The organism is Neotamlana nanhaiensis, from assembly GCF_000943555.1.
Taxonomy (GTDB): Bacteria; Bacteroidota; Bacteroidia; order Flavobacteriales; family Flavobacteriaceae; genus Neotamlana; species Neotamlana nanhaiensis.
Genome location: NZ_JTDV01000003.1, coordinates 173,015 through 403,700 on the forward strand (window position 1 = coordinate 173,015; position 230,686 = coordinate 403,700).

General features: G+C 33.5%; 207 protein-coding genes, 8 tRNA genes and 2 pseudogenes (2 of these 217 cut by a window edge). 119 read left to right on the forward strand and 98 right to left on the reverse strand.

What is annotated here, in order from left to right; translation table 11 throughout:
• The 3 genes from nusB to yajC all read left to right on the forward strand — a co-directional run.
• On the forward strand, positions 1 to 449 hold the 3' end of the coding sequence (gene nusB, locus PK35_RS06160) for a transcription antitermination factor NusB (protein ID WP_238320893.1). Its footprint begins 496 nt before the window's first position; only the last 449 of its 945 coding nucleotides appear in the window; its start codon lies off the left edge, out of view; the stop codon is at positions 447 to 449.
• A gap of 88 nt (positions 450 to 537) precedes the next feature.
• A complete protein-coding gene (locus PK35_RS06165) occupies positions 538 to 1,014 on the forward strand; it encodes a DUF1573 domain-containing protein (protein WP_044625828.1) in 477 nt (158 codons plus the stop codon).
• Between the two features lie 21 nt (positions 1,015 to 1,035).
• Positions 1,036 to 1,332, forward strand: a complete 297-nt coding sequence (gene yajC / locus PK35_RS06170; RefSeq protein WP_044625829.1) for a preprotein translocase subunit YajC — start codon at positions 1,036 to 1,038, stop codon at positions 1,330 to 1,332.
• Positions 1,333 to 1,825: 493 nt separating this feature from the next.
• Here the strand turns inward: yajC and PK35_RS06175 are convergent, their stop codons facing one another.
• Positions 1,826 to 4,078 (reverse strand): polyribonucleotide nucleotidyltransferase, encoded by a 2,253-nt coding sequence (locus PK35_RS06175; RefSeq protein WP_044625830.1) that lies wholly within the window; start codon positions 4,076 to 4,078, stop codon positions 1,826 to 1,828.
• A 264-nt stretch (positions 4,079 to 4,342) separates the two neighbouring features.
• Positions 4,343 to 4,612, reverse strand: coding sequence for a 30S ribosomal protein S15 (gene rpsO / locus PK35_RS06180; protein WP_044625831.1), 270 nt, complete (start codon positions 4,610 to 4,612; stop codon positions 4,343 to 4,345).
• Between the two features lie 166 nt (positions 4,613 to 4,778).
• Between rpsO and PK35_RS06185 the strand changes: the two genes are divergently transcribed.
• Positions 4,779 to 5,900 carry a sensor histidine kinase gene (locus PK35_RS06185; RefSeq protein ID WP_044625832.1) on the forward strand — a complete coding sequence of 374 codons (1,122 nt, stop codon included), beginning with the start codon at positions 4,779 to 4,781 and terminating at the stop codon, positions 5,898 to 5,900.
• Positions 5,901 to 5,913: 13 nt separating this feature from the next.
• Here the strand turns inward: PK35_RS06185 and PK35_RS06190 are convergent, their stop codons facing one another.
• On the reverse strand, positions 5,914 to 7,407 hold the full coding sequence (locus tag PK35_RS06190; RefSeq protein ID WP_044625833.1) for a TrkH family potassium uptake protein: 1,494 nt from the start codon (positions 7,405 to 7,407) through the stop codon (positions 5,914 to 5,916).
• Positions 7,408 to 7,416: 9 nt separating this feature from the next.
• Positions 7,417 to 8,766 carry a Trk system potassium transporter TrkA gene (trkA, locus tag PK35_RS06195; protein ID WP_044625834.1) on the reverse strand — a complete coding sequence of 450 codons (1,350 nt, stop codon included), beginning with the start codon at positions 8,764 to 8,766 and terminating at the stop codon, positions 7,417 to 7,419.
• Positions 8,767 to 8,897: 131 nt separating this feature from the next.
• On the opposite strand from trkA, the gene ubiE reads away from it, so the two are divergent.
• Positions 8,898 to 9,623 carry a bifunctional demethylmenaquinone methyltransferase/2-methoxy-6-polyprenyl-1,4-benzoquinol methylase UbiE gene (gene ubiE / locus PK35_RS06200; protein WP_044625835.1) on the forward strand — a complete coding sequence of 242 codons (726 nt, stop codon included), beginning with the start codon at positions 8,898 to 8,900 and terminating at the stop codon, positions 9,621 to 9,623.
• A gap of 4 nt (positions 9,624 to 9,627) precedes the next feature.
• Positions 9,628 to 10,359 carry a type IX secretion/gliding motility protein PorT/SprT gene (porT, locus tag PK35_RS06205; RefSeq protein ID WP_044625836.1) on the forward strand — a complete coding sequence of 244 codons (732 nt, stop codon included), beginning with the start codon at positions 9,628 to 9,630 and terminating at the stop codon, positions 10,357 to 10,359.
• Positions 10,360 to 10,623: 264 nt separating this feature from the next.
• Here the strand turns inward: porT and PK35_RS06210 are convergent, their stop codons facing one another.
• A complete protein-coding gene (locus PK35_RS06210) occupies positions 10,624 to 11,358 on the reverse strand; it encodes a TrmH family RNA methyltransferase (protein ID WP_044625837.1) in 735 nt (244 codons plus the stop codon).
• Between the two features lie 151 nt (positions 11,359 to 11,509).
• Here PK35_RS06210 and tamL point away from each other — a divergent pair, with 151 nt between their 5' ends.
• The 4 genes from tamL (at position 11,510) to PK35_RS06230 (ending at position 16,807) form a co-directional block, all read left to right on the forward strand.
• Positions 11,510 to 14,065 carry a translocation and assembly module lipoprotein TamL gene (gene tamL, locus PK35_RS06215; protein ID WP_044625838.1) on the forward strand — a complete coding sequence of 852 codons (2,556 nt, stop codon included), beginning with the start codon at positions 11,510 to 11,512 and terminating at the stop codon, positions 14,063 to 14,065.
• A gap of 115 nt (positions 14,066 to 14,180) precedes the next feature.
• Entirely contained in the window at positions 14,181 to 15,248 is a 1,068-nt protein-coding gene (fbaA, locus tag PK35_RS06220; protein ID WP_044625839.1) for a class II fructose-bisphosphate aldolase, read from the forward strand.
• A 242-nt stretch (positions 15,249 to 15,490) separates the two neighbouring features.
• Complete coding sequence (gene accD, locus PK35_RS06225; RefSeq protein WP_044625840.1) at positions 15,491 to 16,348, forward strand: acetyl-CoA carboxylase, carboxyltransferase subunit beta; 858 nt, start codon at positions 15,491 to 15,493, stop codon at positions 16,346 to 16,348.
• A gap of 192 nt (positions 16,349 to 16,540) precedes the next feature.
• Entirely contained in the window at positions 16,541 to 16,807 is a 267-nt protein-coding gene (locus PK35_RS06230; protein ID WP_044625841.1) for a hypothetical protein, read from the forward strand.
• 66 nt (positions 16,808 to 16,873) lie between these two features.
• On the opposite strand, the gene PK35_RS06235 is transcribed toward PK35_RS06230, so the two are convergent.
• Positions 16,874 to 18,058: a pyridoxal phosphate-dependent aminotransferase gene (locus PK35_RS06235; protein ID WP_044625842.1), complete on the reverse strand. Its 1,185-nt coding sequence runs from the start codon at positions 18,056 to 18,058 to the stop codon at positions 16,874 to 16,876.
• A 19-nt stretch (positions 18,059 to 18,077) separates the two neighbouring features.
• Positions 18,078 to 19,178, reverse strand: a complete 1,101-nt coding sequence (locus tag PK35_RS06240; RefSeq protein WP_044625843.1) for a fatty acid desaturase family protein — start codon at positions 19,176 to 19,178, stop codon at positions 18,078 to 18,080.
• A 142-nt stretch (positions 19,179 to 19,320) separates the two neighbouring features.
• Here PK35_RS06240 and rsmG point away from each other — a divergent pair, with 142 nt between their 5' ends.
• Entirely contained in the window at positions 19,321 to 19,947 is a 627-nt protein-coding gene (gene rsmG, locus PK35_RS06245) for a 16S rRNA (guanine(527)-N(7))-methyltransferase RsmG (RefSeq protein ID WP_044625844.1), read from the forward strand.
• A 28-nt stretch (positions 19,948 to 19,975) separates the two neighbouring features.
• Here rsmG and PK35_RS06250 read toward each other — a convergent pair whose 3' ends face one another.
• The 3 genes from PK35_RS06250 to PK35_RS06260 form a co-directional block, all read right to left on the reverse strand.
• Positions 19,976 to 20,932, reverse strand: coding sequence for a tetratricopeptide repeat protein (locus PK35_RS06250; RefSeq protein WP_082048535.1), 957 nt, complete (start codon positions 20,930 to 20,932; stop codon positions 19,976 to 19,978).
• 63 nt (positions 20,933 to 20,995) lie between these two features.
• On the reverse strand, positions 20,996 to 22,246 hold the full coding sequence (locus tag PK35_RS06255; protein WP_044625846.1) for an RNA polymerase sigma factor: 1,251 nt from the start codon (positions 22,244 to 22,246) through the stop codon (positions 20,996 to 20,998).
• A 1-nt stretch (position 22,247) separates the two neighbouring features.
• Positions 22,248 to 22,595 (reverse strand): YciI family protein, encoded by a 348-nt coding sequence (locus PK35_RS06260; protein WP_044625847.1) that lies wholly within the window; start codon positions 22,593 to 22,595, stop codon positions 22,248 to 22,250.
• 110 nt (positions 22,596 to 22,705) lie between these two features.
• On the opposite strand from PK35_RS06260, the gene PK35_RS06265 reads away from it, so the two are divergent.
• The 24 genes from PK35_RS06265 to PK35_RS06380 all read left to right on the forward strand — a co-directional run bounded on the left by PK35_RS06265 (position 22,706) and on the right by PK35_RS06380 (position 44,942).
• Complete coding sequence (locus PK35_RS06265) at positions 22,706 to 23,998, forward strand: DUF2851 family protein (RefSeq protein ID WP_044625848.1); 1,293 nt, start codon at positions 22,706 to 22,708, stop codon at positions 23,996 to 23,998.
• A gap of 14 nt (positions 23,999 to 24,012) precedes the next feature.
• Positions 24,013 to 24,240, forward strand: a complete 228-nt coding sequence (locus PK35_RS06270; RefSeq protein WP_044625849.1) for a PspC domain-containing protein — start codon at positions 24,013 to 24,015, stop codon at positions 24,238 to 24,240.
• A gap of 6 nt (positions 24,241 to 24,246) precedes the next feature.
• Positions 24,247 to 25,266 carry a potassium channel family protein gene (locus PK35_RS06275; RefSeq protein ID WP_044625850.1) on the forward strand — a complete coding sequence of 340 codons (1,020 nt, stop codon included), beginning with the start codon at positions 24,247 to 24,249 and terminating at the stop codon, positions 25,264 to 25,266.
• 108 nt (positions 25,267 to 25,374) lie between these two features.
• Complete coding sequence (locus tag PK35_RS06280; RefSeq protein WP_044625851.1) at positions 25,375 to 27,075, forward strand: alanine/glycine:cation symporter family protein; 1,701 nt, start codon at positions 25,375 to 25,377, stop codon at positions 27,073 to 27,075.
• A gap of 21 nt (positions 27,076 to 27,096) precedes the next feature.
• Positions 27,097 to 27,978, forward strand: coding sequence for a ComEA family DNA-binding protein (locus PK35_RS06285; RefSeq protein WP_044625852.1), 882 nt, complete (start codon positions 27,097 to 27,099; stop codon positions 27,976 to 27,978).
• Positions 27,971 to 29,137 carry an acyl-CoA dehydrogenase family protein gene (locus PK35_RS06290; protein WP_044625853.1) on the forward strand — a complete coding sequence of 389 codons (1,167 nt, stop codon included), beginning with the start codon at positions 27,971 to 27,973 and terminating at the stop codon, positions 29,135 to 29,137. Before PK35_RS06285 ends, PK35_RS06290 begins: the two co-directional genes overlap by 8 nt.
• An 85-nt stretch (positions 29,138 to 29,222) precedes the next feature.
• Positions 29,223 to 29,417, forward strand: a complete 195-nt coding sequence (gene rpsU, locus PK35_RS06295; RefSeq protein WP_044625854.1) for a 30S ribosomal protein S21 — start codon at positions 29,223 to 29,225, stop codon at positions 29,415 to 29,417.
• Between the two features lie 115 nt (positions 29,418 to 29,532).
• Complete coding sequence (locus tag PK35_RS06300) at positions 29,533 to 30,423, forward strand: tyrosine-type recombinase/integrase (RefSeq protein ID WP_044625855.1); 891 nt, start codon at positions 29,533 to 29,535, stop codon at positions 30,421 to 30,423.
• 36 nt (positions 30,424 to 30,459) lie between these two features.
• The gene (gene hpf, locus PK35_RS06305; protein WP_044625856.1) at positions 30,460 to 30,762 is read left to right on the forward strand and encodes a ribosome hibernation-promoting factor, HPF/YfiA family; all 303 of its coding nucleotides are present in this window, start codon (positions 30,460 to 30,462) and stop codon (positions 30,760 to 30,762) included.
• Between the two features lie 101 nt (positions 30,763 to 30,863).
• Positions 30,864 to 30,937: transfer RNA gene (locus tag PK35_RS06310), tRNA-Thr, on the forward strand.
• A 181-nt stretch (positions 30,938 to 31,118) separates the two neighbouring features.
• A tRNA-Tyr gene (locus PK35_RS06315) sits at positions 31,119 to 31,200 on the forward strand.
• Between the two features lie 93 nt (positions 31,201 to 31,293).
• A tRNA-Gly gene (locus PK35_RS06320) sits at positions 31,294 to 31,366 on the forward strand.
• A 157-nt stretch (positions 31,367 to 31,523) separates the two neighbouring features.
• Positions 31,524 to 31,595 (forward strand) — tRNA-Thr (locus PK35_RS06325).
• A gap of 74 nt (positions 31,596 to 31,669) precedes the next feature.
• Entirely contained in the window at positions 31,670 to 32,857 is a 1,188-nt protein-coding gene (gene tuf, locus PK35_RS06330; RefSeq protein ID WP_044625857.1) for an elongation factor Tu, read from the forward strand.
• Between the two features lie 62 nt (positions 32,858 to 32,919).
• Positions 32,920 to 32,992: transfer RNA gene (locus tag PK35_RS06335), tRNA-Trp, on the forward strand.
• A gap of 67 nt (positions 32,993 to 33,059) precedes the next feature.
• Positions 33,060 to 33,251, forward strand: coding sequence for a preprotein translocase subunit SecE (gene secE / locus PK35_RS06340; protein ID WP_044626064.1), 192 nt, complete (start codon positions 33,060 to 33,062; stop codon positions 33,249 to 33,251).
• Between the two features lie 26 nt (positions 33,252 to 33,277).
• The gene (gene nusG / locus PK35_RS06345) at positions 33,278 to 33,832 is read left to right on the forward strand and encodes a transcription termination/antitermination protein NusG (RefSeq protein WP_044625858.1); all 555 of its coding nucleotides are present in this window, start codon (positions 33,278 to 33,280) and stop codon (positions 33,830 to 33,832) included.
• Positions 33,833 to 33,904: 72 nt separating this feature from the next.
• Positions 33,905 to 34,342: a 50S ribosomal protein L11 gene (gene rplK / locus PK35_RS06350; RefSeq protein ID WP_044625859.1), complete on the forward strand. Its 438-nt coding sequence runs from the start codon at positions 33,905 to 33,907 to the stop codon at positions 34,340 to 34,342.
• 20 nt (positions 34,343 to 34,362) lie between these two features.
• Positions 34,363 to 35,052: a 50S ribosomal protein L1 gene (rplA, locus tag PK35_RS06355; protein WP_044625860.1), complete on the forward strand. Its 690-nt coding sequence runs from the start codon at positions 34,363 to 34,365 to the stop codon at positions 35,050 to 35,052.
• Between the two features lie 19 nt (positions 35,053 to 35,071).
• Positions 35,072 to 35,593: a 50S ribosomal protein L10 gene (rplJ, locus tag PK35_RS06360; protein ID WP_044625861.1), complete on the forward strand. Its 522-nt coding sequence runs from the start codon at positions 35,072 to 35,074 to the stop codon at positions 35,591 to 35,593.
• A gap of 63 nt (positions 35,594 to 35,656) precedes the next feature.
• The gene (rplL, locus tag PK35_RS06365; protein WP_044625862.1) at positions 35,657 to 36,034 is read left to right on the forward strand and encodes a 50S ribosomal protein L7/L12; all 378 of its coding nucleotides are present in this window, start codon (positions 35,657 to 35,659) and stop codon (positions 36,032 to 36,034) included.
• Between the two features lie 185 nt (positions 36,035 to 36,219).
• A complete protein-coding gene (gene rpoB, locus PK35_RS06370; RefSeq protein WP_044625863.1) occupies positions 36,220 to 40,032 on the forward strand; it encodes a DNA-directed RNA polymerase subunit beta in 3,813 nt (1,270 codons plus the stop codon).
• Positions 40,033 to 40,115: 83 nt separating this feature from the next.
• Entirely contained in the window at positions 40,116 to 44,417 is a 4,302-nt protein-coding gene (gene rpoC / locus PK35_RS06375; RefSeq protein ID WP_044625864.1) for a DNA-directed RNA polymerase subunit beta', read from the forward strand.
• Positions 44,418 to 44,624: 207 nt separating this feature from the next.
• Positions 44,625 to 44,942, forward strand: a complete 318-nt coding sequence (locus tag PK35_RS06380; protein WP_044625865.1) for a DUF3467 domain-containing protein — start codon at positions 44,625 to 44,627, stop codon at positions 44,940 to 44,942.
• A gap of 474 nt (positions 44,943 to 45,416) precedes the next feature.
• Here PK35_RS06380 and PK35_RS06385 read toward each other — a convergent pair whose 3' ends face one another.
• Together PK35_RS06385 and PK35_RS06390 are read right to left on the reverse strand one after the other, a co-directional pair.
• Complete coding sequence (locus PK35_RS06385; RefSeq protein ID WP_044625866.1) at positions 45,417 to 45,650, reverse strand: (4Fe-4S)-binding protein; 234 nt, start codon at positions 45,648 to 45,650, stop codon at positions 45,417 to 45,419.
• A gap of 120 nt (positions 45,651 to 45,770) precedes the next feature.
• Complete coding sequence (locus tag PK35_RS06390) at positions 45,771 to 47,357, reverse strand: peptide chain release factor 3 (RefSeq protein ID WP_044625867.1); 1,587 nt, start codon at positions 47,355 to 47,357, stop codon at positions 45,771 to 45,773.
• 127 nt (positions 47,358 to 47,484) lie between these two features.
• On the opposite strand from PK35_RS06390, the gene idi reads away from it, so the two are divergent.
• The 4 genes from idi to PK35_RS06410 all read left to right on the forward strand — a co-directional run bounded on the left by idi (position 47,485) and on the right by PK35_RS06410 (position 48,902).
• On the forward strand, positions 47,485 to 48,012 hold the full coding sequence (idi, locus tag PK35_RS06395) for an isopentenyl-diphosphate Delta-isomerase (protein WP_044625868.1): 528 nt from the start codon (positions 47,485 to 47,487) through the stop codon (positions 48,010 to 48,012).
• A complete protein-coding gene (locus PK35_RS06400; RefSeq protein WP_044625869.1) occupies positions 48,009 to 48,419 on the forward strand; it encodes a 6-pyruvoyl trahydropterin synthase family protein in 411 nt (136 codons plus the stop codon). The genes idi and PK35_RS06400 overlap by 4 nt, the downstream gene beginning before the upstream one ends.
• A 77-nt stretch (positions 48,420 to 48,496) precedes the next feature.
• Positions 48,497 to 48,763 (forward strand): hypothetical protein, encoded by a 267-nt coding sequence (locus PK35_RS06405; protein WP_044625870.1) that lies wholly within the window; start codon positions 48,497 to 48,499, stop codon positions 48,761 to 48,763.
• A 65-nt stretch (positions 48,764 to 48,828) separates the two neighbouring features.
• Positions 48,829 to 48,902 (forward strand) — tRNA-Thr (locus PK35_RS06410).
• A 68-nt stretch (positions 48,903 to 48,970) separates the two neighbouring features.
• Here PK35_RS06410 and PK35_RS06415 read toward each other — a convergent pair.
• Together PK35_RS06415 and PK35_RS06420 are read right to left on the reverse strand one after the other, a co-directional pair.
• The gene (locus tag PK35_RS06415) at positions 48,971 to 49,672 is read right to left on the reverse strand and encodes a DUF4369 domain-containing protein (protein WP_044625871.1); all 702 of its coding nucleotides are present in this window, start codon (positions 49,670 to 49,672) and stop codon (positions 48,971 to 48,973) included.
• Between the two features lie 580 nt (positions 49,673 to 50,252).
• A complete protein-coding gene (locus PK35_RS06420; protein WP_044625872.1) occupies positions 50,253 to 50,846 on the reverse strand; it encodes an alpha-ketoglutarate-dependent dioxygenase AlkB family protein in 594 nt (197 codons plus the stop codon).
• Between the two features lie 30 nt (positions 50,847 to 50,876).
• Here PK35_RS06420 and PK35_RS06425 point away from each other — a divergent pair, with 30 nt between their 5' ends.
• Positions 50,877 to 51,542: a M15 family metallopeptidase gene (locus tag PK35_RS06425; RefSeq protein WP_044625873.1), complete on the forward strand. Its 666-nt coding sequence runs from the start codon at positions 50,877 to 50,879 to the stop codon at positions 51,540 to 51,542.
• Between the two features lie 3 nt (positions 51,543 to 51,545).
• Here PK35_RS06425 and PK35_RS06430 read toward each other — a convergent pair whose 3' ends face one another.
• The 3 genes from PK35_RS06430 to pruA form a co-directional block, all read right to left on the reverse strand.
• The gene (locus PK35_RS06430) at positions 51,546 to 52,787 is read right to left on the reverse strand and encodes a DEAD/DEAH box helicase (protein ID WP_044625874.1); all 1,242 of its coding nucleotides are present in this window, start codon (positions 52,785 to 52,787) and stop codon (positions 51,546 to 51,548) included.
• Between the two features lie 39 nt (positions 52,788 to 52,826).
• On the reverse strand, positions 52,827 to 53,327 hold the full coding sequence (locus PK35_RS06435; protein ID WP_238320894.1) for a hypothetical protein: 501 nt from the start codon (positions 53,325 to 53,327) through the stop codon (positions 52,827 to 52,829).
• Between the two features lie 166 nt (positions 53,328 to 53,493).
• Complete coding sequence (gene pruA, locus PK35_RS06440) at positions 53,494 to 55,122, reverse strand: L-glutamate gamma-semialdehyde dehydrogenase (RefSeq protein ID WP_044625876.1); 1,629 nt, start codon at positions 55,120 to 55,122, stop codon at positions 53,494 to 53,496.
• A 151-nt stretch (positions 55,123 to 55,273) separates the two neighbouring features.
• Between pruA and PK35_RS06445 the strand changes: the two genes are divergently transcribed.
• Both PK35_RS06445 and PK35_RS06450 read left to right on the forward strand, forming a co-directional pair.
• Positions 55,274 to 55,999, forward strand: a complete 726-nt coding sequence (locus PK35_RS06445; RefSeq protein ID WP_044625877.1) for an NRDE family protein — start codon at positions 55,274 to 55,276, stop codon at positions 55,997 to 55,999.
• Positions 55,992 to 56,984, forward strand: a complete 993-nt coding sequence (locus PK35_RS06450; RefSeq protein WP_044625878.1) for a DUF6695 family protein — start codon at positions 55,992 to 55,994, stop codon at positions 56,982 to 56,984. Before PK35_RS06445 ends, PK35_RS06450 begins: the two co-directional genes overlap by 8 nt.
• A 93-nt stretch (positions 56,985 to 57,077) precedes the next feature.
• Here PK35_RS06450 and apaG read toward each other — a convergent pair whose 3' ends face one another.
• Positions 57,078 to 57,464, reverse strand: a complete 387-nt coding sequence (gene apaG / locus PK35_RS06455) for a Co2+/Mg2+ efflux protein ApaG (protein WP_044626065.1) — start codon at positions 57,462 to 57,464, stop codon at positions 57,078 to 57,080.
• A 104-nt stretch (positions 57,465 to 57,568) separates the two neighbouring features.
• Positions 57,569 to 58,816: a type IX secretion system plug protein gene (locus PK35_RS06460; protein WP_044625879.1), complete on the reverse strand. Its 1,248-nt coding sequence runs from the start codon at positions 58,814 to 58,816 to the stop codon at positions 57,569 to 57,571.
• Between the two features lie 169 nt (positions 58,817 to 58,985).
• Between PK35_RS06460 and PK35_RS06465 the strand changes: the two genes are divergently transcribed.
• The 6 genes from PK35_RS06465 (at position 58,986) to nqrF (ending at position 65,074) form a co-directional block, all read left to right on the forward strand.
• Positions 58,986 to 60,341, forward strand: a complete 1,356-nt coding sequence (locus tag PK35_RS06465; protein WP_044625880.1) for a Na(+)-translocating NADH-quinone reductase subunit A — start codon at positions 58,986 to 58,988, stop codon at positions 60,339 to 60,341.
• A complete protein-coding gene (locus PK35_RS06470) occupies positions 60,341 to 61,567 on the forward strand; it encodes an NADH:ubiquinone reductase (Na(+)-transporting) subunit B (RefSeq protein WP_044625881.1) in 1,227 nt (408 codons plus the stop codon). Before PK35_RS06465 ends, PK35_RS06470 begins: the two co-directional genes overlap by 1 nt.
• Positions 61,568 to 61,571: 4 nt before the next feature.
• Positions 61,572 to 62,324 carry a Na(+)-translocating NADH-quinone reductase subunit C gene (locus tag PK35_RS06475; protein ID WP_044625882.1) on the forward strand — a complete coding sequence of 251 codons (753 nt, stop codon included), beginning with the start codon at positions 61,572 to 61,574 and terminating at the stop codon, positions 62,322 to 62,324.
• Positions 62,325 to 62,329: 5 nt separating this feature from the next.
• Complete coding sequence (locus PK35_RS06480) at positions 62,330 to 62,974, forward strand: NADH:ubiquinone reductase (Na(+)-transporting) subunit D (protein ID WP_044625883.1); 645 nt, start codon at positions 62,330 to 62,332, stop codon at positions 62,972 to 62,974.
• A gap of 65 nt (positions 62,975 to 63,039) precedes the next feature.
• Positions 63,040 to 63,762 (forward strand): NADH:ubiquinone reductase (Na(+)-transporting) subunit E, encoded by a 723-nt coding sequence (gene nqrE, locus PK35_RS06485; protein ID WP_044625884.1) that lies wholly within the window; start codon positions 63,040 to 63,042, stop codon positions 63,760 to 63,762.
• Position 63,763: 1 nt separating this feature from the next.
• A complete protein-coding gene (nqrF, locus tag PK35_RS06490) occupies positions 63,764 to 65,074 on the forward strand; it encodes an NADH:ubiquinone reductase (Na(+)-transporting) subunit F (RefSeq protein WP_044625885.1) in 1,311 nt (436 codons plus the stop codon).
• A 74-nt stretch (positions 65,075 to 65,148) separates the two neighbouring features.
• On the opposite strand, the gene PK35_RS06495 is transcribed toward nqrF, so the two are convergent.
• From PK35_RS06495 to PK35_RS06525, 7 genes are all read right to left on the reverse strand, one after another.
• Positions 65,149 to 65,553 (reverse strand): response regulator, encoded by a 405-nt coding sequence (locus PK35_RS06495; protein ID WP_044625886.1) that lies wholly within the window; start codon positions 65,551 to 65,553, stop codon positions 65,149 to 65,151.
• Positions 65,540 to 67,039 carry a PAS domain-containing sensor histidine kinase gene (locus tag PK35_RS06500; protein ID WP_052825902.1) on the reverse strand — a complete coding sequence of 500 codons (1,500 nt, stop codon included), beginning with the start codon at positions 67,037 to 67,039 and terminating at the stop codon, positions 65,540 to 65,542. Before PK35_RS06500 ends, PK35_RS06495 begins: the two co-directional genes overlap by 14 nt.
• A 146-nt stretch (positions 67,040 to 67,185) precedes the next feature.
• Complete coding sequence (locus PK35_RS06505) at positions 67,186 to 67,653, reverse strand: hypothetical protein (protein WP_044625887.1); 468 nt, start codon at positions 67,651 to 67,653, stop codon at positions 67,186 to 67,188.
• A gap of 122 nt (positions 67,654 to 67,775) precedes the next feature.
• Entirely contained in the window at positions 67,776 to 70,997 is a 3,222-nt protein-coding gene (locus tag PK35_RS06510) for a CHAT domain-containing protein (RefSeq protein WP_044625888.1), read from the reverse strand.
• 1 nt (position 70,998) lies between these two features.
• Positions 70,999 to 71,736, reverse strand: a complete 738-nt coding sequence (locus tag PK35_RS06515) for a tetratricopeptide repeat protein (RefSeq protein WP_044625889.1) — start codon at positions 71,734 to 71,736, stop codon at positions 70,999 to 71,001.
• Positions 71,726 to 72,313, reverse strand: a complete 588-nt coding sequence (locus tag PK35_RS06520) for an RNA polymerase sigma factor (protein ID WP_044625890.1) — start codon at positions 72,311 to 72,313, stop codon at positions 71,726 to 71,728. Before PK35_RS06520 ends, PK35_RS06515 begins: the two co-directional genes overlap by 11 nt.
• Before the next feature lie 105 nt (positions 72,314 to 72,418).
• Positions 72,419 to 73,204, reverse strand: a complete 786-nt coding sequence (locus PK35_RS06525) for a hypothetical protein (protein ID WP_044625891.1) — start codon at positions 73,202 to 73,204, stop codon at positions 72,419 to 72,421.
• Between the two features lie 87 nt (positions 73,205 to 73,291).
• Here PK35_RS06525 and PK35_RS06530 point away from each other — a divergent pair, with 87 nt between their 5' ends.
• On the forward strand, positions 73,292 to 73,669 hold the full coding sequence (locus tag PK35_RS06530) for a hypothetical protein (protein WP_044625892.1): 378 nt from the start codon (positions 73,292 to 73,294) through the stop codon (positions 73,667 to 73,669).
• Positions 73,670 to 73,739: 70 nt separating this feature from the next.
• Complete coding sequence (locus PK35_RS06535; RefSeq protein ID WP_238320895.1) at positions 73,740 to 74,645, forward strand: FAD:protein FMN transferase; 906 nt, start codon at positions 73,740 to 73,742, stop codon at positions 74,643 to 74,645.
• A 1-nt stretch (position 74,646) separates the two neighbouring features.
• Here PK35_RS06535 and PK35_RS06540 read toward each other — a convergent pair whose 3' ends face one another.
• The 6 genes from PK35_RS06540 to gpmI are packed head-to-tail and all read right to left on the reverse strand — an operon-like array spanning position 74,647 to position 79,446.
• Entirely contained in the window at positions 74,647 to 75,015 is a 369-nt protein-coding gene (locus tag PK35_RS06540; RefSeq protein WP_044625894.1) for a DUF423 domain-containing protein, read from the reverse strand.
• A gap of 7 nt (positions 75,016 to 75,022) precedes the next feature.
• Complete coding sequence (locus PK35_RS17715; protein ID WP_044625895.1) at positions 75,023 to 75,808, reverse strand: class I SAM-dependent methyltransferase; 786 nt, start codon at positions 75,806 to 75,808, stop codon at positions 75,023 to 75,025.
• A gap of 6 nt (positions 75,809 to 75,814) precedes the next feature.
• On the reverse strand, positions 75,815 to 76,600 hold the full coding sequence (locus PK35_RS17720; RefSeq protein WP_044625896.1) for a DUF3050 domain-containing protein: 786 nt from the start codon (positions 76,598 to 76,600) through the stop codon (positions 75,815 to 75,817).
• Positions 76,601 to 76,607: 7 nt separating this feature from the next.
• Complete coding sequence (map, locus tag PK35_RS06555) at positions 76,608 to 77,426, reverse strand: type I methionyl aminopeptidase (RefSeq protein WP_044625897.1); 819 nt, start codon at positions 77,424 to 77,426, stop codon at positions 76,608 to 76,610.
• A 48-nt stretch (positions 77,427 to 77,474) separates the two neighbouring features.
• Positions 77,475 to 77,879, reverse strand: coding sequence for a BT0820 family HAD-type phosphatase (locus tag PK35_RS06560; RefSeq protein ID WP_044625898.1), 405 nt, complete (start codon positions 77,877 to 77,879; stop codon positions 77,475 to 77,477).
• Between the two features lie 49 nt (positions 77,880 to 77,928).
• On the reverse strand, positions 77,929 to 79,446 hold the full coding sequence (gene gpmI, locus PK35_RS06565; RefSeq protein WP_044625899.1) for a 2,3-bisphosphoglycerate-independent phosphoglycerate mutase: 1,518 nt from the start codon (positions 79,444 to 79,446) through the stop codon (positions 77,929 to 77,931).
• A 232-nt stretch (positions 79,447 to 79,678) separates the two neighbouring features.
• On the opposite strand from gpmI, the gene PK35_RS06570 reads away from it, so the two are divergent.
• The gene (locus PK35_RS06570; protein ID WP_044625900.1) at positions 79,679 to 80,080 is read left to right on the forward strand and encodes an ankyrin repeat domain-containing protein; all 402 of its coding nucleotides are present in this window, start codon (positions 79,679 to 79,681) and stop codon (positions 80,078 to 80,080) included.
• A gap of 104 nt (positions 80,081 to 80,184) precedes the next feature.
• Here the strand turns inward: PK35_RS06570 and PK35_RS06575 are convergent, their stop codons facing one another.
• A complete protein-coding gene (locus PK35_RS06575; protein ID WP_044625901.1) occupies positions 80,185 to 80,952 on the reverse strand; it encodes a M48 family metalloprotease in 768 nt (255 codons plus the stop codon).
• Between the two features lie 89 nt (positions 80,953 to 81,041).
• Complete coding sequence (locus tag PK35_RS17845) at positions 81,042 to 81,491, reverse strand: GNAT family N-acetyltransferase (protein ID WP_044625902.1); 450 nt, start codon at positions 81,489 to 81,491, stop codon at positions 81,042 to 81,044.
• A gap of 76 nt (positions 81,492 to 81,567) precedes the next feature.
• Between PK35_RS17845 and PK35_RS06585 the strand changes: the two genes are divergently transcribed.
• Both PK35_RS06585 and PK35_RS06590 read left to right on the forward strand, forming a co-directional pair.
• Positions 81,568 to 81,993 carry a GNAT family N-acetyltransferase gene (locus PK35_RS06585; protein WP_044625903.1) on the forward strand — a complete coding sequence of 142 codons (426 nt, stop codon included), beginning with the start codon at positions 81,568 to 81,570 and terminating at the stop codon, positions 81,991 to 81,993.
• A gap of 50 nt (positions 81,994 to 82,043) precedes the next feature.
• Positions 82,044 to 82,116, forward strand: a tRNA-Gly gene (locus PK35_RS06590).
• A gap of 933 nt (positions 82,117 to 83,049) precedes the next feature.
• Here the strand turns inward: PK35_RS06590 and pepE are convergent.
• The gene (pepE, locus tag PK35_RS06595; protein WP_044625904.1) at positions 83,050 to 83,757 is read right to left on the reverse strand and encodes a dipeptidase PepE; all 708 of its coding nucleotides are present in this window, start codon (positions 83,755 to 83,757) and stop codon (positions 83,050 to 83,052) included.
• Positions 83,758 to 83,871: 114 nt separating this feature from the next.
• Between pepE and PK35_RS06600 the strand changes: the two genes are divergently transcribed.
• From PK35_RS06600 to PK35_RS06630, 7 genes are all read left to right on the forward strand, one after another.
• On the forward strand, positions 83,872 to 84,672 hold the full coding sequence (locus tag PK35_RS06600; protein ID WP_044625905.1) for a hypothetical protein: 801 nt from the start codon (positions 83,872 to 83,874) through the stop codon (positions 84,670 to 84,672).
• Positions 84,659 to 85,465 carry a peptidase associated/transthyretin-like domain-containing protein gene (locus PK35_RS06605; protein ID WP_044625906.1) on the forward strand — a complete coding sequence of 269 codons (807 nt, stop codon included), beginning with the start codon at positions 84,659 to 84,661 and terminating at the stop codon, positions 85,463 to 85,465. Before PK35_RS06600 ends, PK35_RS06605 begins: the two co-directional genes overlap by 14 nt.
• 57 nt (positions 85,466 to 85,522) lie before the next feature.
• A complete protein-coding gene (locus PK35_RS06610) occupies positions 85,523 to 86,026 on the forward strand; it encodes a DUF6702 family protein (protein WP_044625907.1) in 504 nt (167 codons plus the stop codon).
• A 109-nt stretch (positions 86,027 to 86,135) separates the two neighbouring features.
• Entirely contained in the window at positions 86,136 to 88,388 is a 2,253-nt protein-coding gene (locus tag PK35_RS06615) for a M1 family metallopeptidase (protein ID WP_044625908.1), read from the forward strand.
• An 82-nt stretch (positions 88,389 to 88,470) separates the two neighbouring features.
• Positions 88,471 to 88,758: a Sec-independent protein translocase subunit TatA/TatB gene (locus PK35_RS06620; protein WP_044625909.1), complete on the forward strand. Its 288-nt coding sequence runs from the start codon at positions 88,471 to 88,473 to the stop codon at positions 88,756 to 88,758.
• Between the two features lie 132 nt (positions 88,759 to 88,890).
• Positions 88,891 to 91,179: a tetratricopeptide repeat-containing hybrid sensor histidine kinase/response regulator gene (locus PK35_RS06625; protein ID WP_082048536.1), complete on the forward strand. Its 2,289-nt coding sequence runs from the start codon at positions 88,891 to 88,893 to the stop codon at positions 91,177 to 91,179.
• A 141-nt stretch (positions 91,180 to 91,320) separates the two neighbouring features.
• On the forward strand, positions 91,321 to 93,591 hold the full coding sequence (locus PK35_RS06630; RefSeq protein ID WP_052825906.1) for a tetratricopeptide repeat-containing hybrid sensor histidine kinase/response regulator: 2,271 nt from the start codon (positions 91,321 to 91,323) through the stop codon (positions 93,589 to 93,591).
• 2 nt (positions 93,592 to 93,593) lie between these two features.
• Here PK35_RS06630 and PK35_RS06635 read toward each other — a convergent pair whose 3' ends face one another.
• Positions 93,594 to 94,238, reverse strand: a complete 645-nt coding sequence (locus PK35_RS06635; RefSeq protein ID WP_044625910.1) for an O-methyltransferase — start codon at positions 94,236 to 94,238, stop codon at positions 93,594 to 93,596.
• A 291-nt stretch (positions 94,239 to 94,529) separates the two neighbouring features.
• Here PK35_RS06635 and PK35_RS06640 point away from each other — a divergent pair, with 291 nt between their 5' ends.
• Entirely contained in the window at positions 94,530 to 97,364 is a 2,835-nt protein-coding gene (locus PK35_RS06640; protein WP_044625911.1) for a thioredoxin-like domain-containing protein, read from the forward strand.
• 184 nt (positions 97,365 to 97,548) lie between these two features.
• Here PK35_RS06640 and PK35_RS06645 read toward each other — a convergent pair whose 3' ends face one another.
• The 8 genes from PK35_RS06645 to kynU all read right to left on the reverse strand — a co-directional run bounded on the left by PK35_RS06645 (position 97,549) and on the right by kynU (position 105,723).
• The gene (locus PK35_RS06645) at positions 97,549 to 98,637 is read right to left on the reverse strand and encodes an amidohydrolase family protein (RefSeq protein ID WP_044625912.1); all 1,089 of its coding nucleotides are present in this window, start codon (positions 98,635 to 98,637) and stop codon (positions 97,549 to 97,551) included.
• Positions 98,638 to 98,723: 86 nt separating this feature from the next.
• A complete protein-coding gene (locus tag PK35_RS06650; RefSeq protein ID WP_044625913.1) occupies positions 98,724 to 99,260 on the reverse strand; it encodes a 3-hydroxyanthranilate 3,4-dioxygenase in 537 nt (178 codons plus the stop codon).
• A 142-nt stretch (positions 99,261 to 99,402) separates the two neighbouring features.
• Positions 99,403 to 100,185 (reverse strand): SDR family oxidoreductase, encoded by a 783-nt coding sequence (locus tag PK35_RS06655; RefSeq protein WP_044625914.1) that lies wholly within the window; start codon positions 100,183 to 100,185, stop codon positions 99,403 to 99,405.
• A gap of 112 nt (positions 100,186 to 100,297) precedes the next feature.
• Entirely contained in the window at positions 100,298 to 101,740 is a 1,443-nt protein-coding gene (locus PK35_RS06660) for an aldehyde dehydrogenase (protein ID WP_044625915.1), read from the reverse strand.
• A 101-nt stretch (positions 101,741 to 101,841) separates the two neighbouring features.
• Positions 101,842 to 101,994, reverse strand: coding sequence for a hypothetical protein (locus PK35_RS06665; protein ID WP_044625916.1), 153 nt, complete (start codon positions 101,992 to 101,994; stop codon positions 101,842 to 101,844).
• Positions 101,995 to 102,533: 539 nt separating this feature from the next.
• Complete coding sequence (locus PK35_RS06670; RefSeq protein WP_044625917.1) at positions 102,534 to 102,935, reverse strand: RidA family protein; 402 nt, start codon at positions 102,933 to 102,935, stop codon at positions 102,534 to 102,536.
• Between the two features lie 75 nt (positions 102,936 to 103,010).
• Entirely contained in the window at positions 103,011 to 104,405 is a 1,395-nt protein-coding gene (locus PK35_RS06675) for an FAD-dependent oxidoreductase (RefSeq protein ID WP_044625918.1), read from the reverse strand.
• A gap of 52 nt (positions 104,406 to 104,457) precedes the next feature.
• Positions 104,458 to 105,723, reverse strand: a complete 1,266-nt coding sequence (gene kynU, locus PK35_RS06680; protein ID WP_044626069.1) for a kynureninase — start codon at positions 105,721 to 105,723, stop codon at positions 104,458 to 104,460.
• A 152-nt stretch (positions 105,724 to 105,875) separates the two neighbouring features.
• On the opposite strand from kynU, the gene PK35_RS17130 reads away from it, so the two are divergent.
• On the forward strand, positions 105,876 to 107,291 hold the full coding sequence (locus PK35_RS17130) for a sensor histidine kinase (protein WP_052825908.1): 1,416 nt from the start codon (positions 105,876 to 105,878) through the stop codon (positions 107,289 to 107,291).
• A gap of 86 nt (positions 107,292 to 107,377) precedes the next feature.
• Here the strand turns inward: PK35_RS17130 and PK35_RS06690 are convergent, their stop codons facing one another.
• The gene (locus tag PK35_RS06690) at positions 107,378 to 108,037 is read right to left on the reverse strand and encodes a hypothetical protein (protein WP_044625919.1); all 660 of its coding nucleotides are present in this window, start codon (positions 108,035 to 108,037) and stop codon (positions 107,378 to 107,380) included.
• A 14-nt stretch (positions 108,038 to 108,051) separates the two neighbouring features.
• Positions 108,052 to 109,113 (reverse strand): bestrophin family protein, encoded by a 1,062-nt coding sequence (locus PK35_RS06695; protein WP_044625920.1) that lies wholly within the window; start codon positions 109,111 to 109,113, stop codon positions 108,052 to 108,054.
• Positions 109,114 to 109,582: 469 nt separating this feature from the next.
• Here PK35_RS06695 and PK35_RS17135 point away from each other — a divergent pair, with 469 nt between their 5' ends.
• The 5 genes from PK35_RS17135 to PK35_RS06720 all read left to right on the forward strand — a co-directional run bounded on the left by PK35_RS17135 (position 109,583) and on the right by PK35_RS06720 (position 113,248).
• Positions 109,583 to 110,257 (forward strand): hypothetical protein, encoded by a 675-nt coding sequence (locus tag PK35_RS17135; protein WP_052825909.1) that lies wholly within the window; start codon positions 109,583 to 109,585, stop codon positions 110,255 to 110,257.
• A gap of 262 nt (positions 110,258 to 110,519) precedes the next feature.
• Positions 110,520 to 112,085 (forward strand): M6 family metalloprotease domain-containing protein, encoded by a 1,566-nt coding sequence (locus PK35_RS06705; protein ID WP_044625921.1) that lies wholly within the window; start codon positions 110,520 to 110,522, stop codon positions 112,083 to 112,085.
• 52 nt (positions 112,086 to 112,137) lie between these two features.
• On the forward strand, positions 112,138 to 112,356 hold the full coding sequence (locus PK35_RS06710) for a hypothetical protein (protein ID WP_044625922.1): 219 nt from the start codon (positions 112,138 to 112,140) through the stop codon (positions 112,354 to 112,356).
• Positions 112,357 to 112,386: 30 nt separating this feature from the next.
• Positions 112,387 to 112,785, forward strand: coding sequence for a hypothetical protein (locus tag PK35_RS06715; protein ID WP_131474398.1), 399 nt, complete (start codon positions 112,387 to 112,389; stop codon positions 112,783 to 112,785).
• Between the two features lie 181 nt (positions 112,786 to 112,966).
• Entirely contained in the window at positions 112,967 to 113,248 is a 282-nt protein-coding gene (locus PK35_RS06720) for a hypothetical protein (RefSeq protein WP_044625924.1), read from the forward strand.
• On the opposite strand, the gene msrA is transcribed toward PK35_RS06720, so the two are convergent.
• The 3 genes from msrA to PK35_RS06735 all read right to left on the reverse strand — a co-directional run bounded on the left by msrA (position 113,245) and on the right by PK35_RS06735 (position 116,113).
• Positions 113,245 to 113,916: a peptide-methionine (S)-S-oxide reductase MsrA gene (gene msrA / locus PK35_RS06725; protein WP_044625925.1), complete on the reverse strand. Its 672-nt coding sequence runs from the start codon at positions 113,914 to 113,916 to the stop codon at positions 113,245 to 113,247. The genes PK35_RS06720 and msrA overlap by 4 nt on opposite strands.
• 319 nt (positions 113,917 to 114,235) lie before the next feature.
• Complete coding sequence (locus tag PK35_RS06730; RefSeq protein WP_044625926.1) at positions 114,236 to 115,015, reverse strand: zinc ribbon domain-containing protein; 780 nt, start codon at positions 115,013 to 115,015, stop codon at positions 114,236 to 114,238.
• A gap of 3 nt (positions 115,016 to 115,018) precedes the next feature.
• The gene (locus tag PK35_RS06735) at positions 115,019 to 116,113 is read right to left on the reverse strand and encodes a Nif3-like dinuclear metal center hexameric protein (protein ID WP_044625927.1); all 1,095 of its coding nucleotides are present in this window, start codon (positions 116,111 to 116,113) and stop codon (positions 115,019 to 115,021) included.
• Between the two features lie 47 nt (positions 116,114 to 116,160).
• Here PK35_RS06735 and lpxK point away from each other — a divergent pair, with 47 nt between their 5' ends.
• Positions 116,161 to 117,165, forward strand: a complete 1,005-nt coding sequence (gene lpxK, locus PK35_RS06740; RefSeq protein WP_044625928.1) for a tetraacyldisaccharide 4'-kinase — start codon at positions 116,161 to 116,163, stop codon at positions 117,163 to 117,165.
• On the opposite strand, the gene PK35_RS06745 is transcribed toward lpxK, so the two are convergent.
• The 8 genes from PK35_RS06745 to PK35_RS06780 are packed head-to-tail and all read right to left on the reverse strand — an operon-like array spanning position 117,155 to position 125,362.
• The gene (locus PK35_RS06745) at positions 117,155 to 119,392 is read right to left on the reverse strand and encodes an ATP-binding protein (protein WP_044625929.1); all 2,238 of its coding nucleotides are present in this window, start codon (positions 119,390 to 119,392) and stop codon (positions 117,155 to 117,157) included. The two genes, lpxK and PK35_RS06745, sit on opposite strands and share 11 nt — an antisense overlap.
• A 55-nt stretch (positions 119,393 to 119,447) precedes the next feature.
• Positions 119,448 to 120,437 (reverse strand): type I glyceraldehyde-3-phosphate dehydrogenase, encoded by a 990-nt coding sequence (gap, locus tag PK35_RS06750; protein ID WP_044625930.1) that lies wholly within the window; start codon positions 120,435 to 120,437, stop codon positions 119,448 to 119,450.
• A 1-nt stretch (position 120,438) separates the two neighbouring features.
• A complete protein-coding gene (lipA, locus tag PK35_RS06755) occupies positions 120,439 to 121,317 on the reverse strand; it encodes a lipoyl synthase (RefSeq protein ID WP_044625931.1) in 879 nt (292 codons plus the stop codon).
• Positions 121,318 to 121,366: 49 nt separating this feature from the next.
• A complete protein-coding gene (locus PK35_RS06760) occupies positions 121,367 to 122,611 on the reverse strand; it encodes an NRAMP family divalent metal transporter (protein WP_044625932.1) in 1,245 nt (414 codons plus the stop codon).
• Positions 122,601 to 123,497: a hypothetical protein gene (locus PK35_RS06765; RefSeq protein ID WP_044625933.1), complete on the reverse strand. Its 897-nt coding sequence runs from the start codon at positions 123,495 to 123,497 to the stop codon at positions 122,601 to 122,603. The genes PK35_RS06760 and PK35_RS06765 overlap by 11 nt, the downstream gene beginning before the upstream one ends.
• A 3-nt stretch (positions 123,498 to 123,500) precedes the next feature.
• Entirely contained in the window at positions 123,501 to 124,046 is a 546-nt protein-coding gene (locus tag PK35_RS06770) for an RNA polymerase sigma factor (RefSeq protein WP_044625934.1), read from the reverse strand.
• A complete protein-coding gene (locus tag PK35_RS06775; RefSeq protein ID WP_117624654.1) occupies positions 124,037 to 125,149 on the reverse strand; it encodes a glycosyltransferase in 1,113 nt (370 codons plus the stop codon). Before PK35_RS06775 ends, PK35_RS06770 begins: the two co-directional genes overlap by 10 nt.
• 6 nt (positions 125,150 to 125,155) lie before the next feature.
• Positions 125,156 to 125,362, reverse strand: coding sequence for a membrane or secreted protein (locus PK35_RS06780; RefSeq protein WP_044625935.1), 207 nt, complete (start codon positions 125,360 to 125,362; stop codon positions 125,156 to 125,158).
• A 125-nt stretch (positions 125,363 to 125,487) separates the two neighbouring features.
• On the opposite strand from PK35_RS06780, the pseudogene aqpZ reads away from it, so the two are divergent.
• Positions 125,488 to 126,179 (forward strand): annotated as a pseudogene (gene aqpZ / locus PK35_RS06785) (aquaporin Z).
• Positions 126,180 to 126,265: 86 nt separating this feature from the next.
• Here the strand turns inward: aqpZ and PK35_RS06790 are convergent.
• Genes PK35_RS06790 through PK35_RS06805 form a run of 4 tightly spaced genes read right to left on the reverse strand, consistent with a single transcriptional unit; the run spans position 126,266 to position 129,854 of the window.
• Positions 126,266 to 127,054, reverse strand: coding sequence for an anti-sigma factor (locus PK35_RS06790; RefSeq protein WP_044625936.1), 789 nt, complete (start codon positions 127,052 to 127,054; stop codon positions 126,266 to 126,268).
• Between the two features lie 11 nt (positions 127,055 to 127,065).
• Positions 127,066 to 127,596 carry an RNA polymerase sigma factor gene (locus PK35_RS06795; protein ID WP_044625937.1) on the reverse strand — a complete coding sequence of 177 codons (531 nt, stop codon included), beginning with the start codon at positions 127,594 to 127,596 and terminating at the stop codon, positions 127,066 to 127,068.
• 54 nt (positions 127,597 to 127,650) lie between these two features.
• Positions 127,651 to 128,664, reverse strand: coding sequence for a UDP-N-acetylmuramate dehydrogenase (gene murB, locus PK35_RS06800; RefSeq protein ID WP_044625938.1), 1,014 nt, complete (start codon positions 128,662 to 128,664; stop codon positions 127,651 to 127,653).
• Positions 128,664 to 129,854, reverse strand: a complete 1,191-nt coding sequence (locus tag PK35_RS06805; protein ID WP_044625939.1) for a pyridoxal phosphate-dependent aminotransferase — start codon at positions 129,852 to 129,854, stop codon at positions 128,664 to 128,666. Before PK35_RS06805 ends, murB begins: the two co-directional genes overlap by 1 nt.
• A 123-nt stretch (positions 129,855 to 129,977) precedes the next feature.
• Between PK35_RS06805 and PK35_RS06810 the strand changes: the two genes are divergently transcribed.
• On the forward strand, positions 129,978 to 131,315 hold the full coding sequence (locus PK35_RS06810; RefSeq protein WP_044625940.1) for an aspartyl protease family protein: 1,338 nt from the start codon (positions 129,978 to 129,980) through the stop codon (positions 131,313 to 131,315).
• A gap of 57 nt (positions 131,316 to 131,372) precedes the next feature.
• Here PK35_RS06810 and PK35_RS06815 read toward each other — a convergent pair whose 3' ends face one another.
• Positions 131,373 to 131,789: a DUF1573 domain-containing protein gene (locus PK35_RS06815; protein WP_044625941.1), complete on the reverse strand. Its 417-nt coding sequence runs from the start codon at positions 131,787 to 131,789 to the stop codon at positions 131,373 to 131,375.
• 275 nt (positions 131,790 to 132,064) lie between these two features.
• On the opposite strand from PK35_RS06815, the gene PK35_RS06820 reads away from it, so the two are divergent.
• From PK35_RS06820 to PK35_RS17370, 3 genes and pseudogenes are all read left to right on the forward strand, one after another.
• On the forward strand, positions 132,065 to 134,701 hold the full coding sequence (locus PK35_RS06820) for a valine--tRNA ligase (protein ID WP_044625942.1): 2,637 nt from the start codon (positions 132,065 to 132,067) through the stop codon (positions 134,699 to 134,701).
• Positions 134,702 to 134,874: 173 nt separating this feature from the next.
• The gene (locus PK35_RS06825) at positions 134,875 to 136,605 is read left to right on the forward strand and encodes a T9SS type A sorting domain-containing protein (RefSeq protein ID WP_044625943.1); all 1,731 of its coding nucleotides are present in this window, start codon (positions 134,875 to 134,877) and stop codon (positions 136,603 to 136,605) included.
• Between the two features lie 394 nt (positions 136,606 to 136,999).
• A pseudogene (locus tag PK35_RS17370) lies at positions 137,000 to 137,128 on the forward strand (hypothetical protein); the annotation flags it as partial.
• A 74-nt stretch (positions 137,129 to 137,202) separates the two neighbouring features.
• On the opposite strand, the gene PK35_RS17940 reads toward PK35_RS17370, so the two are convergent.
• The 5 genes from PK35_RS17940 to htpG all read right to left on the reverse strand — a co-directional run bounded on the left by PK35_RS17940 (position 137,203) and on the right by htpG (position 142,564).
• Positions 137,203 to 137,571, reverse strand: a complete 369-nt coding sequence (locus PK35_RS17940) for an adenylate/guanylate cyclase domain-containing protein (RefSeq protein ID WP_202903823.1) — start codon at positions 137,569 to 137,571, stop codon at positions 137,203 to 137,205.
• A 40-nt stretch (positions 137,572 to 137,611) separates the two neighbouring features.
• Positions 137,612 to 138,436 carry an adenylate/guanylate cyclase domain-containing protein gene (locus PK35_RS17945; protein ID WP_202903819.1) on the reverse strand — a complete coding sequence of 275 codons (825 nt, stop codon included), beginning with the start codon at positions 138,434 to 138,436 and terminating at the stop codon, positions 137,612 to 137,614.
• A gap of 147 nt (positions 138,437 to 138,583) precedes the next feature.
• Positions 138,584 to 139,819, reverse strand: a complete 1,236-nt coding sequence (locus PK35_RS17140; protein WP_052825912.1) for a DUF3089 domain-containing protein — start codon at positions 139,817 to 139,819, stop codon at positions 138,584 to 138,586.
• A 120-nt stretch (positions 139,820 to 139,939) separates the two neighbouring features.
• A complete protein-coding gene (locus PK35_RS06840) occupies positions 139,940 to 140,404 on the reverse strand; it encodes an FKBP-type peptidyl-prolyl cis-trans isomerase (RefSeq protein WP_044625944.1) in 465 nt (154 codons plus the stop codon).
• Positions 140,405 to 140,653: 249 nt separating this feature from the next.
• Positions 140,654 to 142,564 (reverse strand): molecular chaperone HtpG, encoded by a 1,911-nt coding sequence (gene htpG, locus PK35_RS06845; RefSeq protein WP_044625945.1) that lies wholly within the window; start codon positions 142,562 to 142,564, stop codon positions 140,654 to 140,656.
• Positions 142,565 to 142,806: 242 nt separating this feature from the next.
• On the opposite strand from htpG, the gene PK35_RS06850 reads away from it, so the two are divergent.
• From PK35_RS06850 to PK35_RS06860, 3 genes are all read left to right on the forward strand, one after another.
• Complete coding sequence (locus tag PK35_RS06850) at positions 142,807 to 143,817, forward strand: 3-oxoacyl-ACP synthase III family protein (protein ID WP_044625946.1); 1,011 nt, start codon at positions 142,807 to 142,809, stop codon at positions 143,815 to 143,817.
• 675 nt (positions 143,818 to 144,492) lie between these two features.
• Positions 144,493 to 145,680, forward strand: coding sequence for a DUF4998 domain-containing protein (locus PK35_RS06855; RefSeq protein ID WP_044625947.1), 1,188 nt, complete (start codon positions 144,493 to 144,495; stop codon positions 145,678 to 145,680).
• Positions 145,681 to 145,893: 213 nt separating this feature from the next.
• Positions 145,894 to 146,256, forward strand: a complete 363-nt coding sequence (locus PK35_RS06860; protein WP_044625948.1) for a CoA-binding protein — start codon at positions 145,894 to 145,896, stop codon at positions 146,254 to 146,256.
• On the opposite strand, the gene PK35_RS06865 is transcribed toward PK35_RS06860, so the two are convergent.
• Positions 146,227 to 147,675, reverse strand: coding sequence for a sodium:solute symporter (locus tag PK35_RS06865; RefSeq protein ID WP_044625949.1), 1,449 nt, complete (start codon positions 147,673 to 147,675; stop codon positions 146,227 to 146,229). The two genes, PK35_RS06860 and PK35_RS06865, sit on opposite strands and share 30 nt — an antisense overlap.
• Before the next feature lie 73 nt (positions 147,676 to 147,748).
• Here PK35_RS06865 and recR point away from each other — a divergent pair, with 73 nt between their 5' ends.
• The 15 genes from recR (at position 147,749) to PK35_RS06935 (ending at position 158,706) form a co-directional block, all read left to right on the forward strand.
• Positions 147,749 to 148,366 (forward strand): recombination mediator RecR, encoded by a 618-nt coding sequence (gene recR, locus PK35_RS06870; RefSeq protein WP_044625950.1) that lies wholly within the window; start codon positions 147,749 to 147,751, stop codon positions 148,364 to 148,366.
• A gap of 11 nt (positions 148,367 to 148,377) precedes the next feature.
• Complete coding sequence (locus PK35_RS06875; RefSeq protein ID WP_044625951.1) at positions 148,378 to 149,478, forward strand: glycosyltransferase family 2 protein; 1,101 nt, start codon at positions 148,378 to 148,380, stop codon at positions 149,476 to 149,478.
• A 90-nt stretch (positions 149,479 to 149,568) separates the two neighbouring features.
• Entirely contained in the window at positions 149,569 to 150,912 is a 1,344-nt protein-coding gene (locus PK35_RS06880) for a dihydrolipoamide acetyltransferase family protein (RefSeq protein WP_044625952.1), read from the forward strand.
• 93 nt (positions 150,913 to 151,005) lie between these two features.
• Complete coding sequence (locus tag PK35_RS06885) at positions 151,006 to 151,794, forward strand: hypothetical protein (protein WP_044625953.1); 789 nt, start codon at positions 151,006 to 151,008, stop codon at positions 151,792 to 151,794.
• Positions 151,794 to 152,567, forward strand: coding sequence for a 3'-5' exonuclease (locus PK35_RS06890; protein ID WP_044625954.1), 774 nt, complete (start codon positions 151,794 to 151,796; stop codon positions 152,565 to 152,567). The genes PK35_RS06885 and PK35_RS06890 overlap by 1 nt, the downstream gene beginning before the upstream one ends.
• Before the next feature lie 249 nt (positions 152,568 to 152,816).
• Positions 152,817 to 153,428, forward strand: coding sequence for a fumarylacetoacetate hydrolase family protein (locus tag PK35_RS06895; protein WP_044625955.1), 612 nt, complete (start codon positions 152,817 to 152,819; stop codon positions 153,426 to 153,428).
• 3 nt (positions 153,429 to 153,431) lie between these two features.
• Positions 153,432 to 153,773 (forward strand): hypothetical protein, encoded by a 342-nt coding sequence (locus PK35_RS06900; protein ID WP_044625956.1) that lies wholly within the window; start codon positions 153,432 to 153,434, stop codon positions 153,771 to 153,773.
• Positions 153,774 to 155,024 carry a competence/damage-inducible protein A gene (locus tag PK35_RS06905; RefSeq protein ID WP_044625957.1) on the forward strand — a complete coding sequence of 417 codons (1,251 nt, stop codon included), beginning with the start codon at positions 153,774 to 153,776 and terminating at the stop codon, positions 155,022 to 155,024.
• 81 nt (positions 155,025 to 155,105) lie between these two features.
• Positions 155,106 to 155,342, forward strand: a complete 237-nt coding sequence (gene rpmB / locus PK35_RS06910; RefSeq protein ID WP_044625958.1) for a 50S ribosomal protein L28 — start codon at positions 155,106 to 155,108, stop codon at positions 155,340 to 155,342.
• 24 nt (positions 155,343 to 155,366) lie between these two features.
• Positions 155,367 to 155,549, forward strand: a complete 183-nt coding sequence (gene rpmG, locus PK35_RS06915; protein WP_044625959.1) for a 50S ribosomal protein L33 — start codon at positions 155,367 to 155,369, stop codon at positions 155,547 to 155,549.
• 6 nt (positions 155,550 to 155,555) lie between these two features.
• On the forward strand, positions 155,556 to 155,708 hold the full coding sequence (locus PK35_RS17375; RefSeq protein ID WP_082048539.1) for a DUF4295 domain-containing protein: 153 nt from the start codon (positions 155,556 to 155,558) through the stop codon (positions 155,706 to 155,708).
• A 158-nt stretch (positions 155,709 to 155,866) separates the two neighbouring features.
• Positions 155,867 to 156,820, forward strand: coding sequence for a signal recognition particle-docking protein FtsY (ftsY, locus tag PK35_RS06920; RefSeq protein WP_044625960.1), 954 nt, complete (start codon positions 155,867 to 155,869; stop codon positions 156,818 to 156,820).
• A gap of 119 nt (positions 156,821 to 156,939) precedes the next feature.
• Positions 156,940 to 157,368 (forward strand): SRPBCC family protein, encoded by a 429-nt coding sequence (locus tag PK35_RS06925; RefSeq protein WP_044625961.1) that lies wholly within the window; start codon positions 156,940 to 156,942, stop codon positions 157,366 to 157,368.
• A 3-nt stretch (positions 157,369 to 157,371) separates the two neighbouring features.
• The gene (locus PK35_RS06930) at positions 157,372 to 157,830 is read left to right on the forward strand and encodes a DUF4442 domain-containing protein (protein ID WP_044625962.1); all 459 of its coding nucleotides are present in this window, start codon (positions 157,372 to 157,374) and stop codon (positions 157,828 to 157,830) included.
• Positions 157,831 to 157,905: 75 nt separating this feature from the next.
• Positions 157,906 to 158,706: a TIGR00266 family protein gene (locus PK35_RS06935; RefSeq protein WP_044625963.1), complete on the forward strand. Its 801-nt coding sequence runs from the start codon at positions 157,906 to 157,908 to the stop codon at positions 158,704 to 158,706.
• 86 nt (positions 158,707 to 158,792) lie between these two features.
• Here PK35_RS06935 and PK35_RS06940 read toward each other — a convergent pair whose 3' ends face one another.
• The gene (locus PK35_RS06940; protein WP_082048540.1) at positions 158,793 to 161,789 is read right to left on the reverse strand and encodes a T9SS type A sorting domain-containing protein; all 2,997 of its coding nucleotides are present in this window, start codon (positions 161,787 to 161,789) and stop codon (positions 158,793 to 158,795) included.
• Positions 161,790 to 162,066: 277 nt separating this feature from the next.
• Between PK35_RS06940 and PK35_RS17860 the strand changes: the two genes are divergently transcribed.
• The 5 genes from PK35_RS17860 (at position 162,067) to PK35_RS06965 (ending at position 165,746) form a co-directional block, all read left to right on the forward strand.
• Positions 162,067 to 162,264 (forward strand): hypothetical protein, encoded by a 198-nt coding sequence (locus PK35_RS17860; RefSeq protein WP_044625965.1) that lies wholly within the window; start codon positions 162,067 to 162,069, stop codon positions 162,262 to 162,264.
• Positions 162,265 to 162,409: 145 nt separating this feature from the next.
• The gene (locus PK35_RS17145) at positions 162,410 to 162,748 is read left to right on the forward strand and encodes a hypothetical protein (protein ID WP_131474399.1); all 339 of its coding nucleotides are present in this window, start codon (positions 162,410 to 162,412) and stop codon (positions 162,746 to 162,748) included.
• Between the two features lie 119 nt (positions 162,749 to 162,867).
• On the forward strand, positions 162,868 to 163,665 hold the full coding sequence (locus PK35_RS06955) for an MbnP family protein (RefSeq protein WP_044625966.1): 798 nt from the start codon (positions 162,868 to 162,870) through the stop codon (positions 163,663 to 163,665).
• A 61-nt stretch (positions 163,666 to 163,726) separates the two neighbouring features.
• On the forward strand, positions 163,727 to 164,773 hold the full coding sequence (locus PK35_RS06960) for a cytochrome-c peroxidase (protein WP_044625967.1): 1,047 nt from the start codon (positions 163,727 to 163,729) through the stop codon (positions 164,771 to 164,773).
• Positions 164,751 to 165,746 carry a transporter family protein gene (locus tag PK35_RS06965; RefSeq protein WP_044625968.1) on the forward strand — a complete coding sequence of 332 codons (996 nt, stop codon included), beginning with the start codon at positions 164,751 to 164,753 and terminating at the stop codon, positions 165,744 to 165,746. Before PK35_RS06960 ends, PK35_RS06965 begins: the two co-directional genes overlap by 23 nt.
• A gap of 135 nt (positions 165,747 to 165,881) precedes the next feature.
• Here PK35_RS06965 and PK35_RS06970 read toward each other — a convergent pair whose 3' ends face one another.
• A complete protein-coding gene (locus PK35_RS06970; RefSeq protein ID WP_044625969.1) occupies positions 165,882 to 166,823 on the reverse strand; it encodes a LysR family transcriptional regulator in 942 nt (313 codons plus the stop codon).
• Between the two features lie 106 nt (positions 166,824 to 166,929).
• Between PK35_RS06970 and PK35_RS06975 the strand changes: the two genes are divergently transcribed.
• Positions 166,930 to 167,400 carry a Dps family protein gene (locus tag PK35_RS06975; protein WP_044625970.1) on the forward strand — a complete coding sequence of 157 codons (471 nt, stop codon included), beginning with the start codon at positions 166,930 to 166,932 and terminating at the stop codon, positions 167,398 to 167,400.
• Between the two features lie 155 nt (positions 167,401 to 167,555).
• Here the strand turns inward: PK35_RS06975 and PK35_RS06980 are convergent, their stop codons facing one another.
• The 3 genes from PK35_RS06980 to PK35_RS06990 form a co-directional block, all read right to left on the reverse strand.
• Positions 167,556 to 168,266, reverse strand: coding sequence for a LytR/AlgR family response regulator transcription factor (locus tag PK35_RS06980; RefSeq protein ID WP_316930168.1), 711 nt, complete (start codon positions 168,264 to 168,266; stop codon positions 167,556 to 167,558).
• Positions 168,263 to 169,132, reverse strand: coding sequence for a sensor histidine kinase (locus PK35_RS06985; protein ID WP_157841060.1), 870 nt, complete (start codon positions 169,130 to 169,132; stop codon positions 168,263 to 168,265). The genes PK35_RS06980 and PK35_RS06985 overlap by 4 nt, the downstream gene beginning before the upstream one ends.
• 354 nt (positions 169,133 to 169,486) lie before the next feature.
• Positions 169,487 to 170,470: a Kelch repeat-containing protein gene (locus tag PK35_RS06990; protein ID WP_044625972.1), complete on the reverse strand. Its 984-nt coding sequence runs from the start codon at positions 170,468 to 170,470 to the stop codon at positions 169,487 to 169,489.
• A gap of 261 nt (positions 170,471 to 170,731) precedes the next feature.
• Here PK35_RS06990 and PK35_RS06995 point away from each other — a divergent pair, with 261 nt between their 5' ends.
• Both PK35_RS06995 and bamG read left to right on the forward strand, forming a co-directional pair.
• The gene (locus tag PK35_RS06995; protein ID WP_044625973.1) at positions 170,732 to 172,060 is read left to right on the forward strand and encodes a DUF4270 family protein; all 1,329 of its coding nucleotides are present in this window, start codon (positions 170,732 to 170,734) and stop codon (positions 172,058 to 172,060) included.
• Between the two features lie 10 nt (positions 172,061 to 172,070).
• Positions 172,071 to 173,306, forward strand: a complete 1,236-nt coding sequence (bamG, locus tag PK35_RS07000; protein ID WP_044625974.1) for a BamG family beta-barrel-assembly machinery protein — start codon at positions 172,071 to 172,073, stop codon at positions 173,304 to 173,306.
• On the opposite strand, the gene PK35_RS07005 is transcribed toward bamG, so the two are convergent.
• From PK35_RS07005 to tsaD, 8 genes are all read right to left on the reverse strand, one after another.
• Positions 173,303 to 173,728, reverse strand: coding sequence for a DUF2141 domain-containing protein (locus tag PK35_RS07005; protein ID WP_044625975.1), 426 nt, complete (start codon positions 173,726 to 173,728; stop codon positions 173,303 to 173,305). The genes bamG and PK35_RS07005 overlap by 4 nt on opposite strands.
• Before the next feature lie 169 nt (positions 173,729 to 173,897).
• Positions 173,898 to 175,076 carry a THUMP-like domain-containing protein gene (locus PK35_RS07010; protein ID WP_044625976.1) on the reverse strand — a complete coding sequence of 393 codons (1,179 nt, stop codon included), beginning with the start codon at positions 175,074 to 175,076 and terminating at the stop codon, positions 173,898 to 173,900.
• Positions 175,077 to 175,082: 6 nt separating this feature from the next.
• Entirely contained in the window at positions 175,083 to 176,171 is a 1,089-nt protein-coding gene (locus tag PK35_RS07015) for an AI-2E family transporter (RefSeq protein ID WP_044625977.1), read from the reverse strand.
• 153 nt (positions 176,172 to 176,324) lie between these two features.
• Positions 176,325 to 176,819: a TrmH family RNA methyltransferase gene (locus PK35_RS07020; RefSeq protein ID WP_044625978.1), complete on the reverse strand. Its 495-nt coding sequence runs from the start codon at positions 176,817 to 176,819 to the stop codon at positions 176,325 to 176,327.
• A 195-nt stretch (positions 176,820 to 177,014) separates the two neighbouring features.
• On the reverse strand, positions 177,015 to 177,659 hold the full coding sequence (locus tag PK35_RS07025) for a DUF4159 domain-containing protein (protein ID WP_044626076.1): 645 nt from the start codon (positions 177,657 to 177,659) through the stop codon (positions 177,015 to 177,017).
• A gap of 1 nt (position 177,660) precedes the next feature.
• The gene (locus PK35_RS07030) at positions 177,661 to 178,365 is read right to left on the reverse strand and encodes a 16S rRNA (uracil(1498)-N(3))-methyltransferase (RefSeq protein ID WP_044625979.1); all 705 of its coding nucleotides are present in this window, start codon (positions 178,363 to 178,365) and stop codon (positions 177,661 to 177,663) included.
• Positions 178,365 to 179,000 carry a peptidylprolyl isomerase gene (locus tag PK35_RS07035; RefSeq protein ID WP_044625980.1) on the reverse strand — a complete coding sequence of 212 codons (636 nt, stop codon included), beginning with the start codon at positions 178,998 to 179,000 and terminating at the stop codon, positions 178,365 to 178,367. Before PK35_RS07035 ends, PK35_RS07030 begins: the two co-directional genes overlap by 1 nt.
• A gap of 114 nt (positions 179,001 to 179,114) precedes the next feature.
• A complete protein-coding gene (gene tsaD, locus PK35_RS07040) occupies positions 179,115 to 180,137 on the reverse strand; it encodes a tRNA (adenosine(37)-N6)-threonylcarbamoyltransferase complex transferase subunit TsaD (protein WP_044625981.1) in 1,023 nt (340 codons plus the stop codon).
• 240 nt (positions 180,138 to 180,377) lie between these two features.
• On the opposite strand from tsaD, the gene PK35_RS07045 reads away from it, so the two are divergent.
• From PK35_RS07045 to PK35_RS07065, 5 genes are all read left to right on the forward strand, one after another.
• Positions 180,378 to 184,685, forward strand: a complete 4,308-nt coding sequence (locus PK35_RS07045; protein WP_238320897.1) for a translocation/assembly module TamB domain-containing protein — start codon at positions 180,378 to 180,380, stop codon at positions 184,683 to 184,685.
• 142 nt (positions 184,686 to 184,827) lie between these two features.
• Positions 184,828 to 185,814, forward strand: a complete 987-nt coding sequence (gene pfkA, locus PK35_RS07050; protein ID WP_044625983.1) for a 6-phosphofructokinase — start codon at positions 184,828 to 184,830, stop codon at positions 185,812 to 185,814.
• 23 nt (positions 185,815 to 185,837) lie between these two features.
• Positions 185,838 to 186,839: a type I glyceraldehyde-3-phosphate dehydrogenase gene (gap, locus tag PK35_RS07055; RefSeq protein WP_044625984.1), complete on the forward strand. Its 1,002-nt coding sequence runs from the start codon at positions 185,838 to 185,840 to the stop codon at positions 186,837 to 186,839.
• A 75-nt stretch (positions 186,840 to 186,914) separates the two neighbouring features.
• The gene (locus PK35_RS07060; RefSeq protein WP_044625985.1) at positions 186,915 to 187,775 is read left to right on the forward strand and encodes an N-acetylglucosamine kinase; all 861 of its coding nucleotides are present in this window, start codon (positions 186,915 to 186,917) and stop codon (positions 187,773 to 187,775) included.
• A gap of 12 nt (positions 187,776 to 187,787) precedes the next feature.
• Complete coding sequence (locus tag PK35_RS07065; RefSeq protein WP_044625986.1) at positions 187,788 to 188,999, forward strand: ATP-binding cassette domain-containing protein; 1,212 nt, start codon at positions 187,788 to 187,790, stop codon at positions 188,997 to 188,999.
• Between the two features lie 265 nt (positions 189,000 to 189,264).
• Here PK35_RS07065 and PK35_RS07070 read toward each other — a convergent pair.
• Positions 189,265 to 189,349, reverse strand: a tRNA-Ser gene (locus PK35_RS07070).
• Between the two features lie 182 nt (positions 189,350 to 189,531).
• Between PK35_RS07070 and PK35_RS07075 the strand changes: the two genes are divergently transcribed.
• The 4 genes from PK35_RS07075 to PK35_RS17950 all read left to right on the forward strand — a co-directional run bounded on the left by PK35_RS07075 (position 189,532) and on the right by PK35_RS17950 (position 195,682).
• Positions 189,532 to 190,161 carry an NAD(P)H-dependent oxidoreductase gene (locus PK35_RS07075; protein ID WP_044625987.1) on the forward strand — a complete coding sequence of 210 codons (630 nt, stop codon included), beginning with the start codon at positions 189,532 to 189,534 and terminating at the stop codon, positions 190,159 to 190,161.
• Between the two features lie 123 nt (positions 190,162 to 190,284).
• Positions 190,285 to 191,481: a DegT/DnrJ/EryC1/StrS family aminotransferase gene (locus PK35_RS07080; RefSeq protein ID WP_044625988.1), complete on the forward strand. Its 1,197-nt coding sequence runs from the start codon at positions 190,285 to 190,287 to the stop codon at positions 191,479 to 191,481.
• Positions 191,482 to 191,532: 51 nt separating this feature from the next.
• The gene (locus tag PK35_RS07085) at positions 191,533 to 195,411 is read left to right on the forward strand and encodes a hybrid sensor histidine kinase/response regulator transcription factor (protein ID WP_044625989.1); all 3,879 of its coding nucleotides are present in this window, start codon (positions 191,533 to 191,535) and stop codon (positions 195,409 to 195,411) included.
• Positions 195,412 to 195,547: 136 nt separating this feature from the next.
• Positions 195,548 to 195,682, forward strand: coding sequence for a hypothetical protein (locus tag PK35_RS17950; RefSeq protein WP_262509284.1), 135 nt, complete (start codon positions 195,548 to 195,550; stop codon positions 195,680 to 195,682).
• Positions 195,683 to 195,781: 99 nt separating this feature from the next.
• Here the strand turns inward: PK35_RS17950 and ribB are convergent, their stop codons facing one another.
• From ribB to tpx, 6 genes are all read right to left on the reverse strand, one after another.
• Entirely contained in the window at positions 195,782 to 196,942 is a 1,161-nt protein-coding gene (gene ribB, locus PK35_RS07090) for a 3,4-dihydroxy-2-butanone-4-phosphate synthase (protein ID WP_238320898.1), read from the reverse strand.
• A 16-nt stretch (positions 196,943 to 196,958) separates the two neighbouring features.
• Positions 196,959 to 198,947 (reverse strand): LptF/LptG family permease, encoded by a 1,989-nt coding sequence (locus PK35_RS07095; protein ID WP_082048541.1) that lies wholly within the window; start codon positions 198,945 to 198,947, stop codon positions 196,959 to 196,961.
• 7 nt (positions 198,948 to 198,954) lie between these two features.
• Positions 198,955 to 199,590, reverse strand: coding sequence for an outer membrane lipoprotein periplasmic chaperone LolA1 (lolA1, locus tag PK35_RS07100; RefSeq protein WP_044625991.1), 636 nt, complete (start codon positions 199,588 to 199,590; stop codon positions 198,955 to 198,957).
• Positions 199,591 to 199,602: 12 nt separating this feature from the next.
• Complete coding sequence (locus PK35_RS07105; RefSeq protein WP_052825916.1) at positions 199,603 to 202,005, reverse strand: DNA translocase FtsK; 2,403 nt, start codon at positions 202,003 to 202,005, stop codon at positions 199,603 to 199,605.
• Positions 202,006 to 202,124: 119 nt separating this feature from the next.
• Positions 202,125 to 202,493: a diacylglycerol kinase gene (locus PK35_RS07110; RefSeq protein ID WP_044625992.1), complete on the reverse strand. Its 369-nt coding sequence runs from the start codon at positions 202,491 to 202,493 to the stop codon at positions 202,125 to 202,127.
• Positions 202,494 to 202,502: 9 nt separating this feature from the next.
• Entirely contained in the window at positions 202,503 to 203,003 is a 501-nt protein-coding gene (tpx, locus tag PK35_RS07115; RefSeq protein WP_044625993.1) for a thiol peroxidase, read from the reverse strand.
• 227 nt (positions 203,004 to 203,230) lie between these two features.
• On the opposite strand from tpx, the gene PK35_RS07120 reads away from it, so the two are divergent.
• From PK35_RS07120 to PK35_RS07130, 3 genes are all read left to right on the forward strand, one after another.
• Complete coding sequence (locus PK35_RS07120) at positions 203,231 to 203,728, forward strand: fasciclin domain-containing protein (RefSeq protein ID WP_117624657.1); 498 nt, start codon at positions 203,231 to 203,233, stop codon at positions 203,726 to 203,728.
• A gap of 274 nt (positions 203,729 to 204,002) precedes the next feature.
• Positions 204,003 to 206,231, forward strand: coding sequence for a catalase/peroxidase HPI (gene katG / locus PK35_RS07125; protein WP_082048542.1), 2,229 nt, complete (start codon positions 204,003 to 204,005; stop codon positions 206,229 to 206,231).
• 65 nt (positions 206,232 to 206,296) lie between these two features.
• Complete coding sequence (locus PK35_RS07130) at positions 206,297 to 206,770, forward strand: ankyrin repeat domain-containing protein (RefSeq protein WP_044626081.1); 474 nt, start codon at positions 206,297 to 206,299, stop codon at positions 206,768 to 206,770.
• 123 nt (positions 206,771 to 206,893) lie between these two features.
• Here PK35_RS07130 and PK35_RS07135 read toward each other — a convergent pair whose 3' ends face one another.
• A complete protein-coding gene (locus tag PK35_RS07135) occupies positions 206,894 to 207,133 on the reverse strand; it encodes a hypothetical protein (RefSeq protein WP_044626082.1) in 240 nt (79 codons plus the stop codon).
• Positions 207,134 to 207,282: 149 nt separating this feature from the next.
• On the opposite strand from PK35_RS07135, the gene PK35_RS07140 reads away from it, so the two are divergent.
• From PK35_RS07140 to PK35_RS07165, 6 genes are all read left to right on the forward strand, one after another.
• Positions 207,283 to 209,229 carry a peptidylprolyl isomerase gene (locus PK35_RS07140; protein ID WP_044625994.1) on the forward strand — a complete coding sequence of 649 codons (1,947 nt, stop codon included), beginning with the start codon at positions 207,283 to 207,285 and terminating at the stop codon, positions 209,227 to 209,229.
• The gene (locus PK35_RS07145; protein WP_044625995.1) at positions 209,230 to 210,084 is read left to right on the forward strand and encodes a hypothetical protein; all 855 of its coding nucleotides are present in this window, start codon (positions 209,230 to 209,232) and stop codon (positions 210,082 to 210,084) included.
• Positions 210,047 to 211,498, forward strand: a complete 1,452-nt coding sequence (locus PK35_RS07150) for a peptidylprolyl isomerase (protein ID WP_044625996.1) — start codon at positions 210,047 to 210,049, stop codon at positions 211,496 to 211,498. The genes PK35_RS07145 and PK35_RS07150 overlap by 38 nt, the downstream gene beginning before the upstream one ends.
• 6 nt (positions 211,499 to 211,504) lie before the next feature.
• The gene (locus tag PK35_RS07155; protein WP_044625997.1) at positions 211,505 to 212,458 is read left to right on the forward strand and encodes an AAA family ATPase; all 954 of its coding nucleotides are present in this window, start codon (positions 211,505 to 211,507) and stop codon (positions 212,456 to 212,458) included.
• A 268-nt stretch (positions 212,459 to 212,726) separates the two neighbouring features.
• Positions 212,727 to 215,504 (forward strand): bifunctional aconitate hydratase 2/2-methylisocitrate dehydratase, encoded by a 2,778-nt coding sequence (locus tag PK35_RS07160; protein ID WP_044625998.1) that lies wholly within the window; start codon positions 212,727 to 212,729, stop codon positions 215,502 to 215,504.
• 178 nt (positions 215,505 to 215,682) lie between these two features.
• Positions 215,683 to 217,953 (forward strand): aconitate hydratase, encoded by a 2,271-nt coding sequence (locus PK35_RS07165; RefSeq protein WP_044625999.1) that lies wholly within the window; start codon positions 215,683 to 215,685, stop codon positions 217,951 to 217,953.
• 88 nt (positions 217,954 to 218,041) lie between these two features.
• Here PK35_RS07165 and PK35_RS07170 read toward each other — a convergent pair whose 3' ends face one another.
• Entirely contained in the window at positions 218,042 to 218,365 is a 324-nt protein-coding gene (locus PK35_RS07170; protein WP_044626000.1) for a YtxH domain-containing protein, read from the reverse strand.
• A gap of 159 nt (positions 218,366 to 218,524) precedes the next feature.
• On the reverse strand, positions 218,525 to 219,160 hold the full coding sequence (locus PK35_RS07180) for a complement C1q domain-containing protein (protein WP_157841061.1): 636 nt from the start codon (positions 219,158 to 219,160) through the stop codon (positions 218,525 to 218,527).
• Positions 219,161 to 219,463: 303 nt separating this feature from the next.
• On the opposite strand from PK35_RS07180, the gene mazG reads away from it, so the two are divergent.
• Entirely contained in the window at positions 219,464 to 220,240 is a 777-nt protein-coding gene (gene mazG, locus PK35_RS07185) for a nucleoside triphosphate pyrophosphohydrolase (RefSeq protein WP_044626003.1), read from the forward strand.
• Between the two features lie 160 nt (positions 220,241 to 220,400).
• Complete coding sequence (locus PK35_RS07190; RefSeq protein WP_082048543.1) at positions 220,401 to 222,914, forward strand: T9SS type B sorting domain-containing protein; 2,514 nt, start codon at positions 220,401 to 220,403, stop codon at positions 222,912 to 222,914.
• A gap of 7 nt (positions 222,915 to 222,921) precedes the next feature.
• Here the strand turns inward: PK35_RS07190 and PK35_RS07195 are convergent, their stop codons facing one another.
• The 7 genes from PK35_RS07195 to PK35_RS07225 form a co-directional block, all read right to left on the reverse strand.
• Positions 222,922 to 224,847 carry a DUF349 domain-containing protein gene (locus PK35_RS07195; RefSeq protein ID WP_044626005.1) on the reverse strand — a complete coding sequence of 642 codons (1,926 nt, stop codon included), beginning with the start codon at positions 224,845 to 224,847 and terminating at the stop codon, positions 222,922 to 222,924.
• Between the two features lie 104 nt (positions 224,848 to 224,951).
• Entirely contained in the window at positions 224,952 to 225,695 is a 744-nt protein-coding gene (locus PK35_RS07200; RefSeq protein ID WP_044626006.1) for a shikimate dehydrogenase family protein, read from the reverse strand.
• Positions 225,692 to 226,708: a DUF368 domain-containing protein gene (locus PK35_RS07205; protein ID WP_044626007.1), complete on the reverse strand. Its 1,017-nt coding sequence runs from the start codon at positions 226,706 to 226,708 to the stop codon at positions 225,692 to 225,694. Before PK35_RS07205 ends, PK35_RS07200 begins: the two co-directional genes overlap by 4 nt.
• Positions 226,709 to 227,629 carry a polyprenyl-phosphate transporter gene (locus PK35_RS07210; protein WP_044626008.1) on the reverse strand — a complete coding sequence of 307 codons (921 nt, stop codon included), beginning with the start codon at positions 227,627 to 227,629 and terminating at the stop codon, positions 226,709 to 226,711.
• Between the two features lie 52 nt (positions 227,630 to 227,681).
• Positions 227,682 to 229,070 (reverse strand): tetratricopeptide repeat protein, encoded by a 1,389-nt coding sequence (locus tag PK35_RS07215; protein WP_044626009.1) that lies wholly within the window; start codon positions 229,068 to 229,070, stop codon positions 227,682 to 227,684.
• Between the two features lie 161 nt (positions 229,071 to 229,231).
• Positions 229,232 to 230,413 carry an aspartate aminotransferase family protein gene (locus tag PK35_RS07220; RefSeq protein ID WP_044626010.1) on the reverse strand — a complete coding sequence of 394 codons (1,182 nt, stop codon included), beginning with the start codon at positions 230,411 to 230,413 and terminating at the stop codon, positions 229,232 to 229,234.
• On the reverse strand, positions 230,410 to 230,686 hold the 3' portion of the coding sequence (locus PK35_RS07225; RefSeq protein WP_044626011.1) for an OstA-like protein. The gene runs 1,883 nt beyond the window's last position; 277 of the gene's 2,160 nt are visible here — the last part of the coding sequence; the start codon falls outside the window, past its right edge; its stop codon occupies positions 230,410 to 230,412. Before PK35_RS07225 ends, PK35_RS07220 begins: the two co-directional genes overlap by 4 nt.

Genomic DNA, 230,686 nt, shown 5'->3' on the forward strand with positions numbered 1-230,686 from the left:
AAGATAAAAACTTAACGTGGTTAGACGATTTACCTATTGTAAACACAACTATTTTGAAGCTTTTACGTAAAATTAAGCCAACTTCCGAAGGTAAATATTTTACACCAAAATTATATAAAGATATCGATGATAAGCAATTTGCAATCGATTTGTTTAAAAAAACACTACTTAACCGCACAAGTTTAAATACAGAGATTGGAGAAAAAACCAAAAATTGGGATGCCGATAGAATTGCTAATGTAGATTATGTATTGTTGCAAATGGCCATTTCCGAAATAAAACATTTTTCATCAATACCTGTAAAAGTTACCATTAACGAGTATTTAGAAATATCGAAAGAGTATAGTACGCCAAAAAGCAGCATTTTTATTAATGGTATTTTAGATAAGTTGGTAAAAGAATATGAGGCATCTGGTAAACTACAAAAAGTAGGACGTGGCTTGCTTTAAAGAGTGTTAAGAACTTTACAAAAAGTTTTTAATGGCTTAAATAATTACTATTTTTACGAACCAAATTTTTATAAATCAATTTTTTATTATGAAAAAAATCATCTTAGGCTTAGCGGCATTTACCATGTTGGCTTTTACTTCTTGTAAAGACAATGCAGCAAACAAAATAGACGAAAGTAATATTGCAGCTGCAGCTGAAAGAGACGCCGTAGCATCGAAATTTCCTGTAATTGAGTTTGAAAAAAAAGAACACGATTTTGGTGAAATAGAATCTAGAACACCAGTTGAAACCGTGTTTAAATATAAAAACACTGGAGATGCGCCTTTAGTAATTACCGATATTAAAAGTTCTTGCGGATGTACTGTACCACAAAACTGGAGTAGAGAGCCTTTAGCACCAGGAGCAGAAGGAGAATTTACTGTAAAGTTTAACGGAAGCGGATCAAACAAAGTAACAAAAACTATTACAGTTACAGCAAACACAGAGCAAGGTAAAGAAGCCGTAAAAATTACTGCTTTTGTTAAGCCAGATCCAAATAAAGCTACAGGCGTAGGAGCACACTAATAATTATTATTTAAATAAGAAATGGGAGAAGGATTAAGCAGTTTACTGCCTTTTGTATTAATGTTTGTCGTGGTGTATTTTTTTATGATTGCACCTCAAATGAAACGCGCTAAAAAAGAAAAGAAATTTGCAGCCGAGTTAAAACGAGGCGATAAAGTAGTTACCAAAAGTGGTTTACATGGTAAAATTGCCGAGTTAAACGATAAAGACAGTTCTTGTGTAATTGAAACTTTAGCGGGTAAATTAAAATTCGATAGATCGGCTATTTCAATGGAAATGAGCCAAAAACTTAATGCGCCAGTAGCAGAAAAAAAATAAATTTAAAAACATTAAATTTTGAGCCTCCTAATTTTATTAGGAGGTTTTTTTATGTCTTATTGTATCGAGTAAATAAGGAGTTAGGTGTTTTAGTTGTGTAAAACAATAATAAAACGCCCTATGTTTATCTATTTTTTGATTATTGTTGTTTCTCATATTTTGCTTTTTTTGATCTTTAAGCATTTTTAAACATTGTGTTTAAAAGAAAAGATTTTCAGTCGTAAACAGCTAAATCATTCTGAAGTTGATAGGATGCGATTAGCTAGTAAACTTAAAATGTTACACTGTTTATCACATTTGGATTGTATATGAATGACATTAAACATTCAAAACATTATGAGTTTAGCAATTTTGCAACTTTAAAACACCAAGCCCAAAAAAGTGTTTTAGAATCTGTTGAGAAATTAAAGTTATAATATTGAAACTGTCCAAAAAATAAAAACCTCGATATTGGTTAAATATCGAGGTTTAATTTTAAAATATGATAACGAAATTAATCGTCGTTTCTATTTTCTCTTGGTTTTCTATCGTCTCTACGATTGTTATTACCTCTGTTGCGGTTATCGCGTCCACGATTGTTGTTATCTCTATTGCGGTTGTTATCGCGCTTTGGTCTATCTTCCCAACCTTCTGGTTTAGGTAAAATAGCTTTACGAGATACTTTTTCTTTACGAGTTCTTGAGTCTACACCAAAGTATTTCACATCAAAAACGTCGCCCATATTAACTACGTCGCTAACATTTTCGGTACGTTCCCAAGCGAGTTCACTTACGTGTAATAAAACTTCGTTTCCTGGCGCTTCGGTATATTCTACAACAGCACCAAAATCTAACATTTTAATTACTTTTACTTCGTAAATGCTACCAACTTCTGGTTTAAAAGTTAAAGAATCAATTTTAGCTAAAACAGCATCAATACCAGCTTGGTCTGTTCCTAAAATTTCAACAATACCTTCTTCTGTAACCGGATCTTCATTGATAACGATAGTTGTTCCAGTTTCTTTCTGTAATTCTTGAATTACTTTTCCTCCAGGACCAATAAAGGCACCAATTAAATCGTTTGGTAACGTTGCTGTAACCATTTTAGGCGCGTGAGCTTTAACATCGGTATTTGGAGTAGCAATGGTATCGGTTAATTTACCTAGAATGTGCATTCTACCGTCTTTAGCTTGGTTTAATGCATTTACCAAAATCTCGTAGCTTAAGCCTTTAATTTTAATATCCATTTGGCAAGCTGTAATACCATCTGCTGTACCAGTAACTTTAAAGTCCATATCACCTAAATGATCTTCATCACCTAAAATATCAGATAAAACAGCATAACGTTCACCATCAGAAATTAATCCCATAGCAATACCCGATACTGGTTTTGTCATTTGTACACCAGCATCCATTAACGCCATAGTACCCGCACAAACTGTTGCCATAGAAGATGAACCGTTAGATTCTAATACTTCAGATACAACTCTTACTGTATAAGGACAATCAGCAGGAACCATACGTTTTAAAGCACGTTGTGCTAAGTTACCGTGTCCAATTTCACGACGCGAAGTTCCTCTTAAAGGTCTTGCTTCTCCCGTTGAAAAAGGAGGGAAGTTATAATGTAAGTAGAAACGTTCTTCACCTTCTAACGATGGGTTATCAATCATGTTAGCTTCACGCGATGTACCTAAAGTAACGGTTGCTAAAGCTTGAGTTTCCCCACGTGTGAATATTGAAGAACCGTGTGTAGATGGTAAATAATCTACCTCACACCAAATTGGGCGTACTTCGATAGTTTTACGACCGTCTAAACGAATGCCTTCTTCTAATACTAAGTTTCTAACTGCTTCTTTTTGAATTTTACTGAAGTATTTTGATACTAAACCACCAACTTCTTCAAGTTCTTCTTCTGTATATTCTCCTTTTAAAGCTTCTTTTACTTCAGCGAAAGCTAAACCTCTATCATGTTTAGATGATGAACTTTTAGCAATGTCGTAACATTTATCGTAAGCAAAAGCTTTTACTTTTTCAAGAACAGCTTCATCTTCTGCTTCAGGCTCATATTCACGTGTTTCTTTAGCGCCAACTTGAGCAACTAAACGTTTTTGAGCTTCAATTTGAACTTTAATGGCTTCGTGAGCAACTTTAATAGCTTCAACCATTTCATCTTCTGAAATTTCACTCATTTCACCTTCAACCATCATCACAGAATCTTCTGAAGCACCAATAACCATATCAATGTCTGATTGTTCTAATTGTGATAAACTTGGGTTGATGATGAATTCGCCATCAATTCTAGCAACACGAACTTCAGAAATAGGTGTTTCAAAAGGAATATCGCTTAATTGAATAGCCGCAGAAGCCGCTAAACCAGCTAAAGCATCTGGCATCACATCTTTATCTAAAGACATTAACTGAATCATAACTTGAGTTTCAGCGTGGTAATCTTTAGGGAATAATGGGCGTAATACGCGGTCTACAATACGCATTACTAAAATTTCTTCGGTGCTAGGGCGTGCCTCGCGTTTAAAAAATCCGCCTGGGTAACGACCAGCAGCAGCAAATTTTTCACGATAATCTACCGTTAAAGGTAAAAAATCTACATCGGCAGCATTGTAGTTCGATACTACCGTACAAAGTAACATAGTATCACCCGATTTTACAACAACAGAACCATGAGCCTGTTTTGCAAGTTTTCCAGTTTCGATAGAAATTTCTCTACCGTCACCAAGGTCTATAACCTCTTTAAATGTTTGTGGAATCATAAAATTTTAATTCTTGTTTAAATTAGAGATACTTCGACTGCGCTCAGTATGACATAACTTAAACTAAATGTTAAACAATGGTCGTTGTGTTGTTGTGTAGTTGTTGTGACCAATGAAAAACCATAAAAGCTTCTTCAAAATTTGTCATTACAAATCACATGTATTGTGAAGTGGCAACTGTTTAAACCACTTGTTTCACTTTTTGTAATGACTTGTGAAACATATATTTTAAAACAAAAAAGAGGCTAAAAAGCCTCTTTTTAATTATTTTCTTAAACCTAATTCTTTAACTATGGCACGATATCTTAAAATATCTTTCTTAGTTAAATAATCTAGTAATGCACGACGCTTACCTACTAATTTTACTAACGAACGCTCGGTATTAAAATCTTTACGATTTTGTTTTAAGTGTTCAGTTAAATGGTTAATTCTGTGCGTAAATAACGCAATTTGTCCTTCTGCACTACCAGTATCGTTTTTTCCTTTACCGTGTTTTGCGAAGATTTCTTCTTTTACTTCTTTTGATAAATACATGCTAATATTATTTAAATGATTTTTATGTATATGAAAGACGTTCTTTCAAGCCGCAAAGATAACTGTTTTTTTAGTAAAAAACTAAAATGATTTGTTTTTTTAATTAGCATAAAAATCTTACATTGGTGGTGTTAATTTTTTTAAGAAATGACTCATTGTAATAATTATGATTAGAAAGCTTGGTCGTTTAAAAGATACACTTTTTGAAAACATATTTAATTACGCCAAAGGCGGTATCGCTATTGTTGGGTTAAATGGGGAATGGATTAAAGTTAACCATAGTGTTTTAGAGTTTTTGGGGTACACCGAGAGGGAACTGTATCAGAAAACATTTAGGGAAATAACCCATAAAGATGATTTGGGTTTAGATTTGAATTATATGCATGAGTTATTAAGCGGAGATATAGAAAATTACCAAATGGATAAACGCTATTTTCATAAAAATGGTCAAATTGTTTGGGCGAGTTTAAGTGTTTCTTTGGTAAGAGATGTAGATAAATCTCCGCAGTATTTTATTTCACAAATTGATGATATAACAGATAGAGTAGCGTATAGAAGTCAACTAGAAACCATGATTGATGTTGTAAAAGAACAAAACGAAAGGTTAACTAGTTTTACCGATATAATTACGCACAACTTAAAAACTCATGTATCTAACTTGGGAACGTTAGTTTCGTTTTTAGAGGAGGAAAATGAGAGTTTGGGCGCAGTGGAAGATTTTTGTTTATTAAAAGGTTCTGTTGAGCACCTAAGTCAAACAGTAGTTCATTTAACTGAAGTAGCAAAAATAAGGGCGGTAAATAAAAGTCAGTTAGAACGATTAAATTTAAAAGAATATATAGAGCACGCCCTATATAACATAAGTGCTTTGGCTAAGAATAGTAATTGCACTATAGAGAATAGTATAAGTAAAGATTTCTACATCCAAGGCATACCAGCGTATTTAGATAGTATTATTCTTAATTTTTTAACTAACGCTATAAAGTACGCTTCTCCAAATCGAGATTTAGTGATCAAATTATCTTGTACAAATGAAAATGATTATGTTGTTTTCTCTGTTGAAGATAATGGTTTGGGAATTGACTTAAATAAGTTTGGAAAGAAAATGTTTAAAATGTACAATACGTTTCATAAAAATAAAGATGCTACAGGTATAGGTCTTTTTATTACAAAGAACCATATAGAATCTTTGGGAGGTAGAGTTGCTGTTGAAAGTGCCGTTGATGTTGGGTCTAAATTTATTGTGAATTTTAAAAAATCGACAGCTATTGAAAAAATAGATGTTTAAAAGAAGCTTCAACTTATCTGTTTCTCCAGAAAAATGGCGTTAATAAAATAAGTACTGTAAACAATTCTAAACGGCCAATAAGCATTAAAAACGATGCCCACCACTGAGCTAAATTGGGTAAGGCGGCGTAATTGTTTACAGGTCCAAAATCGCCAAGTGCAGGCCCAACGTTTCCTAAAGTAGATGCCGCTAAACCAACTGCTGATTTGTAGTCGATACCAAACATTGAGAACACCAAAGCGCCAATAATAAACGACAACATATATAAAATAAAAAAGCCTAATATATTAAATACAATACCTCCTTCAATCGCTTTTTTATTGTAACGTACAGGAATAATGGCATTAGGATGTAGTGCTCTTTTAAACTCTAAAAAACCGTTTTTAATTAAAATTAAATGGCGAACAACTTTTACACCGCCCGAAGTACTTCCAGCCGAACCACCAAGAAACATTAAGCCGAAGAAGAAAACCACCAAAAAGGGTGTCCATAAAGTATAATCCGCCGAAACGAATCCTGTAGTTGTAATTACCGATAATACTTGAAACAAAGCATGCCTAAAGGCACTTTCGGCTTTTCCCCAAACCATTGGGTGGTTAATAGAAGATTCGGTTAAATCGGCTCTAAAATAAATAATTAAGGCAGCAATTATAGTAAATATGGCAACAAACTTAAAGTAGAGTTTAAATTCTTCATCTTGAATGGCTTTTTGCACTTTTCCTTTAAAAGCAAAATAACTTAATACAAAGTTTGTACCTGCCAAAAACATAAAAAGTATGATAATGTATTGAATAATAGGCTGGTCGTTCCAGTAAGCAACACTAGCATTTTTAGTTGAGAATCCGCCAGTTGATAGCGTACAAAGCGCATGATTTATAGCATCAAAAAACGACATGCCTGCTAAACTTAAAAACAACGTTTCGGCAGCGGTGTAACCAAAGTAAATAAGCCATAAGCGTTTTGCAGTATCGGTAATTCTGGGGTGGAGTTTATCGGCACTAGGTCCTGGGGCTTCGGCAGCAAAAAGCTGCATACCACCAATACCTAAAAGCGGTAAAATAGCAATTGCAAGTACAATAATACCCATACCGCCAATCCAATGCGTTAAACTACGCCAAAATAGTACACCTTTTGGTACCGCTTCAATGTCGTTTAAAATAGAGGCTCCAGTTGTTGTGTAGCCCGACATGGTTTCAAAAAAGGCATTGCTGAAATTAGGAATACTTCCTGTTAAAACATATGGGGTAGCACCAGAAAGCGACATAATTATCCACCCAAAAGTAACAACTATATAACCTTCGCGTTTGTTCATTTCTTTGGTATGCTTTCGGGTAAAAAACATAACAATAATGCCTAAAATTAGGTTTGCTAAACTCGAAATTGCCAGCTGTAAGGTAACACCATCTTTATAAATTAAACTTATTAAAGTTGAAAGCAACATAAAGCCTCCATTAAACAATAATAACGATCCTAAAAAATAAAAAATGATTTTGTAGTTAAGTTTCATTTTTGGGGTTTAGCGGAATAATTTTTCAACACCTTTTATAGATTGTAATAAGCTACATACTACCACCAAATCACCTTCACGAATTTTAAAATCGCCCAAAGCAATTTGCCCAATACCATCGCGAATAACACCGCCAATAATGGCCGAACGAGGAAAATCTAATTTTTTAATGTATTTATTACAAATGGCCGAAGACGCTTTTACTTCAAACTCTAATAATTCGGCGTTCATATTGTTTAGTTTTGTCATCGCAACAACTTCACCCTTACGAATGTATCTAAAAATATTGTTGGCTGCCAACAGTTTTTTATTAATTAAGGTACCAATTCCAACCGACTGCGATAACTCGAAATAATCCATATTTTCAACCAGCGCAATGGTTTTTTTAACCTCTTTCGATTTAGCTACAAGGCAAGACATAATATTCGTTTCAGAGTTTTCACCAACAGCAATAAACGCATCCATATCACAAATGTTTTCTTCGTCTAGCAAATCTACATTTTTACCATCGCCATGAAGCACTAATACTTTAGGTAAATCGTCGGCAAAATCGAAAGCACGTTCTTTATTTTCAACAAAAAGTTTTACGTTAATGCCTTTTTCGGCTAGTTCTCTAGCGGTTTTGTAGCCAATTTTACTACCACCTAAAACCATTACATTTTTTATGTCTCTATTGGCTTTTCCTGTTAATCTGCAAAGTTCTTCGCCGCCATCTTCGGTAGTAATAAAAACAACGGTATCTCCTTTTTGAAATACGGTATCACCACGAGGAATAATAGTATTTTGAGCGCCAAAACGTTGAATGGCAATTGGTACAAAATGAATTTCTGGGAAAATTTTAGCCGCTTCTTTTACGGTTTTTCCAACAAATAGGGCTTCGCTTGATAATACCAAACCAGCCATTTTTAAAGCGCCATCTTCAAATTCGTAGGCATCTTTAAACGACGATTGTTTTAATGATAATTCAATTTCTGAAGCTGCTAAAGATTCAGGCGAAATAAGTTCGTCTATACCAAATTTAGTAAAGCCTAATTCATCTTTATGTCTAATAAATTCGGTATTTGTAATTCTGGCAATAGTTTTATCCGATCCTAATTGTTTGGCTAAAACACAGGCTGTAATATTGGTAGTTTCACTAGCGGTAACAGCTATAAATAATTCAGAATCCTCAACTCTAGCATCTTTTAAAATAGCTCTGGATGTGGCATCTCCTCGAATTACTTTAATATCTAAATGTGTATCGGCGTAAGCCAAACTATCTTTATCTATATCTATTAAAGTGATTTCTTGCGACTCGTAAGATAAAAGTTTAGCTAAATGAAATCCGACTTCACCTGCACCAGCAATTATAATTTTCATTTTTCAATGTAATAAAAAGTAGTGCAAATATACTATAATTACAATTTTGGGATAATATTATTCAATATAATTCCTTTATAGCAACCATGCTTAAACTTTTAAAAGATTATCTTTGCTAAAAATTTTTGAGTTTGTTAAAAGTAAAACCTTATAAAAACAGCGACCTTGGTAAAAAAGAACAGGTTGCTAAAATGTTCGATACGATTTCTGAAGAATACGATGGTTTAAACCGTGTTATCTCGTTTGGAATTGATGTTAAATGGCGTAAGAAAGTAGTGCAAATGGTTGGTGCTACTAATCCTGATTCTATTTTAGATATAGCAACAGGAACGGGCGATTTAGCCATAAACTTAGCACAAACACAGGCTACTAAAATTGTTGGCTTAGACATTAGCAGCGGGATGCTTGAGGTTGGTAAAGAAAAAATTAAAAAGAGGGGTTTAAACTCTAAAATAGAAATGGTTTTAGGTGATAGCGAAAACTTGCCTTTTTCAGATAATTCCTTTGATGCCATTACCGTAGCTTTTGGTGTGCGAAATTTTGAAACTTTAGAAAACGGACTGAAGGAAATTTTAAGGGTTTTAAAACCAGGAGGTACTTTTGTTATTTTAGAAACATCGGTGCCAACAAAAACACCATTTAAGCAAGGTTATAATTTATATACAAAAAATATTATGCCTTTTATTGGAAAAATCTTTTCTAAAGACAGAAGTGCTTATAAGTATTTAAGCGAATCGGCTTCGGTTTTTCCATATGGTGAAGCTTTAAACAATATTTTACGTAAAATTGGGTTTATTAATGTTGAAGATTTTCCGCAAACATTGGGTGTGGCAACCATTTATAAATCATCGAAGTAAAAATATGAAGCATTTTTTTGCAATTCTCTCATTCTTATTTGTAGTTAAAACATCACAAGCTCAGCTTTTTAAGCGCGAAAAGGTAATTTATGATGCCAATCAAGGTCGTGGCACAACCGATAATAATTTATTGCGTTGGGGGTACTTTTTAGGATTAAGTTCGTACGATTTTAATTTTGATTACCACAACGATATGCGTGATATTTACGTTACAAAAAGCCCTGGCTTTAACGTTGGGTTAATAGGAAATTTGCGAATTAATAAGTTTTTAGATTTGCGATTAGAACCTGGTTTAATGATTACGAGCCGAGAGCTTAACTATAGTGAGAGCTATTTTGCAAACGAACCCGAAATCCGTAATTCATATTTAGTTCGCGAAGTTAAATCGACCTATATTCATGTGCCCTTATTATTAAAAGTTTCAACTAAACGAATCAATAATTTTAAACCGTTTATTGTTGGGGGTTTTTCAACAGCTTTAAATCTTTCGAGTAACGAAGAAAACCCAGAAGATAACCGCACAGGCCAGTTTAGAACAACCAAAAATGCCTTATTCTATGAGTTAGGTTTTGGTATCGATTTTTATTTATACAATTTTAAGTTTACGCCTTCGGTACGTGGTGTTTTTGGTATTAACGACGAGTTGGTTAGAGATGAAGATCCTAATAGCCCTTGGACAAGCAACGTAGCAAGTATGAAAACGCGTGGATTGTTTATTAATTTTACGTTTCAGTAGGGCTTATTTAGTTGGCGGTTGCAGTATTCAGTGGGCAGTCGCAGTATTCAGTCGTAGTATTCATTCGCAGTTAGCATTAGGCCGAAAAGTTTAATAACTTTCTTTTCCGCGATCTTTGAGTATTGTAATTTGGAATTTTATTATTGTAATTTATTTTGCGTGTAGTATTCAGTATTCAGTATTCAGTCGCAGTTAGCAGTTGCGGTAGGAATTAAGCAAAAAATCTCAACAACACTACAACTCCACAAATTAAGCTAGCAATTATTAATTTCTCCTCCTAAATTCACTCAATAAAATGGCTGTAGCGGTGGCTACATTTAAGCTCTCGGTGGCTTGAATATCGCCAAATCTTGGTATGGATATTTTTTCGGTAATTAGTGTTTCAATAGTTTCGCTAATACCATTTGCTTCATTACCCATTACTAATATGCCATCGGTTAAATCTTGCTTTTGGTACACGTTATTGCCTTCCATAAAAGCACCATAAACAGGAAGTTTTGTATGCTTTAAATAATCTTCAAGATTTACATAACTAATATTTATTCGTGTAATAGATCCCATGGTTGCTTGTATCACTTTTGGGTTATAACAATCTACCGTTTGGTTGCTGCATACTAGATTTTTTATGCCAAACCAATCGCAAAGTCTAATAATAGTCCCTAAATTTCCTGGGTCGCGAACAGCATCGAGCGCCAATGTTAAACCAGAAGCTTCAATTTTTGTTGATTTGGGAATTTCGAAAACAGCCAATGCGGTGTTTGGTGTAGATAAAAAACTAATACGCTTTAAGTCGGTTTCAGAAATTAAAATTTCATCATCTGCATTATAATTGGCATCAATTTTGAATGATTTTGTGGTATATAATTTTTGAAGTTTAAAAGACGACTGAAGCAATTCGGTTATCGTTTTTATGCCTTCAACCACAAATAAACCATGCTGAAGTCTATACTTTTTTTGTTTTAAACTAGTTATTAATTTTATCTGACTTTTTGAAAGCATGTTTGGGTATTTTTTATAAAGAAAAGAAAATATTAATAAGTTGAGCAGAAGCAACAACAATTAAGTCTCTTTTTCTGTTTAAAAGCTGTATTTTTGATCGCAAAATTAGGGATTATAAATTTTAAAAAACACTAAATCGAAATATCTCCATTTGAAGAAGCCTCTCATAAAAATATTGCTAATAAGTTTATGTCTTAACTTGTTTTCTGCCTGCGACAGCGTTAAAAGAGTTGCCGAAAACGAACAGTTATTAACCAAAAACACGATTAAAGTTAATGGCGAAAAGATAAATACAGAGGTGTTAAACGATTTACTTTATCAGCAAACCAACGTAAAAATTCCTTTAATAAACTTACCATTACGCTTACATGTTTATAATTTGGCTCGCCCTAATATCGATTCGATTATTAACAGTAACATTTTTGAAAAACCATCTAAAAAAGAGCGTTTAGAAAGCTTTTTGTCTACCAAGCAATTTAACAAATACATCCAATCGAAAAAAGATTTTAATAGCTGGTTAAAAAGCACTGGCGAAGCGCCGGTAATTCTGAATGAAGATAAAACAAAACGCACTGTAAATAGATTTAAAGATTATTACATAAATAATGGTTGGTTTAATGTTGATGCTAATTATAACATTGAAAAAACCAACGATAAAAAAGCCGAAGTAGCTTATAATATAACTACTGGTAATGCCTTTATTTTAGATACTATTACAACCGATATTAAATCGGCAATTGTAGATACACTCTATAAAAAAATAAAAAAGGAAACCCTTTTAAAACGCTACGACCAGTACAAAACCGAAAATTTTAATAAAGAACGCGAACGTATAGCAAGTGCTTTACGAAATTCTGGAATTTATCATTTTAAAACCGATTACATTACCTATACCATGGATACTATTGGTACAAATAATAAGGTTAATGTGGGTATAAATATTCAAGATAGAGCTATAAGAACTCAAGATTCTGTAAGACGAGAACCTTTCGATATATATAAGGTTAGAGACGTTAATATTATAACCGATTATGCTTTCGAAAAGCGCGGTAAGCCATTTAAAGATTCTATAAAATATAACAGCTACAAAATTTACAGTTACGATAAAATACGTTATCATCCTAAGGCGTTAACCGATGCTGTTTTTATAAATCCGGGTGGTATTTTTAGAGAAATCGATAAAACCAGAACATACAGGCATTTAAATGAATTACGAACATTTAAATACCCAAATGTCGAAGAGATTGAAAATCGAGACAATACACTTACCGATACTATAAGACTAACACCTTTAAAAAAGTTTAATTTTAGTTTCAGTACCGATGCCTCGCAAAGTAATATACAACGCGTTGGTTTTTCTCTTAGTCCAAGTTTATTAATCCGAAATATTTTTCGAGGTGCCGAAACCCTTGAAATTTCTGCAATTGGTTCTATTGGTGCTTCAACCGATGCCAACAGAAATAGCAGCGAAGATCCTTTTTTCGATATTAATGAATATGGTGTCGATTTTAAATTAACCATTCCAAGACTATTTTCTCCGTTTTATACCGAGCCTTTTATACCAAAATACATGTCGCCAACTACGCAGATAAGTTTGTCGGCAACCAGTCAAACCAATATTGGGTTAGATAAGCAAAGTTTTAGTGGTGTATTTAATTACAATTGGTATCCAAATTCAAAGGTGTCAAATAGGTTAGATTTATTTAATATTCAATACGTAAAAAATCTAAATATTGATAATTATTTTAGGGTTTATGGTAATTCCTTCAATAGGTTGAATAACATAGCTCAAAATATTGGATATATAGGAGAAGATGAAAGTTTAAATATTCCAGGAGCCGAAAATAAAGTTAATGAAGCTGATGTTTTTATTGAAGATGTACTTACTAACAACACATCGCTTACCAACGAGGATGAAGATTTTATAACCGTTTCAAATATTAACGAACGTAAAATTAGGTTAACTGAAAATAACCTTATTTTGGCCTCTAGTTTTAGTTTTGTTAACGATGAGCGTGTTAATTTGTTTGATAATGATTTTTCAATTTTTAGAGCAAAACTAGAGGTTGCAGGTAACTTATTTGCAACAGCGGCAAATTTAATGGGCTTAGAAAGGAATAGCGATGGAAGATTTGAAATTTTAAATGTCGCCTTTTCACAATACACCAAAGCGGAGCTCGATTATATAAAACACTGGGATTTAGGTAGAAATAACGTGTTAGCTATACGAAGCTTTTTTGGTATTGCCATACCTTATGGTAACTCTAATAGTATTCCGTTTTCAAAAAGTTTCTTTGCTGGAGGTCCTAACGATAATAGAGCGTGGACAGCTTATGGTTTAGGTCCAGGAAGTCTTGAAACTACAAACGAGTTTAACGAAGCTAACTTAAAAATAGCATTAAGCGCAGAGCAGCGTTTTAACATTGCTGGAAGTTTAAATGGCGCCTTATTTATTGATGCTGGTAATATATGGAACGTATTAGATAATGTGAATGATGCTCGAGCTACTTTTACGGGCTTTAACTCGTTAGAAGATATAGCTCTTGGTTCAGGTTTTGGTTTACGTTACGATTTTAGTTTCTTTGTTTTTCGTTTCGATATTGGCTTTAAAACTTACGATCCTTCTTATCAAGATGAAAATCGTTGGTTTAACGATTACAATTTCTCGAATGCTGTTTATAACATCGGTATTAACTATCCGTTCTAATACTATAACGTTTTAGGTGTTTTTAGTGCTTTAAAAATTAAAAACCGTAAACAATTGTGTAAAAATTGATTACTTTTGAATTCAACTAATTGAAAAATAAAATTAATTTATAAACATGGCACATAACATAAAACCAGGCGTTGCCACCGGCGATGAAGTTCAAGAAATATTTAAACACGCAAAAGCTAATAGTTATGCTTTACCAGCGGTAAATGTAATTGGTTCCGATACGATAAATGGTGTATTAGAAACCGCTCGAGATTTAAATGCTCCAGTAATTATACAGTTTTCAAATGGTGGTGCGCAATTTAATGCCGGTAAAGGTTTAAGTAACGATGGCCAAAAGGCAGCTATAGCAGGTGCGGTAGCAGGCGCAAAGCATGTTCATACGTTATCTGAAGCGTATGGTGTTCCAGTTATTTTACATACCGATCACTGTGCAAAAAAGTTATTACCTTGGATTGATGGTATGCTTGAAGCGAGCGAAAAGCATTTTGCTGAAACAGGTAAGCCGTTATTTAGCTCGCATATGATTGATCTTTCAGAAGAGCCAATCGAAGAAAATATCGAAATCTGTAAAACCTATTTAGAAAGAATGTCTAAAATGGGAATGACTTTAGAGATTGAATTAGGTATTACTGGAGGTGAAGAAGATGGTGTAGATAATAGCGATGTAGACGATTCTAAATTATACACCCAACCAGAAGAAGTAGCTTACGCTTACGAAGAATTAAGTAAAGTAAGTCCACGTTTTACCATTGCGGCTGCTTTTGGTAACGTACACGGTGTTTACAAACCAGGAAATGTAAAATTAACGCCAAAAATCTTAAAAAATTCTCAAGAATATATTTCTGAAAAATATGGTGTCGGTCATAATCACATCGATTTTGTATTCCATGGCGGTTCAGGATCTTCGGTTGAAGAAATTCGCGAAGGTATTAGCTATGGTGTAATTAAAATGAATATTGATACCGATTTACAATATGCGTTTATGTGTGGTATTCGTGATTATATGGGTGATAAAGCTGAATATTTAAAGGCTCAAATAGGAAACCCTGAAGGTGACGATGTACCAAACAAAAAATTCTACGATCCACGTGTTTGGTTACGTGAAGGTGAAAAAACCTTTGTAGAACGCTTAAAAAAGGCTTTCGAAGATTTAAATAATGTAAATACATTATAATAGATTAGCTAAAATTCATAAAAAAAGATTCTGTTTTTACAGAATCTTTTTTTGTTTAATTTATTTTAAAACAAGGAGTTAAGTGTGTGTTTTTATGTGTGTATTCAATAAAAAGGTATAACATTTACTCAATAAGTAAAAAAGGTTTAATTTTGTAATCAGGCTTTTTACGAAAGCCATAAATAACTAACAAATTTGAAACTGTTTAGATTTATTAAAATCTATAAAAAAATATATATCATATGTCTTGGTTTAAGAGAAAAACAAAAGGAATTACAACCACTACCGAAGAGAAAAAAGACACACCTCGCGGACTTTGGTATAAATCGCCAACTGGTAAAATTGTAGATACCGAAGAATTAGAAAAAAACTTTTATGTGAGTCCAGAAGATGGGTATCACGTACGTATTGGTAGTAAAGAATACTTCGAAATTCTTTTTGATGATAATGAATTTAAAGAACTCGATGCAAACTTAGAATCTAAAGATCCGTTAAAGTTTGTAGACACTAAAAAATATCCAGACCGTTTAAAATCTGCTCAAGAAAAAACAAAGTTAAAAGATGCTGTTAGAGTAGGTGTAGGTAAATCTAAAGGAAAAGACTTAGTGGTAGCTTGTATGGATTTTGCCTTTATTGGTGGTTCTATGGGAAGTGTTGTAGGTGAAAAAATTGCTCGTGCAGCAGATTATGCCTTAAAGAAAAAACTACCTTTAATGGTTATTTCAAAATCTGGTGGTGCGCGTATGATGGAAGCGGCATTGTCTTTAATGCAATTAGCTAAAACATCGGTAAAATTGGCACAATTGGCCGATGCTAAATTACCATATATTTCGTTGTGTACTGATCCTACAACGGGAGGAACAACAGCATCATTCGCTATGTTAGGTGATATAAATATTAGTGAGCCAGGAGCCTTAATTGGTTTTGCAGGACCAAGAATTGTTAAGGACACCACTGGTAAAGATTTACCAGAAGGTTTCCAATCTGCAGAGTTTTTATTAGAACACGGTTTCTTAGATTTTATTACAGTAAGAAACGAGCTTAAAAACAAAGTAAATCAGTATATCGATTTAATTATGAATCAGCCATTACGTGCTTAATTCAATTTTAAAATAAAACTTTTTTAGCCGCTATTTTTAGCCGCTATTTTTAGCGGCTTTTTTGTTGGCTCGTTTAGTGTCTTGCGTTTATGATTTTACCAGTTAGAGATGTCTTTTTTGTAACATTTTTTATTCAACTTATACTAATAATTAAATAGAATATACTATTTGATAATTAAAAAAAAGTAGGTTATGGGTGGAGAAGGTTCAATGGCAGCAGCCAACAATTCATTAAAAAACAATAGAAAATTATTAGCTAAACGAAAAGATAAGAAAGTTTTATCTGGTAGTTATAGCGGTGCTGAAATGAAATCTTTCCCTAAATCTACACCAGAGTTGCTTGAAAAAATAAAACAACAAACGTTAAGAGAAAATACAAACTATAAACGTAAACTTGTTTATATAACCCTTGTATTGATGATGCTTTTGGCTTTATTTGTTTATTATATTTTGGTATAAAAAAAAGACCTGTCGGGTTTTTAAAACTTGACAGGTCAAAATAAAATATAATCTTGTTTCAGTTTGTTAGCTTACAGCTTCCTTAATACGTTTTATAGCTTCAATAATTTGTTCTTGCGAAGCGGCATAAGAAATACGAATACAGTCTGGGTTACCAAAAGCTTCACCTGTTACGGTGGCAACTAGAGCTTCTTCAAGTAAGTACAATGAAAAATCTGTTGCATTGTTTATGGTTTTTCCACGTAAAGTCTTTCCGAAGTAATGCGATATATTAGGGAATACATAAAAAGCACCATCTGGAACATTACAGTTAAAGCCTTCAATATCGTTTAATAAACCTAGAATTAAATCTCTTCGTTCTTTAAATTCTTCAATCATGTACGATACTTTCTCTGGAGATTCTGTACATGCGGTTATAACAGCGCGTTGTGCGATACAGTTGGCACCACTTGTTGCTTGCCCTTGAAGTTTATTACAAGCTCTAGCAATTTTTTCTGGAGCGCCAATATACCCAATACGCCATCCAGTCATTGCAAATGCTTTAGATACACCATTTACAGTAATGGTTCTGTCGTACATGTCTTCAAATTCAGCAATACTAGTATGACCTTTACCGTAGTTTATGTGTTCGTAAATTTCATCTGAAACTACATAAATATCTGGATGCTTTTTAAATACTTCAACCAAGGCTTGTAGCTCTTCTTTACTGTAAACAGAACCACTCGGGTTACAAGGCGAGCTAAACCACATCATTTTAGTTTTTGGAGTAATGGCAGCTTCAAGTTGTTCTGCTGTCATTTTAAAGTCGGTTTCAATCGATGTTTTTACTTCAACAGGAACACCGCCAAAAAGCTTTACAATATCAGAGTAACTTACCCAATACGGACATGGTAAAATAACTTCATCACCATCATTAAGCATGACACCAGCAATGTTAAAAAGCGCTTGTTTAGCTCCTGTAGAAACTACAATTTGACTTGGTGTGTAAGTTAAATTGTTATCGCGTTTAAACTTGGTAATAATGGCATCTTTTAATTCGTCATAACCATCAACAGGTGTGTACGAGTTATAATTGTCGTTAATGGCTTTAATGGCTGCGTCTTTTATAAAATCGGGCGTGTTAAAGTCTGGTTCGCCTAAGCTTAAGCCAATAATGTCTTTGCCTTCGCCTCTTAATTCGCGTGCTTTTGCCGCCATAGCTAACGTAGCAGACGTAGCCATGCTTAAAATTCTATCGGATAGTAGTTGCATTTTGTATGTAAAAAGTTGATTAAACTTGTAAAGCAGGTTTCATGCCCATTTCTTTTAAGTATTTAAAATGAGAAATAATAGCCTTACGGGTGGTTTTATATTCGTTGTATGGTAAGTTGAATTCTTTAGCGGTTTCCCTAACAATTTTTGAGATTTTTGTATAATGCACATGGCTTATGTGTGGGAAAATATGATGCTCTACTTGGTGGTTTAATCCGCCAGTAAACCAATTAACAATACGGTTTTTTGTGCTAAAGTTAATGGTTGTTTTAAGTTGGTGAATGGCCCAAGTGTTTTTCATAGTGCCGTTTTCTTCAGGCAATGGCATTTCGGCTTCTTCCATAACATGTGCTAATTGAAACACGACACTTAAAATAAGTCCTGCGGTGTAGTGCATTACAAAAAAGCCTAAAAGTACTTTCCACCAAGCAATATCTAAAATTAGCATTGGCAATACAATCCAGATACTAACATATATTAATTTCGAAATAACTAGTTTACTCCAGTTCCAAACTGGATTTGGGAATTTTCCGTAAGAAAGCTTGCGTTTCATATAGCGACGCATTTGTTGCCAATCGGTAGTGATAGCCCAATTAATAGTTAATAAACCATATAATAAAATAGAGTAGTAATGTTGAAATTTATGGTACCATTTCCACTCAGAGTGTTTTGTAAAGCGTAAAATACGTCCTGCATCTAAATCTTCATCATGTCCATGAATATTAGTGTAAGTATGGTGTAAAACATTGTGTTGTACTTGCCAATTGTAAACATTACCAGCAAGAATATAAATACTGCTTCCCATTAAACGGTTAACCCATTCTTTATTAGAGAACGAACCGTGGTTGCCATCGTGCATTACATTCATGCCAACGCCAGCCATACCAATGCCCATTACAATAGTAAGTAGTAATTGCGCCCAACCAGGAATATTTAAGGTTAATATTAAAAAATAAGGGGCTAAAAATAACGAAAACATGACAATTGTTTTTACCCAGATTTTCCAGTTTCCGGTCCGCTTAACGTTATTTTCTTTAAAGTAATTGTTAACTCTTTTATTTAAAGTTCTAAAAAATTTTGCTGAATCCGTTCGAGAGAACGATAATGTCTGTTTAGTCATGATAATAAATTTAATATAGCATTCAATAAAATTAGAAAAACTATATTCCGTGCAAATATAGTTATAAACCAACTGAAGTAATAACGTTTTTTAGTAAAATAATGTATTTAAAAAGCATATTTTTGTTGAAAATTTAACAGAAATGGAGCTTATTTTAAAGTACTTTCCAGATTTAACTGAAACCCAAATACATCAGTTTAAATTATTAGAAAATCTTTATCAAGACTGGAATTTAAAAATAAACGTGGTGTCTCGAAAAGATATAGACGAACTGTATTTACGCCATGTTTTGCATTCTTTAGGTATTGCTAAAGTGATGCGCTTTGCTAGTGGAAGCCGCATTATGGATGTTGGTACAGGTGGTGGTTTTCCTGGGATTCCGTTAGCTATTATGTTTCCAGAATGCTCTTTTCATTTAGTAGATAGTATCGCTAAAAAGTTGAAAGTTGTAAATGAAGTTGTTGAAGGTTTAGAACTTACTAATGTAAAAACAACGCATACCCGAGTTGAAGAAATTAACGAAACTTACGATTTTATTGTAAGTAGAGCCGTTGCAGCAATGCCAACTTTTGTGCATTGGGTAAAAGGTAAAATTGCTAAAAAACAGCAAAACGAATTAAAAAATGGGATTTTATATTTAAAGGGTGGTAATTTATCGGAAGAGTTAGAAACCTATACCACGGCAACTATTTATAATTTAACCGATTTTTATGATGAAGATTTCTTTGAAACTAAAAAAGTGGTTCATTTACCTTTAAAGTATAAATAGAGATTTTAATGTTGAGTTAACTTCTTAATTACTCAAGCTTCATTAACGCGTTTACATTATTATTAAAGTAAAAATATTGGTTTTTATGCCAATATGTGTTTTTATAAACTTCAATACTATTTATAGGTGCATTAGGAGAAATAATGTTGTTGGCTTTTTCGAAATTTGATTTTGCTAAATCGAAATTATTCAGCCTAAAATGGCACATAGCCAATCCTAAATAAGCGTCAAAATCTGTGGCATCGAATTCTAAAACTTTAGTAAAATCTGTTAACGCATTTTCAAATTTGCCAATAAATAAATTTGCTGCTCCGCGGTAAAAGTAACTATAAGCATTGTTTCTATCGGCTCTAATTACAACCGATAAATCGCGTTTGGCTTCAAGATAATATTTAATGTCCATAAAAAAGGTAGCGCGACTAAAATATGAATCAACCGAAGGTTCTAAATAAATGGCAGCATTATAATCGGCCATTGCATTTTTATGATTCTCTAAAGCGCTGTAAGCATGACCGCGTAAAATATAGACTCTGGCAAAATTGGGCGCTTCTTTTAAAATTTTAGTAAAATCGGTTATGGCATTTTCAAATTCGCCCATATCTAGTTTTACACAAGCTAAACTATACAAGGCATCAATAAAATCGTCATCAAGCATATAGGCTTTGGCATAATCTTGTTTGGCACCAGGCAAATCTTGTAAACTGTATTTAGAGTTTCCGCGATTAAAATAGGTGTCGGCTTCAGGTTTTTCAATTATAATTCTGGAGTAATCTACAATAGCGCCTCTAAAATCACCCAAATCATTTTTTGCAATACCACGCTGAAAAATAGCATCGTAATGATTGGGTTCTTCTTTTATAATAGCATCTAAAATAGAAATGCGTTCTTCTAAATTTGAAGTTCTTAAGGCTTGCCTATACATTTTCTTTACCTGAGCAAAATTAAGAATAGGCAATAATATTACGAGTGCTAGCAGTTTTTTCATGGTGAAATAGGGAGCAAAAAATATGCCGTTTTTCACATAAAGATAATATAGTTTTCTAAAAAGTTAGGAGTTAATTTTTAAAATTAAAGCGTCTCGTTTTTTTGACAAATAATTTTTTTCGAGTGTATTACTCACTTTTTTAATCGCTATGTTTAGATTTTCAATCGCTTTTTTGAGCTGATAGGTTTGTACAAAATAATCGGCTTTGGTAGCGTAAAACAAATAGGCGCGTTGCTGTAAATTATCTTCCTTTATGTTGTCTAAATGCCTTTTTGCCATTACAAAGTCTTGTTTTTGTAAACATACAACCGCCATGTTTAATAAATTTATTGGAGCAGGCTGTAATTGGTGCAAACATAAATACCAATGATGAATTTTTTCCCAGTTGGTAAGCTCAAATTTTGGTGCTTTTAAATGTTCGGCAATTATGGCGGCTTCGTAATGATAGTGTGAAAATGTTTGGGTTTCAATAGCTTTATGCATCATCATATTGCCACGTTCTATAAGTGGTACATGCCAAAGACAGCGGTTTTGAGTTTTTAAATCTAAAATTTCGTTTTTGGTATTGGTTTTAGCATCTAAACGAGCTGCATGAAAACACATTAAAGCACATAGCGCATACACTTTGGGTTTTCGTGTAATTTCCTTTTTTAGTAATATTTGAGTTAAACGAATGGCTTCTGCACAAAGTTCTTTTTGAATGAGCTTGTCTTTTTTATTAGAATGAAACCCTTCATTAAAAATTAAATATAAAACTTCCAAAACACTTTCTAAGCGAGAAGATAAATCTTTCCCTTGCGGAATTTTAAACAGAATTTGTTGTTGTTTAATACTTTGTTTTGCTCGTAATAAACGCTTTTTTATGGTGTCTTCTTTGGTTAGTAACGCCGAAGCAATTTCTTTAATGCTAAATCCAGAAACTGTTTTAAGGGCAAACGAAATGCGGTCGCGCGCATCGAGTTTTGGGTGACACGCTGTAAAAATCATGCGTAATTGAGCGTCTTCAATTTCTGAATCTAGAAACAATTCGCTTATGGCAATGCTTTGTGTACCTTGGTTAATATTTGGTACGTTGTTTTGTTGCGTTTTTAATGTTCTAAAAATATCTAAAACACGGTTTTTAGCTACTTTATTTAACCAAGCTTCGGGATTTTCGGGTTGTTGGTTACGCCAACTTAAACTGGCTTTTATAAACGTATCTTGTACCGCATCTTCAATAATGTCGAGATGTTGTAAACCAAAAATACGGGTTAAAACAGAGACCATCTTTCCGCTATGATGCCTAAAAAGATGGTCTATTAATTGGTTTTCCATATTATTTATCGAACACCATAACTTCTCTAATTTCTACGGTGCCGCCTAAATCGTAATCTGGAAAATCTTGTGCAATTGCCTCAACAGCATCAAAATCTTTAGCTTCAACGGTGTAATAGCCTCCAACAATTTCTTTAGCTTCTGCCGAAGATAAATCGGTTACCGTGCGATTTTCACCCGAAACACGACGAATTTGTGGTGTTAAAGCTTCGCCGCCGCGTAAAACACCTGCTTGTTCCATTTTGTTACCCCAAGCAAACCATTTTTGCATGCGCGATTGTAGTTCTTCTGGCGATAAGCCTAAATCGGAGTAATCGGCGCCTGAGAAAATCATCATAAATTGTTTCATAATTAAAATTTTTAAAAGTTTATATCTTAAAGACGTTTGCGAGATTTAAAAAGGGGACACTTTTTTTTGATTTATTAAAATTCTTACGGCAAAATAATTAAATTAGTTGAATGCAAGAAGATTTTCTACATTATATATGGAAACATAAAAAGTTTAATATTACCAATTTAAAAACCGTAACAGGAGCAATTGTGACTATTAAAAGTGTGGGTTCTCATAATTTAAATTCGGGTCCCGATTTTTTTAATGCGCAGTTACAAATTGAGGATCAGCTTTGGGCTGGTAATGTTGAAATTCATGTAAAATCGTCCGATTGGTTTTTGCACAATCACGAAATAGATGCGGCTTACAATAATGTTATTTTGCATGTGGTTTGGGAACACGATACTGAGGTGTTTAGGCAAGATAATACATCAATTGCAACTTTACAGCTAAAGGATTTTATTGATGATGCTTTGCTTAAAAGTTATAAAACCCTATTTAATGCCGAAAATAGATGGATTAATTGCGAAAACGAATTTAGTAGTGTTGACGATTTTGTGCTTACAAATTGGAAAGAACGTTTGTATTTTGAACGTTTAGAACAAAAAGCTGGTGTTGTTGATGGGCTATTGCAGAGTTCGAAAAACGATTGGGAGGCAGTATTGTTTAAAATGCTACTTAAAAATTTTGGTTTAAAAGTAAATGGAGAAGCCTTTTTTAGTTTGGCAAATAGTGTTGATTTTGCAGTCGTTCGAAAATCGCAACACGATTTAATAAGCTTAGAAGCTTTGTTGTTTGGTCAAGCAGGTTTGCTAGAAACCGATGTGCAGGAACCTTATTTTTTGAAGCTTGTAAAAGCTTATAATTTTCTTAAAACCAAATTTAAGCTTAATAATGTAGGGGTTTTACCTGTGCAATTTTTTAGGTTACGGCCGCCTAATTTCCCAACCATCCGTTTGTCTCAGTTGGCTAATTTGTATGTTTTGCATCAAAATTTGTTTTCAAAAATAATAGAAACAAAATCGGTTGAGGCGTTTTATGAATTGTTTAAAGTGGAAACCTCTAGTTTTTGGAAAACGCATTATACATTTCAAAAAGAATCAAAATCTTCAACTAAATCTATTTCAAAATCTTTTATTGATTTGTTATTGATTAATACCATTATACCCATTAAATTTTGTTACACGAAACATCAAGGAGTTACTATTCAAGATGAAATTTTAAGTTTGATGACTTCAATAAAATCTGAAAAAAATAGTATTATTTCAGCATTTAATAATTTAAAGCCAGTTTCAAATTCGGCACTCGATTCTCAGGCCTTAATTCATTTAAAAACCAAGTATTGCGATGCTAATAGGTGTTTAAAATGTGCTTTAGGAAATGTGTTTTTAAATAATAAACTTTTAAACCAAAAAACTTAATACTAAATTGCGGTATGAATGTATTTTACAAACCAGTATATTTTTTTCAAAAACACGGGTATTATGTGTGTCAACGTATTGCCGATAGGTTAGGTATTCGGGCTAAAGTAGTGCGCACAAGTTTTATGTATTTAACCTTTGTTACAGTTGGTTTTGGCTTTGCATTATACTTGTTTTTAGCTTTTTGGATGAAGATAAAAGATTTAGTTTACACCAAAAGGTCTTCAGTTTTCGATTTGTAGATTTATATGAATCCATTAATAAAGTTTTTTAGAACTAAAATTTACACAGCAGTACTTTTGCTAATAGTAATTTTACTAATTGGCGTTGCGGGGTATCGGGTTATTTCGGGTTACTCGTGGGTTGACGCTGTTTATATGACAGTAATTACCATGACTACCGTTGGTTTTGGTGAAGTAGTGCCACTTGATAAGGATGCTAAAATTTTTACTATATTTTTAATTTTAGCTAGTGTAATTATAGTAGGTTACGCACTTTCAATTATTACCGAATATATATTGAGTAAGAATGATATTGAAGAATTAAAACACAGAAAGATGCAAAAAAAGATTGATGGTTTTAAAAATCACGTGGTTATTTGTGGCTATGGGCGCAATGGCAAGCAAGCCGCAAGTAAGTTAATGGCCTACAATCGTGAGTTTGTTGTTATTGAAAAAAATAAAGAGTTAGAAGAGCGCTTACAACTCGATGGTGTGCCATATGTAATAGGAAATGCTAATGAAGATGAGGTGTTGCAGCAATCTGGAGTAGATCGTGCATCATGTTTTATTTCGGCTTTACCAAACGATGCCGACAACCTTTTTGTGGTGCTTTCTACGCGACAGCTTAACAAAGACATCAATATAATAAGTAGAGCATCTCAAGAATCGTCCTACAACAAACTAAAGTTTGCAGGAGCCAACAATGTTATTTTACCCGATAAAATTGGAGGAGATCACATGGCTTCGTTAGTTGTGGTACCTGGTTTAATGGAATTTATTGATAATTTGTCTATTGTAGGTAAATCCAATATTAACATTGAAGAAGTAGCGGTTGAGAAATTGTACAACACCAAATTTTCTAAAACTTTAAAAGATTTAGATTTACGCCGAAAAACTGGCTGTAATGTAATTGGTTATAAAGATGCTAGCGGCGAATATATTGTAAACCCAGAAGCCGATTTAAAACTAGAACCACATTCTAAAATTATTGTTTTAGGTCGTCCAGAACAAATTAACGCTCTTAATTCGGAGTTTAATATAGACTAGTGAAATTGCATTTTTAACAACCTATGTTTTAAAATGCCATTTTTTTTTAGCATCTTGCCGGCAATAACTCAAAATTCTTTAATAAATTCTAACTAATTTCAAATTCTTATGAAGAAATATCTTCTTTCAATTTTATCTATAATTTACCCCATTTTAACCTTTGCTCAAGAAGAGGAAATTGGGCTTGACGAAAAAATAGATCAAGCTTTTACTCCAGTAGCAGATTTTTTTACAAACATTGTTTTCTTTCCTGTTTACCAAGGTGAAGAATATACCATTCCTTTTGTTTTGGTATTGTTGGTAGGAAGTGCATTGTTTTTTACAATTTATTTTGGGTTTCCTAATATTCGTTATTTCTGGACAGCTATTAATACGGTTCGTGGAAAGTATGAAGATATTGAAAAACATGGGGCAAATGAACTTTATGGAGAAGATGGTATTGCGCAAGGACAAGATTTAACAAAAGTAGATATTGAAGACCATTTAGTAAGCGTAAAAGACGATTTAGCTATAGACGGTGATATTGTTGATACTATACGTGATGAAAGTTCAGAAGGTGAAGTGTCGCATTTCCAAGCTTTAGCAACAGCTGTTTCTGGTACAGTAGGAAACGGAAATATTGCAGGTGTTGCCTTAGCCATTGCATTAGGAGGGCCTGGAGCAACATTCTGGATGATTATTTGTGGACTTTTAGGAATGTCTACAAAGTTTGTTGAGTGTACTTTAGGTGTGCAGTTTAGAGATGTAGGAGAAGATGGAACGGTTTATGGCGGCCCAATGTACTACATAAGTAAAGGTTTAAAATCTAAAGGTTTTAAAACTTTAGGAAAATTTGTAGCCGGTATTTTTGCTGTATTCTGTGTTGGTGGTTCGTTTGGTGGTGGTAACGCTGCGCAATCTAACCAAGCAACAATTGTAATTAAAGAATTATTTAACTGGGACAGTACAGCGGCTGGAGCCATTGTTGGTTTAGTGCTTGCCATTTTAGTAGGTATCATTATTATTGGTGGTATTAAGCGTATTGCTTCGGTAACCGAAAAGGTAGTGCCTTTCATGGCTTTAATGTATATTTTAGCTTGTGTTTATATCATTTTTAGTAATTTCTCTTTAATTGACGATGCTATTGCATTAATTGTAGAAGAAGCCTTTAATCCAACCGCGTTTGGAGTTGGTACACTTATTGGCGTATTATTAGTAGGATTTAAACGTGCAGCTTTCTCGAACGAGGCTGGTGCAGGTTCGGCGTCAATTGCGCATTCTGCAGTAAGAACAAAATATTCAGCTTCGGAAGGTTTAGTAGCTTTATTAGAGCCATTTATCGACACGGTGGTTATTTGTACCATGACAGCTTTAGTAATTGTTATTTTTAACTTTGGTGGATTCTTTGAATATGGTGGCGATGGTACAGGTGTAGTTTATATTGGTGGTGAAGCCTTTGAAGGTGCCGGAATTACCTCTAAAGCTTTCGCAGAGTACATTCCGTATTCAAATATATTCTTAACGGTAGCGGTAGTATTGTTTGCGGTTTCTACAATGATTTCGTGGTCTTACTATGGCTTACAATCTTGGAAATTTTTATTCGGTCGTGGTAAAACTGCCGATTTAATTTATAAATTATTATTCTTAACCTTTGTAGTAATTGGTGCAGCAGCAAGTATGGGATCTATTTGGTCATTCTCAGATGCGATGATTTTCGCTATGATTTTCCCTAACATGGTTGGTTTATTCTTATTATTCCCGGTGGTTAAAAAACAATTAAATCGTTATCTTGATGCAATCAAGCTTAAAGCTGATGCGATAGAAGATTAAATTTAAACTAACTCAACTCTAATGAAATCCCATTTCAAGTTTTCTAAACAACAACGAAATGGGATTTTTCTTTTGGTGTTTTTAATAGTTGCTTTGCAATGCGTTTATTTCTTCTTCAATTTTTCTTCGGAAGAAATAAAAGTTAATTCTGAAGCTTTAAGCGCCTTCAACAAAGAATTCGATTCGTTAAAGGCAATCAAATTAGAAGCTTCAAAACCTAGGATTTATCCCTTCAATCCAAATTATATTACCGATTATAAAGGTGAAACTTTGGGAATGACTACACAGGAAATAGATAGATTGTTTGCATTTAGAAAACAAGGAAAGTTTATTAATTCCGCTAAGCAATTTCAAGAAGTTACTCAAGTTTCAGATTCATTATTGAATGCGATATCACCCTATTTTAAATTTCCCGATTGGGTTGAAAACTCAAGTAGTAATACCGTCAAAAAAACGGTAACAAAAACCGTTTCTAAATTTCATCAAAAAAAAGATTTAAACACTGCGACGGCGGAAGACTTACAAACAGTTTACGGTGTTGGCGCCTATTATGCAAAGCGCATTATTCGTTTCAGAAACTCCTTTCCAGGCGGTTTTATTGCCGATGTTCAGCTTAAAGATGTTTACGGTTTAAAATCAGAAGTTGTTAAAAATATTACAGAAAAATTTACTGTTAAAACACCACGGCAAGTAAAACGCGTAAATATTAATTCGGCTTCGGTTAATGAGTTGGTTACTATACAGCATATTGATTATCGTTTGGCGAATAGTATTGTTGACTATCGGCAGAAAAACGGACATTTTAAATCACTTTCCGATCTGAAAAAAGTAAATGATTTTCCTGTAAATAAATTCGAGATAATTGAATTATATTTGCAGTCCGAAAATAATTTAAATGAATAATATATACTTCACTGAAGAACACCACCTTTTTAGAGAAAGCTTAAAAGATTTTTTACAAAAGGAAGTTGTACCGCATATTGAAACTTGGGAAAAAACTGGATCGATAGATAAATCTATTTGGTTAAAACTTGGTGAAATGGGGTTTTTAGGAATAAACTATCCTGAAGCTTATGGCGGTTTAAATTTAGATTTATTTTACACGGTAATTTTATTAGAAGAGCTTCAAAAAATAAATTCTGGCGGATTTGCAGCAGCTGTTTGGGCACATGCGTATTTGGCCATGACACATTTAAATGCCGAGGGAAGCGAAGCCTTAAAGCAAAAATATTTAACAGCGAGTATTACTGGCGAAAAAGTTGGCTGCCTTTGTATCACTGAGCCTTTTGGAGGTAGTGATGTTGCAGGAATGCGCACAACTGCCGTAAAGAAAGCAGATGGTTATGTGTTAAATGGCTCAAAAACCTTTATTACTAATGGGGTTTATAGCGATTATTTAATTGTTGCGGCTAAAACAAATCCCGAACTGGGGAATAAGGGCATAAGCATCTTTTTAATCGATAGAGATACACCTGGTATTTCGGCTACTAAACTAGATAAATTAGGTTGGCGTGCTTCCGATACTGGTGAGATTGCCTTCGATAATGTTAAAATTCCTTTAGAGAACTTAATGAGCGAAGAAAACAAAGGATTTTCATATATTATGCAACACTTTGCTTTAGAGCGCTTAATAATGGGAATAAATGCCCATGCTAGAGCAGAATTTGCCTTAGAATATGCTTTACAATACATGAGCGAACGTAAAGCTTTCGGTAAATCTATTAACGAATTTCAAGCCTTGCGTCATACTATTTCCGATTTATACACCGAAATGGAAGTTTGCAAAACTTTTAACTACGCCGTAGCAAATCAATTAGATAAAGGTAATTACGTGGTTAAAGAAGCAACCATGTCTAAACTAAAATCTACCAAAATGGCCGACGAGGTTATTTACCAATGCTTACAGTTTTTAGGAGGTTATGGTTATATGGAAGATTACCCAATGGCACGTTTACTGCGTGACAGTAGGTTAGGGCCAATTGGTGGGGGGACATCCGAGATTTTACGAGAAATTATAGCCAAAATAATAATTGATAAAAAGAGTTATAAACCAGCAACTTAAAAATTTTTGAAAAATTAATTCAGTATTCAGAATTAATTATATATTTGCACCCACAAAATCCGAAAAAGAGAGGAGGTTAAGAGCTATGTTAATTATACCAATAAAAGAAGGAGAAAATATAGATAGAGCGTTAAAGCGTTACAAGCGTAAGTTTGATAGAACTGGTACTAAGCGTGCATTACAAACGCGTAAGCAGTTTACTAAGCCATCTGTTGCTCGTAGAGCGCAAGTTCAAAAAGCGCAATACATTCAATCTCTAAGAGATGCAGAAGAAATTTAATCGCTGTATTCCAAGATAATTTAAAATCCCACTTTATTTAGGTGGGATTTTTTTTGCTTCCTATTTAATTAAAGATTTGTATTTTTAAAAAAATCAATTCTAAAACATCCCTAAATTGTCCATTAAATCCTTTTCAGATTATTTGTTGCTCGAAAAAAATTATTCAGCATTAACTGTAAAAGCTTATATAAATGATATTAACGCTTTCGCGGAATTTGTGCGCGGTGAATACGAAACGGATTCAATTAGTACAATAAATTATCAGCAAATAAGAAGTTGGATTGTAACATTAGTTGAAGCTGGCATAACCAACCGAAGCATAAATCGAAAAGTATCGGCATTAAATTCATACTATAAATTTTTGCTCAAAACCGAAACAATTCAAATAAACCCATTAGCGAAACACAAAGCTTTAAAAACAAGTAAAAAAGTACAAATTCCATTTTCAGAAAGTGAAGTAAACCAAGTTTTAAATTATTTTAAAACAGAAAGTGATTATGAAGCATTACGTGATAAATTTATAATCGAATTATTTTATTCAACAGGAATTAGACGTATTGAATTGGTACAACTCAATCTAGCCAGTTTAGATTTGCCTAACAAAACGTTAAAGGTGTTAGGTAAACGAAATAAGGAACGAATATTACCGTTATTAAATAGTGTTGTAGAAACCGCCAAAGTATACCTTAAAGCAAGAAGCGAACTACAAATAATTAAAGATGTAGATAAGTTATTTTTAACAAAAAAAGGCGTTAAAATATACGAAACACTTGTTTACAGAATAATAAATGACTATTTTAGTAAAGCATCTACTAAAGTAAAAAAGAGTCCGCACATACTTAGGCACTCCTTTGCAACACATTTATTAAACCAAGGTGCAAACTTAAATGCTGTTAAAGAACTTTTAGGACATTCCAGTTTAGCTGCTACACAAGTTTATACACATAATAGTATAGCAGAATTAAAAAAAGTGCATATAAAAGCACATCCAAGAAGTAAAAAATAGCATTAAATTATTGTCTAACTAAACCTTTTATTTAACATGAAAGTAAACACGCAATCCGTAAATTTTAATGCAGATCAAAAATTAATTCAATTTATTCAAAAACGAATGGATAAATTAGATTTGTTTTACGACAAGGTCATTAAATCTGATGTTTTTTTAAAAGTTGAAAACACCAGCGAAAAAGCCAACAAAATTTTTGAAGCCAGAGTAAGTGTTCCGGGAGATAGCTTTGTAGTAAAAAAGCAATGTAAAACCTTCGAAGAAGGTGCCGATACTGCAATCGCGTCGTTAGAAAGACAGTTAAAAAAACGAAAAGAAAAATTAAGAGCCTATTTATAGTAAAATTTTTCAAAAAATGTTTTGAATACAAAAATAAATCTCTACATTTGCAGTCCGTTAGAAATAACGGGCTTTTTTTATATGGTAAAAAGTATAAAAACGCCGATGTAGCTCAGCTGGCTAGAGCAGCTGATTTGTAATCAGCAGGTCGTGGGTTCGAGTCCCTCCATCGGCTCAAAAAGTTTTGAAAATAGCATCAGGAAAACGTGTTAAATTTTTAAAAAAAAATATAATGCGTTGTGGGACGAGAAGTTTATCCTGAGCGAAGTCGAAGGGAGTCCCTCCATCGGCTCAAAATCCTTAAAAAATTAAGGCTCGAAATTTCGAGAAAGGTCTTTAAAATATTGAATACCATTGGGGAGATACTCAAGCGGCCAACGAGGGCAGACTGTAAATCTGCTGACTATGTCTTCGCAGGTTCGAATCCTGCTCTCCCCACAAAAATTTCAAAACTTTAGTTTTGAGATTTTAGTAAGGGGTCACCCTTACGGATACACGAGCTTGTGAGTGCATCCTTAAAACATGAAAAACGCGGGAGTAGCTCAGTTGGTAGAGCGTCAGCCTTCCAAGCTGAATGTCGCCGGTTCGAACCCGGTCTCCCGCTCTAAAAGATAAGCGATGCGCTCGATAAGGGTGAGAAGTTTATCTCGAGCGCAGTCGAGGGAAACCCGGTCTCCCGCTCAAAAGAGTTATCGGTTTTGGGTAAAGTGTAGTGGTTTAAAAAACCTTAAACTTTAAGCTAGAAACTTTAAACAAAAACTGCCGGTGTAGCTCAGGGGTAGAGCGTTTCCTTGGTAAGGAAGAGGTCACGGGTTCAAATCCCGTCATTGGCTCAATAGTATTAAACAAAAAATTATTAGATAACACTAATATTATTATATAACTAAGATTAAATTTATTTAAAAACATGGCAAAGGCAACTTTCGATCGTTCAAAACCACACTTAAACATTGGTACAATTGGACACGTAGATCACGGTAAAACAACTTTAACTGCTGCTATTACTAAAGTATTAGCTGATGCAGGTTTATCAGAAGCGAGAGATTTCGATCAAATTGATAACGCTCCAGAAGAAAAAGAAAGAGGTATTACAATTAATACATCTCACGTTGAGTATCAAACAGCAAATCGTCACTACGCGCACGTAGATTGTCCAGGTCACGCCGATTACGTTAAGAACATGGTAACTGGTGCTGCACAAATGGATGGTGCAATTTTAGTTGTTGCTGCTACTGATGGTCCTATGCCACAAACTCGCGAGCACATCTTATTAGGTCGCCAAGTAGGTATTCCTCGTATCGTTGTTTTCTTAAACAAAGTTGATATGGTTGACGATGAGGAGTTATTAGAGTTAGTAGATATGGAAGTTAGAGATTTATTAAACTTCTATGAGTACGATGGTGATAACGGACCTGTAATTTCTGGTTCTGCTTTAGGTGCACTTAACGGTGAGCAAAAGTGGGTTGATACTGTATTAGAATTAATGCAAGCTTGTGATGATTGGATCGAGGAGCCTGTACGTGATATGGATAAGCCTTTCTTAATGCCTATCGAAGACGTATTCTCTATTACTGGTCGTGGTACTGTAGCAACTGGTCGTATTGAAACTGGTGTAGCTAACACAGGTGACCCAGTAGAAATTATTGGTATGGGTGCAGAGAAATTAACTTCTACTATTACTGGTATCGAAATGTTCCGTCAAATATTAGATAGAGGTGAAGCTGGTGATAACGCTGGTATCTTATTAAGAGGTATTGAGAAAACTCAAATCTCAAGAGGTATGGTAATTACTAAGCCTGGTTCTGTAACTCCACACAAAAACTTCAAAGCTGAGGTTTATATCCTTAAGAAAGAAGAAGGTGGTCGTCACACACCATTCCACAATAACTACCGTCCACAGTTCTACGTACGTACAACTGACGTAACTGGTAATATTTCTTTACCTGATGGAGTAGAAATGGTAATGCCTGGAGATAACTTAACTATCACTGTTGAATTAATTCAACCAATCGCGATGAACGTAGGTTTACGTTTCGCTATCCGTGAAGGTGGTAGAACAGTAGGTGCTGGTCAGGTAACTGAAATTCTAGATTAATTAGATTAAAATAATTTATGCTTAGGGTGTCTCGAACAATCGAGATACCTTTAAGTATAAATACGGGTGTAGCTCAGTTGGTAGAGCACTGGTCTCCAAAACCAGGTGTCGGGAGTTCGAGTCTCTCCTCCCGTGCAAAATAAAAGAAGTTAAGCAGGTTGAATTTTATATTCAACTTGTTTTTATTAAAAAAAGTAATAATATGGGAATTGTAAATTATATAAAAGAATCATTTGCAGAGCTAAAAAATAATGTGACATGGCCTTCTTGGGCAGAAGCACAAAGTTTAACGGTTTTAGTAGCTGTGTTTTCTATTATATTTTCACTTGCTATTTGGGGTGTAGATACAGTTTTCAGTAAGGTTATTACGGCTTACTTTCAATGGATAGGTTAACAATTAATAGTTAAAGGAAAAAGATTATGTCTGAGGTAAGTGAAAAAAAATGGTATGTTGTTCGTGCAGTTAGTGGACAAGAGAACAAAATTAAAACATACATAGAAAATGAAATTGCACGTTTAGGAATGCAAGATTATGTTGATCAAGTATTGGTTCCTACCGAACGTGTGGTTCAAATTCGTAACGGAAAAAAAATACACAAAGAGAAAGTGTTTTTTCCAGGATACATTATGGTTCAAGCTAATTTAACTGGTGAAGTACCTCACATTATCCGTTCGGTAACGAATGTTATCGGATTTTTAGGTGAAACAAAGGGAGGTGATCCTGTGCCGTTAAGACAGTCTGAAGTAAATAGAATGTTAGGTAAGGTAGATGAGTTAACAGTAGAAGAAACTGCTAATGTAGCTATTCCTTACACTAAAGGAGAAACTGTTAAAGTTATTGATGGACCATTTAATGGATTTGATGGTACTATTGAAAACATTAATGAAGAAAAGCGTAAACTTGAAGTTATGGTTAAAATTTTCGGAAGAAAAACACCATTAGAGTTAAGTTATATGCAAGTAGAAAAAGTATAATAATTGTTACACTATATAAAATGATGCGTTTTTTGCTTCCAAACTAAGGCGTATCAAACTAAATTATTAAAAATGGCAAAAGAATTAGGTAAAGTAGTTAAGTTACAAGTTCGGGGAGGTGCTGCGAATCCGTCGCCACCGGTTGGACCCGCTTTAGGTGCTGCTGGAGTTAACATTATGGAGTTCTGTAAGCAATTTAATGCTAGAACTCAAGATAAACAAGGTAAAGTTTTACCAGTTGTTATCTCTGTTTATAAAGACAAGTCTTTCGACTTCGTTATTAAAACTCCTCCAGCTGCAGTACAATTATTAGAAGCGGCCAAGGTGAAAAAAGGTTCAGGTGAACCAAACCGAAAAAAAGTAGCTAAAGTATCTTGGGACCAAATTAAAACCATCGCAGAAGATAAAATGCAAGATTTAAATGCATTCGAAATTGAATCTGCAATGCGTATGGTGGCTGGTACAGCAAGATCTATGGGGATAACTGTTACAGGTCAATTTCCATCTTAATCTATTAAAGACATTACAAAATGGCAAGATTAACAAGAAAGCAAAAAGAAGCTTTAGCGAAAATTGAAAAAGGTAGAGTGTATTCGTTAAACGAAGCATCAGCCTTAGTTAAAGAAGTTACCAATACAAAATTTGATGCATCTGTAGATATCGCTGTACGTTTAGGAGTAGATCCTCGTAAAGCTAATCAAATGGTGCGTGGTGTGGTTTCGTTACCTCACGGTACTGGTAAAGACATGAAAGTATTAGCATTAGTTACTCCAGACAAAGAAGCAGAAGCTAAAGAAGCTGGAGCAGATTATGTTGGTTTAGATGAATACCTTGATAAAATTAAAGGTGGATGGACCGACGTAGATGTAATTATTACTATGCCAAGCGTTATGGGTAAATTAGGTCCTTTAGGACGTGTGTTAGGTCCTCGTGGTTTAATGCCAAACCCAAAAACTGGTACAGTAACTATGGATATTGCAAAAGCAGTAAGCGAAGTAAAAGCTGGTAAAATCGACTTTAAAGTTGATAAAACAGGTATTGTACATGCAGCTATAGGAAAAGCATCTTTTAGTGCTGATAAGATTGCAGGAAATGCAAATGAATTATTACAAACATTAATAAAATTAAAACCAACAACTGCAAAAGGTACTTACGTAAAGAGTATTTTTATTTCTTCTACAATGAGTCCTAGTATTGCTGTTGATCCTAAAATTGGTTAATTAAGTTAAAACTTTTATTATGACAAGAGAAGAAAAATCACAAGTTATTGAGGAGTTAACTGCAGAATTAGCCAATAATGCAAATATCTATTTAGCTGATATTTCTGGGTTAAACGCAGGAGCAACGTCTGATTTACGTCGTGCAGCTTTTAAAGCAAACGTAAAAATGGCAGTTGTTAAAAATACCTTACTTGCTAAAGCAATGGAGGCTTCAGATAAAGAATTTGGAGACTTACCTTCAGTGTTAAAAGGAAATACATCAGTAATGTATGCCGAAGCAGGTAACGCGCCAGCAAAGTTAATTAAAAACTTCCGTAAGAAAACCGAAAAGCCTTTATTAAAAGGAGCGTTTATTGAAGAAGCAATTTACATTGGCGATGAGCAATTAGATGCTTTAGTTGATATTAAGTCTAAAGACGAGTTATTAGGAGAGATTGTTGGATTACTTCAATCGCCTGCTAAAAATGTTGTTTCAGCACTTAAATCAGGTGGCGGAAAAATTGCAGGTATTATTAAAACACTATCTGAAAAAGAAGGATAGTATTAGCGAGTACGCACTTTATTACAATTATATTATTAAAAACACTATTAAAACGATAGAAAAATGGCAGATTTAAAAGATTTCGCAGAACAATTAGTTAACTTAACAGTAAAAGAAGTAAACGAGTTAGCTACTATATTAAAAGATGAGTATGGTATCGAGCCTGCTGCTGCTGCTGCAGTTGCTGTTGCTGGTCCTGCTGCTGGTGGTGATGACGCTGGTGAAGCTCAAACTGAGTTTGACGTAATATTAAAAGCCGCTGGTGGTTCTAAATTAGCTGTTGTTAAATTAGTTAAAGAATTAACTGGTTTAGGATTAAAAGAAGCTAAAGAATTAGTTGATGGTGCACCAAGCGCTATTAAAGAAGGAATTGCTAAAGACGAAGCAGAAGCTTTAAAATCTTCTTTAGAAGAAGCAGGAGCAGAAGTTGAGCTTAAGTAAGCTTAACCACTCTTAAAAACAAAGGTTTAGGTTTATCCCGCTAAACGGCGGGATATCACCTAGACCATTTTGCGTATATAAAAGTATAGCAAATAAAACATATTTTTTGGCACGGTATCGTGCCGTTTTTTCCAAGTGTTTAAAGAGCACTTTAACTATTTTTTTAATCAAAATTCCGTCCATTGATGTTGTCAACACAAGCTGAAAGATTAAATTTCTCCTCTATTGTTAATAGAACGGAATATCCAGATTTCTTGGATATTCAAATTAAGTCGTTTCAAGATTTTTTCCAACTAGAAACTAAATCAGAAGAGCGAGGAGATGAAGGTCTTTATAATACCTTCATGGAAAACTTTCCAATTACAGATTCTCGTAATCAATTTGTATTAGAGTTTCTAGATTACTTCGTAGATCCACCAAGGTATACTATTGAAGAGTGTATAGAAAGAGGACTTACTTATAGCGTACCGCTTAAAGCTAGGTTAAAATTATATTGTACCGATCCTGAACATGAAGATTTCGAAACCATTGTTCAAGATGTGTATTTAGGAACTATTCCTTACATGACGCCTAGTGGTACTTTCGTTATTAATGGTGCAGAGCGTGTTGTAGTATCGCAATTACACCGTTCGCCAGGGGTATTCTTTGGTCAGTCATTCCATGCCAATGGTACTAAATTATATTCAGCTAGAGTTATTCCTTTTAAAGGATCATGGATAGAATTCGCTACCGATATAAACCAAGTAATGTATGCTTATATCGATAGAAAGAAAAAATTACCTGTAACTACGCTTTTCCGTGCTATCGGTTTTGAGCGTGATAAAGATATATTAGAAATTTTCGATTTAGCAGAAGAAGCTAAAGTATCTAAAACAGGACTTAAAAAGTATTTAGGTCGCAAATTAGCTGCACGTGTACTTAACACTTGGCATGAAGATTTTGTTGATGAAGATACAGGTGAAGTGGTATCAATCGAGCGTAACGAAATTGTGCTTGATCGTGATACTATTTTAGATAAAGATAATATTGAAGAAATTATTGAAGCTGATGTTAAAACGATTCTTCTTCACAAAGAATCGAACGAACAAGGTGATTATGCAATCATCCACAACACGCTTCAAAAAGATCCTACAAACTCAGAAAAAGAGGCTGTAGAACATATATACCGTCAATTACGTAACGCAGAACCGCCCGATGAGGAAACTGCTCGTGGCATAATTGACAAGTTATTCTTCTCAGATCAACGTTACTCTCTTGGTGAAGTTGGTCGTTACAGAATGAACAAAAAATTAGGTTTAGATATTGGAATGGATAAGCAAGTACTTACCAAAGAAGATATCATAACTATTATAAAATACTTAATTGAGCTTATCAACTCTAAGGCAGAGATTGATGATATCGATCACTTATCAAACCGTCGTGTACGTACTGTTGGTGAGCAATTATCTCAACAGTTTGGTGTTGGTTTAGCACGTATGGCGCGTACTATTCGTGAGCGTATGAACGTTCGTGATAACGAGGTGTTTACTCCAATCGATTTGATTAATGCGAAGACCTTATCTTCAGTAATCAATTCATTCTTTGGTACCAACCAGTTATCTCAATTTATGGATCAAACTAATCCATTAGCAGAGATCACTCACAAACGTCGTTTATCAGCTTTAGGTCCTGGAGGTCTTTCAAGAGAAAGAGCAGGTTTCGAAGTTCGTGACGTTCACTATACACACTACGGAAGACTTTGTCCTATTGAAACACCAGAAGGTCCAAACATTGGTCTTATCTCGTCACTTTCTGTATATGCGAAAGTAAACTCAATGGGATTCATCGAAACACCTTATCGTCCTGTTGAAAACGGTGTTGTAGATATCAAAAATGCACCAACATATTTAAGTGCAGAGGAAGAAGAAGAAAAATTAATCGCTCAAGCAACGGTTAATGTTGATGAGGATGGTAAGATATTACACGATAAGGTTATTGCCCGTATGGAAGGTGATTTCCCTGTAATTGAGCCAACCGATTTACATTACACCGACGTAGCACCAAACCAAATTTCGTCTATCTCGGCATCGTTAATTCCATTCTTAGAGCATGATGATGCAAACCGTGCGTTAATGGGATCGAACATGATGCGTCAAGCGGTACCATTATTAAGAGTGGATTCTCCAATTGTTGGAACTGGTCTTGAGCGTCAAGTTGCTAAAGATTCTAGAGTATTAATTAATGCGGAAGGGACTGGTGAAGTATTATACGTTGATGCTAACGAAATTAAAATTAGATACGACCGAACAGAAGATGAGGCTAAAGTAAGCTTCGATTCTGATATCAAAACGTATCCATTAATCAAGTTTAGAAAAACGAACCAAGGTACATCTATTAACCTTAAACCAATCGTTGTAAAAGGTGATACCGTATCTAAAGGTCAAGTTTTATGTGAAGGTTATGCGACTCAACAAGGTGAATTAGCCTTAGGTAGAAACATGAAAGTGGCCTTCATGCCTTGGAAAGGATATAACTTTGAGGATGCGATTGTAATTTCAGAAAAAGTTGTTCGTGAAGATATATTTACATCTATCCATATCGATGAGTATTCTTTAGAAGTTAGAGATACTAAATTAGGTAACGAAGAGTTAACTAACGATATTCCTAACGTTTCTGAAGAAGCTACTAAAGATTTAGATGAAAACGGTATGATTCGCGTTGGAGCCGAGGTTAAACCTGGCGACATCTTAATTGGTAAAATTACACCAAAAGGTGAAAGCGATCCTACTCCAGAAGAAAAATTGTTACGTGCCATTTTTGGAGATAAAGCAGGTGATGTTAAAGATGCGTCGTTAAAAGCTTCGCCATCATTAAATGGTGTGGTAATCGAGAAGAAATTATTTGCTAGAGCAGTAAAAGATAAGCGTAAAAGAGCTCAAGATAAAGATGATATCTTGGCACTTGAAGCACAATACGATAGAAAGTTTGATGATTTAAAAGAAGTTTTAGTTGAAAAACTTTTCGCTATAGTAAACGGTAAAACAGCTCAAGGTATTTTTAACGATTTAGGTGAAGAAGTATTACCAAAAGGTAAAAAATTCACTTTAAAAATGTTAAATGCGGTTGATGATTATGCGCATTTAGTGTCTGGTAAATGGACAACCGACGACCATACAAACCAATTAGTTGCCGATTTAATTCACAACTACAAAATCAAAGAAAACGATTTACAAGGGGCGTTACGTCGTGAGAAGTTTACCATTTCTGTAGGTGATGAGTTACCTTCAGGAATTATTAAACTAGCTAAAGTTTACATTGCTAAAAAACGTAAACTTAAAGTAGGTGATAAAATGGCAGGTCGTCACGGTAACAAAGGTATCGTTGCACGTATTGTTCGTCAAGAAGATATGCCATTCTTAGAAGACGGAACACCTGTCGATATCGTACTTAACCCACTTGGTGTACCATCGCGTATGAACATTGGGCAGATTTACGAAACCGTTCTTGGTTGGGCAGGTCAAAAATTAGATAGAAAGTATGCTACCCCTATTTTTGATGGTGCAACTATCGATCAAATTAATGCACTAACTGACGAAGCAGGAATCCCACGTTACGGTCATACGTATTTATACGATGGTGGTACTGGTGAGCGTTTCGATCAACCAGCAACAGTGGGTGTTATCTACATGTTAAAATTAGGACACATGGTAGACGATAAAATGCACGCACGTTCTATAGGACCTTACTCATTAATTACACAACAACCTCTTGGTGGTAAAGCACAATTTGGAGGTCAGCGTTTTGGTGAGATGGAAGTTTGGGCACTTGAAGCATACGGTGCATCAAGTACTTTACGCGAGATTTTAACTGTAAAATCTGATGATGTAATTGGTAGAGCAAAAACTTACGAAAGTATTGTAAAAGGCGAGCCAATGCCAGATCCAGGATTACCAGAATCATTCAATGTATTAATGCATGAATTGAAAGGTTTAGGATTAGATATCAGATTAGAAGAATAAAAAAATAGTATGCAGTCGCAGTACTCAGTTTACAATCAGAGTGAACTGAATACTGAGACTGAGACTGAATACTACATAAAGATATGGCAAGAAAACAAGATAAGAATACAGTAAAGAGATTTAATAAAATCTCAATTGGTTTAGCATCACCAGAGTCTATTTTAGCAGAATCTCGTGGCGAAGTATTAAAACCAGAAACTATCAATTATCGAACTCACAAACCAGAAAGAGATGGTTTGTTCTGTGAGCGTATTTTTGGTCCTGTTAAGGATTACGAATGTGCTTGTGGTAAATATAAAAGAATCCGTTATAAAGGTATTGTTTGCGACCGTTGTGGAGTTGAAGTAACTGAAAAGAAAGTACGTCGCGACAGAGTAGGGCATATTAATTTAGTGGTGCCTGTGGCTCACATTTGGTATTTCCGTTCTTTACCTAACAAAATAGGGTATTTACTTGGTTTACCTTCTAAGAAATTAGATATGATAATTTACTACGAACGTTACGTAGTAATTCAACCAGGTATCGCTAAAAATGAAGAAGGCGAGCCTTTACAAAAATTAGATTTCCTTACGGAAGAAGAGTATTTAAATATTTTAGATACACTTCCACAAGATAATCAGTATTTAGATGACACCGACCCTAACAAGTTTATCGCTAAAATGGGAGCTGAGTGTTTAATTGAGTTATTAGCTAGAATTGATTTAGAATCATTATCATACGAGCTACGTCATAAAGCAAATACCGAAACATCTAAACAACGTAAAACTGAAGCTTTAAAGCGTTTACAAGTTGTTGAAGCATTACGCGAATCTAACAACAACCGTGAAAACAGACCAGAGTGGATGATTATGAAGGTTATTCCAATCATTCCGCCAGAATTACGTCCGTTAGTACCATTAGACGGTGGTCGTTTTGCAACGTCCGATTTAAATGATTTATACCGTCGTGTAATTATTCGTAACAACCGTTTAAAGCGTTTAGTTGAAATTAAGGCTCCTGAGGTAATTTTACGTAACGAAAAACGTATGCTACAAGAATCTGTAGATTCGTTATTTGATAACACACGTAAATCTTCAGCAGTAAAAACCGATTCTAACCGTCCGTTAAAATCATTATCAGACAGTTTAAAAGGTAAGCAAGGGCGTTTCCGTCAAAACTTACTTGGTAAACGTGTTGATTATTCTGCACGTTCGGTAATTGTTGTAGGACCTGAATTAAAATTATTTGAGTGTGGATTGCCAAAAAATATGGCAGCAGAACTTTACAAACCTTTCGTAATTAGAAAATTAATTGAAAGAGGTATTGTAAAAACTGTAAAATCTGCAAAGAAGATTATAGATAAAAGAGAGCCTGTGGTTTGGGATATCTTGGAAAATGTTCTTAAAGGACATCCGGTATTGCTAAACCGTGCGCCAACGTTACACCGTTTGGGTATTCAAGCGTTTCAACCTAAATTAATTGAAGGTAAAGCGATTCAATTACATCCATTAGTGTGTACGGCATTTAACGCCGATTTCGATGGTGACCAAATGGCGGTTCACTTACCATTAGGACCAGAAGCTATTTTAGAGTGTCAATTATTAATGTTGGCCTCTCACAATATCTTAAACCCTGCAAATGGTTCGCCAGTAGCGGTACCATCTCAGGATATGGTTCTTGGGCTGTATTATATGACTAAAGAGCGTAAATCTACACCAGAAGTTCCAATTAAAGGTGAAGGTTTAACATTCTATTCTCCAGAAGAAGTAGAAATTGCTTTTAACGAAAAACGAGTAGATTTAAATGCATCTATTAAAGTTCGTACCATTGATATTAATGAAGAAGGAAAGCTTGACAGAATGGTTATTGAAACCACTGTAGGTCGTGTGTTATTTAACCAACACGTACCGCAGGCAGCAGGTTACATTAACCAGGTATTAACTAAAAAGTCGTTAAGAGATATTATTGGTGATATCTTAAAAGCAACATCGGTTCCTGAAACTGCCGATTTCTTAGATGCGATTAGAACCTTAGGATTCAACTTTGCATTTAAAGGTGGTTTATCATTCAGTTTAGGTGATATTATTATTCCTGCTGAAAAGCAAGGTATGATTGATGCAGCCAACAAACAAGTTGATGGCATTATGGGTAACTATAACATGGGACTTATTACCAACAACGAACGTTATAACCAAGTTATTGATATCTGGACATCAACCAACGCAGAGTTAACCGAGTTATCTATGAAGCGTATTCGCGAAGATCAACAAGGATTTAACTCGGTATTTATGATGCTTGATTCTGGAGCGCGTGGATCGAAAGAGCAAATTCGTCAGTTAACTGGTATGCGTGGATTAATGGCTAAGCCTAAAAAATCTAATGCAGGTGGCGGTGAAATTATTGAAAACCCAATTCTTTCTAACTTTAAAGAAGGTCTTTCAATTTTAGAATACTTTATTTCTACTCACGGTGCTCGTAAAGGTCTTGCGGATACGGCATTAAAAACTGCCGATGCAGGTTACTTAACACGTCGTTTAGTTGATGTTTCTCAAGATGTTATTATTAACTCTGAAGATTGTGGAACATTAAGAGGTGTAGAGGTAGAAGCACTTAAAAAGAATGATGAAATCGTTGAAACACTAGCTGCTAGAATTGTAGGTAGAGTGTCGTTAAACGATGTACACAACCCATTAACTGAGGAGTTATTAGTTTCTGCAGGACAGTTAATTAACGACCAAATTGCAAAAACTATTGGCGATTCTCCGGTTGAAAGTATTGAGGTACGTTCTCCATTATCATGTGAGGCTACTCAAGGTATTTGTGCTAAATGTTACGGTCGTAACTTAGCTACTGGTAAAATGGTACAACGTGGTGAAGCTGTTGGTGTAGTTGCTGCTCAGTCTATTGGAGAACCAGGTACACAGTTAACGCTTCGTACATTCCACGTAGGTGGTATTGCAGGTAACATTTCAGAAGAAAACAAACTTATTGTTAAATTTGACGGTGTTGCCGAAATTGAAGATTTAAAAACAGTTAAAGGTCAAGATAACGAAGGTAACGATATTGATATTGTAATCTCTAGAACATCTGAACTTAAACTTATTGATAAGAGAACAGGTATTGTTTTAAGTACTAATAACATTCCATATGGTTCTACGCTTAATATTAAAAATGGCGCGAACTTAACAAAAGGTGATGTAGTTTGTACTTGGGATCCATACAACGGTGTAATTATTTCGGAGTTTGCTGGTAAAGTAAAATACGAAAACATCGAGCAAGGTATTACCTACCAAGTTGAGATTGATGAACAAACAGGTTTCCAAGAAAAAGTAATTTCAGAATCTAGAAATAAAAAGTTAATTCCTACGCTTCACATTGAAGATAGTAATGGCGAAACTATACGTTCGTACAACTTACCTGTTGGAGCGCATTTAATGATTGATGATGGTGAGAAGATTAGCGTTGGTAAAATTTTAGTTAAAATACCACGTAAATCAGCAAAAGCGGGAGATATTACGGGTGGTTTACCTCGTGTAACCGAATTATTCGAAGCACGTAACCCGTCTAACCCAGCTGTTGTTTCAGAGATTGATGGTGTGGTATCATTTGGTAAAATTAAGCGTGGTAACCGTGAAATTATCGTAGAATCTAAATTAGGTGAAGTTAAAAAGTACTTAGTGAAGTTATCAAATCAAATTCTTGTACAAGAAAACGATTTTGTAAAAGCTGGTATGCCACTTTCTGATGGTTCTGTTACACCTAACGATATCTTGAATATTAAAGGCCCATCGGCAGTACAACAATATTTAGTAAACGAAGTACAAGAAGTTTACCGTTTACAAGGTGTGAAAATTAACGATAAGCACTTCGAGGTTGTTGTAAGACAGATGATGCGTAAAGTTAGAATTATTGATTCTGGAGATACATTGTTCTTAGAAGATCAATTAGCACATAAAGCAGACTTTATTAAAGAAAATGACGATATTTTTGGAATGAAGGTTATTGAAGATGCAGGAGATTCGGCCAACTTAAAACAAGGTCAAATTGTAACGCCTCGTCAATTACGTGATGAAAACTCTATACTACGTCGTGAAGATAAAAACCTTGTTGTAGCTCGTGATGCACAACCAGCAACAGCAACACCAATTCTTCAGGGTATTACTAGAGCGTCGCTTCAAACCAAGTCGTTTATTTCGGCAGCATCGTTCCAGGAAACTACTAAAGTATTAAACGAAGCAGCAGTAGCTGGTAAAGTAGATTCTTTAGAAGGCTTGAAGGAAAATGTAATTGTTGGACACAGAATTCCGGCAGGTACAGGTATGCGTAAATACAGCGACATTATTGTAGGCTCAAAAGAAGAGTTCGACCAAATGATGCAAGTAAAACAAGAGTTAAATTATAATTAAATGATACTACGGTTCTACAAGCCTGAGGCGACGTAGAACCTTAAAGTAGAATTTATCCCAAACTTGTTTTGGGATCTCATTTAAGAAGAAAATGATATAACTTATTAAACTAAAGCCTTCATGTATTTTACGTGAAGGCTTTTTTTATTAAACTTAATTTGTATAAACTATATTTTTGCTTTTGCGGAAATAAAAAATAAACTTTAAATGGCAGACGATAATAAAACGCCTAAACAAGGGCAATTAAACATAGAATTAGATGAAAAGGTGGCAGATGGAACCTATTCTAACCTAGCAATAATAAATCATTCGGTATCAGAATTTGTGGTAGATTTTGTAAACATCATGCCAGGTGTACCAAAAAGCAAAGTGAAGTCGCGTATTATTTTAACGCCGCAGCACGCTAAACGCTTATTAAAAGCACTTAACGATAATGTACAACGTTTTGAACAAGCTCATGGTGAAATTAAAGATTACGAGCAACCGCCTATACCATTGAATTTTGGTCCTACAGGGCAAGCATAAATAAATCTAAAATAAATTTTATAAAATTTTGGGTAAAGGTTGCTCGAAATGTTTCAAGCAGCAACCGCCAATACCGCTAAATTTTGGGCCAACAGGACAGGCTTAAAAAATTTAAGTCTGTGTTTTATAAAACTAGTGTTAGAGGTTGCTCGAAATGTTTCAAACAGCAACCGCCAATACCTTTAAATTTGGGGCCAACAGGACATTAAGCCTGTGTTTTATGGAACAGTGTTAAAGGTTGCTCGAAATGTTTCAAATGGCAACCACCAATACCTTTGAATTTTGGTCCGACAGGACAAGCATAAATAAATCTAAAATAAATTTTATAAAATTTTGGGTAAAGGTTGCTCGAAATATTTCAAACAGCAACCGCCAATACCGCTAAATTTTGGACCAACAGGACAGGCAGAATGGTAAAAGTAGAATAAAAAAATCCCAATGATTTACGTAAGTACCTCATTGGGATTTAAACTTTCAAGAAGCCTGCTTGTTTATTCGCTTATGATATTTTAATGCGCCTGAGGGACACTTTTTTATCTGATTAATAATTTTACTCGTTTCAACACCATCTAAATTAATCCAAGGAATAATACAATTGCTAAAAACTTCCGATAACTCCTTTGCACACTTCTCAGCATGTATGCAAAGTTTGGGTTCGTAGGTTACAGTAATATCTTCATTACTGAATTCATTGTTGAAAGTTTCCATAGGTTTTCATATTTGGGGTTATGAATTACTATTTGTATTGTAAAATTACAAATTAATCACGTAAAAATCAACAATATGATAATTTTTGTATGTTAAAATTGATAAATATTTAGTTTTTGTTTAGAATTCCGATGTAAAATGTAATTTAACACTTGGGTATTTTTGTTGTGTCATTTGTAACGAAAAAGGCGAGTCCGCTAAAAACACTAATTGGCCATGTTTATCTTTTGCTAAAAAGCGTTGTTTAACACGTATAAATTCTTTGTATTCTTCCGATTTTTTATCTTCAGCATTAACCCAACAAGCCTTATGAACATTTAGGTTTTCGTAAGTACATTTGGCGCCGTACTCATGCTCTAGTCTATATTGTATTACTTCATATTGTAGTGCACCAACCGTACCTATTACTTTTCTTCCATTAAGCTCTAATGTAAATAATTGCGCAACACCTTCATCCATTAATTGGTCGATACCTTTATACAGTTGTTTCGATTTTAATGGGTCGGCATTGTTTATATATCTAAAATGTTCTGGAGAAAAACTAGGAATACCTTTATAGTTTAATACTTCGCCTTCGGTTAATGTATCTCCAATTTTAAAACTCCCGGTATCTTGTAAACCAACAATATCTCCAGGGTAGGAGATGTCTACAATTTCTTTCTTTTCAGCAAAAAAGGCATTTGGACTCGAAAATTTTAGTTTTTTGTTATGTCTTACGTGTAAATAAGGTGTGTTACGTTTAAACTCACCAGATACAATTTTAACAAAGGCTAGGCGGTTACGGTGGTTAGGATCCATGTTGGCATGAATTTTAAATACAAAGCCGCTAAATTTGTTTTCATCGGGTTTTACCAAACGTTCTTCACTTTGTTTAGCACGTGGTTTCGGCGCGATGTCAACAAAACAATCTAATAATTCTCGAACACCAAAGTTATTTAATGCCGAACCAAAAAATACAGGTTGCTGGCTTCCGTTTAAATAGTCTTCTTTATTAAAAGTTGGGTAAATACCTTCAACCAATTCAATTTCTTCTCTTAAAGTATTGGCGGCAGTTTCGCCCACAAGTTTATCTAATTCTGGAGATGATAAATCTGATATTTCAACAGTTTCTTCAATATTCTTCCTACTATCTCCACTAAATAAGTTCACATTTTTTTCCCAAATATTGTAAATACCTTTAAAGTCGTAACCCATACCAATAGGAAAACTTAATGGAGCTACGGTAAGTCCTAGTTTTTGTTCAACTTCATCAAGCAAATCAAAAGCATCTTTACCTTCACGATCTAGTTTGTTTATAAAAACAATCATAGGTATGTTTCGCATACGGCATACTTCAACTAGTTTTTCGGTTTGCTCCTCAACACCTTTTGCAACATCAATAACAACAATTACGCTATCTACCGCTGTAAGGGTTCTAAAGGTATCTTCGGCAAAATCCTTATGTCCAGGCGTATCCAAAATGTTAATTTTAGTACCATTGTACTCAAAAGCTAAAACCGAAGTTGCTACCGAAATACCACGCTGGCGTTCAATTTCCATAAAATCACTTGTTGCACCTTTTTTTATTTTATTACTTTTTACAGCACCAGCTTCTTGAATAGCTCCTCCAAAAAGTAATAATTTTTCAGTTAATGTAGTTTTACCGGCATCTGGATGCGAAATAATGCCAAAAGTTCGTCTGCGTTGTATTTCTTTTAAAAAACTCATAAGATATTTATACAAATGGGTTGCAAATATACTATTTATAAAAGCAATTATTATAGAAGATTTGAGCCCTTTTATAAATTTATAAATAGATTGTCTTTTTAAATTTTACGTGGTATTTTTGTTTTATATGGAAGAAGAAAAAGTAATTTTAGTAAATGAACAAGACGAACCTATAGGTTTAATGCCTAAAATGGAAGCCCATGAAAAAGCGCTGTTGCATAGGGCGTTTTCGGTTTTTATTTTTAACGATAAAAACGAATTGATGTTGCAACAACGTGCCTTAGGAAAATACCATTCACCAGGTTTATGGACCAACACTTGTTGTAGTCATCAACGCGATGGCGAAAGTAATATTGATGCCGGTAAAAGACGCCTTATGGAAGAAATGGGATTTGTAACCGAATTACAAGAAACGATTTCGTTTATATATAAAGCTCCTTTTGATAATGGCTTAACCGAGCATGAATACGACCATGTTATGGTGGGTCATTTTAATGATGCTCCAAATATAAATTTTGAGGAAGTTGAAGCTTGGAAATGGATGCCACTGGAAGCTGTTAAAAATGATATAGAAATACATCCAGAACGCTATACCGAATGGTTTAAAATTATTTTCGAAAAGTTTTATAAGCACATAAATATTGAAAAATTATGAGGGCTACGGTAAGCAGAAAGGCTCATTTTAATGCAGCTCATAGATTGTATAGAAAAGATTGGAGCGACGAAAAAAACCAAGCTGTTTTTGGCAAATGCAATAACCCTAATTTTCATGGACACAATTATGAATTAATTGTAAGTGTAACAGGTGAGATTAATCCTGAAACTGGTTTTGTGGTAGATATGAAAATTTTAAAAGACCTTATTTTTGAAGAAATTGAGCAAAGCTTCGATCATAAAAATTTAAATCTTGAAGTTGAAGCTTTTAAAAACTTAAATCCTACTGCCGAAAATATTGCTGTAGTAATTTACAATATTTTAAAACCAAAATTAAATTCAGAATTAAATTTGAAAATTACCTTATACGAAACACCTCGTAATTTCGTTACCTATTCTGGTGAATAAAAACTTAATAAATAATATTAAAAAAACAGTATTGTATTTGGTTAAAATGTAATTTTGTAGCGTTAAAAAATAAAATTATGGCAAACGTAAGAGATTTAAAAAAAGATATAAACTACGTATTAGGCGATATTATTGAAGCCGTATATGTTTGGGAAATGGAAAATACCGATAAAGAAACCAAACAAAGCGAGGCAATAATTGATGAAGCTATTGATACTTTTGATGCCCTTATAGCAAAGGTTAATGCTAAAAATATTGACAATGCAAAGGCGCATTTTAAGGCTATTAATACAGAGTTAGAAGAAAAAGGGAAGGCCTTAATAGAAAAGGTAAATAGCCTTTAGTAAAATTTTTTTATTAAAGTGCTTGCAAATATAATTTTTGCGTTTATATTTGCACCCGCAATTAAGCCGATATAGCTCAGCTGGCTAGAGCAGCTGATTTGTAATCAGCAGGTCGTGGGTTCGAGTCCCTCTATCGGCTCAAAAAAATAAAACCGTTTCAATTTAATTTTGAAACGGTTTTTTTATTTTGACCAATATTTAAAACTATTATTTTTCGGTTTCTTTAATAGTTTTAATAAAGGCTTCTAATTCTTTTCCGTATTTTGAAGTTTTAACCTTAGGCGTAAGTTTTTTATTAATGGTGTCTAAAAATTTAACTTGGGCGTTATATATTTCTGAAAGTGCTAAATAAGGGGCAACCTCACTATCGTTATGGTTTAAGGCAAAATTAACGGTATATAAGTATTGTCTTTTTACTAAATTTTTACTCACTTTAACCAATGAATCTAAGGCAACAGAATCGCCATCGCGTTGCGCTTCAAACTGTTCTTTAATTAATTCTAAACGTTTGTTATTTACTTTCGAAATCATTAATAAATATTCTTCGTAAATATCTTGTTGGGCAGATCCTTCAATTTCGGCATCAAAAACAAAATTTTTAAGACTTGTATTAATTATAGTTGTACCCTTATCGGCAAAAAATTTAATTCTATCTTGCTCGGTGCTATTTTTATCTAAATCTAAAAAGAAAACTTCTGGCGATTCAATATTTCCGTGTAACGTAAAGTTTGGGTCTCCGTTAATAATTAAACTATCAACAGTAACTAAAAGGGTATCTTCAATTTTTTTAAGATAAATGGTGCCTTTTTTTAAACCTTTTATATGTCCTGTTACAATTAAATCTTTTTCTGTTTTACCACAAGAACATAGTATTAATAAAGTAAGTAAGGTTACCAGTGTTTTTTTCATATTTCTAATAATTTTTTACGGATAGCAAATATCTTATAATTTAAATTATTAAGCTAATTGGTTTTTAATAAAATGTTTTTAGGCCGTTTGTTTTTGTTAAAAAAATACTAATACAAAATAAGATTTTAAAGTTTGGCACGGGTATTGTAATATAAAAAGTAATTACATTCCTATTAAAAGTTTATTGAGTGGTTACTTTAAACTTACAGAAAGTAATTCATATTTTTGGTTAGTTAGTTAGTTAGAGAAAAACACCTCACTTTAGAGGTGTTTTTTTATGGTTTAATTTTAAAACCAATAACTTCGTTTAGCTAATTAATGTGCGTTTTATCGATGAAATGCAATATTTTGAAACAAAATGTTAAAAAAATGTGTATTTCATCGATTATTAAAGTATTTAGTCGTTTTATTATTTCAAAGAGTTATATATTTGAAGTGTACTAAATAACACACTTTTTAGTTCAATGGATTAATTAATTAATATTTGCATTATGTTGTTGATGCGGTTTCCCCAAATCTAACCTACATAAAAAATTTAAGCAAATTGAGAAAGAACCGAGTTTGAGGGAACTCGGTTTTTTTATGCAATAATTCTAAAGGTTAAATTAATACGTTTTCCAATTGTTTTTTTAGTTTTTGGTATTTGGTGAAGCCAGTTATTTTGTGTGTCGCCTTGCATTAAAAGTAAGCTTCCGTTTTGCAAAATTAACTTGTGTTTTAATTGTTTATCGGTGCGATGTTTAAAATGAAATACACGTTCTGCTCCAAAGCTAACCGATGCGATAATAGGTTGTTCTCCAAGCTCTTTTTCGTTATCGGCGTGCCAACCGTTACTATCGTTACCAGTTCGGTATAAATTGGCTAAACAACTAGTAAACTCTATTTTTAATTCATTTTCTATAATAGTTTTAATACGAGATAAATTTGCATTAAACATTTCGGGTTGCATAATAATATTGCTGTATTTATACCTGTTTTGGTTGTTTGCAAAAAAAGCAGTTAACCGCGGTTGCAAGTGAGTTTTACCAAACATTTTAATCGTGTCTTGTTGCCACTTTACCTCGTTTAGCAAGGCTTCAAATAAAGTGTTTGCTTCTTTAGTGGTAAAGAAATTAGGATAATAGATAACCTCGGCATCCTTCAATTTTAAATCTATTGCATTTGTTAATCGCATCTCTGTTTTATTTTCTAAATTAGCATAATTATGAAAAATAAAATACTTGTTTTACTTTGTTTTGTAGGTTTATCTGCTTTTGCTCAATTGCCAAAAGGATTCGTTTACGTTAAAGATGTTATTCCAGATTTAGAGGTTGAATTGCGATATAACACAACCAATAATTTTTTGGGAAAGCATGTTGAAGGCTATCATACTAATCGATTAATATTGACTAAAAATGCAGCTGAAGCATTAAAATTGGTTCAAGAAGAACTTTTGCAACAAAATTTATGTTTAAAGGTTTATGATGGTTATCGGCCTCAAGAAGCTGTAAATCATTTTGTGAAATGGGCAAAAAAGCTTGATGATACGGTAAATAAGTCGGTATATTATCCTAAAGAAAAGAAACGAAATCTATTTAAAAACGGATATATTGCCTCAAAATCTGGCCATAGCCGAGGTAGCACAGTCGATTTAACAATTATTGATGCAAATACAGGAATACCTATAGATATGGGAAGTCCGTTCGATTTTTTTGGGCAACAATCATGGGTGTCTTACAATAAAATTACAAAAGACCAACATGCCAATAGAATGTTGTTGCAACGCGTTATGCAAAAGCATGGGTTTAGAAGTTACTCTAAAGAATGGTGGCATTTTACCTTACGCGGTGAGCCTTTCCCAAAAACCTATTTTGATTTCCCTGTGAAATAATTTTTAATACCAGCGCTTTTTCTTCTTTTTAGAAGCAGTACTTTTTCTTCCTTTTTTGTGTTTGCTTCCTGTTTTTTTAGATTTATGAATAATAGGTTTCGCTTTAGGATCTAAAGGATACGGGTGCTCACTTTCAACAGGAATATCTTTTTGAATAAGTTGCTGAATGGTTTTTACATAATTTTTTTCATCGGCAGAACATAAGGAATAAGCAGTTCCCGTTTTACCAGCGCGAGCAGTTCTACCAATGCGGTGTACGTAAGTTTCGGGTACGTTTGGTAAATCGAAATTGATTACAGCATCTAATTCATTAATATCTATGCCACGTGCCGCAACATCGGTAGCAATTAAAATATTGACATAGCCATTTTTAAATTTGTTTAGTGCTTCTTGACGCAGGTTTTGCGTTTTATCACCGTGAATGCTATCGACTTTATAGCCGTTTTTAGTTAAGGTTTCTTCCAATTTATTAACGCCAAATTTGGTGCGTCTAAAAATTATAATTGTGCCTTTAATGGTGTTTCGTAATAAATGTAAACACAATTCCATTTTATTACGTTTAGGTACGTAATATAAAATTTGATTGATATTTTTTGAAGTCGATGAATTTGTCGCAACTTCAATACGTTCTGGTTCGTTTAAAATAGAATTAGCTAGCTGTTCAACCTTAAACGGAATAGTCGCTGAAAATAACAGAATTTGTTTTTCTTTTGTACATAAACGTTCAATTTTTTTAACATCATCAATAAAACCCATGTCGAGCATTAAGTCGGCTTCATCTAAAACAAGTGTTTGAATGTAATCTAAATTTAATAGATCTTGTTTATGCAAATCGAGAAGGCGACCAGGAGTTGCAATTAAAATATCTACGCCTTTATTTAAAATATCCTTTTGAGGTTCAATTGAAGTACCTCCAAAAATTACTGTAGATCTCAGGTTGGTATATTTACCAAGTGCTTTAAAATTATCTTGTATTTGTGAGGCTAGCTCTCGCGTGGGACTAACAATTAGAGCTTTAATTTTTTTACCTTTTTTAGGCGCATCTTGATAATTGAATAATTGTTGAAGAATAGGTAATGCAAAAGCTGCTGTTTTACCAGTACCCGTTTGAGCCGAAACAATCACATCTTTTTTGTTTAACACTGAAGGAATTGTTTTTTCCTGAACTAATGTCGGAGCCAAATAACCCGCTTCTTCAATTGCTTTTAAAATAGGTTTGTTTAATTGAAAATCTGAAAATGCCATACAAGAATTTTTGGCAAAGATACGGTAAACAAAGTTAGTTTAATGTTTTAAAGGTATTGTTATACCAACTGCGAATGCTCCAGAAAATTGTTTTACACTTGGGGTAAAATAATAAGTTAGTCCTAAATCTATTTGATGCTGTTTACCCAATTCTAAACCAAACGCAAACGGAATGTGATATAAAATACCAGATTTATTATAATTGTAAAAAGCTGTTTCGGTAACAAATTTACCTACGGATGCACCAATACCAATTTCAGCATACGGAGCAACCCAAGGAATTGGAGCTCTCAATCTAGTTTTTCCTCCAAAAAGAAGCGCTTTAGTTTCAGCTTTTTCGTTTGTTGGATTATTGTTTAAGTCTTTACCATTAGAAGATGTTGTTATAAAACCTAAGTAAGGTTTAAACTCTACCCATGAAGCTATTGTTAAAACCAATTCACCTTGAAGATAAAATCCATCGTCTGCAATATCATCAACACTGTCATAAGGCGCAGTTATGCCATAACCAACCATAATATTTAATGCTTTTTCTTTCATAGTTTGACTGTAAACAAAGCTGGTTGCAAGTACAAGAGAAATACAGAATAGTTTTTTAAAATGCATTTTAAGGGGTAGTTATGTTGTGATTTTTTTGTCGGTAAAAATAAAAAAAAGCTATTCCGTTAACCGAAATAGCTTTTTAATTTATGATAACATACTAAAATTACTCACCTAAAAAAGGATAGCGGTAATCAGTAGGTGTTACAAAGGTTTCTTTTATCATTCTTGGTGATACCCAACGTAATAAGTTTTGTGCACTACCAGCTTTATCATTAGTTCCAGAAGCTCTGGCACCACCAAAAGGTTGTTGGCCAACAACAGCACCAGTAGGTTTATCATTAATATAGAAATTACCTGCACTGTTTTGTAATGCTTCAGTGGCTTGTGTAATCGCATATCTATCGGTTGATAAAATGGCTCCGGTTAAAGCATATTCACTGGTTTCGTCTACAAGTTTTAAAGTTTCCGCGTAAGCGTCATCTTCATAAACATAAATTGTGATTACAGGACCAAAAAGTTCGGTACACATGGTCGTGTATTTTGGGTTTGTAGTAACAATAACCGTAGGTTCTACAAAGTACCCCTTGCTTTTATCGTAATTTCCACCAGCAATAATTTCGGCATCGCTATCGTTTTTAGCACCATCAATATATTTTGCTAATTTATCGAAAGACCCTTCATGAATCACAGCTGTAATAAAGTTGCTCATATCTTCAGGAGAACCCATTTTAAACGATGCAATATCTTCTAAAACAAAGTTTTTTACGTCTGCCCAAATACTTTTTGGGATGTAAGCTCTTGAAGCAGCACTACATTTTTGACCTTGAAATTCGAAAGCACCACGAGAAATAGCAGTAGCCACTTGTTTTGGGTTTGCCGATTTGTGAGCGACAATAAAATCTTTTCCACCAGTTTCACCTACAATTCTTGGATAGGTTTTGTAGTTGTGTATGTTGTTTCCAATTTGTTTCCAAAGCTCTTTAAAAATAAAGGTAGAACCTGTAAAATGTAACCCAGAAAAATCTGGACTAGCAAGTACGGTTTCGCTAATCATTACTGGGTCTCCAAAAACCACGTTAATGACACCTGCAGGTACACCAGCTTCTTTAAATACATCCATAATAACTTTTGCAGAATACACTTGGCTATCGCTAGGTTTCCAAACCACAACATTACCCATTAAAGCCATACAAGCTGGTAAGTTTCCAGCAATAGCTGTAAAGTTAAATGGTGTAACAGCATAGGTAAAACCTTCTAACGGACGATACTCAATACGGTTCCAGGCATCGCTTGTGCTTTCTGGTTGTTCCATATAAATATCGGTCATAAACTGCACGTTAAAACGTAAAAAGTCTACCAATTCGCAAGCGGCATCAATTTCGGCTTGGTGAATGGTTTTAGACTGAGCAATCATTGTTGCTGCGTTAATTTTTGCACGATAAGGACCTGCAATTAACTCGGCAGCTTTTAAAAATATGCCTGCGCGTTGTTCCCAAGGCATTAAACTCCATGATTTTCTGGCTTCAAGTGCCGTAGAAATAGCATTTTCTACATGGCTTTTTTCGGCTAAATGGTAAGTGCCTACAATGTGTTTATGGTCATGTGGAGGCGACATTTCTTTAGTGTTTCCTGTTAAAATATCTTCGCCATTAATGTAAAGAGGTACATCAACTTTGCTGTTAAACATTTGTTTGTAAGCAGCTAATACTGCCTCGCGTTCTGGCGTTCCAGGAGCATAAGATTTTACAGGTTCGTTTACGGCAACAGGTACATTAAAAAAGCCTTTTCCCATGATTTGTTGTTTTTTGTTATTGAAAATTCATTAATTAAGCTGCAAAATTACGAATTTTTAAATGAAATATGACGTCCAATTTTCGCCAAAAATCTGTTAATATTTAGTTTATATTTGTAAGCTACAAACCTATTTAAAGATTAAATACTGCATGTGTACCGTTTCTATATTTCCAACTGGAAATAATGATTTTATTTTAACATCGAACAGAGATGAAGCTCCAAGCAGAATTTCTTTACCACCGCAATTTTATAATTTTGAAGGTAAGCAATTGTTGTATCCAAAAGATGAGCTTTCGGATGGGACTTGGGTAGGAATTAGCGAAAATAGCCGATTAATTTGCTTGTTAAATGGTGGTGTTAAAATTCATAAGCGTAAAAAATATTACAGAAAAAGTAGAGGACTTGTTGTTAAAGAACTTTTAGCTATGCCGCATGTGGTTAATGTGTTTAACGATTATAATTTTGATGATATTGAGCCTTTTACCTTGGTGATTGCCGACTGGCGAGATGATTTAAAATTATACGAATTTATTTGGGATGGCTTTGAAAAATATTTTAATAACTTACCCTTGCAACCTAAAATTTGGTCGTCTTCTACCTTATATAATGATGTAATGAAAACTGAACGTGAAGATTGGTTTAATATATATAAAGCGCATGTGCAGTTAGATGCTGAAAGCGCATTAGATTTTCATAAAACGGCAGGTAAAGGTAATTTAGATTATGGTGTTATTATGGATAGAGGTATAGTAAAAACCACCAGTATTACGCAGGTTGTAAAACAAAATAATGTTTTAGAAATGCGTTACGAAAATGTTAGAAACAATCTTGTAACCAAAGAAACCTTTAATTTCCCTGAAATTGTAAATGATTAATTCTGGAATAATTTTAACACTGGCATATCCCGAAACTATTGTGATGGTAGCCGACGAGTGGTATTCGCCATTTTTAAGATATATTGGAATTGGTAAAAAAGATTATTTACGTGCTGGTCATGCGGCGTTGGTTTTAATTGATAAAACTACTGGTGTTTTAGAATATCATGATTTTGGGCGCTACATAACGCCAGAGCCAACTGGTCGTGTGCGCGGAAGCGATACCGATAACGAATTGCATTTCCCTATAAAAGCTAAGATAGAACATGATAGCATTGTAAATATTGATATTATTTTAAAATTTTTGACAACGCATCCAAAATTAACGCATGGTGATGGTAAATTGGTCGCATCGGTTTGTAATGCAATTGATTACCAAAAGGCTCGCCAGCATATTACAAAAATGCAAAACAAACATTTTATTAGGTATGCAGCTTTTATTAAAAATGCTTGTAATTGTGCACGCTTTGTAACCGATAGTTTAATTGCTGGAGTAACCGATTTAAAAAAGAAGAAGGCCTTGCAAAAATCGAAGTGGTTTACACCAAGTACGGTTGGTAATGTGATGCTTGCCGATACCGAAAATTATGTTTATGAGGTTTCTGAAAGTGGCGTCATATCAAAGTTTGAAGGTTCTCAGAAAAGTGAAAATATCCGATGTTTTTTAGATAAATTGAAACACCATAAAGTGAATTTAGTTGGTACTTTAAAACCTAAGCAGGTTGAGGGTTTACATAAAAATGCGCAATGGTTATCTGGAATTGCTGCAGGTGCTTGGTTTGAGTTACATAAAACCGATAAAAATAATATTTACCGTTTTAGAAGAATTTCGCCTTATGGAAATATTGATGTTGATGATTTTTATAAGGTTGAAAACGATGCGTTTAACTTTTATTTAGATTATGAATTTGTGCATTACTCCAATTGCAAATTTTTTCATTTACAACAAAACGGAACTGTTTTTAAGTTCAATAGAATAATTTAGCAGATATTAAAGTTGCGTTAGGGATTGAAGCGGTATCCTTTTTTTGAGGTACGAGAAAAAAGATTTAGAGTAAAGCCCGCTCGAACGCCCAAATTAATTTACTGCAAATGTGGCGCTTAATTTAAAAGTAGGGATGGTGACATCGAATTTTTTGGTGGTCGTAAAGTTAATCATGCTGTAAAAACCTTGCATGGCACCAAATGGCGACGATAACAAGCAGCCAGAAGTGTAAGTGTGCGATTCGCCAGGTTTAATAACAGGTTTTTTGCCAATTACGCCTTCGCCTGCAACAACTTCTACATTGTTTAAAGCATCTAAAATTTCCCAATGGCGCGCGTTAAGTTGCACAGAATCTTTGCTTTGGTTTTCGATGGTTACCGTGTATCCAAAGGCGTATTGTATTTTATAGTTTTTATAAAATGAGCCTTCAAAATTGGTTTCTACCGATATTTTTATGCCTTTTGTTACTTGTTGAACCATACTAATTGCTGATAAACAATGCGTTTCGATGCAAAAATAAGAAATAATTTTTTGCATTGTATGTTTTTTGGCGCGATTGCCTTAAAAATTAGTTAAACGGTAGCTTAATTCGAGATATTTACCGACGAGCCTTCGCCAAAACCAATTATTTTATCGTACCGAGCACCTAGATCGCGATAGTAAACTAATACTTTATAGTTGTTTTCGGTTTGGTAGAAATTACCACCTATTTGTGCTTCGTTAATTGTGTCGTTTTCAAGGGCAACAAAATTATAGTTGTAGAACCCTTGTTTTAACAATAGAGCCTTATAAAATATGTTTTGTTGCGCATCGAATTGCATTTTGGTTTCGGCATCGAGCGAAAAATTATTGAAGTTGCCATAAACGTAAATGTCTTTACCAATAAGTTGGTCGGTTGCTTTTAACGAAAAATGTACCCAAACATAATCGGCCTCAATAGTTGAGTCTTCGGCATCGATATTTAAAACGGCGTAGTTACCATTTATGTCGGGGAAATAGGTGTATGGTGTATTGGCGCGTGGTAGGTTGGTGTATAAATAACTTTGATATAAATCTTGTAAATCGATGTATTGTACACCTGTATTTGCGGCGCGTATATCTTTGTTTTCAAAGTAAAAATACTCATTTCCTGCCCAAAAACTAGTTTCTTTATCGTACCGGTAAATAAGTTGCGAGCCTACTGTATATTGAGGCTTAATATTGCTAATGGCGGTTTTTAAATTGTTGTTTTTAATTATAACTGTGTTTACCGTTTGTGTTGGGTTGTTTAAATTGGTGCTGCCTGTATTTACTAAAATTTCAACTCGTTGTTTTTGTTCTACAAATTGTAAATCTCTTGCTCGTTTTAGTGTAACGCCAACATTTACCTGCTCTTCATAAAGCATGAATTTTCGGGAGAAAACCAACTCATTATCGTTGTTAAAAACAGAAATAATATAATTGCCCGAAACTTTTAAGCTTTTAGTAAAGCGGTTAGGAATTGTTAATGTGTAATGCGAATAAATTTGATACGTATTGTATGAGTTTTCGTAGTTACGAATACGCTGATTGTCGAACCCATCTAAAAACTCGGGTTTCATAAGTTGCGAGGGTGTCCAATCGTAATTATAATGCTCGATTTTATAATAATAATCGTCTTCGTTACCATTTAAAGCATCGAACGATAATTGAATGGGTTCTCCTAATTTTAAAATAGGGAGCTGCGACAAATCGGTATTACTTTTAAAGATTATAGTTTTAATATAATCTGGCGGATTCACTTCTTCTACTTGAGCGAAAATAAATGAAGAAATAAAGCAAAAAGCTAAAACAAAGCGGTTTAAAAAAGTCATTAATTCTATTAAAATTTCAGTAAAGATAAACAAAATCTATGCCTAATTGAAAAGCGTTATTTAGAATTGGTATAAATAGATTAATAGCGCGATTATAAATAGATTTTAAATGAATTACTTCGTATTTTTGCCCCGATTTTTATAAAAATAAATTCAACAAAAAAATAATATGTCAAACGACATTCGTATTAAAAAGGGTCTGGACATTAAACTTAATGGTGAAGCTGAAAAAACTGTAGAACAAGCAGTTATTAGCAACTACTGCACCATAAGACCAGAAGATTTCCACGGTGTTATTCCAAAACTTGTTGCAAAAGAAGGTACGTCTGTTAACGCAGGTGGTGTTTTGTTTTACAATAAAGCCATCGAAGCGGTAAAATTTGTATCGCCAGTTTCAGGTAAAGTTGTTGAAATTGTACGTGGACCAAAGAGACGCATTGATGCTATTAAAATTGAAGCAAGCAAACCACAAACTTTTGAAGATTTTGGTAAGTTTGATATTGATGGCGCAACTGCGGAAAGTGTTAAATCGCATTTGCTACAAGCAGGTTGCTGGCCGTTTGTTAAACAACGTCCGTACGATGTAATTGCAAACCCAGAAAAGGCTCCAAAAGCTATTTTTATTTCGGGTTACGCATCGGCACCATTAGCTGCCGATTTGGATTTTACCTTACAAGGTAAAGAAGCCGAATTACAAGCTGCTGTTAGTGCTTTAGCAAAACTTACCGAAGGTAAAGTGCATGTATCGGTTGGGAAATCGTCCAACTCGCCACTTACAGGTTTATCTGGTGTAACGTTGCATAAAGTTTCAGGGCCGCATCCTTCGGGGAATGTTGGTACTCAAATTAATAAAATCGATCCTATTAATAAAGGTGAAGTCGTGTGGACGGTAAATCCGCAAGACTTAGTGATTATTGGAGAGTTATTACTAACAGGCAAGTTTAATGCAGAGCGTTTGGTTGCTTTAGTTGGTTCTTCGGTACAAAAGCCTCGTTATTTTAAAACGGTAATTGGTAGCGAAGTATCTACCATGATTTATGATAAAGGTGTTGAGCAGTCTGGGAACGATCGTATTATTTCTGGAAATGTGCTTTCTGGTAAAGAAATTAAGGCTGATGGTGCTTTAGATTATTACAGCAATACCATTTCTGTAATTCCAGAAGGTGATGATTACGACTTTTTTGGATGGAATAAACCTGTGTTTAATAAAGTGTCTACTTCTAGAGCGTTAACTTTTTCTTGGTTAAATCCAAATAAAAAGTACGATTTAGATACCAATACTAATGGTGAACACCGCGCGTTTGTAGTAACTGGTAATTACGAAGAAGTATTTCCTTTAGATATTTTCCCAATGCAAATTCTAAAAGCTTGTATGTATAAAGATTTAGATGAAATGGAAGCTTTAGGAATGTACGAAGTAGCACCAGAAGATTTTGCACTTACCGAGTTTGTTTGTGTGTCTAAACAACCACATCAAAAAATTATTAGAGAAGGTTTAGACTTAATGATTAAAGAGATAGGATAATGAGTTTAAAGAATAACTTACATAATCTAAAAGAAAAGTATAAAGGAAAAAAAATAGCACCGCTATTTAATGGTTTTCATACTTTTTTATATCTGCCGAATGAAACGACTCACGGCGGAACACACATTAAAGCAGCCGACGATTTAAAACGTACCATGAATACGGTAATTATGGCTTTAATACCGTGTTTAATTTTTGGTATGTTTAACGCAGGATACCAGCACCACGTTGCTATTGGAGAAATTAGTAAAGTATCTGGTGGCTTTTTTAGTTCAGAATTCTGGACTTTGGCGAATCTTGGCGTTGGCGCATTAAAAATTTTACCACTAGTTATTGTATCGTATGTGGTTGGTTTAGCAATCGAATTTATTTTCTGTATTATTAAAGGTCACGAAATTGAAGAAGGTTACTTAGTAACTGGTATGCTTGTGCCTTTAATTGTACCAGTAGATTTACCACTTTGGATGCTTGCTGTTGCAGTTGCCTTTGGTGTTGTAATAGGTAAAGAAGTATTTGGTGGTACTGGAATGAATATATTAAACCCGGCATTAACTATTCGTGCGTTTTTATTCTTCGCATATCCAACTTGGATGTCGGGCGATAAAGTATGGGTTCATGGTGCTGTAGAGCGTGCTCAAGAAATTGCTGGCGGTGCAAATGTAGATGTTATTTCAGGAGAGACTATTTTAGGTAGTTTAGCGCAAAGCAACGGGGCAGGTTATTCTGTTGCCGATATGTTCTTTGGATTTATCCCAGGATCAGTAGGAGAAACATCTACTTTATTAATTTTATTAGGAGGTTTATTTTTAATCTTCACTAAAATAGGAAGCTGGAGAATTATGTTATCATCTGTTGTTGGGGCTTTAGTAATGGGCTTAATCTTCAACGGTGTTGTAAGTTCTGGTTGGATTACTGAAAGTAGCAAGTTTTACGGCTTAATGAGTACTGAATTCTGGCATCATTTATTAATTGGTGGTTTTGCTTTTGGTACCGTATTTATGGCTACCGATCCGGTAACGGCGTCGCAAACCAACAAAGGAAAATGGATTTACGGATTTTTAGTAGGTTTCATTTCAATTTTAATTCGTGTATTCAACCCTGCGTATCCAGAAGGTGTTATGTTAGCTATTCTTTTAATGAATGTTTTCGCACCAACTATCGACCATTATGTGGTACAAGGAAACGTTAAGAAAAGAATGAAACGTTTAAAAGTTAAAACAGCTTAAAAAGATGAGTAATAAAACAGATAGTAACGTATATACCATAATATTTGCCATAGCCATGGTAATTATTGTAGGAGCTTTATTAGCATTTACAGCTTCATCTTTAGCTCCAAAAATTTCTGAAAACCAACGTATAGAAAAACAACAAAACATTCTATACGCTATGGGTGTAAATAATAATGATGAAGGTAGCGCAGTTTTTGTTGATGCAAGCGAAGCTCAAGATTTATTTTCAAAATACATTACAAAGCAATTAGTAATGCAAAATGGAAATATAACTGAAGATGCTGAAGCATACCTAATTGATATTAAAAAACAAAAAACAATTGGAACTAATAATCCAGACGAAAGAAAATTACCAATTTTCTTAGGAAATAAAGATGGTAAAACATTTTATGTTGTGCCTATTTATGGTAAAGGATTATGGGATGCCATTTGGGGATATGTATCTATGGACGAAAACATGGTTGTTCAAGGTGCTTATTTCGATCATAAAGGTGAAACACCTGGTTTAGGTGCCAATATTAAAGAGCGTTTCTTTATGGACGATTTTATTGGCGAACATCTTTTAGATGGCAATGGAAACTTTAAAGGTATCGATGTTGCCAAAGGTAACGCCGATCCAAAAAACGAAAACAAAACCGATAACGAGGTTGATGCTATTGCAGGAGCTACCATTACAGGTAACGGTGTAACAGCAATGATAAAAAGCGATTTAAAGCTTTACAAACCTTATTTCGATAATCTTAAAAATAACTAAAACGTATGGGACTTTTATCAAAAAAAGATGCCAAGTTAATCACCGATCCGTTAGCAGATAACAACCCTATTACTATTCAGGTATTAGGTATTTGTTCGGCTTTAGCAATTACAGCGCAGTTAAAAGCATCAATTGTAATGGCTGTATCTGTAATGGCGGTATTAGGTATAGGTAACGTGGTAATCTCGTTAATGAGAAACATCATTCCTTCTAAGATTAGAATTATTGTTCAGTTAGTAGTAGTTGCCGCTTTGGTAATTATTGTAGATCAAGTTTTAAAAGCCTTCTCGTACGAGTTAAGTAAAACCCTTTCGGTTTTCGTTGGATTAATTATTACCAACTGTATCATTATGGGACGTTTTGAAGCTTTTGCTTTGGGTAATGGCCCTTGGCGTTCGTTTTTAGATGGTATTGGTAATGCTTTAGGTTACGGTGTTATTTTAGTAATCGTTGGTTTTTTTAGAGAATTATTAGGTTCTGGTACGTTATTAGGATTTAAAGTTTTAGGAGATCCAATTGAAAAAACTGGATTATATGCTATTGGTTACGAAAACAATGGTTTTATGCTTTTATCGCCAATGGCTTTAATTGTTGTAGGAATTATTATTTGGGTACAACGTAGTAGAAATAAAGATTTAATAGAAGATTAATCAGTATGCAGTTGCAGTGAGCAGTAATTATGTTAACTGAGTCTGTGACTGAAAACTAAAAGAATATGGAACATATAGAATTATTTTTCAAATCAATATTTATCGATAACATGGTATTTGCCACGTTCCTTGGGATGTGTTCTTACCTTGCGGTATCTAAAAAAGTAAGTACAGCTGTAGGTTTAGGTGCTGCCGTAGTATTCGTATTGGCAGTAACTGTACCTGTTAACTGGTTGTTAGATCAATATATTTTACAACCAGGTGCTTTAAAATGGTTAGGAGCAGAGTATGCCGACTACGATTTAAGTTTCCTATCGTTTATCATGTTTATTGCAACCATTGCAACCATGGTACAATTAGTAGAAATTGTGGTTGAAAAGTTTTCACCATCATTATACAACTCATTAGGTATATTTTTACCTCTTATTGCGGTAAACTGTGCTATATTAGGAGGTTCGTTATTTATGCAATCTCGCGAGATTCAATCTATTGGTTTAGCGTTTAACTATGGTATTTCTTCAGGAATTGGTTGGTTTTTAGCCATTTTAGCTATTGCAGCTATTCGTGAAAAAATACGTTACTCAAATGTGCCTGCACCTTTAAGAGGTTTAGGTATTACCTTTATCATTACTGGTTTAATGGCTATTGGTTTTATGAGTTTTGGTGGTATGCTTACAGGAGGTGATGATGAAGCTGCTGAGGAGACAGAAACAGCTGAAGTAGCGCCAGTAAACGAAAATACAACAGAAGACATTGAAGTCGCTAACAACATAAAAGTTATAAAATAATATGATTTTAGCAGCAGGAACATTAGGAACCATTATTGCAACAGTAAGTGCTTTTTTAGTAATTACATTGTTGTTAGTAGCATTATTATTATTTGTAAAACAAAAACTTTCTCCATCAGGACCGGTAAAGATCACAATTAATGGAGAAAAAGAGGTTGAAGTTGCTTCGGGTGGAAGTTTATTATCTACTTTAGGTAACCAAAAGATATTCTTACCATCGGCGTGTGGTGGTGGTGGTACTTGTATACAGTGTGAGTGTCATGTTTTAGAAGGAGGAGGTGAAGCTTTACCAACAGAGACACCTCACTTCACTAGAAAAGAATTACAACATGGGGCTCGTTTAGCTTGTCAAGTAAAAGTTAAACAAGACATGAACATTACGATTCCAGAAGAAGTATTCGGAATTAAGAAATGGGAAGCAGAAGTAGTTCGTAACTACAACGTAGCGTCTTTTATTAAAGAATTTGTAGTTCGTATTCCTGAAGATATGAACTATAAAGCTGGTGGATATATTCAAATTGAAATACCTAAATGTGAAATTAAGTATTCTGATATCGATATTACAGCGCACCCAGAAGAGCATGAAACTCCAGATAAGTTTCAAGCAGAATGGGATAAGTTTGGTTTATGGCCATTAGTAATGAAGAATGACGATATTGTTGAGCGTGCCTATTCTATGGCTTCTTACCCAGCCGAAGGACGAGATATTATGCTTAACGTACGTATTGCTACGCCACCATGGGATAGAAATAAAAATGGTTGGATGGACGTAAATCCAGGTGTGGCTTCATCATATATTTTCTCAAGAAAACAAGGTGATAAAGTAACTATTTCTGGGCCTTACGGAGAGTTCTTCATCAATGAAAGTGATGCTGAAATGTTATACGTTGGAGGTGGTGCAGGTATGGCACCAATGCGTTCGCACTTATATCATTTATTTAAAACGTTAGAAACTGGAAGAACCGTTACATATTGGTATGGTGGACGTTCGAAGCGTGAATTGTTCTACTTAGAACATTTCTACGAATTAGAGCGTAAGTTCCCTAACTTTAAGTTTTTCTTAGCTTTATCTGAACCTTTACCAGAAGATAATTGGAAGGTTAAAAAGGATATTCACGATACCGAAGGTGATGGTTTTGTTGGATTTATTCACAATTGTGTTATAGACAATTATTTAAATCATCATGAAGCGCCAGAGGATATAGAATTATATTTCTGTGGACCTCCATTAATGAATAAAGCCGTTCAAAAAATGGGTGAAGATTTTGGTATGCCAGATGAAAACATCCGATTTGATGACTTTGGTGGATAATACTAAAGTTATAAGATACAAAAAAGCCAACTTTTTACGAGTTGGCTTTTTTGTTTTATAATTTTAATGAACGCTTAAGTTATAATTTCCTTTGATATATTTTCTAATAATTCTACCGTAATGGGTTTAATTATAAATTTAGAAACGGTTTCATAATTTTTTAATTTGTTTTTGTCTTGCGGATCGATTGATGAACTAACAATATAAATTGTAATTTGTTTATGCGCATCAATTTTTGTGAACTCATCTAAGAATTGCCAGCCATCCATTATTGGCATATTTAAATCTAGTAAAATAATATCTGGCATATCTTTACTAGATTCCGATTCTAAAATGGGTTTTAAATTATTTATTGCTTCTTCGCCATTGTTAAAAATCATAAACGATTCACAAAAATTAGCAAATTTCATGAGCTTTTTTACACCATATACAAAAATGGGATCGTCATCAATTATACAAGCAATGTCAATTTTTTTCATAGTGTTTTAAATGAATATTAAATGTTGTACCCTCGTTAACTTTACTGTCCACATCAACTGTTCCACCAATGGCTTCAATTTGATTTTTGGTTATAAATAAACCAATGCCTCGCGAATCTTCATGCTTATGAAACGTCTTATACATACCGAAGAGTTTTTCTCCATGTTTTTGTAAATCAATTCCTAAGCCATAGTCACGTATTTGCAAAATTATAAAATTATTTTCAATTTTTGCAGTTATATCTATTTTAGGTACTTCATTTTGCTTTTTGTATTTAATGGCGTTGGTTAAAAAGTTTAAAACAATGCTATCTAAATACGCGGGTATAGCCATCACTTTTATATGGCTAGCTATATTTATGCTTATATCGGCTTTTGAGGCAATTATTTGGGCTGCAATACTTTTTGTAATAGTATTTACTGTATCTAACAAACCAAGTGGCTCAAGTTGTATATTCTTTTTAGTATTAATTGATGCAACCTCGTTTAAATTATCAACGGTTTCACCTAAATGATCAACAGCTTGTTTTAATAAAGGAAAAATCTCGTTATCGGTAGTTTCTGGTATCTCTATTTTTGCTAAATCTAACAACATGTTTAAGTTAGAAAAGTGAGATCGTAAATTATGCGATACAATATGAGCAAAATTTAAAAGACGCTTATTTTGATTTTCTGTAGTATCTAATAAATCTACTATTTTTTTTGTGCTTCGCTTTATTTGAGATATATCGTTAATTTGAGTTACAAAATGTAATGGTATACCGTTATTATCCCGAATTACAGTAGATGAGATATAAGTCCAAATAGTTTTACCATTTTTAGCTATATATCTTTTTTCACTTTGATAATAATTAACCTTGCCATCAATCATGTCCATAATGGCTTGTTTTCCTTTCGTTTTATCGGCAGGATGCGTAATATCTAAAAATGTAAGTTGTTGAATTTCTTCCTTGGTATACCCAAAAGTTTCGCAAAAACTTTTATTGGCATCTATAAATTGCCCTTTTAATGTTAGGGTAACCATTCCAACGGCACTTAAGTCGAAGGTTTTTGTTAAAATTTGCTCGCGTTTTGCAAGCTCAATTGTAGTTTTAGTTTTTTCGTCTATATCTTGGAAAATACCTATTACTTTAACACATTGGTTATTTTCAATAATTGGTTTACCTATAGAGCGAACCCATTTATTATTCCCTTTTGCTGTAATAATTTCTAGTTCAACATCAAAACTTTCATGTTTTTCAACACAATTAGCAAATAAAGTCTCAATGGTGTTTCTGCTATATCCTTCTTTATAATAGCCTATTGCAGTTTCAAAAACTGGTTTGTAATTTGAAGGCTCGTCGTGAATTTTCTTAGTTTCCTCGCTCCAATTTAATGTACCATTTACAATGTCGCATTCCCAAGTACCAATGGAAGCATATTTTTGAATAAAATCAAGATAAAAATCTTTTTCAGAAGGACTTATTAAGTTTTGGGAGTTGGCCATATTGAGGGACGTTTTGCTGTTTTACATCGCAATATACTAAAATTATGTTATTTTACAAGATAAAATACCAAAAAACCCGACAAAATGCGCTTGTTTTATAAAAAGTTAACATTGGTTTATGGCTTAATTTTTACAAATAATAGCTTTTAAACGGTTACGGCTTTTGTAATATTTTTGGTGTTTGATGTATTTTTAGTATTAATAAATAGGTTGGTATAGTCTAGTATGTTTTTAACACCTTCAAATTCACAAAGTAGTTTAATAACTTCTGTAAGTCCTTTAAACAATATGTCCTTATCATTAGGGTTGTTAGGTTTTGTGCTTTTGTAACTAAATGGTAGTTGATATCCACAGGCATTTAAAAAAGTAGTTTCAATTTTAAGTAATTCGGCGGGCGTATAGCCATTAAAGCGTTTACCCATAAGTTGGTTTACCCTTCCTATATAATTAAGGTTGGTAGTACCATGATTGTTAGAAAAATGCTTCCAGCTATCGGTATTATCCAATATATTGCCAACAGCACATTGTTTGCAGCATTCGGGGTTTAATGTGTTAGTGGTAAAAGCTATATAAAGTTTTCTTACGGCGCTTTCGAGTCGAGAAATATTTTGCATAATTAGAAGGGTTTGTACCAATATACCAAATAATTAAACAAGACTAATTTTAGTGGTTATTAAAAAGAATATTTTTTACGAATTTTTATTTTAAACTTATTTTTAATAAAAAAAACGCAATACTAATTCGTATTTCTTTTTTTCTTTTTACGTTTAAAAACTAAAACAGAAATAATTAAAAATACCAGTATTGTGATACCTACCATTATTAACACATGTTTTGAAGAGTTAAAAGTAATTGGCGAGGTATTACCAATTAACACTAAGCCAGACCAATAGGTTGGTGCTAACAATCGGCCTTCGCTATTTTTTAAATAATTTAATTTAGCCCGTTGCAAAGCTTCATCTTTAGGTAAGCCGTTTTTTATATTGTTGTAAAACAGTTTTAAAATTTCGGTACTGGTTTTTTCATCTATTTTCCATAAACTGGTTAAAATACTTTCGCTACCTGCATAATTAAATGCATGCGCTAAAGATATCATGCCTTCGCCCGCCTGGTATGTTGGTTTGCCTGTTTCACAAGCTGTTAAAATGGCTAAATTGGAGTTGAAATTCTGGTTGTAAATTTCAAAAGTGTATAACGAGTTATCGTTACTTTCATCTTTTTTAGCAAAAATGAGTCGTGAAAATTCTGGTGAAATATTATTCGATTCGGCGTGTGTGCCAATATGTATAATTTTGTGTTCGTTGGCCTCGTTAGTAAAAATTTGCTTCGATGCTTTATCGTTTATAAAATAATTGCCATCGAATAAATTGGAATATTGTTTAGCTAAATCAACACTAAACGGCTGTGGTAAAAGGGTTAAATAGGTTTTGTCGACGGCCGTTGTATCTTGAATTGCCAAACGATAGTCGGTTTTCATGGCATCGTTAAATTCTGGTGCAAAAGCAATAAAATCGTTTTTATAATCTATTACCTTGTCATTATTATTTATTAATAAAAAGCTGTAGTTGTACGAAATACAATGTTTAGCCAGTAAACTTGAAGTGGCTAATTGATTAAATGAATTTATTTTTTTAGGAGTTAAAGTTTCAAAACTTAAATTAAACAACATCCCATCGGGGATAATGGTTACATTTTTGGTTGTAATTTTGTCCTTAATAGGAAGCCATAGTTTTTGGTATAAACTAAAAAGATTTGTACTAGTTGTTTCAATATTAAAATCGTTTGAAATTTGATTTATTTCTGAAGCTAAGTTCGATGTGCTTAATTCAATTAAGGTTTTTTCTGAAGTACTTATTACTAAGGCAAATAAATTTGATTCTATAAATAAATAGCGAATTACGGTGGTGTTTTCTGGAACGGAATTTTCAATTGAAGCGGTTATACTAGCGTATTTTAAGTTAAAATATTTTGGATGGTTTTGTTGTAGCGAATCTAAAAATTGTTGCCATTGCTTTTCCTGGTTAAGATAAACCGAAATATCACGATTTAAGTTTAACGTTTGTGCAATGTTTTTATGAAGCTCATTTTCGCGTTGCAAAACCAATTTTGGAACCGTATTAACAACGGTGTTGGTTTTAAAGTTTAAACGCGATCGAATACGATTGTATATGCTCGATTCGTGCAATTCTAAAAGCTTGTTTAAATAGATTTTATTTTTGGTAAGCGTGTATAAATCTAGCTGAATTTGTTTGTTAAACGAAGCTATTGATGCGTACTCGTCTAACAAATCAGACATGTCTTTCTGATTGTAATATGCTTTTTTACGCCATTCTAATATAGTTTGTGCTTTATTTAAAGAGGTAGCCAGCGTATCTAAAAATGCTACGGTTTTGTTTTTGTTAAGGTGATATTGGGCTTTTGCTTTAATAAGTAATAAGCTTGGTTTATTAAATTCTAATTTCAATGAATCTATTGCAGAGTTTGCATTTTTAAATTGGCTATTTAAAAGTAATGCTCCTTTTTCACTCCAGTTTAAGGCATTTTGGTAATCGCCATTTAAATAATTTATTTCTGCCAGATTAATAATTTCGTTAAGCCTTAAAATGTCGTTTGTTTCAGTTTGTTTTTGTATATAATTATAGGTTTGGGTCGCAATAGCCAAGGCTTTGCTTTTTCGATTATGTTTGGCCAAAAATTTGGCATAATTGCGCAATAAAATTATATAATCTCTGCTTAACTCGTTTGGATAGGCCTTTTTATAAATGGCTTCACTTTCCTCGAAATATTTAAAAGCATTTACAGTGTCGTTTGTTTCGGCGTAGGCTTTTGCTTGGAGGTATAAATTATCGGCTTCTAACGGTAAATATGGGTTGGTAGAAGCGCGCAACATGGTTAACCCTTTTTTTAAGGTGTTTAAGCTTTTTTTGAATTCTTTTAAATTAATTTCGGCTAAACCTATTTGATTTAAGTTGGAAGCTAACCGCGGATTGTTAGCATCAAAAACCAGCTGCTTTTTTTGGTAAGCATATTTTAACAGATGATACGATTTGCTGTAAAAACCAATATCGTTATACATGGCTGCTAAATTTGCATACGATGATGCTTGTAAGCGCTTCGATTTTAAAACTAAAGTATCATCGGGGCAATTGTTTATTATATTTTGAAGGTTTTTAATAACAACTTCCTTCATTTTAATAGCCTCGTTAATCTTTCCAGAATCGTCTAGCACCAGAGCCAAATTAAACTTAAAGGCGTTGGTGTAGTAATTTAGTTTATAGGTTTCTAAATTACTTTCGTTAGTAGCTTTTATAGCTTTATTAAAATAAATTTCGGCACTATCTAGTTGTCGTAAAGTCCACATAGATACAGCAACACCGTTGTAGGCATCGGCTAAAACATCTTTTTCAACTGTTGCAGATTTTTCATAAGCCTTTGAGGCGTTTTTAAAATAATTTGAGGCCTGTTCAATATCGTAAAGGGCGTAATAGCAGCCACCAATTATATAGTTTATTTGCCCTATTTCGCTTGGTTTTATATCGGGTATTTCGTCAGCAATTCGTAACGCATTTTTTGCAGCTGTAATGGCGCTTTTATCGTCTATTAAATCAACATAAAAATCTGATAATTTTAAGTGCGCTTTATATGCAGTGCGTTTGTTTGATGTTCGTTTTTTTAACTGCGAAATAAATGCCGAAGCTTTTTTTGTAGCTTTTGTAGTATCGTTATGTTTTAATAGTTCGATTAGGCCAATGTAGTATGGCACATGGTAAAGCGAATCGGTTGCTTGGTTTTTTATAATGTTGTTTAAAAGCACATTGGCTTTTTGGGTTTGCTTTGAGGCAATTAAAGAATCTAATACACTAAACTTTAAATTATTTTTGTTTTGTGCCTTGGCAAATGTTACACAACAAAAGGTAAAACAAATAAAAACATATTTAAAGTTTTGTTGAAATTTCATTTTAATCGGAGAGTTTTAAAATCAATTCTTTGCTTAAATCGGTATTGCTTTTACTTAAAAATTGTTTTGCTAGTTCTGTATTGCCTTCTTTTAAATAGGCTAAACCTAAATAATAATTGGCATCATTAATAAACGGAAACGCTTTTTTAGTTTGTACGGTACGTTCTAAAAATGGTATGGCCGAGTCAACATTTTTATTGGCCAAATGTGCTACGCCAATAAAATAGTTTAGGGTGTCGTTATCGGGTGTTTTATTTGCTAGCTCGCGCCAAGTTTTAATCGCTAATTTGTAATCGCCATGTTTGTATTTTACCATAGCATTATAAAACTCAAAGTTATTTGTGCTACTCATGGTTGTTGGTAAACCAGGGTCGGGTTTGTAATATTTTGCATATAGTTTTTCGTTTTGCGGAATACTAAAAAACCAGATACTACCTAAACCAATAACAAATGCCGCCGCAACTGCAATACGTTTAAAATTTAAATACCTTAAATTATTTTTTGGGGTTTCATCAGGTTGATTTATGGCGACTTCATGAAAATCGTCTAGTTTTTCTTTTAAAGCTTGGGCTTCAATACCATGAATAAAGGTTTTTACCTCTTCAACCTTAGTTTTGAAATCGGCGTCGAGCTCTATAAGCTGATTAATATCTTGCAGCTCTTTTAGCGTCATATTGCCTTTAATATAACGTTCTATAATTTCGAATAATTCTTTCGATATGTATTCTTTATCTTCCAAGTTGTTGTTTTTTTGGTGCTATAACCATGTTCCTTAATTTCTCCATACAGCGATATTTTTTATTACGTGCTGTATTTTCTTCAATGTTAAACTGTTGCGCAATTTGTTTAAGAGACTTTTTTTCAAAATAATAATCGCCTAATAATTGTTTACAAGGTTGTCCTAAATTTTTAAAGGCTGCCATGGCTGTTTTTAATTTTAGGTCTTGCTCTTGTGCAGCATCTTCGGTGCTATCTTTTACATCGGTTAAGGTTAATTCGTTTAATTTATTTGCATTTTTAAAGCTTTTCGATCGTAAAACATCGGTCCATTTGTTTTTTGCAATACTGTATAAATAGCCTTGTAAAGCCGTATCGTTTTTAGGTACAAACTTATCGGTTTTAACGTGGGTCCAAACAGTTACAAAAGCGTCTTGGTAAACGTCTTTGGCATGTTCTATTGTGCCACTATTTTTTAAAACTAATGCTTCAATTTTTTTATAATGTAACGTGTAAAACTGCTTTAAAATATATGAATCGTTCATTTTTAAAGCATCAATAAGTTCGGTTTGACTTAATGCGTGTATAGATTTCCTCATGATAATAGCTAAGGAAATATACAACTTAATCAAATTACGACAAATACATTACTATTAAATGGTTTATAATTTCGTTTATCTACTTTTTTCTTATTTAAACGGATATTATTGTTTGTTAGGATCGTCTGGTGCGCTATCAAAAATATCTGGTGTACCATCGTTATCTCTATCCGATAATGGGCTTCCTCCTTTAGGATAAAGTTGAAAATGTAATGGTAAAAATATGTTCATTACCAGGTTGTCGTATTCCTCGCTTGGGCCAGCGGCAACAACATGCGATACACTTGCAGTAAATAGGCTTTCTAAATACACGGCTGCAACAACAACCAAGGCGCGTGTGTTGTTAAACTCAATCATTCTAGATCTAAAAACTCTTACAACACCATTTTCGCTAAATACTTTAGGTTCGGATTCGCAAAGTATATTGTAGTTTCCGTTAAATCCAAATGCATTGGTAACATTGTTAACCTCAATATCTAAAATATTTGTGCTTGTAAAATTAGCTGAATAGGTAGAAATAGGTACATAGCGCCAAACGGCAGCACCATCGTTTCTAATTATATTAACACCAAAAGGGTTGGTGTTAGGGTTTGCATAATCAACAGCGGTATAACCTTGTGGCGGCGTTAGTGTAAACGGTGGCAATGCTGTATTACCATGAGCATACGAGAAAGTGGCTTGCGGATTTTGTAATACTGGTTGTTGTGATAACGGAATTGGGTTGCCCTTACCATATTCCCAATATGCCGAAGTTGGCCCTACGGGTAATTGCGGACAATTATCAGGCGAGGAAAATCCATTTAAATTATTAGCGTTTTCTTGGTCGTTCGTGCTGCATCCAAAAAATGCTGTAAATAAGCTAGTAAGAGCTATTAGTTTTAAATATTTCATAATTTTATTAATATTAATTTGTAATTCATCGAAACATTTTTAAAATGTCATCATAATCATCAAAAAATTTATTTTTATTTTTGCTCTATGAAAAAGCCCCTTACTAAACAAGAGTTGCATAATTTAGCCATGAACCATGTAGGTAAGGATTTAGAACAACGTGGTTTTGAGTTTGTAGCTGTAAATAGTAAGTTAAAAAAGCATCCGCAGTTTGTCTGTATAGATAAAAACAGTCAGTATTATTTTGTAATTGTAAGAGCTGTAATTTTACCAGAGAATCCAAATAATTACGATATTGTTTGGATGGAAACTTTTAAAAAACACGCTCGCGAAAAAAATGCTAAAGTACTTTATGCTGGTGTTGGTTTGGGGAGTAAAGATAATACCAAAGCACCTATATATTTAAACGAAGAATATTTGTTACAATATAATGGCATTCAAGTTTTAGATACGCACTTAAATTAAAATGAAAAGAGCCTTTTTAATAATATTATGTGTTATGGTTTTTAGTTGTAATAGAAAGCAAACTAAAAACATGAAGCTTCATGGGGCGGTTTTTGGTACCACGTATTCTATTATTTACGATTCTGAAGTAGATTTTTCGATGCAATTAGATAGTTTGTTTGCTCGAATAAACAATTCGCTTTCAAACTATCAAGATAATTCTATTATTTCAAAAATAAATAGAGGCGAAGCTATTGAAACCGATGCTCATTTTGATAAAGTATTTAAAACTTCAAAAGAAATATTCTATAATACAGAAGGAGCTTTCGACCCAACTATTGGTGCCGTAGTAAATGCATGGAATTTTGGCTCGGAGCATAAAATAATTAGTGTTGATAGTTTAATTATTGATAGCTTAATGCAATCTGTTGGATTTGATAAAATTTTTAAAATTAATAGTAAAATAACTAAGCCAAAAGATGCTTTTATCGATTTTAATGCCATTGCTAAAGGCTATGGTGTTGATGTGGTTGGTGAGTTTTTACAATCGAAGCAAATTAAAAATTATTTAGTTGAAATAGGAGGCGAAGTACGTGTACAAGGTAAAAATGCCGAAAAAAATACGCCATGGCGAATTGGTGTTGAAAATCCTAATTTTAATGGCGAACAATCTATATTAAAAGCGGTGAAGTTGCGTAATAAAGTTATGGCAACATCGGGTACGTATCGAAAATTTAAAATAGATGATAACGGTAACCGGTATGCGCATATTATAGATACAGAAACAGGCTACCCAAGTAAAACTAATTTATTAAGTGTATCTGTTATTGCCGATGAATGTATGGTTGCCGATGCCTATGCAACCGCGTTTCAAGCTATGGGAATAGAAAAAGTTAAGATTTTTTTAAAAGACCACCCCGAACTTAAGGTATTTTTAATTTTTGAAAATGAAAATAGAGAGTTTGAAACCTTAGCTATTAACAATTTTCCCGAATAAATTATAAAGCAGTTATAATTACGCTTAGCCAACCAATTACAAAAAGTAAACCACCAAGAGGCGTAATTGGACCTAGGAATTTTAATTTCTTCCCTTTAGCATCACTTAAAACCAAACCGTAAATACTAAACGAAAAAAGAATAATACCTAAGGTGAAACACCAGTACATTAGCGTGTTAGAAAACTGATAGTTAAACCCAAGAAGTAATAAAATAATGGCATGGTACATTTGGTATTTTACACCAGTTTCAAAACTTTTAAGCTGATCTTCAGATAGTGTTTTCTTTAAAGCATGCGAGCCAAAAGCACCTAGAATAATTGCCAACATTCCGAATAATCCACCTGTAATAATAAATACTTGTTGCGTCATTTTTTGTTTATTTTTTTCTTACTAAAGGAATAATTTCACCTTTTGCTAAACGAAATGTATCAATTTCAATATCTGTAAGTTGCGCGGTGTAATCTACTTCTTCAACTGTAAATCCAACGCTTCGTAGTTTATTGAAGTAATCGCGACCATAAACACGAACGTGGTCGTATTGTCCAAAAATTTTAGCACGTTCGGTTTTGTCGGTAATACTATTGTCTTCAAAAGTGGTTTCCCGATTTAAATCTTGCGGAATTTGAAAAATACCCCAACCACCAGGTTTCAACACACGATATAATTCTTGCATCGCCTTGGTGTCGTCTGGAATATGCTCCAATACATGGTTGCAAAAAATAACGTCGTAACTATTATCTTCAAACGGAAGATTACAAATATCTGCTTTTACATCGGCGATTGGCGATAACAAATCAGTAGTGGTGTAGTTAATGTGTTTTAAGGCTTTAAAACGTTTTAAAAAACATTGTTCTGGTGCAAAATGAAGTACTTTTAATGCTGAACTTGTAGACCTTTCGGTTTTAAAAAAATCCGTTTCATTTTTAAGATATAACCAAAGCAAGCGATGTCTTTCTAATGATAGGGTAGAAGGCGATAAAATATTGGCACGTTGTTTAACATATCCGTACGATAAAAACGATTTAAAGCTTTTACCATCAATAGGATCGGTGTATTTGTTGCCTTTTAAAAAAAACGCTAAAATTGGTTTTACTAAATAACTTAGCCTAATTAGTAAAGGTCGTGGGACAAGGTTTAGTATAAATTTAAAAAGCGTTTTCAAAAGTAATTAGGCTTCAACCAAGGTATTGGTTTCAATTAAATTGGCAATCGAATCCCAAAGAGCTATGCGTTGCTTTATGGCTTGTATGGCAACGTTTTTAACATCTTCCCATTTGTTGGCATCATTGCCGCAAAGTTCTTCAATCATTTTTAAAGATAAGGGTCCGTGTTCATCACCATCTAATTCAATGTGACGTTCTAAATAATAAGTGAGTTTGCTGTATGATTTATTTTTTGTTTCAGATTGATTTATAATTTGAAAAAACATATCTGGAATAACATCCTCACGACCAAAAGTAAACGCCGAAGCTATAAGATGTGGCTTTTCAGTTTTTATAACGCTGAATGTAAAATCGATGAATTTTAAGGTTTCAGTATTTACATGAGCCACTTTTGCTGAAACTTCTATGCTGTTACCTTCTGAAATGTTATTAACAAACTGATTAATTTGATTGGTGTTTGCTCCAACCTGATGCATGGCGTCAATGTACATTTCGTAATGACTTTTAGGTTCGCCAAACTCGTTAACATCGGTTTCTTCACCTAAAACTATTTCGTTAATAAATCGAGCAGTGGCAGGATTTTTAACAGGCGTCCACGGTACGTTGGTACAAGTTAATTTGTTTTGTAATGCCTTTAGTAAGGACATAAAATCCCATACAGCAAATACGTGTTGTTCCATGAAAATTTTAACATCTTCAATGGTTTTTAAGTTGCTGTAAAGTTTATGCTGGTTTAGCTTTTTTAATAAAGGTTCTAATTCCTTTTCTATACGTTGTATGTTGTTGCTCATAAGGTTGTTATAGCACTAAAGCGTGTTGTCTAAACTCGTTTTCTTCGTCGCTTTTTATGCCTAAAGCTTCATAAACGTAAGCAAACGTAGAAAGTATTTCTGGTTTACCATCAATAATGGCTACGTCGTGCTCGAAATGTGCACTTGGTTTACCATCGGCAGTTACAATAGTCCAACCATCTTTTAATTGTTTAACGCGATGTGTTCCCATGTTAATCATAGGCTCTAATGCGACTACCTGACCTTCTAGGAATTTTTTACCACGACCACGTTTTCCGTAGTTTGGCATTTCTGGATCTTCGTGCATTTTCTTTCCTAAGCCATGGCCCACAAGCTCGCGAACAACACCGTAACCACGATCTTCACAAAACTTTTGAATGGCATACCCCACATCGCCCACACGATTACCAAGTTTATATTCGCGAATACCAACATAAAGCGATTCTTTAGTGGTATCTAATAATTTTTTGGTTTCAGGATCAATCTCACCAATTTCGAAAGTATACGCATGATCGCCGTAAAATTCATTTTTTAAAGCGCCACAATCTATAGAAACAATATCGCCTTCTTCAAGCGGTCTGTCTGTTGGTAAACCATGTACTACGGCTTCGTTAACACTACAAAGTAGAGTAGAAGGGCAATCGTAAAGGCCTTTAAAACCAGGTAAAGCACCTTGCGCACGAATAAAATCTTCGGCTAAAGTGTCTAATTGGTTTGTGGTAACGCCTGGTTTAGCTTCTTTTGCCAACATGCCTAATGTTTTAGAAACAATTAGGGCGCTTTCTCTCATTAACTCAATTTCTTCTCTTGTTTTTACTACAATCATACTTTTAAAAAATAATGGCAAAGATACTTAAAATAGACGTATTCGCTTTTATCTAAAAAGATCGAAAAATCCTTTTTTCTTTTCAGGAATGTTAGGTGTTTCGTTTGTTAATATTTGATAAATTTTACCCCAACCAATAAAGCCTCCAATGTTTCTATCATCAATAAAAACATCAGCATTTATTTTTCTACTAGCGTCGTTTTTAAAGTCTTCTTCAGGAAAACTTTGGTTAACCGCATAGAAAAAAATACCGTTGTCTTTACAGAATTTTACAGCTTCATCTAATCGTTCTCCATGTCGGTAAGTCCATAGAATAAGCCTATGACCTTCGTTTTGAAGCTTTTTTAAGGTTTCGAAGGCAAAAATTTTCGGCTTACCAATTTTAGGGTAAGCGTCTTCAACTATGGTGCCATCAAAATCTACAGCTATAATAAGATGTTTGTCAAAGTTCATTTGGGGAGATTTGAATTTGGAGCAAAATTACAAATATTTATTTTTTTAATTAAACCAAAGGATGCTGTGTCATTGCTTCAGGTTGAGGTACACCTATTAATTTTAAAATTGTAGGCGCAACATCACCTAAAATACCATCTTTAATTTCGGTTAGTTCTTTATCAACTAAAATAACCGGAACTGGGTTTGTGGTATGTGCGGTATTTGGTGAACCATCTGGGTTTATCATAGTTTCACAGTTACCGTGGTCTGCAATAATAATGGTTGTATAATCGTTTTCAAGTGCTGTAGTAACCACATCTTTAACACATTCGTCTACCGCTTCACAAGCTTTTATAGCAGCTTCCATAACACCGGTATGACCAACCATGTCTCCGTTTGCAAAGTTTAAACAAACGAAATCGGTTTCAGCTTTTTTCAATTCAGGAATTAAGGCATCACGCAGTTCGTAAGCGCTCATTTCTGGTTTTAAATCGTAAGTAGCTACTTTTGGCGAGTTACGTAAAATACGCGATTCTCCTTCAAAAGCTGCTTCTTGTCCGCCAGAGAAGAAAAATGTTACGTGCGGATATTTTTCAGTTTCCGCCATGCGTATTTGTGTTTTACCATGTTTCGATAAAACTTCACCTAAGGTATCTTTTAAATTGTCTTTATTAAAAATAACGTTTACGTTTTTAAACGTTTCGTCATAATTGGTAAGCGTTACATAATGCAAGTTTAATTTATGCATGTTTTGCTCATGAAAATCGGTTTGCGATAACGCTTCTGTTAGCTCACGACCTCTATCTGTTCTAAAGTTGAAGAAAATAACAACATCACCATCTTTTACTTTGGCAACAGGCTCGCCCGAATTATCAACCATAATAATTGGTTTTATAAATTCGTCGGTAACATCGTTATTATATTGTTTTTCTATAGAATTTGTAACGTTAGTCGATTTCTCGCCAACACCATTAACAACGGCATCGTAAGCCAATTTAACACGTTCCCAACGTTTATCTCTGTCCATAGCGTAATAGCGTCCTGTAACCGATGCTAATTTGCTGTTGGTTTTTTCTAAATGTTGTTCTAACTCGGTTAAAAACCCGAAACCAGATTTTGGATCGACATCACGACCATCTGTAAAGGCATGAATGTAAGTGTTTTCTAAACCAAACTCGTTAGCTGCATCAATTAAACCAAACAAGTGGTTAATGTGCGAGTGTACACCACCATCACTTAAAAGCCCAAGAAAGTGTACATCTTTATTATTGGTTTTGGCATAATCGAAAGCATCAACTAATACCTTTTCTTTATTAAGTGTTTTGTTTTTAACGGCTAAGTTTACCTTAACTAAATCTTGATAAACAATTCTACCTGCACCTAAATTCATGTGTCCTACTTCGCTATTCCCCATTTGGCCTTCAGGTAAACCAACGTGTAAACCATCGGTACGTAAGGTAGCAAACGGATATTTTTTGTAAAGTGAATCTATAAAAGGTGTGTTAGCATGGTCTATTGCAGAGACTTTTGGATCTGGAGAATTTCCCCATCCATCAAGTATCATTAAGATAACTTTCTTGTTCATTATGTTAAAATTTAATTATCCAACAAATATAACCAAGTTTGACAAAAAACACATATAAAAACCCTTTAAAAACAGCGGTTATAAGACTTTTTGTGGCTCTAAAATAAGACAGGTGAAATGTGAATAAAACGTTAAAAAACCGTTATTTGAAATACATAATGTAACAATTTAATTTTTTGAGCGTCTATTAAGTATAATCAAAAAACAAAATCAATAATTAAAATCTTTCATCATGAAAAAAACAATCATCTTATCCGCAATCGCTTTATCTACTTTTGTAAGTGTAAAAGCTACACCATCAACCGTAAATTATGAAACTCCAGCTCCAAAAGCGTATTATTTTAAAGTGAATTCTTTTTGTGTTTCAATAGCGCAAGGCGATTTAGACACGGTACAAAAATTAATATCTAGAGGTGCCGATGTGAACGAGAAGTCTAACGGAATGACGCCTGCTATGTATGCTGCAAAGTATAACAGAACAGAAATTTTAAAGCTTTTAATAATTCATGGAGCCGATTTAAAACAAAAATCTACAAAAAAAATGACAGCATTAGAGTACGCTAAATTACACGGTGCTAAGGATACAGCAGCAATAATTAAAGAACAATTATCGAAAAAGAAAAATAAAAAATAATTGTATTCATTTTATAATTATTTGAGCTAGTCACTCATAAAGAAAAGCCTTGTGAAAACAAGGCTTTTACTTTTTAAACATTTTTGGAGTTAGTAAAATCAATGTTACAGGTCTTTATATTTTCTAATAGATTCTTGAATTTTTTCAATTCTATTATCCGGGTCTGGATGTGTACTTTGAAACTCAGGAACACGGTTAGGGCCTGCTGCAGCTTTTAAAATTTCCATAACACCAATCATTTCTTCTGGGTTGTAGCCTGCTTTTATCATGAATTTTACACCTAAATCGTCACTTTCTAATTCGTCGTCACGTCCATTGGTTAGTAAGGTGTTTTGTCCGATGCCACTAATAACACCACCCATGTCTGCACCAACCGATCCAGCAGTGGTTAAACCTTGCCAATACTCGCTTTCGGCAATACGTTCGGCACTGTGGCGACCAAGAACATGACCAATTTCATGACCTAAAACTCCAGCGAGTTGATCTTCGTTTTCTAATTTTGAAAATAGGGCGTATGTGATAAATATTTGTCCGCCAGGTAAAGCAAAAGCATTTATAGTGTTAGGGTCGCTAAGTAAATGGAACTCGTATTTATATGGTGTTTCACTAGCAATACTACTATTTACAAGTTTATGCCCAACATTATCTACTAACGCTTGGTACTGCGTGTTTTCGTGCAAACCACCATGCTGTTGCGCCATTTGAGGTGCGCTTTGTAACCCAATGGCAATTTCCTCGTTGGCATTCATTGAAATAGTTTGCGTTCTGCCTGTATACGGGTTCACTTCTTGTTGGCTACAACGCTTAAAGACAAAAAATAAAGCGATGGCTACACCAATTAATAACCTGAATTTTAAATTTCTTCCTCTCATGTTTAGTTAATATTGTTGTTACTAAAAATACAAAAATTTGGGTTACGTTATTTAGACGCTATATTTTAGTTATGGTCACAAAATACAATTTATAGTTTTTTAAACATTTTGTAGTGTGTGCCGATGCTTTCGATTTCGAAAGCTTTTCCAAAAACAGTATATCCATTGTTTACATAAAAGTTTGTTGCCACTTCGCGTGCATTACACCAAATAGTTGTAGTGCCTAAATTTTTTACGAAATCTTCGGCATAATTTAAAACCAGCTTTCCTAGACCTTTACCTTGTTGATTGGATAAAACAGCCATTCCGCGTAGTTGATATTGCGAACTATCGCTTAAATCGTTATGATTGTTTTTAAAGCAAGAACAAATACCTAATAGCGTTTCGTTTTCATAAATACCAAAGTGATAGGTGGTGCTTAGTGTATCGCCATCGAAAATGCAAGTTTCAAATGGTTTTCCTGGTCTTAAAACAGGATGTCTTACAGTGTAACTTGCTTCTGGAGTTATTGTTTTTAAGGTATAGTTTGAGGAATTGATAGCTTTTAATTTTAAAAATTAGTATTTCAAACTTAAAATATTTTGGGTAATTATTACCTTAACACAAAAAATATTTATGGCTTTTAATTTTACAATTTTAGATAAGCAACAAATCGAAAGCATTGTGCCGTTAGTAGAAAAACTAAACGATTATAAAATACCTGCTACTATTTTAAAAGAACGCATTTTAGAAATGGCAAATCAAAATTATGAATGTGCTGCAGTTTTTGATGAAGATAAATTAATTGGCATATGCGGCTTATGGTTTTGTACGCGCCATTATGCAGGAAAAAGTGTTGAGGTGGATCATGTTTTTATTGATGAAGTGTATCGTAGCCAAGGTTTAGGGAAGAAATTTTTTAATTGGATTTATAATTATGTAAAAAGTAAAGGTTGTGAAACAGTCGAATTAAACACATATTCAACTAATTACGCATCGCATAAATTTTATTACAATGAAGGGTTTAATATTTTAGGCTATCATTTTTTAAAAAAGCTGTAAAAATTTTGCAGAACTACGAGGAGTTTTTATATTTGCAGCCACTTATTAAGGCGGGAGTAGCTCAGTTGGTAGAGCGTCAGCCTTCCAAGCTGAATGTCGCCGGTTCGAACCCGGTCTCCCGCTCAAGAAACACTATCGAAAACCGGTGGTGTTTTTTTATGCCAAAAAGTTTCTGTTTACTCAAATTAAGGGTGAGAAGTTTATCCTGAGCGCAGCCGAAGGGAACCCGGTCTCCCGCTCAAGAAACACTATCGAAAACCGGTGGTGTTTTTTTATGCCAAAAAGTTTCTGTTTACTCAAATTAAGGGTGAGAAGTTTATCCTGAGCGCAGCCGAAGGGAACCCGGTCTCCCGCTCAAGAAACACTATCGAAAACCGGTGGTGTTTTTTTATGCCAAAAAGTTTCTGTTTACTCAAATTAAGGGTGAGAAGTTTATCCTGAGCGCAGCCGAAGGGAACCCGGTCTCCCGCTCAAGAAACACTATCGAAAACCGGTGGTGTTTTTTTATGCCAAAAAGTTTCTGTTTACTCAAATTAAGGGTGAGAAGTTTATCCTGAGCGCAGCCGAAGGGAACCCGGTCTCCCGCTCAAGAAACACTATCGAAAACCGGTGGTGTTTTTTTATGCCAAAAAGTTTCTGTTTACTCAAATTAAGGGTGAGAAGTTTATCCTGAGCGCAGCCGAAGGGAACCCGGTCTCCCGCTCAAGAAACACTATCGAAAACCGGTGGTGTTTTTTTATGCCAAAAAGTTTCTGTTTACTCAAATTAAGGGTGAGAAGTTTATCCTGAGCGCAGCCGAAGGGAACCCGGTCTCCCTCTCAAGAAACACTGTCGAAAACCGATGGTGTTTTTTTATGCCAAAAAGTTTCTGTTTACTAAGTTTTTTTGAGTTGAAGTTAAGGAGTAGATTGTTCAAAAATTTACTCTAAAGTTGGTGGGTGGCGTAACTTCCGCGTAAGGGATAGCAGTGAAAAGCCCACAGCGAGGTACGAGCGCGGACTTGTAACGTATAGCCCGACCCCGACTCCGCCAAATCGGGTCGGGGGCACGCCCAAATTATTTTAATTGGCTTAAGTTGGTTTTTGGAGCAACCTCGTATGGCGTTTTGTTATACTCGAATATTCGGGCGTGTAGGTTACCCATTAGTGTTATTTGGTTGCCTTTTACTTCTAGCCAACTGCCTTCGCGTAATCCTACAACGGGTGGTGTATTGTAAAAATGAAATTCTTTTATGCGTGTTTCTCGGGTTTCGCCCATGTGCTTGCTATTGGTGTCGGGATCGAGGTAATGCGGGTTTATATTAAACGGCATCAAGGCTAATGCATTAAAACTTGGCGGGTAAACAATGGGCATATCGTTTGTGGTTTTTATAGTAAGCCCGCAAATATTACTTCCTGCGCTGGTGCCTAAATATGGTGTGCCGTTTTTTACTGCATTTTGTAGTGGCGTTATTAAGTTATTTACGTAAAGTTGATTGGTTAAAACAAAGGTGTTGCCGCCGCCAGTAAAAATAGCTTCGGCTTGGGTTATGGCTTCGGTTGGGTTTGGGTAGGTGTGTAAACCTGTAACGGTTTTGTTTATTTTTTTAAATGCAGTGGCTACAATGTTTGTGTAATCGTCGTGAGTGATGCCGCCTGGGCGCGCGAACGGTATAAAAAGGATGTTGTTGGCATGTTTAAAATGTTCTTGTAACGTTGGTAAAATATAGTCTAAATAAGTGCCGCCGTGTACGGTCGATGTACTGGCGAGTATAATGTTTTTCATATAATTGCTTTTGGTGTAAACTTAATTAATTATTGGTTTTAACAAAATATTACAGGACTTTTACCTTTTTTTTAAGATATAATTTGCGTAATTTAAGGTAGAAAAATTTTTAGTGTGAAATCAAAATTACTTTTAATTATTGCGGTTGTTTTCCCGATGTTAATTTTTGCTCAGTCGGTTAAGCGTATTACGGTTACTGGCGTTATTTTATCGGAAGCTAACGACGTTGAAGCGGTTACTGTTTTTAATAAATCGGCAAGTCAAGGAACTATCACCGACGAGTTTGGGGTATTTACCATTAAGGTTGCTTTGCGCGATGTTATTGAAATTTCTGCATTACAGTTTCAAACAGCTTCGGTTATTGTTGACGAGGACGTGATAAAAAATAAGACTTTAAAAATACAGTTAATAGAGCAAGTAAATCAATTAAGTGCTGTAACACTTAATTCTGGTTTGTCGGGATACTTGGAAACCGATATTGCTAATGTTAAAATGGTAACTTTAAAACCATTGGATGTTGGTAATATGGATGCCTTAGCTATGAGTGAGGATAAAGCATTTGATAATAGCGTAATTCGAGATCATTTAACAGCAACATTAAACCCGAATGCCTTAAATTATTTGCCTGATTTGGTTAAAATTATTGGACTGTTTGTAAAGCCTAAAGCTAAAAAGAAGAAAAATAATATAGAAGTAACCGAAACCAATTTACCTAACGATGTGCTAGATGTTTATACGGTGGATTATTTAAACCAAACGTTTAATATTCCTGAAGAACAGGTGTCTGATTTTATTACACATTTAGAAACTAAAAACCTAGATGAAAACCTTTTAAAGCCCGAAAACGAAATACATTTATTAGAATTTTTATTTGCTGAAAGTAAATTGTTTTTAAACAAGAATGCGAAAAATTAAATTGGGGTTTTTGTTACTAGCGCTTTGTAATTTTAGTATGGTTAAAGCGCAGTCTGTTGAAATTTTGGGTAGGGTTGAAAGTACTGCCGATGTTGAGAATATTCATGTAATTAATAAAAACTTAAATCAGTTTACAATTACCAATGTGGTTGGCGAATTTAAAATAATGGCCAAACTTAACGATACCTTACAATTTTCGTCTATTCAGCATAAACCGCACAGTGTAATAGTGACTTCAAGTATTATAAATTTAAGAGCTGTAAAAGTTTATTTAGAAGAGCAGGTAAACGAGTTAGACGAGGTTATGGTAGGTAATTTTTTAACAGGCGATTTAATGTCGGATTTAAAAAATATTAAAGGTAAACCACCCATTAATTTTTACGACGTTGGCATACCAGGTTACACTGGTAAACCAGCAACACAAAGTGAACGTAGATTAGATGAAGCTTCAAAATTTAGTCCTAAGTTAAATGGTAATTCTATGGGCGGTGGTGGTTCGGTTTCAATTTTACCAGTTATAAATGCTATTACTGGACGAACAAAAATGCTTAAAAAGCGTGTGAAGATTGAAGAAAAGGAAGAACTCATGCAAAGTATAAAAGGGCGTGTAGCAAAAGATTTTTTTCTGTCGAATCCTTTAGATGAAAGTTTACACGTAGACTTCTTTTATTTTTGTGCAGACGACGAAAATTTTATTAAACGCTGTAAGCATAAAACCGATTTTGAGATTTTAGCATTTTTACGATATAAATACAAACAATATCAGCAAAACTTACAGGTTACTAAAAATTAGAATTTTTTGGAACGTTTTTTGTTTTTTAATGCGTTACATTAGCGACAAATTTTATTTATGAAAATAAACAAAGTACTTATTTTACTTAGTGTTTTTATGCTTTTATCGTTTACTACATGGCATAAATATTACTTAAGTGTAACACAAGTAAATTATATACAAAGCAAAGAGGCTTTACAAATTACGTCTCGAATTTTTATAGATGATTTAGAGCAAGCCTTACGTAAAAACTACGATAAATCTGTTACACTAACAGGTATAAACCAACCCGAGGCCGGTGATGTTTTAATTGAAAAATACCTAAATCAAAAATTTACATTAAAAGTTAACAACAATCCAACTACTTATCATTTTATTGGAAAGGAATACGATGGCGATATTGTACGTTGCTATTTAGAGGTTGAAAATGTGAAAAATATAAAAACACTCCATATTAGTAATACTATTTTGTTTGATGTTTACAAGGAGCAGCAAAATATTATTAAAACAAAAATAAACGGGAAACAAAAGAGCAAAGTACTCACTACTTCTAACAGGAGTTTCGTGTTAAATTTTAATTAAAAAGCAGTTCAAACGATGAAAATTTATTAATTTCAGGCGTTTTTAGTTACAATAATTTAACTTATTTTAGCCGAAATTCAAAAATCATTAAAAATTCAAAAAACTAACAATGAAAAAACTAGCTTATTTACTGTTTTCATTTGTTGTTGTGTCTTCTAGTTTATTTGCACAAGAACAAGCGAAGCCACAAGGTCATACCGACCAAAACAAGTTCAGACAATTAAAAGATGTATTGGCCACACCAAACGAAACCAGAACGGCATCTGGTGCTCCAGGTTATGCCTATACGCAACAAAAGGTGGATTATGTTATGGATATTCGTTTAGATGAAAACAACGATAAGATTTTTGGAGAAGAAAATATAACCTATCACAATAACTCTAAAGATCATTTAGAGTATTTATGGTTGCAATTAGACCAAAATATGCGTGCTAAAGACTCGAAAACGCCCGATGCAAATTCAGAGAGTTTTCGATCGCCTTTTAATGGGCCACAATCATTTACAAAATCTAATTTAAAAGATAGATTTGATGGTGGTTTTAATATAGAATATGTTAAAAACGAAAACGGTTCGGCATTATCCCATACTATCAATCGTACGATGATGCGTATAAACCTATCGAAACCTTTAGCTCCAGGTGAGGTGTTTAAATTCAGCATTAAATGGTGGTATAATATTAACGATATTAATGTTGATGGTGGTCGTTCTGGTTTAGAAACTTTTCCAGATGGAAACAAAAACTACACTATTGCTCAGTTTTTCCCACGTTTATGTGTTTACGATAATGTTGAAGGATGGCAAAACATGCAATTTTGGGGGCGTAGCGAATTCGCCTTAGAGTTTGGCGATTACGATGTTAAAATTACGGCACCTGCCGATCATATTTTAGAAGCTACAGGAGAATTACAAAACCCTAAAGATGTTTATACTAAAGAACAATTAAAGCGTTTTGCAAAAGCAGAAAAAGCCTTTACCGATCCTGTTTTTATTGTAACACAAGAAGAAGCTGAGGTTAACGAAAAGGGTAGAAGCTCTAAAACTAAAACCTGGCACTTTACCGCTAACAATGTTCGCGATTATGCTTTTGCTTCATCAAGAAAATATATTTACGATGCTATGGCCGTTAATATTAATGGTAAAACCGTAATGGCTATTTCATTATATCCAAAAGAAGGTAACCCGCTTTGGGAAGAGCATTCAACTCGTGTTGTTGCCAATACTTTAGAGGAATATTCAAAATTAACCTTCGATTACCCATATAGCAAAGCTATTTCTGTACACTCAGAAAGACAAGGTATGGAGTACCCAATGATTTGTTTTAACTACGGGCGTCCTAACGAAGATGGAACATATTCAGAGCGACTTAAACGCGGTATGATTGGGGTAATTACCCACGAGGTTGGGCACAACTTTTTCCCAATGATTGTAAATAGTGATGAGCGCCAATGGACGTGGATGGACGAGGGTTTAAACTCGTTTGTTGAAACTTTAGCCGAGTTAGATTACGACCCTAATTTTATTACGGGTAACTTACCAAAAGATATTGTGCCTTACATGGGCGGCGATCAAAATTACATCTCGCCAATAATGTCTCAAGGAGATTACGTTTATCAATTTGGACCAAATGCATATACAAAGCCTGCAGCTGGTTTATACATGCTACGCCAAACCATTATGGGGCCAGAATTATTCGATTTTGCGTTTAGAACCTATTCACAACGTTGGATGTTTAAACACCCAACACCTGAAGATTTCTTTAGATCGATGGAAGATGCTTCGGGTATGGATTTAGATTGGTTCTGGAGAGGATGGTTTTACACTACCGATTATACCGATATTGGTATGAAAGAAGTTAAAGAATATTATTTAACCGATAAGCCAACAGAGCAAGCCAAAGAACAGGCTAAGCGATACAATATGAATCTTGAAGAGTATGATGGTAAATTAATTTATTACGCTGAAGCAGAAAATGGTGTGGTACCAAGTGATGCTAAAAATCCGTCAGACTTCGCCGTGTTAAACGATTATTTAGCGACCTTATCAGCTGAACAAAAAGCAACGTTAAAAGCTGCTCCAAAACATTTTTATGAAGTTACTTTCGAGAAACCAGGCGGACTCGTAATGCCTATCATTTTAGAAATTACTTACGAAGATGGTACTAAAGAGCGTAAAACATTCCCAGCTCAAATATGGAGATATAACGACAAAGAGGTCACTAAAGTTTTTAAAACAGAAAAAGCAATTACAGGTTTTGTAATTGATCCAGATTTAGAAACTGCCGATGTTGATACATCAAATAACGCTTGGCCAAGAGAAGAAAAAAATAACTTCGATAAGTTTAAGGAACAAGTAAAAGAATAATAAATTCTTAAATATTTTTTAAAGCCGATTAATTTTAATCGGCTTTTTTTATTCTAACAAAAACAACACGTATATTTGTATCGTGATACAGCAACCTACATTATTATTTATTAGCGGACCAGAAATAGCATTCATTCTTTTTATTGCTATAATGGTTTTTGGTGCCGATAAACTTCCAGAAATTGCACGTGGTTTAGGGAAAGGCATGCGCACTTTAAAAGATGCCACAAACGATATTAAACACGAAATTACCAAAACCGCCGAAAACAATGGTATAGACACCAGTGTAGCATCGGATGTAAAAAAGGAACTTGAGAAGGTAAAAGATGATCTTGAGGACTTTACGGGCTCGGTAAAACGGAATATTTAGTCGTTTATCTATTCGTCGATGTGTATTTCATCTATTAATCAGTTACATAAAGCTTTTTATCGAGTTTATTGTTGCGATTCTTACTTTAAAAATAAATTTGAAGTACCAAATCACTATTAATAAACCTACAAAATGAAAGCAGCCCTACTTTATTGTTTTCTATTCTTTTCTATGCTATCTTTTGGAAAAGAGGAACGCGAAATTATCAAAGACATTGATAATATTAATTCTTCGGCAACGCAATATCTTGAAAATAAACATATTGTTAATGCCTTTAAAGAATTTGTTCTAGCCAAAAAACTATCAGACTCAATTCAAGACCACTATGGTAGTGCTTTAGCAAATTTCAATATTGGAAATATTTATAATTTAATGGAGAATTACGATTCGGCAAAATCGTATTACAAATCTACTCTCGAATCTTTGGTTAATTTAAACGACAACTATTTGTTGGCAAGCACCTATTTAAATTTAGCAAAAATTCATACCAAAGAATTTAACTATGCAAAGGCAACTTATTATTTTAATGAAACTTTAAAATTTGCTAAAAATTATGCTACATTAAGTCATGCTGAAAGTAAAAAAACCGAGCAAGTTTATTTTGAAGCACAATTAAATTTATGCGACTTGCTTATTTCTAAAGGCGATTTAGAAGCGGCATTAATTAGTTTATTAAAAATAAAATCGAACTTAGAAACTAAAAAAATAGATAAATATTATTTAGGGTATTATTATTATGTGTTTGGTATTTATTATGCCAAAAAAGAGTTGTTTAACAATGCCATTGAAAATTTTAGAAAGGCCATTCCGTTTTTTGAAAACAATACGCAAAACTTACCATTATTAAGTAAGGTTTACATGCAATTATCTATGGCTTTGGCAAAATCGGGTAAAAGTACCGAGGCGTATTTAACCTTGTTGGAACATAATAAGTACAAGGATGAATTAGATAGTAAAAAGAAAAATCAACAAGATTTACTTACTAAATCAAAATTTTTAATTGAAGATTATAAAACAAATGCCGAAAAAGCTAATGCCGAAAAGTTACAGCAGATGCAAGTGGCCGATAAGTTTAAAAAAATTAACATTGCTATAATTATTACCTTAGTTTTACTGTTATTTTCTGTTGCGATAATTTATAGCAATTACCTGTCTAAACGTAAATTAAGTAATACACTTGAAGCAAAGAATAGCGAACTTGAAATAGCTAAGAATAAAGCTGTAAAAACGGCCGAATTAAAAAGTAAATTCATATCAAACGTTTCTCACGAGTTAAGAACACCTCTTTACGGTGTGGTAGGTATTACATCGCTATTATTAGAAAAAAACGATTTAAATGTTGCCGATAAAAAATACTTAAATTCCTTAAAGTATTCTGGCGATTATTTGTTAAATCTTATTAACGATATTTTACAGGTTAGTAAAATGGAAGCTCAAAAAGTTGAAATTAAAAATGTTTCGGTAAACTTATCAGAAATGTTAAACAACATTGTAAATACATTTAGCTACCGTTTAGAAGAAACTAATAACAAACTACAATTAAATATTGATAGTTACGTACCACATTTTATAAAGTGCGATAAAGTACGATTGTCTCAAATTTTAATTAACCTAATTGGTAATAGCGTAAAATTTACATCTAACGGTATTATTAAATTAAATGTAGTATTGTTAAGTAAAAACGATAACAAAGTAGGACTTCGTTTTGAAGTTGAAGATAATGGTATTGGTATACCGAAAGAGAAATTCGATACAATTTTTGAAAACTTCTCGCAAATTGAAGAAAGTAATTTAAATTATCAAGGTACTGGGTTAGGGCTTTCAATTACTAAAAATTTAGTAAACTTGTTTGGAGGTGATATTAAATTAGAGAGCGAAGTTAATGTAGGTACCAAAATAAGCTTCGAACTTAATTTTGATTTAGATAATTTAAATACAGTTAAGAAACCTGAAGCTAAATCGGTTAAAAATAATGCCGTTAATAAAGAAAATGGTATTAAAATTTTAGTAGCCGAAGACAATAAAATTAATCAAGTAGTTACTAGAAGTTTATTAACAAAACAGGGTTATAGTTGCACAATTGTCGATAATGGCCAAAAAGCCTTAGAAGAAATACGCAATAACCATTACGATTTAGTTTTAATGGATATTAATATGCCAATAATGAATGGTAATGAAGCTACAAAAGCCGTAAGACGTTTTAATTCCGAAATTCCAATAATAGCGCTTACTGCTGCCGATATTGAAGATATAAGTAAAAATTGTAAAGACATTGGTTTTAACGATTATATTATTAAACCTTTTGATAATTACGAGTTCTTTCAAGTTATTTCAGAAAACATTCAAAAGACTAATGTAGCTAAAGTTAAAACGGTAGAATCTCAAGGTAACGCTAATTTAAGAGTCGTAAAGGCTTCATAAGTAACTAAAACTGTAAAATTAACAATTTCTATTCGTCGATAATAAACTTCGTTTAACAGGTATTAAACTCTCAATTGTCGATTATTTGTAATGGAAGTATTTCATAGCTCTATTTTTGTATAGATTTAATTTTATACTGCTATGAAAAAATATAAATTAACATTCTTAATTCTTTTTACTGTTTTTTGCAGTACAGCTCAAGATAATCATAGAATTAAAATAATAGATAACGAAAGTGCTCCCCAATTTTACGCGTTAAACACTAATATTGTAAATTCGTTTAAAAATTTTTTAAAAGCAAAATCTACATGCGACTCCATAAACGATTTTCATGGTAGCGCCATTGCTAGTTATAATATAGGTAGAATTTATGGTTTAATGGAAGATTATAAATCAGCAGAAACTTATTATAAAGAAGCTGTTGCTTTAGAAAGTAAAATTACAGACAATTATTTATTTACCAATGTGTATTTAAATTTAGGTAAAATTTCTAAAACTAATAAGTTATTTAGTGCAAGCGAAAGTTACTTAAATAAAGCGTTAAATTATAGTAGTAAAAATTTAATAGATGTAAACGCTAAGAGTAAAAGTAAATTTGTAGAACTTGACTTTGTAGTTAAGATCACTTTAAGTGAATTATATATTGATAGTGGCACGTTAGATAAAGCATTTGTTGAATTACTTAAGGTAAGCCACTATTTTAATACTTCACAAATTTCTCCTAAAATAAATGCTCTCTATAATTTTGTTTATGGCGAATATTATTTTAAAAACGCCCTTTATAATAAAGCTATATTAAAATATAATGCAACAGCTCATTTTTTAGCAGATGAGACATCACATAATTCTTTAGTTTTATTAAGTAAAACGTATTATAATTTATCGTTGTTGTACGATAAAATAAATAATATCGAAGAAGCCTATCAGAATTTATTAAAGCATAGAAAATACAACCAAATACTTCAAAAATCTAACTACGAAAAAAATGATGTTATAACTAAAACTAAGTTTTTAATAGAAGACTATAAAAACGACGCACAAATAGAAGCTGCTAAACGTTTACAACAAGAAGCTATAACCAATAAGTTTAAAAGAGTAAACAATATAAACGTGGTAATACTTTTACTCATGCTACTTATCATTTTGGTTATTTGGAAAAGTTACGATACCAAAACTAAACAGAGTAGGGCATTACATGCCAATAATATTCAACTTAAAATAGAAAAAAATGCTGCAATTAAAACGGCAGAGCTTAAAAGTAAGTTTATTTCGAATGTATCGCACGAATTACGAACACCTTTGTATGGCGTAACAGGTATAACCTCATTATTACTGGAAAAAAATAATTTAGATAGCTCCGATAGAAAGTATTTAAAGTCGCTTAAATATTCTGGTGATTATTTGTTAAACTTAATAAACGATATTTTAGAGGTTGGCAAAATGGAAGCCAATAAAATTACACTTAAAAATACCTCGGTAAATATTAGAGTTTTAGTTAACGAAATTGTGAAGTCCTTTAATTTTGGAGTAGAAAATTCAACAAATAAAATTATAGGGTCTGTTGATAATTTGGTACCCAAATTTATTAAATGCGATAAGGTAAGACTATCTCAAATTTTAATAAACCTTATGAGCAATAGCATAAAGTTTACAACCAATGGTGAAATTAATTTAAGAGTAAAATTACAAAGTTTAAACCATGAAAACGTAACCCTTTGCTTTGAGGTAGAAGATACTGGTAAAGGGATTCCTGAAGATAAAATTGATAGTGTTTTTGATAAGTTTTCACAACTAGAAAACAGTAATTTAAATTATCAAGGCACTGGTTTGGGACTTTCTATTACAAAAAATTTAGTTGAGTTATTTGGAAGTAAAATTAAAATTAAAAGTGAAGTTGGTATTGGAACCAAAATAAGTTTTGATATTGATTTTAAAATAGCTGTTGAAGCTCTAGGGGCTAACCCAAAACAAAATAAATTAAACAACAAAACACAATTTGTTGGTATCCCTATTCGTGATTATAATATTTTAATTGCTGAAGACAATAAAATTAACCAGGTAGTAACTAAAAATTTGTTAACCAAAAAAGGTTTTCAATGTGATGTTGTAGAAAATGGTAAAGAGGCTCTTGAAGCTGCAAAAAATAAGCGTTATAACCTCATTTTAATGGATATTAATATGCCAATAATGAATGGTAAAGATGCAACAATACTAATTAGAAAGTTTAACCAAAATATACCCATAATTGCTTTAACCGCAGCAAATATTGAAGAAATAGCAAATGAAAAAGATACCATAGGTTTTACCGATATTATTACCAAACCATTCGATAATTATGAATTTTATCAAATAATTGAAACACTTATACAGTCTAATAGTAGTGGTAATTTAAATTTAGAAAATGTATCTTAAAATTATACTTTTCTACTTATGGTTAGGCCATCTCTAATGGGGAGTAATACCGTTTCAACCCGAGTATCGTTTTTTAATAAGGCATTGTAAGCAATTAAGGCGGGCGTTGAAGTATCGTCTTTTTTAAAGGTTTTGTCTAAAATTTTACCGCTCCATAATACATTATCCGATAAAATAATACCGCCAGTGTTTAGCTTATCAATAATTAAGTTAAAGTAGTTTGAGTAGTTATCTTTATCAGCATCAATAAAAACCAAATCAAATGTTCTGTCTAGCTCTGGAATAATGTTTAGCGCATTTCCTAAATGCTGATGTATTTGCTTTCCGTAACCCGATTTATCAAAATACTTTCTTTGAAAATCGTATAATTCTTCATTAACATCAATAGTGTGCAATTCGCCTTCACTTTGCATACCTTCAGCTAAACACAAGGCAGAATAACCTGTGTAAGTACCAATTTCTAAGATGTTTTTAGGGTTTACCAGTTTCGAAATCATACTTAACAATCTGCCTTGATATTGACCACTCAACATACGTGGCTGTAATATTTTTTGATAGGTTTCTCGGGTAAGCTGTTGCAATAATTCTGGTTCGTTTTCAGAATGCGCAACAACGTAATCATCGAGTGCTTCGGGAATAAAATGCATAGTTTAAATTTCAAAGGTATTGATAAGACAAAATTATTGTTTTTCTAATTATTTAATATCATTTCAAGTAACTTAATATTAATATGTGCAGTTCGTCAGAAATTTGTTTTTCAACGTAAATTTCAAGTGTATGTTTGGTAACAGGTTAGTCATTACGTGTTTAGTTTAAAAAAAAGCACTAAAGCATGTAACTTTTATTTTAAATGAGACACTTATTTGTGTGAATTAATTTACTTTAGTAAGTATGTAAGTTATTAAAAACGAACAATATAAATTTTCAACTATAAAATCATGATTAAAACCACCACAATTAAAACGACCTTGTTAAATATGCTTTTTATGGCTTTTACTAGTCAAGCATTTTCACAAAACAAACTACCAGAATCAATTTCGGGCGAATGGTATACCGAAAGTAGCTCTCAAAATTATAAAGGTGTTTTAATTCATCAAGATTTTATTGAATACGGATATTCAGCATTTGTTTTTCAGGAAGTAAATAAAGTAAACGATTCTACTTATAGTTTTTCTGCTAAAGATAATCTAGAACGTAAATTAAAAGGTGAGATAACAGTAATAAACAAAGACTCTATAAAATTAAAGCGCGGCGATAGCCCTGTAGCAACTTATGTGTCGCGGGAATTACCCAGTAATAGCGAACATTCTAGTTGGGCAGAAGTACCAGATACTATAAAAAACACATGGTATACCACAGATGGGGAAAATAATTTAGAGTTCGATTTAACCAACAATCAATTCATCTTTCGTGGTCAAAGTTACAATATAGAAAACGTTATTGCCTTCAATTCCAACTCAGAAAACGAATATCGTTTTGTTGTAAAACGCAACAGAGATTATAGAATGTTCTATTTTAAAAAGTGGGGAGCAAATTATACTAATATTGGGTTTAATGGAGCCTATGGCGCTTTGTATAAAGTCAACAAAACCTATCCTAATACCAGAATAAAAGATCTTGAGGGCTATATGGCATCAATTGTGCCTATGGAGCTACGCGGTGATTGGTTGCATCAAAGAGGTTCTAACCTTTGGTCGCATAGTTTTTATTACAATTATGCCGTTGTAGACAAAGCCATCTGGAAGTATAAAACAGTAAAGCAGAAAGGAAAGAGATATGTGTTAATCTTGGAAAAGGATGGTACAGAAAAAATAATTTATGCCAAACCGAATAAGGGTGAGACTGTAAGTTTTGCCTTTAATAAAAATAAGTTTGAAGTTTTTGGGAAAAGTAAAGTAGATAATCCTAATTTCAAATTAGATACTCAAGAAACTCTAATAGAGGGCGACGTAGTAAATTATGGTACAGCAACTTATTCGGGAATTATAACGAATTTTAGTGATAGCGATCAAAAAACGGGGTCTGTAGCTGTAGATAATGTGTTTACAGGAAATCAAGATTCCTATATTATAGAAATAAAGGAAGATGGTAGTTTTTCGGTAGAATTTCCTAGTTATCACTTACAACAAATTTATGTGACACTTCCTGGGTTTTATAATACTGTTTTTGTAGAACCAGGTAAAACAACGTGGCAATTTATAAATAGTAACGACAGGACTAAAGGCTATTTCGCAGGCGACTTAAAGCAGTTAAATACAGATTTTGCAAGCCTAAATCATTTGGTGTTTAATAACCAGCTTAATAATTTAACTAGAAATGTAAAAACGTTTACGCCTCAAGGATTTAAAAGTGAAGCTTTTAAAATAGTCGATAATCAAATAGCTCAAGTAGATAGCGTTTCTAAACATAGGTTTGTAAGTAAGCAGGCGCAACAATTATTACGTCAAGATTTAACATACAGAAGTTATATGCTCGCTTTGGGTTACGATATGTATAATAACACACCGTATCAAGATAGTGCGAACATAGATAAGACATTCACAAAATTTATAACGCCAGAAATTTTAAATAATAAAAGTGCTGTTTTAGCATCTTCTTACAGTTCATTTCTTAATCGTTTAAGGTTTTTAAGGCATGTAAGAAAAGATATCAGTGTTACACATCCTAATTTTATGGAATTAGTTGATTTACTTCAAACTAAAAATGTGAGTTTTTCTGAAGACGATGAAGATTTGATAAAGCGCGATAAAAAGTTCAGAGAAGAAAATGCGGCAGTTATTAAGAGACGAGATGATTTCAATGCGGCCAATATGAATATGATTAGAAGTGTGGGGCAAAAGATAGGAGCGCTATATCAAAAACTAAATGAAGAAGAACGAAAAGAAATATTTAATGGGTCTCCTTTTGATTTAGATAAAATAGAAGCACTATCTAAAACAAAAAAAGCTGATGTCACATTTACCCATGAAGAGCGCGAATATCATGAAGCCTCAAAGAATTTAATAACCAAAGAAGAACAAGCTGCTTTCAAGGCGTTTTATACTGAAGCAACTAACAGTCAAATTCAAGCCTTTATGGATAAATATAAATCGCATATTGATAACTATGTGAAAAATCAATTACAAACCAAAATGTTGAACACTATACAGGAGAATTACGGCGATACATTTTCGGCAAAGGTGCTTATGGCTCAAGAAGTTTTAGGAAACCTTTCTCGCACGTTTGTACCTTTTACAGAAGACGAGCTTAAAGAAACTCAACAAAAAATACACGATTCTCTAATTTCTAATGTTATTGAAATAGAGAACGACAAATTAATAGCAAAAATAGAAGCTAATAAAAACAAAGAGGGTTTTATAGCGAACAATACTCCAAAAACCGAAGCAGATAAGGTGTTTGATGCTATAATCTCTAAATATAAAGGGAATGTGTTGTATGTAGATTTTTGGGCAACCTGGTGTGGGCCATGTCGTAATGGAATAAAAAGAATTGCGCCGTTAAAGGAAGATTTTAAAGACAAAGAGGTTGCATTTATTTACATAACAAACCCAAGTTCTCCTGAAACAACATACGATAACATGATTCCAGATATAAAAGGAGAGCATTACAGAGTTTCGCAAGACCAATGGAACTACCTACAAAGTAAATTTAATATAACAGGTATTCCTCATTATTTATTAATCGATAAAAGCGGCAATGTTGTAAAAGACAATACAAGCGATTTAAGAAGTCCAGAAAAGGTAAAAGTATTGTTGAATAGTTATTTAAAGTAGTCTAGAATAAGTTTACTATTTCAAAACTAAAATCTAATTTATAAACATAAAATTAAACTGTTATTTCGATAGAAAGGAGTACACATCTAGTCATCTCAAACCGAGAAAAGCTTCAGTTGTTTCTTTCTATCGATTTAACTTGATTTTTGAGTTTTTAATAGCAAAAACCAAGTCGATATAGAGCTTACTGTCCTAAAATTTTATTTACTAAACTGTTTTTAGCCTCAACATCATCACCAAATAACCATTGTAATACGTTGTCTTCCCAAATGGCATCGCGTTCGGTTTCGGTAATAATATCGCGTTCCATAGCCAAATCTAAAATTTTACCGGGGTACGACGATTGTTTCGCACTTTCCATTTCACCTAATGGGTAAGGGTCGTCTAACCCCATAAGCACTTGTTTAGAGCCTTGGTTTTTAATGAGTAGTTGTAACGAACCAGTATCATGAACCAGTGTATCAAAAAATATATTTTTATGCCCAACGGCTTTTCTAGGGTGGTGTTTGCCTTCAAACAAATCGGGTCTGCCATCAAAACCTTGTATGCGTCGACCTAAATTAATTTGTGCCAATTGCCCACCATGAGCAAAACAAGTTCTGGTATTTGGATATTTGTCTTGCATGCCATTTAGAGTAAAAAAGTGATACGCGTCGGCACATTGTGCCAACATCCAAATTAGGTGAAATCTCCAAGAGGTATTTTGTAATTTAATAAATTTTTCGCCATCGTAAGGATGGATTTCAATGGCTAAACCATATTTATCGGCGAGCTCAAAAATACGAGCATTTTCTTCATCAAAAATACTTCGCCATGTACCAATGGTGTCCATATAATGTGTTGGTAAACACAACAAACGCATATTAAGTTCTTCAACGCAGCGCTCAATTTCCCAACAGGCTCCGCGAACATAACCAGGATGGACTACAAAACCACAGGTAAACTTACTTGGGTATTCGGCTTGTATTTTGGCATTAAAATCGTTTTGAAAACGAAGCGCTTGCTTCATTTCTTCTAAGCGTAAACCATTACCGTAAAGTTGCGAAAGGTTTAAAACAACAGCATGATCAATTTTATTACGCTCCATCCACGCAAGCTTTTCATGTAAAAAGAAACTCGAATCGGTAATAGGCCTATTCCAGTCTTTTTGCAACATAAATTTTCGGTCTTTATCTACCCAAAAAATACCTTTATCGCGCATAAAATCTGGAATTTCTTCTGGATAAGGTAATAAATGCGAATGGCCATTAATTCTTAATTTACGTTTACTCATGGTTTAATATCGTGGTTGTAAGGCATTAGTTGTGGCAATTTGTTGTTTTCTTTAAGTGCTAAAATTCTTTGCTGCGTTAATAAGCGTTAGTCTTCAATTTTAACTTTTTTAGGAGGCTGCATTACTTCACCACAATTAGGGCAAGTACGTTTGTTAATGTCGCCATAATATTTATCGAAAATTTTAGGCATATCGGTTTCAATATTGTCTAAAGTAAAATCTTCACCATAAAGTTTTGTAGTACAATGTTCGCAAAACCAAAGTAACGCATCTTGTACGCCTTTATCTCGTGGATATTCTATAACGAGGCCAACGGTATTGGCACCACGTTGCGGTGAATGCGGTACTTTAGGCGGCAGTAAAAAAATGTCGCCTTCTTTTATTAGAATATCTTTTGGAGTGCCTTTATCGATTACCTTTAAAGTAATATCACCTTCAATTTGATAGAAAAATTCAGGAGTTTCGTTATAGTGATAATCTTTACGGCTATTTGGACCGCCAACCACCATAATTATAAAATCGCCATCTTTCCAAACCACTTTGTTCCCAACAGGTGGTTTAAGTAAGTGACGGTTGTCTTCAATCCATTGTTTAAAGTTTATAGGCGGATATATTTTACTCATGTTGTATTTATTTTGGGCGTTACCCTACCGGGTCAGGCTTTCAAGGCTCGCTCTCTGCGAGGAGCTCAAACAAACCTTTCAATCCTTAACGCAAATTCATTAATTCAATAAAATTAGTAATAATATTTTTAAATTTTAGGTTCTATAAACTTTTAGTTCTGCCACCATCAACAGGAAGATTTATGCCATTAATATAACCAGCACACTCACTAGCCAAAAAGGTAATGGCTGCTGCCAATTCTTCTGGTTTGGCAAAGCGTTTAGCTGGTATAGTACTTTTCATGGTATTGGCTGTCTCGGCTTCGGTTTTACCAGTTTTGGTACTTTTATTTTTAATTATTTCGTTAAGGCGTTCTGTGTTAGTAGCGCCAGGTAACACATTGTTTACGGTTATGCCAAATTCACCAAGTTCGTTAGCCAGTGTTTTGCTCCAACTGGCAACAGCTCCTCGAATAGTATTACTCACACCAAGCCCATCTAAAGGTTGTTTTACAGATGTAGAAATAACATTAATAATGCGACCAAATCCCGCTGATTTCATAAAAGGGACGAGCGTTTGCGCCAATATATGGTTGCATTTTAAATGCTGTGTAAAGGCGTTTTCGAAAGCTTCAATAGAGGCATTAAAAATAGGACCGCCTGAAGGACCTCCAGTATTATTTACCAAAACATGAAACCCATGATTGTTTTTTATATAGGTTTCAACTTGTTCTTTTAACTCGGTTGGGTTGGAAAAATCTGCAACAATATAATTGTGAATTTCGGGATTCGATAATTGCGATAAAACCGTTTTTAATTTATTTTCATTTCTTGCAATTAATGTAATATGCATACCTTCTTCGGCTAAAGCTATAGCGGTTGCTTTACCAATTCCTGCTGTACTTCCACAAACGAGTGCATATTTATTGTTTAGTTTTAAGTCCATAATAATTTCCCGCAAAGGCAGGAATTTTTTTAATATTATTTAATATCCTTTGTTTCAGGATCTTTTTTTAGGATGAGAGATGCCGAAATAAATGCAGCAAAACATCAAATAGTTAATATTTAATACACACATTTTTAGGTTCTGTAAAAAAACGTAATGCTTCAAAACCACCTTCGCGACCAACACCACTGGCTTTTACACCACCAAAAGGTGTGCGTAAATCACGCATCATCCAAGTGTTTACCCATACTATGCCTGCTTCTAATTGATTACTTAAGCGCATGGTACGATTTAAGTTGTTAGTCCAAAGCGTTGCCGATAGGCCATATTTTACTTTGTTAGCCATTTTAAGGACTTCACTTTCCGTTTTAAAAGGCATTAAGGTAACCACAGGACCAAAAATTTCTTCTTGGTTAACACTACAATCATCGGTTTTTACTTCTATAATTGTGGGCTGTAAATAATACCCCTTTTCGTACCCTTTAATGGATACTTCATGGCCTCCAAATAAAATGTTTCCACCTTCATTTTTGGCAATTTCAATATAATTTTTAACTTTTTCGAGATGAGGTTTCGATACTAAAGCTCCAATGTTCGTGTCTGTTTTTGATGGATGACCAACTTTTAAAAGTTTTACCTTTTCAATAAAATCGGTTTTAAATTTGTTGTAAATAGTGCCTTCAACAAAAATACGACTTCCGCATAAACAAATTTGACCTTGATTGGTAAACGACGAACGTACTGTTGTATGTAACATGTCGTTGTAATTGCAATCGGCAAAAATTATGTTGGGGTTTTTTCCGCCTAACTCCAATGATAATTTTTTAAACATAGGTGCGGCTATTTTCGCAATATGCGCACCTGTTTTTGTTCCACCAGTAAAACTGATGGCCTTAATTTTTGGGTGTTCTACTATGGCTTGTCCTGTGGTATTTCCTAACCCGTGAACAATATTTAAAACCCCTTTGGGGAGATCAGCTTCATTTAGTATTTCTCCTAGTAAGTATGCGGTTACAGGTGTTACCTCGCTTGGTTTGGCAACAACGCAATTACCAGCTGCAATGGCAGGAGCGATTTTCCAGGTGAAAAGGTATAATGGTAAATTCCACGGACTAATACAACCTACAACACCAAGAGGTTGACGTAATGTGTAATTTATAGCTTGTTGCCCAACACTTTCATGGCTTTCGCTAGAAAATTGAGTAATGGCATTAGCGAAAAACCGAAAATTACTTGCGGCTCTGGGTATATCGACGGTTTTAGCGAGGTTAATGGGTTTGCCATTATCTCTACTTTCGGCCTCAGCAAACCGATCTAAATTGGTTTCAAGTAATTCTGATATTTTTAAAAGAATTCTGCTGCGTTCATTTAAAGTTGTTTGACTCCAATTAGAAAATGCATCTTCAGCACTTTTAAATGCTTTTTCTACATCTTTATGTGATGAATTTGGGATTTTCCCGTAAATCTCTCCCGTAGATGGATTGTAATTATTAATCCACTTACTGTTTTCTGGATTTACAAATTCGCCGTTAATGTAATTTTTGATTGATATCATTTTTGATGATTCAATAATTGCGGATAATTTTCTTTATGGTAAGATAAGATTATAAAATTAAACGGAAAGAATAATTGATTTTTTATGATTTTAAAATAATACTACCCCAAAGCCTTTGTAGTCACAAAGTACCGCCAGCCAATTATGGCTAATTGCAATTTGCTAGCTTTAGCTAAATCGAGTTGCTTTTTTGTGTAGCTTGGTAATATAAGTTTGTTAAGTTTTGCTAATACTTTAAAGAATGGCTTTTTCACTTTTTTTGTTCTTTTTGTAAAAATAGTAAAACTTATTCTAGACTAAGTTTTACAAGTTTAAATTTAGAATAATGAAATAATGAAGATGATCATTTCAATTAAAAGTTTGGTAAGCGTTATCATATTGAGTGGTTTAAAATGGTTTGTAAAACAATGATTTTTGTTATTGTTTTTTCAATATATATACTAGTCAATATGTTTACCAAATGGATTAATTAAAATCTGTGAAAGTGAATGCTAAATTGTAATAAAAAAAATAGATTTAGTTTTAATATTTTTGTGACTTTCTTTATATGGGTTTATAAATGAAATTTTTAACTGTTGTTTTGTTTTATATTGTAAGTTTTGAAGGGCTTTTTTGAGGTTGCATTTGTAAACCAAGGGCGATTTCATTTTTTTGAAGACAAAAAAGGCCCTTTTCATTATTTTTTAAGACTGATTGAAGCTAAATTATTCTTCAAATAGTCAAGGTGAAAAAGTATAAATAAAGGGCTGTTTTAAATGTTTTTTTTTAAAATAGAAAAGCGAATTTTTAAAAACTAAACCTGTTTTTTGTATGCGGTTACTTTAATTTCAATAACCAAATCGGGGTGCGGTAATTGGTGAACCGCAACTGTGGTTCTTGTAGGTCCTGATTCTTTGCTAAAAAATTCGGCATAGGCTTTATTATAATCAGCAAAATCATTCATGTTTACTAAAAACGAGGTAACATCAACTACATCTTTTAAGGTTGAACCTACCGTTTTTAGGGTTTTATCTATATTTTTTAAAACCTCCTGCGTTTGGGTGTAAGCGTTACGCTTTTTTGTTCCCATTTCGTCAATAATATCAACACCAGCAATTGTGTTATCTGGTCTGCGAGAACTGGTTCCAGATACAAAAATAAAATCGCCAACTACTTTTACGTGTGGGTAGGCACCTCTGGGTGTTACTGTGTTCATATTTTATTGTCTTTTTATTTATTAAAATAGGAATTTAGTTTTTGTAGGTTTACTAATGTGAAATACCAACTAAAGTTATAATCCGGCAATCTTGTTTTCTTTTAAAATTGTTTCGGTTTCAGAGGATACTTTATCTAAAATGATTTTAATATCATCGTTGGATGAAATAAGGTTATTCGATAATAAATTCAAAATAGCTTTGTCCTGCGCTCGTCCTTTTAACATAGCTTCTTGGTATCCAATGTGTTCGTTAAAGGTAACTAAACTGTATTTTGAAGCATAATCTTCCGGGTATTCTTTTTCTAAGGCCATTTCAATTTTACGTTTTTCCTGAAAAATAGCTTGTCCTACATGGTCGCGCATTTCATAAAAATTATCGATGGCTAAATCGGCTATGGCGTCGGTATCTTTTTTTCTGTTTTTTTCGTATTCGGTAAATACGTTTTCCCAATTGCCTTCATGTTTGTTTAAAACGGCATCAAATTCTACAACATCTTCAAACGAAGCATTCATACCTTGTCCATAAAAGGGTACAATGGCGTGTGCAGCATCGCCCATAAGTAGTGTATTGCCTTTAAAATGCCATGGTGAGCATTTAATGGTTCCCAAAGCTCCTGTTGGGTTTTTAAAAAAGTCTTCAACTACATTTGGCATTATTTTAAGTGCATCGGGGAATTCTTCTTTAAAGAAATTAGTAACTGTTTCTGGGGTTGTAAGGTTGTTAAAATTATATTTTCCTTGGTTGTAACTTAAAAATAAAGTAACCGTAAAACTGCCATCTAAATTAGGTAGCGCAATTAACATAAAATCGCCACGAGGCCAAATATGTAAAGCGTTTTTAAAAGTTTTGTAGTCGCCAGCTGTAGTAGGTAAAATGCTTAACTCTTTATAGCCATGAGCCAAATAATTTTGTGAAAAGCTAAATAGAAATTTTTTTCCTAAATAATAGCTTTTTCTTAATGCAGATCCAGCGCCATCGGTAGCGATAATACAGTCTGCATCTTCAACAAATTCGGTTTTGGTTTCATAATCTTTAAAAAGCGCCGTGGTGTTTTCGAAGTTAACCGATTTACATTTTTTATTAAAATAGATATTTACATGGTCGTGTTTTTCAGCTTCGGTTAAAAGTAATGCATTTAATTCGCCTCTAGACACCGAGTTGATATATTCTTGCTCGCGCCCGCTGTAATTCGACATAAATGTATTGCCTTGTTTATCATGAATCATTCTGCCATGCATAGGTATACAAAGCGATTTAACTTTATCTTCTAAACCAACCAATGCCATGGCTTTGTTACCGCGATTGGAAAATGCAAGGTTTATTGAGCGTCCTGCCGAAATATTTGTTTTTCTTAAATCGGGGCGCATTTCGTAAACGTTAACATTATAGCCTCTTTGCGCTAGTCGTAATGCTAATAAACTACCGCAAAGTCCGGCACCAATAATTAAAATATTTTCTTTTCGATTCATAATTTATTTTTAATCCGAGATAGCTTCAGAATTTAATTAGGAGTTAACGCTGTTAATTTATAATTGCTTTTAATTTTTCTACCATCCAGTAAACGTCTTCAAAATTATTATAAAATGGGGTTGGCGCGCACCTAATTACATCTGGCTCTCTCCAATCTGTTATAATATTGGCTTCAGTAAGTTTGTGATGTAAACTTTTATCGGCGTTTTGTACTTGTATAGAGAGTTGGCAACCGCGTTCGTTTGGGTTTTTAGGTGTTATAATTTTTATTTTATGGTTGTTTAACTGGTTAATCAAAAATTCAAAATAACCAGTAAGTTTAATCGATTTTTTACGTAATGCATCCATACCAACTTCGTTAAACATATCTAACGACGCCTTTATGGCTGCCATCGATAAAATAGGCGGGTTACTAAGTTGCCAACCTTCGGCACCAGGCATAACATCGAGAGGCTGACGCATGTTAAAACGGGTAGTCTTATTGTGACTCCACCAACCTGCAAAACGTTTTAAGTTTTTATTATAGGCATGTTTTTCGTGAACAAAAAGGCCTGCTAAACTACCAGGACCAGAGTTGAGGTATTTATAAGTGCACCAAGCTGCAAAATCTACTCCAGAATCGTGTAGTTCGGGTTTAATGTTACCAGCACCATGAGCTAAATCGATGCCAACCATACAGTTTTTAGCATGTCCTAATTGGGCAATGCGTTTTAAATTGAGATATTGCCCCGTATAGTAATTTACACCACCAATTAAAAGTAGGGCTATTTCGTCGCCTTGTTGGTTTAAAATGGTTTCTAAATCTTCAATGTTTAGTAGTTCTTCACCTGGGCGCGGTTTCCATTCAATTATGCCATCTTCTGCAGTAAACCCATGAAATTCTAATTGTGTTTGCACCGCATATTTATCGCTAGGAAAAGCATCACTTTCAATAACAATTTTATATTTTGTTTTTGAGGGCTGGTAAAAACTAACCATTAGTAAATGAAGGTTTGTGGTTAAGGTATTCATAACTACAACTTCAATAGGTTTTGCGCCTACAATTTTAGCCATACTTTCGGTTAAAAATTCATGGTAAGGTAACCAAGGGTTTTTAGCTTCAAAGTGGCCTTCAACGCCTAATTTAGCCCAATCATCAAGTTCTTGTTGAATGTATTTTTGTGTGCTTTTGGGTTGTAAGCCTAACGAGTTTCCTGTAAAATACAACCAGTTGTTACCTTGGTTATCTTTTGGAATATGAAATTTATTTCGATAATGCGCTAACACATCTTCTTGATCTTGTTTTTTGGCAAAATCAAGTCCGGTTTTATATAGGATCAATTTTGAATTTTTTAGATAATAATACAAAAGTAAAATAAAAATCCTAATGCTATTAATCGAAAAAATATGCATTTCGTCTTTATTTTGATTCGAATTTTGTAATTTTACATCGGTTTTTTCTTATGAAGAATATTCTAAATATATTTTAAATGCTGAAACGATTATGGTTATCTTATTTTAATTGGTATTTAAAGTTTAGCGGACTATCAAATAACGAAGCAGAAAATAACTTATCTTATTTTAGAAACAAGTTATTTGTTTCCATATTTATTTTAACGGTTGCACTGGGCTTTATGGCGTATATACCAAGCGCTATTGTTGCTATTATGCTAGATAAATGGCTGGTGTTTTATATGGACACCATTGGTATGCTTGTTTTGTTTTTTATGTTTTTTAATAATAAACTAAGCTTAAATACCAAGAAACGTTTATTTTCTATCAATTTTTTTGCTTTATCTTTTGCATTAATTTTAGAATTAGGCCTGCATGGTAACGGCACAATAATGTTATTTATGTTATGCGTTTTAGTAACACTTTATAGTGGTAGGCGTGCAGGAATAAATACCGTTGTTATAAATGTTGTATTTTATACTGTGGTATTACTTATTTATTATTTTAAGTGGTTTACATTTAATTTTTACGAACATACCCCAGTTGAAATTCTGTTTATTGTTTTTGTAAATAACATATTGTTTAGTTTGCTTACCGTTTTTTCGGTATCTTTTTTAATTGCTCAATTGAATAGAGCCTTAGTAAAGGAAACAGATTTACAAAACGCACTTGTAGAAAAGCATAAAAAAGTGGTAGTAGCCAAAGAAGAAGCTGAACGATCGGATAAACTAAAAACCGCTTTTTTAGGTAACATGAGTCACGAAATTAGGACGCCAATGTATGGTATTTTAGGTTGTGCCGAACTTTTAAGAGAGTATAATATTGATACCGATTTTAATGAATATGTAAGAGTTATTGAAGATAATGGAAATAAATTATTAGATGTTATTACCGATATTGTTAACTTCTCTAAACTTGAAACAGGTCTATTAACGACTTGCTCAAAACCATTTAATATTAAACTAAGTATTGAAGCTGTTGTTAAAGAGTTTGCTTCTGTAGCAAAGCAAAAGGGCGTTTACTTAAATTTAAGCGATTATATCCCTAATAAAAATAGCGCGGTTGTTTCTGATGAAGTTAAATTTAAAACCATTTTAAAACATTTAATCGCTAATGCTTTAAAATATACCAGTGCCCGGGGTAGCGTTTTTGTAAATTGTAGTGTAGATGATGAAACTTCTCAAATTAAGTTTATTATAGAAGACACTGGCATTGGCATACCAAAAGACAAGTTAGCAGATATTTTTTCTCCGTTTTATAAAATAGATTACAGTAATGATAAAGCCTTACACGGTGCTGGTATAGGATTAGCCATTTCGAAGGCTTACGTAACATTATTAGAAGGAGAAATTGGTGTTGAAAGTACCATTGATTTCGGATCGGCATTTTGGTTTACCGTTGCTGCCGATTTGCAATCTATTGAAAAAGCTAAAGCACTTTACCTAACTAAGTAAAGTGCTTTGGATATATATAGACGCCTAACGCGGAATATTTACAATTATATACGTCTATAATTTTAATTTGGATGTTCTTGGCATGATTACTTTACACTAACGTTTGTAAATTTTAAATTCCAGTCGCCAGATTCTTTTTTATGGCTTAAAGCTATTTTAATACCATTATAGTCGTTATAATCTTCAAAGGTATTGGCTAATGATGCTTCTTTTTGGTTTCCGCGTCTAAATACCCATTCTCGAATTATATAATTACTATCGAAATAAATATCGTAAGCATCGCCTGGAGTATAGCCTCCTTGAGAAGCATAGGTAATACTTATTTTTTGCAGTAATGTTTTGTTAATAGGAGACGCCTCTTTTGAAACCTCTGAAATTGAAGCACTTTTATCCCAAACCAATTGAAACGGTATAAGTAACCAAAACTTATCGTTTACAAAGGCGGCATCGGTTTTAGCCGATAAAGAATCTACTTGTTTTCGGTTGTACGAGATGGTATCTTTTTCGGTAAAAAGTGTTACTTCATTTGTTTTAGTATTCCAAAGCCAATGTCGTTTCTCGGCAAAAGTAAAGGAAATTTCGTTTACATTTTTCCAATTATTAAATCCATGGGCTTCGGCAATTTTTTCGGCTATCGTTGTTTTAGTTGGCGCTTCTAATTTTTGCGCTTCCTTTTTTGTTGTTTGTTGTTTACAGCTTATTAAAGCAATAACTAATGTCAATAAAATAAAGGGTTTTGTTTTCATTTTTTATAAATAATTTACATCTGCGTATCGTAAATAACTGGGAATTGTTCTGGGATATCGGCCTTCGCTTCGCCTAAATTTTGGCGTAAATCTATTTCTATGCCTCGTGCAATAGTAGATATAGGTACATCGTTTGCCGAACCTTCAAACGGGTTTTCTCCTGTTCGCCCTATGCGTTCCATAGTATGGAAAATCCATGCAACGGCAACATAAAACGGAATGGCCAACCAAATAAAAACTTTACCTAAGGTATTGTTTGAAGCAGCAATGTCAGCTCCAATTTCGGCAAATTGAGGTACAATGGCAAGCGGTAAAAGCACAACAAAAATCCACATAAAATAATGATTTAGTGTTGCAAACTGTCGGGGGTAAGGGAAATTTTTTATACGTTCAGATTTTCCCTGAAGTGCAAAAAGTTCTTGTAAAAGACTTTCTAATTCTAAAAATGAAAACTCCCAAATAATGCCTTTTTCTTTTAGTGCGCGTAAATGTTTAGATTGTAAGTACAACAATGCTGTTTGTTTATTGCCTTTTTCCATAATTTGGCTTATTTCGGCTTCGGTTAAATAGGGTTTTAAATCGCTTTCTAAACCCGATTTCCATTCTGGCGGACTCACAATAGCATTCCACTCTTTGTTTGTTTTTTCTTTTACAACGGTTTCCCAAGGTTTTCCAACGCGCATAGCGTGCCTAAGGGCTGTCATCCACGCAATATGGCGGTATGTAAGCGTTTTTATTTCGTTTTTTAAAACCGATTCTTCTACTTTATTTATAGCGTATTCGTTAGTAACCATATCTTGTACATACATGCCAAAAGTTCTGGAAGTATTAACAATACCGCCCCAAATTTTTCGAGCTTCCCAAATTCTGCCATAGGCCGAATTGTTTTGAAAACCAATTACAAATGCCACTGCTGTACCAATTAATGCTAGGGGTGTCCAAGGAATTTTAAGCCACGATAATTCGAAAAAATAATAAGCACTTACAAAAGCAGTTATAAAAACTATAAAGAAAATGGTTTCAAAACGCGTCCATTTAGCTAAATCTTTAGCTCGAAAAACTTTTTTAGTATACATTAGTTGCTGTTGGTTTTAGATTTAATCTAAAGTAGAGAAAATTTGTTAATTATAGAATTGTTAACTTATGCTATAATTTTTTTGCAACTTTTAATTCAAAAATTCCAATGGAAGCGATAAGCGTAATTTCAAAAAATATATAAATCCATATAAAAGCACCGATAAAAGCGCACCTAAATCATCAAATAAAAATAACTTTTTAAAAAACATGTTTGCTCAGGTTTAATTCAAAGTTTATTATGCATCAAACTACAAATAGCGACTATTTATATTAAATTTTCTACCCAAAATAAGAATTTATTTAATGGTTTATATAAACCTAAAAATACAATTAATTTGTTGAAATGTAATAATTTACGTATATTTGAAACAGACCCGTTTACAAATTACCTCCAAATTTGAAATAGTTTTAAAACCTTTCCTGTTAAGACTAAAAATGTAGCATTGTTTTAACCAAACTATTTTAATTATGTTACCTACTTTTAATATCTTAATTGCAAATAGTCATGCAATTACTGCGCAGGCTTACAAAAACACTTTACTTTCAAATCAGCAACGGTTTCCAATGCCACTAAGTATAAATTTGGTATATTCTATTGAAGCGATTTTTGAAAAACTTAAAATGAAAGACTTTTTAAGTGAAAATGACTTAATTATTTTAGATACCGATTTTTATTTCTCCAACGAAAATAAAACCAATTCTGCCGAACAACTTTGTGAAGCTGTAAAAACCAAAATTAATAATGCTAAACTGTTAGTAACAACATCGTTTAAAGATAATTTACGATTAATAAATATTTTAAATAGAGTTGACCCCAATGGCCTATTAATTAAATCTGATATCACCGATTTTCATTTATTAACAGCAGTGAGTAATATTTTTTCGGGCGAATCGTATTTTAGTAAAACGGTAATAAATCTTTTAAAAAAGAAAATTTGCCAGAATATAGTTATTGATGCCATTGATACTAATATTTTAATTGAACTTTCAAACGGTTCTAAAATGGTTGAGCTTCTAAAATTTATTCCATTAACCAAATCGGGAATAGAAAAGCGTAAACGACGCCTTAAGCAACTTTTTGAAACCAAAAACAACAGCGATAGGGAGCTGGTAATGGTTGCAAAAGCCAAAGGTTTTATTTAACCAATTAGAGTATTTTCCACTTTTGCTTACTTTTTGTAATTATTTTTCTTCCGCTTTAGCTTTTTTAAAGTATAATTTTACGCCATAGTTTATTTCTAAACTTTCTTCCTATTAACTAATTGTAAAAATTAGTACACACCTAAATATTTTCCTCCCAAACTATTTGGTTTTATGTATTGCTATGTTTTGATACTTTTTTAAAGGTGTCATTTTAAACAAGTTACTTAAATGGTTAAGTAAATTAACTTTAAAACCCTCACATATGAACAAACATGAAGAATGCTTATGTATTTGTCCGCCCTCACCAGAGATTGAACAAAAAATATTAAGCACAAAACAAAAAATTTTTAAGGAAGCTGGTTTCGAAGATATTGATGAGGTCGATATCATGGATTTATCCACCTTTACCTTAATTACCAATCGGCCAAAACGTACCCGAATGCACGATCATCGTATTTCGGCCGATAGAGCTCCCGTTACGGGTACCAAACGTGCCATAGTACTTTTGGTTGATTTTTCCGATAAAACCGCTGCCCAAAATCAATCGCATTATAACAATATGTTATTTTCTCAAGGCACCTATGCCACTGGCAGTATGCGCGATTATTACAAAGAAGCGTCCTACGGAAAATTAAATGTTATCGGCGCGGTTAAAGGTCAAAATGGACCAACAGCAGGTTGGTTTAGAGCGCCTCGAACCAAAGCCTATTATACGAATAACGATTTTGGTTTTGGTGCTTATCCAAGAAATGCCCAAAAGTTGGTTGAAGATGCTATAGATTTAGCACAGCCCTTTGTAAACTTTAGTCAATATGATAATGATGGCGACGGATTTGTAGAAGCACTAATAGTTATTTGCGCCGGTTCTGGTGGTGAAGCTACTGGTAACAAATCCGATTTTTGGTCGCACAAATGGGGTATTACTACCAAGAACGTTGATGGCGTAAAAATTAACCGTTATTTTATGGCTCCAGAAGATGGTAGAGTAGGTGTTATGGCTCACGAATTAGGTCATTTACTTTGCGCTTTACCCGATTTATATGATACCGATTATTCTTCCAAAGGTACCGGACGCTGGGATTTAATGGCCGGTGGTAGTTGGAATAACGGTGGGCATACACCCGCGCATCCAACCGCTTGGTGTAAGGTAAAATGTGGTTGGGTTACTCCGAAAGTTGTTTTTAACAGTACCCAAAACGTAACCGTTAAGCCTTATTTTGATAATGAAGATATTGTTAAAATCCCTATTGGAAGTGCTACTAGTCAAGAGTACTTTTTATTATCAAACAGGCAAAAACAAGGTTTCGATAAAAACTTACCTGGCGAAGGTTTAATTATTGAGCATATCGATGATTCTAAAAGTAACAATACCGACGAAAACCACTATTTAGTTGATATTGAACAGGCCGATGGCGCACGTCATTTAAATACTAATAGTAATAGTGGTGATGCCAACGATGCTTTTCCAACTGCAGGAAATAACTCATTTACTAACACATCGACGCCAAGTAGTAAAACCTATGCTAATACCGACTCTAACGTTAGTGTAACTAATATTGCCAAATCGGGTAATAATATTACCGCAAACGTGTCTTCAGGATCGGGTGGAACATCATATGTTACTAAAAAGGTGTTACGCACTTATGCTTCACCACATTCTAAAAACGCTTGGGCATACCTCGATTCTATTGGTTGGCGAAAAGTAAATACATTAACAGCCGATGGCGTAACAAATGTGTTTGCTTTATTAAATGAAGCACGTGCTCATAATTTAAATGTGCGCGCTCAAATCGATAACAATTTCATTCATATTGCTTATTTAAACTAAGCTAAAAGCACATTGCAAAAACAATAATTATTAATCTATAAAACAAAATATTATGAATTTCTCAAATAAAAAAGTAGTACGTACTTATGCTTCACCTCACTCAAAAAACGCATGGGGTTATATTGAAACTATTGGTTGGCGAAAATTAGGCCAATTATCAACGGATGGCGTAACAAATATGTTTATTATGTTAAACGCAGCCAAGGGCAGTGGTAAAACGGTTAGTGGTACCATTGATGCATCAAACCAAATTACTTTATTGTATTTCTAAAATGAATTTTGAACTTAAATTGAATTAATTATGATGACAATAAATTTAAATATTAATGGTTCTGGTATAAATGGTGCTAATGCAGATTCTGGGAGTCTTGCTTTAAATGAAGCCGCTCCTGCTCCAACCGATTTTAACTTGGGAATGGCACAAGGAGTTGAAACGTCGTTTGATGCACCTGGACCAGAGTTTACGGACTTTAATGCTGATGCTGCTGTTAGCGGTGATTTTGCACCAAGTCCGGAAGGATTTAGCGAAAGCGACCACAGTTTTGATGCTGTTGGAAGTGCTCCAAATCCTGATCTATCTTTAGGTGATACTTTGCAAGAAACGGTGAGCGTTTTACCCGAGCCAATGGCTTTGGACGTACTTGAAGCCACCGAAACAACTAAAAAAACAACCCGATCGCGGGCTACAAAAAAGAAATAATCTTTAAAATTATAATTTCCTGAGGCTACCTAAAAAGCGTTGGTTGTATTGAGTTAAGTTATAAACTCTTAACGGTATAACATTAAGTTTTACTATCTAAAATTTTTAACTTTGTTCAATACGAATGCCCTTTTCAGGAGGCCTCAGGTTTATATTTTTAAAATTTTAAACGATAAAAAACATGCAATTAGCTCCTAATAGTAACCCCATTAAAGCTACTGTTGTAAGTAGTATAAACGTAAACGAATTAAAAATTGTAATTCTTGATTTACCCGAAAACGTTTTGCCCGCATTTTTGGGTGTTGGTAAATTATTATCGGCAAAAAATCAATCTGTCGAGATTCAAGAATTTATAGAAGGCGATATTATTACTGCGGATATCGAGGTTATGGGCGATCCATTTAACCAAGTGTTTTTGTTAACCAATGTGGTAAAAGAGGATACAATGGGCGATAGTAATTAATGTGTTTCTTTTAAAACTTCAGGCATTTTTGCTTTAAACCTGTTAAGTCTTGGAATTGAAACAGCCTGAATATAAGGGTGCTCAGGATGTTTTTTTTCGTAATCTTGATGATAACTTTCCGCAATCCAAAACTTTTGAAATGGCATAACTTCGGCAGCAATTTGTTTGCCTAATTTTGTAGCTAAATCCTTTTTCTTTTTTAAAATAATAGCCTTTTGCTTATCGTTTTGATAAAATATAATCGATCGGTATTGCGATCCTTTGTCGTTTCCTTGCCCGTTAACTTGGGTTACATTCTGCGAAGCAAAATATACATCAACTAAAGTTTCAAAACTTACTAAATTTTGGTTGTAAATAACTTCAACTGCTTCAGCATGTCCTGTTTTACCTGTATTACTGGCTTCGTAGGTTGGGTTTTTTGTATGCCCACCAGAATACCCCGAAATAACTTCATCTACACCTTTTACACTTTCATAAATGGCTTCTACACACCAAAAGCATCCGCTTGCAAAATAAGCGCGTGCTATTCCGTCTTTTACAGGAACCGCAATGGGTTCGGTATTTCGTTCAATATTTGTATGGTTTGTGTTCGAGGTTTTTTTGGTTTGCGCTACGTTTTGGCAGCTTAATAAGGCAAATAGTGCGAAAAGGGCAAATAATTTTTTCATAATATAATAGTCGAAACTAAATAGTAAACTTAACAATTTTTAGGTTAATATTTAAAAAGAAAGCCTTTACAGGACGCAAAGGCTTGGATAAGTAAGGTTAACTGTTCAAGATTTATAAGTTAGGTTAGGTTCTGGTTGTATTTGAGGGACATGGACTAACTCTTAAAACTAAATAACTAACTGATACAAATTTAAAGCATAACTGTTTGTTGAAGTAGAGGTAAAAGCAGGTTTGCTAAGGGTGTTTTTCCTGTATTTTTAATCTAAAAAAAAAGCCCTCACAAAGTGAAGGCTTAATTAATATTTAAAAAAAATGAATTTACAATTTAGAAAACATTTTTTCCATTTTCTCTTTTTGTTCTTCGGCTAAAACGGCATCAACTAAAATTCTGCCACTATGCTCGTCGGTAATTACTTTTTTACGAGAAGCAATTTCTACTTGAATTTGCGGTGGAATAGTAAAGAAAGATCCTCCAGAAGCACCTCTTTCAATTGGAACAACAGCTAATCCGTTTTTTACGTTGTTTCTTATACGCGTATAAGCGGCAACTAAACGTGTCTCAATTTGTTCTTTGTATTCAGAAGATTTATCAATTAAAGCTTGCTCTTCTTTTTCGGTTTCTGCTAAAATAGCATCAAGTTCACCTTTTTTGTGCTTTAAATGCGTTTCACGTTCTTTTAAACGCTCCTTAGTTTCACCTATAACTTCTTTTTTCTGCTCAATTTGAGCTTTAAATTCTTTAATATGTTTTTCGGCTAATTCAATTTCAAGTTCTTGAAACTCAATTTCTTTCGATAAAGAATTATATTCTCTGTTATTTCTAACATTTTTTTGTTGCTCGCCATATTTTTTCATTAAGGCTTTCGACTCTTCAATGGAGTTTTTCTTATTAGCAATATCGTTATCTATAACTTCTAAGCTTGCAACAAGTTTGTCTAATCTTATGTTTAATCCAGCTACTTCGTCTTCTAAATCGCGAACTTCTAATGGTAATTCACCACGTACATTTCTAATTTCATCTATACGAGAATCAATTAATTGTAAATCGTATAACGCTCTTAAACGCTCTTCTACAGTTGCTTCTTTCTTTTTAGCCATACTTTAAAAATACTTAACAGGATTGGTATTTGTCTTTGATAAAATGATTGCAAAATTAGTAATTTTTTTCGTAAGATAAGCCACTAAAAGATTTTTTGTGAATTGTTCGCTCTCATAATGGCCAATATCGGCCAAAAGTATGCGGTTTTCGGCGGTAAAAAAGTCGTGGTATTTTAAATCGGCCGTAATAAATGCATCGGCACCAGCGGCTTGCGCAGCCCCAATGGCAAAACTTCCTGAGCCTCCTAAAACGGCTACTTTTTTAATTTTTTTGTTTAAAAAGGAGGAATGCCTAATAAAAGGCGTGTGCATTGTTGATTTTATGTGGTTTAAAAAGTCGGTTTCGTTTAGCGCGTCATTAAATTCTCCAATCATACCCATACCTATATTTTGATTTTTATTCTCGATAGTTACAATTTCGTAAGCTACTTCTTCGTATGAATGGGTTTTAAATAAGGCACTTAAAATTTTAGTTTCGGTATGTTTTGGGTAGGTTACCGTTATTTTAGTTTCGGCTTCGGTATGCGTTTTGCCAATTTCGCCAATGGTAGGATTTGCATTTTCGTTAGGATTAAAAGTTCCAAAACCTTCAAGGTTAAAACTACAATTTTTGTAATTTCCAATGGAGCCTGCACCAGCGTTAAAAAGCGCTTCCCTAAGCGTGTTGGCTTCCTTTTTAGGAACGTAAGTGGTTAGTTTTTTTATAGTTTGACTTTGCGGTATTAAAATGCGTTTATTTTTAAGTTGCAGCTGATTGCAAATCATATCGTTTACACCGTACTCATAATTGTCTAAGGCCGTATGGATGGCATAAATAGCAATATCGTTTTTTAAGGCTTTTAAAACCGTACGTTCAACATAGTTTTTACCGGTAATTTTTTTTAAGCCTTTAAAAATAATGGGGTGAAAGCTAATAATTAGGTTGCAATTAGTATCAATGGCTTCGTCTACAACAGCTTCAAGTGTATCTAAAGTGACTAAAACTCCTGTAAGTTTAGTGTTTTTATGGCCTACTAAAAGGCCTACATTGTCAAAATCTTCGGCGTAAGCTAAAGGCGCTAATGCTTCTAAATGATTTATAACATCTTGTACAATCATAATCAATTAAATTTTACATCAAAGATAAAATAATTACTTTCGTTGTGATGAAAATTTTACGATACATACTTTTTCCAGTCGTGCCTGTGTATTATGTAATTACTTGGGTTAGAAATAAGCTTTATGATAATGGGTTTAAAGAATCAAAAAAATACGATATTCCAGTAATTTGTGTTGGAAATTTAAGTGTTGGTGGTACTGGAAAAACACCTATGATTGAGTATTTAATTAATATTTTGAAATCGGATTTTAAGGTGGCAACCTTAAGTCGAGGCTATAAGCGCACTACCAAAGGGTTTCAGTTGGCTGAAGCCTCATCAACAGCCAAAAGTATTGGAGATGAGCCGTTTCAGTTTTATAATAAGTTTAAAAATGATATAGCTGTGGCTGTCGATTCCAATAGGCAAAATGGCATTGAAACTTTATTAAATTTAATAAACAAACCAGAAGTTGTTTTACTTGATGATGCGTATCAGCATCGTAAGGTTAAAGCAGGTTTTAATGTGTTGCTCACTACCTATAAAAAACCTTATTTTAAGGATATAGTATTACCTACGGGCGATTTGCGTGAACCTAAAAGCGGTGCAAAACGAGCCAACGTTATTATAGTTACAAAGTGTCCTGAAACATTGTTAGAGACCGATAAAAAAGAACTTATTAAAAGCATTAAACCTATAGGCAAACAGGAAGTGTTTTTTAGCAAAATTGTGTATTCTGAAACTGTTTTTTCTGAAACGGAAAATAAATTAGTAACCCAATTGCCACAATTTACATTAGTAACAGGTATTGCAAATGCAACGCCTTTAGTGGCTTATTTAAAACAAAAACACTTACAATTTGAACATTTAAATTTTCCCGATCATTATAACTTTAACACTAAAGATTTAGAAGATTTAGAAACAAAAGCGCTGATAATTACTACTGAAAAAGATTTTATGCGTTTAAGTCATTATAAAAAACTAAAGCACAAACTTTTTTATCTTCCAATTACTGTAAAATTAGATAGATCCGAAGCGTTTAATAAGTTAATAAAGGCGTTTGTTAAACACTAGCTGAGGTTTTATTTTTTCCAGATAAAGCGTTGTATAATTTTTTCTCGAATTCTTCTTGCTTAAATGGTTTTGGGATAATATCGGTAAAACCAGCTTCTTCAAATTCTTGCATTTTATCTTCAATGGTAACAGCTGTAAGTGCGTAAATAGTAAGTTCTTTATCAAAGCTTCTAACAATTTTTGTGGCCTCAATACCGCTTATTCCTGGCATGTGAATATCCATTAAAACAATATCGAATTTATTCGCTTTTATTTTACTAACCGCGTCTTCGCCATTATCTACAATTTCACAATGTAGTCCCATTTTAGTTAAAATCTTTTTAGTAATCATTTGGTTGATTTTGTTATCTTCAACTACTAAAATTTTAACTTTCGAAAGGTCGAAATCGTTATTGTCGGCATCAAAATACGACGTTTTGTTTTCCGAGCTTTCCTCAATACTCGTGTATTCTAAAGGAATTTCAAAAAAGAAGGTTGTGCCTTTTCCAAGTTCACTTTTTACGTAAATAGTTCCTTTTAAAATATCAATTAAACCTTTTACAATAGATAAACCTAAACCAGTACCACCGTATTTTCTGTTAATTTGAATAGAACCTTGAGAGAAGCTCTCGAACATATGGTCTTGTTTTTCTTGACTTATACCAATACCATTATCTTCAACTTCAAATCGTAAGGTATAAATTTTACCTTTTTGCTCTATTTGATAAACACGAATCCAAATGTCACCATCTTTAGTGAATTTTATGGAGTTACCAACTAGGTTTATAAGTATTTGCGATATTTTTAATTGATCGGCAATAAAATTTTCCGAGAGGTCTTTATCGTATTCAAAATGAATGTTAACATTATTATCTTGAGCCGAATTGTTTAAAGCCAAAATAATATTGTTTATTTTCTTTTTAAGATTAAACGTTTCTGGTTCTATATCAACCTTATTTGCTTCAATTTTATTTATTTGAAGAATATCGTTTATAAAAGTTAATAAATAATCCCCAGAGAATTTTAACGATTTTAAATGCTGTACTTGCTCTGGTTTTGGTTCTTCATCTAAAAGCATGTTACTAATACCTGTTACAGCGTAAAGTGGTGTACGTAATTCGTGTGTAACGGTTGATAGGAAATTCGCTTTTGTTTTTGACGCTAACTCTGCTTTTTCTTTAGCAACAATAAGCTCGGAATTTTTTTTATGAAGCATATTGTTGGTTTTTAACCTAATGTTATTGTTTTTGTATAACGATAAGGTTAAAAGCGATAGTATGGTAATTAAGGCAACACTTAAAATTGAAATTAAAGTACCTAAATGATTATCGGATTCTGATTTTTTTAATTTCTCTGAAACTTCCTCAAATTGCTGATTAATATCGGCAAGTTTTGTTTGGGTTTCTAGTTCTATTGAAGAGTTTGAGTTAACTATATTTCTAATAGAATCTGAAACTTTTATGTATTTGTCTAAATAATTTCTAGACGATTTGTAGTTTTCGGCTTTATTATACAAATCACTTATAACCAAGTAACCTTCGGGTAATAAATTGGCATAATTATAGGTTTCGGCAAGTTCAATGCCTTCTTGGGCGTAATTAATAGCTTTGGTATTATCGCCTAATTTATTATGTACTACAGATAAATTAATTAAGGCTTCGCTTTGGCCTTTTACAAAATCGATGTTTTGCGCTTCTAGTAAGGCTTGTTCTAGTAAACTACGTGCTTTTCTATAATTTTTTAATAGAATATAAGTTTTTCCTTCGGTTAATAAGGTTTGGGTATAGTTTTGGTCAAGTTCTTCCTCCTGAAATTTTGTTTTTGCAGCCGTGTACGAGTCTAAAGCCTGATAATAATCACCTTTAGCCAAATAAATATCGCCAAAGGTTTTATAACTTTTTCCTAAATTAACATTATCGTTTATAATGCGTTGTACTTCAATGGCTTTACTTATAGATTTTATAGCCTTATCTTCTTGACTAACAACTAATTGTATTTTTCCTTTTATAGTGTGAATAACACCAATACTTTCTTTGTGATCAATTTTATTTGCTAAGTTTAAGGCTTCATCGAGGTTTACTAAGGCTTTGTAGTAATTGTAATTATCCAAATATTCTTGCGCTTGCTTAATTCTATAATTAATATTATTAAGCGTTATTTCAGGATCGTCTTCTATTTTATCCTGCGCAAAACTAGTTATGCATAAAAGCATTACAATGAGAGAGATATAGGCTTTTATTTTAAACATATTTGATGATTGTGTTAGACAAATATAAACATTTTATCGATAAAATGTATTTTTTTTACGATAAATTACAAATTAAATCAATAATTCTTTGTGAATAGCCTGTTTCATTATCGTACCAACCAATTATTTTTACCATATTTCCAATAACCGAAGTCATTTGAGCGTCGAAAATACACGAATGCGTGTTACCCACTATATCAATAGAAACGATTGGATCGGTTGTGTATTCTATTATTTGTTTAAATTTTCCGTTTGCAGCGCTTTTAAACGCTTCGTTTACATCGTTTATAGATACCGTTTGTTTTACATTAAAAGTAATATCGGTTAACGAACCATTTATTACTGGAACTCTAATGCCACAACCTCCAATGACTTCAGACAAATCTGGAAATATTTTAGTTAATGCCTTTGCTGCACCCGTTGTGGTAGGTACAATAGATTGGCTTGCTGCACGCGACCTACGTAAATCTCTATGCGGTTGGTCGTGCAAACTTTGGTCGGTGGTGTAGGAGTGTACCGTGGTTATGTAAGCTTCGTTAATACCACATAAATCGTTTATAACATTAAACATTGGGGCGGCGTTGTTTGTGGTACACGACGCGTTAGATATTATTTTTTCCGAACCATCTAAAATATGATGGTTTACTCCTAAAACTATGGTTTTAATAGTATCATCAATGGGCGGTACACTTAAAATTACTTTTTTTGCCCCATTTTGTAAATGATAGTTTAATTCAGCACTAGTTTTAAATTTACCTGTTGCTTCAATTACAAAATCAACGTTATATGGCGCCCAATTAATATATTCTGGGTGCTTTTGGTTTAATAACGGAATGTTTTTTTTATTAACAATTAAATCATTTTCAGTAAATGAAACATCTCCATTAAAAAGACCATGAACACTATCATATTTTAATAAGTGACTTAATGTTTTAGCGTCAGCAAGGTCGTTTATGGCTACAATATTTATGTTTTTATAGGGTTGAAGTAACCTAAAAACACGTCTGCCAATTCTGCCAAAACCATTTATGGCAACATTAATCATGTTAATTTATATGTTTTTGCGCGTGGTACGACGAGCGTACTAAAGCACTACTTTCAACATGGCGGAACCCAAGATTTAAACCAATTTCTTCGTATTCTTTAAACTCATCAGGATTTATAAAACGCTGTACAGGTAAATGTTTTTTACTTGGTTGTAAATATTGCCCAATGGTAACTACATCTACATTGTTGTTTTTTAAATCGTGAAGGGTTTCTATAACTTCTTCGCGCGTTTCGCCTAAACCGAGCATAATACCCGATTTAGTTCGGCGTTGGCCTTGTTGCTTTAAATAATTTAAAACGCCCATACTACGATCGTATTGCGCTTGTATGCGAACTTCTCGCGTTAATCTACGCACCGTTTCAATGTTGTGCGATACAACTTCTGGAGCGACATCAATTATTCTATCAATATGTTTTTCTATACCTTGAAAATCTGGTATTAGGGTTTCCATGGTAGTTTCTGGGTTCATGCGGCGTACAGCTTTTACAGTTTCGGCCCACATAATACTTCCCATATCTTTTAAATCATCTCTATCAACACTGGTTAAAACAGCGTGTTTAATTTTCATAATTCTAATAGAGCGTGCTACTTTTTCGGGTTCGTCCCAATCTACCGTTTCAGGTCTACCAGTTTTAACACCACAAAAGCCACACGAACGGGTACAAACATTTCCCAAAATCATAAATGTTGCTGTACCTTCACCCCAACATTCGCCCATATTTGGGCAACTACCAGAAGTGCATATGGTATTAAGTTTATATTTATCAACTAAACCACGTAATTCGGTGTATTTTTTTCCTGTTGGAAGTTTAACACGAAGCCATTTTGGTTTAGGTTTACGTTCGGGTAATATATTTGATACTGTGTCTGTATTCATTGTAAAAAAAGTGAGATAGCAAAGATACAAAGTATTCTTTTAAATACCTTTATAAAGTGATAAGATACCAAATGCTAAATCCTCCTAAAAATGCAATTCCCAGTTTACTTAAAAATTTAAGCCTTTTGTTAGGGCGCCATGGCTTTGGCATGTGTTTACTACAAACTAGGTTAAAATTAATAATAGCATAAAAAGGCGCCGTAATAAAGGATAAAATAGTCGCAATTTTTACCAGAAATCCCATTTCGGAAGCAAAAAACAGAAATATACTAAGTGTACCTAATACAATTATGGTAATCCAGAATGAGTAGTTTAAAATAGTTTGTTTTTTAAAAAGAAGCTGTGAGGTTTTGGTCATTGCTCTAGTTGATGCATCTAAACTGGTAAGCGTGGTGCTAAACATGGTTGTAAATGCAGCAATACCTATAACTAAATAAGCCCAAGAACCTAAATTAGCCGTGTACATATTAATAAGTTGCGAGGAGAAAATGGCGGCCGAATTGCTAAATGTTTCACCGCTATGATACATTACTAAAGCCCCAAGTGTTAAAAAGCCAAGGCCTAAAACAATGGTGCTAACAAAGCCCACATTAAAATCGAAAAGCGCAGTTTTTGTAGTGTAGTTTTTTTCGGTTTTTTGTTTTTCTACAGCCCAAAGCGACTGCCAAACTGAAACGTCGATAGGAGCAGGCATCCATCCCATAAACGAAATTAAAAAGACGATTTCAACTGGAGCTATTGGTAGTATTTGTTTTATTGAAAGTGGTTTAGGATGGTTTGTTAACGCCATTGATACAGCTAAAACAGTGCTAATACTTAGCGTAATAACAATTATTTTCATGAGCTTATCGAGTAACTTGTATTTACCATATACAAGTAAAACAATGCAAATTCCTAAAATTATAAGCGTCCAAATTTGTACAGAGTTTATACTTAAACCTAAAAACGATAAGGTATTAAAGTTGTAAAATATAGACGAAGCTAAACCAGCAGTTACAATAGTTACTGCCGTTTGTATGGTAAACATGGTGGCGATATTTAAAATAAAGTAGGTGCTTAAAATGCCTTTGCCTAACTTTTTATAGCCATCTAATAAACTTTCGCCTGTTGCTGTTGCGTATCTGGGGCCAAATTGAAAAAAAGGATATTTAAAGATATTTACCAGTAATAAAGCCCAAATTAAACCTAGACCGAAATCGGCGCCAGCTCTAGTTGATTGTACCAAATGAGATACACCAATTGCCGCACCAGCAAACAATAAGCCTGGACCAAGGGTTTTAAGTTTAGTTGTCAAAAATTGATGCTTTTTTAAGTCTGAATTTTGATTTCAAATCAATTAGATAATTGTTGTCAATATAACTAAGCTTTAAAACTTTAGTGATATCCTTTTTTCCTTTTCCCCGTTGGGTGATTATAATATTATCTATCGATATGATACTTTTCGTTTCAGTTTCTGATTGGTATAGCGTTATTTTAGAATGTCTCAATCCGTTGCCTCTTTTCAGTTGAGATATAGCTTCTGATGGGTTTTTCTCAAAATCATCAATAAATTGTTTTTTTAACGGGATATACTCAAAATCGAAGTCAAAAACTCTCTTTTTAAACCATTTGTTATCTTTTTCAGAAAAAGGTATTATCTCAAATTGCCTAAAATTATTCCAAGCCACAAAAATAATTATTGAAGCTTCAACCAACCAAACAAGCCACAAAACGAGACCTCTTAAATAAACACCAGACGATCCAATAGACCAAAGTCCAACTTTGCTTATTTCAATAATATCCAAAACAACTAAATCAGGCCTAATTAAGAGTAAAAGGAAATAATCGAAATTATTAATTATCTGAATGAAGTAGTTGTTTTCAAAAGAAATTAAGAAAATATAACTTACCCATTGTATATAAACTGCAAACAAAGCAAATACAATATTTATTGAGATTGTTTTTTTTCTGTTTCTAATTTTGAAAGCTATAGAAAGGATTCTGGTTACAAACGATACAGCAAAAGCATACCCAATAGTAATTAAAAAATTAAAGTATAGTATGGGGATGAAAAGTATTAGTGAAGCATATAAATAGCCAAGGACGGTAATTAATAATAAACCGCTTAAAACGAATAGAGAAATACTTAAATTACTAGTTTTACCAGATTCGTTGTAATAGTTTATTTTATTAAAGTTCATGATTTATTTGTTTCTAATAATTTCTGCAAGAAGCTTTTTAGCACGAAGCAATTTTACTTTTACATTGTTAATAGGCTCGTCGAGTTCGGTAGAAATTTCTTTATAACTCAATTCTTGGAAATAGCGTAAGTTGATAATGTTCTGGTAATGCGGCTTTAATTTTTTTATGTCGCGTAGTAATTTAGCTAGATTTTGCTCTGTAATGAGCTTGTCTTCAGGAGATGGCGACTCGTCTAAAATTTGAAAAGCTTCATCATTATTGTTCGATATTATTTGCGAAATAGAATTTTTTTCTTTCCGAAGTAAATCAATATGAATATTTTTTGATATGGTTATAAGCCAGGTTTTAAACTTATAATTTTCATCGAAAGTTTCAATCTTATCAAAAGCTCTAGAAAATGTTTGAATGGTAATATCTTCGGCATCATTTTCGTTTTGAGTACGTTTTAATTGAAACCCATAAACATCATCCCAAAAGCTATCTAAAAGAAAATTAAATGCTTTTTGGTTGTTGGTTTTTGCTAATTTAATGGCGTTTTCTATTTCCAATAGTTGGGTTTTGAAATAAGATTGTTTATAAAGATAGTTAATTGCACGACAATTAAAAATATTTCTAAAATAGGAGTTAAAGCTGTTAACCCTTTTTCGTTCAAGGTTTTTGCTGAATTTCCAAAAATAATATATTGTCCAATTAATCGAAGTAAAATTAAAGGCACAACAATTTGCCATTTAAAAAGTAATGCTAAAAGTAACATACTTAGCGCCCAGAATAATATTTGGGTAATGTAAATGAAGCCAAGTAATGCTTTGTGTAATTTTTTGTAATGTTTTGCAGTACTTACATGCCTACGTTTTTGCCTAAACCAAGCTTTAAAGGTTGATTTTGGTACAGATTGCGTAAAACTATTGGGTGTTAAACAGATGCTAGTATTGCTTTTGGTGGCAACTTGGTTAACAAATAAATCGTCGTCGCCCGATTTTAACTTCATATGATTAATAAAACCATTGGCTTTAAAAAACTCGGTTTTGGTGTAGGCCAAATTTCTGCCAACTCCCATATATGGTAAACCAATTTTTGCGAACGAGAAGTAATTAATGGCGGTTATAAGGGTTTCAAATCGAATAAGTTTGTTTAGAAACGATTTTTCTTTGTAAGCATATTTTCCGTACCCCAATACTAAACTCTTATTAGAAACGAAATGAGAGGCCATTTCGCTAATCCAATGATTTGAAATTGGTTTACAATCGGCATCGGTAAAAAGTAAATGCTCGTATTTTGCAGCTTTTATACCTAAAGTAAGCGCAAATTTTTTATTGCCCCAAAAGGTTTCATAGTTTTCAACATTTACCAGTTTAATGTTTTTGTTAGTTTCGGCAAATTGTTCCATAACTTCAAAGGTATCGTCGCTTGAAGCATCGTTAATTAAAACAATTTCAAAGGTTGAATAGTCTTGAGAAATTATAGACGGTAGAAAGGTTTTTAAATTTTCGGCTTCGTTTTTTGCGCAAATAATCACAGAAACGGGCAAGTTATTGTAAGCCTTAGTTTGGGGTTTAAAAAAAGCTAACCTCGAAAAAATAAAAAAATAAAATATAACTTGAATGGCAACTACAATACAAAATATGTAGAAAATTACATCAAGAATTTCCATGAAGCGTTACTGCTGGTGTTGTGGTTCGTTGCAATCGCCAAATTGTTCTGGCGTTTTTCCACAAAAACCACAAGCTTCTCCACTTTTATTTAACATTGGATTTTGGCTGGCACAAGTTCCGGCAAATTTACCGTCTTTTTTTGCCCAAATTTTTATGGCAATACCTGCAATACCTAAACCGAGCATTGCTACGGTAATTAAAAGAAGTTTCATGTTAAAAAAATTTATGCAAAGATAATGCTTTTAGTTAAAAACAATAAGTTTTAGTGATCAAAACTAATTAACTGGTGTCTTAAAATTATAAGTAAGAATTAACTAACAAATTAAATTGATTTATTATGAAAAAATTATTTGCAGAGTTTTTTGGAACCTTTTGGTTGGTTTTTGGAGGTTGTGGTAGTGCCATTTTTGCAGCAGGTTACCCAGAATTTGGTATCGGTTTTGTGGGGTGGCATTGGCATTTGGACTTACTGCTTTAACTATGGTCTATGCTGTTGGGCATATATCTGGTGGCCATTTTAATCCTGCGGTGTCGTTTGGTTTATGGGCAGGTGGTAAGTTTAACGGGAAATAGTTGCTTGGCTATATTGCAGCGCAAGTTATTGGAGCAATAGCGGCGGCGGCAGTTTTGTATTTTATTGTTTCGGGTAAAGCCAATTTTGCAGATGTTGGTGGTTTTGCTGCCAATGGTTATGGTGAGTTATCGCCAGATGGTTATAGTATGACCAGTGTTTTAATAACCGAATTTGTGTTAACTATGTTTTTCTTGTTGGTTATTTTAGGAAACACTAACGCTAAAGCTCCAAAAGGATTTGCAGGTATTGCTATTGGTTTGGCTTTAACGTTAATTCATTTAATTAGTATTCCTATTTCAAACACTTCGGTAAATCCTGCTCGATCTACAAGTCAGGCATTATTTGCTGGTGGCGAGTTTACCATGCAGTTGTGGTTGTTTTGGGTGGCACCTATTGCCGGTGCTATTGTTCCAGGTTTAATTCATAAAGCTTTATTTGATAAAATGGAGGATTAGTTTATAATTGAATTTATCCTAAATTAAAAAGCCTCACTTTTTTTAAAAATGAGGCTTTTTTTTACGTGTGATTATTGCTATTAACCTTAATGTAAATCTATTTCTGCAACCGAGTTGTCGGTTGATGCGGTTTGGTTTCCGCCTTTAGGCTCTATGGTAATGCTTAAAGCTAAAGCATCTTCTAAATACGGAATGTTTTTAAGTTTTCTATCGGCTTCATTTAAAATACCTAAGCTTACCATTTTATCCTGCAATTCTGCCCAAATTTGGTAACATTGCTCTTCGGGTAATTGTGGTAACGAAACCACGTCAATCATTGAAGTTTTTTCTTTAGGATTAATGTAGGCAACGGTTTTTAAATCTTTAGCACGTTCGTTTCCTTTAATAATGTACTTTTCGGTTTCAGGATTATTAAGCCTTAATAGTTGACGCATTACATTGTCAAGCATAAGGTTATTTTTATCGATATCGCTTCGTAAATCGAAAAGTTCATCAACTACAACCTGATTTTCTTTAGCTAGTTTTAAATTTTGATTGTAAAATACATACGTTGTTGCAGCAAAAGCAATAGCAGCAACACTAGCGGCAATGCCAAACTTAAACCAGCCTTTAGTCTTTTTTTGCGGTTCTAGTTTAACAACAGGTTTTTCATCAAGTTCATCTAAAATATTATTTAAGATGCCTTTAGGGGCTTCAACAGCATTACTTTTAGCCACTACTTCGAGGTTAAATTGTAAGGTGTTGTAGGCATTCTGTACTTCTGGGTACCTTGAGATGTAAGACTCCACCATTTCTGTTTCATCAGAAGTAGTTTCACCTAATAGATACTTGTCTAATAGGCCAGAATTTAAGAAAGTAATTATTTTCTCATTCATGACGGTATTAATTAAGGGTTGTAAATTTTTTTCAATTCGCGTAACCCAATTTTTAATCTTGATTTAATGGTTCCTAACGGAATATCTAACTCATCGCTAGCTTCTTGCTGGGTCATACCTTCAAAAAAAAGCGCATTTAAAACAATTTGATACTTTTCGTCTAGACTTTTTAAGTGCTTTTTTATATCGAGTACATCCTGGTTTAATTCTGTTGATGATACTTTATATACGGCTGAAGTTTCAATTTGGACTTCTTTTCCCGATTTATTTTTAATATTTCTAACTTTATCGATCGCACAGTTATAAGAAATGCGATATAACCAGGTAAATAGTTTCGCTTTGTTAGGATCGTATTTTTTTGCGTAGCGCCAAATTTTTACAAAACTTTCTTGCAGAACGTCTTGCGCCATATCGTCATCGGTTATTACTTTTTTAATAACTCCAAATAATGCATCGGCATAGTTTTCGTAAAGTAAACTAATGGCTTTTTTATCGCCTTTTTGCAATAAGGAAACGATTTCTTGTTCTATTGGTGAAATCAAATTTTGGTTAGATATTAAGTTTTTCTATTATCAAAGTTAGAAATTTCTTTGAAATTAAATAATATTTACTTCAGCTTCAATAGAAATATTAAAAATTCGATGAACGGTTTCTTGAATTAATTTTGAAAGTTTTAAGATATCTTCTCCCTTGGCATCGCTGTAATTTACTAAAACTAAGGCTTGTTTTGCATGTACGCCGTAATTATTGAAACGTTTACCTTTAAAACCAGCTTGCTCAATAAGCCAACCTGCGGGTACTTTTACCTCGTTTTCGTTTACCGGATAATTTGGAATATTCTTGAAGTTTGCAGCCAATTTTTTAAAATGTGATTTTGGAATAACCGGATTTTTAAAAAAACTACCACTGTTACCAATTTCTTTTGGGTTAGGTAATTTGCTTTCTCGAATAGCAATTACAGCTTTTGAAATACTTTTAATAGTAGGCGTTTTTACCTGCATATTTTCAAGCTCTGTAGCAATAGTGCCATAATTAACATTAAGTTTATGGTTTTGCTTACTTAATTTAAAAACAACCGATGTAATAATATATTTTCCTTTGGCTTCTTGTTTAAAAATAGAATTTCGGTAACCAAAGTTGCAATTTGCATTGGTGAAGGTTTTTAATTCATAATTATCAACCGAAATGGCTTCACACGACTCGAAAACATCTTTTAATTCAACGCCATAAGCTCCAATATTTTGAATGGGCGATGTTCCCACATTTCCAGGAATAAGCGAAAGGTTCTCTACACCTCCAAAATTATTATCGATACACCAAAGTACAAAGTTGTGCCAGTTTTCACCGGCTTGCGCTTTTACATAAACAAAATCGTCGGTTTGCGAAACAATTTCAATACCTTTTAAATTTATATGAATCACTAAACCATTAAAATCTTGGGTAAGTAGCATGTTGCTACCACCACCTAAAACGAGTCGGTTTTTGTATGCTTTTAAAGCTAAAACGTCTTGTAGTTCGTTTACAGTATTAACCGAAACAAAATGTTTAGCCATAGCATTAATACCAAAGGTATTAAAGGGTTTTAACGATATGTTGTTTTTAATTTGCACTAGTTATTATAAACTTTTAAGGCTTCTTTAATAATGTTTACGGCTTTAATTAAACTTTCTTTGTTAAGTACGTAGGCAATTCTAATTTGGTTTTTACCAACACCAGGTGTAGAATAAAAACCACCTGCAGGAGCAACCATAACGGTTTCGCCATTAACATCAAAATGCTCGAGCAACCATTGCGCAAAATCATCTGAATTTTTCACTGGTAATTCTGCAATGCAATAAAAAGCACCCTTTGGTTTGGCTACTTTTACGCCTTTAATGGTTTGTAACTCGTTAATTAAGGTGTTTCGGCGTTCTACGTATTCTTCAATAACATCATCAAAATAGCTTTGCGGCGTATCTAGCGCTGCTTCGCTAGCAATTTGTGCTAAAGTTGGCGGACTTAATCTGGCTTGTGCAAATTTTAAAGCGCTTTTAATTACATCATCGTTTTTAGAAACTAAACAGCCAATACGCGCACCACACATGCTGTAACGTTTCGATACCGAGTCTATCATTATAGCATGGTTTTCTAGTCCAGCTTCTTGCATAATAGAGTAGTGGGTATTACCGTCGTAAGCAAACTCGCGGTATACCTCGTCGGCAATTAAAAACAAATCGTGTTTTTTAACAATTTCGGCAAGCTTTTGTATTTCTTCTTTCGAGTATAAGTAACCGGTAGGATTTCCTGGGTTACAAATTAATATCGCCTTAGTTTTTGGTGTAATTAATTTTTCGAAGGCTTCAATTGGCGGCAAAGCAAAATTATCTTCAATTTTAGAAATTACAGGAACAATATTAACACCAGAAGCTGTAGAAAACCCATTGTAATTGGCATAAAAAGGTTCGGGAATAATCACTTCGTCATCAACATCCATAATACTTCCAAAGGCAAAAAGTAGAGCTTCACTACCACCTGTGGTAACAATAATGTCGTCGTGTTTTACGTGTATGTCGTTTTTGGCGTAATAGTTCGCAATTTTTTGTCGGTAGGTTTCCGAGCCTTCCGATCGCGAATAAGCTAAAATATCTAAAGTGCTATTTTTTACCGCTTCAAGTGCAATTTCAGGTGTTTTAATATCGGGTTGACCAATGTTTAAATAATAAATGTGTTTTCCTTTCTTAGTGGCCGCTTCGGCAAAAGGAACGAGTTTGCGTATAGGCGATTGTGGCATTAATTGCCCTTTTTCTGAAATTACTGGCATTAAAATTGAATTTAAACCGCAAAGTTGAGAAAATTATCTTAAAGTTTTTTTAAAAATTATTTATAAGTAGCGCGAGTTTTCTTAAAGATTGTTAAATTTAATTACCAACGAAACTATTTTTTTATGAAATCCCTTTTTTTAAGTTTCCTTTTTTTGTGCTTGAGCAGTTTTGGGTATGCTCAAAAGTTTCGTATTCCTAACAAGAAAAAATCAGATAAAATTCATTTTAAGCTTATTAATAATCTTATTATAATTCCAGTTGAAGTAAACGGAGTAAAACTGTCGTTTTTATTGGATACTGGCGTTAGTAAACCAATAATTTTTAATGTTTTGCATATTTCTGATAGTTTAAAATTTAAAGAAAGTGAGACTATTTTTTTAATGGGATTGGGCGATGGCGAACCTATTGAAGCCTCGAAATCTATTAATAACGTGGTTAAAATTGGCGAGGTTATAAACTTACATCAAGATTTTTACGCCATAAATAACAGTGATTTAAATTTAGCGCCACGTTTAGGTATTCCTGTTCATGGAATTATTGGTTACGATTTGTTTAAAGATTTAACTATTGAAATTAATTATTCCCGAAAATTTATTCGCCTCACAGAACCCGAAAATTTTAAGTATAAACCTAATAGAAAATCGGAAAAACTCCATTTAGAGTTTTACAGTAATAAGCCTTATATAAATGCTGAGGTTACAATTAAAGAAAAAAATATTCCTGTAAAACTATTAATAGATTCTGGAGGTAGTGATGCACTTTGGCTGTTTGAAGATGATAGTTTAAATATACACGCAGGAGAGCGCTATTTTAATGATTTTTTAGGGCATGGTTTAAGCGGAAGTGTTTTTGGGAAGCGCTCGAAAGTTGATGGTTTTAATTTAAAAAGGTTCAATTTAAAACAGGTTAATGTGGCGTATCCAGATTCTAGTTCTATTATTATGGCAAAGAACCATAAAGAAAGAAATGGGAGCTTATCGGGTAATATTTTAAAACGATTTAATGTAATTTTCGATTACCCAAAAGGGTTTGTAACCTTTAAACGTAATGGTTATTTTAAAGAAAAATTTAATTATAACCATAGTGGTATAGAGCTGGCGCACGATGGAGTTAGGTTGGTAAAGGAAGTAGATGATAGTAATAGAAGACTAAAAAACTCAAATTTACAAAATGATACTGGCGGAAATAACCAATTGGTAGTAAACGTAGAAACCCACTATAAATTGGTTTTAAAACCTGCTTATGCCATTGTAGAGCTTCGCAAAAATTCGCCAGCCGATTTAGCCGGATTACGAATTGGAGACCTCATATTAACGGTTAATAATAAACCAGCATATCGCTTCTCATTACAAGAAATTACTAATAAGTTTTACGACGATGTAGGTAAGCGTGTTAAGCTTAAAATAGAACGCAAAGGCGTTGTTCGCGATTATAGTTTTACCTTAAAATCGCCGTATTAAAAAAGAAAACCCCAAGCCATGGCTTGAGGTTTCATATTTAAAATGTAATATTTTTAATTATTGCTGTACAATGCTTTTATCCTTTTTTTCAAGAACACTTGCTTTACTTGGGTCGATAACTTCACCTTTAATTTTTAAGGCAACAGTTGGAGTTTCTGCGTTCGATTGTACAGTAATTGTTTTTCTAATAGGGTTAACACGGTTAGTGTCGTATTTTACTTCTATTTCTCCAGTTTTACCAGGTAAAATTGGGTCTTTTGGCTTTTTAGGAATAGTACAACCACAGCTCGATGATACTTTCGATATAACTAACGGCTCGTTACCAGTATTTGTAAATTCAAACACTCTTACTCCGTTAGAACCTTTTTCAATAGTTCCGTAATCAATAGTTTCAGTTTTAAATTCAATTTTAGCTTGTGCATTTACAGCAAAACCGAATAAACCAACAAAAAAGATTGTAATTAAATGTTTCATAATTTTAGTTTTTATTTCAAATTAATTACCCTTTGCTAATTAAAAATTTAGGGCGAATATTTATATTGTATTCTTTAAATCTTCGTCAAACATACTCACTTTTTCTACAACCTACAAAAATAATGGATGTATTACAGATTTATTAACATATTTAACAAAGATAAAAGTACATTCTGTTTCAATATTAAATTTAACAATCATAAGGTTAATATCTTTTTTACAGAACAAGAAATATAAGTACTTTTGCAAATTATTATTCAAAAACTATTCCAAAGATGAGTATTCCATCAAAATATGATGCACAACAGGTAGAAAACAAATGGTACGACTACTGGATGAAACATAATTATTTTCATTCTACACCAGACGAAAGAGAACCATACACCATAGTTATTCCGCCTCCAAACGTAACAGGAGTATTGCATATGGGACATATGTTAAATAATACCATTCAAGATGTATTAATACGTCGCGCACGTTTACAAGGTAAAAACGCCTGTTGGGTACCAGGTACAGATCACGCATCTATTGCTACAGAAGCAAAAGTTGTAGCAAAATTAAAAGCACAAGGAATAGATAAAAACGATTTAACTAGAGACGAGTTTTTAAAACATGCTTGGGACTGGACGCACGAATATGGTGGAGTAATCCTTGAGCAATTAAAAAAGTTAGGTTGCTCTTGCGATTGGGATCGTACTAAGTTTACTATGGATGACGATATGAGCGAAGCCGTAATTAAAGTCTTTGTAGATTTATACAATAAAGGCTTAATTTATCGCGGTTATCGTATGGTAAATTGGGATCCAGAAGCAAAAACAACACTTTCTGATGAAGAAGTTATCTACGAAGAAAAGCAAGGAAATCTATACTATTTAAAGTATAAAATTGAAGGTAGCGATGATACGCTAACTATTGCTACAACACGTCCTGAAACCATTTTTGGTGATACAGCAATTTGTATTAATCCTAATGACGAGCGTTTTGTTCACTTACGTGGAAAAAAAGCAATTGTACCAATCTGCAACCGTGTAATCCCTATTATTGAAGATGATTATGTAGATTTAGAATTTGGTACAGGTTGTTTAAAAGTAACACCAGCGCATGACGAAAACGACAAGATGCTAGGAGATAAGCATAATCTTGAAGTAGTAGATATTTTTAATGAAGACGCAACTTTAAACAGCTACGGTTTACACTATGAAGGTCAAGATCGTTTTGTAGTACGTAAAGCTATAGCTAAAGAATTAGAAGAAAATGGAGTCTTAGTTAAAACCGAAACACATATTAACAAGGTAGGTACATCAGAACGTACCAAAGCAGTTATAGAGCCAAGGTTAAGCGACCAATGGTTCTTAAAAATGGAAGCGTTAGTAAAACCAGCAATAGAAGCGGTTTTAGGTGAAGATGCCGATATAAAATTATTCCCAAAAAAGTTCGAAAACACTTATCGTCACTGGATGGAAAACATCCGTGATTGGAATATTTCGCGTCAATTACTTTGGGGACAACAAATTCCTGCATACTATTATGGCGACGGAAAAGAAGATTTTGTAGTTGCTGAAAACATCAATGATGCAGTAAAACTTGCTCAAGATAAAACAGGGAATTCTTCACTTAAAGCTGAAGATTTACGTCAAGAAACGGATGCTCTAGACACATGGTTCTCATCATGGTTGTGGCCAATGTCGGTTTTTGATGGTATTCGTAATCCAGAAAATGAAGAAATTAAATACTATTACCCAACAAACGACTTAGTAACTGGTCCAGATATTTTGTTCTTTTGGGTAGCACGTATGATAATTGCAGGTTACGAGTATAAAGATGAAAAACCTTTTCAGAATGTATACTTAACAGGATTGGTACGTGATAAGCAACGTCGTAAAATGAGTAAATCTTTAGGAAACTCACCAGACGCATTAAAACTTATTGAAGAATATAGCGCAGATGGTGTTCGTGTTGGGTTACTATTAAGTAGCGCAGCAGGTAACGATTTATTGTTTGACGAATCATTGTGCCAACAAGGAAAAGGTTTTGGTAACAAAATCTGGAATGCCTACCGTTTAGTTGATGGTTGGGAAGTGTCAGAAACAATAGAGCAACCAGAAGCAAGTAAGATTGCAATAGAATGGTACGAATCTAAATTCCAAAAAGCATTAATCGAGATTGAAGATCACTTTAGTAAATACCGTTTAAGCGATGCGTTAATGGCAATTTACAAGTTGATTTACGACGATTTTTGTGGTTGGTTACTAGAAATGGTAAAACCAGCATACCAACAACCAATTGATGCTAAAACATACAATGCAATTATTTCTGTTTTTGAAGATAACTTAAAAATTGTACATCCGTTTATGCCATTTTTAACTGAAGATTTATGGCATTACATAAAAGATCGCACGCCAGAAGACGCATTAATTGTAGCGAGTTGGCCAACAGCAAAAGCAATAAACGAAACGTTGATTTCAGAATTTGATTTTGCTTCAGAAGTGATTTCAGGTATTCGTACCATTAGAAAAGAAAAGAACATTGCGTTTAAAGATGCTATTGGATTTTCGGTAATAAATAACGAAAAAGCATCTACTACGTTTGATGCGATTATCCAAAAAATGGGTAATCTGGAAACTATTGAGTATGTAGATGAAGCTGTTGAAGGTGCTTTAACCTTTAGAGTTAAATCTAACGAATATTTTGTACCAATGGTTGGCGCGATAGACGTTGAAGCCGAAATTAAAAAGCTAACAGAAGAGTTAAATTATACTGAAGGTTTCTTAAAATCGGTACAGAAAAAACTATCCAACGACCGTTTTGTAAATAATGCACCAGAACAAGTTGTAGCTAGTGAGAAAAAGAAAGAAGCCGATGCTTTAGCTAAAATTGAAACGTTAAAGGCTAGTTTGGCAAGTTTGGGGTAGGTTTTAACGTGTTCGTGTATGATTTCGTTGCGTGTTTCAGTTACTAATTTAATTAAAAAACGAAGACGATAATTCTGCCCAAGGATTTTCTGATGATGAAAATCATATGCAATGAATTATAATATTGTTTGGTGTAGTTTTTTTGATTAAATTTGTAAGAATAATAAGCTGTTATGAAATATGTATATACGATTATTTTCGGTTTATTCTTTGGATTAATTGGATACTCTCAAATTATAAATATTCCTGATGCTAATTTCAAGGCTAAATTATTGGAATCAGATTCTGGTGTACCAATTGCTTATGGAAATGGTGGGTCATTTAAAATTGATGCCAATAATAATGGAGAAATTGAGGTGAATGAAGTTTTGCCTGTTCGTAGTTTACATATTCGCGATTCAAATATTTCTGATTTGACAGGTATCGAGTATTTTATTAATATGACTCAATTGCGTTGTGAAACCAATTCTTTAACAGAATTGGATGTTACTATGCTTTCTATGTTGCAAACGTTAGGAGTTTACGACAATGAGTTAACGGATTTGAATGTTGCAGGGTTGTCAAATTTACAAAACATATATGCTTCAAGAAATTTATTAAGTTCAGTAGACCTAACCGGATTAATTGAATTGTCTAGAATTGATATTGATGGGAATGACTTAGCAAGTTTAGATTTTAGTGATACACCCAACCTGCATTTTATAGATTGTTTTGATAATCAATTGACCACTTTAGATGTTAGTCCACTTTTAGAATTGTATATTATGGATTGTTCTTCTAACCAACTTGAAACTTTAAATATCAAAAACGGATTCTCTGAACCTACTCTCGACTTTTCAGGTAATAACAGTTTGCAGTTTATCTGTGCAGACGATTCAGAAATTATGAGTATTCAGAATAAAATCAATGATTATGGCTATACGAATTGTTTTATAAATTCATTGTGTTCGTCGTTTATTGAAGGTGAAGATTTCTATACTATTTCGGGGCATGTTACTTATGATGAGGGTGCCAACGGCTGTGATTCAAATGATATTGATTACCCTGAACTGCTATTTAATTTGACCGATGGCTCCAATTCAGCAATCACCTCCACTAATGCTTTTGGTTATTTTACCTATAGCTTACAGGCTGGGATGTATACGCTTGCACCTAGTTTAGAAAACACAACCTATTTTAACATTACTCCAGAATCTATTAATGCCAACTTTCCTGCGGATGCAAATGCGAATTTTCAAGAATTTTGCGTATCGGCAAATGGTGTGTATCCAGATTTAAAAATAACAATGACAAATATCGATGATGAATACGATACATTGGTGACATATAGCCTCATTTATACAAACCAAGGAACAATGACACAATCGGGTAACGTTAGCTTGACATACGGAGATGATATGGCTGTTTTCAGTTCATCAGTGCCAGATATTTCGGGGCATAGTGCAAACGAACTTTTTTGGGTTTTTTCTGATTTAAAATCTTTTGAGTCTAGAGAAATAAAATTCACTATGAATGTATCTTGTGTTGAGTCAGAAGGTGGTGAAATTCTTGTGGATTACGTTACTACAATAGCTTCAAGTCTTACTGATACAACACCAAATGATAATGTATTTGAATTTAATGAACCGTTGTTTTGCGGTATGTTGAATACAAATGAATTTTCATTTTCAGATTATTTTTCTCTATATCCTAATCCTGCTGAAGAGTATCTAAATTTAAAACTGAAAAAAGAAATCGATGTAAAAGCGATTGTAATTTATAACGTACTTGGGCAAGAAGTAAAAAAGCTTGCTATTAAGAATGACCATATTAAAATAGATGTTTCTAATTTAGAAGCTGATCATTATTTTATTAAGATAGTGACTCCTGAAAAAGTTTTTAATACTAGGCTTATTAAAAATTAATCAATCAGAGTGTTATGCAAATTGCACCTAACTTTAATGATATGATGTCGTTTTAATGACTTATATCAAATATAAAACTAAGGTAGCAGAAATTTGTCACAAACCAAATAAAAAAGGATGTCTAAGAAGTGTGAGATCTGTCATTCTGAATTTATTTCAGAATCTTAAATAAATGATTTCTAAAACACATTAGAATCTGAAACAAGTTCAGATTGACAACAATGTGACTTTTTAGTCTCTTTGTTTTCTTAAGCATTAAGAGTAAACTGTTTATTCATCCACCGAAATCAAGTTAATATCAAAAATTAATACAGAACCTCCAGGAATGGTATAGTAATTACTGTTACCGTAGCCTAAATGCCCTGAAACTAAAAGTATGCCGCTTCCAACTTCATTAAAATCAGTACAGAAAAAACTACCGAACGAGCGTTTTGTAAACAATGCGCCAAAGCAAGTTGTAGCTAGTGAGAAAAAGAAAGAGGCAGATGCTTTAGCTAAAATTGATACGTTGAAGGTTGGTTAGGAGTAATTTTCGTAATGTTTTTGCTTGTATTAACACGTTGTTATCTAGAATTATGTTTAATTTTTTATTACTGATTATTCTACAAAATACATTTCTAATTCACCTTTTCCTTTTGCAAAAATCTTTCCACGAGAAATGCAGGTAAAATCATTTTTAATGAGTTTGTAGGTTGATGCCGAAATATTTATTTTACCTGTTTCTCCTGCAGATTCTATTCTGCTTGCTGTATTTATGGCGTCTCCAAAAAGGTCGTATGCAAATTTCTTTTTGCCTACAACGCCTGCAACGGCGGTTCCTGAGTGTATTCCAACTCGCATATTCCATTTTATTTGGCTACTTTTATTTCTTTCTTCTAGGTAGGATAGCATCATTTTTGCAGCTCTAACGCAGTTTGAAGCATAATAATTATTGGTCTTTTTATTTTCAAGACCACAAACTGCCATATAGGCATCGCCAATGGTTTCAATTTTTTCAACTTGTGTTTCATTCCATTATTTCATCAAATCGGCCAAAAATATCATTCAGTTCATTAACTAAAGTAATTGCCGATATTGATGATACAATCTCTGTGAATCCAACAAAATCAGTAAATAAAATTGTAATGTTATTGTGTTTTTTAGGAACTGTTTTGCCGCTTTCTTTTAGGTCCTTAATTATATTAGACGGTAATATATTATGTAGCAAATCTTCAGACTTTTTTTGTTCTATTATTAAGGAATCTTCGGATTTATCTATTAAAACCGACAAGCTCCATATAAGTATTAAACTAATTAATCCGGTAATACTAATATTTACTATTTGCGATATGTAAGGATCGATTATGCTAAACCGAGCCGTTATTTTTGATTGAAATATTACAGTAGCAATTAAAGTTAAGCAAGCTAGAATACTAAAACCATGGGCTATTTTTCTGACTTTTCTAGGAAAAGTTATATATGGAAGGATAATTACAAGGAAATAAACAAAAGCGACGCCAGACGAATATCCCAATAAATAAAGGAACAATAATACAGACATATAAGATGCTAAGCTAAGCCAAATAGAAGCAAGTACACGCCATTTTTTTTTATTGAATATTAATGCCATGACAAACATTAATCCTAATAAAGTATTACTTCCGTAAATTACTTGCACGTCTGTAAGTCTAATAGTAATTAGCATCCAAATAGCATTATAAATAATGCCTAAAATAGAAGCAATATTAGTAACTCGTAAATACCTTATTTCTGTCGTAAAAGTGTTGAAATTAATACCAGTAATAACTATTCTTTGCAAGAATTTCAATTTGTTTTTATCATAAATAGACATAGGTTGCTTTCAGTAAAATCGGTTATTTTATTCTTTTTAGTTAAGGTTTACTTTTTATAATAAACAAGTTTATTACGAGAAACTTACCAAAAAAAAAACGACCCTTAAAATTAAAAGTCGTTTTTTAGTTGTTTTTACACTTCGTAATTAATTACAATTTTCCAATTTCTCATCAATTTGCGACATTAAAGCCCATAAGTAAATATGATAATCTTTAATATGATAGCCCCAATTTGAGTAATTAATATGGTCTTGTTCGTCTTCTAGCTCGTTAGGACGTTGGTCGTTGGGTTGTGCTGCAAAATCTATGCTTAATACCACTTTTTGATTTGCTTCTCGGCGTTGTCTGGCGGTGTAAAAATTATTGAAGGCTATAAAATTAGCATCTTCGGCATAATCGTAACCGCTGTCTGGTGTTATGTAATAATCTAAATTTGTGGCAGTTTCGCCGTAATAACTAAAATCTTGAACAAACCAGTCTTCGGTTTCATCAAAGGCTCTGTAAACCAATCCGCTATTAATTAAATACGGATTAAACTCGGGCAACCCAGGGTTAATATCTGGAATATCTTGAGCTTCATCAAAAGCAGCCCAATTACTTATACAACCACATTCGTTTGTTGTAGTGCATAACGGGATGTTTTTCCACCAACCGCCTTTGTATTGGTTTTCTTCGGCATAAACATATGCCATTCCCGCTAAGGCTGCTACCACTAATTGGTTGCGAAGCGTTGGGTTTTCGTCGAATACATCACGCAATAACATGCCCAATAAATACGATCCTTGCGAGTGGCCTGCAAGTATTATTTTGTTACCGTTATTGTAATTGTTTAAATACTCTAAAAATGCCGCTTTTACATCGCTATAAGAGGTTGCAATAATATTGGCTTGTTCTTCTTTATCGGTATCTTCGCTATACGTTTTTCCAGACGATTGGCGATAATGAGGCGCAAAAACACGACCGTATTTTGCTAATAAACCGCCTTGAGCAATTATAGTTAGGTTAATTAACAATTTATCTTGCTCATCAATAGGAATATTTTGTGGCGTAAACGCACTTTGTGGAGTAGTTAATATGGTTGGGTGCACCCAAAATACATCGATGCCAGTGTTTACGGTGGCATTATTTTCTACCACAATGGTTTCTTCAACGTTTAAATTTTCATCAATTACCGCAATATCTAAATTGTAAAAAGGTAAAATGGTTGTTTTTTCAGGGTGAATTACCCAATTTTCGGTATTCTCGAAATCTACGGTTGAGGTTGGAATATCAATAACTTCTATAACTGGATCGTCGTCTTGTTCTTCTTCCGTACTGCTGTTATCGCTTTTCGAGCATGCCGTTTGCAGTATAATTAGGGCAAGTAATAAGAGCTTTTTCATTTTTTTTTAAGTAGGTTTTTAAAAATAAATATCTGAAAAATAGTTCGTTAGGCTAATATAATAAAAAAAGTCGCACCTAAATTAAGAACGACTTTTTCGTGTTGTTAAACTGTTTATTCTTTATTCATCCACCGAAATCAAGTTAACATCAAAAATTAATACAGAACCTCCTGGTATACTACCTCTGTTGTTGTTTCCATAACCTAAATGCGCTGGTACTAAAAGTATACCGCTTCCGCCTTCATTAAAATAGGTAATACCTTCTGTCCAACCCGCAATAACTTGTTGTAGGTTAAACGAAATACCTTCAGCATCGCTTTCATCAAATACAGTTCCATCGGTAAAATAACCTTTGTAAGCCACTGTAACATTGCTCGTGGCAATAGGTTGTTCACCAGAGCCTTGTTCGTTTATAACGTAATATAAACCAGAATTGGTTTTTGTTGCATTCAAGTTGTTTTCAGTAATGTAATCTTGAATTTCTTCGTCGTTTCTTGTTTTATAATCAACCGCTTCGTCACTTTTACAAGATGTTAATAAAGTAGCAGAAAGAATCAAGGCAAGGGCAATAAAAGTGTTTTTCATAGTTGTGTTTTTTAGCTAGTAAATATAGTAAGAAGCTTGAATTGCCAGTGGCGCTGCTTGTTAAAATTTTGTTGAAATAAAAAAGAGACGCTTTGAAAATACAACCTTGGTTGTCATCCTGAATTTATTTCAGGATCTCATTCATTGTAAGAACAGATCCTGAATCAAGTTCAGGATGACGGGTTTTCTGATTTTTAAAGCGTCTCTAAATAATTTATCGTTCTGGAACAGGTTACCAGAACAAAAATGTTACTTAATCATGTCGTAACTACGTTTTATAAAGTTTGTAAGGGCTTCACCTTTTAAAAGACCCTGCGATAAGCGTGCTAAATCTAAACTTTGGTTTATTAAGCGCTCTTTATCTTCTTTGGCTTCGGTGTTTAAAATGTCGCTTACCAAATCGTGGTTGGTATTAACTACAAGGTTGTACATTTCTGGCATGTTGCCCATACCAAACATACCACCACCGCCAGTAGCTTGCATTTCTTTCATACGACGCATAAATTCTGGTTGCGTAATAATAAACGGATTTGCACTACTATCCATAGCTTCAAGTTGCACCATAAATTTATCAGAAGGCACTACGTCTTTAAGTAATTCTTCTAAAGTTTTCTTTTGCTCGTCATCTAATTTAGAAATGGTGTTTTCGTCTTTCTTAATTAAATTATCGATGTGATCGCCATCTACTCGCGCAAACGAAATGTTTTCTTTAGTGGTCTCTAACTTCTGAATTAAGTGCGAAACAATAGGCGAATCTAACAACAATACTTCGTATCCTTTAGCTTTTGCAGACTCGATGTAACTGTGTTGCGCATCTTTATCTGAAGCATAAAGAATCACTAACTTGTCATCTTTATCGGTTTGGTTTGCTTTTATTTTGTTGAATAATTCTTCGTAAGTGTAGTAGGTACCATCAACGGTTGGGTAAAGTGCGAAAGCATCGGCTTTTTCAAAGAACTTTTCTTCAGAAAGCATACCATATTCAATCACCACTTTAATATCATTCCATTTAGCTTCAAAATCTTCACGGTTACTATTAAATAACGATTTTAGTTTATCGGCAACTTTTCTTGTAATGTAAGATGAAATCTTTTTTACAGCACCATCGGCTTGTAAGTACGAACGCGATACGTTTAACGGAATGTCTGGAGAATCAATAACACCACGTAACATGGTTAAGAATTCAGGTACAATACCTTCTACATTATCGGTTACGAAAACCTGATTTTGGTAAAGCTGAATTCTATCTTTTTGAATATTCATGTCTTGTCCCATTTTTGGGAAATACAGAATACCAGTTAAGTTAAACGGATAATCTACATTTAAATGAATATTAAATAACGGCTCCTCGAACTGCATTGGGTACAACTCGCGGTAAAAGTTTTTGTAATCTTCATCTTTTAACTCGGTTGGTTGCTTTGTCCACGCAGGGTTTGGGTTGTTAATAATATCATCAACTGTAATTTGTCTGTGCGGTTCTTTCGTTTCTTTACCGTCTTTATCGGTAATGGTTGCGGGTTCGTGTTCAGGATCGTTAATTTCCTTAGTACCAAATTTAATTGGCACAGGCATAAACTTATTGTATTTGTTTAAAAGCTCGCGAATACGTGATTCTTCAAGAAATTCTGTAGAATCCTCAGCAATATGAAGGATGATTTCTGTGCCTCTTTCGGTTTTATCGGCAGTTTCTAGCGTGAATTCAGGTGATCCGTCGCAAATCCAATGTGCAGCAGGTTCATCTTTAAATGATTTGGTGATGATTTCAACCTTTTCGGCCACCATAAAGGCAGAATAGAATCCTAAACCAAAATGCCCGATAATACCAGAATCTTTCGCAGAATCTTTGTATTTATCTAAAAACTCTTCAGCTCCAGAAAAAGCCACTTGGTTAATGTATTTTTCAACTTCATCGGCAGTCATACCCAAACCTTGGTCTATAATATGAAGTTTTTTACCGTCTTTATCAACTTTAATTTCAATTTGCGGGTTGCCATAGTCTACTTTAGCTTCACCAATATTGGTTAAATGCTTAAGTTTTAAAGTTGCATCTGTTGCATTACTAACTAGCTCACGTAGAAATATTTCGTGATCGCTATACAAGAATTTTTTAATGAGTGGAAAGATATTCTCTACCGATACATTAATGTTTCCTTTTGCCATAATTTAATTTATTTGTCATTCTCGCGAATGCGAAAATTGGTTTAATAATTTTAATTTTAATGCTGAAGGTATTTCAACAAAAATGCCAATTGCACAAATGTGACAAACTGACACGCTTTTATTTGGCAAATACGAATAACTTAAAAACACATGTTAAATTTTAGGGACAAAAGAAATTATTATTTGGAAATTGAAAATTATTTAAAGTTATTGTAATTTACATTTGTTAAACTGAATAAGATATGTACAATTCAAAAATTATAGGTTTAGGTAAATATGTGCCGGATAATGTGGTTACAAACGACGACTTGTCGAAAATAATGGATACTAATGATGCTTGGATAACCGAACGTACAGGAATTAAAGAACGCCGTTGGGTAAAAGAAGGAAGCGGAGATACTACCGCAACTATGGGTGTGAAAGCTGCTAAAATAGCCATAGAACGCGCTGGAATAGACAAGGATGATATCGATTTTATAATTTTTGCAACCTTGAGTCCAGATATGTATTTTCCTGGTCCTGGTGTGCAGGTACAACACGCCTTAGATATAAAAACGGTTGGCGCGCTAGATGTGAGAAATCAATGCTCGGGTTTTATTTATGCCATTTCAGTTGCTGATAATTTTATAAAAACGGGTATGTATAAAAATATACTGGTTATTGGTAGCGAACTGCATTCTCATGGTTTAGATAAAACTACCCGAGGACGTGGTGTAAGTGTTATTTTTGGAGATGGTGCTGGAGCAGCAGTGTTAACTCGAGAAGAAGATACAAGCAAAGGAATTTTATCTACGCATTTACACAGTCAAGGTGAGCATGCCGAAGAACTAGTTTTAGTGGCTCCAGGTATGGGGAAACGTTGGGTAAACGATATTTTGGCAGATAATAATCCTGAAGATGAAAGCTATTTTCCTTATATGAACGGACAATTTGTTTTTAAAAATGCCGTAGTTAGGTTTAGTGAAGTTATTATGGAAGGCTTAATGAAAAACAATTTGCAAAAAGAAGCAATTGATATGTTAATTCCGCATCAAGCTAACTTAAGAATAGCTCAGTTTATTCAAAAAAAGTTTGGTTTAACTAATAATCAAGTGTTTAATAACATTCAAATATATGGTAATACTACTGCTGCTTCTATACCCATTGCATTAACCGAAGCCTGGGAGGAAGGAAAAATTAATGCAGGGGATACGGTGGTTTTAGCCGCTTTTGGTAGCGGTTTTACTTGGGGCAGTGCTATAATTAAATGGTAACATACAAAAAACCCAAAACGACAGGTTTTGGGTTTTCCTAGCTATTAATCAACTTCAACTAACACTAATGTGAAGAATCTCAATCTATTAGACGGAAAATATTGACTTTTATTGCATTGACACCCTTTTTTTTAACAAATTTTAACAAAAAAACAAAAACTCGAAATAACAATTTCGAGTTTTTAAATAATACTAATCTTCATATGAACGAATTTTTTTAGACGACTAATTCCAAATAATTAAAACTTCGCGTTTGGTTAGATGATTGTACTTTATAAAGTAACGCAAATTAAAAAAGAATATTGTGTAAAATTTAAAATTTTAACATATTTTTTATTTTTTTAAAATATTAAGCGAATAAAAATTTAGTTTAATGTATTTTGACGCTTATATTTTATTAATGCAATAAAAGGTTTTGCTAAAAAATATAACCTAATTTTAAACAAACAAATAAATTAGTAAGACGTATTAATAGTTTTTTTTAAAATTATTATTACAGTGATTGTTTAAAGTATATAATAACAGGATACAACAGGATAGTTTTGCTTGTTGATGTATTTATATTGTGTTATTTTTGAACGAGTTACTAAAGTATAACTATATACCGATTTTTTAACGAATCATTTTTACCAATACAAACTAAACTAAACAAGTTAACCAAACTAATTTTTAAAAATGAATTGCAAACTTAATCATGTAGTAAAACTACTATCATTAACCTTTTTTTTAAGCGTAATTTCCTGCGATTTTAACGAATTGCCCGAGTTACCTGCAAGCGCAGAATTACCGTTAGAAAATGTAAAGTCCTTGGTGGTTACACCTAGCCTTAATAAAGTGATCATACAAGGAACGGTTGAAGATGAAAATGTAAAAGAAATTATGATTTATTGGAATGACAGAGCAAGTTCTGTTGCAGTGCCAGTAAATGTCACTAATGATGGTTTTACATTAAATCAAGAGATTGAAAATTTATCGGATAAACTTTATCTTTTCGAAGTGCAAACTAATAACGGAAGCGGTAAAAATTCCGATTTTATTTCGGCGGGTACCGAAGTTTACGGTCAAGGTTATTTGGATGGTCTTGAAAATAGAGCATTAATTACAAGTACATTAACTGATAATTTTTTAAGCGTGGTTTTTGAATCGTCAAATCCTACAAGTGGTATTTTAGGAACCGAGATGATTTATGAAAATGCCGATGGTGAACAAATTGAAGTATATGTTGAAACATCTGCCGATCTTGTTAATATTTCAAGTTTTCTTCCAGGTTCAACCATTCAATACCGATCTGCTTATTTGTTTTCACCAGTTAGTGTCGACACGGCATTTACTAGTTATGCCACGCACAAACCTCTAGTGGTTCCAAAATTAGGTAATGCTGCTGTTCCTTTTGTAGCAGTAGAGTCTTCTGGTAGATGGGGAACCCTTGGAGAGCCATGGGTAACCAACGATGCAGCTAAAAACCATGACGGTTTAGGCGGATGGGACGAATGGAATGGTAATATTTTTAACTTAGAATCGGGTTGGGGAGCGCCACATTTTACCGATGGGAAAATTTACCAAAAGGTAACTGTCGACCCTGCAAACTATATTCTTAGAATAGAAGTGTTAAGTACAAACCATGACGGCAATGCCGATGGTGCCTATTTTGTAATTACCAAAGGAGAAGGCATTCCAAATGTTGCCGATGTAGAAACAGCCACCGAAGTTGTTGGTTTTGAAAGAATAGGAACTCCTGGAACTTACAATGTTGAGTTTACTATAGATGAAACTACCGATATTTCAATTGGGGAAGTTGCCACACAAAACGGTAATCATTTCTGTAATATCACGTCTTGGGAATTACTGGCAGGTAATAATTAAAATACATAAAAATTTAAATAAAAATCAAAACCCTAAAAACTTATTTGTTTTTAGGGTTTTTTAATAACCTTGCATTACACTAACCATCAAAATTATGCAGGATTATAAATTATAAATTAACTTTTTTATGATAGCTGTAATTTTGTTGTTAATTAGACGTCTATTTTTATGTTCTGTTACATTTTGTAAATAGAATTAACAAATTTTTAACTAATGAAAAACAGTACTTTGGTTTTCGGGGCATCATTAAATCCCGATCGTTATTCAAATTTGGCAATAAAGCGTTTAGTAGCAAACCATAAAAATGTAGTTGCCTATGGGTTAAAGCAAGGTATGGTAAATGATGTAAAAATCGAAACAAAATTAGTGGATTTTAATACTGTTGATACTATTACGTTGTATATGAATCCGTTGCGCCAAAAACCATTTTATAACTACTTATTATCTTTAAAACCAAGACGTGTTATCTTTAATCCTGGAACCGAAAATCCAGAATTTTATCAAATTTTAAAAGAAAATAATGTGTCTGTTGAAGTAGCTTGTACTTTAGTTTTGCTTTCTACGAATCAATATTAAACCTAAAAAGGTGAGTAGGCCGTTAATAATTAAAATTTCGAAACCAATTTGGTAGCCGTTTAATAAATCAACCGAATAAGCATTAATAAAATAGGAGATTATTGGTGCTATTATGGCAATTATCCAAACGTATTTGTCTTTTATTTCAGTTTTAGTAAAAATGCCTAAAGCAAATAAACCAAGCAATGGCCCGTAAGTATAACCAGCGGCTTTAAATAATTCCCAAATTACAGATACATCTTTAAAAATAGCATCAAAAGCAATAATTACAAAAACGAGTAAAACACTAATTAAAACATGGGTGCGTTTTCTAATTTTCTTCTGAATTTCAGTTGGTTTCTTATCAATTTCAATAATATCAATACAAAAAGATGTGGTTAGCGACGTTAATGCCGAATCGGCACTAGAATAAGCGGCAGCAACCAAACCAAGGATAAAAAAAGCAGAGGTTAGTACGCCAATTTCGGGTAACATAGCAATAGTAGGGAATAGGTCATCTTTTTTTGCTGTAATACCATGTGTATTTGCGTATTCGGTAAGCATTAAGCCTAAAACTAAAAACAGAATATTTACAAATATTAATACTACGCTAAACGACAGCATATTTTTTTGAGCTTCTTTTAAGTTTTTACAGGTTAGGTTTTTTTGCATCATATCTTGGTCTAAACCGGTCATAGTTATGGTTATAAACATCCCCGATAGCACGCTTTTTATAAAATATTGCGCATCGTTAACATCGTTAAAAAAGAATACTTTACTCATGGTATTTTCTTTTACGCTGGTGTAAACTTCAGAAATATCGTTTAAATCTAATGCCGAAGCTAAAAATACAATCGTTACCACAACCGATATGAGCATAAAAAGGGTCTGCAAAGTATCAGTAAAAATGATGGTTTTAATGCCGCCTTTAAAAGTGTACAACCAAATTAAAAGGATAGTTATTATAACGGTAATGGCAAAGGGAATATTAAATTCATCGAATACCAAAAGTTGCAGTACTTTAGCTACTAAAAATAATCTAAACGAAGCGCCAACTACACGAGAAATTAAAAAGGCAACCGATCCAGTTTTGTAGCTAACCACACCAAAACGATCTTTTAAATAGGAGTAAATTGAGGTTAAATTAAGCTTATAGTAAATAGGAAGCAAAACATAGGCAATAACTATATAACCAAACAAATACCCAAAAACCACTTGTAAGTAGCCAAATTGCTTGGTTTCAACAGCTCCAGGAACCGAAATAAAAGTAACGCCAGAAAGCGATGCGCCTATCATACCAAACGCTACTAAATACCATGGTGCCGATTTGTTTGCTTTAAAAAAGGCATCGTTACTGTCTTCTTTTCCTGTAAAATATGATATTAAAATAAGCACGACAAAATAGCCGGCAATTAAAAATAAAATTTGAGTCGCTGTCATAACCTAAAATAATTCAAAGCCAAAATACAAATAACAATCGATAAGTTAAATCTAAAATTGTAAATTCGCAGCCATGGAATTTTCTTCAAAATTATTAGAAAACGCAGTAAACGAAATGTCGCAACTCCCGGGAATAGGTAAGCGTACGGCATTGCGTTTAGTTTTGCATATGCTAAAGCAACCAGAATCGAGAACACAGCTTTTAGCCACCGCATTACTAAAAATGCGAACCGAGGTAAAGTTCTGTAAATCATGTCATAACATAAGCGATGTAGAATTATGCGAAATTTGTTCAAATAAAAATAGGGTTTCGCATACTATTTGCGTAGTTGAAGACGTTAGAGATGTTATGGCAATAGAAAATACAAGTTCCTTTAAAGGGATTTATCATGTTTTAGGAGGAAAAATTTCTCCAATGGATGGTATTGGACCTCACGATTTAAAAATAGAATCGTTAGTACAAAAAGTTAAGCAGGGCGATGTAAAGGAAATTATTTTTGCGTTAAGTTCTACTATGGAAGGCGATACAACCAACTTTTACATTTATAAGCAAATACAAGAGTATAACATTGTAACTTCTACTATTGCTAGAGGAATTTCGGTGGGCGATGAACTCGAATATGCCGATGAAATTACCTTAGGAAGAAGCATTGTAAACCGAATTCCTTTTGAGTCTTCATTAAAATCGTAAGTGTTTATTTTTTGAAACTCTCCGTAATTATACTAAACTACAATGTACGTTACTTTTTAGAGTTATGTTTAAAAAGTGTGGAGGCTGCTATTGCCAATATTGAAGCCGAAATAATTGTTGTCGATAACCATTCAACAGACACTAGTTGTAGCATGCTTAAGCGCAATTTTCCGCATATAAAACTAATCGAGAATAATAAAAACTTTGGCTTTTCAAAAGGAAATAACATAGGTGTTGCACAGGCAAAGGGTGAATATATTTGTATTTTAAATCCAGATACCGTTGTTGCGGAAGATACCTTTACAAAAATTTTAAACTTTGCTGAGAATACCCAAAACTTAGGAGCTATTGGTTGCAAACTTATAAATGGAGTTGGCGAGTTTTTGCCCGAAAGCAAACGGCATATTCCTTACGTTAAAGCTGCTTTTAAAAAGATTTTAGGAAACGCTAACGATTATTATGCTAATAATTTAAAGCAAACCGATGTTGGTGAGGTTGAGGTGTTAGTAGGCGCATTTATGCTTTTAAAACGAGATACTTTTAATAAAGTTAATGGGTTTGATGAAGATTATTTTATGTATGGCGAAGATATAGACTTGTCGTATAAACTTATAAAATCGGGCTTTAAAAACTATTATTTTGGCGAAACTTCGGTTATTCATTATAAGGGCGAAAGTACACTTAAAAATAAATTTTATGCGCGCCGATTTTATGGTGCCATGAAAATATTTTATAAAAAGCATTTTAAAAGAAACGTTATTTTTGATGTATTTGTGTGTTTAGGTATTGCTGGTGCTTATTTTTTTAGAGCAAACCCTAAAGGCCAAAGAAATAAACCTAAAAATTATTTATTAATTTCTAATAAAATAATAGAAAACTTAAAGCATAAATTAAATAAGCCTTTAGAGTTATCGCAAAGTTTAAAAAATGTAAAAGCCGAAACCGAGGTTGTTTTTGATGCAAATGTTTTAAGCTACAAACAAATTATAAGTTTTATGGAAACTAAGCCAGAACATACCAATTTGTCTTTTAAAATAATTCCTAATCAATCTAACTTTATTATAGGTAGTGACGATACTATCTGTAAAGGAGAAATAATAGAGTTTAACTAGTTTTTGTGAAATTAATTAATTGAAAACCGTTGTTTTTTAGTAATTTTGCAAAAAAATAGAACAACCTAAAAATCACTACATACTTTAAATATGGCAAAATTTAAGTTGAAGCTACCAAAAATGGGCGAAAGTGTTGCCGAGGCAACCATAACTTCATGGCTAAAAGAAATTGGAGACACCATTGAAATTGACGAACCAATTTTAGAAATAGCAACCGATAAAGTTGATAGCGAAGTACCAAGTGAGGTAGAAGGTGTTTTAGTAGAACGTTTTTTTAATGTAGATGATGTCGCTCAGGTTGGCGAAGTTTTGGCAATAATTGAAACCGAAACTGATGTTGTTGATAGTAATAATGATAATAATGAAGTGGTTACAACTAACAGCGAAGAGTTGCCACAGCAAGAAGTTTTAAGTTACGTTGAAGAAACTGTTGCAGTGGCTCAACAAACCGTTGAAGCGCCTGCCGTAATATCGACCGATAATAGATTTTACTCGCCATTAGTTAAAAATATAGCTAAAGCCGAAGGTGTTACGCAAGAAGAGCTTGATAAAATTCCTGGAACTGGAAAAGATGCTCGTGTAACTAAAAACGATATACTTCAATTTTTAGAAAATCGTAATGGCAATGGCGTTATAGCTCCTGCTAAAATAGAGCCAACACCTGTGCCTGTAAAAACTATTCAAGCGCCAGTAAAAGCGCAAATAGCTCCAGTAATTTCTAATGGTGAAGATGAAATTATTGAAATGACCCGCATGGGAAAACTGGTTTCAAACCACATGACATCGTCGTTACAAACTTCGGCTCATGTACAAAGTTTTATTGAAGCCGATGTCACTAATATATGGAACTGGCGTAAAAAAGTAAAAGATGCTTTTATGAAACAGGAAGGCGAAAACCTTACGTTTACACCTATTTTCATGGAAGCGGTGGCGAAAGCTTTACGCGAGTATCCATTAATGAATATTTCGGTTCAAGACGATAAAATCATTAAGAAGAAAAATATAAATCTTGGTATGGCAGCTGCTTTACCCGATGGTAACTTAATTGTACCTGTTATTAAAAATGCCGATCAGTTAAATTTGGTAGGCATGACAAAACAGGTGAACGATTTAGCAAACCGCGCGCGTTTAAACCAACTAAAGCCAGACGAAATTCAAGGCGGAACCTATACAGTAACTAATGTTGGTAGCTTTGGTAGTATTATGGGAACACCCATTATTAATCAGCCACAAGTTGGTATTTTAGCGTTGGGTGCTATTCGTAAAGTACCCGCGGTTATAGAAACACCAGATGGTGATTTTATTGGTATTCGTTATAAAATGTTTTTATCGCATTCGTACGATCATCGCGTTGTAAATGGTGCGCTTGGTGGTATGTTTGTAAAAGCTGTAGCCGATTATCTTGAAGCTTGGGATACCAAACGAGAAATTTAGAAAATTAAAATAAATTGTAAATTGTCCAACCCAATAAAAGGGTTGGATTTTTTATTTTAATTTTTAACTAAAACCTAAAGGTGTTTTTTTAATATGCGTTGTTTTAATTTATTTATAGTACTATTTGTATTGTATTTTAATGGTTTTTCTCAGGTCGATACTTTGTATTTCGATATTAATAAAGAAGCCATTAGTAAAGCAAAATTTAATAAAAAAATCGAGTCTAAGGTTTATGATGGAATTAGATTTATAACGGATTCGTTAGTGATTCAAGATGTAATTCCTAATCATCTTTTCGGACAATTAGATTTAGTAACTAAGTCGCAATTATTTAAAATGTTTAGTGCTAGAAACGGTATTGATACAACAAAAACTTTGACGGTTTTTTATCACGATACTTTAATTACCGAAAATGAATTTCCAGAAAAAAGTATTATGACTTTTAGGGATAGTTTAGGAGAGTTTAGGGGGACTTCAAAGTATAACGGAATATATTTTGATGGCCGTAAATATAGAAAAGCGAAATATCATGCAGTTGAATATAGTTTAAAAGATTTTAATAAAGTGACCATTTCCAAGGTAAAAACCTTTAAAAAATTTAAAAACGTAACTCCAGTGTTTTTCTATGCACATAATAATGGCTTAGATTTAACCAAATTAAAAGTAATTTGGCATAAAGATTACGGCCATATTTTACATAAACTTTTTGCGACTAACAATTATTTTTTTCGAACGCTTGTAATAAAACCAAACGGAGAATATTTTGTTAGATATGGCGACAAATTTGTAGCTGAAAAAAAAGATATTTTCAACGAAAAAGATTGGGCAAAATTAAAAAATGAATATTTTAAAGAAATGAGAACTAATTCACAAAATTTATAATGCAACTAAACCTAACAAAACCCATCTGTTTTTTCGATTTAGAAACAACAGGTGTCAATATAACTTCTGATAGAATTGTAGAGATTTCAATTTTAAAAGTATATCCAGACGGGAAAGAAGATAGAAAAACATGGTTGGTAAATCCAGAAATGCCAATCCCTAAAGAGGTTACCGAAATTCACGGTATTTCTGATGAGAAAGTAGCTAACGAGCCTACTTTTAAGGCGCTTGCTAAAGATATTCATAACATGATAAAGGATTCTGATTTAGGCGGATTTAACTCAAACAGATTCGATATTCCGTTATTGGCAGAAGAAATGCTTCGTGCAGATATAGATTTTGATATGAAAAACCGACAAGCCGTTGATGTACAAACTATTTTTCATAAAATGGAACAGCGTACGTTAAGTGCCGCTTATAAGTTTTATTGCGATAAAAATTTAGATGATGCTCACAGTGCCGAAGCAGATACTAATGCTACATACGAAGTGCTAAAAGCGCAAATTGCAAAATATGACGAACTTGAAAACAACACTAAGTTTTTAGCGGAGTTTAGCTCGCGTAAAAAGTTTGCCGATTTTGCTGGTTTTATAGTGTTTAATAAAAAAGGAGAAGAGTGCTTTTCGTTCGGGAAGCACAAAGGTAAATTGGTAACTGAAGTATTGGAAAAAGAACCGGGTTATTTTGGTTGGTTGCTAAATGCCGATTTTCCGTTGTACACAAAAAAGGTTTTAACGGCTATTAAATTGCGTAGTTTTAATAATAAACTTTAAATAACTAGAAACTAGAAGCAAGACACGAGACACAAGAAATTGTAATTTTTTTGAAATTAACTAGTTGTTAGCAAGTACGCCCGCGTTAGGGATTGTAGCGTAAAGCCCACAGCGAGGTACGAGCGCGGACTTGTAGCGTAAAGCCCGACCGCGTATCCGAATTTCGGTACGTGGTAACGCCCAAAATAATAAATTAAAAAAAATGAATTATTTTCGCGGTTTAATTACCGTGACACTTAATAAGTAAGTATGAAATTAATTTGTATTGGTAGAAATTATACCGAGCATATTGAAGAGTTGGATAATGAAAAACCGACAGATCCTGTTATTTTTCAGAAGCCCGACACGGCTATTTTACTTAAAAAACAACCGTTTTTTATTCCAGATTTTTCTGATGATGTACATTATGAAGTTGAGGTTTTGGTTAAAATAAACCGAGTTGGAAAGTATATTGAAAAAAAGTTTGCCCATAAATATTATAACGAAATAGGTTTGGGTATCGATTTTACAGCTCGTGATTTGCAATCGCAATTAAAAGCTAAAGGGTTGCCTTGGGAAAAAGCAAAGGCTTTTGATGGCTCTGCGGTAATTGGGAATTGGTTACCAAAAAATGAGTTTGAAGATATTAATGCAATTAATTTTTCTTTAAAAAAGAATGATATTTTTGTGCAAAATGGAAATACAAGCCACATGCTTTGGAAAATTGATGAAATAATAGAATATGTCTCGAAATATTTTACTTTAAAGATAGGAGATATTATATTTACAGGTACACCAGCAGGAGTAGGCAAGGTATCTGCCAATGATAACTTAAAAGGATTTTTAGAAAACAGAGAGATGTTTTCGATTACAGTTAAATAAGATATGGAACAACATTACAAATTATTTAGAGTACGCGAACTAGCCGATAATGACGACGATTTTATTATGGCTTTAGCGCAAACTTTTGTAGAAGAAGTTTCTGTAGATGCTGAACGCCTAAAAAATGCGGTTGCAGAAAAAAACTACCAAGAGGCTTACCAAGCGGCTCATAAAATGAAACCTACAGTAGATTTATTTGAACTTGGTGTGCTAGATACCTTAATTGAGGTGCAAGATTGGGGGAAATTTACCAAAACAGACCAAGATGTAACCAGGCAATTGAAAATTGTTTTAACAGCAGTTAATAATGCTTTGGCAGAATTGAAGTCGGATTTTAATCTATAAATGTTATCAGAAATAATTACTATTGGCGATGAGTTATTAATTGGGCAAGTTATTGATACCAATTCGGCTTTTATTGCCAAACAACTAAATAAAATTGGAATATCGGTTTATCAAATTACCTCGGTACAAGACGATAAAGCACATATTTTACAAGCTTTACAAGATGCCGAAAGCCGTGTAGATGTTATTATTTTAACGGGCGGTTTAGGGCCAACAAAAGACGATATTACCAAAAAAACTATTGCTGAATATTTTAACGATACACTAGTTCGTGATGATTCGGTTCTTGAAAATATTGAGAGTATTTGGAAAAAATATGCTCGACAAACCCTACTGCAAGTAAATAAAGACCAAGCTTTGGTCCCATCAAAGTCTAAAGTACTTATGAATACTTTAGGAACAGCTCCAGGTATGTGGATGGAAAAAGGTGAAAAAACCTTTATTTCGCTTCCGGGTGTGCCTTTCGAGATGAAGGCTTTAATTACAAATGCTGTAATTCCTGAATTAAAGGAAAAATATAAATGTCCGTTTATACTTCATAAAACCTTACTTGTTTATGGCTTAGGCGAAAGTACTTTAGCAGCTCGAATTGAAACTTGGGAAGACGCTTTACCTAAACATATAAAATTGGCTTATTTACCAAGTTTAGGTAAAATGCGATTACGAATTTCGAGTAAAGGATTTGATAAAGTTAAGGTTGAAACCGAAGTGCAACAGCAAATAGAACAAGTTCTTCCTTTAATAAAGGATGAGTTTTTTGGTTATGAAGATGAAGATGGTAATGAAGAAGCTGTTATTGGTAATCGACTAACTAAAATAGGTAAAACCTTGGCCATAGCCGAAAGCTGTACAGGTGGAAAACTAGCCGAATTATTTACTGCAAACGCTGGCGCATCAAAATATTTAAAAGGAGGCGTGGTAACCTATTCTACACAATCTAAAATAGATGTTTTAAGTGTAGAAGAAGATTTAATTAGAGCACATTCGGTGGTTAGTGCGCAAGTAGCAGAAGCTATGGCAGTAAATGTTAAAGCATTATACAAAGCTGATTTTGCCGTGGCAACTACAGGAAATGCGGGCCCAAGTAAAGGCGATTCGGTTGCCGAAGTAGGCACCGTATTTATAGCAATAGCCAACGAAAATGGGGTGTTTTCGTATAAATTTAATTTTGGAAATCCTCGTGCAAGGGTAATAAGTAAGGCAGTAAATAAAGCTTTAGAATTGCTTCAAAAAGAAATTTTTAAAAATTGATATGGTTTTGGTTGCTAGCTATTAATTTATTTGTATATTTGCACCTCGATTTTAAGCAACAAGAATTTAAAGTTATAGATAATGTCAAGAGTTTGTGAACTTACAGGTAAGAAGGCAATGGTTGGGAACAATGTTTCTCACGCATTAAACAGAACTAAACGCAAATTTGGTGCGAATTTAGTTAAGAAACGTTTTTACATTCCAGAAGAAGATAAGTGGGTAACTTTAAAAGTATCAACTTCTGCTTTAAAAACCATTAATAAAATAGGTATATCTGCGGCAATTAAAGAAGCAAAATCTAAAGGATTTTTAAAGTAATAGCTGCGCTAAAAAATATATAAAATGGCAAAGAAAGGAAACAGAATACAGGTTATTTTAGAATGTACAGAGCACAAAGCAACTGGACAACCAGGAACATCTCGTTACATTACAACTAAAAATAAAAAGAATACGCCAGATAGAATGGAGATTAAAAAATTTAATCCTATTCTTAAGCGTATGACTATTCATAAAGAGATAAAATAATTAGTTATGGCAAAGAAAGCAGTAGCATCATTACAAACAGGATCAAAAAGATTAACAAAAGCCATAAAAATGGTTAAATCTCCTAAAACTGGAGCTTACGTTTTTGTTGAATCTATTATGGCACCAGATTTAGTAAACGACTATTTCAAAAAAAATTAATAAACCTATAATTAGGTTTAGAAAAGCAGCTTTCTAGCTAAGAAAGCTGCTTTTTTTGTTTTATATTTATATGACATTTTTGCATATTATTAAAATAGGCAAGAATTTTGGTTGGTTTAATACAGTATTGAATCAAGATTTATTAGAAATAATTACGAATGAGTTTTTTTAAAAAAATATTTTCATCAGAGAAAAAGGAAACTTTAGATAAAGGTTTAGAGAAGACTAAAACTAGTTTTTTTGGTAAGCTTAGTAAAGCGGTTGCAGGAAAATCGAAAGTAGATGATGAAGTTTTAGATAATTTAGAAGAAGTTTTGGTAACAAGCGATGTTGGTGTTGAAACGACTTTAAAAGTTATCGATCGTATTGAAGCGCGCGTATCGAAAGATAAATATTTGGGGACCGCCGAACTTAATCAAATTTTACGCGATGAAATTGCTGGATTATTAAGTGAAACCAATATTGGTGAAGCCACCGAATTTACTATTCCTAGCGAGAAAAAACCTTATGTTATCATGGTTGTAGGCGTTAATGGAGTTGGAAAAACAACGACTATTGGTAAATTAGCTTATCAATTTAAAAAACAAGGTTTAAAGGTGGTTTTAGGTGCAGCCGATACGTTTAGAGCAGCAGCGATTGATCAGCTTCAGGTTTGGGCAGATCGAGTAGATGTACCTATTGTTAAGCAAAATATGGGAAGCGATCCGGCTTCGGTAGCTTTCGATACCTTGCAAAGTGCTGTTAACCAAAACGCCGATGTTGTTATTATTGATACAGCAGGACGTTTACATAATAAAGTAAATTTAATGAACGAGCTAACCAAAGTAAAACGTGTTATGCAAAAAGTAGTACCAGATACTCCTAACGACGTTTTATTGGTTTTGGATGGTTCTACCGGTCAAAATGCTTTCGAGCAGGCTAAACAGTTTACTGCGGCTACAGAAGTGACGTCTTTAGCAGTTACTAAACTAGATGGAACAGCGAAAGGTGGTGTGGTCATAGGAATTTCTGATCAGTTTAAAATTCCTGTAAAATATATTGGTGTTGGTGAAGGGATTGAGGATTTACAAGTGTTTAATAAGCATGAATTTGTAGATTCTTTTTTTAAGTAAGATATTTAATAGGATAAGAATTTCTTAGTTTTTTAATCCGTAGCGGATTTTGTTAACAAATTAGGCTATTGCTTTTTTAACTATTATTATTTATTTTGAGGCATAATCTATGTTGATTAATGGCCTATAATATTTACCACAATTTTCAAATTAATGCTTCGATGCAGGCTGTATTTAATGCAGTTACACAACCTGAGCACCTTAATAATTGGTGGTCTTTAACATCTTCGGGAACACCTGCTTTAAACCAAATTTACAATCTTAATTTTACCAATTCTTATAATTGGTTTGGTAAGGTTTGTAAGGTTGAAACAAACAAATCTTTTTATTTAAAGATGACAGAATCTGATGCTGATTGGAACCCAACAACCTTTGGATTCGATCTTTTTTCTACTAAATTAGGAACCGAAGTTCACTTTTCTCATGTTAATTGGCCAGAAGAAAATAACCATTTTAAACATTCATCCTTTTGTTGGGCATTATTGCTTAACGGATTAAAAAACTATTTAGAAAAAGGTATAATAATTCCTTTTGAAGAACGTGCATAAACTATGAAACTAACACCAAAAAAACTAAATACATTCACTATGTTTAAGCTTCCATCGGCTTATTTATGTGGTGTAAGAACTAAATTTATTAATCCCGAAAAATGTGTTGTAACGGTAAAACATCGTTGGATTAATCAAAACCCTTTCAAATCGATGTTTTGGGCGGTGCAAGGTATGGCAGCTGAATTTTCAACAGGAGCTTTAATGATTTCTAAAATTCAGGCTTCAGGAAAAAAAATATCGATGCTAGTTACATCCAATAATGCCAATTTTACTAAAAAAGCTACAGGTAAAATTACGTTTACTTGTAATGATGGTGCTTTAATTGATGAAGCACTAAACAAAGCAATTGAAACAGGAGAAGGACAAACCCTGTGGATGAAATCGGTTGGGGTAAATGAAGCGGGGGGTGTGGTTTCAACTTTTAATTTTGAGTGGAGTGTAAAAGTAAAGACCAAGTGATTTTTATCGCTTTATAGCTGTAACAAATCCATAAATTTAGCTACAAATAGTTAAAATCGAAAAACGAAAATAAAAATGACAGCACACGAAATTGATTATAGAATCTACGGCGAAGAAATGCAATACGTAGAAATTGAACTCGATCCGCAAGAAGGTGTAATTGCCGAGGCAGGTAGCTTTATGATGATGGATGATGGTATTAAAATGGAAACCATTTTTGGTGATGGCTCGCAGAAAGACACCGGCTTTTTAGGAAAAATTTTAGGTGCTGGTAAGCGCATTTTAACAGGTGAGAGTTTGTTTATGACAGCTTTTTATAACACTCTAGTTGGAAAACGAAATGTGTCTTTTGCCTCGCCATATCCTGGAAAAATTATTCCTATTGATTTAACGCAGTTTGGAGGAAAGTTTATTTGTCAAAAAGACGCTTTTTTATGTGCCGCTAAAGGCGTTAGTGTTGGTATAGAGTTTTCTAAAAAATTGGGACGCGGATTGTTTGGGGGAGAAGGTTTTATCATGCAAAAGCTAGAGGGCGATGGTATGGCATTTGTTCATGCAGGAGGTACTATGGCTAAAAAAGAATTGCTAGCAGGTGAAACTCTAAGAGTTGATACAGGTTGTATTGTTGGTTTCGATCAAACCGTAAACTACGATATAGAGTTTATTGGTGGTATTAAAAACACGGTGTTTGGAGGGGAAGGTTTGTTTTTTGCGAAACTTGAAGGCCCAGGAACTGTTTTTGTGCAATCTTTACCATTTAGTCGTTTGGCTGGTCGAGTTTTAGCATCGGCACCTCAAACTGGAGGGAAAAGTAAAGGAGAAGGTAGTATTTTAGGTGGTTTAGGCGATTTACTGGATGGTGATAATAGGTTTTAATTATAATCCTATTTTGCCTTGATCATTAAATTAATATTTAAAACCATCTGTTTGAAACTAAAATTTTCAAACAGATGGTTTTTTATTTAAGGCTTTATAAACTTTATAGTCGCCGTTTCAGGTTTGTTTTTAAACGTTACTTTTAAAATAAAAGCACCACTTTCAAAGTTTGATAGCCCAATCGTTTTATTTTCCGGATTATTAATACTCAGTACATTTTGACCAATAATATTATAAATCTGAAAGTTTTTGATTTCACTTATAGGCTCGTTAATGTGTAATTGTAAAGTTTCAGTAGTTTTGTTATAACTAACATAGGCTTGAGCGTTATCAAATTCTTGGTAACCCAAGGTGCTATCTTCTTTAAAAACAATGGCATATTGATTTTGATCGTCACCCGAATTTAAATAAATTTCAGCTGTATTATCATTTAATTTTTGATACGTTTTATTAATATCATCTAACAAAAAAACGTTTAAATCTTCGGGCATATTTTCAAACTTACTTAACTTTAATTTATATAATCCCGCAGTTGTAATATTTAATCCCAATGCTAATTTATCATCTCGATTTAACTCAGGTAAACTTTGAACAAGTAATTTTTCGTTATTATCGGTATTCCAGTAAACTATATCATTAAAATCATCATAAATTTTTGCGTCGTATCCTTTATCGTAATTATATGTTGTGTTTTTATCATAGCCTAAACCAATTGTTTTTTCATATTTAGTTGGTGTTTCAAAAGCAAACCATAGTTTTAATCGGTTGTCGATTTCTGATTTTTTGTTTGCTGATCTATAAAAAACAGTTTCATTTAACGATTCTCTAGCAAATTCACGTTGGGCATTATTAAAGCCAAAATTTCCACCTAATAGACTTCTCACAAAAAAGCCTTGCCCAACAGGAATATATCGTGTAGGAGCTGGTTTACTTGCTGTTCCCGTGCCACTAGTAAGTCCAGATAAATCTGCAACAGCAGGTAGAGATAGTAATAAAGTTAATGTAGCATAACCTCCTTGATAGTTATTTAAAAAATGACTACTGTTTGTTGGGAACGATTCCCAAAAATATAGTGGTCCGTCTAAAACTAAAATATTGTCTAATATAAACGTATATGCATCAATTGCTGACGGATATGGGTTGGCTAACAAAAATTCAGAATTAGCAGGTATGCTAAAGGTGTAATCGCCGCTATTTGGCGTTCCTCTAAAAACATATTCTTGATCTGAAGTGCCAGCACCAGAACCTTTCATTGTAAAACCTGTACCAGGCAATATGTTTGTTGTTGTTGCTAGTTTTTTCCAGCCAAAATAATTACCAGAAGTATTATTAAAACAAAATAGCCATTTACTACTTAAAGTAATTGGTACAGTCGCTGAATTTGGGTTATTACCAGCAGTAAACGTTATTGTGCCATTGGCATCTTCAAGATTACCAATTTGCCATGAGCCACTTTGGTTTACTGGTGAACCCCAATAATTATAATTATATTGGTTTGCTGTACCTTGTTGCCTAATTATTAAGTTACCATCGCCAGAATTACTACTTAAACCAGTATGATTTTGTATAAGTTGTGCTTCCCCTAATAAATTTAAATTGCCGTTGGTATTAATGATTACCTCGCTTTCGGCTTCAATTAAAATACCATCACTAACCTGTAATTCGGCATTATTTTCAACTTCAATTTCTCGAACATGTGCATTGGCTGTAAGAGTAGCTATACCACCAGCTTTAACCGTTAGTTTTAAGCAGGAATCGGTTGCATCTGGATCGTTTATAGGACCAGAACCATTAAAGTATGTTGTGCCGTCCCATACAATTTGATCGGTGTAACGAATGGTGAAATAGCGATTTGCTCGCATTCTTATATTTGTTGCCGAAGCAGTATTACCAGATATGGTTAAAGGGTAAACGTCATCTGGCGAAGAAAAATCACTATTATTGTCAATAACTAATTCTAGTGAAACACAGGCTTGTTTTCTTGATAAATCAAAATTACTTATATCGATAGCAATATCCACTCGCCCAGGATTACCTCGTCTGGAAGTGCGCCATCTAGAATTTAATTGTTCGGTATAATTAACTGTATTTGTGCTAAAATTATAGGTTGGGTTAGCGGTTTCTTCTCCCCAAAACAAAAACTCGTTGTCATCAAGATTTCTTGGATTACTAATTCTAACAATGCCGGTACCTTGAGAATCTGTATGATTACTACCATCGGTTGCTTGCCCAATACCTGCTACATGGTGATCGAAATTGCCGTTACCAGGGTTATCTTTGTTATAAAAATCGGTACTGGTTAAAGATTTATTAAATTTCGCAGCCAGATAATTATTTATAATTATACGTTGTGCCATGTTAACCTTTTCTTTAAAAATAATGACTTCAGAGATATCTCCCATAAATCCATTCGATCCAGTTGTATAGCCACCAAGGTTAAATCGTTGCGAACTAAACGAGGTGTAATTCGTGGTGTTAGCACGATCTTGCAATAGTGTTAAATCTTGGTATAATTGTTTCCCTGTGGCAGGATTAGCAACATAAGACCATATGGAATAATCGGTAAAATTTAGTCCGCTAACTTCTAGTCTTGCATCAGGACTACAGCAAGTTCCTATATCGAAATAAACAGCATTACTCCAAGGAATATGAGTTGTAAATCTTGTGCTTCCTACTAATGGATCTGTAGTATAAACACATGATGTTTGCCAAGTATTATCGGCTCTAGTTACCAGAAATGAAGATGCTTGGTTTGTTATAAAATTTGCACTTGTAAGGGTTAGCCCTGTATATAATTTATTAGTTCCATTAAAACTAATCTCGTTATAACCATTATTAGCGCCAGCTTCTAATGTTGGTCGTTCCGTAGTTGTACTTGTTAGGTCAAAAGCAGCAACTCCGGCAGAATTCTCCCAACTATCAATACTCGTTCCAGAAACCGATAATCCACTATCTGGTCTATACCACATAATAAGATTAGAAGTGCCATCGTTTGTACCAACACCACCTGGTCCAGTTTGAGAAAACACAATAAAGGGTAGTAAAAACCATGAGCTTTTAGAGAGAAATGTTATAAGTTTCATAATTTTTGTAGGGGAAATTGTTAATAATTAGTTCTTAGTTGTTTTAGTTAGACACTTATTGCTATTAAGAGGTCACATATTACGATAAAATCTATTAATTTTCCAAAAAAAATGTTAAAAATTATGAATTCGGTCTTAAAATTACGTTAAAGTTATTGAAATGTTAATTGTGAATTTATTTAATAGAATTTACATAAATTTTTATAAATTAGTGAACATAATTTAAACCAAACTACTATAAAACAAATCTACTTTTAAACCAAAAAACCTAAAAAAAATGCCGAGAGCAATGCTTGAGTACACTAAGGTTGTACTTAACAAAGTGAGTTTTGACGCCACTTTATTTTGCAGGGAAGTACAAAAGGCTGCACAACGTTTGTTGCCTTACGAATTAGAAGAGCTTAGAATATTTATTAACAAGCTTGTTCAACAAAACCCTGAACTAAATCAATGTCTAATTTATTTAAACCCATAGTAAGAGCGACCTATTTTGGTCGCTTTTATTTTTTTGGAAAATTGCCTAATGCTTTGTTTAATTTTTACGGTAAACTTCGCTAAATTTGCAGCCTTATTATTGGCTATTGAAAAACATTGTACTAATAACACTATTGTTAGCCTTTATGGCTAAACCTATATATAACTTGAGTTATTTGATGTATTATCAAGTAAATATCGATTATATTATAGAAAATTATTGTGTTAATAAAGATAAGGTTGAAATGGCTTGTAATGGTAAATGTCATCTAGCAAAGCAGTTACAAAAAAATGACACGAAAGACGAGAAAAACAATGGTGTTAAGTTGTTTTCTGAATTATTTTCGGTAGTGTTTTATCAAAACCAGTCGTCTTTTAATCTTTTATCTGTGGTTTTGTTTAAGGCTAAAAAAAATCAATCTTTTTATGTGCGAAATTACGGTTACGCGTATAATTCTTCTCTTTTAAAACCACCCATTGTATAATTTTCATTTTTTTATTTGAAAGCTAATACACTTAGTTTTCGCAATTAATCTATTTTTTTATTAGGCTAATCCTTAAAAAATTAGAGAGGATTATTCTGTTTACATTCAAAATTTAACAAATGAAAATTTTAAAAATATCATTTGCGCTATTATTATGCGCGATGGTTTCTTCATGTTCAAACGAAGACGATAACACTGAAAACTTAGCAGGACAAACAGGAACGTTAATTATTAAATTCGATAACGGTGTTGGCGACCAAGATTTTATTTTCGGTACGTCGTACACAAAATCTAATAACGAAAGTTTTCAGCTTTCAACATTAAAATATTTAATAAGTAATATTGCTTTAACTGATGATGAAGGTAATACGTTTATGTATCCTTCAGAAAAAAATGTATTTATAATAAATGAAGCCAATGCTAATAATGCTGGTGAAATTTATGTAACCCTCGATGAGGTTGATGCTGCAAATTATACTAATATTTCGTTTGGTTTAGGTATCGATCAAGATCGTTATGCTTTAGGAGCGGAAGGTCAAGGCAATTTTTTAACAACAGCAGAAGCTGAAGGGATGATGTGGTCTTGGGCAACAGGTTACCGTTTTACAAGGCTAGACGGAACCTATTCGTCGAACACAGTTACCAATGAAGCTTTAAATATTCACATGGGAAGTGTTGGGACTTCGGTTGATAATTACAACGAGATATCGCTATCATTACCAAATACGGTGGTTGTTCGCGAAGATAAATCGCCACAAATTCATGTGGTTGCCGATATTGCAAAGTTATTTGATGGTGAAACTTCGGTAAGTTTCGATGATGGTTATGCCCAAGTTCATGTTGATGCCACAACTACTGGGGTTATCGCTAATAATGCCAAAGGTATGTTTAGTGTGCACCACGTGCATAATGAGTAATTTTTTAAAAGTCTGCTAAAAGCTTAAATATTTTAGCAGACTTTAAATTTTTCTTTCAAAAATGAAATTTAAAATCCTAATAAGTTTGGGGTTACTTTTATGTTTGGGTTGTACAAAAAATGATACCGAAATAGCCTATCAACCTGTATACTTAAACGTAGAGCAACCTTCAAATTTTCCAGATATTGTTTATAATTTAGAAAACAACCCGGTTACCGAAGCTGGTTTCGAGCTTGGTAAAAGTTTGTTTTACGAAGGTAAATTATCAGCAAACAATGCTATTCCTTGTGCATTTTGCCATGAACAGGCCTTTGCATTTACGCATCATGGGCATACGGTAAGTCATGGAGTTAATGGTGGTATTGGCACTCGAAATGCACAACCCATGCAAAACTTGGCTTACCAAAGCGAATTTATGTGGGATGGTGCTGCATCACATCTCGATTTACAACCTGTTATTCCTTTAACAAGTGATTTAGAAATGGGAGAAACTGTGGGTAATGTAATTACTAAATTACAAGCCGATAGTTATTACCAAAATCAGTTTAAAAAAGCTTTTGAAGATGGCGCCATAAATAGTGAAAACTTACTAAAAGCATTATCGCAATTTATGGTAATGATGGTGTCGTCTAACTCAAAATACGATAAGCATGTTAGAGCTGAAGATGGCGTAACCCTAACACAAATTGAGCTTGATGGTTTAGCAACATTTAATAACAAATGTGCTTCCTGTCATGCTACCGATTTGTTTACTGATCAATCTTATAGAAATAATGGTTTATCTGTAAACCCAAGACTTAATGACCTTGGTAGATATGATATTTTTGAAAATCCAAATGATATTTACAAGTTTAAAGTTCCGAGTTTACGAAATGTAGAAAAGTCGTTTCCATACATGCATGATGGTCGTTTTGCAACGCTTGAAGCGGTGCTAGATTTTTACGATTCTGGAATGGTAGATAATGGTAATGTAGATCCTATTTTTAAACGAAACGATGGTACTTTAGGAATTTCACTTTCTGCTTACGAAAAAGAAAGCATCATAGCCTTTTTAAAAACCTTAACCGATAACGAATTTTTAACCGATGAACGATTCTCAGAATATTAAATTAATTCATCTCATTACTATATTGTTCTTATTACTTGTAAGTTTAAGTCAAGCTTCAACTATCGATCCGCCAACGTCTTATTTCTCTCAATATGAATTTGATTTCGATTGCGATTTATGTGGTTGCTCTACCGGAAGTGGAAGTTTTGGTTTTGGCACTTTAAATAATGCAAATTTTGTTGGTGTGCGTTATATTAATCAGCAATTTGAGTCTAAAAATGGTGTTTTTACCAACTCGCCAGTAAGTAAAGAAACGTTTAATACCTATCAATTATGGGCTCAAGTTCCTATTAATACCTCCTTTTATGTAAGTGTTAATGTGCCATATCAAGATTTAAATAGAAGTTTAAATGATACCAATGAAAATTTAAATGGCATAGGAGATGCCAGTATAATTGCTTGGTATAAATTGCCTTTTTATAAGAAGGTTTCAAATGAAGAATTTGAAGCTACGGAAAAAGAAAATTCTGGACATAGTCTACAATTTGGTTTAGGTGTAAAATTACCAACAGGTAAGTTTGAAGAAGCTTTAGTTGATAGAGTAAATCCTGGATTTCAAGTTGGTACAGGAAGTTTAGATGCTATATTTTCACTAGGCTACAATTATGCGGCGGATAAATTTGGAGTAAACACCCTATTGTCGTACTACCTAAAAGGTGAAAATAAAAACGAATACAAATTTGGAAATCAGTTTAGTTACGCTACTAAGTTTTTTACGGCATTTGCAGTTAAAAAAGCAATGATAATGCCTTTTTTAGGAGTTTCGGGAGACGTTTTCAATAAAATTGAGCAATATGGAGAAACTATAAACGATACTAATGGAGCCATTTTAAACTCAAGTTTAGGCACCGAGTTTGTGGTAAACCGATGCATTTTTGGAGTTAATTATACCTTGCCTGTTTCTCAAAATTTATTTGGAGGTAATGTGAAATCTAAAAACCGATTATCGCTGTATTTTAATTTTGCATTATAGTTTAAACCACCCGTATGCGAATAGATTAATTGTTATTAGATAAAAGATTATAGACCGCTGCGCTTCTAGATATTAGAGTTATTCAACGATTTAATAATAAATTAATCTATTCGCGTATTTGTGGCTAAATAAGATCTATTTTTTATGAATAGGACTAATAATTTTTACATCTTGAAATGCGATGGCGCCTCTAATAATTCCAGCAATAACCTCTTGTAACGATTCAATAATCTGCATTTTTAATTCACTTTTATGGAAAATAATGCTGACTTCACGAGCTGGTGATGGTTCGCTAAAATAATGCAGGTTTTTCTTTTCGTTTTCACGCATGTCTAAAGTGTGTAAATAGGGTAGTAGTGTCATACCTAAACCTTCATTTGAGAGTTTAATTAAAGTTTCAATGCTACCACTTTCTAATTGAAACTCATCATCTGTATGATCTTTAAAGGCTTTACACAAATTAATAACGCCTTCTCTAAAACAATGTCCGTCTTCAAGTAACAGCATATCATCAATATCTAAGTCGGCAATTTCAATTTTAGATTTACCATGTAATCTGTGACCTTGCGGAATGTAGCACACAAAAGGTTCGTAAAATAAGGCACGTTCCTTAATGTTTTCTTCTTCGAGAGGCGTTGCAGCAATAGCGGCATCTAAATGCCCATCGTTTATGCGGGTAATAATTTCTTCGGTGGTAAGCTCTTCAATTTTAAGTTTTACTTTAGGGTGCTTTTTTATAAATGCCTTTAAAAACATAGGTAAAAGCGTAGGCATAACGGTTGGGATTATGCCTAACTTAAATTCGCCACCAATAAATCCTTTTTGTTGGTCTACTATGTCTTGTATACGATACGATTCGTTTACAATATTTCGGGCTTGTATTACTATTTTTTTACCAACATCGGTAAGCTCTATGGGTTTTTTACTTCTATCAAAAATTTGTACATCAAGCTCGTCTTCAAGCTTTTGTATTTGCATACTTAAAGTAGGTTGGGTTACAAAGCATTTTTCAGCAGCTTTAGTGAAATTTTGGTTTTCGGCAACTGCTAAAACGTAGTATAATTGTGTAATCGTCATTTAAATCAATTTAGGCTATAAAAATATAAAAACTATCAATAAAATTTATCGAATTAACAGTTTATTATAAGATAAATTTGTAGCTAAATTAAAGCAAAATATAGAAATGATATTAAATAGTATAGGATTAAATACAGAAAAAGCTCAAGATTTAGCTAACGATTTAAATGATTTATTAGCAAATTTTCAAATTTATTATCAGAATTTACGAGGTATTCATTGGAATATTAAAGGAAAACGTTTTTTTGATTTACACGCAAAGTTTGAGGAGCTTTATACCGATGCCAATGTGAAAGTTGATGAAATTGCCGAACGTATTTTAACATTAGGTGAAACCCCTTTACACACTTTTGAAGATTATACAAACCACGGAAAAGTGCCTGTTGGGAAGAATATTTCACAAGATGAAAAAGCAGTACAATTAATTGTTGATTCGTTAACCGAATTGTTGAAAATTGAACGAGATATTTTAGATAAATCGGGCGATGCAAACGACGAAGGTACTAACTCCATGATGAGTGATTTTATTACCGAACAAGAAAAAACCGTTTGGATGATGAAAGCTTGGTTAAGCTAAACGATGTTGTCAAGCTCTTTCGTTAATTAAAATTAACTGTTTGAGATGCTGAAACAAGTTCAGCATGACATCAAAACGATGTTAAAATAGATAAATAGAGTTGTTAATAGTAAAAAGCGCAGCCTTACTTAATTTAAGTTTGGTTGCGTTTTTGTTTAAAAATCGATGCGTTTTAAAAATTCGGTTTTATAACTTATTCCAATAGGAATCCATTTTTCGTCTATAACAATACGGTTACGTTGCACCGAGTGTATATGGTTTAGCGATACAATAAACGATTTATGCACACGAATAAAGTTGTTGCTTAATTTTTCTTCAAACTTTTTAAGGCTATTTAAAGTTAAAATAGGCTTTTCTTTATGGGTGTAAATTTTAATATAATCTTTTAAACCTTCAATATATCTAATATCGTTTATGTTCACTTTTAGGTTTTCGTATTCCGATTTTACAAAAATAAACTCCTGTTCGTTACTTGGTTTTTCAATACTTGGAGTTGCAAATTCTTGTTTTTCGGTAATGATGCTTTGTGCTCGTGTGGCAGCTTTTAAAAACCTATGAAACGGAATGGGTTTAACCAAATAGTCGATGGCATTAAGGTTAAAACCTTCTACGGCATAATGCGAATAGGCGGTTGTAAAAATAAAATGCGGATTATAATCAAGAGATTTAATAATATCGATTCCAGAAAAGTTTGGCATTTCAATATCAGTAAAAATTAAATCGACTTTATTGCTGTGTAAAATATTGGTTGCTTCAAAACCATTTGAGCACGATGCAATGAGGTTTAAAAAATCAATTTTCGAAATAAAATCTTCTAAAAGCTCTAGTGCTAAAGGTTCATCGTCTATAATTATACAAGAAATCATAAGGCTTTTAGTTTTAGGGTTAGATTTACTTCGTAGCTTTTTTTATCATTTTTTATATCTAAATGGTGCTGATTTGGGTATAATAAATGCAATCGGTTTTTAATGTTTTGTAAGCCAACACCGGAGTCTTCACTTTTTGGTTGCTGATGACTTACCGAATTAAATACATACAGATTGAGCTGTTCGTTTTCAATTCGAATTTTAATACAAACATTGGTTTTACCTGTAAAATCAGTTCCGTATTTAAAAGCATTTTCAATAAATGAAATAAGTAAAAGTGGCTCGATACTATATTTTAAATCGCCATGAACATTAATTTTAACATTGCTAGAATCTTTTAATCGTAACAGTTGTAACGATACGTAATTTTTAATGTAGTCTATCTCTTTTTCTAACGGAACTAATGCTTTGTTGGCTTCATAAATCATATATCGCATTAAGTCCGATAAAATAACTATGGCATTTGTGGTGTCTTTCGACTGTTTGTGAGCTAACGAATAAATACTATTTAGCGAGTTAAATAAGAAGTGCGGGTTAAGTTGCGCTTTTAAAAATGAAAGTTCTGAGTTTACCTTTTCCGATTCAATTTCTACACGTTGTCTTTCCGATTTAAACCATTCAAAACCCAGTTTTATACTTGTACTTAATGCAAATATTAGTAGTAATAACCCGCCAGAAGGAAAAAATCCTCTAAAGTTAAAAAAGAAAGGTTCGTTATCTGGATGCGGTAAATTTGGTGGATTTTTTAGGTCGAAATTTAAAGGTTTAAATTGTGGTTTAGGAATAATATCGTTTAATAGGTAGGTAAAAAAGAAGCTAAACGAAATTAAAACCGTAAAGTATAATACTGTTTTTTTATTTAACAATAAATGTGGAACAAATAGACTATAATTTAAATAAAAGGCGAGTATTAATATACAATACCGAATTATAAAGTCGTGTGGTATTACACCAATTTTATAATAGATTTGACTGGTGCTAATAACCAAAAAAAAGATCCATATTAAAATATGGAATACAAAAACTGGTATTTTTTTTAAGTTGTTCAAAGTTAAGTTTTGCCAAAAATAAGTTTTGCACATCTTAAAAAGATGCCAATAAGGTGTTATAGTTTTTATAAAAATAAGGTTGGATTTAATGTGAGAGACTCCTTAACTAATATCTAACATATTTCGAACTACCAACCTTATTTCAAAAAAACAACTCTATATATTTTTTAATTAATCATCTTCATCTTCAAGTTCGTTTGGTCTAAATTCCCAAACATCATCAAAGTAGTAATTACTGCTACGTCCCATGAGTACATAAGCTTTATCATCGAAAGAGAATGACGAAGCGTCTTGCCTTGCCGAACCTTCAAAATTTGGTCTTTCATCCCAAGTATCGGTTGCAGGATCGTACTCCATACATTGCGTTGTTAGAGCGCCTTGTAAGCCAGTAGCAAAATAGCCTTTGCCATTTAAAGCAAAGCCAATACTGCTAGAAAAAATAATGTCTTCATCTAAATCATCATCATCTAAATCGGTTAGCTTAGTCCATGTGGTACCGTCAAAGGAATAAAAATCATACTCAATAGCGCCATCGTTTGTTCCTGTACCAATATAAGCCACATCGTTTATTACAAACACTGAAGCATTTTGGCGTTTTTCGCCACCAAAACCAACAAGTTGTTCCCAAGCATCTGTAGTTGGGTTATATTTATAAAAGTCTTTTTGTTCACTACCGTCGTAACCTGTACCAATATAGCCGGAACCATTAACTGCAAAACCAATAGCTCCATAACGAGGAGAACCAATAAAGTTCGCTTTTTGAGTCCATTGGTTAGTACTTGGGTCGTATTCCCAAAAATCACTAAGTTCGTCGCTGCCATCGTAGCCTGTACCAATATAACCTTTACCATCAATTGCAAAACCTACGGCGCCACTGCGAGCTATACCTGGAAAGTCGGCTTTTTTAACCCAATAATCATCATCTGAGTTGTACTCCCAAGTATCCGATAAGTAATCGTCACCATTATATCCTGTAACTAAATAACCTTTATTACCAATGGTAAAACTAACGGCATTTCCTCGAGAATCGCCATCAAAAGTTGAGCTTTCTACCCAGTTTCCGTATTCATCGGAGTCATCATCATTATTACAACTCACAAATAATATTGCTATAAATAGCATTAAAATTGAAGGGTACTTTTTTATTAATTTCATGCGTTTAAATTTGTTTTTATTCTTTTTTAAGGCTTAAATTTTTCACAAACTTATAGGCAATCAATTACCGAATTACTACAAAATAGACGAACGAGGCTTTTTTATCTATTTTCTATGCAATACTATCGACTAATTTTTTAATTAACTGATTTTTAGTATTTTAACAAAAATTTTACAAATTGGTCTATAAAATACTGGCATTAATCTATTTGCTTAAAAATGGACTTTATTAGCCTTATAGTTTTGCGCTAAAAAGTATATATGAGAATATATTTATTAAGCGCTTTAGTGTTGTTGTTACTGTGTTCTTGCTCTAGCGAAGTGAGTAATTATCCTGTTGGTAGCGACTTTATAGACAGTAACGTGAATATTAAAATTATTGATACGTTTACTATTAATGCAGGAACCTTTAAGTTAGATTCGCTTTTAGCCTCAAGTACAAGTCGTATTTTAATAGGTAGTAAACAGGATGATAATTTCGGACAGTTAATATCGCAATCGTATTTTCAGGTTAAGAATTCTGTATTTTCAATAAGTTCGGAGGCGGTTTACGATTCTATAGGGTTGGTGCTGCACTACGATAACTACTATTATGGCGATACCACCCAAGTGCAAACTTATAAAGTGCATCGGGTTACAGAATATTTTGAAGCAGATACAGATGATGATGCTTTTTACAACGGTTCGAAATTACAATACGATGCAGAAGCTTTAGGTGAAGTTTCCTTTGTTCCGCGTCCCAATACAACTACCGATTCTATTTATATTCCTTTAGATTATAATTTAGGAAAGGAGCTATTTGAAAAAATAAGGGACAAAGATATTACCACTACCGATGATTTCGTACGATATTTTAATGGCTTAACTGTAATACCAGATACGACAGCTAATAGTCATGTTTTAGGGTTTAAGTTTTTATCAGATACTACTATTGATGATAATTCTGGAATGCGAATTTTTTACACACAAGATACCGACGATACCAGTGAAGATAATAGCAAACAGTTAAGTTTTTATGTGTCATCGGCATCCGAACAATTTAATGCCATTTCTGCAAATTTAGAAGACACACCTTTAAATCATTTCGAGAACTATGAAACCACTATTTCTAGTGAAGAAACCAACAATAAAATTTTTACTCAAGCAGGTGTTGGTATTTGTGCGCGTATTGAAATACCGACTTTAAAACTTTTAAATGCACTTTCTGATGCAAGTAGTGTTTTAAAAGCCGAATTAACCTTTGCTCCAGAAATTAAGAACGATAGCGATAAGAAGTTTTTAAAAGAATCTTTAGTGGTTTATGTGGTAGATCATAAAAATAGAATTGTAAGTCAGCTTACCGATATAGAAGGAATTGAAGCCTATGCAACACTGTCATCAGATGAAGATGAATTTAATCAAAACACATATTACATGGTAAACTTAAGCGGATTTGTACAAAACATTTTAACCTCCGAAACCGATTTAAACTATGCCTTAATGATTCAATTTGAAGATTACGATAAAACGGTGGATAGTGTTGTAATTAACCGCTTAGATGAAAATGGAAATAATGCTATAAAATTGGCAGTAACCTACTTAAACTATTAAAATTATTTAAATGAAGATAATAAAAGCATTATTGGTTTTTACCTTAATCACTAATCTAGTATCAGCTCAAAACGATACTAGTACGCCGTATTCTATTTTTGGTTTAGGTGTTGAAAATAAAACGGCCAGCGGAGGTTTAACCGGTTTAGGAAATACTGGGATTGCCCAAAATAAACCAGGAGAGATAAACTTATATAACCCAGCCAGTTTAGGACAAATTGAGTTAAAAACATTTTTGTATGAGTTTGGAATTAACGGAATGTCTTCTACAATTAAAACCAATTATTTAAGTGAAAATACTACAGATTTTAATATATCTCATGTTATTATGGCGTTTCCTGTAAACAAAAATTTAGGCTTAAGTTTTGGGCTTTTGCCATATACTAAAGTGGGGTATGATATCGATTTAGAACAATATATTGAAGGCAGCGAAACATCGTATACAAACAGAATTACGGGTTCTGGAGGTTTAACAAAATTTTACGTGGCAGGAGGTTTTAATATTACGAAGGCTCTGTCGTTGGGTGTCGATTTAACCTATCTTTTCGGTTCAATTAACCAAGAAAGTAATATTTATTATGAGTCGTTGGTAAATATTACTGACGAAAACCAGTACCGCGGTTTTAAGTTTAAAACAGGTTTACAGTATAATATTTTAAAACAGGATAATTTAAATGTAAACCTTGGTGGCGTTTTAGAATTACCAGCACATTTAAAAGGTAATCAGCTTAGAAGTTCTAATAAAACCTTAACCACTGGAACTTATATGATTATTGAAAGTGATGAACCTTACGATTTAGGCGATTTTGAGCTACCATTAACTTACGGATTTGGTGTTACATCTACTTTTAATAATACCTTAACGACTAGTTTCGATTTTACAAAATTGAATTGGAACGACACCAACCAGTCCATTAATAAAGAAAGTTATACCAACCAAAGCATTTATGCTTTTGGAGCAGAGTATTCGCCTATTACCAAAAAAAGCTATTGGAGTAATGTTGATTATAGATTTGGATTAAACTATAACACGGGCTTTTTAACTATTGCCGATACCCAAATAGATAGTTATTTTGTCTCTGCAGGTTTGGGTTTACCTTTGTCTGATAGAGCCAAACTAAACATTGCTTACTCCTATGGAACCGAAGGTACAGTAAACAATGATTTAGTGGCCGAAAATTATCATAAACTTACACTTAATTTAAGTTTTATTGGTAGTTGGTTTAATAAAACAAAATATAATTAAAATATAAGTTTCATTTCAATGTTTTGGTCGGTTACATTAAACTTAGCTTGAGCAAATTGTGGCGGGCCAAAAAGCACTGGGTTATTCGACACGCCATATGATTCTTTTGGCATTCCTGTAGTTTCAAAATCCATACGGTTATTATCGTTTTCGTCGTGTAATCCAATAATTGCATAGGTTCCTGGAGTTACGTTTTTTAAAATAGCGGTTATTTTGCCGTCTTTAATAACGCTTTTTTCTATTTTTAAAGGCGCAGTTTTCATAAATGTAGCTTCGTTATGTAACGATATAATAACGTGCCCGTTCGAGTTTGTTATATTTTCGATAGTAACGGTAATGGTTTGTCCTTTTTCTTCGGATTCTTGAGCATTTCCAAAAAATACTAAAAGTGTTAATACGATGATTGTTGTTAGCGTTTTCATAATTTAAAGTGATTTATGTTGTTTGACACTTCAAATATCTAACAGAAAAACAGACTTTTATAATTGGGGTTACCGAATTGTAGAAATTAGATGCTGAGTTGTATTTTAAAAATTTTCTTTATTCAAGCTTATGCTTGTAGGGTTTGAAAAACTTGTGATTTATTGGGTGTTACATCTTTTTCGTCACTAACAGAAGTTTGTTATCATACATATCGGTAGTGAAAAATAAGTAACAATCACCACCATCTTTTATGTTGAATTTTTTTCTGATTTGACTCACCGTTTCAGGGAAATTCCTCGTGGTGATATTAGCCTTTTTTAACCCTATTTTTTTAATGTCTTTTTTGTTATAAGGTACAATTTGTTCAATCTTAAAAGAACGTCCAGGAAAGTCAATTAAATGCTCGCTGGTGTATAAGTGTGAATGCTTATGAAGCTTTAGAACATTAAGCTGATTTGAAACGATGTTAAATCCGCCGGACTTTAATATCGCAGCATTAGGTTCGTATAAAAAAGATTGCGGCTCGCTACATGAAGCTTCGGTTTGGGCTTCTGCGTTTAAGACAAAATTAAACACATCATTATTGTCGCTTTTTAAATTGACAGTCTTAATGTTGACGTCGTCTTTATAACCAAATTCGAGTTCCCAAAGCAACTCTTTAACTTCATTGTTTACAGCAACAATATGAATGTTTTTTACATGATTTAATTCTCCAATTCCAATAGATAAATCTAACAGCGGCGACGTTTTAATAAGTATGTTTTTCGAGCGATTAAAAAGTAGTTCTAAATGCAACGGCACATTGGGCAAACAATCTTTTAGGAAAAATACTTTGCCTTTGGTATCATGGCGTCTCGATGGGTCAACGTAAATCCAGTCGTAAGTTTTACTATTCGATTGTAAATATGAAATACCATCCATTTTAACAGTTTCAACGTTTCTTACAGTTAATTGTTTGTAGTTGTGTGTAACAATATCCGATAAGGTTTCGTTAAGCTCGCAATGCGTAACCAATTTAAACTGTTTTGAAAAATAATAACAGTCAACACCAAAACCGCCAGTAATATCAATAATACGGTCACCAGAAATTAATTCGCTTTTATATTTGGCGGTTGTTTCAGATGATGTTTGCTCAATATTCAGCTTATTTGGGTAATAAATCTGTTTCGTATTAAACCACGATGGTAGTTTTTTTTTGCAGCGTAGTTTAGCTTCAATTTGCTCTATTAAGGTTTTGGTATCAATAGTTTCAAACAAAGTGCCTTTCAATAAAAGCGTATTGATGTCGGTTTGTAAATTAGCATCAATAAACGATTGAATTTCAGTATTTAAAATTGAAAAATTCAACAGGAATTATAAATCTTTGGTTAGTTTTTTTACAATTTTATTGTCCGATAAAAAGGCTTTTAAAATCACTTTAATTGCAGTGTATGCAGGAACAGCAATAATGAGTCCAACAACGCCAAATACTATTCCAGCAATTAAAATAATTAAGAAAATTTCTAATGGATGTGATTTTACACTCTTTGAAAAAATAATTGGTTGCGAGCCAAAATTATCGATTAGCTGACCAACTAAAAATACAACAAAAACCCAAATTGTTTTTGGTAAAATATAATCGCTAAACGATTCGCCTAAATTGCTCGTCATGGTTAGCGTTAACATTAAAATAGCGCCAATTAAAGGGCCAACATAAGGTATTAGGTTAAGTAAAGCGCATAAAAAGGCAATAACAATTGCGTTTTCAACACCTATTATTAATAGTCCAATGGTGTAAATAATGAATAGAATAAGTATTTGAAAAATTAAGCCAACAAAGTAGCGCGATAATAAATCTTTTATTTTAGTTGATGAGGTTTTCCAACGCGATTCTTTATCGTCTGGTATAAATGTTAAAAGGCCACTTTCGAACAAACGACTATCTTTTAAAAAGAAAAATGATATAAATAATACTGAAAACAAGCCAATACTAAAACTGCCTAAACCACTTATAATGGAGTTTAAAAAATTAGGAATTAAAGCAAAATCTATTTTTGAAAGTAAATTCGATTCTTTAAGCGACTGTTCAACATCTATTTGATGCAAATCGAAATAGGTAATAATCTCGGTATATAAATTTTCAATATTACCTTGAAGTTCATCAATATTTAATAGTGATAAATTTTGCCCTTGTTTTACAACCAACGGAATAAATAAACCAACTAAACCCGCAAAAATGCTTAAAAAAAGCACCATAGTTACAATTACAGCGATGGTATTTTTAAACTTTAATTTTTGTTCTAAAAATAAAACAACCGGACGACCAATTAGCGAAATTACGGCAGCTATAGCCACATATGTTATTACCGATTGTATTTTATAAAGAAAAAATAGAAGTAAAGCAATACCTAAAATAATGCCAACAGCTCTTAAAATACCGTTTGATATGGTTTTGGAGTTCAAATTTTAAAAATTGATTAAGTAAAATTACTCAATTAGATTGAAAATGAAAAACAAGACGCCAATCAATAATTGCACTTTTATTGTCTTTTTGTATAATGGAGTCACGTTTACACGGTCTAATCATTTAAATAAGACGCATTATAAAGTGACTTGTTACAAAAGTTGCTTAGTCATTTCATAAAGCGCGATATTGGTAGCTTGTACAACGTTCATACTGCTATTTTGTCCGAACATATCAATATGAATTACCGCATCGCAACTATTTAAAATGGATTCATTAACCCCAAAATTTTCATCACCAATAACAAGTGCGATTGGTTTTTCTGCTGAAAAAGTTACCGTGTGGATAGGTGTGCTGGTTTCTGTAATTTCTAAAGCAATTATTTGATGGGTTTCTTTTAATGGCGTAATAACTTTTGAAGCATCAGTAGTAATTTCAAAAGGCACGACTTTTTCGGTGGATCGCGACGTTTTAGTCATACGTCTTCCTAAAATAACATCACCACAAAGCATTAGCTTTTCAACACCAAAGGCATCGCAAATTCTGAATAAACTACCAATATTTGGCGCATTAGTAACATTATCGCAAACTAAAGTAATAGGAAAATTACGTTTGGTAAAATTGGAGTTATAGTGGGTGAGTTGCATTCTTTGTATTCAGTATTTAGTATTCAGTATTCAGTTGGCAGTGTTCAGTGGCAGTAAGCAGTTTGCAGTTAACAGCGACAGTAAGGAGTTATGGTCGAAGATTTGTATTTTAAAATTATGTTATCTCATTAAAATAATCTTGATTCTTGACTCTAGAATCTTAATTTCACTAATCGAAATAAATAGAGTCTATTTTCAATTCTCAAAAGCAAACTTCACAATATTAGCGCCCATTTTTAAGGCTTTTTCTCGAACTTCTTCGGGGTCGTTGTGCACTATGGCATCTTCCCAACCATCACCTAAATCGCTTTCAAATGTAAAAAGAAGCATTAATCTGTCGTCTTGAAACAAAGCAAAGGCTTGTGGACGTTTGCCGTCGTGTTCATGAATTTTAGGTAAACCATCGGGAAAATTAAAGGCACTACTGAAAATAGGATGGTTTGCAGGAAGCTCAATTAATTCTTTGTCAGGAAACACTTTTTTTAATTCTTGCGTAACGTATGGCTTAATGCCGTAATTGTCATCAATGTGTAAAAAACCGCCAGAAACTAAGTAATTACGAAGGTTTTCGGCATCACTCTCGCTAAAAAACACATAGCCATGACCAGTCATGTGAATTAATGGGTATTGAAAAATATCTGGACTACCAACTTCAACGGTTTGTGGCTTCGGATTTAATTTAGTGTTTATATTTTTATTGCAATATGCAATAAGATTTGGCAATGCCGTTGGGTTACCGTACCAATCCCCGCCACCACTATATTTTAAAACAGCTAACTCTTGCGCTGTTAAAGTGAAAAGCGATAAGTGACAAGCAAAAATTAGAATAAGCTTTTTCATATTATTCATTTACAAAAGCCACCGAGTGACAAGCTACAATAGCGGCAGTTTCGGTGCGTAATCTGGTTTCACCCAAAGTTACGGGAATAAATTTGTTTTTAATAGCTGCTTCAATTTCGTTTGTAGAAAAATCGCCTTCAGGTCCAATTAAAATCGTAATATCTGTTTTAGGTTTTAATTCGTTTTTTAATGATTTTCGGTCGGTTTCTTCGCAATGTGCAATAAACAAATCGCCTTTAAAATCCTGATTTAAAAAATCTTTTAAAGCCACAGGCTCATGTAGTTTAGGCATGTAACACTGCAACGATTGTTTAACCGCCGATTGTAAAATGCGCTCAAAACGTTCGGTTTTAACCACTTTACGTTCGCTATGGTCGCAAATTATAGGTGTAATACTATCAATGCCAATTTCTGTAGCTTTTTCTAAAAACCACTCGTAGCGATCGTTCATTTTTGTTGGTGCAACTGCCAGGTGTAATTGGTAATTGTGTTTTTCATTGAAGGTTTTCGAAATTATTTTAGCGACACATTTATTTATGTTGCTCACAAAAATTTCGGCAGTAAACAACCAGCCATTACCGTTAGTAATATGTACGGCGTCTCCAATATTTTTGCGTAATACTTTTACAATATGGCGACTTTCATCTTTATTAAAAGTGAATTCTGTAGTACTATCGGTAATGTCTGGATTGTAAAAAAGTTGCATTAGTTTTGTTCAACAATTTTTAAAACTTCAATTTCAACAATTTTTTTTGGTTCCTCGGTTATCATGGCAACATAATACCAGTTATTTTTAGGAATATCGATGGTAAATGGCTCGCCAACTTCATGATGATCATCTAAAATAAAAGGTTCAAAATCTTCGTGTAAATCACCTTTAGTAATCCAACCTAAATCACCACCTTTGTTAGCATTTCCATCCATTGAATATTGTTTTGCTAAAAAATCGAAGGCTGAACCATTGTTGTATTTGTTGATAATGAGTTTACGTAAATCATTAAGATTTTTTTTATCGTAAGTATTGCCATCTAAATAAATATAAGAGGCTCTTTGATACACTTTTTTATGTCGCTTAATAATTTTAAAATAGGTGGTTTCAAACTCATTTTCGGTTTTTTTAGTGCTACCAACACCTAATTTAAAAAGTTCTTTAGCTAAAATGGTTTTGTGTTTTTCTTCGTTAAAAGTAATCAGCTTATTTTTTTTCGATTTTTTTTCGGCCAAAAATGTTTCAACTTGTTCTGGGGTTTCAAGAAGCGCTAATTCTTTTTCGGTAGATGTTTGGGCATAAAAAACTGTTGTAAAACCAGTTAAGGTTAAAAAAAGTAATGTTTTTTTCATGAAAAATTGTAGGTTTTGTTATTCTTTTTCAAAATTAAAAGATAATGAATTTGGGGTTTTTATAAGGGTAATAAGTTGTTAAGAAATATTGTTAATAACTTCAAATATTGGTGTTTATATTTTCAATCTGGCAGAAGCGGCAACGTTATTTTCAGCAAAATCTTTTTCAAAATATTTTAAATAACCAACAATGGCAATCATAGCAGCATTATCGGTTGTGAATTCAAATTTTGGAACATAGGTAGTCCAACCAAATTTTTTCTCGCCGTCTTTTAACGCTTGTCTAATACCCGAGTTAGCCGAAACACCGCCACCAATAGCAATGTGTTTAATACCAGTTTCTTTTGAAGCTTGTTTTAATTTATCAACTAAAATACCGATTATGGTGTATTGAATGGAAGCACAAATATCATTAAGATTTTCTTCAATAAAATTAGGATTTGCTTTGGTTTCCTTTTGAATAAAATATAAAATCGCTGTTTTTAAACCCGAGAAGCTAAAGTTTAACCCATCAACTTTTGGTTTTGTAAATTTAAAGGCTTTCGGGTTGCCAAGTTTAGCGCGTTTGTCAATTTCGGGGCCAGCAGGATAGCCTAAACCTAAAATTTTACCACTTTTATCGAAAGCTTCGCCAACAGCATCATCAATAGTTTCACCAATTACGGTCATATCGAAATAATCATCAACACGAACAATTTGTGTATGTCCGCCCGAAATAGTCATCGCTAAAAACGGAAAAGGTGGTTTATTGTAACCTTCCTCGTTTATAAAATGTGCTAAAATATGGCCTTGCATGTGGTTTACATCAATTAGCGGAATGTTTAACCCGTAAGCCAAAGACTTCGCAAACGAGGTACCAACTAATAAACTTCCCATTAAACCAGGGCCGCGAGTAAAGGCAATGGCATGCAGTTGTTCCTTTTTAATATTCGCTTTTTCAAGGGCTTGATGTACAACTGGTACAATATTTTGTTGGTGTGCTCTCGAGGCTAATTCGGGAACCACACCACCGTAAGCTTCGTGTATTTTTTGACTAGCAATTACATTACTTAAAATGTTACCATTATGTATTACAGCAGCCGCAGTATCATCGCACGACGACTCAATTCCGAGGATAAAAATATTTTGTGAAGCCATTAATAAAAATTAGGCATAATAATTGTTAATTTTGACAAATATTAGCGTTTTAAACGTAAACGCGACGTTATTACAAATGTAATTATTCTAAAACAAACCTTATAATTTAAGCGTATCAAAAAAGCATTTAAAATATTTTATAAAATTGTAGGCATTTTGCTTATGCTTTTCATCATTTTGGTGTTAATTCTTTCTGTACCCGCAGTTCAAACCAAATTAGGGAGATACGCTACAAAACGTTTGAACGAAGAATTTAAAACTAATATAAGCATAGGTAGAATAAGCATGCAATTTAATAGCGATGTAGAGCTTAAAGATATTTATGTAGAAGATTATAAAAAAGATACCTTAATAGCTATAAAAGAGCTTAATACTTCCATTTTAAGCTTTACAAACCTAGCTAATGGAAATTTAGTTTTTGGAGATATTGATATTGAAAATTTATTATTTAATATCAAAAAGTACAAAGGCGAGAACAAAACGAATTTAGATGTTTTTGTTGAAAAATTTGAAGACGATAACCCAACCGCAAGCTCAGGTAATTTTTTGTTGTCCTCAAGCGATGTTTCTATATACAATAGCGTTTTTAAACTTGTTGATGAAAATTTAGAGCAACCAACAATTTTACATTTTGATGCTTTAAATATTAACGCTACCAACTTTTTAATTCACGGTAGCGATGTAAGTACACGTATAAATACTTTGGCTTTTAAAGATAGCAGAGGTATTGAGGTTAAAAATTTAATGACCGATTTTGGTTATACTTTAACGGGTATGACATTTAATAGGCTACAAATAAAAACCCCAAATTCTACACTTAATGGCGATTTAAAGTTTAGTTATAAGCGCGAAGATTTACAATATTTTACCGATAAGGTTTTTGTTAATGCTAACTTTACTAATTCTAGTGTGTATTTAAATGAGCTTAATGTATTTTACAATGAGTTTGGAACACAACAAATAGCAAATTTTAGTGCTAATTTATCGGGGACTTTAAACAATTTAAAAGCCGATAGCTTAAAACTAAACACCAACTCTAAAACAAAAATTTACGGTAATTTAAGTTTTAAAAACTTATTTAATGCCGAAGCGCATAACTTTGTTATGGATGGCAAGTTTGAAAACTTAACGTCAACTTACAAAGATTTAACAGCCCTTTTACCAAATGTTTTAGGCGATGCTATCCCGTCTACTTTTAATAATGTTGGGGTGTTTACTATTACAGGAAATTCCCAAGTAACTTCTACGGCTGTAAAAGCAGATATCGCAATCACTACCGATTTAGGTTTTGCAGATGTCAATTTAAATATCGATAAAATTAACGATATCGATAATGCCAATTATAAAGGCAAAGTTATTTTTAAAGATTTCGATTTTGGGGCGTTTTTAGATGACGAAACCATTGGTTTAGGTTCACTAAATGTCGATGTTAATGGTAAAGGTTTTATAGTTGAAACGTTAAATACTCAAGTAACAGGCGATATTTTTAAAATTGAATATAAAAATTATCCTTATAAAAACACCAAAGTAGCAGGCACCGTTAAAAACAAGATATTTGATGGAAATTTAGTTGTTAACGATCCTAATTTAAAATTGAATTTTAACGGGCTTGTAGATTTTTCTGAAACTGTTAAAAAATACGATTTTGAAGCGGTAGTCGATTTTGCGGATTTAAAAACCTTAAACTTCGTGAAAAGGGATAGTATTTCAGAGTTTTCTAGTCGTGTTAAAATGAATATGAATAGCAGTAATCTGGATGATGCTTACGGAAGAATAACTTTTGAGAAAACAACTTATAAAAACGAAAACGACACGTACACATTCGATAAGTTTGATATTTCATCACGATTTAATGGTAATGAACGTAATGTTACCTTTAATTCACCAGACATTATAGAAGGCGAGTTAAAGGGGCATTTTTTAATGAAAGATATTAGGAAACTATTCGAAAACTCCATTGGTTATATTTACACCAATTATATTCCGTACAAGGTTGAAGCTAACCAAAGCATCGATTTTCATTTTAATATTTACAACAAAATTGTTGAGGTTTTTTACCCCGAACTAGAACTTGGAAATAATACTTTTATTCGTGGTAAAGTTGAAAGCAATGAAGAAAAGTTTAAACTCACCTTTAAATCCCCCGAAATTAAAATTCCCGATTATTTAGCAAATAATATCGAAGTTCAGGTTGATAATAGTAACCCGCTTTTTAACACATATGTTGAAATCGATAAACTCAACACCAAATTTTATGATGTTTCCGATTTTAACTTGATTAACGTAACGGTAAACGATACGCTATTTATGCGCAGCGAATTTAATGGTGGTAAAAAAGGTAACGATAGTTATAATTTAAGTTTTTATCACACTATAAACGAGGCAAACGAATCGGTTATAGGTTTTAAAAAGAGCGATGTAACCATTAAAAATAATAAGTGGTATATTAACGAAAATCAAGATCGTTTTCATAAAGTATCCTTCAATAAAAAGTTTACAAAATTTAATATTGATAAATTTAGAATTAACCACAAAAACGAAGAAATTAAGCTTTCAGGATTTTTAAAAGATTCTACTCAAAAAGATATTAAGCTCAACTTTTCAAATGTCGATTTAGCGAAAATAACACCAGATATTGATAGTTTAAAACTCGCAGGAAATGTAAACGGGAAGTTAGATGTTTTACAACAAAATGGCAGTTACTTACCAAACTCTACCGTTGTTATTAACGATTTAAAGATAAATGACTTTTTACTTGGTTCGTTTGATGCTTCCATTGCAGGAAACGAATCGTTAACCAATTATGTTGTTGATGCTACCATTAAAGACGATACGAATAAAACCTTTAGAGCGCAAGGTGATATTTATGTAAGTGGTAAACAAGCCAGTATTGATGTTTCTCTAGGGCTTAATAAGTTTAATTTATATCCTTTAAACCCATTGTTAGAAGATGTTTTGTCTAATATTCGAGGCGAAGTAACTGGCGAAGTTCGGGTTTCGGGTAATTTAAAACAACCAAGTATCGATGGCGATGTTACTTTACAAAATGCAGGTTTAGGAATTCCTTATTTAAATGTTGATTATGCTTTTAACGATAAAGCATCGCTTAGTTTAAAAGATCAATCTTTTGTGTTTAACAATGTAGGCTTAACCGATACAAAATATAGCTCAAAAGGAAGGTTGAATGGTTCTGTAAGTCATGTAAACTTTTCTAAATGGCGTTTGGGTTTAGATATTTCGTCTTCTAATTTATTAATTTTAGATACAAAGGAAACCGAAGAATCACTGTATTATGGTACAGGTTTTATTGGAGGTGTAGCTAATATACAAGGGCCAACCGACGAGCTTGTAATTCGCGTTATTGCAGAAACTAAAAAGGGAACCGTGTTTAAAATTCCGTTAAACGATGCCGAATCGTTTGGAGACAATTCATATATTCATTTTATAACAAAAGAAGAAAAAGAAGCTAAAAAAGAAGGACGCGAGGTTATTTTTGAAGAAATAAAAGGCTTAGAACTCGATTTTGATTTAGATGTTACCGAAGATGCCGAAGTAGAAATTATAATTGACAAAAACACAGGCCACTCATTAAAAGGTCGTGGAAACGGCGGTTTATTAGTTGAAATTAATACCAATGGAAAATTTGATATGTGGGGCGATTTTGCCGTATTTGAAGGTGTGTATAATTTTGCTTATGGTGGTATTATTCAAAAGGAATTTATTGTGCAACCAGGTGGAACTATCGCTTGGGAAGGCGATCCTTTAGATGCTACAATAGATATGTTGGCTGTTTATAAAACTCAGGCAAACCCATCGCCATTACTCGATAATCCTATTAATCGTAGTATACCAGTTGAACTTAATATTGCATTAAACGGAAACTTAGAGCAGTTCGATCCTATTTTCTCCTTCGATTTTCCAAATGTAAGTTCTTCAATAAAATCAGAACTTCAGTATCGTTTAGATTCTGATGAGAATAAACAAAATCAAGCCTTGTATTTAATTTCTACAGGTTCTTTTTCAAGAGGCTTAAACGAAGTGAATTTTTCAGGTACCATTGCCGAACGTTTAAATGGAATTATTAACGGTATTTTCTCTAACAATAATGGTAAACTCAACATAGGCTTAAATTACGAAGCTGGTCAAAACACACCTGATTATCAAACCGATGATAGAGTTGGTTTTACATTACAAACGCAATTAAACGACCGTGTACTTATAAACGGTAAAGTTGGTGTCCCAGTTGGTGGCGCAACCGAAACGGTTGTGGCAGGCGATGTAGAAATTAGTTTCCTTTTAAATGATGAAGGAACACTTACGGCAAAAGTATTTAATCGCGAAAATAGTATTCAGACTTTTGGTGATAGAATAGGGTATACACAAGGTGTTGGTGTATCATATAATGTCGATTTTGATACCTTTAAAGAATTGCTTCAAAAAATCTTTAAAAAGCAGGAAGAAGAAGCCATTTTAGAAACCACCTCAAACGAAGAAAATAATACCGCTTTACCTGAGCATATTTCGTTTAAAACATCTTCAAGTAATTAGCGTAAAAACCAATAAAACACAATGTTTGGTGCATTTTTATCAACTAAAACGTTGTAGTTTTTAAAGTATTATTAAAAATGTCTGAATCCTTTAGATATGTGCTTTTTGTTTACTAATTTTACTCAATAAAGTACATAAATTAATGTCGGAAAACATAAAAAAACTAGCTGTTTTAACTTCGGGTGGAGACTCACCAGGCATGAATGCCGCTATTCGTGCTGTAGTTAGAACGTGTGCTTATCATAATATAGAATGCGTAGGTGTTTACCGCGGATACGAAGGCTTAATTGAAGGCGATTTTGAACCTTTAACAGCACGTAGCGTAAAAGGTATTATTAACAAAGGTGGTACCTTCTTAAAATCTGCTAGATCTAAAACTTTTAGAACTAAAGAAGGTAGAGAAAAAGCATATCAAAATCTTAAAAAGGAAAATATAGAAGGCCTTGTGGTTATTGGTGGCGATGGTTCGTTTACTGGTGCACTTGTTTTTAATACCGAGTTCAACTTCCCAGTAATGGGTATTCCAGGAACTATTGATAACGATATTTATGGAACAACGCATACTTTGGGATTCGATACGGCATTAAACACTGTTGTTGATGCTATTGATAAAATTCGTGATACCGCGAGTTCGCACAACCGTTTATTCTTTGTTGAAGTAATGGGACGCGATGTTGGTCATATTGCATTAAATGCTGGTATTGCTGGTGGTGCCGAAGAGATTTTAATTCCTGAAGAAGATTTAGGATTAGATCGTTTGGTAGAATCGTTAAACCGAAGTAAAACAACAGGCAAAACATCAAGTATTGTAATTGTAGCTGAAGGTGATAAAATAGGTAAAAACATTTTTGAGCTAAAAGATTATGTCGATCAAAATATGGAAGGTTACGACGTGCGTGTTTCTGTTTTAGGACACATGCAACGTGGTGGTGCGCCATCGTGTTTCGATCGTGTTTTAGCGAGTAGAATGGGTGTAAAAGCTGTAGAATCTATTTTAGAAGGCGAAACAAACTATATGGTTGGCTTAATGCATGGTAAAATGCAATTAACACCGCTTGAAAAAGCTATAAAAGGAAAAACAAAAATAAACTTAGAATTACTACGAGTGTCTGATATTATGAGCACTTAAAATAAACATTTATAACTATTATTATGTCAAAATTAAAATTAGGAATTAACGGATTTGGAAGAATAGGTAGAATTGCTTTTAGAGTAGCAGCTTCTAGACCAGATATTGAAATTGTTGGTATTAACGACTTATTAGACGTTGAGCACTTAGCATACTTATTAAAATACGATTCTGTACACGGAAGATTTAACGGTACTGTAGATATTAAAGATGGTAACTTAGTAGTAAACGGAAATGAAATTCGTATTACTGCAGAGCGTAACCCAGAAGATTTAAAATGGGATGCTATTGGAGCAGAAGTTGTTTTAGATTGTACTGGTATTTTCACAACTTTAGATAAAGCTCAAGCACACCTTAAAGCAGGAGCTAAAAAAGTAGCTATCTCTGCACCATCTGCCGATGCACCAATGTTTGTAATGGGTGTAAACCACGACAAAATTACTGCAGCAGATACTATTGTATCAAACGCATCTTGTACAACTAACTGTTTAGCGCCTTTAGCTAAAGTAATTAACGATAACTTTGGTATTGTTGAAGGTTTAATGACAACAGTTCACGCTACAACTGCAACTCAAATGACTGTTGATGGGCCTTCTAGAAAAGACTGGAGAGGTGGTCGTAGTGCATTAGCAAACATCATTCCTTCTTCTACTGGTGCAGCAAAAGCTGTAGGTAAAGTTATTCCTGAATTAAACGGAAAATTAACAGGTATGGCATTTAGAGTACCAACTCCAGATGTATCTGTTGTAGATTTAACAGTTAGAACCGAAAAAGCAGCAACTTGGGATGAGGTTAAAGCGGCTTTAAAAAGTGCTTCAGAAAACGAATTAAAAGGTGTGTTAGGTTACACTGAAGAGTCTGTAGTATCTCAAGATTTTGTTTCAGAATCTTTAACTAGTGTTTTCGATGCTGGAGCAAGTATTGCTTTAAACGATAACTTCTTAAAGTTAGTGTCTTGGTACGATAACGAGTTTGGTTACTCAACAAAGTTAATTGACCTTGCTCAATACATAAGCAAAATTTAATTTAACTAAACAAACTATAAAACTCCACAGAAAAGTTTTTTAAACAAAGCTGTGGAGTTTTTGTATATTTAAAATATGGTATTAATTGTTGATAGTGGTTCTACTAAATCAGATTGGATAGCGGTAGATACAGATGGAAATAAATTACTCGAAAAAATTCGCACCGAAGGACTAAATCCTGCAATTCTTTCAGAAAGTAAGCTAACAAAACGCATCGAAAAGAGCGATGTACTTATAAAACACAGTAACGAGGTTACGCATTTATATTTTTATGGTGCAGGTTGTGGTACAGAAAATGCCCAACAAAACTTAGGAAACGTGTTAAAAAAACTATTTCCAAATGCTCATGTTGAAGTTAATGAAGATACTTTAGCGGCTGTTTATTCAACAATTAATCATCCTGAAGAGGCAGCTGTAGTTTGTATTTTAGGAACGGGATCAAACTGTAGTTATTACGATGGCGAAAACTTACACCAGCGTGTAAATTCTTTAGGCTACACTTTAATGGATGATGCTTCAGGAAATTACTATGGCAAGCAGTTAATTCGCGATTATTACTTTAATAAAATGCCAGAAAATATTAAAGTAGCTTTTGGTAGTAAGTTTAACATGGATACCGATTTTGTAAAGAATAACCTTTATAAAAAACCAAGCCCTAATGCCTATTTAGCTAGTTTTGCCGAGTTTATGTTTCTTCATAAAGATTCTGCTTACACTATCGAATTAATAAAAAAAGGTATTAGGTTGTTTACCGAAACCATGATTATGCAATATAAAGAGGAACTTAAATCAGTGCCAGTACACTTTGCGGGTTCAATAGCTTATTTTGCGCAAGATGAAATTAAGGCAGTAGCCGAAGAAATGGGCTTTACTGTTGGTAATTTTATTCGTCGACCGATCGAGGGATTAATTCCATTCCATACTAAAAGTTTATAATTTATTCGTGTAGTGGCTCAACATACAGCTTTTTATCTTTCAAATAAAGATGATAAAAAAAAGCTAATTCAAGATATTTTAGCTTCAAAAGTCATTCCTGAAACTAAAAATTTAAATGGTGCTTTATTTTCAGAAGCAACATTAAATAAATTTATAGATGAAGAGCTTAGGCATGGTAAAATGGATATTACAACCAAAGTTGATAATAGTCTGTATAATTCCTCAGAAGGTGAACGTAAGCAAGCTTTACTGAAACATATTATAGCTAAAGCACCCGATTATATTATTTTAGATAATGTTTTTGGTAGTTTAGATATTGAAGCTCAAAAACAGTTTAAAACCACATTAGAAGCATTAAGTAAGTATACACTTTTAATACAAATATCAAACAGATTAACCGATGTATTACCATTTATACAATCGGTTTTTTGTTTTAAAAATGAAGCGTTAGTAGCATTTAATCCCGAAGAAAATAAGCAGGATACTGCGTTTAATTTAGCATTGCCACAGCCCTATAAAAATAGTAACGAAGACTTCGATACCTTAATAAAGTTTAATGAGGTAACTGTAAAATATGGAGATCGTACCATAATAAAAGATATTTCATGGACTATTAAACCTGGAGAATTTTGGAAACTTATTGGACCTAATGGCTCAGGAAAAAGTACCATGTTAAGTATGATTTATGGCGACAACCCAAAAGCTTACGGTCAAGATATTCATTTGTTTGGAGTAAAAAAGGGTAGTGGTGAGAGTGTTTGGGAGTTAAAAAAGAAAATGGGCTATTTCACGGCAGATATGGTTCGCGGTTTTGCACGATTAGATTCTATTGGTAATATGGTAGTTTCTGGATTTTTCGATTCAGTTGGGCTTTATAAAACACCTTCGCATTTAGAAATAGAAATAGCACATCAATGGCTTAAAGTGCTCGGTTTATTTGAGGTTAGAAAGCAAAGTTTTGTAGAACTAACCAAAGGCCAGCAACGTTTGGTTTTAATAGCTAGAGCCATGGTTAAAAGTCCTCCATTATTAATTTTGGATGAGCCTACAAATGGATTAGATGATACCGAAGCAGCACTTTTTGCTAATTTAATAAACAAAATAGCTAAAGAAACTAACACAGCAATTTTGTATGTATCTCACCGAATAGAAGAACAATTAAATCCAGATTTTATTTTCGAACTCAAACCAACAGAAAGTGGTTCGTTAGGAAGCATCTCGTAATTATTAATTTGAATTAGTAATTAATTTTAAATGTAAAGAATTAAATATCTATTTCTATTTTTTTCTGTTGCAGATAAAACATGAAATAGTTTCTTGTCTATCAACATATTTTAACTCGAAAAAGAACGATCATTTATTCAATTTTTCACAAATTAGGGACTTCAATTTTATAGGTAGGAGACACAGTAAATTTTAAAAGTCATCAACAATTTTTTAAATCTTATATACAAAAAAACCTCATTATCTATTGATAACGAGGTTTTTGCGGAAGAAGAGGGATTCGAACCCCCGGAGGTGTGACCCTCAACGGTTTTCAAGACCGCCGCATTCGACCACTCTGCCATTCTTCCTTGAGTGCCTCATAAGCTATTTGCTTAATGCGGGTGCAAATATAAAATACTTTTTCAATGCTTTCAAATAAAAACACATTTTTTTTCAAAAATTATTTTCTATCCAACAATAATTAATTTTCTGGTAATTTTTGTGCAATCCAATTAGCAAATAGTATTTTTGTTACGTTATAACCTGTTTTATGAATATACTTAAACAATTAAATTGGCGATATGCCACTAAAAAATTCGATACAACAAAACAAATATCGCCACAACAGCTCGATGTTTTAAAACAAGCCTTTAATTTAACGGCAACATCCTACGGGCTACAAACCATATCCTTAGTAATTGTAGAAAATAAAGCGTTGCGCGAAAAATTAGTACCAAGCGCCTATAATCAAAAACAAGTTGTCGATGCGTCGCACCTTTTAGTTATTTGTATACAAGAAAAAATAGTAGCGCAAGATGTTGTTAACTACTATAAAAACATAAAAAATATCCGTAATACGTCCGATAGTATTTTAAAGCCATACCAAGATGGCCTTATTGCAACTATCGAAAAAATGACCGAAATCGAGCGTCAGCAATGGTCTAAAAACCAAGCCTATATCGCTCTCGGTAATTTAATGACCGTTTGCGCCAGTATCGAGGTAGATGCCTGCCCCATGGAAGGCTTTATACCCGAAACCTACGATGAAATTCTGGGCTTAACCCAAAAAGGACTAAAATCGGTGTTGCTATTACCCGTAGGTATTCGCGCTCAAGACGACCTATTTGCAACCCTAAAAAAAGTACGCAAACCCATAACCGAAACAGTAATAGAAATTTAAAATTTTAGGGCGTTACCCCTTCTAAGTTCGGGGTCGGGCTTTACGTTGCAATCTTTTTCTCGTACCTTAAAAAAGGATTTACACTGCAATCCCTAACGCAACCACCAACAAAATAAAAACACCATGCCAGGATTTGAACTATTTGGAGAGTTAGAAAAACAACAAGTAAACGATGTATTAGATAACGGCGTACTCATGCGCTATGGTTTCGATGGCATGCGCAAAGGCCACTGGAAAGCCAAAGAACTCGAAACCGAATTATCAAAAGCCTTTCAAACCAAACACGTACAATTAGTATCAAGTGGTACGGCAGCTGTAAGTGTTGCATTAGCAAGCGCAGGAGTAGGAGCAGGCGACGAGGTAATTATGCCAACATTTACCTTTGTAGCCAGTTTTGAAGCCATAATGATGCTTGGTGCCATCCCTGTTTTAGTCGATGTGGACGATACACTTTGTTTAAATCCAGAAGCTGTACAACAAGCCATAACACCAAAAACAAAAGCCATAATGGTGGTACAAATGTGTGGTAGTATGGCAAATATGGATGCATTACAAACCATTGCAACTAAAAATAATTTGCTTTTGGTTGAAGATGCATGTCAAGCTATTGGCGGAACTTATAATGGCAAACCACTAGGTAGTATTGGCGATTTAGGGTGTTTCTCGTTCGATTTTGTGAAAACCATAACCTGTGGCGAAGGAGGTGCTGTAATAACCAATAACCAAAATTATTACACCAACGCCGACCATTATAGCGACCACGGTCACGATCACGTAGGTAACGATCGCGGTGCTGAAACACACCCGTTTTTAGGCTATAACTTCCGCATATCAGAACTTCATGCAGCCGTTGGTTTAGCACAGGTAAAGCGTTTACCAGAGTTTTTAAATATTCAACGTAAATATCTTAACATATTTCAAGAAGTTGTGGGTGCGTTACCTCAAGTTACTTTACGAACTGTGCCAGTTGGCGGTGAAGAAAGCGGAGCGTTTTTTAACTTCTTTTTACCCTATTTAGAATCGGCAAGAAAAGTTATTCAAGGTTTTAAAGAAGGCGGTATCGACGCTTGTTGGAATTACTACGATAACAATTGGCACTACATTCGCAAGTGGGAGCATCTAAAAAATTTAAAATCACTTTTTCCAATTTCAGAAGAAGTAAAAAACGGATTAAAGTACCTCGAAACAGCTTCGTTTAATGACTCCGATCATTTTATAGGACGTAATATTTCCTGTTTAATTAAATTGTCCTGGACTGAAGATGAGGTAAAAGTAAGAGCTCAAAAAATGGCCCAAATTATTGCTTCGGTTTTAAAATAATTTTTTTTATCTAGTCTTTTAGTTAACTTTAGGTAGTTAAGTGCTAAGGCTATGGGGAATTTTAGGCTTTGTTTTATATGGCTAATTTCAATTGCTGTTTTTGGGCAAAACCAAACGCAGCAAATGGCTTTTCAGCAATTAAATGTAGAGCAAGGTTTATCGCAAAATAGCGTTATTAGTATCGCTCAAGATTCTATTGGCTACATGTGGTTTGCCACACAAGACGGGCTAAACAAATACAATGGGCGCGATTTTAAATATTACAATAAACAGTTTGAAGATATTACCCGAGCCTCATTTAGTAACCTTGGCGAAATTTATATTGATACCCAAAACCGACTGTGGATTATTACACATTCGGGTAACCTAGAGTTGTATCAACCCCAAACCGATAATTTTAAACCCATTAAATTAAATTTTAAAGCCAGTACGGTTTTTCAGGACGCACAAAAAAACCTTTTTATAGGAACTTACAACAACGGGCTTTTTAAAATTGATGCTAAAACAAAAGATACCATTCAAATTTTTAAAAACGATGATACGTCAAAAACCGTTTACGAATTAGCGTCTTTTAATAATAAAGTATTTGTTGCAACTTCAGGAGCTTTGTTTCAGGTTTCAAAAAGTAATACATATCAATCAATATCGGTAGCTTCAAACAAAAATGTAAACTTTAGTGCTTTAGCGCAAGACAACAATCAAACTATTTGGCTTGGTTCTTTTGGAAATGGCTTATTTTATCAGCCAAAAGGGCATTCAGTGTTTAAGCCTTTTAATCATATTAATTTGCCCAAAAACTTAAATATTGAAGATTTATTAATCGACTCCAAAAACAATTTATGGCTGGTAACTTATGGTCATGGAGCTTATTATATAAATTTAAAAACACATTCGGTAACCAATTTTAAAGCCAATAAAAATAACCCGTTCGCACTTCATTACAACGATATTTTGTGTTTGTACCAAGATATTACCGGATTAATTTGGTTTGGAACCGATGGAACAGGGGCAAGTTTTTACGATCAGCACCTTATTAAATTTAATATGCTTACCAATAATCAGGTTTCAAACGAGGTAAATGTAGACATGGTTAGAAGTTTAACAACCGACAAAAACGAAAACCTGTGGATTGGAACTTCAGGCAAAGGCTTAACGTATTTCGACCAGAACATAAAACAGTATAAAACTTTAACCACCAATAACTCGAATATTGCAAGTAATAGAGTTATTAGTTTAAATTATTATGATGATGATTTGTGGGTTGGCCATCAAGGTTACGGTTTAAATACTAAAAAAACATCGGGAGGTTTTAAGTTTTATAACGATTTAAGCGATTACACCATTTGGAAAATTATACCCGAAACAAAACACAGGCGTTGGCTTGCAACAGAGCGTCATGGCTTGGTTTTGTTCGATAAAATAGAAGGCGTATTAAAAAGTTATAATGCTAATAATTCTGTTTTAAAGGAAAATAATATTAGAACAGCAATACAAGAAAACGATAGTATATTTTGGTTGGGTGCCGAAAATACTGGCGTTTATAAATTAAATATTAAAACCGATAACATTGATAAAATTGAAGTGCTTCACGACAAAATTAAGTCATTGTATGTTGCAGATAATTTGCTTTGGGTTGGTACATTGGGTTCTGGCTTAAAAAAGTATAATATTAAAACAAAAAATGTTGATAGTTATGGTAAAGCAGAAGGCTTACCAAACCAAGTGGTTTACGGAATTTTACCAGATAACCAGAATAATTTATGGTTGAGCACCAATAATGGTTTATGTAAATTTAATCCAGTAAATATCAGTTTTGAATCTTTTACAACTTTTGATGGTTTACAAAATGCAGAATTTAATACTGGAGCCTACTACAAAGGTAAGAATGGTGTGTTGTATTTTGGCGGGTTAGATGGTGTTAATTGGTTTTCTCCCGAATTGTTGACTTATAATACCGTTAAGCCAAAAACAATAATTTCAAACTTCGAGGTATTTTCTCAAAATTACTCCATGCACTCCAATACAACACTAAATTACAATGAAAATACTGTAACTTTTACGTTTTCCAGTTTACATTTTTCTCAACCCGAACGTAATTTATTTAAATACCGCCTCTTGAATTACGATAAAGATTGGGTCAATTCAAAAAGCGTAAATTTTGCGCATTACACCAATTTGGCACCTGGTAATTATACGTTCCAGGTTATTTCGAGTAATTACGATGGCGTTTGGAATAACCAACCGGCAAGCTATACGTTTACTATTTTAAAGCCTTGGTATTTTACCAATGGCATGAAGTTGTTTTATGCGTTATTAGTGCTTTTAATATTGTTTGGGGTGTATAGGTATTTAAGGTTTCGTTGGCAAATAAAAACACAGTTACAATTAGAACACGCCGAAACTGAGCGATTAAAAAAGCTCGATGAATTTAAAACTAAATTGTACACTAATATTTCGCATGAGTTTAGAACGCCTTTAACTTTAATTTTAGGCCCTTTAGAAAATCAATTGGCAAACCAAAAATTACCCGAACAAGATAAAAACGAGCTGCAACTTATTAAGCAAAATGCAAACCGATTGTTAGGCTTGGTTAACCAAATGGTAGATTTATCTATAATCGATTCTGGGCAAGCACAATTAAAGGTAAAAGCCGGAAATTTAAATGTGCTTTTACAGCAAATTTTAGCGGCTTTTAGTTATAAAGCTTCAGAAAAAGGCATTAAAATTGAAAGTAAAATTCATAATTTAGAAAACGCTTGGTTCGATACCGATGTTATTGAGAAAATAAGTTCAAATTTATTGTCTAACGCCATTAAGTATGCCCCAGAACAAAGTAAAATAGTGCTCAATGCTAATAGGCAAAATGAAGCAATGGTGTTTTCTATTACCAATACCAATAAAGATATTTTGAGAACCGATTTAGGTAAATTATTTCAGCGGTTTTATCAAGATAACGAAGCTTCAGAAGGTGTTGGTGTAGGTTTAGCTCTGGTAAAAGAACTGGTATCTCTTTCGCATGGAAGTATAATTGCAAACAGTATTGCACAAGATAAAATTCAATTTAATGTAACCTTACCCATTACTAAAGCGGCTTTTAAAACTTCCGAAATTATAGAAGATAATAATATACCTTCCGTTGCACCTGATTTAGAAATTTTTAGAAATGAAAATTCTGAAAATTCTAATATGTTAATTGTTGAAGACGAACCCGAAATAAGAAAATTTATAGTCTCCATTTTTAAAACTAATTATAATATAATTGAAGCCAGTAACGGTAAAATAGGAATTGAGCAGGCGTTAAAACACCAACCAGATATTATTATTAGCGATATAATGATGCCAGAAACCAACGGCATTGCGTTGTGTAATACTTTAAAATATAACGAACTTACCAGCCATATTCCTATTATTTTATTAACTGCAAAAGTTGGCGATAAAAACGAAATGGAAGGTTTAAAAACCGGTGCCGATGCCTATATAACCAAACCTTTTAATAGCGAAAAACTCAAATTAAGAGTAGAAAAGCTTATTGAAAATAGAAAAACACTTCAAAATCATTTTCTTAATAATTTTTCAATGGTGCCTGCCCATATTAAAGTTACATCTACCGAAAGTGAATTTTTAAAACGACTAAAACAGGTGGTTGATGAGTGTTTAACCGAACCAGATTTTACAGCTGAAGCGTTTGCAAACCAAATGCAAATGAGCAGAACACAATTACACCGAAAATTAAAAGCGGTTGTTGGTTTAAGTGCATCGGAGTTTATAAGAAACCAACGATTACAATTGGCTGTTAATATTTTAAAAAAGCATCCCGATGTTTCCGTTTCAGAAATAGCGTATCAGGTTGGTTTTAACACACCATCGTATTTTATTAAATGCTTTAAGGCCGTGTATAAATGCACTCCAAACGAGTTTTCTTCTAAATAAAACACTGTATTTTTGTTTGTAAATAACTGATTTTTAGGGATTGTGACGTTTGTTCTATTATTTGTAACATATGTAGTATTAAATAAACAATTTAGCATATAAATTTACATAAGTAACAAGTAGTATATGCGTTAAAATGATTGAATCGCCCAAGGATAACACCCAAGATAAGTTATACATGAGTATAGATCATTTAAAAAAAGGCGTTTATATTTTGCATGTTTTACATGATAATAAAGTCATCAAGTCTATCGAAATTATAAAGGATTAAAGAAGATGCTATTAATCAATCCTGAAAAGGGGAGCAACAAATTGGGAGGAAAGTTTGCTCCTCTTTCTCTTTTTTATTGCTCTGGATGTTTTAAAACAGTTAATAATTTACATATTCCACTATTTCTAAACCGTAGCCAATTAAACCAACACGTTTGGTTTGTTGGCTATTTGATAATAGTTTAAGCTTATGAATATTTAAATCGTGCAGTATTTGCGCACCAATACCAAAATCGCGAGCATCCATACTAATTTTTGGAGCTTCGGTAACTTGGTTTGGTGTTTGTTGTGCTTTTAAAGTTTGCAATCTGTTTAAAATATTCATCGATTGCGATTCTTGGTTTATAAATAAAATAGCGCCTTTACCTTCGGTGTTTATTACCTCAAACATGTTGTTAAGTTGCACGTCAACATTGTTTGTAATAGCACCTAAAACATCGTTGTTTGTAGGGTTTGAGTTAATTCTAGTTAGTACCTCTTCATTTTCGCTCCAAGTTCCTTTTGTTAACGCAATATGCACTTGGTTGTTTGTAGTTTGTTGGTAAGCACGAAGCCTAAAACTACCAAAACGAGTTTCAATTTGAAAATCTTCTTTCTTTTCAATTAGTGAGTCGTGTTGCATTCTGTATGCCACCAAATCTTCAATCGAAACTATTTTTAAATCTAACTTTTTGGCAACTTCCATAAGCTCTGGTAATCTTGCCATAGAGCCATCATCATTCATAATTTCAACTATAACACCAGCGGGTTTTAAGCCAGCTAAACGTGCAAAATCTATGGCGGCTTCGGTGTGTCCTGTTCGGCGTAAAACACCACCATCTTTAGCAATTAAAGGAAAGATATGACCAGGTCGAGCTAATTCGTATGGTTTTATATTGTCATCAATTAAAGCCTTAACGGTTTGCGCTCTGTCGCTTGCAGAAATACCTGTTGTAACACCATAACCGCGTAAATCGACCGATACTGTAAAAGCGGTTTCCATAGGGTCGGTATTGTTGTTAACCATCATGTTAAGGTCTAATTCCTTACAACGACTTTCGGTAAGCGGTACACAAATTAAACCGCGTCCTTCGGTGGCCATAAAGTTTATAACTTCTGGTGTAACCATATCGGCGGCAGCTAAAAAATCGCCTTCGTTTTCACGATTTTCGTCATCAACAACTATAATTACTTTGCCTTTTCTTATATCGTCAATGGCTTCTTGAATGGTATTTAGTTGGAATGTAGAAGCTTTTTTTGGTGTCATAGGTTCTGCTAACATGTTGCAAAGATATTACTTATTTTAAAGATTCTAAATAATTTAACTTTAAGTCTTCTTTTACTTTTTCTTTAAACAAAAGGTGCGAAATAAAGTATAGCGGGAATCCTATTATGATTAAAATAAGATGTGGTTTTTTGCGCGGTTTATTGATGAGTGAATAAAACGAAAATAAGTTTTTTAACGATTTTAAATAATAAATTACAAACAGAATAAGCGACATAACACTTAACTGGATTGAGGCCGTTGCAACCGATGGTAATTTGTTATTTTTAAATACAAAATGAAGCACTAAAAGCACGACACCAATAAGAAATAGTGAGATTGCAAATTTAGCATGTGGTGTGTACGATTTGTTTATTAAGTCTTCTGAAGCTTTGTAGTTATCGTTAATTATTAAGCCATTTTGAGTTAAATCGTTTAAATCGTTTCCTCTTGAGGTTAATACTTTGTAGGCTTCATGTCTGCAAGTTTCATCGTGACCTAAGGCTTCATAATTGTTAATTATATCTATAAGCTCATGATTCTTTTTAGAATTTAAAAACTTATAATCGTGGGTGTTTTTCAGTTTTATTCTGAAGATTTTTTTAAGCGGATCTAAAATACTATCAAAATCGAACAAACCTTTATCGGCAGTGGCGCGTTTAGTTAAAAATACACCTAAAGGAAGCATGATTAAGGTAGAAAACCATGGTGCTAAAACAGGATTAAAACCACCTTTTTTGGCGCTGTTTGTAGCGAAAATGCCAATAAAGTGATAGGTTAAAAAGAGTAAAATAGCAATAACCATTGGCAAACCAATACCACCTTTTCGAATAAGCGCGCCCAACGGTGCACCAACAAAAAAGAGAATAATACAGGCAAAACCTAAAGCGAATTTTTCGTGTAACGAAATAATATGGCGGTTATAAATTTCGGTTTGAATTTTTAAATTCGATTCTTTCGATTTTATTATTTGTTGCGGACTTGATAGCGTTCGTGCGGTATTTTCAACCAACTGAATTTTTTGTTTCGTATTAAAAACATCAAACAAATTTCCTAAATATACTGAGTCTTTAGGCTTTGAAAGGCTATCTTTTTGTATGGTTAACGGTTTGTTTCTTGTGGTTAGTAAGTTGGAGCGTTGGTGTAAATTTTTTGCAAAAGTACCATAATCGCGTTGTGCTTTTTCTGCAAGAGAATCTATCGATTCCGTTAAGCCAGAAACATCTAGCATGCTGTATTTATCGGTTTGCGATTTTTCATCAATATCAACATTGTTTAATTCCGATAAATCAATATTTATAATTTTAGTATCGAATTTAGTTTTAGCAAAAGGCTTTTTTTCGCGGTCTTTTCGTTTTTTTGGCGATAAGTCGCTGTAATAATAGCCATCGGTTAAAATTAGTTTTAAAACATTCGAATCTTTTTCACTAGCAAGTTCACCTTCTTTCGATATTATGGTTGTGGTATTTTCTCTATTATTAGCGCCTTTTACATGAATAACAACATCTTTTAAATACTGTCCACGTTCACCAGTTTTATCCGAAAATTTAATATTGTACGCATCCACTTCGTTAAACTGCCCTTTAACTAGTAACATAGCAGGTTTTAATTTAGCAATATTTTTTCGAAGATTATAGGAATTATATTCGGCCCAAGGAATTACGTTATTTGAAAAGAAAAAGGTAATTATTGCTAATATAACTATAAATACACTTAAACCAGACATGGCGCGTTGCAACGAAATTCCGGTAGATTTCATGGCTGCGAACTCATAATTTTCGGCAAAACTACCAAAAACCATAATAGATGCTAATAAAATAGTGAGCGGTAATACTAACGGAATTAACTTAGGCATAAAATACACTAAGAATTTTACAACTACCATAATATCGAGGTCTTTACCCGACAATTCACGTATATAAAGCCAAATGGTTTGTAAAACAAAAATCAGCATGAGTATGGTAAACACGCTGAAAAATGTACGGAGATACGTAGTTAATATGTAACGGTCTAATATTTTCACTAAAAAACTAGTCTAAATTATTGATGTAATAATCGCTGTATTTGCTAGCATCAAAGGTAAATAAGGTTTTCGACAACGGTGTGTCGGTTTTAAAAGAATTTACCGTTAGTGTTGTTTTTGTACCGTTTTTTCCAACCTGAATTAAGTTGTAAATGTTTTTTGTTTGCGCATCTACACCTAAGTGAATAGTTTTAATTTCGGAATTAGAATCAATAGGCGTTAATTTTACATACTGAATTTTTCTACCGTTAATATTTTGCTCGATATCTAATTTGTAAGTGTAACCTTCTTCATAAAATGAAAGCATTTTACTTGGTGTAATAGCGTTACTGTCGTCTTCACTTTCTGCTGAAACGGTTACCTCTTCATCTTCAGGACTAATGCTATATAATTTTTTACCATCAAAAAGTCTAGTAATACCTAAAATGTTTAAGCGGTATTTTTCGCCTTGCATCACCACATCGCCTTTAGTTTCTTGTTTTACGTTTTCCGAAGTGTTTTCAAGGGTGTATTTAAAATCGAGAGATATATTTTTATAACTTTTTACTTTTGCAGAAACTTCGTTTAATAATGCTTTGCCTTTATTTTGAGCAAATGCCGAAATTGAAATTGTTAGTAATGCTAATGTTATAAATTTTTTCATTGGTAATTTTAATTAAATTTCGTTTTCTAAATGTTGATCTAGCGCAATTAAATCGGGTATTAGTACTTGGCGTGCTTTACTACCTTCAAACGGCCCAACAATACCAGCGGCTTCAAGTTGGTCTATAATTCTACCAGCTCTGTTATACCCCAGTTTTAATTTACGTTGTAATAATGATGCTGAACCTTGTTGTGCTGTTACAATAACCACAGCGGCATCTTTAAACAATTTATCGCGATCTGAGATATCTATATCAAGACTTGTGCCACTTTCTTCACCTACATATTCTGGCAGTAAATAGGCCTCTGGATAGGCTTTTTGCGAACCTATATAATCTGTTATTTTTTCTACTTCTGGCGTGTCTACAAATGCACATTGTACGCGAATTAAATCGTTGCCTTGGGTGTAAAGCATATCACCACGACCAATAAGTTGGTCGGCTCCAGAACCATCTAAAATGGTACGCGAATCTATTTTTGAGGTTACTCTAAAAGCAATACGAGCAGGGAAATTCGCTTTAATTATACCTGTAATAACGTTGACCGAAGGACGCTGCGTAGCAATAATTAAATGAATACCAATAGCACGAGCTAATTGGGCTAAACGAGCAATAGGCGTTTCTACTTCTTTTCCTGCCGTCATAATTAAGTCGGCAAACTCATCAACCACCAAAACAATGTATGGTAAAAATTGATGCCCGTCGTTTGGATTTAATTTTCGGTCTTTAAACTTTTTATTATACTCAACAATGTTACGACACATGGCATTTTTAAGCAGTTCGTAACGGTTGTCCATTTCAATACAAAGTGAATTTAAAGTGTTAATAACTTTAGTATTGTCTGTAATAATGGCTTCTTCACTATCTGGAAGTTTTGCTAAATAGTGACGCTCAATTTTGTTGAATAACGTTAATTCTACTTTTTTAGGATCGACTAGAATAAATTTAACTTCAGCAGGGTGTTTTTTATAGAGTAATGAGGTTAAAATAGCATTTAAACCAACCGATTTACCTTGACCCGTAGCACCAGCCATAAGCAAGTGAGGCATTTTAGCTAAATCGACCACAAAAGTTTCGTTGCTAATGGTTTTACCAAGGGCAATAGGCAAGTGCATATCGGAACCTTGAAACTTTTTAGCTGCAATTACCGAGCGCATAGAAACTATGGTAGAATTTGTGTTTGGTACTTCAATACCAATAGTTCCTTTTCCAGGAATTGGCGCTATAATACGAATACCTAATGCAGATAGCGAAAGTGCAATATCGTCTTCTAAATTTTTAATTTTCGAAATTCGAATACCAGCTTCTGGAACAATTTCGTATAAAGTTACAGTTGGCCCAATGGTGGCTTTTATGCTTGCAATTCCAATTTTGTAATTACTTAGCGTTTCTACAATACGGTTTTTGTTGGCTTCAAGTTCTTCTTGATTTATGGTAATGCCTTCAGTGTCGTATTTCTTTAATAAATCGAGTGGTGGAAATTGGTATTTCGATAGCTCTAAAGTGGGATCGAATTCACCAAAATCATCAACTAATTTGTTGGCTAAGTTGTTTCTTTCTGCATCTTCATCAATGACTTGTTCCACCTGCATTTCAAGTTCTTCCTCTTCTTCACCTTCAGCAACATTAACTTCTAAAGGCGCCGAAATAGGTTCGGTTTTTACAACTTTAACAGGTTCTGGCGTTGGTTCTGGTTTTGTTTCAGGTTGTTTTTCTAAATTAATTTCAAAAGCTTCTTTAAAGGCTTCAGCTTCATCAGTTAAATTATTATCAACAGGAATAATAGTATCTTTATTGGCATCGGCAAATTCTTCTTTTAAATCCTTTTTAGCTGATTTAAAAAGATTTGTAATGCTCTCAAAAGTGACTTTAAAACGAATGGCTAAATAGGTTATTAAACCAAATAATAGTAGTAGCGAAGTGCCTATTTTGCCAATGTAATCTTGTAAAAATGAATTAAGTTCGAAACCAACGGTGCCACCAAGGATATCGGTATTTGTTTTAAAAAAGCCGAATAAAATAGAAAGCCAAATAACAATTAAAGTGCCCCAAAACCAATGTTTACGGAGTTTGGCCGTATTTAAATTCATTAAAACATAAATACCCGATAAGAAAATGAGTCCAGAAAAAATAAAGGATGCTACACCAAAACCACGCTGAATAAATAAATCGCTTAACCAAGCACCTGTTTTACTTAACCAGTTTTTAGTTTCTGTATTGCGGTTGGTAAAATGGGTAAGGTTACTTTGGTCGGCTTCTCCAGTAAAGAAAAACGAGATAAATGCAATGCATAATATAATGCCAAAAATGACTAAAAAACTACCTAAAACCAGTTTCTGCTGGTTAGATAGCTTAAAGCTTGGCAGTTTAAATGTTTTTCTAGGTGTTTTTTTAGTTTTGGGTTTACGCTTCGCCATTAACGGTTTTTGTTTGAGCAAAAATACAAATTACTAACGTTAACGAAACTTTATTTTGAAAAATTGCATAGCCATGTCGCGAAAGTGGTAAGAGAACTTAATCTAATTGGGATTTAAGTTTAAATAAACTTAGGAATATATATAATTAACCCAATAATTACAGCAAAAACCGAGGCTATAAAAACGGCGCCAGCAGCGATGTCTTTAATTAATCCTATTTTGGTATGATGTTCTGGATGAATAAAATTAGCAATTTCTTCAATGGCGGTGTTCATACCTTCCGTACTCATTACAACACCAATGGCTAAGGTTTGCACAATCCATTCGTTAGTAGAAATATTAAAATAAAAGCCAAAAACCGTAACCAGTATGCCAATTACAAATTGAATTTTTACACTTGCTTCGGTTTTTAGCAGTAGCATCATGCCTTTAAAAGCATAACCTACACTTTTTAAGCGATTTATAATAAAAGGCTCGTTTTTTTGCATTAACTATGTTTAGTAAAGTACTTCTAGTGCCGCCTTGTAGTTAGGTTCATCAACGGTTTCGCTTACTTGTTCGGTGTAAATAACTTCGCCAGATTCATTTAAAACCACAACACTCCTCGATAATAAGCCTTCTAATGGGCCATCAGCAAAAACAACGCCGTAATCTTTACCAAAACTGCCTGTTTTAAAATCAGATAAACTAATAACGTTATCCAATCCTTCCGCACCACAAAAACGATCTTGTGCAAAAGGTAAGTCTTTCGAAATACAAAGCACTTTAGTGTTTTCTAGTTCACTAGCTTCGGTGTTAAATTGTCTAACAGATTGCGCACATGTACCTGTGTCTACACTGGGAAAAATGTTTAAAACGACTCTGCTTCCACTAAAGTCAGATAATGATTTCGTAGATAAATCTGTTGCTGTTAATGAAAAAGCAGGTGCTTTTGTTCCTGTTTTAGGAAGTTCTCCAACGGTGTTTATTGCGTTTCCTTTTAAGGTTACTGTTGCCATAATTTCTTATTTAATATTTTTATAAAAGTACTAATAATTAATGGTTAGACTACCATAAAATTGTTAACGGATGTTAAAATTGAATAATTATAAAAACCGATGTTTTAAAAATATCGTTTGTAGAGTAAATCATAAAAAAAATTACAATGAAACGATTACAATTAATTAAAACGAGTTTAGTATTAACAACTTTATTTTTGACTAACGTCATTTTTGCACAAAGTGATATGATGTCTAGTCAGACGAAAATGGTAGGAGGTGCAGCGATGTACCCAACAAAAAATATTATAGAAAATGCAGTTAACTCTAAGGATCATACTACTTTGGTTGCAGCAGTAAAAGCCGCAGATTTAGTGGAAACGCTTATGGGAGAAGGACCTTTTACAGTTTTCGCTCCAACCAACGAAGCATTTAACAAACTACCAAATGGAACTGTAGAAAGTTTATTAAAGCCAGAAAATAAAAAAACATTACAAACAATATTGACGTACCATGTTGTTGCGGGTAAATGGAATGCTAGCGATGTTGTTAAACTCGTAAAAGACAACAAAGGTAAGGCTACTGTTAAAACTGTTAGTGGAGGTACTATTACTTTGTGGTTAAAGGGTAAAGATGTTTATGTTAAAGATGAGAATGGTAATTCTGCGAAAGTTACTATTGCAGATGTGAATCAATCTAATGGTGTAATTCATGTAATAGATAAGGTGTTGTTACCTAAGTCTTAATATAAAAATATTTAATAGTATTTTAGAATTAGTCAATTAAAGCGCCTCTGGCGCTTTTTTTATAACGTTTTGTTATGGGTTTTAGAAAAACAATAGATAATGTTGATTAGAGTATAATTTTTTAAAATAAATTATTAACAGTATTCCATTTCTTAATCTGTAATTTTATGTAGGTAAAATTTGGATATCATTAATTTTATGTTTCAATTGTATTAAAATGATAATCCAAAATGCGTTATAAAAACAATAATTAAATTAATAAAAAGCATTAAACATGGAAAATTCAACTAACAAATCATCAGATTCTATTCATGCAGAAAATCAAGAATTAAGTGGGCATGGGTCTATTTCTTCTTCAGGAAAATGTCCGTTCATGCATGGATCAATCACTACAACAGAAAAATCAGTTACAGATTGGTGGCCTAATGCACTAAACCTAGATATTTTACATCAACACGATACGAAAACCAATCCTTTAGGACAAGATTTTAACTACCAAGAAGAACTAAAAAAGCTTGATGTTGAAGCATTAAAAAAAGATCTTCATGATTTTATGACGGACAGTCAAGATTGGTGGCCAGCCGATTGGGGACATTATGGCGGATTAATGATTAGAATGGCGTGGCATAGTGCAGGTTCTTACCGTTTAGCTGATGGTAGAGGAGGTGGTGGTGCCGGAAATATTCGTTTTGCACCATTAAATTCATGGCCAGATAACGTTAGTTTAGATAAAGCGAAACGTTTATTGTGGCCCATAAAGAAAAAATATGGTAATAAAGTAAGTTGGGCAGACCTTATTATTTTAGCAGGAACAATGGCTTACGAAAGTATGGGCTTAAAAACTTATGGTTTCGCTTTTGGTCGTGAAGATATTTGGCACCCAGAAAAAGATGTGTATTGGGGAGCAGAAAAAGAATGGTTAGCACCAAGTGATGAGCGATATGATAATGTGGAGGCGCCAGAAACCATGGAAAATCCTTTAGCTGCTGTACAAATGGGATTAATTTACGTAAATCCTGAAGGTGTAAATGGAAAGCAAGATCCGTTAAAAACTGCGAAACAGGTGCGTGAAACCTTTAAGCGTATGGCAATGAACGATGAAGAAACGGTGGCTTTAACCGCTGGCGGACATACGGTAGGTAAAACACATGGTAACGGCGATGCAAGCATTTTAGGACCAGATCCTGAAGCTGCCGATGTTGAAGCACAAGGTTTAGGATGGGCAAACCCAACAAAAACAGGTAAAGGAAAATATACTGTAACAAGTGGTTTAGAAGGTGCGTGGACAACACATCCAACCAAATGGGATAACGGATTCTTCGAAATGCTTTTTAACCACGAATGGGAATCTAGAAAAAGTCCGGCAGGAGCAAATCAATGGGAACCAATAAATATTAAAGAAGAAGATAAGCCAGTTGATGTTGAAGATTTAACAACGCGACACAATCCGATGATGACAGACGCGGATATGGCTATGAAAATGGATCCTATCTACAGAGAAATTTCATTAAAATTTATGAACGATTTTGATGCCTTTTCTGATGCGTTTGCACGTGCTTGGTTTAAATTAACCCATCGCGATATGGGACCAAAAGACCGTTGGTTTGGTCCAGATGTACCGCAAGAAGATTTAATCTGGCAAGATCCTGTACCAAAAGGAAATTACGATTATGATGTTGATGCTGTAAAAGCGAAAATAGCAGCTTCTGGTTTAAGTATTTCTGAGTTAGTTTCTACGGCTTGGGATAGTGCTAGAACATATAGAGGTTCTGATTTTAGAGGAGGAACAAACGGTGCACGTATTCGTTTAGAACCACAAAAAAGTTGGAAAGGCAACGAGCCAGAACGCTTACAAAAAGTGCTTACTGTATTAGAGCCTATTGCTGAAGAATTTAAAATTAGCGTAGCAGATGCCATTGTTTTGGCAGGAAATGTAGGTGTAGAAAAAGCAATAAAAAACGCAGGAATGAATATAACTGTTCCTTTTGCTCCTGGTAGAGGAGATGCGTCGCAAGAGATGACTGATGTTGAGTCGTTTGAGTCTCTTGAACCATTTGCAGATGCTTTTAGAAACTGGCAAAAAGCTGACTATGTAGTGAGTTCGGAAGAAATGTTGCTGGATAGAGCACAACTCATGGGATTAACAGCTCCTGAAATGACGGTTTTAATTGGTGGTATGCGAGCTATGGGAACAAATTATGGAGGATCCAAACACGGCATATTTACAGAAAATGAAGGTGCTTTAACACCAGATTTCTTTGTGAATTTAACCGATATGATCTACGATTGGAAGCCTAGTGAAAATGGTACCTATAATATTGTAAATCGTAAAACTGGAGAGCAAAAGTACACGGCTACACGTGTTGATTTAGTATTTGGTTCTAACGCTATTCTTCGAGCTTATGCCGAGGTTTATGCTCAAGATGATAACAAAGAAAAATTTGTAAATGATTTTGTGGCTGCTTGGACTAAAGTAATGAACGCAAATAGATTTGATATTTAAATTTTATTAAAAATATAGTAGGGCAAGTAAAATACAACTTGCCCTATTTTTTAATGGATAATGATATGAATGATAAAAATAATTTTTTTAGTGCTATACAAAGTGGAAATATTCCAGCCATTTATCAACTGTTACAACGTAATCCAGATTTGGTAGATGCTAAAGATAACAGAGAGTTTACACCGCTAATTCTAGCTTCATATTTCGATAAGGAAGATATTGTAAAGGTTTTAGTGGAAAAAAATGCTAACTTAAACGATACCGATGCCTCGGGTAATACAGCATTAATTGGCGTGTCGTTTAAAGGTAGTGTAAACCTAGTAAACTATTTGATAGCACAAGGTGCCGATGTAAATGCTAAAAATTCCAATGGCGCAACAGCTTTAATTTTTGCAGCGATGTATAATCAGTATGATGTGGTAAAAATATTGCTGAAAAATAAAGCCAATAAAACTATAGTTGATAATGATGGTAAAACAGCATTAGCACATGCAACCGAAAAAAAGTTTACACCAATTATAGATTTGCTTACCAATTAAAATGATGTTCTAAAAATTTAACTAAAAAAGTCGCTTAATACATGAGCGACTTTTTTTGTGTTTGTTAAGGAATGTAATAATTTTGAAATGATAGGAGCAAGGGGCAAAAACAAAAAAAAACAATCATTTTTCTGCAAAAACCTGTCCACGATGTGGTTTTAATGCATCTCTAAGAGGTTTCATATTAGCTTCGTTTACAACTAAAAAAGCAAAGGTGTGAACATCGCTAATAGTTTCAACACCAGTTATTTTTATATCTAACTGTTCAAGTGTTATGTATTCTTTTAAATGAATTTCATGATGTTCGGCAGTTCTTTTGGCGTTTGGTCCATAAAAATCCCAAATTAATTTAAGTTGTCGCATGTTGTAAAGGATTGTGTTTTTAGGCAAATTTAAGGTAAAATCAACGTAAATCAATTATAATAATTTTGAATATAAACCGTTTGCAAAACAACTTGTATAATAGCTTTATATTAGTATTTTTGTAATCATTCTAAAAAAATAATACCACCATGCGCGTAAGCGGATTTTTAACTCTACTACTTACAGTTTTTTGTATAAAATTAAATGCTCAAACTCAGCAAAACGAAATCCTTTTTACAGTTGATGAAACGCCTGTTTATACTTCGGAATTTTTAAGAGTTTATAATAAGAATTTAGATCTAGTTCAAGACGAATCTCAAAAAGATGTTGATGCCTATTTAAAGCTGTTCGTGAACTATAAATTAAAGTTGAAAGAAGCTTATGCTTTGGGGTACGACAAAGGTGCGAGTTATTTGCGCGAATTGTCGAATTACAAAAAGCAATTGGCAAAAAGTTTTATGAAAGATACTAAAGTTACGGATGCTTTAGTTGAAGAAGCTTACGAACGTATTTCGTACGATATAAATGCCAATCATATTCTTGTAAAATTAGCTGAAACAGCGAGTCCGCAAGATACTTTAGCAGCTTATAAAAAAATAGAAACATTACGTGACAGAGCTTTAAAAGAAGGCTTTGAAAAAGTACGACAAGAAGTACATAACGGACAAACCATTTATGGTGAAAAATTAGGCTATTTTTCAGGTTTTAAAATGGTCTATAATTTTGAAACGGCTGCATTTAATACGCCGGTTGGTAATATTTCAAAACCATTTCGTACGCGTTTTGGGTACCATATTGTAAATGTACTCGATAAGCGTCCGTCGCGCGGCGAGCGTACCGTGGCGCACATTATGTTGGTAAATAAAAGTAATAGTACCGAATCTCCAGAGGCAAAAATTCAAGACATTTATCAAAAGTTAAATCAAGGTGAAAATTTTGAAGCCTTGGCAAAACAGTTTTCCGACGATAAAAGTACGGCGTCAAATGGTGGTAAATTAGCACCAATAGTTGGTGGACAATTACGTTCGCAGGAATTCGAAGATGTGGCTTTTTCGCTTGAAAATGTGGGCGATTATTCAAAACCGTTTCAATCGGCTTATGGTTGGCATATCGTTAAATTATACAATAAAAAACCAATCCCAGATTTTGAATCAATAAAGCCAGAATTAATAAATAAAGTAGAGCGCGACGATCGATCTAAACTTATAGATGAGGCGTTAACCTCAAAATTGAAAGATCATTATAATATCACAACCTCACCAGATTTAAGTTATTTTGAATCTATTTTAACCAACGATTATTTTAATCGCACATGGGCATTACCAGAAGATTTTCAAGTTGGAAATCCTTTGGTTAAAATTGGTAAACGCCAGTTTTCATACAAACATTTTGGCGATTATTTAGTGCGTGCTCAACGTGCGTTAACACCTAAAACAAGTTTAAAGGCTTTGGTTGCTAGTAAATATGATTCCTTTTTAAACGAAAATTTAGTGCGTTACCATGAAAATAATTTAGAAGATGAAAATGAAGAGTTTGCCAATATTGTAACCGAGTATCGCGATGGTTTATTGCTTTTCGATTTAATGGAGAAAAATATCTGGAATGCAGCTAGTAAAGATACTTTAGAGGTGAAAGCGTTTTATGAAAACCATAAAACAAATTATATATCTGAAGAAAAAATAGATGCTGTTGTGGCATCATCATCCAACAAAAAGGCATTGAAAAAAGTAGCCAATTGGTTTAAAAAAGGCTACGATATCGAAAAAATAAAGCCTTTAGTTAATACAGAAGACAATATTGTGGTGTTGTTTTCATCAGGTATTTTAGATAAAAATCATCAAACATTACCAGAAAACTTAGTGTTTCAGAAAGGAATTTCAAAAATATTAAAGCATAACGATGCTTATGTTGTGGTAAAAACAAATGACATTTTACCCAAAAAGCAACAAACATTTACCGAAGCAAAAGGAGCTGTAATTAACGATTATCAGCAAGAAAAAGAAACCAACTGGGTAAATAGTTTACACGAAAAGTACCAAGTTAAAATTAATGAAGAGGTACTTGAAAAAGTAAAAAATCAAATAAAAAATAACTAAGTGCAAAATCGATTTTTTTTACTAATAGCAATAGCGTTTTTTGCACAGTCTTGCCATTTTTTTAAAACAGAGCAGGAAGGTGTTCCTGTGGCTCGAGTTAACGAAAATTATTTGTATTTAAGCGATATTGAGGATTTAGTTCCGGAAGGCGCATCAGTTGAAGATAGCACACTTTTGGTTCAAAATTTTATAAATAAATGGGCAACACAGCAACTTTTTGTTGATGGTGCCAAACTTAATTTAAGTAGTAAAAAGCAAGAAACCTTCAATAAATTGGTAAATCAGTACAAAAATGATTTGTATGCGAAGGCCTATGTTGATGCATTAGTAAAACGAAATATAGATACTGTGGTTAAGTTAAACGAAGCAGAATCGTATTACGAAAACAATAAAGAAATTTTCAAACTTAATGAGGAGTTGGTTAAATTTCGATATATTCATGTCGACGAAAATATAATTGATTATAAGTCAATTAACGAGCGTTTTAAGCGTTATAATCAGGAAGATAAAAAGGTTTTAGATTCCATTTCAATTCAATTTAAATCTTATTCATTAAACGATTCAATTTGGATTAAATTAAACCAAGTTGTTGAAAAAATTCCTGCAATAACTACCGAAAACCAAAGCGAACTGTTAAAAAAATCTAATTTTATACAGCTCAAAGATTCATTAGGAGTATATTTGATGCAAATTAACGACGTGTTATTACGTAACGATACGGCACCGTTGGAATATGTAAAACCAACCATAAACCAAATTGTTATAAATAAGCGAAAACTAGAGTTAATTAGAGAATTAGAAAAGGATATCACAAAAGATGCTATTAAAAACAAACAATTTGAAATTTACGATTAATTTGAAATACATTTTACCTATTTGCATAAGCATTTTGGCGGTAAATGTTATGTCGGCGCAAGAAATTATTGAAGATGAAAAGGACATTGCTTCAAATGTAGTTGATACAACCAAGAGTTATAATGCCGTTAAAGTGGATGGGGTTGCCGCAGTGGTTGGTGATTATATAGTTTTAGATTCTGACGTTGAAAAAGAACGTCTACAATTAGAAGCTGGCGGTTATAACACAAAAGATATTACCGATTGCGAATTGTTTGGTAAGCTATTAGAAAATAAGTTGTACGCGCATCATGCCGTTCAAGATAGTATTGTTGTTTCTGATGCTGAAATTAGAAGACAAGTAGATTACCAAATTGAGCAATTTTTACAGCAAGTAAATGGAAACATGGATCGTCTTTTAGCATTTTATAAAAAAGAAGATGAAAAAAGTTTCCGCGAAGAAATGTTTGCTATTAATAAAGCAAACCAATTAGCACAGCGTATGCAAGCTAGTATTGTTGAAGAGGTTGAAATTACTCCAGAAGAAGTGCGTACCTTTTTTAACGAAATTCCAAAAGAAGATCGCCCAACATTTGGTACCGAGCTAAAAGTAGCACAAATCGTGGCTGAACCAAAAGTATCGGAAGCAGAAGAACAGCGTGTTATTGATAGATTAAAACAATTTAAAGCCGATATTATTGAAAACGGAGCTAGTTTCCGTTCAAAAGTTGTTTTGTATTCAGAAGATCATGCTTCAGTGAGTAAAGGTGGTAGATACACATTGAATAAAAAGAAACCGCAAATGGTGAAAGAGTTTCGTGAAGTTGCTTTTTCGCTTCAAGAAGGTGAAGTTTCAGATCCTTTTAAAACCGATTTTGGATACCATATTATTATGTTAGAAAAAATTAGAGGTCAAGAATACGATGTAGCTCACATTTTGTTAACACCTAAAGTTTCAAGTGAAGCTGTAGTTGAATCTAAAGAGCGTCTAGAAAAAGTGAGAGAGCGTATTGTTGCTGGAGATATTTCGTTTGCCGATGCAGCTCGTGAAGCAAGCGACGAAAAAGAAACACGTAACGATGGCGGGCAGCTAATTAATCCAACCACTCAAGATTATAATTTCGAGTTAACCAGAATGGATCCTGAGTTGTACTCTCAAATTCAAAATTTAAAAGATGGCGAAGTGAGTTTGGTGTTAAGTGAACAAGATAGAACTGGTAACACTAAATTTAAAATTTTAATGGTTACCGATAGAGTTGATGAGCATGTTGCAGATTATGCTAGAGATTTCTTAAAAATTAAAGAATTAGCGCTTGACGAAAAGAAAATTCGAGCTGTAGAAAAATGGCAGAAAGAAAAAATAATGGACACTTACATTAAAATAAGTGGCGAACGTAGAAATTGCGAATTTTCAAGTAACTGGTTAAAAAAATAAATATTTATGTCCGATGTAGCTGCTATCGAGAAATTTGTAAAACAATTTCAAGGTCTAAAATCCGAAATTGCTAAAGTAATTATTGGTCAAGACGAAGTTGTTACCCAAATATTAATTTCAATTTTCTCTGGCGGTCACTCGCTTTTAATTGGTGTGCCTGGTTTAGCAAAAACATTAATGGTAAACACCATTTCTCAAGCTCTTGGTCTAGATTTTAAGCGTATTCAGTTTACCCCAGATTTAATGCCTAGTGATATTTTAGGTAGTGAAATATTAGATGAAGACCGACAGTTTAAATTTATAAAAGGGCCTATTTTTTCCAATATTATTTTAGCCGACGAGATTAACCGTACACCACCTAAAACGCAAGCTGCTTTACTTGAAGCGATGCAAGAACGCGCTGTAACTGTTGCAGGACATCATTACAAACTCGATTTACCATATTTTGTTTTGGCAACTCAAAACCCAATTGAGCAGGAAGGAACTTATCCGTTACCCGAAGCACAATTAGACCGTTTTATGTTCGCTATAAATTTAGAATATCCAACGTATCAGGAAGAAGTTGAAGTGGTTAAAGCAACAACGTCAAATATTAAAGCAGAAGTAAAAGCTTTATTTTCTGCGCAACAAATTATCGATTTTCAGCAACTTATTCGTAAAATTCCTGTGGCCGATAATGTTATTGAGTATGCGGTGTCTTTAGTAGGTAAAACAAGACCAAATAGCGATGCTGCACCAGACTTAGTAAAAACCTATCTCGATTGGGGTGCTGGACCTCGAGCGTCTCAAAACTTAGTTTTAGCAGCCAAAACACATGCGGCCATTCAGGGTAAATTTTCACCAGATATTGAAGATATTCAAGCTGTAGCAATTGGTATTTTACGCCACAGAATCATTAAAAACTACAAGGCTGAAGCCGAAGGAATTACCGAAGAACAGCTAATAAATAGCTTATTTTAACATTACGAAAAGGTTTTAGTTTATAAAATCTTCATCAATTCTTTGTTTTTACTAAAAAAATTATAATCATATTAAATTATAATAACACTATAATAATTTAGTATTGTTGCCTATTGTATTCGGGTTTTTATTTTTAAAACTTTGTATTTATTTAGTATTTTGCAACGCTAAAAAAATCTAATATTATAAACTTCAAATGCGGCTTGTTTTATAACATTAACAAGATTGTTTTATTTGAGTTTAACAACTATAAATTGAATAACTAACTATGAGCATTTACAATGACTACATCAAGGAGATTGAAGAAAGAAAATCTCAAGGTTTGCATCCAAAACCAATTGATGGCGCAGAATTAACCAGCGAAATTATCGCACAAATTAAAGATGTAAATAACCCAAATAGAGAAGATTCTCTTAACTTTTTTATTTACAATACCTTACCAGGTACCACAAGTGCTGCTGGTGTAAAAGCAAAGTTTTTAAAAGAAATTATCCTTGGTGAATCTGTTGTAGAAGAAATCACGCCAACCTTTGCATTCGAGCAATTATCACATATGAAAGGTGGACCTTCAATTGAGGTGCTTTTAGATTTAGCTTTAGGTGAAGATGAAGCCATTGCTTTAGAAGCTGCAAAAGTTTTAAAAACACAAGTGTTTTTATATGAAGCTGATACAGAGCGATTAGAAACTGCTTTTAAAAACGGAAGCACTATCGCAAAAGATATTATTGAAAGTTACGCCAAAGCGGAATTTTTCACGAAACTTCCAGATGTAGAAGAAGAAATTCAAGTAGTAACTTATATCGCAGGTGTTGGTGATATTTCAACCGATTTATTATCACCAGGTGCTGATGCTCATTCACGTTCAGATCGCGAATTACACGGTCAATGTATTTTCGAACACAATAAAGACATGCAACAAGAGGTGTTAGCTTTAAAAGAGCAACATCCAGATAAACGCGTGATGTTAATTGCCGAAAAAGGTACTATGGGTGTTGGTTCATCGCGTATGTCTGGTGTAAATAATGTAGCACTTTGGACTGGGATTTCTTCATCACCATACGTACCATTCATTAACATTGCACCAGTAATTGCTGGTACAAACGGTATCGCACCAATTTTCTTAACAACAGTTGGTGTAACGGGTGGTATTGGTATCGACCTAAAAAACTGGGTAACTAAAAAAGATGCTGACGGAAACACCGTTTATGATAAAGATGGTGAGCCCGTTTTAGAGCAAGTTTATTCAGTTGAAACAGGAACCGTACTTACAATAAACACAAAAGAGAAAAAATTATACAACGGCGATAAAGAATTAAAAGATATTTCTGCGGCATTAACGCCTCAAAAAGTTGAGTTTATTAAAGCTGGAGGTTCTTACGCGGTTGTTTTTGGTAAAAAATTACAAACGTTTGCCGCAAAAGTTTTAGGTATTGAGCCACCGCAAGTTTATGCAGCTTCAAAAGAAATTTCTATTGAAGGTCAAGGCTTAACAGCGGTTGAGAAAATTTTCAATAAAAATGCGGTTGGTACAACACCAGGAAAAACTTTGCATTCTGGTTCTAACGTGCGTGTAGAAGTAAACATTGTTGGCTCTCAGGACACCACAGGTTTAATGACTTCGCAAGAGTTAGAAATGATGGCTGCTACGGTTATTTCTCCAATTGTTGATGCAGGCTACCAATCGGGTTGTCATACCGCTTCGGTTTGGGATGATAAATCAAAAGCGAACATACCTAAATTAATGAAGTTTATGAATGACTTCGGATTAATTACAGGTCGCGACCCTAAAGGTCAATACCATGCGATGACAGACGTTATTCACAAGGTGTTAAACGACATTACGGTTGATGATTGGGATATTATTATCGGTGGTGATTCACACACACGTATGTCTAAAGGTGTTGCTTTTGGTGCCGATTCAGGTACTGTGGCCTTAGCTTTAGCAACGGGTGAAGCTACGATGCCAATTCCTGAATCAGTTAAAGTAACATTTAAAGGAAACATGAGAAGTTTCATGGATTTCCGTGATGTGGTTCATGCAACGCAACAACAAATGTTGAAGCAATTTGGAGGTGAAAACGTATTCCAAGGTCGCGTAATCGAAGTACACATTGGTACGTTAACTTCCGATCAAGCCTTCACATTTACCGATTGGACAGCCGAAATGAAAGCAAAAGCGTCTATCTGTATTTCAGAAGATGAAACGTTAATCGAATCATTAGAAATTGCACGCGATCGTATCCAAATCATGATTGAGAAGGGCATGGATAACGAAAAGCAAATGCTTCAAGGTTTAGTTGATAAAGCAAATAACAGAATTCAGGAACTTAAAACTGGAATTAAAACGGCTTTAAAACCTGATGCAAGTGCTAAATATTATGCTGAAGTGGTTATCGATTTAGATGAAATCGCAGAACCAATGATTGCCGATCCAGATGTAAACAACGAAGATCCTTCAAGACGTTATACTCATGACACGATTAGACCATTATCATACTATGGCGGAACAAAACAAGTTGATTTAGGTTTCGTTGGATCATGTATGGTACACAAAGGCGATATGAAGATTTTAGCACAAATGCTTAAAAACATTGAAGCGCAACAAGGCAAAGTAGAATTTAAGGCGCCATTAGTTGTTGCGCCACCAACATACAATATTGTTGATGAGTTAAAAGCTGAAGGTGATTGGGAAGTATTACAAAAATACTCAGGTTTCGAGTTTGATGATAACGCACCAAAAGGTTTAGCACGTACTAAATATGAAAATATGTTGTATTTAGAGCGTCCAGGGTGTAACCTTTGTATGGGTAACCAGGAAAAGGCAGAACCAGGAGATACTGTTATGGCAACATCAACACGTTTATTCCAAGGGCGTGTGGTAAAAGATTCAGGTGAGAAAAAAGGTGAATCATTATTATCATCTACACCAGTGGTTGTGTTATCAACTATTTTAGGAAGAACACCAACCATGGAAGAATACGAAAAAGCAGTTGAAGGTATTGTGCTTACTAAGTTCAAACCATCACAAAAACAATTAGTTCTATAATTACATAGACTAGTATAAATTTAAAAGCTCGAATGTTTCATTCGGGCTTTTTTATTAACCTTTTATTATGATAGTTTTTGTGCAAATTTTGTTAAATTCATAGCAATAATTGACTGTTTATTTAGAGTTATTTTAAATAAACTTTCAAGGCATTCATTTAAAATTTAAAAAGAAATTTATGGCATTTGACATTGAAATGATTAAAGCCGTTTACTCAAAAATGGCCAAACGTGTGGATAAAGCGCGAGAAGTTGTTGGTAAACCGCTAACCTTATCAGAGAAAATATTGTACAATCATTTATGGGACGGCACGCCAGATAAAGCATTTGTAAGAGGAAAGGATTATGTAGATTTTGCACCAGATAGAATTGCTTGTCAGGATGCAACAGCGCAAATGGCTTTATTACAATTTATGCAAGCAGGTAAGCCTAAAGTAGCTGTGCCAACAACAGTACATTGCGATCACTTAATACAGGCTAAAGAAGGCGCAGCAAAAGATTTAAAACACGCGAACAGTGTAAGTAGCGAAGTTTTCGATTTTTTAGAATCCGTTTCAAATAAATACGGTATTGGTTTTTGGAAACCGGGTGCAGGAATTATTCACCAAGTGGTTTTAGAAAATTACGCATTTCCAGGAGGAATGATGATTGGTACCGATTCGCATACCGTTAACGCGGGTGGATTAGGAATGGTAGCCATTGGAGTAGGTGGAGCCGATGCCGTAGATGTTATGGCAGGTATGGCTTGGGAACTTAAATTTCCGAAGTTAATTGGCGTTAAATTAACAGGAACGCTTTCTGGTTGGACAGCTCCAAAAGATGTGATTTTAAAAGTTGCTGAAATTTTAACCGTTAAGGGTGGAACAGGAGCTATAGTAGAATATTTTGGTCCTGGAGCTACCAGTATGTCTTGTACAGGTAAAGGTACTATTTGTAATATGGGCGCCGAAATTGGAGCAACCACATCAACTTTTGGTTACGACGAATCTATGGAGCGTTATTTAAGAGCCACTGATAGAGCAGATGTCGCCGATGCAGCAAACAAAGTAAAAGATTACTTAACTGCCGATCCTGAGGTGTATGCCAACCCAGAGCAGTTTTTCGATCAGGTGATTGAGATTAACTTATCGGAGTTAAATCCGTTATTAAACGGTCCGTTTACACCAGATCTTTCAACACCAGCGGGTAGTGAAATGACTAAAAAGGCCACTGAAAATGATTGGCCATTAAAAGTAGAATGGGGTTTAATTGGGTCTTGTACGAATTCATCTTACGAGGATTTATCAAGAGCATCATCCATTGCGCAGCAAGCCTTAGATAAAAAATTAAAAACGAAGGCCGAATTTGGTATCAACCCAGGTTCAGAACAGGTTCGATTTACCGCAGAACGCGATGGTATTCTTCAAGTTTTTGAAGAGTTAGATGCAACTATTTTTACTAATGCCTGTGGTCCATGTATTGGACAATGGGCAAGATATAGCGATCCTAAAAATGCACCAAAAAATAGTATTGTACACTCTTTTAACCGAAACTTTGCAAAGCGTGCCGATGGTAACCCAAATACGCATGCCTTTGTGGCTTCGCCAGAATTAACAGCTGCAATTGCTATTTCTGGTAAGTTAGATTTTAACCCAATGACTGATAAGTTGATAAATGAAGACGGGGAAGAGGTGATGTTCGATGAGCCTACAGGATGGGAATTACCACCAAAAGGTTTTGAGGTTGAAGAAAATGGTTATCTAGAACCTAAAGAAGACGGTAGTGATGTTGAAGTTATTGTAGCTCCAGATTCCGAGAGATTGCAATTATTAACACCGTTTGAACCGTTAGGAGACTCAATTAAAGGAGCGAAACTATTAATAAAAGCTTTTGGTAAGTGTACAACCGATCACATTAGTATGGCCGGACCATGGTTACGTTATAGAGGACATTTAGATAATATTGCAAATAACACGTTAATTGGTGCCGTTAACGCATTTAACGAAAAAACGAATTTTGTTAAGAATCAATTAACGGGCGAGTATGGTGGAGTGCCGGATGTACAACGTGCTTACAAAGCCGAAGGTATTAAAACAATAGTTGTTGGAGACCATAATTATGGTGAAGGTTCGTCGAGAGAGCATGCGGCAATGCAACCACGTCATTTAGGTGTCGCGGCTGTAATTGTTAAATCATTTGCGCGTATTCATGAAACTAATCTTAAAAAGCAAGGTATGCTTGGATTAACTTTCGATAATGAAAACGACTACGATTTAATTCAAGAAGATGATACTTTCAACTTTTTAGATTTAAACGAATTTGCTCCAGACAAGCAACTAACCTTAGAGGTTGTTCATGCTGATGGAACCACAGATACGATTAAGTTAAATCATACTTACAACGAAGCTCAAATTGCTTGGTATAAGGAAGGATCTGCCTTAAACTTAATTAAAAAACAGAATAAACAATAGCATAAATAAGTTGTTTAAATATAAAATCCAACTCGTAAGAGTTGGATTTTTTTATTCATCATACTGAATTTAATTCAGTACGGTAATTTTAACTCGTTTGTTGGAAACTTTTATTTTTCTCTTTTAAAATAGCCAATTGCTTTTCTAAAAAGGTTATGGCTTGCTCGGTTTTAAAGCTCGATTTTGAGGCGAAATCTTTTAAATCTTCTTTAAATTTTGCTTTACCAGAACTTGCTGCTTTAGTGACATCTTCTTTTACTTCTTTAAAATCTTTAGTAACTTGATCTTTAATTTTAGTTCCTTCAGTTTTCAATTTGTCTCGTGTTACTTTTCCTTTTTCTGGAGCTAATAAAACCCCAATTCCAGCTCCAATTAAAGTTCCTAACATTAGTGTTCCTTTATTAATAATCATCTTTTTCTCTTTTTTTTATTAAACTTATTTACTTGATTAGTAGCGATTACCATCAAAATGTTACAAACAAAATTAATGCCAGAGCTAATATTTAATAATAAAGCCTTTACTATTGGGTAAGTAAAGGCTTTGTTTCTATAAAAAAAGTAGATTAATGAGTTATCTAATTTGGTAAATAGCACAATAACTATCGGAGTTATTGCCTAATATATTAACAGACGCCAAAGAGGCAGCTAATTTAAAGGTAATGGTGTCTCCAGCAACAAGGTCTATTGTTGTAGAAACCGATCTAAAAGGTGAAGTAACATTAACAACTCCCACAACAACACTCGCAAAGCTTTGTTCTGCCACCAGAACATTATTTTTGTAGATACCAATGCCAAAATCGGTATTTACAGTAATTAAAGAGTTTACTCGAATTTGAGCATTTACTTGATAAATGCCATCTTCTTTAGCCGTAAATGTATAAGTTGTAGGGTCGTATTCGTCATTGGTATCTGTTAGTTCATTATCAAATTCAACTAAGGTATAGCCAAAACCTAAAGTTAGGGTAATTAAATGAGCAATGTCTGATGCACTAGAAAAAGAAGCTCTCACCATAGAAGGGAGTCCTGCGTTAACAACATCATTAGCATCAACACGGTTAACATAACCATTTCTTGATATAACCATTATGGAGTCGGTTATCACTTCCATATTGGTTTCCTGAATTGTTGTTCTGACTTTTAAGGTTCCATCAACGTCGAGAGTAGCGGTGGGGTTGGTAGTTCCAATTCCGACTTGGGAAAGCCCCACTTGATAAAGAAAAAAACATAAAATAAACCATTTCATAAACAAATATTTTTTGAAGTTAAATAACTAAATACATATTGAGAGAAGATATATTTATATGCGGGAATTTTTGTTTAAATATAGTAAATAAAAGATTACTAATTAATTTTAAAAATGTAAATTAATTACTGTTGAGAGCTTCGTTATTTGAATAAATTAATCATTTTAACAAAATAGGTGTCAAAACAATATTTATTATAAAGTTGTTTTTAGGCTTTAGTGTAGGTTTTTTATTTGATATTTTTACAAATTGAAATACCTATTAAAATGAATTCAAGAGCAAATCAATTAAAAGCCTTCGATAGATTATTAACTATAATGGATGAGTTACGCGAACAATGTCCATGGGATAAAAAGCAAACCATGGAAACACTACGCCATTTGACCATCGAAGAAACTTACGAACTTGGTGATGCCATTCTAGATAATGATTTAGAAGAGGTTAAAAAAGAGTTAGGCGACGTTCTTTTGCATATCGTATTTTACTCGAAAATAGGCAGTGAAACAAACGATTTTGATATTGCCGATGTCTGTAATACAATTTGCGATAAGTTAATTCATCGTCACCCACATATTTATGGAGATATTAAAGTTGAAAATGAAGATGATGTAAAGCGTAATTGGGAAAATTTGAAGCTAAAGGAAGGTAAAAAAAGTGTGCTTGAAGGCGTACCTAAAAGTTTGCCATCTTTGGTAAAAGCTAATAGAATTCAGGATAAAGTGGCGGGTGTAGGTTTCGATTGGGAAAAACCTGAGCAAGTATGGGAAAAAGTAGAAGAAGAACTTAATGAGTTTAAAACAGAAGTTAAGGCTGGAAATAAGGATGCTATGGAAAGTGAGTTTGGCGATGTAATGTTTTCTATGGTAAATTACGCTCGTTTTTTAAAAATTAATCCAGAAAATGCTTTAGAGCGCACTAATAAAAAATTCTCGGCTCGATTTGAGTATCTCGAAGAAAAAGCAAAATTGTTGAATAAAAATTTAAAAGATATGACGCTTGCCGAAATGGATGTGTTTTGGGAAGAGGCAAAGCAAAAGCAATAAACCTTTGCTGTTTTTTAAATTGTAGTAAATCTGTGTGCAAATAATTAATACAATAATGCTTACATGCTGTTTTTTTAGCGAATAAAACTTAATAACATCGGTAAATTAAAGGCAATTAAAAATTTATCAGTTTCTTTATAAATTGACCAACTAATTTTTAATGCCGCAAAAAATAAAATCAATATTATATATTTTGCTGTGTTGTTCTATGTTTTCATGGGCGCAAAATATTGCGCCAACTTTAACAGCATCTGGAAATCAAGCATATTGTCCTAATTCGGAAATACATATTGTTACAGAATTTACTATTGAAGATCCAGACGATACAGAAATTGAAGCCCTTTATATTCAAATTTCCGAAGGGTACGAAATGAGTCATGATATTTTAAGTTTAACAGGCTCTCACGCGAATATCACGGCAACTTGGAATACATCAGAAGGCAAGCTAACCTTAAAAAGTAGCAATGCACCTTTGGCAAGTTATACCGATTTAATAGCAGCGACTTTAGATGTTACTTTTAAAAGTACTAATAATAGTCCCAATAACAAAGTGTTTTCAATTACTATCGGTGATGCAAATTACTTGCCTCTAACCAATCATTATTACGAATATATTGCCGATTATGGCGTGACCTGGACTGCAGCAAAGGCAAAAGCCGAAACACGAACCTATTTTGGTTTACAAGGGTATTTAGCCACTGTACTTTATCCTGAAGAAGCTCAATTAGTAGGGGAGCAAGCTTCTGGAGCAGGATGGTTGGGCGGAAACGATTTGGAAACCGAAGGCGTTTGGAAATGGGTTACAGGCCCCGAAGCGGGCACTGTATTTTGGAATGGCGCCGTAAATGGCAGCACACCTAATTATGCTAATTGGAATTATAATGAGCCTAATAATGTTAACGGCGGTGAAGATTATTTGCATATTACAGATCCATCTATTGGAATACCTGGTGCATGGAACGATTTAAGAGAAGTCGGTGAGCCGCCAGGAGCTTATTACCCTAAAGGATTTATTGTTGAGTATGGCGGTATGCCAGGAGACCCAGAACTAAATATTTCTACAAGTACAAGTATATATATACCCCAAATTAATAGTACGGTTGATGCAAATCGATGTGGCGCCGGTATGTTACAGTTAGAAGCATTTGCAAATCAAGAAGCAGCAGATGTAATCTGGTTTGAATCGCTTAACAGTGCAACGCCTATTTTTACAGGAAATAGTTTTAGCACACCATTTTTAAACACAACAACAACCTATTATGTTTTGGCTTCAGAAAATGGATGTTTAATAGGAGATAGAATTCCTGTTGTTGCAACAATATTCGAATTGCCAAATTATGAACAGTCTATTGTGTTTAAAAATTGCGATGTAGATGGTACTCCAGATGGTTTTACCGATTTCAATTTAAATGAATCAGTAGATTTTTTCATAAATAATAATTCCGATGATTTTTCGGTGCGTTTTTATAATTCATATAATGCCGCCGAATTAAATGATAATGCTATTGAAACTCCAGAAAAATATAATAACTTAAATGGAAATAATGTTTATGCTCGGATTGAAAATAATCAAGGTTGCTTCGTCGTTTCTACTATACAATTAGAAACATCTACAACTTCATTTTCAAATGGATTTTTGTATAATTTTGAAGTTTGCGATGATGACAATATTGATGGTTTTTATGCATTCGATTTAACTGAATCTTCAAATGAATTTATTCAACAATTTCCTGAGGGTCAAAATTTAAGCGTGCATTATTACAGAAATTTAAATGATGCCCAATTAGAGCAAAACGAAATTTCGCAACAAACAACTTACACAAATGAAACTGCTTTTTCTCAAACACTATTTGTTAGGGTTGAAAGCCTTGATAACGGCGATTGTTTTGGTTTAGGAGCGCACTTACAGTTAACTGTGCAACCCAAACCAGAATTTACTATTGAACAGAATAAGACTTTTTGTAACGATGGTGGTAACATTGTTTTATCGGTTACTGGCACCATGGAAAGTTTTACTTATTTATGGCAAAACGAATCTGGTGATGTTGTTAGTACATCTGGAGTTTTAGAAACTGAAACCGGAGGTACTTTTACAGTCACAGCTACCTCGAGTGCAGGTTGTACATCTGTACCACAATATTATACGGTTAATCAATCGGAGGTTGCGTCAATTTCAAAGGAAGATTTGGTAATAAATGCTGTAAGTAATAACAACACTATTTCGATAAAAACTGACAATAATAATTTAGGTATTGGTACTTACGAATTTAACTTGAATGATAGTACAGGTAACTATCAAGACGAACCATATTTTAATTTTGTACCAGCAGGAAAGCATACTTTGTTTGTTAGAGATAAAAATGCCTGTGGAATTGCGAGTATAGAGGTTTTTGTTTTAGGGTTTCCAAAATATTTTTCACCAAATAATGATGGTAAAAACGATTTTTGGCAGCTTAAAGGTTTAGATAACGACTTTACAAATGCATCGCAAGTATGTATTTTTAACCGTTATGGGAAATTAATTACTCAATTTAATGCAAAAACTGGCGTGTGGGATGGTACTTTTAAAGGTACTACTTTGCCTAAAGCCGATTATTGGTTTGTGGCCACACTTATAGAAAAAACCTCGGGAAATATTAAAACTTACCGAGGCCATTTTAGTTTATTACGTTAAAACAAGTTTAGTATAATTCTTTAATTTTACTAAGCTTTGTTTTCCACAAATTCAACGATTCTTTGTGGGCTTTTATATTGTTTTTAACCTCTTTTACAAGCGGATTATCGTCATCTACATTGGTAAAAAACTGAAGGTTGTTTTCAAGTTGATTTATTTGGCTTTTTACTTCATCAATCTTTTTTCTAATAAAAGCACGTTCGTTATCTAAATCTCGGGTATCTTCTGAGGCAGCCGACAACGTATCAAGTTTATTTTCAAATTTAATCATTTCAACTTCATTTTTCTCCATATCCAAAGCCGACAATAAACCATCAATTGTTTTTTGAAATTTACCTTCAATATAGCGTTTGTCGTTGGGTACTCGTCCTATAGTTTGCCACTCCGCAATCTTTTCTTTTATGCTTGCAATTTTTTCGTCTTTGCTACCAGTAAGTTTAATATCTTTTAACGCGTTTAAAAAGGCGTTCTTTTTATTATAAGCTTCAATAAACTCTTTGTTTGCGGCGTTTTTGGTGGCATGAAGTTTATCGAAATAAAAATTGCAGGCCGCTTTAAAGCGTTTCCAAATTTTATCACTGTCTTTTCTTGGTACATGACCAATTTTTTTCCAATCGCTTTGAATTTTCTTCATAAGCGGTGTGGTAACCTCAAAATCTTCACTATCCTTATTATCCTCGGCAATTTGAATTAAATCGAGCTTTTTTTGTAAATTACTGTATTGTTCTTTTTTAAGTCCTTTATAGTAAGCATTCTTTTTACGATTAAATGTTCTTACAGCTTCTTTAAACTTTGCCCAAGTCGCTTCGTTTACTTTTATAGGTACTTTTCCGGCATTAAAAAAGGCTTCGCGAAGGGTTTCTATCTCTTTAATTTTTTTCTGCCATGCGCTATGAGAGCTTATTTCTTGTAGATGAATGGCATTAATGTTTTCAATTATTTCGAGTTTTTTCTCTAAGTTTTTCTCGTAAACCTTGTCGATTTCTTTATAGTAAAGTTGTCGCTTATCGTTTATGGTTTTTGTTGCTGTTTTAAAGCGCTCCCAAATTTCTTCGCGATGCTCTTTAGCAACTGGCCCTAATTCTTCCTTCCACATTTTATGAAGCTCTTGTAACTCTCTAAAAGCCATTAAAACGTCGTTGGTTTTTGCTAGGGCTTCAGCACGCTCAATTATCAACAATTTCTTCTCTAAATTATGTTTAAAATCTAAGTCGCGTAAATCTCGATTAAGATGTAAGAAATCATAAAAAATTTCTACGTGGTGATGGTAACTATTCCAAGCGTTATTGTATTTATCGCGAGGAATTGGTCCCGTGTTTCTCCAGCGTTCTTGTAATTCTTTAAAATGTTTATAGGTGCTGTTTATATTTTCTTCAACATTTATTAAACCTTTTAACTCTTCAATAATTTCGAGTTTTTGTTCTAAATTTTGTTTCAGATTTTTTTCAATGTTTTGATAATGGTCGTTTAATTTTTGACGGTATTCGCGGTAAGCTGTTTTAAATCGTTTATGAACAGGAGAGGAGTAATAAAAGTCAATTTCATGTCCGCCATCATTAATAAATTCTTCTTTTTTTTCTTCAAGAAGCGTATCAAATTTACTTTTAAATTCTGCATTAATGCTTGATACATGAGAACGTATGGCTTGTATTTTCTCAGTTTTTAGTAGGCGTTCTAATTCTATAGCTAAAGCTTCTAACGACATGGTGTCGTAGGCTTTTACCTCAATGGTATGTCTGTCTTTATTGCCTTCATCTTCAGCGTCTTCTGCATTTGATTCTTCAATTTCATTTAAAACGGCATCATCTTCTGTGGTATTAACAGGCTCAGATGTAGTGTTTTCATCTGGAGTATTGTTAGTTTCGGAAGTTGCTTCATTAGAATTTATGTTTTCTAATTCTTCAGATTTAGATGTGTTTTTTTCGTCAGACATTTTATAAATGTTAAGGTTCTTATTTTGCTCAATTGATATAAAGATAGTAACAACCTTGTTATTTACAAAAAAGCAGACCTAACTTTTAAATAAAATGTGTAGTATTATTTAACGATGTCCCAAATTGCCCAAGCTTTTTCGGCCTGTAATTCTAACATTTTACCGCCGTTAATGGTGGTTGCTTGTTTTTCGATTCCGTATTTTAAAAATTGGGTTACCTCTGGATTGTAAATTAAATCGAATAAAATATGATGGTTGGTAATACCATTATATGGAATATTTGGACAGTCTTCAATATTTGGAAAAGTACCTAAGGGTGTGCAATTAATTATAATTTTATGCTGTTTTATAATGCTACTTGTTAAATCTTCATAAGTGTATGAAACGCCTTCCGATTTTTTTCGAGAGACATAATGATATGGAATATCTAGCTTACTTAAACTATAAGCAACAGCTTTACTAGCGCCTCCTGTACCAAGTATTAAAGCGCTCATATGATGCGGTTTTAAAAAGGGTTCGAGAGATTTTGAAAAGCCATAATAATCGGTGTTATAACCCACTAATTTTCCCTTTTTAGTAATTTTTATGGTGTTAACTGCACCAATAGACTTGGCTTTTTTGTTGACTTTATCGAGATAAGGAATGACCTCTTGTTTATATGGAATTGTTACATTTAGCCCTTTAAGTCGTTTAGTGTTTTTTATAATTTCAGGGAATTGTGATATATTTTCTATATCGAAGTTTTCGTAAGAAACGTTATTAATGCCTTCTTTTTCAAACTTTTCTTTAAAATAGGCTCGCGAAAACGAATATGAAATATTTTTTCCTAAAAGTCCTAATTTTTTCATTTTGCTTGTCTTGTTTTTTGTCCGTACCACTCCAAACCTAAAACTATGGCTATTCCTAAAACAATATAGGCAATGGCAAAGTAGGTTTGGGGTTCAAATTGCGGTATGTAGCGTTTATAAAATTCTATTATTTTTTCTCCAGAACTATCAAGTAAATAACTTCCATCGGTATTTAACCTGTAAATGGTTTTTTTCCAGGGCCAAACAACGCCTAAAGACCCAATGATAAAACCCATAATTGTTGCCGTTGTAATATTTTTGTAATGTTTTAAAATATAGCTTAATACATGCGAAAATGTTACTAAACCAGTTACGGAACCAATAGTAAAAACCGCGAGTACTTTTAACATATGCAGGCGTTGCTTATCTTGAATAAAACTAAAATCGGCTTTAAATATACTTGCAAAAGTATCGTATAAAGCATTTACAGAATCTACTAAAAGTAACACGTAGTTCCCAAGCAGAATAAGTATAAATGAGCCAGAAAATCCGGGAAGTGTCATGCCGGAAACGCTAATAATGCCACAAAAAAATACAAACCAAAGGTTGTCGTTTTCTTTTGCTGGATTTAAAAAACTTATACTAATTCCTGCTAAAATGCCAATGGTTAAAGCTGTAATGGTTTTGTAATTCCAAACTTTGAAGTCTTTATTAATGTAATAAATCGAGCCTATAATCATTCCAAAAAATACGCTCCAAACATACAGCTCGTAATGTACAATTAAATAGTCTAATACCTTTGAAATACTAAAGTAACTAATAAGCATTCCTAAGAATAGCAAGCTTAAAAACCTACCGTTTATATACCTGAAAAAGCTTTTAAATCGCCCATTAAAAAGGAGTTTAAAAGCATTTCGGTTGACTTTTTTTAAGGAGTATATAAATTCTTCATAAAAACCAGCAACAAAAGCTACGACACCACCAGAAACACCAGGAACTTTGTTTGCAGCTCCCATGCCTAATCCTTTTAAAACTAGGAATATCTTATCGGTTAGTGTACGTGTGCTCTCCATTTAAGGTTTTTTATTTCCTAATTTTTCTAAGATGATGATGGTAAAAAATCCAATAACCATGAGCAACAATGCAAACACAAGTTGGTTGTCGCCTTCAAAAGAAAATGGCGAGATACTTTGCTCTAAAAACGGAATTTGCTCCCCTTTAGAATTGGTACGATAGGAAAGTACTTTTTTCCAAGGCCAAATTTTGTTTAATGAGCCCAGAATAAAACCCGTTAAAGCTGCTAAAGTTAGATTATGATAGTTTTTAAATAACCACTTTAATAGTTTAGAGAATGACAGTAGGCCAATAATAGCGCCACAACCAACAATTGCAATGGTTTTTATATCTTTTGTATTTAAAGCCGATAATATTGGTTGATATGCACCTAATAGCACTAAAATAAAGGCTCCAGAAATACCAGGCAGTATCATGGCACAAATAGCTAAAGCGCCTGCTAGAAACAAAAACCAGGAACTTTGGTTTGCAGACATAGAAGGTAATTGCGTAATATAAAAAGCTATAAAAGCACCAATAATTAGAACTAAAATGGTTGATAATTTCCACCTTGTAATTTGTTTGCCTATAAAAATGATACTTGCTAAAACTAAACCAAAAAAGAAGGCCCAAAGCAATATTGGGTGGTGGTGAAGTAACCATTCTATACCTTTAGCTAATGATAAAACACTAACACCAATTCCTGCAAAAAGAGCAAGTAAAAAATTTCCGTTTAATTGATTCCAAGTGGCTTTATATCCTTCGGTTTTTAAAGTTTTAATTAAAGAAAAGCTAATATTGTTTAACGATGTAATTAACTCTTCATAAATACCAGAAATAAAAGCAATTGTTCCTCCAGAAACTCCAGGAATTACATCTGCGGCTCCCATAGCCATACCTTTTAATGAAAGAATAAAATAGTCTTTAAAACTTCGCTGCATACGTGACTTTTTAAGTAAAAATCAAAGGTATACAATTTAATTAAACCTATTGTTAAAGATTTGTTTTTAGAATGTTTTTTACCAGAATTTTATTTGCAACATCAGGGAACAACTCTTCAATAATAAAGGCGTAATCTTCGTTATGTTTTAACCCATTTTTTAAATAGAAAATGCCTTTGTTGTTTTCGTTTAAAGAAAAGAATAATCCTGCCAAACGGTATTCTAGTTCGGCATTGTCGGGGTAAAAATCTACGGCTTGCTCAAAATTAAAAATTGCGGCTTCTGGTTCGCCAAGTTTAATAAGTAAATCGCCTCTTGATAGCCATGTGTTAAGTTCGTAATTACCTAACTCTAAAGTTTTTTTAAAGCCTTTCTCGGCTTCTTCGTAAAATTTTAAGCGTTGATTTATTTGCGAATATAATTTCCAAATGGTGGCATTTTCAGAATTTATATTTAATGCCGAATTTATGTAAGACAAGGCTTTATTGTAATCTTTTTTTTTGTAAAAGAATCGAGTTAAAGCAATCCAACCTTTATCTAACGATGGGTCTTCTCGTGTTACTTTTGAGTAAAATTGAAGCGCTAAATCGTTTTTCTTTAACTTTTCATAACAGTTACCAATACGTAATAGCGCAAAAGCCGAAGGATCGTCGAGTGTTAAAGTGATGGTATAACTTTCTATCGCATCTTGGTAGCGTTTTAGTTTTTCTAAAACTTTACCACGCTCGAGGTAGGCACCAACAAAAGTATCGTCAGAAATTATAGCAAAATCGAATGCAGCAAGCGCTTTGTTATAATCTTTTAAAACTAAATATTGCTTGCCCAATTGATGCCATGCCACTTCGCAATAAGGATTCGCGTCTAAAAACATATTTAAATACGAAATAGCATCTTCAAATTGGTTTAAAAATTCAAAGCAATAAATAATGTTATATAATGAAGAAAAATCGGTTTGATCTTCTTCTAAGCATTTCATAAAATAGGTTTTGGCATCTTCATATTCATCTAAAAATAAATATTCCATACCAATTAACGAGTACAAATCAACGGCATCATCAGTTAAGCTTATGGCTGTTTTTAGCACTTTTATGGCCTGATGATGGTCGTCGCGTTTCGAAAATATATTTGCTTTTTGAATATAAATTTCTTCATTTGTTGGATCGAGTAAGTGAAGCTCGTTTAGCATCTCATCGGCTTCGTCAAGCTTGTCTTCAAAAACCATAACTTCTACCTTAAATAGTTTTAAGTTAACTGAACTTGGGTGTTGATCTAAACTTAATTTTATAGCTTTTTTCGCTAAGGCAATTTTACCCTGATTTAGGTAATGGTGAATAATGTTTTCGAATTCCTCAGAATCAAAAAATAAAACGTGGTTGGTTTTAAGCATTGATTCAAACTTTGTAAGCGGTAAGTTATTGTTGTCTTCCGGACTAAAATCCATAAGCAAATTTGTAATTTGTTCTGAAATAAAGTTAATTTCTATTTTGCTTTATTAACGAAAAAATAAGAAATGTTTTTAACAAAGTAATCAACAACTTTGTAAAAAAAATCTATAAATAGGTAATTGATAATGTGTAGACTTATAATTTTAATATGAGAAAATTAAGTGTCTATTTGATTTAAAATTGACAATATTGTGTGGCATCCTTTTTCTATTTCTTGATGCGAAATGGTAAGAGGCGGTGTAATTCTAACAGCTTTTGGTTCGAATAATAACCAGAAAAGTATTAAACCTTGGTCTTTGCATTTTAGTATAAGTTGATTGGTTATGTCGGCATTTTTCATAATTAGTGCTAACATGAGACCTTTTCCTCGAATTTCTTTAATTAACGGGTGAATTAATAGTTTTCTAAATAATTTTTCTTTTTCTAGAGTTTCGGTAATTAAAGCGGTTCCTGTAATTTCTTTTAACGTGGCTAAAGCCGAAGCAGCTATTACAGGATGCCCACCAAAAGTAGTTATATGTCCGAGTTTTGGGTTGTCTTGCAATAACGACATTAATTTTTTTGCTGCTGTAAATGCGCCAATAGGCATACCGCCACCAAGAGCTTTTCCAGTAACTAAAATATCTGGAATACAATTATAATGTTCGAAACCAAAGAGTTTTCCCGTTCTACCAAAACCTGGTTGAATTTCATCTAAAATTAAAAGCGTACGAACTTCGTTACAACGATTTCTAACAGCTTCTAAATAATTATTTTCCGGTAAAATAAAGCCTGCTCCACCTTGAATGGTTTCTAAAATAACACCTGCTGTTTTCGAGGTTATTTGATTTAAATCTTCTAGATTGTTAAATTCTATAAATTTAATATTAGGTAATAACGGTCTAAAAGCTTGTTTGCGTTCTTCATATCCCATGACACTCATAGCACCCATGGTATTGCCATGATAGGCGTTTTTAGCGGAAATAATTTCGCTTCGTCCAGTGGCTCGTTTTGCTAGTTTTAAAGCACCTTCAATAGCCTCGGTACCCGAATTGGTTAAGTAGGTTTGTTCTAAGGTTTTTGGAAGATTTTTGGCTAATAGTTTGGCAAGTTCAACGGCTGGTTTTTGTGCGTATTCGCCGTATACCATAACGTGCATGTATTTATCTAATTGTGCTTTTATGGCTTTAATAACTTTTGGATGATTATGTCCTAAAGGCGTGGCCGAAACACCTGCAACAAAATCTAAATGCGCATTATTCTCAACATCGTAAATATAAGAACCTTTGGCATGAGAAATTTCTAATCCTAATGGATGCGGAGAGGTTTGGGCTTGGTATTTAATGAAATCTGTTATCATTTATCTTCAGTTATTTCTTCAGCATTTGAATTCCACACATAAAGCTCGTCTGTTTCTTGAATACCAGCTAATACACATCTTAGCTTTTGATTATCGCTTTCTTTTTCGGTTTCAATTGTATAATTTTTCCAATAGTTGGTAAGTTTTATTTTGGAGGTTTTGTACCAAGTGTAATCTTTTGAGGCTTCTTGAAGTACCATAGAAATATCACCTTTACCTTTTAACCAAATGGAGAAGGCAAATTTACCTTTAGTTTTATTCAAAACTTGATAA

Bases quoted from the DNA above. Each gene is read 5' to 3' on its own strand.
- PK35_RS06165 (WP_044625828.1), top strand. From the start codon at position 538: ATGAAAAAAATCATCTTAGGCTTAGCGGCATTTACCATGTTGGCTTTT.
- yajC (WP_044625829.1), top strand. From the start codon at position 1,036: ATGGGAGAAGGATTAAGCAGTTTACTGCCTTTTGTATTAATGTTTGTC.
- PK35_RS06175 (WP_044625830.1), bottom strand. From the start codon at position 4,078: ATGATTCCACAAACATTTAAAGAGGTTATAGACCTTGGTGACGGTAGA.
- rpsO (WP_044625831.1), bottom strand. From the start codon at position 4,612: ATGTATTTATCAAAAGAAGTAAAAGAAGAAATCTTCGCAAAACACGGT.
- PK35_RS06185 (WP_044625832.1), top strand. From the start codon at position 4,779: ATGATTAGAAAGCTTGGTCGTTTAAAAGATACACTTTTTGAAAACATA.
- PK35_RS06190 (WP_044625833.1), bottom strand. From the start codon at position 7,407: ATGAAACTTAACTACAAAATCATTTTTTATTTTTTAGGATCGTTATTA.
- trkA (WP_044625834.1), bottom strand. From the start codon at position 8,766: ATGAAAATTATAATTGCTGGTGCAGGTGAAGTCGGATTTCATTTAGCT.
- porT (WP_044625836.1), top strand. From the start codon at position 9,628: ATGAAGCATTTTTTTGCAATTCTCTCATTCTTATTTGTAGTTAAAACA.
- PK35_RS06210 (WP_044625837.1), bottom strand. From the start codon at position 11,358: ATGCTTTCAAAAAGTCAGATAAAATTAATAACTAGTTTAAAACAAAAA.
- fbaA (WP_044625839.1), top strand. From the start codon at position 14,181: ATGGCACATAACATAAAACCAGGCGTTGCCACCGGCGATGAAGTTCAA.
- accD (WP_044625840.1), top strand. From the start codon at position 15,491: ATGTCTTGGTTTAAGAGAAAAACAAAAGGAATTACAACCACTACCGAA.
- PK35_RS06230 (WP_044625841.1), top strand. From the start codon at position 16,541: ATGGGTGGAGAAGGTTCAATGGCAGCAGCCAACAATTCATTAAAAAAC.
- PK35_RS06235 (WP_044625842.1), bottom strand. From the start codon at position 18,058: ATGCAACTACTATCCGATAGAATTTTAAGCATGGCTACGTCTGCTACG.
- PK35_RS06240 (WP_044625843.1), bottom strand. From the start codon at position 19,178: ATGACTAAACAGACATTATCGTTCTCTCGAACGGATTCAGCAAAATTT.
- rsmG (WP_044625844.1), top strand. From the start codon at position 19,321: ATGGAGCTTATTTTAAAGTACTTTCCAGATTTAACTGAAACCCAAATA.
- PK35_RS06250 (WP_082048535.1), bottom strand. From the start codon at position 20,932: ATGAAAAAACTGCTAGCACTCGTAATATTATTGCCTATTCTTAATTTT.
- PK35_RS06255 (WP_044625846.1), bottom strand. From the start codon at position 22,246: ATGGAAAACCAATTAATAGACCATCTTTTTAGGCATCATAGCGGAAAG.
- PK35_RS06260 (WP_044625847.1), bottom strand. From the start codon at position 22,595: ATGAAACAATTTATGATGATTTTCTCAGGCGCCGATTACTCCGATTTA.
- PK35_RS06265 (WP_044625848.1), top strand. From the start codon at position 22,706: ATGCAAGAAGATTTTCTACATTATATATGGAAACATAAAAAGTTTAAT.
- PK35_RS06270 (WP_044625849.1), top strand. From the start codon at position 24,013: ATGAATGTATTTTACAAACCAGTATATTTTTTTCAAAAACACGGGTAT.
- PK35_RS06275 (WP_044625850.1), top strand. From the start codon at position 24,247: ATGAATCCATTAATAAAGTTTTTTAGAACTAAAATTTACACAGCAGTA.
- PK35_RS06280 (WP_044625851.1), top strand. From the start codon at position 25,375: ATGAAGAAATATCTTCTTTCAATTTTATCTATAATTTACCCCATTTTA.
- PK35_RS06285 (WP_044625852.1), top strand. From the start codon at position 27,097: ATGAAATCCCATTTCAAGTTTTCTAAACAACAACGAAATGGGATTTTT.
- PK35_RS06290 (WP_044625853.1), top strand. From the start codon at position 27,971: ATGAATAATATATACTTCACTGAAGAACACCACCTTTTTAGAGAAAGC.
- rpsU (WP_044625854.1), top strand. From the start codon at position 29,223: ATGTTAATTATACCAATAAAAGAAGGAGAAAATATAGATAGAGCGTTA.
- hpf (WP_044625856.1), top strand. From the start codon at position 30,460: ATGAAAGTAAACACGCAATCCGTAAATTTTAATGCAGATCAAAAATTA.
- tuf (WP_044625857.1), top strand. From the start codon at position 31,670: ATGGCAAAGGCAACTTTCGATCGTTCAAAACCACACTTAAACATTGGT.
- secE (WP_044626064.1), top strand. From the start codon at position 33,060: ATGGGAATTGTAAATTATATAAAAGAATCATTTGCAGAGCTAAAAAAT.
- nusG (WP_044625858.1), top strand. From the start codon at position 33,278: ATGTCTGAGGTAAGTGAAAAAAAATGGTATGTTGTTCGTGCAGTTAGT.
- rplK (WP_044625859.1), top strand. From the start codon at position 33,905: ATGGCAAAAGAATTAGGTAAAGTAGTTAAGTTACAAGTTCGGGGAGGT.
- rplA (WP_044625860.1), top strand. From the start codon at position 34,363: ATGGCAAGATTAACAAGAAAGCAAAAAGAAGCTTTAGCGAAAATTGAA.
- rplJ (WP_044625861.1), top strand. From the start codon at position 35,072: ATGACAAGAGAAGAAAAATCACAAGTTATTGAGGAGTTAACTGCAGAA.
- rplL (WP_044625862.1), top strand. From the start codon at position 35,657: ATGGCAGATTTAAAAGATTTCGCAGAACAATTAGTTAACTTAACAGTA.
- rpoB (WP_044625863.1), top strand. From the start codon at position 36,220: ATGTTGTCAACACAAGCTGAAAGATTAAATTTCTCCTCTATTGTTAAT.
- rpoC (WP_044625864.1), top strand. From the start codon at position 40,116: ATGGCAAGAAAACAAGATAAGAATACAGTAAAGAGATTTAATAAAATC.
- PK35_RS06380 (WP_044625865.1), top strand. From the start codon at position 44,625: ATGGCAGACGATAATAAAACGCCTAAACAAGGGCAATTAAACATAGAA.
- PK35_RS06385 (WP_044625866.1), bottom strand. From the start codon at position 45,650: ATGGAAACTTTCAACAATGAATTCAGTAATGAAGATATTACTGTAACC.
- PK35_RS06390 (WP_044625867.1), bottom strand. From the start codon at position 47,357: ATGAGTTTTTTAAAAGAAATACAACGCAGACGAACTTTTGGCATTATT.
- idi (WP_044625868.1), top strand. From the start codon at position 47,485: ATGGAAGAAGAAAAAGTAATTTTAGTAAATGAACAAGACGAACCTATA.
- PK35_RS06400 (WP_044625869.1), top strand. From the start codon at position 48,009: ATGAGGGCTACGGTAAGCAGAAAGGCTCATTTTAATGCAGCTCATAGA.
- PK35_RS06405 (WP_044625870.1), top strand. From the start codon at position 48,497: ATGGCAAACGTAAGAGATTTAAAAAAAGATATAAACTACGTATTAGGC.
- PK35_RS06415 (WP_044625871.1), bottom strand. From the start codon at position 49,672: ATGAAAAAAACACTGGTAACCTTACTTACTTTATTAATACTATGTTCT.
- PK35_RS06420 (WP_044625872.1), bottom strand. From the start codon at position 50,846: ATGCGATTAACAAATGCAATAGATTTAAAATTGAAGGATGCCGAGGTT.
- PK35_RS06425 (WP_044625873.1), top strand. From the start codon at position 50,877: ATGAAAAATAAAATACTTGTTTTACTTTGTTTTGTAGGTTTATCTGCT.
- PK35_RS06430 (WP_044625874.1), bottom strand. From the start codon at position 52,787: ATGGCATTTTCAGATTTTCAATTAAACAAACCTATTTTAAAAGCAATT.
- PK35_RS06435 (WP_238320894.1), bottom strand. From the start codon at position 53,327: ATGAAAGAAAAAGCATTAAATATTATGGTTGGTTATGGCATAACTGCG.
- pruA (WP_044625876.1), bottom strand. From the start codon at position 55,122: ATGGGAAAAGGCTTTTTTAATGTACCTGTTGCCGTAAACGAACCTGTA.
- PK35_RS06445 (WP_044625877.1), top strand. From the start codon at position 55,274: ATGTGTACCGTTTCTATATTTCCAACTGGAAATAATGATTTTATTTTA.
- PK35_RS06450 (WP_044625878.1), top strand. From the start codon at position 55,992: ATGATTAATTCTGGAATAATTTTAACACTGGCATATCCCGAAACTATT.
- apaG (WP_044626065.1), bottom strand. From the start codon at position 57,464: ATGGTTCAACAAGTAACAAAAGGCATAAAAATATCGGTAGAAACCAAT.
- PK35_RS06460 (WP_044625879.1), bottom strand. From the start codon at position 58,816: ATGACTTTTTTAAACCGCTTTGTTTTAGCTTTTTGCTTTATTTCTTCA.
- PK35_RS06465 (WP_044625880.1), top strand. From the start codon at position 58,986: ATGTCAAACGACATTCGTATTAAAAAGGGTCTGGACATTAAACTTAAT.
- PK35_RS06470 (WP_044625881.1), top strand. From the start codon at position 60,341: ATGAGTTTAAAGAATAACTTACATAATCTAAAAGAAAAGTATAAAGGA.
- PK35_RS06475 (WP_044625882.1), top strand. From the start codon at position 61,572: ATGAGTAATAAAACAGATAGTAACGTATATACCATAATATTTGCCATA.
- PK35_RS06480 (WP_044625883.1), top strand. From the start codon at position 62,330: ATGGGACTTTTATCAAAAAAAGATGCCAAGTTAATCACCGATCCGTTA.
- nqrE (WP_044625884.1), top strand. From the start codon at position 63,040: ATGGAACATATAGAATTATTTTTCAAATCAATATTTATCGATAACATG.
- nqrF (WP_044625885.1), top strand. From the start codon at position 63,764: ATGATTTTAGCAGCAGGAACATTAGGAACCATTATTGCAACAGTAAGT.
- PK35_RS06495 (WP_044625886.1), bottom strand. From the start codon at position 65,553: ATGAAAAAAATTGACATTGCTTGTATAATTGATGACGATCCCATTTTT.
- PK35_RS06500 (WP_052825902.1), bottom strand. From the start codon at position 67,039: ATGGCCAACTCCCAAAACTTAATAAGTCCTTCTGAAAAAGATTTTTAT.
- PK35_RS06505 (WP_044625887.1), bottom strand. From the start codon at position 67,653: ATGCAAAATATTTCTCGACTCGAAAGCGCCGTAAGAAAACTTTATATA.
- PK35_RS06510 (WP_044625888.1), bottom strand. From the start codon at position 70,997: ATGAAATTTCAACAAAACTTTAAATATGTTTTTATTTGTTTTACCTTT.
- PK35_RS06520 (WP_044625890.1), bottom strand. From the start codon at position 72,313: ATGAGGAAATCTATACACGCATTAAGTCAAACCGAACTTATTGATGCT.
- PK35_RS06525 (WP_044625891.1), bottom strand. From the start codon at position 73,204: ATGAAATATTTAAAACTAATAGCTCTTACTAGCTTATTTACAGCATTT.
- PK35_RS06530 (WP_044625892.1), top strand. From the start codon at position 73,292: ATGAAAAAGCCCCTTACTAAACAAGAGTTGCATAATTTAGCCATGAAC.
- PK35_RS06535 (WP_238320895.1), top strand. From the start codon at position 73,740: ATGAAGCTTCATGGGGCGGTTTTTGGTACCACGTATTCTATTATTTAC.
- PK35_RS06540 (WP_044625894.1), bottom strand. From the start codon at position 75,015: ATGACGCAACAAGTATTTATTATTACAGGTGGATTATTCGGAATGTTG.
- PK35_RS17720 (WP_044625896.1), bottom strand. From the start codon at position 76,600: ATGAGCAACAACATACAACGTATAGAAAAGGAATTAGAACCTTTATTA.
- map (WP_044625897.1), bottom strand. From the start codon at position 77,426: ATGATTGTAGTAAAAACAAGAGAAGAAATTGAGTTAATGAGAGAAAGC.
- PK35_RS06560 (WP_044625898.1), bottom strand. From the start codon at position 77,879: ATGAACTTTGACAAACATCTTATTATAGCTGTAGATTTTGATGGCACC.
- gpmI (WP_044625899.1), bottom strand. From the start codon at position 79,446: ATGAACAAGAAAGTTATCTTAATGATACTTGATGGATGGGGAAATTCT.
- PK35_RS06570 (WP_044625900.1), top strand. From the start codon at position 79,679: ATGAAAAAAACAATCATCTTATCCGCAATCGCTTTATCTACTTTTGTA.
- PK35_RS06575 (WP_044625901.1), bottom strand. From the start codon at position 80,952: ATGAGAGGAAGAAATTTAAAATTCAGGTTATTAATTGGTGTAGCCATC.
- PK35_RS06585 (WP_044625903.1), top strand. From the start codon at position 81,568: ATGGCTTTTAATTTTACAATTTTAGATAAGCAACAAATCGAAAGCATT.
- pepE (WP_044625904.1), bottom strand. From the start codon at position 83,757: ATGAAAAACATTATACTCGCCAGTACATCGACCGTACACGGCGGCACT.
- PK35_RS06605 (WP_044625906.1), top strand. From the start codon at position 84,659: ATGCGAAAAATTAAATTGGGGTTTTTGTTACTAGCGCTTTGTAATTTT.
- PK35_RS06610 (WP_044625907.1), top strand. From the start codon at position 85,523: ATGAAAATAAACAAAGTACTTATTTTACTTAGTGTTTTTATGCTTTTA.
- PK35_RS06615 (WP_044625908.1), top strand. From the start codon at position 86,136: ATGAAAAAACTAGCTTATTTACTGTTTTCATTTGTTGTTGTGTCTTCT.
- PK35_RS06625 (WP_082048536.1), top strand. From the start codon at position 88,891: ATGAAAGCAGCCCTACTTTATTGTTTTCTATTCTTTTCTATGCTATCT.
- PK35_RS06630 (WP_052825906.1), top strand. From the start codon at position 91,321: ATGAAAAAATATAAATTAACATTCTTAATTCTTTTTACTGTTTTTTGC.
- PK35_RS06635 (WP_044625910.1), bottom strand. From the start codon at position 94,238: ATGCATTTTATTCCCGAAGCACTCGATGATTACGTTGTTGCGCATTCT.
- PK35_RS06640 (WP_044625911.1), top strand. From the start codon at position 94,530: ATGATTAAAACCACCACAATTAAAACGACCTTGTTAAATATGCTTTTT.
- PK35_RS06645 (WP_044625912.1), bottom strand. From the start codon at position 98,637: ATGAGTAAACGTAAATTAAGAATTAATGGCCATTCGCATTTATTACCT.
- PK35_RS06650 (WP_044625913.1), bottom strand. From the start codon at position 99,260: ATGAGTAAAATATATCCGCCTATAAACTTTAAACAATGGATTGAAGAC.
- PK35_RS06655 (WP_044625914.1), bottom strand. From the start codon at position 100,185: ATGGACTTAAAACTAAACAATAAATATGCACTCGTTTGTGGAAGTACA.
- PK35_RS06660 (WP_044625915.1), bottom strand. From the start codon at position 101,740: ATGATATCAATCAAAAATTACATTAACGGCGAATTTGTAAATCCAGAA.
- PK35_RS06670 (WP_044625917.1), bottom strand. From the start codon at position 102,935: ATGAACACAGTAACACCCAGAGGTGCCTACCCACACGTAAAAGTAGTT.
- PK35_RS06675 (WP_044625918.1), bottom strand. From the start codon at position 104,405: ATGAATCGAAAAGAAAATATTTTAATTATTGGTGCCGGACTTTGCGGT.
- PK35_RS17130 (WP_052825908.1), top strand. From the start codon at position 105,876: ATGCTGAAACGATTATGGTTATCTTATTTTAATTGGTATTTAAAGTTT.
- PK35_RS06690 (WP_044625919.1), bottom strand. From the start codon at position 108,037: ATGAAAACAAAACCCTTTATTTTATTGACATTAGTTATTGCTTTAATA.
- PK35_RS06695 (WP_044625920.1), bottom strand. From the start codon at position 109,113: ATGTATACTAAAAAAGTTTTTCGAGCTAAAGATTTAGCTAAATGGACG.
- PK35_RS17135 (WP_052825909.1), top strand. From the start codon at position 109,583: ATGTTACCTACTTTTAATATCTTAATTGCAAATAGTCATGCAATTACT.
- PK35_RS06705 (WP_044625921.1), top strand. From the start codon at position 110,520: ATGAACAAACATGAAGAATGCTTATGTATTTGTCCGCCCTCACCAGAG.
- PK35_RS06710 (WP_044625922.1), top strand. From the start codon at position 112,138: ATGAATTTCTCAAATAAAAAAGTAGTACGTACTTATGCTTCACCTCAC.
- PK35_RS06715 (WP_131474398.1), top strand. From the start codon at position 112,387: ATGATGACAATAAATTTAAATATTAATGGTTCTGGTATAAATGGTGCT.
- PK35_RS06720 (WP_044625924.1), top strand. From the start codon at position 112,967: ATGCAATTAGCTCCTAATAGTAACCCCATTAAAGCTACTGTTGTAAGT.
- msrA (WP_044625925.1), bottom strand. From the start codon at position 113,916: ATGAAAAAATTATTTGCCCTTTTCGCACTATTTGCCTTATTAAGCTGC.
- PK35_RS06730 (WP_044625926.1), bottom strand. From the start codon at position 115,015: ATGGCTAAAAAGAAAGAAGCAACTGTAGAAGAGCGTTTAAGAGCGTTA.
- PK35_RS06735 (WP_044625927.1), bottom strand. From the start codon at position 116,113: ATGATTGTACAAGATGTTATAAATCATTTAGAAGCATTAGCGCCTTTA.
- lpxK (WP_044625928.1), top strand. From the start codon at position 116,161: ATGAAAATTTTACGATACATACTTTTTCCAGTCGTGCCTGTGTATTAT.
- PK35_RS06745 (WP_044625929.1), bottom strand. From the start codon at position 119,392: ATGTTTAAAATAAAAGCCTATATCTCTCTCATTGTAATGCTTTTATGC.
- gap (WP_044625930.1), bottom strand. From the start codon at position 120,437: ATGATTAATGTTGCCATAAATGGTTTTGGCAGAATTGGCAGACGTGTT.
- lipA (WP_044625931.1), bottom strand. From the start codon at position 121,317: ATGAATACAGACACAGTATCAAATATATTACCCGAACGTAAACCTAAA.
- PK35_RS06765 (WP_044625933.1), bottom strand. From the start codon at position 123,497: ATGAACTTTAATAAAATAAACTATTACAACGAATCTGGTAAAACTAGT.
- PK35_RS06775 (WP_117624654.1), bottom strand. From the start codon at position 125,149: ATGGAAATTCTTGATGTAATTTTCTACATATTTTGTATTGTAGTTGCC.
- PK35_RS06780 (WP_044625935.1), bottom strand. From the start codon at position 125,362: ATGAAACTTCTTTTAATTACCGTAGCAATGCTCGGTTTAGGTATTGCA.
- PK35_RS06790 (WP_044625936.1), bottom strand. From the start codon at position 127,054: ATGAATGAGAAAATAATTACTTTCTTAAATTCTGGCCTATTAGACAAG.
- PK35_RS06805 (WP_044625939.1), bottom strand. From the start codon at position 129,854: ATGCCAGTAATTTCAGAAAAAGGGCAATTAATGCCACAATCGCCTATA.
- PK35_RS06810 (WP_044625940.1), top strand. From the start codon at position 129,978: ATGAAATCCCTTTTTTTAAGTTTCCTTTTTTTGTGCTTGAGCAGTTTT.
- PK35_RS06815 (WP_044625941.1), bottom strand. From the start codon at position 131,789: ATGAAACATTTAATTACAATCTTTTTTGTTGGTTTATTCGGTTTTGCT.
- PK35_RS06820 (WP_044625942.1), top strand. From the start codon at position 132,065: ATGAGTATTCCATCAAAATATGATGCACAACAGGTAGAAAACAAATGG.
- PK35_RS06825 (WP_044625943.1), top strand. From the start codon at position 134,875: ATGAAATATGTATATACGATTATTTTCGGTTTATTCTTTGGATTAATT.
- PK35_RS17940 (WP_202903823.1), bottom strand. From the start codon at position 137,571: ATGGCAGTTTGTGGTCTTGAAAATAAAAAGACCAATAATTATTATGCT.
- PK35_RS17945 (WP_202903819.1), bottom strand. From the start codon at position 138,436: ATGTCTATTTATGATAAAAACAAATTGAAATTCTTGCAAAGAATAGTT.
- PK35_RS17140 (WP_052825912.1), bottom strand. From the start codon at position 139,819: ATGAAAAAGCTCTTATTACTTGCCCTAATTATACTGCAAACGGCATGC.
- PK35_RS06840 (WP_044625944.1), bottom strand. From the start codon at position 140,404: ATGAAAAACACTTTTATTGCCCTTGCCTTGATTCTTTCTGCTACTTTA.
- htpG (WP_044625945.1), bottom strand. From the start codon at position 142,564: ATGGCAAAAGGAAACATTAATGTATCGGTAGAGAATATCTTTCCACTC.
- PK35_RS06850 (WP_044625946.1), top strand. From the start codon at position 142,807: ATGTACAATTCAAAAATTATAGGTTTAGGTAAATATGTGCCGGATAAT.
- PK35_RS06855 (WP_044625947.1), top strand. From the start codon at position 144,493: ATGAATTGCAAACTTAATCATGTAGTAAAACTACTATCATTAACCTTT.
- PK35_RS06860 (WP_044625948.1), top strand. From the start codon at position 145,894: ATGAAAAACAGTACTTTGGTTTTCGGGGCATCATTAAATCCCGATCGT.
- PK35_RS06865 (WP_044625949.1), bottom strand. From the start codon at position 147,675: ATGACAGCGACTCAAATTTTATTTTTAATTGCCGGCTATTTTGTCGTG.
- recR (WP_044625950.1), top strand. From the start codon at position 147,749: ATGGAATTTTCTTCAAAATTATTAGAAAACGCAGTAAACGAAATGTCG.
- PK35_RS06880 (WP_044625952.1), top strand. From the start codon at position 149,569: ATGGCAAAATTTAAGTTGAAGCTACCAAAAATGGGCGAAAGTGTTGCC.
- PK35_RS06885 (WP_044625953.1), top strand. From the start codon at position 151,006: ATGCGTTGTTTTAATTTATTTATAGTACTATTTGTATTGTATTTTAAT.
- PK35_RS06890 (WP_044625954.1), top strand. From the start codon at position 151,794: ATGCAACTAAACCTAACAAAACCCATCTGTTTTTTCGATTTAGAAACA.
- PK35_RS06895 (WP_044625955.1), top strand. From the start codon at position 152,817: ATGAAATTAATTTGTATTGGTAGAAATTATACCGAGCATATTGAAGAG.
- PK35_RS06900 (WP_044625956.1), top strand. From the start codon at position 153,432: ATGGAACAACATTACAAATTATTTAGAGTACGCGAACTAGCCGATAAT.
- PK35_RS06905 (WP_044625957.1), top strand. From the start codon at position 153,774: ATGTTATCAGAAATAATTACTATTGGCGATGAGTTATTAATTGGGCAA.
- rpmB (WP_044625958.1), top strand. From the start codon at position 155,106: ATGTCAAGAGTTTGTGAACTTACAGGTAAGAAGGCAATGGTTGGGAAC.
- rpmG (WP_044625959.1), top strand. From the start codon at position 155,367: ATGGCAAAGAAAGGAAACAGAATACAGGTTATTTTAGAATGTACAGAG.
- PK35_RS17375 (WP_082048539.1), top strand. From the start codon at position 155,556: ATGGCAAAGAAAGCAGTAGCATCATTACAAACAGGATCAAAAAGATTA.
- ftsY (WP_044625960.1), top strand. From the start codon at position 155,867: ATGAGTTTTTTTAAAAAAATATTTTCATCAGAGAAAAAGGAAACTTTA.
- PK35_RS06925 (WP_044625961.1), top strand. From the start codon at position 156,940: ATGGCCTATAATATTTACCACAATTTTCAAATTAATGCTTCGATGCAG.
- PK35_RS06930 (WP_044625962.1), top strand. From the start codon at position 157,372: ATGAAACTAACACCAAAAAAACTAAATACATTCACTATGTTTAAGCTT.
- PK35_RS06935 (WP_044625963.1), top strand. From the start codon at position 157,906: ATGACAGCACACGAAATTGATTATAGAATCTACGGCGAAGAAATGCAA.
- PK35_RS06940 (WP_082048540.1), bottom strand. From the start codon at position 161,789: ATGAAACTTATAACATTTCTCTCTAAAAGCTCATGGTTTTTACTACCC.
- PK35_RS17860 (WP_044625965.1), top strand. From the start codon at position 162,067: ATGCCGAGAGCAATGCTTGAGTACACTAAGGTTGTACTTAACAAAGTG.
- PK35_RS17145 (WP_131474399.1), top strand. From the start codon at position 162,410: ATGGCTAAACCTATATATAACTTGAGTTATTTGATGTATTATCAAGTA.
- PK35_RS06955 (WP_044625966.1), top strand. From the start codon at position 162,868: ATGAAAATTTTAAAAATATCATTTGCGCTATTATTATGCGCGATGGTT.
- PK35_RS06960 (WP_044625967.1), top strand. From the start codon at position 163,727: ATGAAATTTAAAATCCTAATAAGTTTGGGGTTACTTTTATGTTTGGGT.
- PK35_RS06965 (WP_044625968.1), top strand. From the start codon at position 164,751: ATGAACGATTCTCAGAATATTAAATTAATTCATCTCATTACTATATTG.
- PK35_RS06970 (WP_044625969.1), bottom strand. From the start codon at position 166,823: ATGACGATTACACAATTATACTACGTTTTAGCAGTTGCCGAAAACCAA.
- PK35_RS06975 (WP_044625970.1), top strand. From the start codon at position 166,930: ATGATATTAAATAGTATAGGATTAAATACAGAAAAAGCTCAAGATTTA.
- PK35_RS06980 (WP_316930168.1), bottom strand. From the start codon at position 168,266: ATGATTTCTTGTATAATTATAGACGATGAACCTTTAGCACTAGAGCTT.
- PK35_RS06990 (WP_044625972.1), bottom strand. From the start codon at position 170,470: ATGAAATTAATAAAAAAGTACCCTTCAATTTTAATGCTATTTATAGCA.
- PK35_RS06995 (WP_044625973.1), top strand. From the start codon at position 170,732: ATGAGAATATATTTATTAAGCGCTTTAGTGTTGTTGTTACTGTGTTCT.
- bamG (WP_044625974.1), top strand. From the start codon at position 172,071: ATGAAGATAATAAAAGCATTATTGGTTTTTACCTTAATCACTAATCTA.
- PK35_RS07005 (WP_044625975.1), bottom strand. From the start codon at position 173,728: ATGAAAACGCTAACAACAATCATCGTATTAACACTTTTAGTATTTTTT.
- PK35_RS07020 (WP_044625978.1), bottom strand. From the start codon at position 176,819: ATGCAACTCACCCACTATAACTCCAATTTTACCAAACGTAATTTTCCT.
- PK35_RS07025 (WP_044626076.1), bottom strand. From the start codon at position 177,659: ATGAAAAAGCTTATTCTAATTTTTGCTTGTCACTTATCGCTTTTCACT.
- PK35_RS07030 (WP_044625979.1), bottom strand. From the start codon at position 178,365: ATGCAACTTTTTTACAATCCAGACATTACCGATAGTACTACAGAATTC.
- PK35_RS07035 (WP_044625980.1), bottom strand. From the start codon at position 179,000: ATGAAAAAAACATTACTTTTTTTAACCTTAACTGGTTTTACAACAGTT.
- tsaD (WP_044625981.1), bottom strand. From the start codon at position 180,137: ATGGCTTCACAAAATATTTTTATCCTCGGAATTGAGTCGTCGTGCGAT.
- pfkA (WP_044625983.1), top strand. From the start codon at position 184,828: ATGTCGGAAAACATAAAAAAACTAGCTGTTTTAACTTCGGGTGGAGAC.
- gap (WP_044625984.1), top strand. From the start codon at position 185,838: ATGTCAAAATTAAAATTAGGAATTAACGGATTTGGAAGAATAGGTAGA.
- PK35_RS07060 (WP_044625985.1), top strand. From the start codon at position 186,915: ATGGTATTAATTGTTGATAGTGGTTCTACTAAATCAGATTGGATAGCG.
- PK35_RS07075 (WP_044625987.1), top strand. From the start codon at position 189,532: ATGAATATACTTAAACAATTAAATTGGCGATATGCCACTAAAAAATTC.
- PK35_RS07080 (WP_044625988.1), top strand. From the start codon at position 190,285: ATGCCAGGATTTGAACTATTTGGAGAGTTAGAAAAACAACAAGTAAAC.
- PK35_RS07085 (WP_044625989.1), top strand. From the start codon at position 191,533: ATGGGGAATTTTAGGCTTTGTTTTATATGGCTAATTTCAATTGCTGTT.
- PK35_RS17950 (WP_262509284.1), top strand. From the start codon at position 195,548: ATGATTGAATCGCCCAAGGATAACACCCAAGATAAGTTATACATGAGT.
- ribB (WP_238320898.1), bottom strand. From the start codon at position 196,942: ATGTTAGCAGAACCTATGACACCAAAAAAAGCTTCTACATTCCAACTA.
- lolA1 (WP_044625991.1), bottom strand. From the start codon at position 199,590: ATGAAAAAATTTATAACATTAGCATTACTAACAATTTCAATTTCGGCA.
- PK35_RS07105 (WP_052825916.1), bottom strand. From the start codon at position 202,005: ATGGCGAAGCGTAAACCCAAAACTAAAAAAACACCTAGAAAAACATTT.
- PK35_RS07110 (WP_044625992.1), bottom strand. From the start codon at position 202,493: ATGCAAAAAAACGAGCCTTTTATTATAAATCGCTTAAAAAGTGTAGGT.
- tpx (WP_044625993.1), bottom strand. From the start codon at position 203,003: ATGGCAACAGTAACCTTAAAAGGAAACGCAATAAACACCGTTGGAGAA.
- PK35_RS07120 (WP_117624657.1), top strand. From the start codon at position 203,231: ATGATGTCTAGTCAGACGAAAATGGTAGGAGGTGCAGCGATGTACCCA.
- katG (WP_082048542.1), top strand. From the start codon at position 204,003: ATGGAAAATTCAACTAACAAATCATCAGATTCTATTCATGCAGAAAAT.
- PK35_RS07130 (WP_044626081.1), top strand. From the start codon at position 206,297: ATGAATGATAAAAATAATTTTTTTAGTGCTATACAAAGTGGAAATATT.
- PK35_RS07135 (WP_044626082.1), bottom strand. From the start codon at position 207,133: ATGCGACAACTTAAATTAATTTGGGATTTTTATGGACCAAACGCCAAA.
- PK35_RS07140 (WP_044625994.1), top strand. From the start codon at position 207,283: ATGCGCGTAAGCGGATTTTTAACTCTACTACTTACAGTTTTTTGTATA.
- PK35_RS07150 (WP_044625996.1), top strand. From the start codon at position 210,047: ATGCTATTAAAAACAAACAATTTGAAATTTACGATTAATTTGAAATAC.
- PK35_RS07155 (WP_044625997.1), top strand. From the start codon at position 211,505: ATGTCCGATGTAGCTGCTATCGAGAAATTTGTAAAACAATTTCAAGGT.
- PK35_RS07160 (WP_044625998.1), top strand. From the start codon at position 212,727: ATGAGCATTTACAATGACTACATCAAGGAGATTGAAGAAAGAAAATCT.
- PK35_RS07165 (WP_044625999.1), top strand. From the start codon at position 215,683: ATGGCATTTGACATTGAAATGATTAAAGCCGTTTACTCAAAAATGGCC.
- PK35_RS07170 (WP_044626000.1), bottom strand. From the start codon at position 218,365: ATGATTATTAATAAAGGAACACTAATGTTAGGAACTTTAATTGGAGCT.
- mazG (WP_044626003.1), top strand. From the start codon at position 219,464: ATGAATTCAAGAGCAAATCAATTAAAAGCCTTCGATAGATTATTAACT.
- PK35_RS07190 (WP_082048543.1), top strand. From the start codon at position 220,401: ATGCCGCAAAAAATAAAATCAATATTATATATTTTGCTGTGTTGTTCT.
- PK35_RS07195 (WP_044626005.1), bottom strand. From the start codon at position 224,847: ATGTCTGACGAAAAAAACACATCTAAATCTGAAGAATTAGAAAACATA.
- PK35_RS07200 (WP_044626006.1), bottom strand. From the start codon at position 225,695: ATGAAAAAATTAGGACTTTTAGGAAAAAATATTTCATATTCGTTTTCG.
- PK35_RS07205 (WP_044626007.1), bottom strand. From the start codon at position 226,708: ATGGAGAGCACACGTACACTAACCGATAAGATATTCCTAGTTTTAAAA.
- PK35_RS07210 (WP_044626008.1), bottom strand. From the start codon at position 227,629: ATGCAGCGAAGTTTTAAAGACTATTTTATTCTTTCATTAAAAGGTATG.
- PK35_RS07215 (WP_044626009.1), bottom strand. From the start codon at position 229,070: ATGGATTTTAGTCCGGAAGACAACAATAACTTACCGCTTACAAAGTTT.
- PK35_RS07220 (WP_044626010.1), bottom strand. From the start codon at position 230,413: ATGATAACAGATTTCATTAAATACCAAGCCCAAACCTCTCCGCATCCA.